The organism is Lachnoclostridium sp. An181, from assembly GCF_002160325.1.
Taxonomy (GTDB): domain Bacteria; phylum Bacillota; class Clostridia; order Lachnospirales; family Lachnospiraceae; genus An181.
The window spans coordinates 1-220,239 of record NZ_NFKJ01000004.1; the positions used below are offsets into that span (position 1 = coordinate 1).

Annotated in this window: 189 protein-coding genes, 1 tRNA gene, 1 other RNA gene, 2 pseudogenes, 1 riboswitch and 2 other annotated features; of the genes and pseudogenes, 156 read left to right on the forward strand and 37 right to left on the reverse strand. The window is 43.5% G+C overall.

Annotation, left to right across the window (positions count from 1 at the left end; translation table 11 throughout):
* Nucleotides 1-251: 251 nt before the first annotated feature.
* Nucleotides 252-2,378, forward strand: a complete 2,127-nt coding sequence (gene ppk1, locus B5F18_RS03635; protein WP_087156314.1) for a polyphosphate kinase 1 — start codon at nucleotides 252-254, stop codon at nucleotides 2,376-2,378.
* Here the strand turns inward: ppk1 and B5F18_RS03640 are convergent.
* Nucleotides 2,361-3,254 (reverse strand): DegV family protein, encoded by an 894-nt coding sequence (locus B5F18_RS03640; RefSeq protein ID WP_087156315.1) that lies wholly within the window; start codon nucleotides 3,252-3,254, stop codon nucleotides 2,361-2,363. The two genes, ppk1 and B5F18_RS03640, sit on opposite strands and share 18 nt — an antisense overlap.
* Nucleotides 3,255-3,414: 160 nt before the next feature.
* On the opposite strand from B5F18_RS03640, the gene trpS reads away from it, so the two are divergent.
* On the forward strand, nucleotides 3,415-4,503 hold the full coding sequence (trpS, locus tag B5F18_RS03645) for a tryptophan--tRNA ligase (RefSeq protein WP_087156316.1): 1,089 nt from the start codon (nucleotides 3,415-3,417) through the stop codon (nucleotides 4,501-4,503).
* Nucleotides 4,504-4,601: 98 nt separating this feature from the next.
* Here trpS and B5F18_RS03650 read toward each other — a convergent pair whose 3' ends face one another.
* On the reverse strand, nucleotides 4,602-5,495 hold the full coding sequence (locus B5F18_RS03650; protein WP_087156317.1) for a helix-turn-helix transcriptional regulator: 894 nt from the start codon (nucleotides 5,493-5,495) through the stop codon (nucleotides 4,602-4,604).
* A 406-nt stretch (nucleotides 5,496-5,901) separates the two neighbouring features.
* On the opposite strand from B5F18_RS03650, the gene B5F18_RS03655 reads away from it, so the two are divergent.
* Nucleotides 5,902-8,361: an LPXTG cell wall anchor domain-containing protein gene (locus B5F18_RS03655; RefSeq protein ID WP_087156318.1), complete on the forward strand. Its 2,460-nt coding sequence runs from the start codon at nucleotides 5,902-5,904 to the stop codon at nucleotides 8,359-8,361.
* A 554-nt stretch (nucleotides 8,362-8,915) separates the two neighbouring features.
* On the opposite strand, the gene B5F18_RS03660 is transcribed toward B5F18_RS03655, so the two are convergent.
* A complete protein-coding gene (locus B5F18_RS03660) occupies nucleotides 8,916-9,194 on the reverse strand; it encodes a hypothetical protein (RefSeq protein WP_087156319.1) in 279 nt (92 codons plus the stop codon).
* A 251-nt stretch (nucleotides 9,195-9,445) separates the two neighbouring features.
* Here B5F18_RS03660 and B5F18_RS12485 point away from each other — a divergent pair, with 251 nt between their 5' ends.
* A complete protein-coding gene (locus B5F18_RS12485) occupies nucleotides 9,446-9,880 on the forward strand; it encodes a DUF5626 family protein (protein ID WP_162607527.1) in 435 nt (144 codons plus the stop codon).
* Between the two features lie 18 nt (nucleotides 9,881-9,898).
* On the opposite strand, the gene B5F18_RS03670 is transcribed toward B5F18_RS12485, so the two are convergent.
* Nucleotides 9,899-10,396, reverse strand: coding sequence for a helix-turn-helix domain-containing protein (locus tag B5F18_RS03670; protein WP_087156321.1), 498 nt, complete (start codon nucleotides 10,394-10,396; stop codon nucleotides 9,899-9,901).
* Nucleotides 10,397-10,579: 183 nt separating this feature from the next.
* Here B5F18_RS03670 and B5F18_RS03675 point away from each other — a divergent pair, with 183 nt between their 5' ends.
* From B5F18_RS03675 to B5F18_RS03700, 6 genes are all read left to right on the forward strand, one after another.
* On the forward strand, nucleotides 10,580-12,007 hold the full coding sequence (locus tag B5F18_RS03675) for a D-alanyl-D-alanine carboxypeptidase family protein (RefSeq protein ID WP_087156322.1): 1,428 nt from the start codon (nucleotides 10,580-10,582) through the stop codon (nucleotides 12,005-12,007).
* Nucleotides 12,008-12,408: 401 nt separating this feature from the next.
* Nucleotides 12,409-15,516 (forward strand): isoleucine--tRNA ligase, encoded by a 3,108-nt coding sequence (gene ileS, locus B5F18_RS03680; RefSeq protein WP_087156323.1) that lies wholly within the window; start codon nucleotides 12,409-12,411, stop codon nucleotides 15,514-15,516.
* Between the two features lie 22 nt (nucleotides 15,517-15,538).
* Nucleotides 15,539-18,019: a glycogen/starch/alpha-glucan phosphorylase gene (locus tag B5F18_RS03685; protein WP_087156324.1), complete on the forward strand. Its 2,481-nt coding sequence runs from the start codon at nucleotides 15,539-15,541 to the stop codon at nucleotides 18,017-18,019.
* 65 nt (nucleotides 18,020-18,084) lie between these two features.
* Nucleotides 18,085-18,957: a SpoIID/LytB domain-containing protein gene (locus tag B5F18_RS03690; RefSeq protein ID WP_087156325.1), complete on the forward strand. Its 873-nt coding sequence runs from the start codon at nucleotides 18,085-18,087 to the stop codon at nucleotides 18,955-18,957.
* 65 nt (nucleotides 18,958-19,022) lie between these two features.
* Nucleotides 19,023-19,796: a M23 family metallopeptidase gene (locus B5F18_RS03695; protein WP_087156326.1), complete on the forward strand. Its 774-nt coding sequence runs from the start codon at nucleotides 19,023-19,025 to the stop codon at nucleotides 19,794-19,796.
* Nucleotides 19,797-19,858: 62 nt separating this feature from the next.
* Nucleotides 19,859-20,167 (forward strand): GIY-YIG nuclease family protein, encoded by a 309-nt coding sequence (locus B5F18_RS03700; protein WP_087156327.1) that lies wholly within the window; start codon nucleotides 19,859-19,861, stop codon nucleotides 20,165-20,167.
* Here B5F18_RS03700 and trhA read toward each other — a convergent pair.
* Nucleotides 20,145-20,798: a PAQR family membrane homeostasis protein TrhA gene (gene trhA / locus B5F18_RS03705; protein WP_087156328.1), complete on the reverse strand. Its 654-nt coding sequence runs from the start codon at nucleotides 20,796-20,798 to the stop codon at nucleotides 20,145-20,147. The genes B5F18_RS03700 and trhA overlap by 23 nt on opposite strands.
* Nucleotides 20,799-20,953: 155 nt before the next feature.
* On the opposite strand from trhA, the gene B5F18_RS03710 reads away from it, so the two are divergent.
* Complete coding sequence (locus B5F18_RS03710; protein ID WP_087156329.1) at nucleotides 20,954-21,520, forward strand: ECF transporter S component; 567 nt, start codon at nucleotides 20,954-20,956, stop codon at nucleotides 21,518-21,520.
* A gap of 64 nt (nucleotides 21,521-21,584) precedes the next feature.
* Here the strand turns inward: B5F18_RS03710 and rbr are convergent, their stop codons facing one another.
* From rbr to B5F18_RS03725, 3 genes are all read right to left on the reverse strand, one after another.
* Nucleotides 21,585-22,121 carry a rubrerythrin gene (gene rbr / locus B5F18_RS03715; protein ID WP_087156330.1) on the reverse strand — a complete coding sequence of 179 codons (537 nt, stop codon included), beginning with the start codon at nucleotides 22,119-22,121 and terminating at the stop codon, nucleotides 21,585-21,587.
* Nucleotides 22,122-22,191: 70 nt separating this feature from the next.
* Nucleotides 22,192-22,734 carry an NADH peroxidase gene (locus B5F18_RS03720; protein ID WP_087156331.1) on the reverse strand — a complete coding sequence of 181 codons (543 nt, stop codon included), beginning with the start codon at nucleotides 22,732-22,734 and terminating at the stop codon, nucleotides 22,192-22,194.
* A gap of 218 nt (nucleotides 22,735-22,952) precedes the next feature.
* Entirely contained in the window at nucleotides 22,953-23,342 is a 390-nt protein-coding gene (locus B5F18_RS03725) for a Fur family transcriptional regulator (RefSeq protein ID WP_087156332.1), read from the reverse strand.
* Between the two features lie 184 nt (nucleotides 23,343-23,526).
* Between B5F18_RS03725 and B5F18_RS03730 the strand changes: the two genes are divergently transcribed.
* Entirely contained in the window at nucleotides 23,527-24,504 is a 978-nt protein-coding gene (locus tag B5F18_RS03730; RefSeq protein ID WP_087156333.1) for a C40 family peptidase, read from the forward strand.
* Between the two features lie 583 nt (nucleotides 24,505-25,087).
* Entirely contained in the window at nucleotides 25,088-25,297 is a 210-nt protein-coding gene (locus B5F18_RS03735) for a DUF1858 domain-containing protein (RefSeq protein ID WP_087156334.1), read from the forward strand.
* Nucleotides 25,298-25,369: 72 nt separating this feature from the next.
* Here B5F18_RS03735 and B5F18_RS03740 read toward each other — a convergent pair whose 3' ends face one another.
* Entirely contained in the window at nucleotides 25,370-26,122 is a 753-nt protein-coding gene (locus B5F18_RS03740; RefSeq protein WP_087156335.1) for an adaptor protein MecA, read from the reverse strand.
* A gap of 429 nt (nucleotides 26,123-26,551) precedes the next feature.
* Here B5F18_RS03740 and B5F18_RS03745 point away from each other — a divergent pair, with 429 nt between their 5' ends.
* The 7 genes from B5F18_RS03745 (at nucleotide 26,552) to B5F18_RS03775 (ending at nucleotide 32,683) form a co-directional block, all read left to right on the forward strand.
* Complete coding sequence (locus B5F18_RS03745) at nucleotides 26,552-26,773, forward strand: hypothetical protein (protein ID WP_087156336.1); 222 nt, start codon at nucleotides 26,552-26,554, stop codon at nucleotides 26,771-26,773.
* 108 nt (nucleotides 26,774-26,881) lie between these two features.
* Nucleotides 26,882-28,711 carry a glycosyl hydrolase family 18 protein gene (locus B5F18_RS03750; RefSeq protein ID WP_087156337.1) on the forward strand — a complete coding sequence of 610 codons (1,830 nt, stop codon included), beginning with the start codon at nucleotides 26,882-26,884 and terminating at the stop codon, nucleotides 28,709-28,711.
* A gap of 121 nt (nucleotides 28,712-28,832) precedes the next feature.
* Entirely contained in the window at nucleotides 28,833-29,546 is a 714-nt protein-coding gene (locus B5F18_RS03755) for an N-acetylmuramoyl-L-alanine amidase (protein WP_087156338.1), read from the forward strand.
* 24 nt (nucleotides 29,547-29,570) lie between these two features.
* A complete protein-coding gene (locus B5F18_RS03760) occupies nucleotides 29,571-31,127 on the forward strand; it encodes an L-threonylcarbamoyladenylate synthase (RefSeq protein WP_087156339.1) in 1,557 nt (518 codons plus the stop codon).
* Nucleotides 31,108-31,533 (forward strand): ribose 5-phosphate isomerase B, encoded by a 426-nt coding sequence (rpiB, locus tag B5F18_RS03765; RefSeq protein ID WP_087156340.1) that lies wholly within the window; start codon nucleotides 31,108-31,110, stop codon nucleotides 31,531-31,533. The genes B5F18_RS03760 and rpiB overlap by 20 nt, the downstream gene beginning before the upstream one ends.
* Before the next feature lie 15 nt (nucleotides 31,534-31,548).
* On the forward strand, nucleotides 31,549-32,178 hold the full coding sequence (gene upp / locus B5F18_RS03770; RefSeq protein ID WP_087156341.1) for a uracil phosphoribosyltransferase: 630 nt from the start codon (nucleotides 31,549-31,551) through the stop codon (nucleotides 32,176-32,178).
* Between the two features lie 16 nt (nucleotides 32,179-32,194).
* Entirely contained in the window at nucleotides 32,195-32,683 is a 489-nt protein-coding gene (locus tag B5F18_RS03775) for a deoxycytidylate deaminase (RefSeq protein ID WP_087156342.1), read from the forward strand.
* On the opposite strand, the gene B5F18_RS03780 is transcribed toward B5F18_RS03775, so the two are convergent.
* Nucleotides 32,680-32,910 carry a DUF2508 family protein gene (locus B5F18_RS03780; protein ID WP_242955796.1) on the reverse strand — a complete coding sequence of 77 codons (231 nt, stop codon included), beginning with the start codon at nucleotides 32,908-32,910 and terminating at the stop codon, nucleotides 32,680-32,682. The two genes, B5F18_RS03775 and B5F18_RS03780, sit on opposite strands and share 4 nt — an antisense overlap.
* A gap of 67 nt (nucleotides 32,911-32,977) precedes the next feature.
* On the opposite strand from B5F18_RS03780, the gene B5F18_RS03785 reads away from it, so the two are divergent.
* The 12 genes from B5F18_RS03785 (at nucleotide 32,978) to B5F18_RS03840 (ending at nucleotide 42,260) form a co-directional block, all read left to right on the forward strand.
* On the forward strand, nucleotides 32,978-33,226 hold the full coding sequence (locus tag B5F18_RS03785; protein WP_242955797.1) for a pro-sigmaK processing inhibitor BofA family protein: 249 nt from the start codon (nucleotides 32,978-32,980) through the stop codon (nucleotides 33,224-33,226).
* 149 nt (nucleotides 33,227-33,375) lie between these two features.
* Complete coding sequence (locus B5F18_RS03790; RefSeq protein WP_087156345.1) at nucleotides 33,376-34,341, forward strand: hypothetical protein; 966 nt, start codon at nucleotides 33,376-33,378, stop codon at nucleotides 34,339-34,341.
* Nucleotides 34,328-35,539 carry a CpaF family protein gene (locus B5F18_RS03795; protein WP_087156346.1) on the forward strand — a complete coding sequence of 404 codons (1,212 nt, stop codon included), beginning with the start codon at nucleotides 34,328-34,330 and terminating at the stop codon, nucleotides 35,537-35,539. The genes B5F18_RS03790 and B5F18_RS03795 overlap by 14 nt, the downstream gene beginning before the upstream one ends.
* Entirely contained in the window at nucleotides 35,496-36,254 is a 759-nt protein-coding gene (locus B5F18_RS03800) for a type II secretion system F family protein (protein WP_162607528.1), read from the forward strand. Before B5F18_RS03795 ends, B5F18_RS03800 begins: the two co-directional genes overlap by 44 nt.
* Entirely contained in the window at nucleotides 36,241-37,506 is a 1,266-nt protein-coding gene (locus B5F18_RS03805) for a type II secretion system F family protein (protein WP_087156348.1), read from the forward strand. The genes B5F18_RS03800 and B5F18_RS03805 overlap by 14 nt, the downstream gene beginning before the upstream one ends.
* Nucleotides 37,507-37,521: 15 nt before the next feature.
* Nucleotides 37,522-37,701, forward strand: a complete 180-nt coding sequence (locus B5F18_RS03810) for a Flp1 family type IVb pilin (protein ID WP_330394094.1) — start codon at nucleotides 37,522-37,524, stop codon at nucleotides 37,699-37,701.
* On the forward strand, nucleotides 37,702-39,066 hold the full coding sequence (locus B5F18_RS03815) for a DUF5702 domain-containing protein (protein ID WP_087156349.1): 1,365 nt from the start codon (nucleotides 37,702-37,704) through the stop codon (nucleotides 39,064-39,066).
* Nucleotides 39,067-39,144: 78 nt separating this feature from the next.
* On the forward strand, nucleotides 39,145-39,954 hold the full coding sequence (locus tag B5F18_RS03820) for a pilus assembly protein (protein ID WP_143468351.1): 810 nt from the start codon (nucleotides 39,145-39,147) through the stop codon (nucleotides 39,952-39,954).
* Nucleotides 39,942-40,388 carry a prepilin peptidase gene (locus B5F18_RS03825; protein WP_162607529.1) on the forward strand — a complete coding sequence of 149 codons (447 nt, stop codon included), beginning with the start codon at nucleotides 39,942-39,944 and terminating at the stop codon, nucleotides 40,386-40,388. Before B5F18_RS03820 ends, B5F18_RS03825 begins: the two co-directional genes overlap by 13 nt.
* Entirely contained in the window at nucleotides 40,385-40,792 is a 408-nt protein-coding gene (locus B5F18_RS03830; protein WP_087156352.1) for a TadE/TadG family type IV pilus assembly protein, read from the forward strand. Before B5F18_RS03825 ends, B5F18_RS03830 begins: the two co-directional genes overlap by 4 nt.
* 4 nt (nucleotides 40,793-40,796) lie before the next feature.
* Nucleotides 40,797-41,543 carry a DUF6382 domain-containing protein gene (locus B5F18_RS03835; RefSeq protein WP_087156353.1) on the forward strand — a complete coding sequence of 249 codons (747 nt, stop codon included), beginning with the start codon at nucleotides 40,797-40,799 and terminating at the stop codon, nucleotides 41,541-41,543.
* A gap of 105 nt (nucleotides 41,544-41,648) precedes the next feature.
* Complete coding sequence (locus B5F18_RS03840; protein WP_087156494.1) at nucleotides 41,649-42,260, forward strand: rhomboid family intramembrane serine protease; 612 nt, start codon at nucleotides 41,649-41,651, stop codon at nucleotides 42,258-42,260.
* 15 nt (nucleotides 42,261-42,275) lie between these two features.
* Here B5F18_RS03840 and B5F18_RS12870 read toward each other — a convergent pair.
* A pseudogene (locus tag B5F18_RS12870) lies at nucleotides 42,276-42,983 on the reverse strand (sensor histidine kinase); the annotation flags it as partial.
* Between the two features lie 90 nt (nucleotides 42,984-43,073).
* Here B5F18_RS12870 and B5F18_RS03850 point away from each other — a divergent pair.
* Together B5F18_RS03850 and B5F18_RS03855 are read left to right on the forward strand one after the other, a co-directional pair.
* Complete coding sequence (locus B5F18_RS03850) at nucleotides 43,074-43,481, forward strand: HIT family protein (protein ID WP_087156355.1); 408 nt, start codon at nucleotides 43,074-43,076, stop codon at nucleotides 43,479-43,481.
* A gap of 44 nt (nucleotides 43,482-43,525) precedes the next feature.
* Nucleotides 43,526-44,068 carry an RNA polymerase sigma factor gene (locus B5F18_RS03855; protein ID WP_087156356.1) on the forward strand — a complete coding sequence of 181 codons (543 nt, stop codon included), beginning with the start codon at nucleotides 43,526-43,528 and terminating at the stop codon, nucleotides 44,066-44,068.
* Between the two features lie 50 nt (nucleotides 44,069-44,118).
* On the opposite strand, the gene B5F18_RS03860 is transcribed toward B5F18_RS03855, so the two are convergent.
* A complete protein-coding gene (locus tag B5F18_RS03860; protein ID WP_087156357.1) occupies nucleotides 44,119-45,189 on the reverse strand; it encodes an undecaprenyldiphospho-muramoylpentapeptide beta-N-acetylglucosaminyltransferase in 1,071 nt (356 codons plus the stop codon).
* Between the two features lie 149 nt (nucleotides 45,190-45,338).
* Between B5F18_RS03860 and B5F18_RS03865 the strand changes: the two genes are divergently transcribed.
* Both B5F18_RS03865 and B5F18_RS03870 read left to right on the forward strand, forming a co-directional pair.
* Nucleotides 45,339-46,154, forward strand: coding sequence for a DUF4367 domain-containing protein (locus B5F18_RS03865; RefSeq protein ID WP_087156358.1), 816 nt, complete (start codon nucleotides 45,339-45,341; stop codon nucleotides 46,152-46,154).
* A gap of 75 nt (nucleotides 46,155-46,229) precedes the next feature.
* On the forward strand, nucleotides 46,230-46,664 hold the full coding sequence (locus tag B5F18_RS03870) for a DUF6147 family protein (protein ID WP_087156359.1): 435 nt from the start codon (nucleotides 46,230-46,232) through the stop codon (nucleotides 46,662-46,664).
* Between the two features lie 328 nt (nucleotides 46,665-46,992).
* Here the strand turns inward: B5F18_RS03870 and B5F18_RS03875 are convergent, their stop codons facing one another.
* Nucleotides 46,993-47,238: a TIGR03905 family TSCPD domain-containing protein gene (locus B5F18_RS03875; protein WP_087156360.1), complete on the reverse strand. Its 246-nt coding sequence runs from the start codon at nucleotides 47,236-47,238 to the stop codon at nucleotides 46,993-46,995.
* A gap of 277 nt (nucleotides 47,239-47,515) precedes the next feature.
* On the opposite strand from B5F18_RS03875, the gene B5F18_RS03880 reads away from it, so the two are divergent.
* The 13 genes from B5F18_RS03880 (at nucleotide 47,516) to B5F18_RS03940 (ending at nucleotide 65,479) form a co-directional block, all read left to right on the forward strand.
* Nucleotides 47,516-48,208: a 5'-methylthioadenosine/adenosylhomocysteine nucleosidase gene (locus B5F18_RS03880; protein WP_087156361.1), complete on the forward strand. Its 693-nt coding sequence runs from the start codon at nucleotides 47,516-47,518 to the stop codon at nucleotides 48,206-48,208.
* Between the two features lie 125 nt (nucleotides 48,209-48,333).
* Nucleotides 48,334-49,149: a hypothetical protein gene (locus B5F18_RS03885; protein WP_087156362.1), complete on the forward strand. Its 816-nt coding sequence runs from the start codon at nucleotides 48,334-48,336 to the stop codon at nucleotides 49,147-49,149.
* Nucleotides 49,150-49,225: 76 nt separating this feature from the next.
* Nucleotides 49,226-50,650: a pyruvate kinase gene (gene pyk / locus B5F18_RS03890; RefSeq protein WP_087156363.1), complete on the forward strand. Its 1,425-nt coding sequence runs from the start codon at nucleotides 49,226-49,228 to the stop codon at nucleotides 50,648-50,650.
* Nucleotides 50,651-50,779: 129 nt separating this feature from the next.
* Nucleotides 50,780-52,126, forward strand: a complete 1,347-nt coding sequence (locus B5F18_RS03895) for a glucose-6-phosphate isomerase (protein ID WP_087156364.1) — start codon at nucleotides 50,780-50,782, stop codon at nucleotides 52,124-52,126.
* A 9-nt stretch (nucleotides 52,127-52,135) separates the two neighbouring features.
* Nucleotides 52,136-53,227 carry a PucR family transcriptional regulator gene (locus B5F18_RS03900; RefSeq protein ID WP_087156365.1) on the forward strand — a complete coding sequence of 364 codons (1,092 nt, stop codon included), beginning with the start codon at nucleotides 52,136-52,138 and terminating at the stop codon, nucleotides 53,225-53,227.
* A 67-nt stretch (nucleotides 53,228-53,294) separates the two neighbouring features.
* The gene (locus B5F18_RS03905) at nucleotides 53,295-55,586 is read left to right on the forward strand and encodes a hydratase (protein WP_087156366.1); all 2,292 of its coding nucleotides are present in this window, start codon (nucleotides 53,295-53,297) and stop codon (nucleotides 55,584-55,586) included.
* Nucleotides 55,587-55,828: 242 nt separating this feature from the next.
* Nucleotides 55,829-56,968: a class I SAM-dependent methyltransferase gene (locus B5F18_RS03910; RefSeq protein ID WP_087156367.1), complete on the forward strand. Its 1,140-nt coding sequence runs from the start codon at nucleotides 55,829-55,831 to the stop codon at nucleotides 56,966-56,968.
* Between the two features lie 14 nt (nucleotides 56,969-56,982).
* Nucleotides 56,983-59,490: a hypothetical protein gene (locus B5F18_RS03915; protein ID WP_087156368.1), complete on the forward strand. Its 2,508-nt coding sequence runs from the start codon at nucleotides 56,983-56,985 to the stop codon at nucleotides 59,488-59,490.
* A 74-nt stretch (nucleotides 59,491-59,564) separates the two neighbouring features.
* On the forward strand, nucleotides 59,565-60,956 hold the full coding sequence (gene asnS / locus B5F18_RS03920; RefSeq protein WP_087156369.1) for an asparagine--tRNA ligase: 1,392 nt from the start codon (nucleotides 59,565-59,567) through the stop codon (nucleotides 60,954-60,956).
* 88 nt (nucleotides 60,957-61,044) lie between these two features.
* Nucleotides 61,045-61,737: a VanR-ABDEGLN family response regulator transcription factor gene (vanR, locus tag B5F18_RS03925; protein WP_087156370.1), complete on the forward strand. Its 693-nt coding sequence runs from the start codon at nucleotides 61,045-61,047 to the stop codon at nucleotides 61,735-61,737.
* A complete protein-coding gene (locus tag B5F18_RS03930) occupies nucleotides 61,727-62,935 on the forward strand; it encodes a sensor histidine kinase (protein ID WP_087156371.1) in 1,209 nt (402 codons plus the stop codon). The genes vanR and B5F18_RS03930 overlap by 11 nt, the downstream gene beginning before the upstream one ends.
* Complete coding sequence (locus B5F18_RS03935) at nucleotides 62,871-63,923, forward strand: metallophosphoesterase family protein (protein ID WP_087156372.1); 1,053 nt, start codon at nucleotides 62,871-62,873, stop codon at nucleotides 63,921-63,923. Before B5F18_RS03930 ends, B5F18_RS03935 begins: the two co-directional genes overlap by 65 nt.
* A gap of 2 nt (nucleotides 63,924-63,925) precedes the next feature.
* On the forward strand, nucleotides 63,926-65,479 hold the full coding sequence (locus B5F18_RS03940) for an ATP-binding protein (protein WP_087156373.1): 1,554 nt from the start codon (nucleotides 63,926-63,928) through the stop codon (nucleotides 65,477-65,479).
* An 85-nt stretch (nucleotides 65,480-65,564) separates the two neighbouring features.
* On the opposite strand, the gene B5F18_RS03945 is transcribed toward B5F18_RS03940, so the two are convergent.
* The 4 genes from B5F18_RS03945 to murC all read right to left on the reverse strand — a co-directional run bounded on the left by B5F18_RS03945 (nucleotide 65,565) and on the right by murC (nucleotide 70,366).
* A complete protein-coding gene (locus tag B5F18_RS03945; protein ID WP_087156374.1) occupies nucleotides 65,565-66,752 on the reverse strand; it encodes a ribose-phosphate pyrophosphokinase in 1,188 nt (395 codons plus the stop codon).
* A complete protein-coding gene (locus B5F18_RS03950; protein ID WP_087156375.1) occupies nucleotides 66,749-67,747 on the reverse strand; it encodes an ATP-binding protein in 999 nt (332 codons plus the stop codon). The genes B5F18_RS03945 and B5F18_RS03950 overlap by 4 nt, the downstream gene beginning before the upstream one ends.
* Nucleotides 67,748-67,763: 16 nt before the next feature.
* Entirely contained in the window at nucleotides 67,764-68,861 is a 1,098-nt protein-coding gene (locus B5F18_RS03955; protein ID WP_087156376.1) for a DnaD domain protein, read from the reverse strand.
* Between the two features lie 128 nt (nucleotides 68,862-68,989).
* A complete protein-coding gene (gene murC, locus B5F18_RS03960; protein WP_087156377.1) occupies nucleotides 68,990-70,366 on the reverse strand; it encodes a UDP-N-acetylmuramate--L-alanine ligase in 1,377 nt (458 codons plus the stop codon).
* A 218-nt stretch (nucleotides 70,367-70,584) separates the two neighbouring features.
* On the opposite strand from murC, the gene B5F18_RS03965 reads away from it, so the two are divergent.
* The 3 genes from B5F18_RS03965 to spoVG are packed head-to-tail and all read left to right on the forward strand — an operon-like array spanning nucleotide 70,585 to nucleotide 73,291.
* Nucleotides 70,585-71,859 (forward strand): glucose-1-phosphate adenylyltransferase, encoded by a 1,275-nt coding sequence (locus B5F18_RS03965; RefSeq protein ID WP_087156378.1) that lies wholly within the window; start codon nucleotides 70,585-70,587, stop codon nucleotides 71,857-71,859.
* The gene (glgD, locus tag B5F18_RS03970; protein WP_087156379.1) at nucleotides 71,856-72,974 is read left to right on the forward strand and encodes a glucose-1-phosphate adenylyltransferase subunit GlgD; all 1,119 of its coding nucleotides are present in this window, start codon (nucleotides 71,856-71,858) and stop codon (nucleotides 72,972-72,974) included. Before B5F18_RS03965 ends, glgD begins: the two co-directional genes overlap by 4 nt.
* A gap of 41 nt (nucleotides 72,975-73,015) precedes the next feature.
* A complete protein-coding gene (spoVG, locus tag B5F18_RS03975) occupies nucleotides 73,016-73,291 on the forward strand; it encodes a septation regulator SpoVG (RefSeq protein WP_087156380.1) in 276 nt (91 codons plus the stop codon).
* Nucleotides 73,292-73,360: 69 nt separating this feature from the next.
* Here spoVG and B5F18_RS03980 read toward each other — a convergent pair whose 3' ends face one another.
* A complete protein-coding gene (locus B5F18_RS03980) occupies nucleotides 73,361-74,032 on the reverse strand; it encodes an RluA family pseudouridine synthase (protein WP_087156381.1) in 672 nt (223 codons plus the stop codon).
* Nucleotides 74,033-74,160: 128 nt separating this feature from the next.
* Nucleotides 74,161-74,364 (forward strand) — a binding site (T-box leader).
* 95 nt (nucleotides 74,365-74,459) lie between these two features.
* Between B5F18_RS03980 and proS the strand changes: the two genes are divergently transcribed.
* The 3 genes from proS to glgB all read left to right on the forward strand — a co-directional run bounded on the left by proS (nucleotide 74,460) and on the right by glgB (nucleotide 81,972).
* A complete protein-coding gene (gene proS / locus B5F18_RS03985) occupies nucleotides 74,460-75,902 on the forward strand; it encodes a proline--tRNA ligase (RefSeq protein WP_087156382.1) in 1,443 nt (480 codons plus the stop codon).
* A gap of 1,181 nt (nucleotides 75,903-77,083) precedes the next feature.
* Entirely contained in the window at nucleotides 77,084-79,936 is a 2,853-nt protein-coding gene (locus B5F18_RS03990; RefSeq protein WP_330394095.1) for a hypothetical protein, read from the forward strand.
* Nucleotides 79,937-80,061: 125 nt separating this feature from the next.
* Entirely contained in the window at nucleotides 80,062-81,972 is a 1,911-nt protein-coding gene (gene glgB, locus B5F18_RS03995) for a 1,4-alpha-glucan branching protein GlgB (protein WP_087156384.1), read from the forward strand.
* A 211-nt stretch (nucleotides 81,973-82,183) separates the two neighbouring features.
* Here glgB and trmB read toward each other — a convergent pair whose 3' ends face one another.
* Nucleotides 82,184-82,831, reverse strand: coding sequence for a tRNA (guanosine(46)-N7)-methyltransferase TrmB (gene trmB, locus B5F18_RS04000; protein ID WP_087156385.1), 648 nt, complete (start codon nucleotides 82,829-82,831; stop codon nucleotides 82,184-82,186).
* A 127-nt stretch (nucleotides 82,832-82,958) separates the two neighbouring features.
* Here trmB and B5F18_RS04005 point away from each other — a divergent pair.
* The 37 genes from B5F18_RS04005 (at nucleotide 82,959) to B5F18_RS04180 (ending at nucleotide 127,472) form a co-directional block, all read left to right on the forward strand.
* Nucleotides 82,959-83,031, forward strand: a tRNA-Lys gene (locus B5F18_RS04005).
* Between the two features lie 90 nt (nucleotides 83,032-83,121).
* Nucleotides 83,122-83,748, forward strand: a complete 627-nt coding sequence (locus B5F18_RS04010) for a 4'-phosphopantetheinyl transferase family protein (RefSeq protein WP_087156386.1) — start codon at nucleotides 83,122-83,124, stop codon at nucleotides 83,746-83,748.
* Nucleotides 83,749-83,892: 144 nt separating this feature from the next.
* Nucleotides 83,893-84,663, forward strand: a complete 771-nt coding sequence (locus tag B5F18_RS04015) for a M15 family metallopeptidase (RefSeq protein WP_087156387.1) — start codon at nucleotides 83,893-83,895, stop codon at nucleotides 84,661-84,663.
* A 35-nt stretch (nucleotides 84,664-84,698) separates the two neighbouring features.
* Nucleotides 84,699-85,559, forward strand: a complete 861-nt coding sequence (locus B5F18_RS04020; protein ID WP_087156388.1) for a hypothetical protein — start codon at nucleotides 84,699-84,701, stop codon at nucleotides 85,557-85,559.
* Between the two features lie 17 nt (nucleotides 85,560-85,576).
* Nucleotides 85,577-87,127, forward strand: coding sequence for a nitrite/sulfite reductase (locus B5F18_RS04025; RefSeq protein ID WP_242955798.1), 1,551 nt, complete (start codon nucleotides 85,577-85,579; stop codon nucleotides 87,125-87,127).
* A gap of 76 nt (nucleotides 87,128-87,203) precedes the next feature.
* Nucleotides 87,204-88,589 (forward strand): deoxyguanosinetriphosphate triphosphohydrolase, encoded by a 1,386-nt coding sequence (locus B5F18_RS04030; protein WP_087156389.1) that lies wholly within the window; start codon nucleotides 87,204-87,206, stop codon nucleotides 88,587-88,589.
* A gap of 249 nt (nucleotides 88,590-88,838) precedes the next feature.
* A complete protein-coding gene (locus B5F18_RS04035; protein ID WP_087156390.1) occupies nucleotides 88,839-89,795 on the forward strand; it encodes a DUF6128 domain-containing protein in 957 nt (318 codons plus the stop codon).
* Nucleotides 89,796-89,817: 22 nt separating this feature from the next.
* Nucleotides 89,818-90,303 (forward strand): tRNA adenosine(34) deaminase TadA, encoded by a 486-nt coding sequence (gene tadA / locus B5F18_RS04040; protein ID WP_087156496.1) that lies wholly within the window; start codon nucleotides 89,818-89,820, stop codon nucleotides 90,301-90,303.
* Nucleotides 90,304-90,346: 43 nt separating this feature from the next.
* Nucleotides 90,347-90,609: signal recognition particle sRNA large type (gene ffs / locus B5F18_RS04045), an RNA gene on the forward strand.
* Nucleotides 90,610-90,929: 320 nt separating this feature from the next.
* Nucleotides 90,930-95,387: a sialidase domain-containing protein gene (locus B5F18_RS04050; protein ID WP_143468353.1), complete on the forward strand. Its 4,458-nt coding sequence runs from the start codon at nucleotides 90,930-90,932 to the stop codon at nucleotides 95,385-95,387.
* Nucleotides 95,388-95,477: 90 nt separating this feature from the next.
* Entirely contained in the window at nucleotides 95,478-95,804 is a 327-nt protein-coding gene (locus tag B5F18_RS04055) for a helix-turn-helix domain-containing protein (RefSeq protein ID WP_087156392.1), read from the forward strand.
* 149 nt (nucleotides 95,805-95,953) lie between these two features.
* Complete coding sequence (locus B5F18_RS04060; RefSeq protein ID WP_087156393.1) at nucleotides 95,954-96,298, forward strand: nitrous oxide-stimulated promoter family protein; 345 nt, start codon at nucleotides 95,954-95,956, stop codon at nucleotides 96,296-96,298.
* A 150-nt stretch (nucleotides 96,299-96,448) separates the two neighbouring features.
* Nucleotides 96,449-103,984 carry a glycoside hydrolase family 2 TIM barrel-domain containing protein gene (locus tag B5F18_RS04065; RefSeq protein WP_242955799.1) on the forward strand — a complete coding sequence of 2,512 codons (7,536 nt, stop codon included), beginning with the start codon at nucleotides 96,449-96,451 and terminating at the stop codon, nucleotides 103,982-103,984.
* A gap of 167 nt (nucleotides 103,985-104,151) precedes the next feature.
* Nucleotides 104,152-105,912 (forward strand): B12-binding domain-containing radical SAM protein, encoded by a 1,761-nt coding sequence (locus B5F18_RS04070; protein ID WP_087156394.1) that lies wholly within the window; start codon nucleotides 104,152-104,154, stop codon nucleotides 105,910-105,912.
* A gap of 204 nt (nucleotides 105,913-106,116) precedes the next feature.
* Entirely contained in the window at nucleotides 106,117-107,724 is a 1,608-nt protein-coding gene (locus B5F18_RS04075) for a VanW family protein (RefSeq protein WP_087156395.1), read from the forward strand.
* Nucleotides 107,721-108,710: an AIR synthase-related protein gene (locus B5F18_RS04080; protein WP_087156396.1), complete on the forward strand. Its 990-nt coding sequence runs from the start codon at nucleotides 107,721-107,723 to the stop codon at nucleotides 108,708-108,710. The genes B5F18_RS04075 and B5F18_RS04080 overlap by 4 nt, the downstream gene beginning before the upstream one ends.
* 12 nt (nucleotides 108,711-108,722) lie before the next feature.
* The gene (locus B5F18_RS04085; RefSeq protein ID WP_087156397.1) at nucleotides 108,723-109,205 is read left to right on the forward strand and encodes an Lrp/AsnC family transcriptional regulator; all 483 of its coding nucleotides are present in this window, start codon (nucleotides 108,723-108,725) and stop codon (nucleotides 109,203-109,205) included.
* Nucleotides 109,205-110,377, forward strand: a complete 1,173-nt coding sequence (locus B5F18_RS04090) for an aminotransferase class I/II-fold pyridoxal phosphate-dependent enzyme (protein WP_087156398.1) — start codon at nucleotides 109,205-109,207, stop codon at nucleotides 110,375-110,377. The genes B5F18_RS04085 and B5F18_RS04090 overlap by 1 nt, the downstream gene beginning before the upstream one ends.
* Before the next feature lie 2 nt (nucleotides 110,378-110,379).
* Nucleotides 110,380-110,874: a tRNA (cytidine(34)-2'-O)-methyltransferase gene (locus tag B5F18_RS04095; protein ID WP_087156399.1), complete on the forward strand. Its 495-nt coding sequence runs from the start codon at nucleotides 110,380-110,382 to the stop codon at nucleotides 110,872-110,874.
* A 194-nt stretch (nucleotides 110,875-111,068) separates the two neighbouring features.
* Entirely contained in the window at nucleotides 111,069-111,305 is a 237-nt protein-coding gene (locus B5F18_RS04100; protein ID WP_087156400.1) for an AtpZ/AtpI family protein, read from the forward strand.
* On the forward strand, nucleotides 111,292-111,693 hold the full coding sequence (locus tag B5F18_RS04105; RefSeq protein WP_087156401.1) for a hypothetical protein: 402 nt from the start codon (nucleotides 111,292-111,294) through the stop codon (nucleotides 111,691-111,693). The genes B5F18_RS04100 and B5F18_RS04105 overlap by 14 nt, the downstream gene beginning before the upstream one ends.
* 14 nt (nucleotides 111,694-111,707) lie before the next feature.
* Nucleotides 111,708-112,421: a F0F1 ATP synthase subunit A gene (atpB, locus tag B5F18_RS04110; RefSeq protein WP_087156402.1), complete on the forward strand. Its 714-nt coding sequence runs from the start codon at nucleotides 111,708-111,710 to the stop codon at nucleotides 112,419-112,421.
* A gap of 24 nt (nucleotides 112,422-112,445) precedes the next feature.
* Nucleotides 112,446-112,712, forward strand: a complete 267-nt coding sequence (gene atpE, locus B5F18_RS04115) for an ATP synthase F0 subunit C (RefSeq protein WP_087156403.1) — start codon at nucleotides 112,446-112,448, stop codon at nucleotides 112,710-112,712.
* A gap of 12 nt (nucleotides 112,713-112,724) precedes the next feature.
* On the forward strand, nucleotides 112,725-113,240 hold the full coding sequence (gene atpF, locus B5F18_RS04120) for a F0F1 ATP synthase subunit B (RefSeq protein ID WP_087156404.1): 516 nt from the start codon (nucleotides 112,725-112,727) through the stop codon (nucleotides 113,238-113,240).
* Nucleotides 113,228-113,815: an ATP synthase F1 subunit delta gene (atpH, locus tag B5F18_RS04125; RefSeq protein ID WP_087156405.1), complete on the forward strand. Its 588-nt coding sequence runs from the start codon at nucleotides 113,228-113,230 to the stop codon at nucleotides 113,813-113,815. The genes atpF and atpH overlap by 13 nt, the downstream gene beginning before the upstream one ends.
* The gene (gene atpA, locus B5F18_RS04130) at nucleotides 113,812-115,317 is read left to right on the forward strand and encodes a F0F1 ATP synthase subunit alpha (protein WP_087156406.1); all 1,506 of its coding nucleotides are present in this window, start codon (nucleotides 113,812-113,814) and stop codon (nucleotides 115,315-115,317) included. Before atpH ends, atpA begins: the two co-directional genes overlap by 4 nt.
* 12 nt (nucleotides 115,318-115,329) lie before the next feature.
* Nucleotides 115,330-116,220, forward strand: coding sequence for an ATP synthase F1 subunit gamma (gene atpG, locus B5F18_RS04135; protein ID WP_087156407.1), 891 nt, complete (start codon nucleotides 115,330-115,332; stop codon nucleotides 116,218-116,220).
* 15 nt (nucleotides 116,221-116,235) lie between these two features.
* A complete protein-coding gene (gene atpD / locus B5F18_RS04140; protein WP_087156408.1) occupies nucleotides 116,236-117,627 on the forward strand; it encodes a F0F1 ATP synthase subunit beta in 1,392 nt (463 codons plus the stop codon).
* Between the two features lie 11 nt (nucleotides 117,628-117,638).
* Nucleotides 117,639-118,037, forward strand: coding sequence for an ATP synthase F1 subunit epsilon (gene atpC / locus B5F18_RS04145; protein WP_087156409.1), 399 nt, complete (start codon nucleotides 117,639-117,641; stop codon nucleotides 118,035-118,037).
* A gap of 94 nt (nucleotides 118,038-118,131) precedes the next feature.
* On the forward strand, nucleotides 118,132-118,428 hold the full coding sequence (locus B5F18_RS12385; protein WP_143468355.1) for a hypothetical protein: 297 nt from the start codon (nucleotides 118,132-118,134) through the stop codon (nucleotides 118,426-118,428).
* A complete protein-coding gene (locus B5F18_RS04150; protein WP_242955800.1) occupies nucleotides 118,406-122,548 on the forward strand; it encodes a polysaccharide lyase family 8 super-sandwich domain-containing protein in 4,143 nt (1,380 codons plus the stop codon). The genes B5F18_RS12385 and B5F18_RS04150 overlap by 23 nt, the downstream gene beginning before the upstream one ends.
* A 765-nt stretch (nucleotides 122,549-123,313) precedes the next feature.
* The gene (locus B5F18_RS04155) at nucleotides 123,314-123,760 is read left to right on the forward strand and encodes a DUF2712 domain-containing protein (RefSeq protein WP_087156411.1); all 447 of its coding nucleotides are present in this window, start codon (nucleotides 123,314-123,316) and stop codon (nucleotides 123,758-123,760) included.
* 62 nt (nucleotides 123,761-123,822) lie between these two features.
* Nucleotides 123,823-124,518: a DUF5027 family lipoprotein gene (locus B5F18_RS04160; RefSeq protein ID WP_087156412.1), complete on the forward strand. Its 696-nt coding sequence runs from the start codon at nucleotides 123,823-123,825 to the stop codon at nucleotides 124,516-124,518.
* Between the two features lie 2 nt (nucleotides 124,519-124,520).
* On the forward strand, nucleotides 124,521-125,375 hold the full coding sequence (locus tag B5F18_RS04165; protein ID WP_143468358.1) for a hypothetical protein: 855 nt from the start codon (nucleotides 124,521-124,523) through the stop codon (nucleotides 125,373-125,375).
* Nucleotides 125,362-126,204, forward strand: coding sequence for a hypothetical protein (locus B5F18_RS04170; RefSeq protein WP_087156414.1), 843 nt, complete (start codon nucleotides 125,362-125,364; stop codon nucleotides 126,202-126,204). The genes B5F18_RS04165 and B5F18_RS04170 overlap by 14 nt, the downstream gene beginning before the upstream one ends.
* Before the next feature lie 11 nt (nucleotides 126,205-126,215).
* Nucleotides 126,216-126,863 (forward strand): ABC transporter ATP-binding protein, encoded by a 648-nt coding sequence (locus tag B5F18_RS04175; protein WP_087156415.1) that lies wholly within the window; start codon nucleotides 126,216-126,218, stop codon nucleotides 126,861-126,863.
* Between the two features lie 21 nt (nucleotides 126,864-126,884).
* Nucleotides 126,885-127,472: a DUF5028 domain-containing protein gene (locus tag B5F18_RS04180; RefSeq protein WP_087156416.1), complete on the forward strand. Its 588-nt coding sequence runs from the start codon at nucleotides 126,885-126,887 to the stop codon at nucleotides 127,470-127,472.
* 270 nt (nucleotides 127,473-127,742) lie between these two features.
* Here B5F18_RS04180 and B5F18_RS04185 read toward each other — a convergent pair whose 3' ends face one another.
* On the reverse strand, nucleotides 127,743-128,354 hold the full coding sequence (locus B5F18_RS04185) for a hypothetical protein (protein WP_087156417.1): 612 nt from the start codon (nucleotides 128,352-128,354) through the stop codon (nucleotides 127,743-127,745).
* 264 nt (nucleotides 128,355-128,618) lie between these two features.
* On the opposite strand from B5F18_RS04185, the gene B5F18_RS04190 reads away from it, so the two are divergent.
* The 6 genes from B5F18_RS04190 to B5F18_RS04210 all read left to right on the forward strand — a co-directional run bounded on the left by B5F18_RS04190 (nucleotide 128,619) and on the right by B5F18_RS04210 (nucleotide 133,769).
* The gene (locus tag B5F18_RS04190; RefSeq protein WP_087156418.1) at nucleotides 128,619-130,007 is read left to right on the forward strand and encodes a dicarboxylate/amino acid:cation symporter; all 1,389 of its coding nucleotides are present in this window, start codon (nucleotides 128,619-128,621) and stop codon (nucleotides 130,005-130,007) included.
* On the forward strand, nucleotides 130,004-130,495 hold the full coding sequence (locus B5F18_RS04195; protein ID WP_087156419.1) for a hypothetical protein: 492 nt from the start codon (nucleotides 130,004-130,006) through the stop codon (nucleotides 130,493-130,495). Before B5F18_RS04190 ends, B5F18_RS04195 begins: the two co-directional genes overlap by 4 nt.
* Nucleotides 130,496-130,516: 21 nt before the next feature.
* On the forward strand, nucleotides 130,517-132,031 hold the full coding sequence (locus B5F18_RS04200) for a hypothetical protein (protein ID WP_087156420.1): 1,515 nt from the start codon (nucleotides 130,517-130,519) through the stop codon (nucleotides 132,029-132,031).
* Between the two features lie 237 nt (nucleotides 132,032-132,268).
* Complete coding sequence (locus tag B5F18_RS04205; RefSeq protein ID WP_087156421.1) at nucleotides 132,269-132,793, forward strand: TlpA family protein disulfide reductase; 525 nt, start codon at nucleotides 132,269-132,271, stop codon at nucleotides 132,791-132,793.
* Nucleotides 132,790-132,921, forward strand: coding sequence for a CD1871A family CXXC motif-containing protein (locus B5F18_RS12820; protein ID WP_275532804.1), 132 nt, complete (start codon nucleotides 132,790-132,792; stop codon nucleotides 132,919-132,921). The genes B5F18_RS04205 and B5F18_RS12820 overlap by 4 nt, the downstream gene beginning before the upstream one ends.
* Nucleotides 132,918-133,769: a 4Fe-4S binding protein gene (locus B5F18_RS04210; protein WP_087156422.1), complete on the forward strand. Its 852-nt coding sequence runs from the start codon at nucleotides 132,918-132,920 to the stop codon at nucleotides 133,767-133,769. The genes B5F18_RS12820 and B5F18_RS04210 overlap by 4 nt, the downstream gene beginning before the upstream one ends.
* Here B5F18_RS04210 and B5F18_RS04215 read toward each other — a convergent pair.
* Nucleotides 133,726-134,541, reverse strand: a complete 816-nt coding sequence (locus tag B5F18_RS04215; protein WP_087156423.1) for a LysR family transcriptional regulator — start codon at nucleotides 134,539-134,541, stop codon at nucleotides 133,726-133,728. The two genes, B5F18_RS04210 and B5F18_RS04215, sit on opposite strands and share 44 nt — an antisense overlap.
* A 138-nt stretch (nucleotides 134,542-134,679) precedes the next feature.
* Here B5F18_RS04215 and B5F18_RS04220 point away from each other — a divergent pair, with 138 nt between their 5' ends.
* The 3 genes from B5F18_RS04220 to B5F18_RS04235 all read left to right on the forward strand — a co-directional run bounded on the left by B5F18_RS04220 (nucleotide 134,680) and on the right by B5F18_RS04235 (nucleotide 137,364).
* Nucleotides 134,680-135,519 carry an aldo/keto reductase gene (locus tag B5F18_RS04220; RefSeq protein WP_087156424.1) on the forward strand — a complete coding sequence of 280 codons (840 nt, stop codon included), beginning with the start codon at nucleotides 134,680-134,682 and terminating at the stop codon, nucleotides 135,517-135,519.
* A gap of 32 nt (nucleotides 135,520-135,551) precedes the next feature.
* Complete coding sequence (locus B5F18_RS04225) at nucleotides 135,552-136,205, forward strand: LysR family transcriptional regulator (protein WP_087156425.1); 654 nt, start codon at nucleotides 135,552-135,554, stop codon at nucleotides 136,203-136,205.
* Between the two features lie 541 nt (nucleotides 136,206-136,746).
* A complete protein-coding gene (locus B5F18_RS04235; protein WP_087156427.1) occupies nucleotides 136,747-137,364 on the forward strand; it encodes a flavodoxin family protein in 618 nt (205 codons plus the stop codon).
* 271 nt (nucleotides 137,365-137,635) lie between these two features.
* Here the strand turns inward: B5F18_RS04235 and B5F18_RS12950 are convergent.
* The 13 genes and pseudogenes from B5F18_RS12950 to nagB all read right to left on the reverse strand — a co-directional run.
* Nucleotides 137,636-137,887 (reverse strand): annotated as a pseudogene (locus B5F18_RS12950) (SAM-dependent methyltransferase); the annotation flags it as partial.
* A 202-nt stretch (nucleotides 137,888-138,089) separates the two neighbouring features.
* Nucleotides 138,090-138,740, reverse strand: a complete 651-nt coding sequence (locus B5F18_RS04250) for an ABC transporter ATP-binding protein (protein WP_087156429.1) — start codon at nucleotides 138,738-138,740, stop codon at nucleotides 138,090-138,092.
* A 41-nt stretch (nucleotides 138,741-138,781) separates the two neighbouring features.
* Nucleotides 138,782-140,056, reverse strand: a complete 1,275-nt coding sequence (locus B5F18_RS04255; protein ID WP_087156430.1) for an ABC transporter permease — start codon at nucleotides 140,054-140,056, stop codon at nucleotides 138,782-138,784.
* A 13-nt stretch (nucleotides 140,057-140,069) separates the two neighbouring features.
* Nucleotides 140,070-141,407, reverse strand: a complete 1,338-nt coding sequence (locus B5F18_RS04260; protein WP_087156431.1) for an ABC transporter permease — start codon at nucleotides 141,405-141,407, stop codon at nucleotides 140,070-140,072.
* Nucleotides 141,408-141,601: 194 nt separating this feature from the next.
* Nucleotides 141,602-142,231 carry a sensor histidine kinase gene (locus B5F18_RS12570; protein WP_204217068.1) on the reverse strand — a complete coding sequence of 210 codons (630 nt, stop codon included), beginning with the start codon at nucleotides 142,229-142,231 and terminating at the stop codon, nucleotides 141,602-141,604.
* Nucleotides 142,210-142,791 (reverse strand): hypothetical protein, encoded by a 582-nt coding sequence (locus B5F18_RS12575; protein WP_204217069.1) that lies wholly within the window; start codon nucleotides 142,789-142,791, stop codon nucleotides 142,210-142,212. The genes B5F18_RS12570 and B5F18_RS12575 overlap by 22 nt, the downstream gene beginning before the upstream one ends.
* Nucleotides 142,772-143,449, reverse strand: a complete 678-nt coding sequence (locus B5F18_RS04270; protein WP_087156432.1) for a response regulator transcription factor — start codon at nucleotides 143,447-143,449, stop codon at nucleotides 142,772-142,774. Before B5F18_RS04270 ends, B5F18_RS12575 begins: the two co-directional genes overlap by 20 nt.
* A 112-nt stretch (nucleotides 143,450-143,561) precedes the next feature.
* Nucleotides 143,562-143,960, reverse strand: a complete 399-nt coding sequence (locus B5F18_RS04275; RefSeq protein ID WP_087156433.1) for a MerR family transcriptional regulator — start codon at nucleotides 143,958-143,960, stop codon at nucleotides 143,562-143,564.
* An 18-nt stretch (nucleotides 143,961-143,978) separates the two neighbouring features.
* Complete coding sequence (locus B5F18_RS04280) at nucleotides 143,979-144,842, reverse strand: PHP domain-containing protein (protein ID WP_087156434.1); 864 nt, start codon at nucleotides 144,840-144,842, stop codon at nucleotides 143,979-143,981.
* A gap of 363 nt (nucleotides 144,843-145,205) precedes the next feature.
* Complete coding sequence (locus tag B5F18_RS04285; RefSeq protein WP_087156435.1) at nucleotides 145,206-145,463, reverse strand: spore coat protein; 258 nt, start codon at nucleotides 145,461-145,463, stop codon at nucleotides 145,206-145,208.
* Nucleotides 145,464-145,475: 12 nt separating this feature from the next.
* Nucleotides 145,476-145,658 carry a hypothetical protein gene (locus B5F18_RS04290; RefSeq protein ID WP_087156436.1) on the reverse strand — a complete coding sequence of 61 codons (183 nt, stop codon included), beginning with the start codon at nucleotides 145,656-145,658 and terminating at the stop codon, nucleotides 145,476-145,478.
* A 235-nt stretch (nucleotides 145,659-145,893) separates the two neighbouring features.
* Nucleotides 145,894-146,253 (reverse strand): hypothetical protein, encoded by a 360-nt coding sequence (locus tag B5F18_RS04295; RefSeq protein ID WP_087156437.1) that lies wholly within the window; start codon nucleotides 146,251-146,253, stop codon nucleotides 145,894-145,896.
* Between the two features lies 1 nt (nucleotide 146,254).
* Nucleotides 146,255-146,986, reverse strand: a complete 732-nt coding sequence (gene nagB, locus B5F18_RS04300; RefSeq protein WP_087156498.1) for a glucosamine-6-phosphate deaminase — start codon at nucleotides 146,984-146,986, stop codon at nucleotides 146,255-146,257.
* A 220-nt stretch (nucleotides 146,987-147,206) separates the two neighbouring features.
* Between nagB and B5F18_RS04305 the strand changes: the two genes are divergently transcribed.
* The 17 genes from B5F18_RS04305 (at nucleotide 147,207) to lysS (ending at nucleotide 165,722) form a co-directional block, all read left to right on the forward strand.
* Entirely contained in the window at nucleotides 147,207-147,623 is a 417-nt protein-coding gene (locus B5F18_RS04305) for a hypothetical protein (protein ID WP_087156499.1), read from the forward strand.
* 92 nt (nucleotides 147,624-147,715) lie between these two features.
* Nucleotides 147,716-148,216: a shikimate kinase gene (locus B5F18_RS04310; RefSeq protein ID WP_087156438.1), complete on the forward strand. Its 501-nt coding sequence runs from the start codon at nucleotides 147,716-147,718 to the stop codon at nucleotides 148,214-148,216.
* 176 nt (nucleotides 148,217-148,392) lie between these two features.
* On the forward strand, nucleotides 148,393-149,685 hold the full coding sequence (locus B5F18_RS04315) for a UDP-N-acetylglucosamine 1-carboxyvinyltransferase (protein ID WP_087156439.1): 1,293 nt from the start codon (nucleotides 148,393-148,395) through the stop codon (nucleotides 149,683-149,685).
* Nucleotides 149,686-149,821: 136 nt separating this feature from the next.
* Nucleotides 149,822-150,739: an RDD family protein gene (locus B5F18_RS04320; protein WP_087156440.1), complete on the forward strand. Its 918-nt coding sequence runs from the start codon at nucleotides 149,822-149,824 to the stop codon at nucleotides 150,737-150,739.
* 79 nt (nucleotides 150,740-150,818) lie between these two features.
* Nucleotides 150,819-150,915: riboswitch (SAM riboswitch) on the forward strand.
* Nucleotides 150,916-151,026: 111 nt separating this feature from the next.
* A complete protein-coding gene (metK, locus tag B5F18_RS04325; protein ID WP_087156441.1) occupies nucleotides 151,027-152,214 on the forward strand; it encodes a methionine adenosyltransferase in 1,188 nt (395 codons plus the stop codon).
* A 168-nt stretch (nucleotides 152,215-152,382) separates the two neighbouring features.
* Nucleotides 152,383-153,429 carry an aldose epimerase family protein gene (locus B5F18_RS04330; RefSeq protein WP_087156442.1) on the forward strand — a complete coding sequence of 349 codons (1,047 nt, stop codon included), beginning with the start codon at nucleotides 152,383-152,385 and terminating at the stop codon, nucleotides 153,427-153,429.
* A gap of 163 nt (nucleotides 153,430-153,592) precedes the next feature.
* A complete protein-coding gene (locus B5F18_RS04335; RefSeq protein WP_087156443.1) occupies nucleotides 153,593-155,089 on the forward strand; it encodes a sensor histidine kinase in 1,497 nt (498 codons plus the stop codon).
* Nucleotides 155,082-155,771 carry a response regulator transcription factor gene (locus B5F18_RS04340; RefSeq protein WP_087156444.1) on the forward strand — a complete coding sequence of 230 codons (690 nt, stop codon included), beginning with the start codon at nucleotides 155,082-155,084 and terminating at the stop codon, nucleotides 155,769-155,771. Before B5F18_RS04335 ends, B5F18_RS04340 begins: the two co-directional genes overlap by 8 nt.
* A gap of 18 nt (nucleotides 155,772-155,789) precedes the next feature.
* The gene (locus B5F18_RS04345) at nucleotides 155,790-156,578 is read left to right on the forward strand and encodes a TrmH family RNA methyltransferase (RefSeq protein WP_087156445.1); all 789 of its coding nucleotides are present in this window, start codon (nucleotides 155,790-155,792) and stop codon (nucleotides 156,576-156,578) included.
* Between the two features lie 283 nt (nucleotides 156,579-156,861).
* The gene (locus B5F18_RS04350) at nucleotides 156,862-157,977 is read left to right on the forward strand and encodes a cell wall hydrolase (protein WP_087156446.1); all 1,116 of its coding nucleotides are present in this window, start codon (nucleotides 156,862-156,864) and stop codon (nucleotides 157,975-157,977) included.
* 124 nt (nucleotides 157,978-158,101) lie between these two features.
* A complete protein-coding gene (argF, locus tag B5F18_RS12955; protein ID WP_087156447.1) occupies nucleotides 158,102-160,207 on the forward strand; it encodes an ornithine carbamoyltransferase in 2,106 nt (701 codons plus the stop codon).
* Nucleotides 160,207-160,992: a biotin--[acetyl-CoA-carboxylase] ligase gene (locus tag B5F18_RS04360; protein WP_087156448.1), complete on the forward strand. Its 786-nt coding sequence runs from the start codon at nucleotides 160,207-160,209 to the stop codon at nucleotides 160,990-160,992. The genes argF and B5F18_RS04360 overlap by 1 nt, the downstream gene beginning before the upstream one ends.
* A gap of 16 nt (nucleotides 160,993-161,008) precedes the next feature.
* Nucleotides 161,009-161,338, forward strand: a complete 330-nt coding sequence (locus B5F18_RS04365) for a DUF6145 family protein (RefSeq protein WP_087156449.1) — start codon at nucleotides 161,009-161,011, stop codon at nucleotides 161,336-161,338.
* Complete coding sequence (locus B5F18_RS04370) at nucleotides 161,339-162,109, forward strand: type III pantothenate kinase (protein WP_087156450.1); 771 nt, start codon at nucleotides 161,339-161,341, stop codon at nucleotides 162,107-162,109.
* A gap of 12 nt (nucleotides 162,110-162,121) precedes the next feature.
* The gene (gene dusB, locus B5F18_RS04375; RefSeq protein ID WP_087156451.1) at nucleotides 162,122-163,096 is read left to right on the forward strand and encodes a tRNA dihydrouridine synthase DusB; all 975 of its coding nucleotides are present in this window, start codon (nucleotides 162,122-162,124) and stop codon (nucleotides 163,094-163,096) included.
* A 202-nt stretch (nucleotides 163,097-163,298) separates the two neighbouring features.
* The gene (greA, locus tag B5F18_RS04380; protein ID WP_087156452.1) at nucleotides 163,299-163,781 is read left to right on the forward strand and encodes a transcription elongation factor GreA; all 483 of its coding nucleotides are present in this window, start codon (nucleotides 163,299-163,301) and stop codon (nucleotides 163,779-163,781) included.
* A gap of 12 nt (nucleotides 163,782-163,793) precedes the next feature.
* Nucleotides 163,794-165,722, forward strand: coding sequence for a lysine--tRNA ligase (gene lysS, locus B5F18_RS04385; RefSeq protein ID WP_087156453.1), 1,929 nt, complete (start codon nucleotides 163,794-163,796; stop codon nucleotides 165,720-165,722).
* A 182-nt stretch (nucleotides 165,723-165,904) separates the two neighbouring features.
* Here lysS and B5F18_RS04390 read toward each other — a convergent pair whose 3' ends face one another.
* The gene (locus B5F18_RS04390; RefSeq protein WP_087156454.1) at nucleotides 165,905-166,108 is read right to left on the reverse strand and encodes a helix-turn-helix transcriptional regulator; all 204 of its coding nucleotides are present in this window, start codon (nucleotides 166,106-166,108) and stop codon (nucleotides 165,905-165,907) included.
* Between the two features lie 206 nt (nucleotides 166,109-166,314).
* Between B5F18_RS04390 and B5F18_RS04395 the strand changes: the two genes are divergently transcribed.
* The 19 genes from B5F18_RS04395 (at nucleotide 166,315) to B5F18_RS04485 (ending at nucleotide 183,766) form a co-directional block, all read left to right on the forward strand.
* Complete coding sequence (locus B5F18_RS04395) at nucleotides 166,315-166,965, forward strand: GOLPH3/VPS74 family protein (RefSeq protein ID WP_087156455.1); 651 nt, start codon at nucleotides 166,315-166,317, stop codon at nucleotides 166,963-166,965.
* Nucleotides 166,966-166,983: 18 nt separating this feature from the next.
* Nucleotides 166,984-167,250, forward strand: a complete 267-nt coding sequence (locus B5F18_RS04400) for a helix-turn-helix domain-containing protein (protein WP_087156456.1) — start codon at nucleotides 166,984-166,986, stop codon at nucleotides 167,248-167,250.
* Between the two features lie 121 nt (nucleotides 167,251-167,371).
* The gene (locus B5F18_RS04405) at nucleotides 167,372-167,752 is read left to right on the forward strand and encodes a GNAT family N-acetyltransferase (protein ID WP_087156457.1); all 381 of its coding nucleotides are present in this window, start codon (nucleotides 167,372-167,374) and stop codon (nucleotides 167,750-167,752) included.
* 128 nt (nucleotides 167,753-167,880) lie between these two features.
* Complete coding sequence (locus tag B5F18_RS04410; RefSeq protein ID WP_087156458.1) at nucleotides 167,881-168,213, forward strand: DUF3795 domain-containing protein; 333 nt, start codon at nucleotides 167,881-167,883, stop codon at nucleotides 168,211-168,213.
* 460 nt (nucleotides 168,214-168,673) lie between these two features.
* Nucleotides 168,674-169,996, forward strand: a complete 1,323-nt coding sequence (locus tag B5F18_RS04415) for an ABC transporter permease (protein ID WP_162607532.1) — start codon at nucleotides 168,674-168,676, stop codon at nucleotides 169,994-169,996.
* A gap of 46 nt (nucleotides 169,997-170,042) precedes the next feature.
* Nucleotides 170,043-171,344, forward strand: coding sequence for an ABC transporter permease (locus tag B5F18_RS04420; RefSeq protein WP_087156460.1), 1,302 nt, complete (start codon nucleotides 170,043-170,045; stop codon nucleotides 171,342-171,344).
* Between the two features lie 54 nt (nucleotides 171,345-171,398).
* Complete coding sequence (locus tag B5F18_RS04425; RefSeq protein ID WP_087156461.1) at nucleotides 171,399-172,022, forward strand: ABC transporter ATP-binding protein; 624 nt, start codon at nucleotides 171,399-171,401, stop codon at nucleotides 172,020-172,022.
* Between the two features lie 422 nt (nucleotides 172,023-172,444).
* Nucleotides 172,445-173,110: a response regulator transcription factor gene (locus B5F18_RS04430; protein WP_087156500.1), complete on the forward strand. Its 666-nt coding sequence runs from the start codon at nucleotides 172,445-172,447 to the stop codon at nucleotides 173,108-173,110.
* A complete protein-coding gene (locus tag B5F18_RS04435) occupies nucleotides 173,100-174,488 on the forward strand; it encodes a sensor histidine kinase (RefSeq protein ID WP_087156462.1) in 1,389 nt (462 codons plus the stop codon). Before B5F18_RS04430 ends, B5F18_RS04435 begins: the two co-directional genes overlap by 11 nt.
* 140 nt (nucleotides 174,489-174,628) lie before the next feature.
* Nucleotides 174,629-175,429 (forward strand): hypothetical protein, encoded by an 801-nt coding sequence (locus B5F18_RS04440; protein ID WP_087156463.1) that lies wholly within the window; start codon nucleotides 174,629-174,631, stop codon nucleotides 175,427-175,429.
* An 11-nt stretch (nucleotides 175,430-175,440) separates the two neighbouring features.
* Complete coding sequence (locus B5F18_RS04445; RefSeq protein ID WP_162607533.1) at nucleotides 175,441-176,868, forward strand: polysaccharide biosynthesis tyrosine autokinase; 1,428 nt, start codon at nucleotides 175,441-175,443, stop codon at nucleotides 176,866-176,868.
* Nucleotides 176,855-178,330, forward strand: a complete 1,476-nt coding sequence (locus B5F18_RS04450; protein ID WP_087156465.1) for a polysaccharide biosynthesis tyrosine autokinase — start codon at nucleotides 176,855-176,857, stop codon at nucleotides 178,328-178,330. The genes B5F18_RS04445 and B5F18_RS04450 overlap by 14 nt, the downstream gene beginning before the upstream one ends.
* Nucleotides 178,302-179,159, forward strand: a complete 858-nt coding sequence (locus tag B5F18_RS04455) for an immunoglobulin-like domain-containing protein (protein WP_087156466.1) — start codon at nucleotides 178,302-178,304, stop codon at nucleotides 179,157-179,159. Before B5F18_RS04450 ends, B5F18_RS04455 begins: the two co-directional genes overlap by 29 nt.
* A gap of 16 nt (nucleotides 179,160-179,175) precedes the next feature.
* Complete coding sequence (locus tag B5F18_RS04460) at nucleotides 179,176-179,937, forward strand: tyrosine-protein phosphatase (RefSeq protein ID WP_087156467.1); 762 nt, start codon at nucleotides 179,176-179,178, stop codon at nucleotides 179,935-179,937.
* Between the two features lie 37 nt (nucleotides 179,938-179,974).
* The gene (locus tag B5F18_RS04465) at nucleotides 179,975-180,970 is read left to right on the forward strand and encodes a biotin--[acetyl-CoA-carboxylase] ligase (RefSeq protein ID WP_087156468.1); all 996 of its coding nucleotides are present in this window, start codon (nucleotides 179,975-179,977) and stop codon (nucleotides 180,968-180,970) included.
* Complete coding sequence (locus tag B5F18_RS04470; RefSeq protein WP_087156469.1) at nucleotides 180,967-181,536, forward strand: GNAT family N-acetyltransferase; 570 nt, start codon at nucleotides 180,967-180,969, stop codon at nucleotides 181,534-181,536. The genes B5F18_RS04465 and B5F18_RS04470 overlap by 4 nt, the downstream gene beginning before the upstream one ends.
* Nucleotides 181,537-181,629: 93 nt before the next feature.
* Nucleotides 181,630-182,754 carry a DUF362 domain-containing protein gene (locus B5F18_RS04475; protein ID WP_087156470.1) on the forward strand — a complete coding sequence of 375 codons (1,125 nt, stop codon included), beginning with the start codon at nucleotides 181,630-181,632 and terminating at the stop codon, nucleotides 182,752-182,754.
* Nucleotides 182,755-182,766: 12 nt separating this feature from the next.
* On the forward strand, nucleotides 182,767-183,291 hold the full coding sequence (locus B5F18_RS04480; protein ID WP_087156471.1) for an ECF transporter S component: 525 nt from the start codon (nucleotides 182,767-182,769) through the stop codon (nucleotides 183,289-183,291).
* Nucleotides 183,284-183,766, forward strand: a complete 483-nt coding sequence (locus B5F18_RS04485; protein ID WP_087156472.1) for an AAA family ATPase — start codon at nucleotides 183,284-183,286, stop codon at nucleotides 183,764-183,766. Before B5F18_RS04480 ends, B5F18_RS04485 begins: the two co-directional genes overlap by 8 nt.
* On the opposite strand, the gene B5F18_RS04490 is transcribed toward B5F18_RS04485, so the two are convergent.
* Complete coding sequence (locus B5F18_RS04490; protein ID WP_087156473.1) at nucleotides 183,684-185,075, reverse strand: MATE family efflux transporter; 1,392 nt, start codon at nucleotides 185,073-185,075, stop codon at nucleotides 183,684-183,686. The genes B5F18_RS04485 and B5F18_RS04490 overlap by 83 nt on opposite strands.
* A 130-nt stretch (nucleotides 185,076-185,205) precedes the next feature.
* Here B5F18_RS04490 and B5F18_RS04495 point away from each other — a divergent pair, with 130 nt between their 5' ends.
* The gene (locus B5F18_RS04495; RefSeq protein ID WP_087156474.1) at nucleotides 185,206-185,877 is read left to right on the forward strand and encodes a Crp/Fnr family transcriptional regulator; all 672 of its coding nucleotides are present in this window, start codon (nucleotides 185,206-185,208) and stop codon (nucleotides 185,875-185,877) included.
* Nucleotides 185,878-185,918: 41 nt separating this feature from the next.
* Here the strand turns inward: B5F18_RS04495 and B5F18_RS04500 are convergent, their stop codons facing one another.
* A complete protein-coding gene (locus tag B5F18_RS04500) occupies nucleotides 185,919-186,335 on the reverse strand; it encodes an RrF2 family transcriptional regulator (RefSeq protein WP_087156475.1) in 417 nt (138 codons plus the stop codon).
* A 279-nt stretch (nucleotides 186,336-186,614) separates the two neighbouring features.
* Here B5F18_RS04500 and B5F18_RS04505 point away from each other — a divergent pair, with 279 nt between their 5' ends.
* The 18 genes from B5F18_RS04505 (at nucleotide 186,615) to B5F18_RS04590 (ending at nucleotide 219,987) form a co-directional block, all read left to right on the forward strand.
* Complete coding sequence (locus tag B5F18_RS04505; protein ID WP_087156476.1) at nucleotides 186,615-188,942, forward strand: hypothetical protein; 2,328 nt, start codon at nucleotides 186,615-186,617, stop codon at nucleotides 188,940-188,942.
* A gap of 173 nt (nucleotides 188,943-189,115) precedes the next feature.
* Nucleotides 189,116-189,265 carry a 50S ribosomal protein L33 gene (gene rpmG, locus B5F18_RS04510; RefSeq protein ID WP_087156477.1) on the forward strand — a complete coding sequence of 50 codons (150 nt, stop codon included), beginning with the start codon at nucleotides 189,116-189,118 and terminating at the stop codon, nucleotides 189,263-189,265.
* Between the two features lie 21 nt (nucleotides 189,266-189,286).
* Entirely contained in the window at nucleotides 189,287-189,502 is a 216-nt protein-coding gene (secE, locus tag B5F18_RS04515) for a preprotein translocase subunit SecE (RefSeq protein WP_087156478.1), read from the forward strand.
* Between the two features lie 36 nt (nucleotides 189,503-189,538).
* The gene (gene nusG / locus B5F18_RS04520) at nucleotides 189,539-190,051 is read left to right on the forward strand and encodes a transcription termination/antitermination protein NusG (RefSeq protein WP_087156501.1); all 513 of its coding nucleotides are present in this window, start codon (nucleotides 189,539-189,541) and stop codon (nucleotides 190,049-190,051) included.
* Between the two features lie 51 nt (nucleotides 190,052-190,102).
* Nucleotides 190,103-190,528, forward strand: coding sequence for a 50S ribosomal protein L11 (gene rplK / locus B5F18_RS04525; protein ID WP_087156479.1), 426 nt, complete (start codon nucleotides 190,103-190,105; stop codon nucleotides 190,526-190,528).
* A 73-nt stretch (nucleotides 190,529-190,601) separates the two neighbouring features.
* Nucleotides 190,602-191,294: a 50S ribosomal protein L1 gene (gene rplA / locus B5F18_RS04530; RefSeq protein WP_087156480.1), complete on the forward strand. Its 693-nt coding sequence runs from the start codon at nucleotides 190,602-190,604 to the stop codon at nucleotides 191,292-191,294.
* 197 nt (nucleotides 191,295-191,491) lie between these two features.
* Nucleotides 191,492-194,116, forward strand: a complete 2,625-nt coding sequence (locus B5F18_RS04535) for a MucBP domain-containing protein (protein WP_087156481.1) — start codon at nucleotides 191,492-191,494, stop codon at nucleotides 194,114-194,116.
* Nucleotides 194,117-194,293: 177 nt separating this feature from the next.
* A complete protein-coding gene (locus B5F18_RS04540) occupies nucleotides 194,294-198,181 on the forward strand; it encodes an NACHT domain-containing protein (protein WP_087156482.1) in 3,888 nt (1,295 codons plus the stop codon).
* An 85-nt stretch (nucleotides 198,182-198,266) separates the two neighbouring features.
* Complete coding sequence (locus B5F18_RS04545) at nucleotides 198,267-198,797, forward strand: Uma2 family endonuclease (protein WP_087156483.1); 531 nt, start codon at nucleotides 198,267-198,269, stop codon at nucleotides 198,795-198,797.
* Between the two features lie 53 nt (nucleotides 198,798-198,850).
* Nucleotides 198,851-198,989 (forward strand) — a sequence feature (ribosomal protein L10 leader region).
* A 46-nt stretch (nucleotides 198,990-199,035) separates the two neighbouring features.
* The gene (rplJ, locus tag B5F18_RS04550) at nucleotides 199,036-199,587 is read left to right on the forward strand and encodes a 50S ribosomal protein L10 (RefSeq protein ID WP_087156484.1); all 552 of its coding nucleotides are present in this window, start codon (nucleotides 199,036-199,038) and stop codon (nucleotides 199,585-199,587) included.
* Nucleotides 199,588-199,666: 79 nt separating this feature from the next.
* On the forward strand, nucleotides 199,667-200,044 hold the full coding sequence (rplL, locus tag B5F18_RS04555) for a 50S ribosomal protein L7/L12 (RefSeq protein WP_087156485.1): 378 nt from the start codon (nucleotides 199,667-199,669) through the stop codon (nucleotides 200,042-200,044).
* A gap of 117 nt (nucleotides 200,045-200,161) precedes the next feature.
* Nucleotides 200,162-201,043: a ribokinase gene (locus B5F18_RS04560; protein WP_087156486.1), complete on the forward strand. Its 882-nt coding sequence runs from the start codon at nucleotides 200,162-200,164 to the stop codon at nucleotides 201,041-201,043.
* A gap of 214 nt (nucleotides 201,044-201,257) precedes the next feature.
* Nucleotides 201,258-205,115, forward strand: a complete 3,858-nt coding sequence (gene rpoB, locus B5F18_RS04565; RefSeq protein ID WP_087156487.1) for a DNA-directed RNA polymerase subunit beta — start codon at nucleotides 201,258-201,260, stop codon at nucleotides 205,113-205,115.
* Between the two features lie 14 nt (nucleotides 205,116-205,129).
* Entirely contained in the window at nucleotides 205,130-208,840 is a 3,711-nt protein-coding gene (rpoC, locus tag B5F18_RS04570) for a DNA-directed RNA polymerase subunit beta' (protein WP_087156488.1), read from the forward strand.
* 213 nt (nucleotides 208,841-209,053) lie between these two features.
* On the forward strand, nucleotides 209,054-214,696 hold the full coding sequence (locus B5F18_RS04575) for a galactose-binding domain-containing protein (RefSeq protein ID WP_087156489.1): 5,643 nt from the start codon (nucleotides 209,054-209,056) through the stop codon (nucleotides 214,694-214,696).
* Between the two features lie 167 nt (nucleotides 214,697-214,863).
* Nucleotides 214,864-217,602 (forward strand): metallophosphoesterase, encoded by a 2,739-nt coding sequence (locus B5F18_RS04580; protein WP_162607534.1) that lies wholly within the window; start codon nucleotides 214,864-214,866, stop codon nucleotides 217,600-217,602.
* A 3-nt stretch (nucleotides 217,603-217,605) separates the two neighbouring features.
* Nucleotides 217,606-218,817, forward strand: a complete 1,212-nt coding sequence (locus B5F18_RS04585) for a YibE/F family protein (RefSeq protein WP_087156491.1) — start codon at nucleotides 217,606-217,608, stop codon at nucleotides 218,815-218,817.
* Nucleotides 218,818-218,901: 84 nt separating this feature from the next.
* Nucleotides 218,902-219,987 carry a M24 family metallopeptidase gene (locus B5F18_RS04590; RefSeq protein ID WP_087156492.1) on the forward strand — a complete coding sequence of 362 codons (1,086 nt, stop codon included), beginning with the start codon at nucleotides 218,902-218,904 and terminating at the stop codon, nucleotides 219,985-219,987.
* Nucleotides 219,988-220,239 lie beyond the last annotated feature (252 nt).

The following is a 220,239-nucleotide window of genomic DNA, read 5'->3' on the forward strand; positions in this document are numbered from 1 at the left end:
GTAAGATGTTCATAAATCTATTATGCAAGAAAAAGTAACAAAAGAAAACCCCCTATCCCCTCATGAATGAGGGGCAGGGGAGTTGAATAGGCGAAGCCTATTTTTTATGATATCAGACGATAAGTAAAAAGTTTTGTCTATTGTTTTATAAAAAATTTTACATTCTTTTTTAGAAATTCTGATATAATCTATATAAAACAGATAAAAGATAGATATGACTGCTATCGGATGATACAAAGGGGGAAGTTTTGATGGACGGTATTTTTATGAACAGAGAGCTGTCCTGGCTGAAATTCAATGAGCGAGTGTTGGAGGAGGCGGAGGACAAAAGAGTCCCACTGTGTGAAAGGATGACATTTGTTTCAATATATCAGAGTAATTTGGATGAATTTTTTATGGTAAGGGTAGGTTCCCTGCAGGACCAGCTCTTTTTAGGTGACAAGGCAAAGGAAAATAAGACAAACATGACGCCGGAACAGCAGATAGAGGCTATTTTGGGTGAAGTAAAAAGGCTCAATAAAAGAAAGGATGCCGTGTATGCCAAGCTGATGAAAAAGGCAGAGAATTATGGTGTGCGGCTCATCGATTTTAAAGAGGCAGGAGATGATGAGGAGAAGTTTTTGGAGAGGTATTTTGATCAGGAGATCGCACCGCTCTTGTCGCCGACTGTTGTCGGAAAGCGCCAGCCATTTCCATTTTTGCGCAATAAAGAAATTTATGCAGCCGTGGTGCTGGAGACAAAGAGCAAAAAAGCGAGACTTGGCATCATACCTTGCACCAACAATATGCTGGAGAGGCTTATTCCCATTCCGTTTGGCCAGGGCAGATATATGCTTTCGGAAGATTTGATCCTGCACTATGTGAACAAGATTTTCAAAGGCTATAAGATCCAGGGTAAATCTTTGATCCGTGTCACGAGAAATGCAGATATTGATGCAGATGCTTTGTATGAGGAAGATCTTGACTACAGAGAGTTTATGGCAGATCTGATGAAGGAGAGAAGGAAGTTATCCCCTGTAAGAGTGGAACTTTCAAGAGAGATGTCAGGGGATGTGGTAAGCTTGCTTTGCAGATACCTGAAATTGGACCCTAAGAGGGTGTTCCGCCTGGAATCTCCGTTGGATGTCTCTTTTATCTCTCATATTCAGGATTTACTCAGAAAGAGCCAGGATTTGTTTTTCCAGAAACGGGTTCCCCAGAAATCAGCGGATTTTGAGGACGGGAAAAGTTTGATCGAGCAGATCAAGGTAAAGGACAGGCTGCTCTCTTATCCATATGAATCTATCCGTCCATTTCTGCGCCTGCTCGTTGAGGCTGCTGAGGACAAAAATGTGATCTCCATCAAGATGACACTTTACCGTCTGGCAAAGCAGAGCAAAGTTGTGGAGGCGCTTTGTGAGGCTGCTGAGAATGGGAAAGAAGTTGTCGTTTTAGTGGAGCTCAGAGCCAGATTTGATGAGGAGAATAATATTGGATGGTCCAGGATGCTGGAAAAAGCCGGTTGTCAGGTGATCTACGGATTGGAAGGATGCAAAGTACACTCAAAGCTTTGCCTGATCACAAGAAAAGCAGAAGGAAAAATCGAGTATATCACCCAGATTGGAACAGGAAACTACAATGAGAAAACAGCAAGGCTTTACACAGATCTGTCTTTGATGACTGCGAATGAACAAATTGGCCTTGAAGCAACGCATATTTTTCAAAATCTTGCCAAAGGGGAGGCGGTGCATCACGTGGAAAAACTTTTGGTGGCTCCGCATTGCCTGCAGTCCAGAGTACTGGACATGATCCAGGAGGAGATTGAACACGCAAAAAGAGGGGAGGAGGCATATATTGGCCTGAAATTGAACTCTCTTACAGATAAAAAGATTATGGAAAAGCTTGCAGAGGCGTCCTGTGCTGGAGTAAAGATTGAGATGATCATAAGAGGTATCTGCTGTCTCATACCTGGTATTAAGGGAAAGACGGAGAATATTAAGGTCATCAGTATTGTAGGAAGATTTTTGGAGCATTCCCGCATCTACATATTTGGTGCTGGGGACAGGGCTAAATATTATATTGCATCCGCGGACTTTATGACTAGAAATACAGTGAAACGTGTGGAAGTGGCTGCTCCGGTCTTGCAGGAAGATTTAAAAAAGAGAGTGAAGGGTATGTTTCAGTTGATGCTGAAAGATAACCAGAAAGCCAGATGGGAAGACGAGACAGGATGCTACCGGCATGTAAGAAATGAGGATGTCCCGCTGAACTCTCAGGAGGAGCTTTATGAAGAGGCATATGAGAGAGCAGCAGCGTTGGACATACAAAAATCTGAGGTTTATCAGAAGAGTCAGGGGTTAAAAGCCAGAACAACAGACAATTTACACACAGCGCTTTAAAATGCCGATCCCTATCGGGTAAGGCCCTGTGTGTACGCCGATCGTGGCGCCGATAAAGTGATCTTCAAAATCAATATTTTTGTGACCAGCCTGTGAAAGCGCATCAGAAACCTGAGCGGTAAAAGACTTGTACTCCTCGTAGTCATAGCCATAGCCGGTCACGATCCGGTAGCTGTCAGGGTCGATCTGATTGTCTGTAAGATACTTTAGAAAATTGGCAAGTATTTTCTTTAAAGACTGGTTCCTTCCCCTGCATACACCGGCAGGAGTAAGTTCCCTGTTGTGATATTCGATCAGGGGTTTTAAGTTGAGTACGCTGCCGGCAAGGGAGGCTGCCTTTCCTATACGGCCCCCTTTTTCCAGGTACTTTAAGTCTTTTGTTGTAAAGAAAATATGTCCGGTATCACGGATTTCTTTTAATTTTGACACAGCCTCTTCGAGGGAGAAGTCTTTGTCTCTCAAGGTGATGGCCTCGTGCACAAACTGGCCCTGAAGGACAGTGACAAGCCTGGAGTCCACAACTTCGATCGCAGCATCCGGATAATCGTCCACAACTGCGTTTTTTGCATTTAAAGCCGATTGATAGGAACCGCTGAATTGGGCGTTCAGGCAAATACAAAGGACAGGCATTTTATTTTTTACATGCGCAAGAAAGGCATCCATATAATCCTGCACTGAAGGCATGGATGTCTTTGGAAATACATTTTTGTTGTCAACCATTTGCTGATAAAAGTCAGGGATCGCAATCTCCTTTCCTTCTTTCATATAAGTTTCACTGTCAAAAGAAACATAGAATGGGACAAGGGTGATTCCATTTTCTTTTGCAAAGTGTCCGGACAAATCACACGAGCTGTCGCTGACGATTTGGAATTTCATACTTAATACCTCCATCAATGTTGGTAGTTCAATAGCAATTTAGCAATTATAGCACCTTGGAGAAGTAAAAGGCAAGGAGTTTGGATGAAATTTGAAAAAGTTAGAAAATTATGATAGAATCGAAATCATGAGAAAGAACAGTTTTGGAGGAAGATAGCAGATGGGAAAAATTATACTGACTGGGGACAGACCGACAGGAAAGCTCCATGTAGGACATTACGTTGGCTCGCTGAAACGAAGAGTAGAATTACAAAATTCAGGTGATTTTGACGATATATTTATTATGATCGCGGATGCGCAGGCGCTGACAGACAATGCGGACAATCCGGAAAAAGTGCGACAGAATATCATGGAGGTGGCGCTTGACTATTTGTCATGCGGACTGGATCCGGAGAAATCTACAATTCTTATACAGTCCCAGATTCCGGAGCTTTGCGAGCTCTCCTTTTATTATATGAATCTTGTGACTGTATCAAGACTTCAGAGAAATCCTACCGTGAAATCTGAGATTCAGATGAGAAATTTTGAGGCAAGTATTCCGGTCGGATTTTTCACTTACCCGATCAGCCAGGCTGCGGATATCACTGCATTTAAGGCTACCACAGTGCCGGTAGGCGAAGATCAGATGCCGATGCTGGAACAGACAAAAGAGATCGTGAGAAAATTTAATTATGTGTACGGGGATACTTTGGTGGAACCGGAGATCCTTCTTCCTGACAATGCAGCCTGCCTGCGGCTTCCGGGAATTGACGGAAAAGCAAAGATGAGCAAATCTTTGGGCAACTGCATCTATCTGTCCGAGACAGAGGAGGAAGTGAAGAAAAAAGTTATGAGCATGTTCACAGATCCTGATCATATCCGTGTTGATGATCCGGGTAAACTTGAGGGAAATACTGTGTTTACGTATCTGGATGCGTTCTGCAAAGAGGAACACTTTGAGCGGTATCTGAAAGACTATTCCTGTCTGGATGAACTGAAAGCACACTACAAACGCGGAGGACTTGGGGATGTAAAAGTAAAACGTTTCCTAAATGCAGTCCTGCAGGAGGAGCTGGAGCCGATTCGTGCAAGAAGAAAAAAATGGGAGAAAGATATTTCGGGTGTATATGAAATCCTGAAAAAAGGAACCGAGCGCGCAAGGGAAGTTGCTGCATATACACTGGCTGATGTGAAAGCGGCAATGAAGATCAATTATTTTGATACAGCGGAATGGCTGGATGAACAGGTAAAAAAATATAGTGCCAAATAACAAAAGATAGACAAGTGATAGGAAGAAAACATCTGCACAGGAGGTCAGCGTAAAACACTGACACCTATGCGGATGTTTTTGTATTTTTTGAAACATGTTTATCCAACATCGGAATATTGTTCAGTCATTAGATAACTGCGGTATTGTTTTGGCGTGGCTGCCATAATCCGGGTGAATGTTTTTGTAAAGTGTGGGTGACTGCTGAACCCTACTTGAACTGCGATGTCCGTAAGTTTCACGCCCTGTTTCATCAGGAGGGTTGCCTGATGAATGCGGTAAGCATTGATATACGCCAGGATGGATAAATGCATTTTTTCATGAAATATCTTTGTCAGATAGCGGACAGAAATATTTAAATGTTCGGCTATATCATGCAAAAGAATTTTTCCGGCATAATTTTCAGAAATGTATTTCAGCGCTTGTTTCACATACACACTCTCTGTGTCCGATGACACGGAAGGGACCATATTTCTGCGGATATCTATGGAAATGAGAAGTAAAAATTCCAGAAGGTAGAAATTGCACAGATTCGTTTCCTTTGAAATGTTCTGGTATTCGCACAGCAGATTCTGGCAGCAGGTCTTAAGTTTTTCTGAGTGTTGGCAGTGCATATAAAACGGAATGTGAATGGAAAAATATTCTTCAATATCCATGCCTATAAAAAACTCCAGGCTGTTGCCCATTCCGTGGAAATAGTCAAGGTCAAAATGGATATGAAAACATGTACATTTATCCATAGTCGGGACCGAAAAGGAATGTGGGACAAACGGCATGATAAGCACATATTCTCCGGCTGATACGAGAAACTCCTGATTGGTAATGGTCATGCTGCAGTCCCCCTCCAAAACCAGATAGAATTCACAGTCTTTATGAATATGCGTGTCAAATGAGTAATATGAAGGAAAAGACTCAATGAGAACATTGTGGATAATATTGGATATCAGTAAATTGGAAGTCTCTTTTTTTGTGTTGTGTGATGAAGATGTATGCATGTGTCCGTGCTCCTCCTTATGTCATACTGCCAGCAGTACAAATAGTGCCTGATTGTATAAGAAAATGCCAAAACTGTACTCGTTTATGTTAGCTATTTTATAGTCAAATGTGTTATCATTATAGTTATAATAGATAAAAAATATAAAAATATCAAGAGAAAATGTCGTATTTGTCTATTTTAAAAATTTGTAGACAATGTATTGTTGTTGTTTATAACCAAACAAAAATAATTTATGGCAGAAAAATATTATATTTTCCGGTCTTGGGTTTATCCTCTCAAATAAGGAACATGGCTGGACTCTTGGTATTTTTGGGAGGATGTGAGATTAGGAAAAAATTGAGACAGGAACGGATCATAAATGAAAGTTGGAAAAAGAAATCTTAAAATTAAAGGAGGTTAACTCTATGAGGAAAAAGAAAAAAGCGCTGATTGCCTTGAGCCTTGCATGCACCATGGTTTTCGGAAATCTTTCCATGATCCCGGCAAAGGCAGCACCAGCAACAGATGAAGTCGGAACGAATTATTATGTAGACTCCGAGAATGGAGACGATGCTGCAGATGGCCTGACACCGGATACCGCGTGGGAGACACTGGACAATGTCAATGAAAAAGAGTTCGAGCCAGGGGACAAAATTCTCTTAAAAGAGGGAACACAGTATCACGGTACTTTAAACCCGTCGGGTTCAGGTACAGAGGAAGCGCCGATTTCCATTGATATCTATAATGGAGATGTGATTGGAGAAGAAGCAGGAGAAAGAGCAGCTGTCCATTCAGATGGAGAGTATGACTGCACCGTATTGCTTGAGAACGTAAGCCACTGGAATATCAGCAATCTGGAAGTCACAAACAAAGCAGATGACAACAGTGTAAGACGAGCAGGTGTGAATGTAGAAGTGACCAAACCAGGGCTTTACAGCGGATTCCATCTGGACAATCTCTATGTACATGATGTATCCGGAACACTGGATGGAAAAGACAGGAGAAACGGTGGTATTTACTTTACAGTTGACGCTGACAAAGCGGAAATCGAAGGAAAAGAGACAAGATTTGACAGTGTACTGATTGAAAACTGCTATGTGAGAGATGTCAGCAGAACCGGTATCTCCATGGGATGGACGATCAAAGATGGAGACTCCTATGGATACGGCGGAATCCTTCCGGAAGACTTTATCAACAATTATTACCATACAAACGTAGTTATAAGAAATAACTATGTACAGCGTGCAGGAGGAGATGCCATTGTTCCGATGTACTGTAAAGAGCCTTTGATCGAGTACAATGTTGGGGACAGCTGCAGCCAGAATACAGCGGATAATCCGAATGCTATGTACAATGCAGGTATCTGGCCGTGGAGATGTGAGGACGCCGTATTCCAGTACAATGAAGTATTTGGTACAAAACTTAACGGAGACGGACAGGCATTTGACTGTGACTTTAGCCGCGGAACCACATACCAGTACAATTACAGCCATAACAACGAAGGCGGATTCATGCTCGTATGTAAAGATGAATCTTTGGAGAGCATCATTCGCTATAATATCAGCCAGAATGACAAGAGAACACTGTTTATGCTTTCCAATCCAAATGAGGCTGTATTCTACAACAATACGTTCTACATTGACGGTGCAAATATTGACTCCGGACATGGCGGAAAGGCAAGTATGTACAATAATATTTTCTACAATGTTGGAGAAAATAAGTCTGTTTCCTGGGGCGGAAATACAGCCTATGACACAAACTTGTACTATGGATTTGACAATCTTCCAAACGATGCAAACAAAGTGGAAGGAGATCCAAAATTTGTAAACCCAGGACAGGGCGGTACAGCAACACTTGGCGACATGGCAATCGACACACTGGACGGATATAAACTTCAGGCTGATTCCCCGGCAATCGATGCAGGAAAAACAATCGAAGATAATGGTGGAAGAGACTACTTTGGAAATCCAATTGCAGACCAAAAGACAGACATCGGAGCAGCTGAGTACACAGTTGCAGAGCCATCCGGCGTCTCCACAGCAGTGCTTGAGTATGCGATCGAGCTTGCAGGAAAAGCAGATACAGAGGGCGTTGTGGACAGCGTTGTAAAGAAATTTGACGAGGTGCTTGAAAATGCAGAGGCGATTCTTGCAAGAGTTAATGGCGGCGACGCATCCGTAACACAGGAAATGATTGATCAGGCATGGAAAGATCTGATCAATATTATGCAGTATCTGTCCTTTAAACAGGGAGACAAAACAGACCTGCAGAAAGTTATTGACATGGCATCCTCTCTTGATCTGACAAAATATTTGGAAGAAGGACAAAAAGAGTTTACAGATGCCCTGACAGCTGCGAGGGAAGTCAGCGCAGATGGAGATGCCATGCAGGAGGAAGTAGACACAGCGTGGAAAAATCTTTTAAAGGCAATGAGCGAATTAAGAATCAAACCAGATAAAAACGCGCTGGAAGAACTTGTGAATAAGGCAGAAGGTATGAGTTTAGAAGGTGTGGACGCACAGGTAGCTGCGGAATTTAAAACAGCAGTAATGTCAGCAACAGCGGTACTGAACGATGAGCAGGCTACACAGCAAGAAGTGGATACGGCAAAAGCAAATCTTCAGGCATCCATTGATAAAGTAAGTGTATCTGTGGACAATTCACAGTCAGAAGAGAACAAAGAAAAAGAAGGAACAACAGGAAACACATCCACAGATAATGGTACAACATCCTCTTCCGGTTCAAATGCACCAGCACAAAAAGCAAAGACAGTAAAAAGCGTAAAGACCGGGGATGAGACAAATATGATGTTTGCTTTCATGGGAATGCTTTTCGCAGCAGGACTTTTGGAAATGAGCAGAAGAAAAAGAAAAAATATGAACTAAGCAGGAAAACAAGAAATGCCCCGTACACTGATGAAAGTGTACGGGGATTCGTATGTATAACAACTATTTTTGTTATAGTAATTCCACACTATTTCTTTGTCATTATTTCATGTTTAGTATGGTAAAGTGTGTCTGTTATTACCTTATATCATAAACGATACAAAAAATCTAATACTATATAACAGCCAAACTAATATAATTATTACCATTCCTATTTTACTTGTAAGTGTTTGTTTTTTTCTTTGTATTCGATAAATAAAGTAAACATATAAGCAATCGATATTAATCAGAGATAGAGCAATCCAACCGCCTAACATATATTCACTCCTTGTCAATTATTTTTTCATTATAACTTTTTAATAGGACTTTGTTCAACTGTATTTAATTTTGCAATTGGAAATTCGTCTGTCAATGTAATACGGCAGCCTCCTTTTGAAGAACCAACATTAATCCATAATCATCACGCAATTGTTTCATTCCACTTTTTGTGCTAGCAAAACAGTTGTATCCACCTTTAACTAGTTTTTCAGAATAAGCAAGGGACCTGTTTACTTTTACTTTACGTTCTGCGCATCATATTTTTTCGCCAAATCGAAAAATTCTTCTTTCGTAATAAAAGGATATCCCTTTATGGTTCTTGTTGTTATCCTATTCTTTTCTTGCAGTTCTGATAAGTCTTTCTCAAAGTTCTCCCATTTGTCATTAGTTATAATCTCAACATTTGGACTTTTATCATTTGCCAATGCTTTTACATTTGAGTAAGGTAGAATTGTAATTGCAATTGCTATGGCGCTAATAATAGAAACTAATTTTGTTATTTTGGCTTTTTTCATTTTAATACCTCCATTTTTTAAAAGATAGTGTGGATTTTACTTTCATTTACTAGTGATATGATATTACATGATTCCTAAGATAGATATACCTCAAAAGTTGCAGCTTGTAATGATTTAAATACAAAATACAATTTTACTAAAATGTAATCTTTTGATAACGAAATGGAACCATTTGGTTCTTGATAATTTCTAAAAATTTACAAACTAATTATTAGTCTAAAAAAAGACTATTTATTATATTATTATTGCTTTTGTGTGTATCATCACCATTCACTTCGGTTTCCTATGCTGTTTCACCTAAGACGACATCTACATTTGCAGAATATGATTTAAACGTTGGTGGTACCCAGACATTTACTATACAAAACAAAAATATAAAGCTTAATATAATAATTACAGAGGAAATGCCAATTATGAAACTTGCAAATAAAACTTATTCCATTTCCTTTACTTCTCCATTGGCTTGGAAAGCAGGTTATAAAGTTAATATTCATAATAATTCTATTGCGTCAGTTCATTCAGCATGGAATAAAGAAATAACAGGTAAAATTCTATCTGCAAGACTAAAAAAAGAAAGTTCTAAGCAAGCAACATATTATTTGACATATCAACGCCTTGGTTTTGTTACTTCTCCCGGAGTTCGTGTAACTATTTCTGGAACAACAATGAAAGTGTTTGGAATATAAATAAACAAAGAAGCAACCTTATGATATGGTTGCTTCTCCAATATGAAAATATATGTTATTAAGTATAATAAATGAATTTACCAAACTGAGTATCAAACACAAAAATACAATTAATTTTATTGATAAACTATATTTTTTTTGACCTTTTATTGCTCTGATAAAGACTAGTAGTGAAACGGCAACACCTAAGAAGGGAATTAGACAGGATGTTATAGTGACGACTATTATAAACAAAAATTCATCATTTTTTACATGTTCCTTTTTAGATGGCTCTATATCTTCTTCTTTTAAACCGATTTCTTTTTGTTTCATTTCAAGAATTTCATCATTTTTAAGCATTTCATCTATAGAAACCTGGTATAAGTCACATAATAATTTTAAAGTTATAACATCAGGATATGCATGTCCGTTTTCCCATTTTGAAAGTGCCTGTCGTGTAATCCTCAATTTTGTTGCAACTTGCTCTTGAGAATATTCTTTATTACGTCTTGCCCTTTTCAAATTTTTTGCCAGCATTTTTTCATTCCCCCCTTACTTTCATTAATTTAAATTTTTATTAGTAATAATATCACAAAAATTTTAAATTCTCAAAAACTATTTGTAACAGAAATGTATCTATAACAATTTTTGGAGTTTTGTTGCAGAAAGGATGAGGATATTTTATAATATACTTTCAGGTAAAAATGGAGGACGTGGAAGATGAAAAGGAAGAGAAAAATCATTGCAGGCCTTCTGGCAGGGGTTCTGTTGTTCGGAACTTTTGGACAGTCAGTGGCTGCAGAGGAAGTACAAAACCAGGCGGCAGGCCAAAGCCCGCAGGTTGTGATAACAGAGGATGATCTACAGAAACTGACCCAGGATGAGCTGGCGGCGAAAGCTGCGACCATGCCCGTGGAATCCAACACTTATCCGAACTGGCCGCAGGCCGTAAATACCCATGGGGAGGCAGCGGTTGTCATGGACTGTGATACCGGGGAGGTTTTATATGCAAAGAATCCGGACGCAAAATATTATCCCGCAAGTATCACGAAGATCATGACAGCTCTTGTGGCTTTCAAATATGGGGATTTGGAGAACGATAAAGTGAAATTTACTGAAGACTCGCTCTCTTTCTTGGAATACGGAGACGCTCATATCGGTATGACAGTTGGAGAAGAGATCAGTTTGAAAGATGCTCTTTACGGCATGATGCTTGCGTCTGCAAATGAGGTGGCACATGCAATTGGAGAGTGTATTGGAGCAAAGATAGGAACAGGGTACGATGGTTTCATTGAGGAGATGAACAAAACGGCCCAGGAGCTTGGTTGTACACAGACACATTTCACAAACACAAATGGACTGCATGATGACAATCATTACGTGTCTGCAAAAGATATGGCTCTGATCGCAAAGGCTGCGTTTGAGTATGAGCAGTTCCGGCAGATCATTAATACAAAACAATACACGATCCCGCCTACTAATCTGGTGGCTGAGGCAAGGACTTTTCAGCAGAACCACAAGATGATCTATTCCGGCAGTCAGTACTATTATGAGCCGTGTATGGGCGGAAAGACCGGATTTACGGACCAGTCGAGGACAACGCTTGTGACCTATGCCCAGAAGGACGGAAAAACGCTGCTTGCAGTCAACCTAAAGACCTATGGTTCCGCCAATGTATATGGAGATACAAAGGCTATGTTTGAATATGGATTCAATAATTTCCAGAAAGTCTCTCCCACGCAGGAGGAAATGCCAAAGGGAATTAAAAATCTGGTGACAACCGGACTGCTCCTCCCTTCTTCTATTGCGTGGAAGGATCTGGATGTGGAAATACAGCCGGTTGATCTAAAAACGAGCAGAGAGGCAGTTTTACAATGTTCTTATCAGGGAAGAGTACTTGGAACGCTCAAGGCAGAGCTTACGGACGCCTATGTGCTGGAGCACACACAAAAGGCAGAGCCAAAAGAAGTGGACAAGGACAAAGGGAACATGCAAGTGGAGCTCTGGAAGATCATCGCTGTGGCAGCAGTTGGAATCGTGGTGGTTCTGATCCTTTTGCTGCTCGCCCTGAGAAGGAGAAAAAGAAGGCGCCTGGCAAGGAGAAGAAGGCAGCAGCAGATCAGAAGGCGCAGGCAGAAACAGGGTTAGTTAAATAAATATGAAAATTTTTCTGGGCTCTTGACGCAGATTTACAATACATCTATAATAGTAAAGAATACGGAAAAAGCGAAGATGGAGACAGTAGGATAGTAAAGAAAGCAAAAGCGAGCCGGAGACGGTGGGAGTCCGGTGCAAGTAAAGATTATCCGAACATCACTCCGGAGCTGCGGATGCCGAAAACAATGCAAAGTCAGTAAGCGCCGCCGGTATTCCACCGTTAAAGGGAGCGTATGTAGATTTGCATACAGTTAAAGGTGGTATAACGAAAATGATTTGGCTTTCGTCCTTTTACGGACGAAAGCTTTTTATTATATAGGAAAATTCTTTGGATTCCCTATATAATAAAGGCCCTCCGGGCAGGATACAGGAAAAGAAAGGATGATAACCGAATGTATCAGAAAGTATCAACAGACTTAAATTTTGTCGACCGAGAGAAAAAGACTGAGAAATTCTGGGAAGAAAACCATATTTTTGAAAAAAGTATGGAGAACCGCGAAGGGAACGAAATGTATACGTTCTATGACGGCCCTCCGACGGCAAATGGAAAGCCTCATATCGGCCACGTTCTGACACGTGTCATTAAAGATATGATTCCAAGATACCGTACGATGAAAGGCTATATGGTGCCAAGAAAAGCGGGATGGGATACCCACGGTCTTCCGGTTGAGCTGGAAGTGGAAAAAATGCTTGGCCTTGATGGAAAAGAACAGATCGAAGAATATGGTCTTGAGCCATTTATTGGTCACTGTAAAGAAAGCGTATGGAAATACAAAGGCATGTGGGAGGATTTCTCCGCGACTGTTGGTTTCTGGGCTGACATGGAGCACCCATATGTTACCTACCACAATGATTTTATTGAGTCCGAGTGGTGGGCTCTGAAACAGATCTGGGAAAAGAAATTACTGTATAAAGGATACAAGATCGTACCTTATTGTCCAAGATGCGGGACTCCGCTCTCCAGCCACGAGGTGGCGCAGGGATATAAAGATGTAAAAGAGCGCTCTGCGATCGTAAGATTTAAAGTAAAAGATGAGGACGCTTACTTCCTTGCATGGACAACAACACCTTGGACACTGCCGTCCAACGTGGCACTTTGTGTAAATCCAAAAGAAACGTATGTAAAAGTAAAAAATGATGGGTATACTTACTATATGGCCGAGGCTCTTCTCTCCCAAGTACTTGACGGGGATGTGGAGATCCTTGAGAGCTGTCAGGGAAAAGATTTGGAATTCAAAGAGTATGAGCCCCTTTTCCCGTTTGTCGAATTAAAGAAAAAAGCATATTATGTAACATGCGCAGACTATGTAACATTGACAGACGGTACAGGAGTTGTACACATTGCGCCGGCTTTTGGTGAGGATGACTCCCAGGTGGGAAGACGATACGACCTTCCGTTTTTGCAGCTTGTTGATGAAAAAGGTGAGATGACAGAACAGACACCTTGGGCGGGCACATTCTGTAAAAAGGCAGACCCGCTGGTGCTTGAGGATTTGAAAAACAGAGGGCTGCTGTTTGACGCCCCGCTGTTTGAGCACAGTTATCCGCACTGCTGGAGATGCGATACTCCGCTTATTTACTATGCGCGTGAATCCTGGTTTATCAAGATGACTGCGGTCAAAGACGACCTGATCCGCAACAACAATACGATCAACTGGATCCCTGAGAGTATCGGAAAAGGCCGTTTTGGAGACTGGCTGGAAAACGTGCAGGATTGGGGTATCAGCAGAAACCGTTACTGGGGAACACCACTCAATATCTGGGAGTGTGAGTGCGGACATCAGCATTCTATCGGAAGCATTGAGGAGTTGAAATCCATGTCCGACAACTGTCCGGATGATATTGAACTGCACCGTCCGTTCATTGATGCAGTGACGATCAGATGTCCGGAGTGTGGAAAAGAGATGCGCCGTGTGCCGGAGGTGATTGACTGCTGGTTTGACAGCGGGGCAATGCCGTTTGCACAGCATCATTATCCGTTTGAGAATAAAGAAATATTTGAAAAACAGTTCCCGGCCAACTTTATCTCTGAGGCAGTGGACCAGACAAGAGGATGGTTCTATTCTCTTTTAGCTATATCAACACTGATCTTCAACAAGGCTCCGTATAAAAATGTTATTGTACTGGGGCATGTACAAGATGAAAATGGACAGAAGATGAGTAAGTCAAAGGGAAATGCGGTGGATCCGTTTGAGGCGCTTGAGAAATACGGGGCAGATGCGATCCGTTGGTATTTCTACATCAACAGCGCTCCGTGGCTGCCGAACCGTTTCCACGGAAAAGCGGTTATTGAAGGCCAGAGAAAATTCATGGGTACATTGTGGAATACGTATGCTTTCTTTGTACTGTATGCCAATATCGATGAATTTGATGCTACAAAATATAAATTGGAATATGACAAACTTTCTGTTATGGATAAATGGTTGTTGTCAAAACTGAATACCATGGTGAAGACAGTGGACGACAATCTTGCAAACTACAGGATTCCGGAAAGTGCAAGAGCACTGCAGGATTTTGTGGATGATATGAGTAACTGGTATGTAAGAAGAAGCCGCGAGCGTTTCTGGGCAAAGGGAATGCCGCAGGATAAGATCAATGCATACATGACGCTGTACACTGCTTTAGTGACAGTGGCTAAGGCAGCGGCTCCGATGATCCCGTTCATGACAGAGGACATTTACCAGAATCTTGTAAGAAACATTGACAAAAATGCTCCGGAGAGCATCCATCTTTGCGATTATCCGGCAGTGGAAGAAGGCTATATCGATCCGGAGCTTGAGGCGAATATGGACGAAGTGCTCGATATCGTTGTTCTTGGGCGTGCATGCCGAAACAGCGCCAATATCAAGAACCGCCAGCCGATTGGCAAGATGTATGTAAAGGCAGGAAAAGAATTGCCGAAGTTTTATCAGGAGATCGTGGCGGATGAGCTCAATGTAAAAGAAGTAGAGTTTACGGATGATGTAAGAGACTTTACCTCCTACTCCTTCAAGCCGCAGTTAAAAACCGTGGGACCAAAATACGGAAAAATGCTTGGAGGAATCAAAGCAGCGCTTGCAGAAGTGGATGGAAATGCAGCTATGGATGAAATCAATGAGACAGGTGCTTTAAAACTTCAGGTAAACGGACAGGAGATCACACTGTTCCGGGAAGACTTGCTTATTGATGCAGCGCAGATGGAAGGATATATGTCCGAAAGCGACAGAGGAGTCACTGTTGTTCTGGATACAAATCTTTCCGAAGAACTTTTGGAAGAAGGATTTGTAAGAGAGATCATCAGTAAGATTCAGACAATGAGAAAAGAAGCGGATTTCGAGGTGACTGACAGAATCCGCGTGACATACGAAGGAAGCGAGAAGGCAGAAAGCATTTTTGAAAAATACAGTGATACGATCGCAGGAGAAGTCCTGGCAGATGCGATCACAAAGGCAGCTCCGGCTGGATATACGAAAGACTGGAAGATTAATGGAGAGGCTGTAAGTTTAGGTGTAGAACGTTAATAAATTTAAGGGGGATACGCAAATGTATTATAGCTCAGAAAAAAAAGGAACTTTCGATAAAAAAATGTTTCAGAAGGAAGTAAAGCACAATGTAAAGACCCTGTTCCGAAAGACTGTTGAGGAGGCAAATCCTCAGCAGATATTTCAGGCTGTTTCCTATGCAGTAAAGGAAATGATCATTGACAACTGGCTTGCAACACAGGAACAGTTCAAAAAACAAGATCCGAAAACAGTGTACTATATGTCCATGGAGTTTTTGATGGGAAGGGCTCTTGGAAACAATCTGATCAATCTTTGCGCATACAAAGAGGTAAAAGAAGCGCTGGAAGAGATGAATATTGACATTAACTTTGTGGAAGACCAGGAGCCGGATGCAGCTCTTGGAAATGGGGGACTTGGACGTCTTGCAGCATGTTTCCTTGACTCTTTGGCAACACTTGGATATCCTGCATACGGATGCGGTATCCGTTATCATTATGGTATGTTTAAACAGAAGATCGAGGACGGTTACCAGGTAGAAACACCGGACAACTGGCTGAAATACGGAAATCCGTTTGAAATCAGACGAGATGAGTATGCAAAAGAAGTCCGTTTCGGGGGCGATATCCAGGTAACCTGGGATGAACGGACCGGAAGAAACCATTTTATCCAGAAAAATTATTCTTCCGTGCTCGCAATCCCATATGATATGCCGATCGTAGGATATGGAAACAATGTGGTAAACACGCTTAGAATCTGGGATGCCAAGGCGATCACAGACTTTAGCTTAGATGAATTTGATCGTGGAAATTATCACAAAGCAGTTGAGCAGGAGAACCTTGCAAAGACGATCACAGATGTTCTCTATCCGAATGACAATCATTACGCAGGAAAAGAACTTCGTCTGAAACAGCAGTATTTCTTTGTATCTGCAAGCTTGCAGGAAATTGTTGCTAAATATAAGAGAGAGCATGATGATATCCATAAACTTTACGAGAAGGTAGTTATTCAGATGAATGACACACATCCAACCGTGGCAACGGCTGAGCTGATGCGCATCCTCCTTGATGACGAGCAGCTTGAGTGGGATGAGGCATGGGAAATCACCACAAAGACATGCGCGTATACAAACCACACCATTATGGCTGAGGCACTGGAGAAATGGCCGATCGACTTATTCTCCAAACTTCTTCCTCGTGTATATCAGATCGTACAGGAAATCGACAGAAGATTTGTTGCGAATATACGTAAAATGTATCCTGGAAATGAAGAAAAAGTGCGCAAGATGGCAATCCTTTACGATGGACAGGTGAAGATGGCACACCTTGCCATTGCAACCGGATTTTCTGTAAACGGTGTTGCAAGATTGCACACAGATATCTTGAAACATCAGGAGCTGAAAGATTTCTATGAAATGATGCCTGAAAAATTCAACAACAAAACTAATGGTATTACACAGAGAAGATTCCTTCTCCACGGAAACCCTCTGCTGGCAGATTGGGTGACAGAGCATATCGGGGATGGCTGGATCACAGATCTTGCCCAGATGTCAAAACTCAAACCACTTGCAGAAGATGAGAAGGCAAGAAAAGAATTCATGGAGATCAAGTACAAAAACAAAGTACGCCTCGCCAAATATATCAAAGAACACAATGGAATCGATGTTGACCCGAACTCCATCTTTGACGTACAGGTAAAACGTCTCCACGAATACAAGCGACAGCTCCTCAATATCCTGCATGTGATGTATCTTTACAACCAGATTAAAGAGCATCCGGAGCTTTCCTTCTATCCAAGGACATTCATTTTCGGGGCAAAGGCATCTGCAGGATATATCCGCGCAAAACAGATCATCAAATTGATCAATTCTGTTGCAGACGTGGTCAACAATGACCGCAGTATCAACGGAAAACTGAAAGTTGTGTTTATCGAAGATTACCGTGTATCCAATGCAGAATGGATTTTTGCCGCAGCAGATGTGAGTGAGCAGATTTCTACAGCTTCTAAAGAAGCATCCGGAACAGGTAATATGAAGTTTATGCTCAACGGAGCGCCAACTCTTGGAACCATGGACGGAGCAAACGTGGAGATCGTGGAGGAAGTTGGAGCTGAAAATGCATTTATTTTTGGTCTTACTTCGGATGAAGTCATCAACTATGAACTTCACGGCGGATATGAGCCGAGAGTGATCTACAACAATGATGCAGATATCAAGCGCGTAGTAGATCAGCTCATTGACGGAACATATTCCTGCGGACATCCGGAACTGTACAAAGAGCTCTATGATTCTCTTTTAAACAGGCAGGGATTTGATCCTGCGGACCGCTACTTTATCCTCAAAGACTTCCGCTCATATGCAGAAGCACAGAAAAAAGTGGAGGAAGCCTACAGAGATAAAGACAGGTGGTCAAAAATGGCTCTTCTGCAGACAGCATGCTGTGGAAAATTCACATCTGACAGAACGATCCAGCAGTATGTCGACGAAATCTGGCATCTTGACAAAGTAAACGTAGACGTAGAATAAAGAAACGGGCGAACGGTCATATTACAGAAAAACCTCCATATAATACAATATATGGAGGTTTTTGTATGAGACAAAGGTGTAATCAGATGATATCGTTTCTGCTGATTATTGTGTTGCTGCCCTGCATTATCACAGTATTTATCAATGGCCCTTCGGTCATGACAAGTGCAAGGCTTGGAAATGATTATGTAAAGGTAAAAGTAAATGGGAATGTAAAGGAAGTCCCTCTGGATACATATTGTATTGGCCTGCTGGCAAAGGAAATACCGATCGGGTATCAAAAGGAAACCATCAAGGCTCAGGCAGTCCTTGTGCGGACAAGTCTTTATAAAAAGATGACAGAAGAGGGAAAGGATGTTGTCTTTGGGGAAGACTTCTGGAGCGAAAAAGAGATGGAAAAGCAGTGGGGAGGAAAATTTGGTGAAAATTATGAAAAACTGGAGGATGCCTGGGAGGAGACAGAAGGTCAGGTACTCACCTACAATGACAAGCCTATACAGGGGCCGTTTCACCGTCTGAGCAACGGCAGTACAAGAGACGGAAAAGAAGTGTTTGGGACGGACGACTATCCGTACCTGAAGAAAAAAGAATGCCCAAAGGACGTGGAGGCAAAAGATGCCATGCAGACATTTATGCTGGAGAAAAAAACCTACGAGATCGTCTCCAATGACAGTGCAGGATATGTGAAAGAAATCAAGGAAGACGGTAAAGCGTGTACAGGGGAGGAGTTCCGGGAAAAATATGGTCTGGCATCCAGCTGTTTTACCCTTCAGGATTATGAGGGTAAGGTGCGGGTCACCACAAAGGGGGTGGGGCACGGCATTGGTATGAGCCAGTATACAGCAGAACAGATGGCAAAGGAAAAGAAACCATATACGGAAATACTTTCCTATTTTTTTGAGGGGAGCACAATGAAGGAAGTGGCGGAAATTTTATAGAATACAAGGGAATTACAGAATAAGGGGCATCATTTCTGGCAAAAATATAGCCAGAGGTGATGAATATGAAGAAAAAAACAACATCTTCCAGAGGAAGAAGAGGTGCATCCGTGGGGCTGGTCATCTGCTTTGTCGCGATTGTTGCAATGGTTGGCATGTACACATTCAACAACTATCAGAGCAAGCTTGAAAAAGATTTGGCGAAGGTGGAGGAGCAGACCGCGAAAAACGAAGAACGTGCAAAAGAAGAAGAGGAAGAACTGGAACAGACAAGTACAGAGCAGATAATACCGGAAATGAACGAAACGGAGCAGGAAACAGCAGGAGAAGAACAAAGCGGGGCAGGCAATACAAAGGAGCAACAGCCAACACTTGAAATTGAAGAGGAGAGTGCAGCGCCAAGCAGTTCCTCAAATGTTAATTTTGCCCCTGCAGACAATCTTTTATGGCCAGTGGAAGGAAATATCATTTTGAATTACAGTATGGATAAAACCGTTTATTTCGCTACACTGGATCAGTACAAATACAACCCTGCCATCCTGATATCTTCGGAACCGGGCAGCGAGGTGATCGCATCTGCCGCAGGCACTGTAAAGTCCATTGAGGAAAGCGCCCAGCTTGGAACAACATTGACATTAAACATCGGCAATGGGTATGAGATTGTGTACGGACAGTTAAAAGATATTCCGTTCCAGAAGGGGGACACAGTGGAAAGAGGGGCTGTGATCGGGTATTTGAACGAGCCAAGCAGATATTATTCTATGGAAGGATGTAATTTGTACTATCAGGTGCTCAAAGACGGGGAACCTGTAAATCCAATGGAATACTTAGAGGCGTAAAGAAAACGGCAGGTTGAAAAACCGGCCGTTTCTTTTTATAATGGGTACCGGGAGTGAAAAATATGAACTATACATACATTTTAGAGTGCAGTGATCATACCTACTATACAGGGTGGACCAATGAGCTGGAAAAAAGAGTGAAGGCCCACAATGAAGGCAGGGGCGCAAAATATACAAAGAGCAGAAGGCCTGTGAAACTGGTCTATTACGAGGAGTTTGGTACAAAGGAAGAGGCCATGAAACGCGAGTATGCATTGAAACAGCTCAATCGTGCGCAGAAAGAAAAGATCATTCAAAAGGAAGAAGGCAGGATAGAGGAACATCCTATCCTGCCCTGTAAAGTGACATCTACAGCACAAATGCATACATAAAGATAAAGTGGCATGTGCTTCCACCCATGACAAAGAGGTGGAAGATTTCATGGCTGCCGAAATTTTTATGCCGGCTGTTGAAGATCGGAAGTTTCAATGCATAGATAATGCCGCCGATCGTATAGATGATGCCGCCAGCCAAAAGCCAGCCAAAAGCAGCTGGCGAGAGAGCGTCCAAAATTTTTGTGATCGCTAGGACACACGTCCAGCCCATGCCAATGTAGAGGACTGAGGAAACCCATTTCGGGCAGTACACCCAGAAGGCTTTGATGAGAATCCCTACAATGGCTATGCTCCACACAATACTAAGAAGAATGATTCCGGTCTTTCCTCTTAACACAAGCAGGCATACAGGGGTGTAGCTGCCTGCAATCAACACAAAGATCATCATATGGTCAATCTTCTTTAAGATAGTGTTCACTTTTTTTGATATATTGAATGTGTGGTACGTTGTGCTGGCAGCGTAGAGAAGGATCAAACTTACAATGTATACGCTCAGAGATGCCAGATAGGTAGGACTTGGTTCGTGGGCTGCCTTTAAAAGCAGAGGGACTGCAGCAAAGATAGCCATCATCATTCCGATAAAATGGGTGATCGCACTGCCAGGGTCTTTGATTTGTTTCACGCTCATGATAATTCCTCCCTTATACAATTTAAGCTATATAATGTAGTATTAAAAACTACGTGTAACCTACATCTATATTATATACAGAAAAAAGGAAAATGCAACATTATTTTGAATTTCAAAGTAAATTTTAAGAAGTTGTTATGGAAAGGAAGAGGGAAATGAGAGATAATCGCATTCAGTCAATGGTTCTGGTGGCTGTGTTTGCAGCTATCACGTATCTTGGGATACAGGTGTTTAGAATTCCTATGCCAGCGGCAGTGGGCACACCGTTTGTACATTTCGGGCACGTTTTCGTGGTCATGGGAATTTTCCTGATCGGGGGGAAGAGAGGGGCAGTATCCGGCAGCATTGGCCTTGTTGTCTTTGATCTTTTGAACGGATTTGTCCAAGATATTCCCCAGGTCTTTTTGGAGACCGTGTTCAAATGTCTGGTAATCGGAGCTCTCTTTGCTGTCCTGAAAAAGAGGGCCGGCAAAGATGTGAGGAAGGAATTTCGCGCTGTATTTGTCTGTACCGTCTTGTACGGGCTTTTGAACATTGTCATTGAGTTTGTGATGGGGATCGTGAAGATGCTCTTTCTTGGCAGCAATTTTGCGGCTGCAGTGGCAGGCTCTGCGGTTTCCATTGCGGCCACGGTCATCAATGTGGTATTTTTGATCGCCGTGATATTGGTGATCTATCTGCCCGTGAAAAGATTATATGCAAGGGCAGTCGGAGAAATGTGAGGAAAATATATCCGAAATGAAAGAAGGATCCCAACCGGGATCCTTCTGTTTGGGAAAAGTAAGATTAATAATTTTCTACTTTTCTTTCAAAGTAAGCCTTCGGATGTGCACATACAGGACATACTTCAGGAGCTTCCTCGCCTTCGTATATAAAACCACAGTTGTTGCATTTCCAACCAAGAGGAGCCTCGCCTTTGAATGTCACACCTTTTTCATAGGATTCCAACAGTTTTTTGTAACGTCTTTCATGGGCAGCCTCAACCTTTGCAACGCCTTCAAACTTGATGGCAAGCTCTTCAAACCCTTCTTCTCTTGCTTCTTTTGCCATACGTGCGTACATGTCTGTCCACTCATAATTTTCGCCTTCAGCAGCGTCTCTTAAGTTCTCAGCCACATCGCCGATTCCGTGGAACTCTTTGAACCACATTTTTGCATGTTCTTTTTCCTGATTTGCAGTTTCTTCAAAAATGTTTGCCATCTGAACAAATCCTGCTTTTTTTGCAGCAGATGCATAATAAGTATATTTGTTGCGTGCCTGGGATTCACCTGAAAAAGCGTCCATCAAGTTTTTCTCTGTTTTTGTTCCTGCGTATTTAGACATAATACGTTCCTCCTTTAAAAAATATTGTGAAAAAAGCTGTGGGCGAAACCACAGCTTTTCTGTTGATTTTTTAGCCAAAATATCTCTTTAACAAACCTTCAAATGCTTTACCGTGACGAGCCTCGTCTCTTGCCATCTCGTGAACTGTGTCATGGATCGCGTCAAGGTTAGCAGCTTTTGCACGTTTTGCCAGATCAAATTTACCAGCTGTAGCACCGTTTTCAGCTTCCACTCTCATTTCAAGGTTCTTCTTTGTGCTGTCTGTCACAACTTCACCTAATAACTCAGCAAATTTAGCAGCATGCTCTGCTTCTTCCCATGCAGCTTTTTCCCAGTAAAGACCGATTTCAGGATATCCTTCTCTGTGGGCAACTCTTGCCATAGCAAGATACATACCAACTTCTGAACATTCTCCTTCAAAGTTTGCTCTTAAATCAGCGATGATGTCTTCGCTTACGCCCTGAGCAACACCTACAACGTGCTCAGCTGCCCATGTTCTTTCTCCTGCCATCTCTTTGAATTTATCTGCAGGCACATGGCACTGTGGACATTCTGCCGGTGGATTTTCTCCTTCGTAAACATAACCGCATACTGTACATACCCATTTTTTCATAGTTCGTTTCTCCTTTTCTTATATGATATTTTATTTATGACAACAGAGCATTTTAAGGTTGCTTGCTGTTGTCTCTTAAATTAATAATAGTAATTGTTACTGATATTAATCTATCACAACTTTCCAAGTCTGTCAACTACTATTATCAATTTAATTTTTAAACCGTATAGCTATAGAATAAGTGATAAATATGATGAAATCAATAGCATTCGTGCGCTTTACGATTTTTTAATACAATCCCCGCATTTTCCATAGAAAGTAATACTGTGTGATTCTATCATGCCGTCAAAATTTTTTCCGGCGAGTTCGTTAATGCGTTCCATGGTTTCCAAATCCAAATCGCGAAGGCATCCGCATTCCTTGCAATAGAAATGATAATGAGGCTGAGTTCGCCCGTCAAAACGGTCTCTGCCATCTGCAGTGGAGATTTTGATGGCCTCCCCGATATCTGCGAGAAGATTTAAGTTGCGATAGACTGTTCCAAGGCTGATATTTGGAAATTCCTGTTTTACGTGCATGTATACTGTATCGGCAGTCGGATGTTCATTTGTGTGAATCAGATACTCTTTGATCGCCTCTCTCTGTCTGCTATATTTTAATACAGCCAAGGGTCCTCCTCCTTTCGTAACATATATGATAACAATAATAATTACTATTATATTAATTGATTCAGAAAAAAAAGTCAAATGAAATCCTTGACATATAAAAGAATAATGATATAATGAAAAACGTAATAAATGTAACAATTATGTAACATTTAGAAACAAAAATTAAAAATATGGAGGAAATGATATGCATTCTAAGTCTATCAGACAAGGGGTGCTTTTGCTTGCACTTGCAGGAGCCTGCGTATTCACGGGCAATACAAGCAAGGCGGCTGAGGCACAGAACCAGATTCCTGATGTGACGGAAGTAAAAATGGAATCTATTCTGGATAAGTCTTCACTGATGAATCCAAAGGTTCCGTCAGATACAGAAGAAGTAAAAAAAGATTATTCGGAGATGGGATTTGCCAATGTTGATGAGGGAAGTTACTTATTTATAAGAACTGAGGCATCAAAGGACAGTGAATGGGCAGGAATTCTTTATAAAGACGCAGCAGCGGAGATTATCGGGCCGGTTGGTGAGTGGACACAGATTCGCTCCGGAGAAGTATCCGGCTACGTAAAATCGGAGTATCTTCTTACCGGAGATGCGGCTCAGGCAAAAGCAGAAGAATTGATCGAAAAGACAAAGCAGGCAGCCCCTGTCAAAGAAGAAAATAAAGAGCAGATAGATGAAAAGATGGCTTTTGAGTACGCGGTGACGCGAGCAGAAGAGGAGGCCAGACGCGCTGGAGAAGAAGCGGCAAGAAAAGCAGAAGAAGAGGCAAAAGCCAAGGCAGAAGCCCAGGCAAAAGCTGAAGCCAACGCTAAAGCTGAAGTTTCCGGACGAGGACAGGCTGTAGTGGATTACGCAACGCAGTTTGTCGGAAACCCTTATGTATGGGGTGGGACAAGTTTGACAAACGGAGCTGACTGCTCTGGATTTGTACAGTCCGTATATGCGCATTTTGGAATCAGCATGCCAAGAACATCCACTTCCATGAGAAGTGCAGGTGTGGAAGTAAGTTACGAGAATGCACAGCCAGGAGATGTCATTTGCTATCCTGGACATGTGGGAATCTACATTGGAAACGGACAGATTGTCAATGCCATTGACGAGGCCCATGGAATCGGCATCTCATCCGCGACAGGACAGAATATCATTACAGTAAGAAGAATGTTTTAAATCACCAGGATACGCTGACGAATTTTCAAAAGAAGAAGGAAATTCGCCGGCGTATTTTTGTTATGCAGGAAAGTCTTTTGGACTTGCTGTTTTGTTCTTTCATTTGAAAAACTATAAAATTAAATTCATACATTTAAAAAAGATGAAAGACAGGCACAGGAGAGCAGAGGGGGAACGGGAAAATAACCATATGCAAAGTGCACAAAAAACTTGAAAACAGGAGAAAGATGTAAAAAAATGTTTTCCCAATTATCAACATCAAACACAGTAAAAAACGTGGAAAAAACGTTGTTTATAAATTTTTATCCCCATTATCCACATAAAATGGGGAATTTATTGGGGATAACTTTGGGGAAAAAAAGAACGGACGTTTTGTGAGGTTATAATGAAATTGAAAAAATGTCGAAAAAAAGTGAAAAATAAATTGACATTTAAAATATCAATTTACAAGAAACGACAAAGAATAAATGTATGACAATTTATGGAAACGACTATAAAACATTAAAATTCCATACAGAGTTGATAATTTCAATATTTCGTATTATAATAACTGGCATGTACAATAGGTGAAGGAGGAGTCATAATGGCAGTACAGGTTACAAAGACAATGACAATTGGTGAACTTTTAAATACAGCTCCACAGGTAGCTCCGATACTTATGGAAATCGGGATGCATTGCCTTGGTTGCCCGGCATCTCAGGCTGAGACGATCGAGGAAGCAGCAATGGTTCACGGAATTGATGCGGACCTGCTTATTGAAAAAATCAATGCGGCTTTGGCAGCAGAGAAATAAAAGCAGGTTTGGAAAATATGTAAAATAAAGACGCACAAGATGTAGGTTCTTGTGCGTCTTTGTCTTTGTACATTAGATCATAGCCAGTTTCTGAATCGCATCCGAGGAGACGATCGTTTCACAGTGCTCCTCAAGATAAGCGAGCACTGCACTGTTAGCCTTCTCGGAAGAACCGTATTCAGACAGCATATTACAGATTTTGTTAAAATCACTTCTCGTATGTTCAGATTTGGTAAGCGCCAGAATGTAAATGGAATTCGCATTGTCCTTGTACAGGGTGTTGCGGCCATTATACATTGGTTTGAGCAGGCGTGCGGCGTGAATAGCTGTGTCCAGAGTGCCGAAAGAGAACAGACGTATGGAAGAGGAAGAATTGCCATCCGCCTCTGCTGCAGACTGTTTCTCTGCCTCCTGAATAGTTCTTTCGGAGATATCTCCCACCGCTTTTTTGACTTTATTGAGTAAATTCAGGAATTCTTCCGCTCCTTCAAGTTTATCAAGGGCATCCTGACCGGAACTTTCCGCATCCCCTGAAAGGGAAGGCGCGAATTTGGAAAAACGGGTGTCCAACTCTTCCGGGTCATCCACTTTTGTAATGATAAGAACAATGGAGTCCGCAGAGGAAGGAATCGCCTCGATCATAAGGGGAGTGTCATCAGCCTCAAAGCCAAATTCAAATGCAGCCTGCTGCATCATATCTTGAAAAAGTGATTTTGCTTTTTCTGAACCATATGCCAGTTCGCTGAGTTTCAACTGGCGGTCTATTAAATCCGCTCTTGTCAATGTACAGCGTATTTGATTGTCATTTATCTTTTCAATCTTCATATGAATCACTTCCTTCTATCAATAAGAATACTTATTTGCTATTAGTATAAACAAAAAGAAAAAATATGTAAAGAAATTTCAGAAAATACTTGTAATAACTATATCACAGACGTATAATGGTAAATTACAGGAAGGTAGTACACTCGCAGCTGTGTAACTTGCAAAGGAGGGAGTACTGTTTCGTTTTACAATCTTTTAGACAAATCAATTTCAATCTATTTTAACCATTCTGGCATACAACTATGTATCAAATAAACTTCAAGCCGTTTCAGGCACAAATTCAGATAACGAATAAATCAAACAAAATGAACCAATGATAATTGATGTACTATCTTTCTTTTTATTAGTCTTGGGGGCTTATGTATTATATCATATGTATCCTTATGGCGCCCGTAGAAGACCGCAGCTGCAAAAAGTAAAGGAGGACAGATGGAGACAGAACTAAGTGCATACCAGGAGCTGTTTGCAGAGCTTTCCGACTACGAGAAATACGGGATCCGCATGACAATGGACGGGGTCAGCGCCAGTCCCATGCAGATCACTGCAGCGCATATGATGAAAGAGGAAGGTACATATATGCGCGATTATCTTACCGATGAAGACGGCCGTATAAAAGAGATACGTTTCCTGAAGGTGAACGAAGAAAAATAAGCACGCAATCCCCTCTGTGCAAGGAAGATCACCATGGGGAATTTGTCGAAATAGTTGATGACGCATATATAAAATCTTGCTATAATATGGTCTAGTAGGAGGTGCTATATGGACAGAAGGACTAGGCCAGAAGGCCCGGGAGGAGATGAATTTGCCCGAAATGCAAGACGACGTGCAAGGGCAAGAAGACGAAGACAGAGAAAACTCGTTATCCGCTTTTTCTTTTTCATCATGGTAATCGTGGTGATGATCATCGGAGGTGCTTTTCTGTGGAAACGATACAGCCCGTCAAAGGAAAAAGCAGATTTGAATGAATATTATGGGATCACCGGTGAGAATCAGCTGGGAATTACCGTAAACGGCGAGGTCATCCATGCCAAGAGCATGATAGCGGATGGCGAGCCGTATCTGGAATATTCGGCAGTCGCCGACTGGCTGAATGACAGATTTTATATAGACTTTCATGAAAATCTATTGCTGTACACACTTCCGGAAGGGACTGTGACGGCAGCGCAAGGTAGCAGCGATTATACGCTGGAGGGTGAAAAGCAGAGCAAAGATTATGTGATTTTTAAATCTGAAGGCGAAACTGCGTACATTGCACTTGATTTTGTGCAGCAGTATACGAATATGGAGTATAAAATTTACGATTCTCCAAAGAGAGTGGCCATCACCTCGGAATGGGGAAAGATAAAGACCGTGGCGGCAAAGAAGGACACTCAGGTGCGCCGTCTGGCCGGAGTAAAAAGTCCGATCCTTACAGAGCTGTCCAAAGGTGAAAAAGTGACTTTCCTGGAGGATGAAGGAAAGTGGCGGAAAGTATGCACAGAGGACGGATTTGTAGGGTATACTCCGAAGAGTGCCCTGGAAGAGCCAAAGAGTGAAAAGGTTACAAGAGAATTTAAAGAGCAGGTATACGATCATATCTCCAAAGACTACACTATCAATCTTGCATGGCATCAGGTGACAAGCAGTGCTGCCAATGAGATGCTTGGCCAGCTGATCGCAGGGACAAAAGGGCTTACAACGGTTTCACCGACCTGGTTCACTGTTGCGGATGTGCAGGGTAATATGAACTCCTTAGCCAGCGCATCCTATGTTGAGCAGGCGCATCAGAACGGACTGGAAGTCTGGGCATTGGTGAGAGACTTTGACGGAGGCATCGGTTCCCAGGAAGAGTCCTATGAACTTTTAAGTTATACTTCCAGAAGAGCAAATTTGATCAACCAGCTCATTGCTGAGGCGACAAGTGTCGGTGTGGATGGTATCAACGTAGATTTTGAACAGATTTCCAAAGAGTGCGGCGAGCATTATATTCAGTTTATCCGGGAGCTTTCCCTGGAGTGTGAGAAACATAATCTTGTTTTGTCCGTGGACAATTACGTACCAAGAGGATTCAATCAGCAATACCACCGCAAAGAGCAGGGCGTTGTTGCAGACTATGTCATCATCATGGGATATGATGAGCACTATGCGGGCTCCTATGAAAGCGGGTCTGTGGCATCCTATGGATTTGTGGAGGAAGGGATCAAAAAGACATTGGAAGAGGTTCCGGCAGATAAAGTTATCAATGCGGTTCCATTCTACACAAGGCTTTGGAAGGAGACTTCCAAAAGCGAACAGGAGCTTGCAGCAGAGCAGGGAACAGAGGCAGCCCAGTATCCTGTGAAAGTGGAGTCAAAGACTTACAGTATGCAGGATGCAGCGGTCAGGGTTTCAGAGGCCGGGGCGAGTGTTTCCTGGGATGATGACACAAAGCAAAATTATGCCCAGTGGGAAGAAGAAGGTTCCACTTACAAGATATGGCTGGAGGATGCAGCGTCAGTGGAAGAAAAATTGAAACTGATGAAAGAGTACAGTCTGGCCGGCACGGCAGCGTGGAAACTGGGACTTGAGACAGCGGATGTCTGGAATGTAATTGAAAAATATGTAAAGTAAACGGTAAGAGCACAGTACCCTGAAAGAGGAGCGGAATAGGACATTTCTGCACTCTTCCAGGGTACTATTTTATTTCCGGAAAACATATAGATAGAAGAAAGAATGGACTGAGAGGGAAACCATGAAACAAAAAGCAATGGTTCTTTTTTTGGCAGTTCTGCTTTTGGGAGCCTTTGTTGTCGGCAAAGAGTTGGGAGAGTATGCCTCGGCATCAGGGGAGGCAAAAGGAAAAAAAGGGAACAATACAATTGTGGTGGACGCCGGACACGGCGGAAGTGATCCGGGGAAAGTGGGAATAAACGGGGAACTGGAAAAGGATCTTAACCTTGAGATAGCAAAGAAGGTGGAAAAAGAGCTCAAAGACCTGGGATTTCAAGTGATCATGACAAGGCAGGATGACAAAGGCCTCAAAAGAGAGGGCAGGGAATCCGGGAAAAAGGAGGATTTGCGGACAAGAGTGGATATCATCAACAGCTCCAAGGCAGCCCTTGCCGTCAGTATCCATCAAAATAGCTATAACCAGAGCGATGTAAAAGGAGCTCAGGTATTTTATTATACGCACTCAGCTGAAGGAAAAAAGGCTGCAGCGCAGATGCAGGAGGCATTAAAAGGGGCAGATGCCCAAAATACAAGGCAGGCAAAGGCCAACAACAGCTATTATATGCTGAAACGGACAGAGGTTCCGACTATTATCGTGGAGTGCGGATTTTTAAGCAATCCGGAGGAATCCAAAAAGCTCGGGGAAGAAGACTACCAGGAAAAGATTGCCGAAAGTATCGGTGAAGGTGTGAAAAGGTATTTGGAAAAAGACGAAGGCCCCGGCTTGACCCCTTAAGAGTTAGCACGTATAATAAATTTTATGGAAACGATTATTAAAAAAATTGACAGAAACAAAATAGACGAGGATGTGATTGAAGAGGCAGGATATATCCTGCATGAAGGCGGGCTCGTTGCATTCCCGACCGAGACAGTCTACGGACTTGGCGCAAATGCGCTGGATGAATACGCGGCCGGGAGGACCTACGCGGCAAAGGGGAGGCCGTCGGATAATCCGCTCATCGTACATATTTCACATTTTGGGGCGCTGGAGAGGATAGTAAAGGAGATTCCCGAAAAAGCAGTGAAACTGGCTGACCGTTTTTGGCCGGGACCGCTGACCATGATTTTTGAGAAAAATGAATTGGTGCCCTACGGTACGACAGGAGGATTGGATACAGTGGCAGTGCGCATGCCTTCAGATATCATTGCACAGAAACTGATCACATCTGCAGGCGGGTATGTGTCAGCGCCGAGTGCAAACACTTCCGGGCGTCCAAGTCCGACTACGGCACAGCATGTGATGGATGATCTTGCGGGTAAGATTGACATGGTTGTGGACGCGGGGAGTGTGGATATCGGAGTGGAATCCACCATTGTGGATATGACAGAGGAGCCGCCGATGATCTTACGGCCGGGAGCAGTGACAAAAGAGATGCTCGAGGAAGTGATCGGGGAGGTTGCTGTGGACAGGGCAGCTATTTTGGAGGACAGCAAGAGAGCGCCGAAAGCGCCGGGCATGAAGTACCGTCATTATGCGCCAAAGGCACAGCTGATTCTTGTGCAAGGAGAAGAAAAAGAGGTTGTCCGCGCCATCCGGCAGCTGACCGGGGCAAAGGAGAAAAAAGGGTTTAAGACCGGTATCATCACGACAAGTGAGACTGCCAATGCGTATCCGTTTGGCATTCTCAAAAATGTAGGGACCAAGAAAAATGAGAGTTCCATTGCCAAGAATCTTTACCGGGTACTAAGAGAATTTGATGAGGAGGATGTGCAGTATATTTACTGTGAGTCATTTGCAAGGGAGGGTATCGGAGAGGCTGTCATGAACAGGCTCGTAAAGGCAGCAGGACACCGGATTGTCCGTGCAAAGCAAATCACGGATCTTCAGTCTTATATGAGGATCCTCTTTGTCAGTGACAGCGGCAACTGCAGAGGACCGATGGCGGCTGCGCAGTTAAAGAAAAAAGAACTTTTGAGGGCATATGATATTGATTCCAGAGGAATGATAGTATTGTTCCCTGAGCCGGCAAACCAGAAGGCAGAGGCAGTATCCATGAGCCATAAGATTACTTTGCAGGATTTTGTGGCAAAACCGTTTACAGAAGAAGATCTGGATGGGGATACACTGGTGCTCACTATGGAGGAGAGCCAGAAAGAGAAATTAAAGAGTGACTATGCAGACCTGGAGGCAGTTTCGGATATCAGAACTTTGGGTGAATATATCGGAGAGACAGGAGAGAATGCACAGGTCAAGTCAGCGTATGGACAGCCCCTCGCAAAATACGGGGAAGTCTTTGAGCAGCTTGATGTGATGACAGATAAACTTGTGGAGAAGTTGAATAAGGAGGCAAAAGAATATGATAGCGATTGGATGTGACCACGGCGGATATGAGCTTAAGATGGAGATCATCAAATATCTGGAGGCAAACCAGATGAAATATAAAGATTTTGGATGCCACGGGGAACCTGTGGACTACCCGGAGTATGCAAAATTGGTGGGACACGCTGTTGTGGATGGAGAATGCGATAAGGGAATTCTGATATGTGGAACAGGGATCGGAATTTCCATTGCTGCCAATAAGATCAAAGGTGTGCGCTGTGCGCTTTGCGGGGACTGCTTTTCCGCGCAGGCTACGAGGGAACACAATGATGCAAACATCATAGCGCTTGGCGGAAGGGTCACAGGACCTGGACTTGCGGTAAAGATTGTAGATACATTTTTGAATACAGAATTTTCAGGCGATGAAAGACATGTCAGAAGGATCGCCCTGATTGAACCGTAAAAAGGAGAGAAGACGATGGGAAAAGTACAAGTCATGGACCACCCGTTGATTGCGCATAAAGTTGGAATGCTAAGAAGGGAATCCCTGGGTTCCAAGGAATTTCGGGCTATCATAGGCGAGATTGCTATGTTTTTGTGCTATGAGGCGACGAGGGGGCTGAAACTTCGGGATGTGCGTATCAAGACCCCGATATGTGAGACAACGGCAAAGGAGCTTTCCGGGAAAAAGCTGGCCGTTGTCCCGATTCTGCGCGCAGGGCTTGGAATGGTGGAAGGAATGCTTGCCATGATCCCGGCTGCAAAGGTCGGGCACATCGGACTTTACCGGGATCCTGAGACATTGAAACCAGTGGAGTATTACTGCAAGCTTCCGGCTGACTGTGGTGAGAGGGAGGTTTTTGTTGTGGATCCGATGCTGGCAACCGGGGGATCGAGTTCCGCAGCCATCACGCTTTTGAAAGAAAAAGGAGTCAGAAAGATTCATTTTCTTTGTATTATCGCTGCTCCGGAAGGGGTGGAGAAGATTTTAAAAGACCATCCTGATGTGGATATTTACATTGCAGCGCTGGACGAGAAACTCAATGAACATGGATATATTGTTCCGGGACTTGGAGATGCCGGGGACCGCATTTTTGGCACAAAATAGTAAAGGGGGAATTGCAGTGTCCGGAAAAAGAGAAGACTATATTTCCTGGGATGAGTATTTTATGGGAGTCGCGATCCTTTCAGGCATGCGCTCCAAGGACCCGAATACGCAGGTGGGGTGCTGTATCGTAAGTCAGGAGAACCGTATTTTGTCCATGGGGTACAATGGCTTTCCGGCAGGATGTTCGGATGATGTATTTCCGTGGGAAAGAGAGGCAAGCAAGGCCCTGGATTCCAAATACCTTTATACGACACACAGTGAGCTCAATGCAATTTTAAACTATAAAGGAGGAAGCCTTGTGGGAGCAAAATTGTATGTGTCCCTGTTTCCGTGCAATGAATGTGCAAAGGCGATCATTCAGGCAGGGATCAAGGAAGTCATCTATGACTGTGACAAATATGCTGACACCGCGTCAGTGCTGGCCTCAAAACGAATGATGGATGCAGCAGGAGTTGCATACCATCAATATAAGCGCAGCGGCCGTGAAATCCGGTTTGAACTTTAGCGCATTTTTTTCAGGAGATAGCTGTATTTCTTTCCGGCCGCCATTCCCTGAAAAATGTAGCAGTCGATTAGGTCAGGATGTACAGCATACTGAAAGCGGTTAAAGGCAGCGTCCATTTCCTCTTTGGCAAGGGAAAGTTCCTCGTGGAAGGAAACCGTTCCCTGCTTAAGAGAAGATGGACGTTGTTTTTGTTTTTTGATGTCATTGAATTTAAATATAATGATCACCTCCATATTGTGATTGAATATAGTATGTACAGCTTAAAAGAATAAAATGTATGGATGACGGATATATATGGAAATAAGAAAGTATGCGGGAGGGGCTATGGGGTCAGAGGGAAAGTTTCGGTTTATCCGTTCCTTTGTGCTGCGCATGATAGTGGGGGTTGTGTGCATTGTGCTTGTGAATCAGTATCTAAATATAAAAGATATAGATATCTCTGTGGGACTTAATCCCATTTCTGTGGGGGTGTCCGCAGTACTCGGGGTTCCGGGGGTAGCTTTGATGTACGGGATTCTCTTCTATCAGAATTTTAATTCTTGACAGGAAAATTTGAAAAAGTACTGGACAAATCAGAAATACATAGTTATAATTATATTACAAAATAATTTTGGAACTTCCGATTCCAATTCTAAGACACATTTCGACAAAATCTTTAAAAATCCCATGAAAAGACAAAGAGGTGCTGCTTTTTGAGGAGTAAAAATATTGTGATCTGTGACAGTGAGGCAGTGTATGCAAATCGTCTGGCACAGTGGCTCTTGGAGAAAAAGGAGATGAATTTTCAGATTCACATCATGCACGATTCGCATCTGGCGGAGAAATTTTCAAAGGAGCAGGGGATCCATATCCTGATCGTGGATGATGGCATCGAAAAAGAGATAAGAGAAAGACTCGCTCCAGACCATATGATTTTTCTATACCGTTACTCTGCCAGTGAAGAAAAGGGAAAAAATGTCCGTCAAATCTTTAAATATCAGTCAGCGGACAGTATTTTCAAGGAGATACTTGATATCTGTATGCAGGATGAAGATCCATCTTGTTTTCGGCCTGTAAAAAAGGGAAACCGGCAGATAGTGGCAGTGTATTCTCCCATAAACCGTATCGGGAAGACAACCTTTGCATGGGAGATGGCCAGGGTGTGTGCCAAAAGGGGAAAAACACTTTATTTCTCCACGGATGCCTACACGGTTCTGGAAGTGCAGCCGGAAGAGGAGGGGTTTTCCGTTTCGGATCTCCTTTATTTTGCAGGTCAGGAGTCGTGCAGGATTGGCATTAAGGTCAGCGCAGCAGCCCCCAACGACGGAAGGATGCAGTATCTGAACCCTCCTGTATCCAGGGAGGATGTCTGTCAGGCAGGGGGAAAGGAGTGGTATCAGATTGCCCTGCGAATACTCGATGAAGGGGCTTATGAATATGTGATTGTGGAGCCTGAGGGGATATGTCAGGAGCTTTTCTGGTTTCTGGATAAGTGCGGGAAAGTTTTTGCCCCTTTTACAGCTGACAGTGACCTAAAAATAAAGCGGTTTTTGAGAGATCTGCAGCGCACAGGATATGCAAATCTTGGAGAGCGGATCTGCTGGATAGATATGGGAAAGGATTGGAGGAGAGAAATTCTGGAAACATTTGAGCGAGGAGGAGAAGATGGAGAGACATGAAGAAAAACTGGAACGGCTGCAAGAGCAGGTGTTGGAGGAAATGGATTTGACAAGGGAGGTGGATGACGAGGAATTGGTGGATTTGATCTACCATGTTGTGGAAAAAGAAACAGAAGAGGAATTTCTTCCTCTGAGGGAAAAAAGTATGTTGGGAAGGGAGCTGTTCAATTCCTTTCGAAAGCTCAATGTCCTCCAGGAACTATTGGAAGATGACGCTGTCACGGAGATTATGATCAATGGGACACAGAATATCTTCATTGAGAGAGGAGGGCGGATTTCCCAGTCCGGCAGGAGATTTATTTCCAAGGGAAAACTGGAGGACATTATCCAGCAGATCGTGGCAGGCGTAAACCGGATTGTAAATGAGAGCACACCCATCGTGGATGCCAGGTTGCCGGACGGCTCCAGGGTACATGTGGTGCTTTCACCGGTGGCCCTCAACGGTCCCATAGTCACGATCCGAAAATTTCCGAAACAGAGAATCACGATGGAGCAATTGTGTGAGTGGGATTCTGTAAGCAAGGAGGCGGCGGAATTCTTGAAAGTGCTCATGCAGTCAAAGATGCATATTCTTATCAGCGGCTCCACGGGCAGCGGAAAAACAACATTTCTAAATGCGCTGTCTGATTTTATCCCAAAAGACGAGAGAATGATCGTAATTGAAGATAACGCAGAACTGCAGATTGAGGGGCTTCCCAACCTTGTACGGCTGGAGACCAGAAATGCCAACACAGAAGGTGAAGGGGAGATCAGCATCCGGCAGCTTATCAAAGCTGCTCTTAGAATGCGTCCGTCCAGGATCATTGTGGGGGAAGTGCGTTCTGTGGAGGCTGTGGACATGCTGCAAGCTCTGAACACCGGGCACCCCGGAGCATCGACCATTCATGCCAACAGTGCAAAAGATGCACTTGGCAGGTTGGAGACAATGGTGTTGATGGGAATGAATATACCGCTTGAAGCAGTACAAAGGCAAATAGCGTCCGGGCTGGATATTCTGATTCATCTTGGAAGGCTTAGGGATAAGACAAGGAGGGTGCTGGAAATCGTAGAAATCTTGGATTATGAAAAAGGAGAGGTCAGGCTGAATCCTTTATTCCGATTTGAAGAAACGGGGGTCGATCATGGGAAAATACAGGGGGTGCTCAAAAAAGTGGGTGAGCTCAAGAAAAGGGACAAGTTTGTGGAGGCAGGATATTAAAAAGAAAGAGTACCTGTGTGCCGCAGCAGGAGCAGGTTTCCTCTGTGCCGCAGCAGGATATCTTTTTTATCACACTCTGGCAGCATGTGTGATTCTTGTACTTGTCGGAATGTTTCCCTGTCTTTATATGTGGGAGCAGGGGAAGATCAAAAAGAAACAGGAGGAATTCCAGATACAGTTTCAGGAAGGACTCCGCTATTTATCCGCAGCGCTCAGGGCCGGATATTCAGTTGAGAATGCGATGAAGGAAATGTACAAAGAAGAAATGAAAATATTTACCAAGGGAGGTGTTTTCATAAAGGAACTGGACTATATGCAAAAACAGCTGAAACTGCGCATTCCTGTGGAACAGGTATGGCAGGAATGTGGTGACAGGACAAGGATGGAGGATATGCAAAATTTTGCTCAGATTTTTTCTGTTGCCAAAAGAAGCGGCGGAAACTTAATAGAGATCATACAAAACACCATCGGGCAGATTCATGTCAAACAGAATGTGCAAAGGGAGATTGAGGTGATGGCTGCGGCAAAAAGAATGGAATTTCGCATCATGTCTGTGATTCCGGCAGCGATCATTGGCTATATGTGCATTTGCTTTCCGGATTTTATGCAGATATTGTATGAAAATCTCGCAGGCAGAATTGTAATGACTGTTTGTCTTTTCCTCTATGCGGGGGCATATTTCTGGGGGAGGAGAATACTGAGTGTGGAGTATTAAGAGAGAAGTGTGGATAATACAAGGCAAAAAAATAAAATATGGGGAAAAAATCAAAAGACTTCAGATCATTTTTGGTGCAATCGTACTGGCATTGACTGGAATGGTTGCGTTTACTGACAATCAGGCAGCAAAAATCTTCCGGGGAAATTACCTGAAAAGAGGAGAGGAAAATGTAAAGGAGGAGACATTGACTGTAAAGGATGAGGACAACAATATCTATCCGTTTACATATGAAGTGAACGCTCAAAAATATACTCCGGAAGAAGCAAGGGAACAGCTGGAACGTGCAATAGATGAGTTGGAGGAGCAGATGGCCGGGGAGAATTCTTCTCTGGACCATGTGACAATGGATTTAAATCTGCCAATGCGGATAGAAAAAAGACAGATTGACATTACCTGGAAGTCTGATACACCGGCGGTTTTAGGAAGTGACGGGAAAATAAAAAAAGAAGTCATGGAACCAATCCTTGTAAAGTTGGAGGCTCAACTTTGGTGTCAGGAAGAACAGGCGTCTTTTCAGACACAGGTGCGTGTTTGTCCGGCCGCATATTCTGGTGAAGAGCTCTTTCAAAAAGAGCTTGCCAGAGAGGTGGAGAAGGCGGATGAGAGGACAGATGAGGAGGAGTACTTGATTCTTCCAAATGAGGTGAACGGAAGGAAAATTACCTGGCAGCGTTCCAGGCAAAACAGATGGTATGTGGTGCTCTTGTTCGGCGGGGGCTTTGTGGCAGTCCTGCCTTATTATTTTCAAAAGAAGGAGGCCGAAAAAAGGCAGAAAAGAAAACAACAGATGCAGGGTGACTATCCTCTGATAGTCAGCAAGATGGCTGTACTCGTAGGTGCAGGTATGACGGTGAAGGGAGCCTGGCAGAAAATTGTTGAAGACTATGAAAAAAGTGGACTGGGAAAGGAGGGCCACTATGCCTACGCGGAAATGGAATACAGTTTACGGGAGATGAAAAGTGGAATTCCTGAGGTGGAAAGCTACGGAAATTTTGGAGAGCGGTGCCAGGCAGCGGAATACAGAAAACTTGGGAGTCTTTTGGCAAGAAATGTTAGGAAAGGGACAAAAGGACTTGGCGATATGCTGAGGACAGAGGCTGCGATTGCGCTGGAACAACGCAGGCAGAGGGCGGAAAAGGAAGGAGAAAAAACAGGAACAAGACTTTTGGCACCCATGTTTGTGATGCTTTGTATTGTACTTGTCATTGTGATAGTGCCTGCTTTTTTGTCCGTATATTCAACGATGTAGAAAGGAAGAGGACGTATGATGAGACTGTGGATTCGTATCAAGCACATGATGAAGGAGGAAGATGGGATCGGAGTTGTAGAGGTAATCCTGATACTGGTGGTACTTATTGGATTGGTCATTATTTTTAAGGAACAGCTGACCAATCTTGTGGAGACAATTTTTGAAAAGATTACAAGTGAAAGTGCAGGAATATAGATGAGAGTAAAAGGCAGTGTGACTGTATTTTTAAGTCTTCTCATCTCACTGTTTTTGGTTTTGGTTCAGTGCCTTACATTTGGGCTTACCATCCAAAACGGAAAAAACTACAGAAAGGCGGATACATTAAGGGCAGTTGAGTGTGTATTTGCAGAGTACCAAAAAAATCTGTGGGATAACTATGGAATTTTGGCAATTGACGGAAATTATGAAAAACAGGGACAATATACGGTGGAAACCTTGAAAAAGAATGTAAGGGAAAGAATTGGATTTTACGATGGGGGTATGCTCTCCCATCAGGTTTCGGATATCCGGCTTTTAAGCGATGAAAGTGGGGCACCGCTGCGCAGTCAAATACTGAGGAGTATGGAGAAAAAATACGGAGTGGGTGTACTGGAGGAGACAAAAGAAAAAGAAAATGCTCTGGAGCAGTCAGAAAAAGACAAAGCAAATGCTGCAGATGATTTGGACAGAATAAAAGAACAGTTTGAAACTGTTCAGGGAAAAGAGCCGGAGGAAGGGGAGAATCCATTGAAAAAACTGGCCTCTATCTTTTCAGGAAGTCTTTTGGGTCTTGTGTTTCCAAAGGATCAATCACTGTCTGCAAATACAGTGGATTTAAGAGACTTGCCTTCCGCAAGGAACCGGTTAAGTGGAAATGGATTGTTCGCAGAGGTGGAAATGTCATCTGAACTTTTAGAAAAAGCATACATAGGAGCATATATCAGAGACCATTTCCATAGTGTTACTTCCAAGGACAAGGGAACAGGAGGAATCGAGTATGAGGTGGAGTACCTTCTTGCAGGGAAGGAATCGGATGAAAAAAATCTGGAGAGTACAGTAGGGGAGCTGGTTCTTTTGCGTTTTTTTCCAAATTATATTTATATACAGCAGGATGAGGCAAAAAAGGCGGAAGCAAAGGCTGCGGCAACAGCACTTTGTATCCTGTTGCTCATACCTGAGATGACGGATGCGCTCAGTCAGGTTTTGCTGGCGGTGTGGTCCTATGCGGAGGCTGTCCTGGATATCAAAACTTTGCTGGCAGGAGGCAGGGTGCCTTTTGAAAAATCCCAGGCCACATGGAAATTAAGCTTGTCGGGGATTTGGAATATAGGGGATTCGCAGGTTGGTGACCAGGGAGAAGGATGGGTATATGAGGACTATCTGCAGCTTCTATTTCTCAAGGAAAAATCCGGGGTATTAAATATGAGGATGCTCGATTTGATTGAGTTAAATTTAAAGGAGAGGATGGGATGTACATTTTTTCGGGCCGATGCATGTATCTGTGCAATGAAAGTAAAAAGTACAGGGATACTTCCAGGGGATATCACCTATCGTTTTGAAACCCAATATGCATATGAATAGAGGAAAGGGGCCTGACGATGTCCTCTCCTGACTCCCCATACATAGACAAATAAAAAATCAGGAAAGGAGAAGACTTATTTGGCACATCGGATAAAAATTTTCAAACCACTTCATAAGGAGAGGGCATCGTCAGGCCCCTTTCGGTTTCAAGGCAGCATGACACTAGAAACGGCACTTGCTTTTCCGATTTTTTTGGCAGCTATCTGTGCATTTGTCTGTCTTTTGGAGATAGCGGATATAAGGATGAATATTTATATGGGACTATGGACAGCAGCAAGAGAAACAGCACAGGAGGTTATCATGTCGCCGGTGTTGTCTGACAAAAAAATTGAACAGACAATGGTGCGAACGATCGGAGAAGGCAGGTTGAATAGAAGTATGATAGAGGGTGGTCAAGAAGGACTTGACTGCGGCGGATCGAGAATCTCTCATTATGACGGAATAATACATTTAAAGGTGAGCTATCGGATGAACACGCCTCTCCCCGGATGGCTTTCCTCAAAAATTTTATGTGAAGACTCCCTGGATATAAAGGGGTGGACCGGATACAGGGGAGGAGTTGAAAACGCACAGGGGGAGGAGACTCTGGTGTACATTACAGAGACAGGAAGTGTATATCACACAGATTATTCCTGTACATATTTGAACCTGTCTGTCCAGCCAGTGGCAGCAGAGGAGGTTGAAGGTATTAGAAATGAATCCGGTGGAAAATATTATCCATGCTCTTCCTGTACCAAAAAATATATCGAAAAAGGGGTCGTCTATGTCACAAGCACGGGAAATCGCTATCATTTGTCGTTGCAGTGCAGTAAATTGAAAAGAAAAATCTATACAGTGCCGCTTAGAGAAGTGGCAGGGAAAGGAGTATGTTCAAAATGTACGAAATAGTGAGAATGGGAATTACGCTGGCACTGCTGGCTTTGCTGGGAGTTATGGCATTCAAGGACTGGAAGACAAAGGAAGTGCCTGTGATATACTTAATAGTTTCGGGGGCAGTGGCGGCATTGGAGATGGTGTATTTACTTGCTGCCGGTCAGATGTTGCAGTTCCGTCTGGGAATTTCAGGGCTGCTCTTAGGCGTTGGCTGTACCTTTATAAGCTATAGGACAAAGGAAAAAATAGGATATGCGGACAGCGTTGCCATTGGTATTGTTGGGACACATCTTGGAATTTGGAGAATGATCGGTGTTTTGTTGTTATCCTTTTTCTGTGTATTTGTAAGAGTGGTTTTAAAAGAAGGTCTTCACAAAGATTCTCTTAAAAAGAGCATGCCGTTTCTTCCTTTTTTGTTTCTTGGTTACCTGGGGGCCGGAGTGATATGAAAAAGAAAAAAAAGTTAAAGGGAGTTATGGTGGTTGAAATGGCATGTCTTAGCGCTTTTTTCGTATTGATGATAGCAACAGCAGTCATGCTCTTCTTCTATTATTATGACAAGAATATACTGCAAGGAGCTGCATTTGAGGCTGCTGTGTTTGGAGCTGAGCGATATGACAAGGGAAATACAGAAATGCTTGAGACATATTTTAAGGATCGGATAGAGAAGAAAACAATCTTTTTTTCCAATGCTCAAGTGAAGATTGTCTGTGAGGATGATTTTTTGTCTGTGCATGCAAGTATGAGTCATGGAAAGGTAAAAGTCAGCGCCAGAGCCGGGAGTGCCATAACCAGACCTGAGGATGTACTCAGAGAGAAAAAGAGATGGACAAAGCAGTTAGGAAAAGAGTGAGAAGATGGAGACAGGTTATACAAAAGATGTGAGCAAGGCTTATATTGTTGTGGAGACAAGAGGAATATATGAAAAAGAGTATCAGATGTGTATGATGGAGACAAATCAAATCCCCGGACTTCTCCCTGTATCCAGCAGAGGAGTGGATAATAATACACAATTTCTATATGAAATCAACGGAAAGGTTTCGATGAAGGCAGTGTATGAAAAGGCAAAAATGAAAGGGGAGGAGATGCAAAATTTTATTCGGAAATTCTGGGAGCTCCAGAAAGTGTGGAAGGATTATTTGTTGGACAGTGAAAACGTGCTTCTGGAGCCGGAATTTATTTTTATGGAAAAAGGGAATTTTTATTTCTGTTATTACCCCATGGAGAAACAGGAGATGAAACAGGAATTACTTCATCTTTTTGAATATTTTGTAGAAAAGGCAGATTTCACGGACAAGGAGAGTATGTATCTGGCGTCCAGGTTTCAGAGGGCTGCGCTGGAGTCGAACTTCCATTTTTCGGATCTTATACAGCTATTGGAGCAAGAGAAAGAAGAGACAGAAGAACAATTTATGGCTGAAAAGCAAAAAGAATGGAATCTTTACGAAACAAGAGTGGAGGAAGAAATTCCGGAACAGGAAGAGATTGCTGAGCAAGAAACAGAGATATACAGCGGAAAAAGAAAAAAAAGAACGCTGATGGAAAAGATAAAAAAATACAGAAATAAGAACTGGGGGGAGTGGGAAGAATTTTTTGAAGAATAAAAAAGACAGAAAATACATGTGGGAAAATTTGGATGTTGAATTGAAACTTGAGACCGAATCTACTATAATGATTAAGAAATAAAAGTGGAAAGGGCGCCTGCTTACATGAACAGTCAAACAAAATTACCGATATGTACAATAGCGATTGTCGTTGTAAATATCATGGTTTTTCTTATTTTATCAAACACAGGTGAAGTCGAAAGCGGTTTGTATATGATGCGTCATGGGGCCATGTATGTGCCGGCGGTTCTGGCCGGGGATTACTATACATTGGTGACAAGCATGTTTCTTCATTTTAGTTTCCCGCATCTTTTTAACAACATGCTGTTGTTACTCGTACTTGGGAGATACGTGGAAGAAGAAGCGGGAAAGATAAAATTTCTCATCATTTATTTTTTTGGAGGGATTGCAGGGAATGTGCTCTCCATGCTTATGGACATCAATAGCGGAGAGTTTGCAGTGAGTGCCGGTGCGTCAGGAGCAATCTTTGGACTCATCGGGGCACTTATATATATGGCAATATACAATCACGGTCATATTGCCGATTTATCACAGCGCGGGTTAATGTTCATGGCTGTTTTAAGCTTGTACTTCGGGTTTACAAGCAGCGGTGTTGACAATTTTGCACATCTTGGAGGACTGATTGGCGGTTTTCTCATATCCGTTTTGGTATATCGGAAGAGAAACGACAAAAACAGTGCCTTCGGACAATTTTGATTTTACGCTGATATCTCCGCCATGAGCGTGAATGATGCGCTCGGAAATGGCAAGACCAATTCCAGTACCGTTTTCCTTAAAGGTTGCAAAAGGCTCAAAGATGTGTTCGAGCTGTTCTGGTTCCATCCCACACCCATTGTCAGTGATGATTACTTCGATTTTATCTGAAGTCCGCAGTGCTTCCAGAAGGATTTTTCCTCCGTAAACTGCATCAGCCGCATTTCTTAGGATATTCAAGAAAGCTTCTAAAAGTTTTACGCGGTCTCCCCTGAATACCCCCATCTCTTCGCTGATGCGGGAGGTAAATTCTGTGTCCGAATCAGAAAGGGATGCGGCAAAAGAAAGACAGAGGTGTTTGAGAAAATTTCCGAAATGAAAAGTGTTGACTGTCAGACTGCCGCTGTGATTATAGCTTGACAGTTCATCAAGAAGCTGCTCTGCACTGTCTATATCGTATAAAAGAGTTCTCCATTCTTTGAAATCTTTGATTTCGGGATGGCGGATGGACAGCAGCTGTGTGGAACCGGAAATAAGCGTGAGTGCATTTTTCAACTCATGAGATATACGGCTCAATGTCATTTCATTGGCAACGTTAAGCTGTCTTAACAGCTCCTGGTGCTTTGGACTGCATTCTAAATATGTATATAATTCCTGGTAATCTTTGGTTTGAATCATAGGTAACCTGCCTTTCTGTACTTTGTTAATTTGAGAATAGTGTAGCATTGAGGGAAAAGTTATACAAACAAATTTATAGTTCAAATTCCGACATTTTTTGCGGATTGAAAATATATAATAAAGAAAGAGGGAACAAACATGAAAGAAGAAAATTGTATTTTCTGTAAACTGGCAAATGGACAAATTCCTACGGCAACATTGTACGAGGATGAAGATTTCAGGGTGATTCTTGATGCCTCCCCGGCATCAAAGGGTCACGCGCTCATTCTGCCTAAGGAACATTTTAAAAGCCTGTATGAGCTGGATGATGAGACAGCATCAAAGGTTCTTGTGCTGGCCAAGAAAATGATCACAAAATTGACAGAAGTACTTGGGTGTGATGGATTTAATATCGTACAGAATAATGGTGAAGCAGCAGGACAGACAGTATTTCACTTTCACATGCATTTGATTCCGCGCTATAAAGACGACAAGGTAGGCTTAGGATGGTCTATGGGAGAATTGACGGAAGAGGTTAAGAATGAACTGCTTGAGAAGATGAAATAGACTTCCATAACAATAAGAGAAAATATTCATTGTGAGAGAACTAAATGAACAGAGAAAATTTTGAGGACATTTACAACAAATTCGCATTGACAACTCTGAAGACTGCAATGCACTATGTGGATGATGTCCATGTCGCGAATGAACTTACACAGATTGCCTTTTTGAAACTATATAAACATATGGATCATGTGGAAGAGTGCAAAGTGAAAGCGTGGCTGACAATTACCGTGAAGAGACTTGCATACGGTCATACAAAGAAAAAGGTACGGGAAACTCTGTACGATATGGAGACAGCAGATGAACTTGGAATCTTTGACAGACTAGCTGAGAACAGCGCGGAATATCATATTTTGAAAACAGAACATGAAAAAGAAGTAAAGGAATTCAAAGAAGAAATCTTTGAAGCGCTGTATAAAAAGAATGTCCGCTGGCACGATGCAGTTGTATTGGCATACGTGATGGGGAAACCACAGAAAGAGGCTGCTGAGGAATTGGGAATGACAGTTGAGATGTTATACAGCGTACTTCATAGAGCAAAACAATGGATAAAAGAAAATTATGGAGACAGATTCAAAGAGCTGAAATAGGAAAAGGGTATTGCTGGTTAAAGCAATACTCTCTTCCAAAATTCTGTACATTATTTTTTGTTTGCAGCAAGTTCGATCAACCTGGTAATAGTTGTTATCGCGTCTTGCTGAGAGGAGTGTTTCATGGCTTTGATATAGGATTCGCGTTCCTGGTACAGTTTATGAATTGAAGACAGAAGTAATTCACTGCTAAGCTCTTCCTCCTCGATGACCATGCTGTATCCCTGTTTCTCAAAAGAGCGGGCATTCAGGATCTGGTCTCCGCGGCTTGCGTTGGCAGACAGCGGAATCAGAATGTTTGGTTTATGGAGTGCAATGAGTTCGCAGATGGCATTTGCTCCTGCCCTGGAGATGACAAGGTCACAGAGCGCGAACAGATCCTTCAATTCATCCTTGATGTATTCATACTGTACATAGCCTTTGGTGTTTTTCAGGGATTGATCGGTTTTGTTTTTGCCGCACAGGTGAATAACCTGGTAATCTTTCAAAAGCTCAGGAAGTATTCCGCGGACAGCATTGTTGACAGCGACAGAACCAAGGCTTCCCCCAATGATGAGGACAACCGGTTTTCCGGAGGTTAATCCTGTGAACTCTAAAGCAGCCGTTCTGTTGCCGTGCAACAGTTCCTGACGGATTGGGCAACCGGTCAGGATTGCCTTATCTTCCGGAAGAGATTTTAATGTCTCCGGGAAATTGCAGCACACCTTAAATGCGGAAGGAATGGAGAGCTTATTTGCCAGTCCCGGTGTCATATCGGATTCATGGATAATCACCGGTACATGATGATGTTTTCCGGCCATGACAACGGGAACAGACACAAACCCGCCTTTGGAGAAAATGACATCCGGTTTCAGTGTTTTGATCAAATGACTTGCTTCGCGAAATCCTTTCAGGACACGGAAAGGATCTGAGAAGTTTTTCATACTGAAATATCGTCTGAGTTTCCCTGATGATATTCCGTGATAGGGGATCTGAAAAGGAGTGATCAAATCTTTTTCAATTCCCTCGTAAGAACCAATATATTGAATATCGTAGTGGAGTTCTTTTAAACGCGGAAGAAGAGCGATATTCGGCGTCACATGGCCAGCAGTTCCTCCACCGGTTAACACAATACGTTTCATAGACGTTCCTCCTAAATAAATCTTTACAAAATAATCTTATCAGATTGAGAGGAAACGTCAAGAAAGTTTAAAAGAAGAGCCCAAAAAGATATTTGCCAGGCAGCATTGATATGGACTTGTAACAGTAGTATTTGGAAAAGAGGTGTCATATGAAGAAAAAACAGAGTGACATAGAACAGTATTTACGGGAAGAATTTGAAAAAGAGGCTAAAGAGACACTGGAAGAAGTGGAAAATGACAAAGACCTGGACACTGTCAAAGTTCCGGACGAAATGTACGAGCAGATTATGGTAAAGATAAATGCTTTTGAGCAGGAGAAGGCAACTAGCAAACAGCTTGACGATTCATATGAGGTTCCAAGGTACACAAGAAGGAAGGTTGGTTTCAGCAGGAAAAAGACCTGTGGCCTTGTGGCAGCGGCGGCTGTGCTGGTGATTGGGGCCGGGGTTACAAGCGTGGGCGGACCACAGTATATACTGGAGACAATGCAGCAGAAAGTTGGCGGGCGAGAGATGACACAAACAGATACTAAAAACGAAAAAAAAGTCAATTCTGGTGTTAGAAAGGAAGAAGAGGCATTTGAAAATATAAAAGAAGAATTGGGGATTGAACCTATAAGGATAAACTATGTACCAAGGGGAACAGTATTTAAGGATTACGAAATTCTGAAGGATTTGTATTTAGCCAGGCTTGAATTTGATTATAATGGAAAGACATTGGCATACAGAATTCAGGCTAATTACACACAGACTTCTTATGGAATGGATATAGAAGACAAACTGATTGATGAATGGAAGATGGTAGTTTCTGGAATAGACATTGCCATCAAAGAATATCAGATAGAAGAAACAGGTGAAATAGAATACGAGGCAGGATTTAAATATAATAATGTAGCATATTCTTTTTCCGGAATTATACCGTGGAAGGAATTAGAAAAAATTTTACAAAATTTGTACTTTTTTTAATAAAAGCGTAAGTTTTTAAAAAGAAAGACGTTATATATTATATAGGACTAGGGATTTAAGAAAGGAAAAAAGTAAATGAAAAAAGTTAAAGTATTTTTTGGAATATTATCAATGGTGTTTTGTATGAATTTTTCTCTATTGACTGTGAATGCAGAAGATACCGGAAAATCAGAAGAATTATATATAGGAAGTGCACAGATTGACCCAAGGGGTGCTTATTTACAAAAGGGGATATCGCGTATTAGCAAAGTAGGGGATGGCCTTGTTAGGGCATCTGGTTCAACGGATGCACATAGAACTACAACGGTTTCTGTGTATGTTAGATTAGAGAGAAAAGTTGGTGGAGATTGGGAAGTTTACGCATCATGGGGAGCGCAGAAAACCGGGACAAGCATTACCACTTATAAAGATTTCAAGGTGCCAAAAGGGTATTATTACCGTGTGTCATGCAGTCATTATGCAGGACCAGATGTAAGTGGTTCTTACACAAACGGAATTCTTATCGACTGATTTACCTACAAATAAATACACCTGGAGGCCATTACAGTTGTCACAGACCCCAATGTAACCAATTAACTTACATTGAGAGAAACCAATCACTTTGCTCCCCACGAGCAAATCTATAGTAAATTTTGAGTGGTCTGTGACAACTGTAATGGCCTCCGCCAGAAAGAATGGTTAGAAACCATTCTTTTTTATTATACAGGAAAGTCCGCATGATAAAAAGCCCTCCGAGAAAATGCACGATATGCAAACCAGAGCAGGTCCCTTGGGAAGGGAGTTAGAGAATTCGATGCGGACTTTCCGCTTTGTTGCTTTATTATTATATGAAAAGCAGCTATTTTTTAACCGCTTCTTTTAATGCTTGAGCAAGCTGATCCGGGCAGGAAGTGCCTTTGAAACCGCAGGTGATTCCTTCGACACGTTTGATGACTTCATCTACATCCATTCCATCGACAAGACTTGCGATTCCTTTCAGATTTCCATTGCATCCGCCTGTGAACTGCACATTTTTTACTTTATTGTCCTCTGTGAGCTCAAAACTGATGTTGCGGGAACAGACTCCTTTTGTTTTATAATCCATTTTTGAAACCTCCTTTTTGCATAGAATTATAACAAAGTATCGTGTGAATTTCCACAGCTAACTTGTAGTAGGGATGTAGAATCTTATTTTAATTTGGTTGTTGGAAACAAAGAAAACAACAAGGAATGGACAATGCAAAGAAACCGGAAGGGTAACAAGCTGGAAAGTGTGGGATTGACGGGGAGCAAGTATATATTTTAAAATTTAATGTATATGTGCAGAGAATGCAGATGAAACATCATACAAATATAAACTTACAAAAAAGGAGAAAGAGGTCATGATAGGAATTATCGGAGCAATGGAAGAAGAGGTTCAGGTATTAAAAAACGAGATGGAGGCAGAAGAGGTAAAAGACATTGCGGGCATGACGTTTTATAAAGGAACATTGTGCGGAAAGGAAACCGTTGTGGTACAAAGTGGGATCGGGAAGGTGAATGCAGCGATCTGTACACAGGTGCTTGCAGACCAGTTTGGCGTGGATGTTGTGATCAATACGGGAATTGCAGGCTCTCTTGATGCGGACATTGATATTGGGGATATTGTGATTTCCACGGATGCAGTGGAGCATGACATGGATGCAAGTGCTTTCGGAGATTCGGTAGGGCAGGTGCCGAGGATGGATACATTTTCTTTCCCTGCGGATGAGCAGTTGGTAAAAAAGGCTGTGGAGGCAAATGAGCAGGCAAACCCTGATGTGCGTACATTTACAGGGCGGGTGGTCAGCGGCGACCAGTTTGTCTCATCCAGCGAGGTGAAGGACCGGCTTGTGAAACTTTTTAGGGCAAAGTGTACGGAGATGGAGGGAGCTGCGATCGCTCACGCAGCCTATCTGAACCAAATTTCGTGTGTCATCATTCGTGCTATTTCGGACAAAGCTGACAATAGTGCCACCATGGATTATCCGACCTTTGAAAAGAAGGCAATCGAGCATTCTGTAAGGCTTATCCGGGCTCTGATGCCAAAACTGTAATAGAGAAATCTAACAAATTCGAATAAAAAGGGCGGATTTTGTTGAACGATTCTGGGGTTTTCCTTCTTTTTTTCGCAGTTTGTACAAGCTATAATAGCGATAAAAAAGAAGGAGGCTCTTTTATTATGTTAAAGACAATCGCAGACAACCGAATCTTATTTGTTGTGATGGGGCTTCTGGCAGCCATAGGGCTTGTCAGCAAGATGATCACATGGTTTTCACTGAAGAGAATGGCAAAAGCTGCCGGAAATATGAATCTGAGCAGCCATAGGCTGATGAAACTTCTGAAGGCAAAATTTGAACATGCATGCATGGTCAGCGACAAGGTACAGAATGTGAAGGCGTTCATTGAGAAATATCTGTATGAGTACAGAATACTGGGACTGAAGATCCATACATGGCAGCAGCTGGAGAAACAGTCAGCCTGGCTTTTGGGACTTACAGCTGCGGTGGGAGCCATGCTCAGCTATTATGAGTACGGCATGCGGGATGAGGTGTTTTACTATGCAGGCATTGGCGGCGCCGCGGTTGTGCTGCTGATTGTATTTTATATTTCTGCGGATGAGAGATATCTTCTGGATACCGCGCAGGTGTACATGACAGATTACCTTGAAAATGTTTATGCGCACAGGATGGAAAAGATGAGTCTGAGGGAAAGAGAAAAAGAAGAGGCAGCTGTGCGCAAAATGGAGACCAACGGAAAAGAAGAGGTATCCACGGAGGAAACAGCAGTCGATGAAAAGACAGAAGAAGATCCATCAGAGCATGTGGGGCTTGCAATTGAAATAAAGGAGAAAAATGGGAAAACAGAGGAAAATACAGAGGGTGTGAGTGAGAAGGAGATTGTGGATATCAGTGACAGGCTGGAGAAACAAAAAGAGGAGGCATCAAGGGAACAGGCTATCCGAGAAATACTGGAGGAATTTTTGGCGCAGAATTGACACTGATTTGTACGTGTGCTATTATTTTCCCGAATAAAGTAAGGTAATTAATTGTTTGAACAAAAGGAGAAAGACGATGAGAAAGACTAAGATAATTTGTACATTAGGACCATCTACCGATAAGGGAGATGTTTTAGAGACACTCATCAAAGAGGGGATGGATGTAGCAAGATTCAATTTTTCCCATGGACCGCACGAAGAACAGCGCGGGAGGATCCAGAAACTCAGAAAACTCAGAGCGAAATACAACAGGCCTGTGGCAGCGCTTCTCGATACAAAGGGACCGGAGATCCGTCTGAAAACTTTTGAGAATGAAAGCGTTGTGCTGGAAAAAGGCCAGGAGTTTAGACTGGGTGTGGGAGACTTTGCAGGTACTCAGAAAAAAGTGGCAATTACTTACGAAAAACTCTATGAAGATGTAAAAAAAGGCGACAGTATTCTCATTGACGATGGACTGATCGGCATGGTGGTTGAACGTGTAGAAGGTACAGACATTGTCTGTAAGGTTATAAACGGCGGCAAAGTATCCAATAAAAAAGGAATCAATGTTCCAGGTGTTGTTGTAAACATGCCATTTATCAGCCAAAAGGATTATGACGATATTCTCTTTGGAATCCAGGAAGAGTTTGATTTTATTGCGGCATCCTTTACGAGAACTCCGGATGACGTCAGAATGGTTCGCAAGATTCTGGAAGAAAACGGCGGCGAGAAGATTAAGATTATTGCAAAGATTGAAAATCAGCAGGGTGTGGACAATATTGATGAGATTATAGATGCAGCGGATGGAATCATGGTTGCCAGAGGAGACATGGGGGTTGAAATTCCTCTTGAAGAAGTACCGATCATCCAGAAGATGATCATCCAGAAAGTATACCACGCGGGAAAACAGGTCATCACGGCAACACAGATGCTGGATTCTATGATGAAAAATCCAAGACCGACAAGGGCAGAGACAACGGACGTTGCAAATGCGATCTATCAGGGGACAAGCGCGATCATGCTTTCCGGGGAGACCGCAGCCGGAATGTACCCTGTGGAAGCGCTCCAGACAATGGTGAAGATTGCAAGACGTACGGAAAAAGATATTGATTATAAACGTATTTTCACAATGCGGCAAAGGGAAGAAAAGCCGGATATAACAGCAGCGATCTCACATGCATGCTGTATGACTGCCATTGAATTGGACGCAAAGGCTATTATCACAGTCAGCAAGACGGGAAGAACAGCGAGAAATATCTCCAAATACCGTCCGAAATGTATGATCGTGGACTGCTCCACAGATGAGCATGTGTGCAGACAGCTGAACATGTCATGGGGCGTATACCCGATCCTTATTCACGAGGAATACAGTATGGAAATCCTTTTCCTCCATGCAGTTGAGGCTGCACAGAAACATGGTTTTGTAGAGGACGGCGATGTGGTCGTGCTCACAGCCGGCGTACCTCTTGGGAAACCAGGAAATACAAACATTATTAAGACAAGCATTGTAGGTGAATATTAGAAGAAGAAGGGTCTGTACACCAGGATATTTGCATGGTGTGCAGGCCCTTTTGCTTGCACAGGGTTAGGTTCTTTGTTAAAATAGAAACGGTGTAATTTGTTTTAATATAAAATTAAAGGAGAGATAGAAATGGCAAAAGTAACATTTGATTATAAAAAGGCTGAAAAATTCATTACAGCTGAAGAAGTCAAGAATATAGAAAAACAGGTCATGGACGCAAAAGATCTGCTTTTGAGCAGAAACGGGGCGGGAAATGATTTTCTTGGATGGATCGATCTGCCGGTGGAATACGATAAAGAGGAGTTTGACAGAATTAAAAAAGCAGCGGATAAGATCAAAGAGGATTCCGACGTGCTCCTAGTCATTGGAATCGGCGGTTCCTATCTTGGGGCGAGAGCGGCAATTGAATTTTTGAGACATAATTTCTACAATATGGTTTCAAAAGAAGTGCGAAAAACTCCGGAAATTTATTATGTTGGAAACAATATCAGCAGCACATATATCAGACATTTGATGGATGTTATCGGGGAGAGGGATTTCTCTATCAATATCATCTCAAAGTCCGGCACAACCACTGAGCCGGCCATTGCCTTCCGCGTGTTCAAAGAGATGATCGAGGCGAAATATGGAAAAGAGGAGGCTGCAAAGAGAATCTACGCGACTACAGATAAAGCAAAGGGAGCGCTCAAAAATCTTGCAACAGAAGAAGGATACGAGACATTTGTAGTGCCGGATGATGTGGGCGGACGTTTCTCAGTTCTCACAGCAGTGGGACTTCTTCCGATAGCAGTCAGCGGTGCGGACATTGACAAGCTCATGGAAGGAGCACAGTCAGGAAGAAAGAAGGCTCTGGAAAATGCATTCGAGGAAAATGATGCGCTCAAATACGCAGCTATCCGCAATATTCTTTTGCGCAAGGGAAAAGTGGTGGAGATTCTTGCAAACTATGAGCCAAGTCTTCACTATGTGTCCGAGTGGTGGAAACAGCTCTACGGGGAGAGCGAGGGAAAAGACCAGAAAGGCATTTTCCCTGCATCTGTGGATTTGACGACAGATTTGCACTCCATGGGTCAGTTCATTCAGGATGGAAACCGCATTATGTTTGAGACTGTGATGGAAGTGGAGGAGCCTTGCGAAGAGATTATTTTGAAGGAAGAACCAGTGGATCTGGACGGGCTCAATTATCTTGCGGGGAAATCCGTTGACTTTGTAAACAAGAGTGCGATGAACGGAACGATCCTTGCGCACACGGACGGAAATGTGCCGAACCTGAAAGTCAGTATCCCAAAGCAGGATGAGTTTTACCTTGGAGAACTGTTCTACTTCTTTGAATTTGCCTGCGGTGTGAGTGGATATATGCTTGGCGTAAATCCATTCAATCAGCCTGGGGTGGAGAGCTACAAGAAGAACATGTTTGCCCTTCTTGGAAAACCGGGGTTTGAAAAACAGAGAGAAGAACTCTTAAAGAGATTATAAGGAACGCCTATGTTATCGAATCAAGTGCTCCACCGCACATTGGTGGATATCAGTGAAATTACAGGAGCAGAGCTGTCCATCTGGAATATGGACGGCATCTGCATTTTGGAGACAGGAAATGCGTCCGGCCTGTTGGCTGATGGTGTCAAGGCGTTTATCCGGGAGCTCCCGGATAAACGAGTAAAGACAGAGGAAGGGGTTGGGCTGTTCTCAGTCTGCTACGAACAAACCCCGGTCTATGTGCTGGCCATGTACAGCTACAAAGAGGGCGGTATGGAGATTGCCGGAAGGCTTTGTGTTTCAGAGTTTGAGGCATTGCTTTTGGCATATCACGAACATCCGGATAAAAATCACTTTATCCAGAACCTGATTTTGGACAATCTTTTGGTTGTGGATATTTACAACCAGGCAAGGAAACTGCACATTGAGACCGATGTGCCAAGAGTTGTGTTCTCCATTGAACCTAAGTACGAGGAGGACAATATTGTCCTGGAGACTCTGAAAGGGCTTTATGCTATGAGCGGCCGGGATTTTATCACATCCATAGACGAAAACCATATTGTCCTTGTGAAAACGCTGGATGAGAAAAATCAGGCAGGCGTTATTGAGAAGACTGCAAAGACCATTGTGGATACATTGAGCGCGGAGGCCATGATCAAGGTTCGTGTGGCATATGGCAGTGTGGTACGTGATTTAAAACAGGTGTCCAAATCTTACAAAGAAGCAGCAATGGCTTTGGATGTGGGCAGGATTTTTTATTCGGAGAAAAATATCATCGCTTACGGCGAGCTTGGCATTGGGAGATTGATCTACCAGCTTCCCGTGTCTCTTTGCGAGATGTTTCTTGGGGAAGTGTTTGAGGGAAAGAAAGCGGAGGAGTTTGAGGAGGAGACGCTCTATGCGGTCAACAAATTTTTCCAGAACAACCTCAATATTTCAGAGACGGCAAGACAACTGTATGTGCATCGGAATACTTTGGTTTACCGGTTGGAAAAGATACAAAAAACAATCGGGCTGGATGTGCGCGTGTTTGACGATGCGCTGACATTTAAGATTGCCATGATGGTTGCAGAGCATCTGAAATACCTGAAAAAAGACTGAACTTGTCTGCGTTGATTTAGTGTGTTAAAATGTTGAGAAAATAATAAGATAAAGGAGGCAGATAAACGTGGTGAAATTATATGATCAGGGCGCTTATCTTGTAAACGGAACAGAGATTGTCGAGGATACACCTAAGGCGCAGGCAGAGATTGCTGCAAAGACGGGGAGACAGGTCAGCAAAGAGGAGGCAGCAAAAGAGACGATCGCCTATGGGATTTTGAAGGAACACAATGTATCAGGCAATATGGAGCGCCTGAACATTAAATTTGATAAATTGACATCCCACGATATTACGTTTGTCGGAATCATCCAGACTGCCAGAGCGTCAGGGCTGGAGAAATTTCCGATTCCATATGTGCTGACAAACTGCCATAACAGTTTGTGTGCAGTCGGGGGAACGATCAACGAAGACGACCATGTATTTGGTCTGACATGTGCGAAGAAATACGGCGGGGTTTATGTACCGCCTCATCAGGCTGTTATCCATCAGTTTGCAAGGGAAATGCTCGCAGGGGGAGGAAAGATGATCCTTGGCTCAGACAGCCATACCCGCTACGGTGCCCTTGGAACGATGGCTATGGGCGAGGGCGGGCCTGAGCTTGTGAAACAGCTGCTCAACAAAACGTATGATATCAAGATGCCGGGAGTTGTGGGCGTGTACCTGGATGGGGAGCCAATGAAAGGAGTCGGGCCTCAGGATGTGGCGCTTGCCATTATCGGAGCCACCTTTGCCAATGGGTATGTGAACAATAAAGTGATGGAGTTTGTAGGTCCAGGAGTAAACAACTTAAGCGCAGATTTCAGAATCGGCATTGATGTTATGACTACAGAGACTACATGTCTTTCCTCCATTTGGAAGACAGATGAAAAAATCAAGGAATTTTATGACATACATGGAAGAACCGAAGATTACAAGGAGCTGAATCCTGGAGAAGTGGCATACTATGATGGAATGGTCTACGTGGACCTAGGAAAAGTAAAACCAATGATCGCCATGCCGTTCCATCCAAGCAACACCTATACGATCGAAGAAGTAAATACAAACTTAAAGGATATTCTCCACGAAGTAGAAGAAAAGGCAAAGATAAGCCTTGACGGCGCGGTGGATTACAGTCTGCAGGACAAGATCCGCGGCGGAAAGCTCTATGTGGAGCAGGGGATCATTGCAGGATGTGCAGGAGGAGGATTTGAAAATATCTGTGCCGCAGCGGACATACTGAGAGGAAGATATATTGGTGCGGACGAGTTTACACTGAGTGTTTACCCGGCAAGTACGCCGATTTATATTGAGCTTATGAGAAACGGTGCTGCCGCAGATCTGATGGATACCGGAGCTGTCCTAAAGACGGCATTTTGCGGTCCGTGCTTTGGAGCAGGGGATACGCCGGCAAACGATGCGCTCAGTATCCGCCACACAACGAGAAACTTTCCGAACAGGGAAGGTTCCAAACTGCAGAGCGGACAGATCGCATCCGTGGCTCTCATGGATGCGCGTTCAATTGCGGCAACAGCTGCAAACAAAGGATTCCTCACTCCGGCAACAGATTTGGATGTGGAATACAAAAATCCAACCTATCATTTTGATAAAAATATTTATGCAAACCGTGTATTTGACAGTCATGGAGTGGCAGATCCTTCTGTGGAGATCAAATTTGGTCCGAATATCAAGGACTGGCCAAAGATGTCTGCGCTTCCGGAAAATCTTCTTCTGAAGATTGTTTCTGAAATCCATGACCCGGTAACTACAACGGATGAGCTTATTCCTTCCGGGGAGACATCCTCTTACCGCTCCAACCCACTGGGACTTGCAGAGTTTGCGCTTTCCAGAAAGGATCCTGCATATGTGGGAAGGGCAAAAGAAGTGCAGAAAGCACAGAAAGCCATTGAGGAGGGGACATGTCCTCTTGAAGTTCTGGACGAGTTAAAACCGGTGATGGCAAAAATCAGGGAAACTTATCCTTGCGTGGGAGAGGGAAATCTTGGAATCGGAAGTACGATCTTTGCAGTGAAACCAGGAGACGGATCTGCCCGCGAGCAGGCTGCTTCCTGCCAGAAAGTGCTTGGAGGCTGGGCGAACATTGCGAACGAGTACGCTACAAAGAGATACCGCTCCAATCTCATCAACTGGGGTATGCTCCCATTCCTCACAAAAGAGGACCATGAGAATCTGCCGTTTGCGAACGGAGACTACATATTTGTTCCGGATGTGAGAAAAGCTGTGGAAGAAAAAGCGTCCGAGATCAAAGCGTACGTTGTGGGAGAGACGTTGAAAGAAGTGACATTCTACCTTGGAGATTTGACAGACAATGAAAGAGAAATCATTCTAAAAGGATGTCTGATCAACTACTATAAAGGGTAATACAAAATAAAAAAAGCTGTGCACCGGAAACGGTGTGCAGCTTTTTTCATTCATTCTATTAGGAAAGTCCTTTGCCCATTTGTTCTGAAATAGAAGATTTGCAGAGCGTGTTTTCTGCTATTTGGAAAGAAAGGGGATGGGAGAAAACCCGCGAAAAAACGGGAAAGTTGTTGCGTCCTTTGATATTTGGCTTTAAAATGACTAGTGTAATAGGGAAAAGAATTTTATTTTAAGGAGAATACATGAGCCATTTGGAAGATATTTTGAGAGAATATTTTACGATAGATTTTATTTCCGCTGTTATAAGCGGGCAGAGGAAAAAAGGAGAGTTCCTGAAAGTAAAGATACGGCCTGTCATGAAGAAGGAGACACTTTATTTTCAGTGTGAAGAGTTTAAAGGAAAACAGGCCTTTCACAGCAATGAAGATGCTGAAGGAATCATTCCAAAAGTGGAGGAGTATCTGAAGTTGTTCAAGCAGATGCAGGTGGAGACAACAAACTTTTCCGCAACAGTCCTTGTCAACAAAAAGGGCGGAATTTCTGTAAAGAAGAAAGCGCGCAAAGAAAGTGTAAAGCAGGTGGATTTCTCACATAATAGAAAGAAACATTACATTTTGGAAGAAGGCGTGTATGTCCCATTTCTGGAAGATTTGGGTGTGATGACAAAGGAAGGGAAGATTATCAGGACAAGATACGATAAATTCCGGCAGATCAATCGTTTTCTGGAATTCATTGAGGATGTACTCCCAAAGCTGCCAAAAGAAAGGGAGATCACCATTTTGGATTTTGGATGCGGGAAGTCTTACCTGACATTTGCCATGTACTATTATCTGCATGATTTGAGGGGGATGGACATAAGGATAATAGGGCTGGACCTGAAGTCGGATGTGATCAGAAATTGTCAGTCTCTGGCAGAAAAGTACGGGTATGAGAAACTGAAATTTCTGGAGGGCGACATTGCGGATTATGAAAAGAGCGGGCAGGTGGATATGGTCGTGACACTTCATGCATGTGATACAGCTACAGATTATGCGCTTGCAAAAGCAGTGGGGTGGAATGCAAAAGTGATCCTGTCCGTGCCGTGCTGCCAGCATGAGCTGAATGGGCAGATGAAAAATGAAATACTGGCACCCATAATGAAGTATGGACTTCTCAAGGAGCGGCTGGCAGCTCTGTTGACAGATGGTCTGCGTGCAGAATATCTGGAAAGGGAGGGGTATGACGTACAGATTCTGGAATTTATCGATATGGAACATACGCCGAAAAATATTTTGATACGGGCAGTGAAACAGGAGAAGAGAAAAGAGTGGAGAGACACCATTACTGCATGCGAAGAGTTTTTTCATGTCTCTCCTGCGATAGGAAAGCTTTTGGATAAATAAAGGGGTAGTATAGAATGAAAAAAGTTTTGATAAGGGTAGGAATTGTCGCTGTTTTCCTTGCAGCGGCAGCATTCATTTTCTTCAATGTGACAAAAAAGGAGAACAGGGAAAAAGAGGTGGTGATGGAGGATGCAACTTTGCCGTCTGTCACCTTTACAACGAGCGGATACACGGTGAATCAGCTTGTCGGTTATGTGGATGAGATGGAGATGACCGCCATGCGTGATACACTCACACCGCTTAATCAGGATGGCAGCCTGAACATCAATATCAGGGATTATGGTGCGGATGTGGGAGCGTTTTCTTATGAGATCTATACTTTGGACGGCAAGACAAAGTTAAAGAGCGGAAAAGCAGATGTGCAGGATACGATAACTTTGAAACTGGCCACAGCCATGCCGAATGTGGATGAGGCGATTTTGAAGATCGCTCTTAAATTTGGGGATGACAAAGAGGCCTATTATTATACCAGGATCGCACCTGCTGTGGACTATCATATCAAAGAAAACCTGGATTTTGTAAAAGATTTCCAGACAAAGGCCATACAAAAGACGCAGACAGATACACTCGTTAACTATATTGAGCCAAACAGTGAGGGGGATAATACAACACTGCAGCATGTAACGATCCACTCCGATTTAGATCATGTTACATGGGGAAACCTTACTCCTGAGATCGTTGGGGACATTCAGTGGGACATCAAAGAAGGAACTGAGACATACTCATCCATCCAGCTGCGGTATCAGGTGAAATGTTCTGACGAAGAGGGGGAGAGTGAACTATACAATGTAAGGGAGTTCTACCGGACAAGGAATTACCGGGATAAGATGTATCTTCTGGATTATGACAGGACGATGAACCGTATTTTTGATGAAGAGGCAAATATGCTTGACAGCCAGGGCGTGGACCTTGGAATGGCTCCTGAAAACCTTCCTTATCTTGCGAATGAGGACGGCACAAGTGTATCTTTTGTGCAGGAGAGGGAGCTTTGGAGCTATGATAAGGAAAATGATTCTCTGTACCGCGTTTTCAGCTTTGCGGATGAGAAGAGGGAGGATGCAAGAAGCCTCTACGACCAGCACAAAATCAAGCTGATCTCAATGAAAGACAACGGAAGTACAGCGTTTGTCGTGTACGGATATATGAATCGCGGACACCACGAAGGAAAGGTCGGAGCAGCGATCTATTATTTTGACAAGAGCAAGAATACAGTGGAGGAAGAGGCCTTTATCCCGAGCAATAAATCCTTTGCGATTGCGGAGGATGATTTGGGAAAACTTGTCTACTACAGTGATAAGCAAAATAAATTGTATGTGATGATCGAAGGAAACCTGTACAGGATCAACCTGGAAGACGGAGGAAAGAAGATTCTTGTATCCGGGCTTGGGCAAGGGCAGTATGTGGCGTCCGAGGATGGGGATATGATCGCGTACCAGACGCTTGGCTCTCTGTACGAGGCAACGGAAGTGACAGCTATGAATCTTTCTAATGGGGATTCCTACAAAGTTCAGGCAGGCGAGGGAGAGTATATCCGCCCCCTTGGGTTTGTGAACCATGATCTTGTGTGCGGTTTTGCAAAGCAGGGAGATGAAGGAAAGACAGTCTCAGGAACTTCTGTTGTTCCAATGTATAAGCTGGAAATCCGTGATAAGAATAACAAGGTTGCAAAAACTTACCAGCCTGAAAATATTTATGTACAGGACATTCTTATTGAGGAAAATCAGGTGACGGTGAACCGATGCACGAAAAACGGGGCACTGTACACAGCTATCAGCCAAGACTATATCACAAACAATGAGGAACACGAGGAGAACAACATTACCTTGCAATCCTACAGTTCGGATCAAAAGGAAAAGCAGATGCGGCTGAAATATGCGGACGGACTGTCCAATACAAAACCGGCTGTGAAAGAGCCAAAACAGGTGATTTTAGAGAACCCGGCCACAGTAGCATTTGACACTACGAGCAAGAAAAGAGGATATTATGTATACGGACTTGGCCAGATGCTAGGTGTCTACGATAAGGCAGGATATGCCATCCAGGAGGCTGACCAGGTGTCCGGCGTTGTTGTATCTGCCACAAGTCAGGCGTGTGTGTGGGAGAGAGGAAACCGTGACCTTCAGTATATTATTGAAGACATCGGCGAGTTTACTCTGGAAGAAGGCGAAGATTCCCTGTCGGCGTGCATTAGAAAAGTGTTGGAGATGGAGGGGACCCGCACAGATGTAAAGAAAGAACGTGAGGAAGGAAAAAGTGCGGTTGAAATCCTTTCCGAGCACAGCGGTAAGGAGACACTGGACCTGACGGGATGTACAGTGGAAGAAGTACTTTATATCATCAGCAAGGGCACTCCGGTGATCGCACTCAAAGACAGCGCCAGCGCTGTGTTGCTCATTGGATACGATACAAAAAATGTGGCATATCTGGACCCTGCAACAGGACAAATGGAACACGTCACAACCGAGAAAGCGGAAGAACTGATAGCAGGCAGCGGAAAAGCTATGATTGGCTTTGTAAAGTAGAAATTTAGGTGGATTCCTTTTGCAATGCTGTGCTATAATAAATCATCATGGACAAAAAGTTGGAGGGTGTGAAAATGGATTTAGTTACCATAAAGGATCTATATAGAAACAAAGAAGAATATCTGGACAAAAAGGTGAGTATCGGGGGATGGGTGCGCAGCATCCGCGACTCCAAAACTTTTGGATTTATCGTGGTGAATGACGGGTCTTTCTTTGAGCCGCTGCAGGTAGTATACCATGACAAGATGAAAAATTTTTCCGAGATAAGCAGGCTCAACGTGGGGGCTGCCATCATTGTCACCGGCACGCTTGTGGCAACTCCGAATGCAAAACAGCCGTTTGAGATCCAGGCGGATGAGGTTACCGTGGAAGGAGCATCTACACCGGAGTATCCACTGCAGAAGAAACGCCATTCTTTTGAGTATTTGCGCACGATCGCGCATCTGCGGCCAAGGACAAATACATTCCAGGCTGTATTCCGTGTGCGCTCCCTGTGTGCGTATGCGATCCATAAATTTTTTCAGGAGAGAGGATTTGTGTATGTACACACACCGCTCATCACAGGCAGTGACTGCGAAGGTGCAGGCGAGATGTTCCAGGTGACAACGCTGGATATGAAAGATCTCCCGAAAAATCAGGATGGCTCTGTGGACTATACAAAAGATTTTTTTGGAAAAGAAACGAATCTGACTGTGAGCGGACAGTTAAACGGTGAGACCTATGCGCAGGCATTCCGCAATATTTATACATTCGGGCCTACATTCCGCGCGGAAAATTCCAACACTACACGTCATGCTGCGGAGTTCTGGATGATTGAACCGGAGATTGCCTTTGCAGATCTGGAGGACAATATGATCCTTGCGGAGAGTATGTTAAAGTATATCATCCGCTACGTGATGGAACATGCGCCTGAGGAGATGAATTTTTTCAATTCCTTTGTGGATAAGGGGCTTTTGGAGAGACTTGAGAATGTAGTAAACTCTGATTTTGCCAGAGTGACTTACACAGAGGCTATCGATATTTTGTCAAAGAACAATGACAAGTTTGATTATAAAGTTTCATGGGGATGCGATCTTCAGACAGAACATGAGAGATATCTGACAGAGGAAGTGTTCAAGCGTCCGGTGTTTGTAACGGACTATCCAAAAGATATCAAAGCATTTTACATGAAGATGAACGAGGACAATAAAACAGTCGCAGCAGTGGACTGTCTTGTCCCTGGAATTGGAGAGATTATCGGAGGAAGTCAAAGAGAGGATGATTATAATAAATTGCTGGGCCGTATGAATGAGCTGGGTCTGGATCCAAAAGATTACGGATTCTATCTGGATCTGCGCAAATATGGTTCTACAAGACATGCGGGCTTTGGACTTGGATTTGAGCGCTGTGTGATGTATCTGACAGGAATGTCCAACATCAGGGACGTCATTCCATTCCCGAGAACAGTAAACAACTGTGAATTATAGAAAAGACGCAGAATATAGTGGAAGGATTGGCGCCAGGGGGTTAAAAAGAAAATCTTCTGGCGCTGTTTTTACAATACAGGAGGCAGATATGCAGAATATTTTAGTAGTCGACGATGAGATGGAGATTGCAGACGTGGTGGAATTGTACTTGAAGAATGACCAGTACAGGATTTTTAAATTTTACACAGGAAAAGAGGCACTGGAGTGTATTGAAAATACCAAGATCGATCTGGCAATTCTGGACGTTATGCTCCCGGACATCGACGGATTTGAGATATTGAAAAAGATAAGGGAGAAATATACCTTTCCGGTTCTTATGCTGACGGCAAAGGTAGAGTATATGGACAAGATTGCAGGGCTTACGCTTGGTGCGGATGACTATATTCCGAAACCATTCAATCCTCTGGAACTTGTGGCCCGGGTGAAGGCGCAGCTGCGCAGATATACACAGTACAATGAGGGTGTAAAAGAAGAGGCTGATGTCATTGATTTTGCAGGCCTTGTGCTGGACCGAAAGTCTCACGAATGTACATACAACGAGAAACCTCTCACGCTCACACCGACAGAATTTGACATTCTCTGGCTTTTGTGTGAGAACAGAGGAAAAGTCATAAGCTCAGAGGAGCTTTTTGAAAAAGTCTGGCATGAGCAGTATTACAAAAACAGCAACAATACAGTCATGGTCCACATTCGGCATCTCAGGGAAAAGATGAGTGGACCTACAGGAAAATCTGATTTTATCAAGACAGTTTGGGGAGTAGGATACAAAGTTGAAGAATAATTATCGAAAACTGAAACTGACCATTCTTTTGCAGGCGGTTTTTGTCACCGCGCTCACTGTGCTTATCGGCGGATTTCTGCTGACCTATCTGATTGACGGACCTTACAATGATCAGATTACAAAAGCTTTTATGGATATTTTGATGGCCTTTCACATGGATGAGGCGACAGCCAGAGAATGGTACTGGAAACTTATTGGACACAACAAACAATTTTTTATGGTCATTGGATTTCTGCTGCTCTTTTCGATTTTGTTTTACATCGCACTTACCAAGATGACAAAATATCTGATTCAGGTGGAAGAAGGAATCGAGAACATTGTATCAGATTCTGAAAAACCGATAGAGCTGATCACAGAGCTTGCACCAATCGAGTCCAGGCTCAATGAAATCAAGACGACCTTAAAGCGGCAGGAGAGGGAGGCCATCGAGGGGGAGAAAAAGAAGAATGATCTGGTTGTCTTTCTTGCCCATGACCTGAAGACGCCTTTGACATCAATTGTGGCGTATTTGAGCATGCTGGATGCGCACCCGGATATGTCAAAGGAGGAGAGGATCAAATACACGAAGATTTCCCTGGAAAAATCGCTGCGGCTTGGGGAGCTGATCAGTGAATTTTTTGAGATAACAAAATTCAATCTTCAGGACATTGTGCTGGAACCGGTGGAGCTGAACCTGACAATGATGCTGGAGCAGCTGGCAGATGAGATGTATGCAGTTCTGCAGAGTAAACATCTGACGTGTTTGGTGGAGGCGGAAGAAGAGCTTATGATCACCGGGGATGCGGACAAGCTTGCCAGAGTGTTTGACAATCTTCTGCGCAACGCTGTATCCTACTGTTATCCGGACACCCAGATTTCAATAAAGGCGGAAAAGACAAAGACGGGAGTGAGAATTGTTTTTTCCAATTTGGGCGATACCATACCAGAGAGAGAGCTAGGAATTATTTTTGAGAAGTTCTACCGTGTGGATGGCTCCAGGTCAAGTGCGACAGGCGGAGCTGGGCTTGGACTTGCAATTGCAAAAGAGATCGTGGAACTCCACGGCGGCGGCATTTACGCACAGAGCCAGGATAGGCGCACAGATTTTATCGTGTCGCTGCCAAGAAACATGGCAGAAAAAAAGGGGAAGAAAGATGAAATTTATACACATGGCAGACGTGCATTTAGGAGCAGAACCGGACGCGGGAAAAAAGTATAGCGGACAGAGGAAACAGGAAATATGGGACAGCTTTTTGGGGATTGTTAATGTGTGCGAGAAGGAGAGAATAGATTTTCTCTTTATTGCAGGAGATTTGTTTCACAGGCAGCCTCTGATGAGGGAGCTTAAAGAAGTGAACTATCTGTTCTCAAAGCTGTCCTACACAAAAGTAGTACTCATTGCGGGAAACCACGATTACATAAAGAAGGATTCTTATTATGCCACCTTTTCATGGGCAGACAATGTATTTCCCTTATTTGGAGAACAGATGCAGTGTGCGGCTTTTGAAGAATATGATCTCGGCGTGTATGGGTTCAGTTACCATAAAAGGGAAATAAGGCAGCCTTTGTACGATACCGCGGCTGCGCCCGGAAAATTCAGGCACGAGATTCTTCTGGCGCACGGGGGAGATGAAAAACACATCCCGGTAAAAAGAGAAAAGCTGGATGCACTGGGGTATGATTATATTGCCATGGGTCACATCCACAAGCCGCAGACAATGGGGCAGAGGGCTGCTTACGCAGGTGCGCTTGAGCCAATTGATAAAAACGATACAGGACAACACGGGTATATCAAAGGCCTTTGCAGTGCTCAGGGTGTACGCATCAAATTTGTTCCGTGTGCAAAAAGGGAGTATATCCATAAAAAAATAGAGGTCGATAAAGATATGACCAATGCTGGACTGAGGGAGAAGATAAAAGCAATTATAGATGAGTGTGGAGGGGAAAATCTCTATAAGCTTACACTTACCGGTTTCCGAGGAGCAGAGATGATATTCCTGCCAAATACCATGGATGTCTATGGAAACATTCTGGAGATTCAGGATGAGACAAAGCCATTCTATGACCTGGAGCGTCTGGTTTTGCGTAACAGGGACAATCTTCTCGGGAAATATATTGAAAGCCTTCAGGACTTTGAGGAGGGCAGTGTAGAGCAGATGGCTTTGTACGAGGGCGTACAGGCATTGATGGATACAAAAAGGGGTTAAATATGGAGATACAAAAACTGAATATAAAAAATTTTGGAAAATTTTCTGAAAAAGAGATCATCCTGCAAAAGGGCATCAACGTGATATACGGGGAGAACGAGATGGGAAAATCTACCATTCATGCGTTTTTGCGCGCCATGCTGTTTGGGATGGAAAGAGCAAGAGGCAGGGCATCGTTGACTGACCTTTTTACAAGGTATCAGCCCTTGGAAAATCCGAATTACTATGCAGGAGTCATGGAATTCCAAAGCGGCGGAAGAAGGTTCCTTTTGGAGAGGCATTTTGACAAGTATTCAAAAAAAACAGTGCTCACTTGTTTGGATGACGGGGAGCAGCTCTCCGAGGAACAAGGTGATTTGGAAATGCTCTTAGAGGGAATGAAAGCGCGTCAATATGAGGATACAGTATCTGTAAACCAGACGCACCCGGAAGTTTCCGCACAGCTTGCAAAGCAATTAAAGGACGCAGCGGCGGAATATCTTTCATCCGGAAATGAAGAGATACATCTGTCAAGGGCCTTGGAGTGTCTGGAAAAAAAGAGAAAAGAAGTGGAAAAACAGCTGAATCAGAATATGCAGGAAAAGAAACGGAAACGGGAGCAGTTGGAAAGTGAAGCCTCTTATATCTGGCGGGATATCCACAGGCTTTCCGGGGAAATAGAAGAGACAAAATGCAGACTGCAGGAGAGGATTTCGGAAGAAGACATCCAGATTAAGGATGAAGAGTATTATCGGGAAAAACTAAGAGAAGAAAGAGCGGCGCGGAAAAAATGGAGAGTACATCCTGCGGCAATTGCGGGTATGATTTTACTGTTGTTGCTTTGTTTTGTACTCCTGCATAAACCATGGAGCTATCTCTGGGCTATTGTCATTGGGCTTGCGTGCGGACTTTTTGTATGGAACAGGCTTAAAGTGGAGAAAAAGAAAGTGCGCATGGAGCAGATGAATACAGGAGAACTTTTGGGAGAGCGGAAAGCTGAGGATTGTGAAAAGCTGAGATGGAAGGTGGAACACCTCACAGGACTTAGAAAAGAAAAGGAGATCCAGTATGGAAATATTCAGGATCAGATGGACGAGCTGGATTTTGTGGATGAAGGGGAGAAACTGCTGTACAAGAAAAAGGCAGCGCTTGAGCTGGCAGGGAACCAGATTAAGAAACTCTCAGATGAGATGAGGAAGAGGCTTGCAAAACAGTTCAATGAAACAGTGTCCGAAATTATGAATGAGATCACGGGAGGCGCGTACAAAAAGGTTGTGCTGGATGATGAGCTGGGGGTCCGTCTCTGGAGAGGAGAGCATCTTCTGATGGCAGAACAGATCAGCAGAGGAACTCTTGAGCAGGTCTACTTTGCACTGCGCATGGCAGCGGCGAAATTTCTGTATGAGGAAGAATTTCCGGTCATTCTGGATGAAACCTTTGTGTATTACGATGATAAAAGGCTTGGGGAAACGCTGAAATGGCTGTCAAAAAACTGTGGCCAGGTGATTTTGTTTACCTGCCAGAAAAGAGAGATGGAGATTATGAAAGAAGGAGGGATTTCTTTCACAAAGATATAGAAAAATGGTGTATCAGAAGTTGGAAAACATACTGATGCACCATTTTTGTTGTATAAAGGGTAATGTTGGGGCTGCCCTGTTATATTTATTTAATTGGTTCGCCGTTTTGGTATTTCTTCAAAACATGTTGAATACGTTCACTTGGATTGAGGATATCGTTCAGAGAACCATCGTGATTGAGTGTATCGATGATAAGGGCGATATATTTGCTCAAGTCGCAGTTGATATAATAAGGTCTTTCAAGCAGCTGCGGAGTCTGATAGATAGAGTTTGTTGTGAGGATTCCGTGGATAATGCCCTTTTCATATGCCTCATCAAATTTCTCCAGGCCGTTTGTGAAAAGACCAAATGTAGCTGCCGCAAAAATACGGTTTGCTTTGCGTGCTTTCAGCTGTTTTGCGACATCCAGGATACTGTCGCCGGATGAGATCATATCGTCAATGATGATGACATCCTTGCCCTCCACGGAGGATCCTAGGAATTCGTGAGCAACGATCGGATTGCGTCCATCCACGATCCTTGTATAGTCGCGGCGTTTATAGAACATTCCCATGTCAATACCGAGTACGTTTGCAAGATAGATCGCACGGCTGGTAGCGCCCTCGTCCGGGCTGATGGCCATCAAATGTTCACTGTCGATCTTGAGATCTGGTGCAAAACGAAGCAGGCCTTTGATAAACTGATAAGTAGGAGGCACGGTCTCAAATCCGCTCAACGGAATTGCATTTTGTACTCGAGGATCATGAGCATCAAACGTAATGATATTGTCTACGCCCATGTTGACAAGTTCCTGAAGAGCAAGAGCGCAGTCCAAAGATTCACGGCTGCTCCTCTTATGCTGCCTGCTCTCATAGAGGAATGGCATGATGACATTGATACGTCTCGCCTTTCCGCCAATCGCAGCAATGATTCTCTTTAAATTCTGGAAATGGTCGTCCGGAGACATATGGTTTGTCCTGCCATTGAGTGTGTAGGTGATGCTGTAGTTGCAGACATCAGCCATAATGTACAAATCTTTTCCGCGCACAGACTCGTTCAGGGTAGCTTTCGCCTCCCCGGAGCCAAAACGCGGCAGCTGGGACTTGACGATGTAGTTGTCTTTTACATAGTCTGTAAAAAGAATGTCGTCTTTATACTCGTGAAGACTTTCCTTTCTCCATTTGGTGAGATAAGCATTGACTTTGCTGCCAAGCTCCTCACAGCCTGTGATAGGAATGATTCCCAAAGAGCCTACGGGAATATTTTCTAAGTTGCGTTCTGTACGGTGTATCATTGATTTGCCTCCCTGTTCATTAACTTTTTTTGGATGCGAATGTCATCGCCCGTTAGTTTTAACATGGTATAGTTGCTTGTAATTCTGGAGAAGGTTCTCTCCGTATATAAATCCACCAATGAATCAAAAGAAAGATTGGTAGAAATTATCGTGGATTTTTTGCGCAGCAGCCTCTCATTGACGCATAAAAACAATTGGGATGAAGTGAAGGAATTGGACAATTCCGTACCAAGGTCGTCAATGATGAGAAGGTCACAGTCAAAAATGTGTTCATTCATATCAGCAGCCTCGCTGTCACGACCAAAACGGCTTTTTGCAAAAATGTCAAAAAGTTCGAACGCTGAAAAATAGAGCACAGAATAAGCGCGCTCTATCAATTGGGCCGCAATGCAGTGGGAAAGAAATGTTTTTCCCACACCGGTATCTCCGTAGAAAAAGAGGTTGCGGAAATCCGACGAAAATGTCCCGACAAAATCATGGCACACTGTCACTGCATGTTTTATCATCGCAAGGGCAGACTGACCCGTCTTAGCGTCAATGTGGCTGTCTGAATAATAAGAATAAGAAAGGTGTGCAAAATTTTCTTCTTTCAGGATTTCGTTCAGATTGGACTGCTTGTACAAAAGCTGTATCGCTGCCTTTTGAAAACAATGGCACTTTTTTCCATCAATATAGCCGGTATCATGGCAGTCCGGACATTCATATTCCGGCTCCAGATACCCGGCAGGATAGCCGTGGTCAAGAAGCAGTGTCTGTTTCCTGACAAACATATCGTGCAGCTGTGTTTTTAAAGAATCCAGTGCCGAGCGTTCGCCGTTAAGCAAAAGCTTTGCCTTTTCCACACTCAGACTGGAGATAGAATCGTCAATCTCTTTGATTTCCGGTATCTTTCGGTAAATTTCCTCGTAATGGCGGAATAACCGGTCCTGACTATGCAGTTGTTTTTGTTCATAAGAACGCATAATCGTATCGTATTGAGAATTATTGAGTGCCACAAGAGTTCTCCTTCTTTTATGAATGGCTGTTTAATAATTGTTCTTCCAGAGAGTCCATATCATATGTGCGTCCCTGGAAATTGTTGAATTTATTGCCGGAAACAGCCGGCTGTAAATGGGAAACAGCGCGCTGTTTTACCGCGACATCTTTCTGGAACAGAGCATCGGATTTTGCCACGTCCGACAGATGCCGGATATTCTGCATTCTCCAGTTCTGAAGAATTTTATCTGCGTACTCAAAACTTGGCTGATGGGTGTTTGTGATGGTGCGGTTGCAGGCCTCAATGATGACCTCCAACTCAAATCCGTACTCCTCTGTCCATTTGCGGATAAAGTCAAGCTCCGCAAGAGCGGGTCCCCGCCCTTTGATACCAAATGCATTCAGCACGCTGTAGCAGTTTTTATTGTACCTGGAGGAGATCATACGAGCATCCTCCACAGTGGTGATCTTTTGCTCGGACCAGGAAAGTCCGACTTTTTGTATGTAATGGATACTGCGGTGTCCATTGTCCACACAGTATTCTATCAAATATTCTATCAAATCTACAGAGAAATTCAATTCATCGTAAAAATAATTGATCGTATCCAAATCTGTCTTTGTCAAAGTTTTTCCAAGATACTGCTCCGCCACAAATACAAGCTGACGAAACTCCTTGTGTGAGCGAAGAGAATTTTTCTTGGGATTTGAAATAGCTGGAATTGGTTCGGACAACCCGGAACGCGCAGCCGGTGTGCGCAAAGAATCTGCACTTTTTTTCGCCTGCACTTTTTCCTCCCCTGAGGAGGCCGGTGTCTGTGCGGCCGGCGCCTCCTGTGCTTTTTCGCTCTTTCCAAATTCAATAGAGCAAACTTCACCTTTTGTGTCGTAAAGAACGGACAAAAGTCCGGTTTTCTGCCAGTAAAGCAGTGCCCTCAAAATATCTTTTTCCGTATTTTCAAGGCAATCTGCAAGGAAGGCGATCGTGACAGGTGAATCCGGATTCTGCAGATAGCGCAGAAGCAGCAGATAGACCTTTACGTATTCTCCATTCGCCTTTGCCATGTGATGGTCAATAAACATATTTTCAATGATTGTCTGCCTGCTCTCCCGGCATTTCAGTGTCACTGTCTGCATACTCTCTCTCCCTCTTCTCTTACTGTGTAAGGGTTATTATAACATTTTAGAATGGGCGGGCAAAGTATTTTTTTGCCGAAAAAATACCCATTTTGTGGATAAGTACGTGTGGAAAATGTGGATAAATACTACTTTAACAATTCTTCTCCAATGGCTACGACATTTCCTGCACCCATAGTTATCAACAAATCTTGCGGATGCATGTGCTCTAAAAGAAATGTTTCGATTTTCTCAAAAGATGGAAAATAATAGGCATCACACCCTTTTGCCTTCAGTGCATTAGCCAGCTGCTCTGAGGACACTCCAAGTGTGTCAGTCTCCCGCGCAGCGTAAATATCCGCTACGATAACATGTTCTGCAAGAGAAAGTGTGTTTACAAAATCATCAAACAATGATTTTGTCCTACTGTATGTGTGTGGCTGGAAAACACACCAAAGTGACTTGTGAGGATAATGTTTTGCAGCCTGCAATGTTGCAGTAATCTCTGTCGGGTGATGCGCATAGTCATCCACAATGGTAAATCCATTTTTGCAACCTTTGTATTCAAAGCGGCGATTCGTGCCCTCAAAGGAAAGAAGACCTTTTTGAATATTGTCCAAAGATACACCTAAGCTCCTTGCAGCCGCAATTGCAGACAGAGCATTTTGCACGTTGTGTTCTCCTGGTACGGATAGACGGATACGTCCGCAATTCTCTCCATGTTCAAAAAGATGGAAAGAGACATTTCCTTTTTCATCAAATGCTATGTCAGAGGCTGAAAAATCCATATCTTTTGCAAGCCCAAACGTGACTATGCGGCATACACAATTCTTTGTGATTTCATGCCGTTTTTCAATCTCGCCGTTGATGATGAGAGTACCATCGGCAGGGAGAAGTTCTGCAAATTTGCGGAAAGAATTGCGGATATCATCAATGTCTTTAAAGAAATCGAGATGATCTTCTTCAATATTCAATATAATTCCTGTCTTAGGGAAGAAATGGAGGAAACTGTTTGTGTATTCGCATGCTTCAGTGACAAATATATCAGAGTGGCCCACACGGATGTTTCCGCCAATGGCATGGAGGATGCCGCCTACAGACACAGTAGGATCTGTATCGCCTGCCAGCAGAATGTGTGTAAGCATGGAAGTGGTGGTTGTTTTTCCGTGGGTGCCGGACACAGCGATGGGCTCTTTGTAATTTTTCATCATCTGTCCAAGCAGCTCGGCGCGGGTCAGCATAGGCACCCCTTTTTCCTTTGCGGCCCTGAACTCTTCATTATCTTCATGGATGGCCGCAGTGTATACGACCAGCGAGGTATCATCAGTAATATTTTCGGCTTTCTGGCCAATATGGATAATGGCACCTGCATCCGCAAGATGTCTTGTCAGAGCGCTCTCCTGGTTATCGCTGCCTGAAATGAAAAACCCTTCCTGAAGAAGAACTTCTGCAAGTCCGCTCATGCTTATGCCTCCGATGCCAATAAAATGGATATGAATGGGTTTTTTAAAATCAATATGATACATATTTAACACTTCCTGTCCAAAATTTTACAAATAATTGTCATATAATATTACATTACTATCATATTATAAACATATACCATAAAAAAACCAAGCGAATTCTTTTTGTGATATATTCATAAAAAGTTTAAAAAAATTCAATATTTTTTATAAGAATTGTTCACGATTGGAAAGAAGTGTGTTATAATGTTAGCACATCATTACTGAGAAGGGGTGAGGACATGATTAAGAAAGAAATGATTGCAATGCTTTTAGCCGGGGGCCAGGGCAGCAGGCTGGGAGTGCTGACGGCAAAAGTTGCAAAACCTGCGGTTGCATTCGGTGGAAAATACAGAATTATAGACTTTCCGCTCAGCAACTGCATCAATTCGGGCATTGATACAGTAGGCGTACTTACGCAGTATCAGCCGTTGAGACTGAATACGCATATTGGAATCGGTATCCCTTGGGATTTGGATAGAAATATCGGAGGGGTGACCATACTTCCTCCATATGAAAAGAGTGCCAATAGTGAATGGTACACTGGTACGGCAAATGCGATTTATCAGAACCTGAATTATATGGAGACATTTAATCCGGACTACGTATTGATCCTTTCCGGCGATCATATCTACAAGATGGATTATGAGGTAATGCTGGACTACCACAAAGAACACAATGCGGATATCACGATTGCCGCGATGCCTGTCCCGATCGAGGAGGCAAGCCGTTTTGGAGTGGTTGTGACAGACAGCGAGGGAAGGATTACAGAATTTGAGGAAAAACCTCCGAAACCTAAGAGCAATTTAGCGTCCATGGGTATCTATATTTTCAGCTGGCCTGTACTCAAAGAGGCTCTTGTGAAACTTTCCGAGCAGCCATCTTGTGACTTTGGAAAACATATCATTCCGTATTGTCATGAAAAGGGGTCACGAATTTTTGCCTACGAATATACCGGATATTGGAAAGACGTAGGGACACTGAGTTCCTATTGGGAGGCTAATATGGAGCTGATAGATATCATTCCTGAATTCAATCTGTATGAAGAATTCTGGAAGATTTATACAAACAGCGATATTATTCCTCCGCAGTATATTTCCGACAACTCTGTGATCGAAAAAAGTATCATAGGGGAAGGATCCGAGATTTACGGAGAGATCCACAGCTCTGTGATCGGCTCGGGTGTGACAGTTGGAAAAGGAACAGTTATCAAAGACTCAATCATTATGAAAGATGTACATATTGGTGAAAATTGTGTGATCGATAAGTCGATCATTGCAGAAGGTGTGGAGATCAAAGATTCTGTTACACTTGGAATTGGCGGAGAAGTACCGAACAAAACAAAACCGAATATTTATTCCGGAGGGCTTGTTACTATCGGAGAAAACTCTGTCATCCCGGAAGGGGTACAAGTCGGTAAAAACACAGCGATCAGCGGTGTGACTGTGAAAGAGGATTATCCGGAAGGGGTTCTCGAGAGCGGTGAAACATTAATAAAGGCAGGTGAACGGGCATGAGAGCAATAGGTATTATTTTAGCAGGCGGGAACAGCAAGAAGATGCGTGAATTGACACATAAAAGGGCAGTGGCTGCGATGCCGGTTGCAGGAAGTTACAGATGTATCGACTTTGCTTTGAGCAATATGTCAAACTCTCATGTGCAAAAGGTAGCTGTTTTAACGCAGTATAATTCCAGGTCTCTGCATGAGCATTTGAATTCTTCCAAATGGTGGGATTTCGGGAGAAAGCAGGGAGGCCTTTTCGTATTCACCCCGACTATTACGGCGGAAAATAGTGACTGGTACAGAGGAACTGCTGATGCAATCTATCAAAATCTGGATTTCCTCAGAAGGTCACACGAGCCATATGTCATCATTACGTCTGGTGATGCTGTGTACAAGCTGGATTACAATAAAGTGTTGGAATATCATATTGCAAAAAAAGCAGATATTACGGTTGTGTGCAAGGACTTGGAGCCGGGGGAAGATGCAAGCCGTTTCGGTACGATTAAGATGGATGAAACAATGAGGATCGATCAGTTTGAAGAAAAACCAATCGTTGCAAAATCCAACACGATCTCAACCGGAATTTATGTTATTCGCCGCAGGCTTCTGATGGAGCTCATAGAGAGCTGCGCAGAGGATGGAAGACATGACTTTGTAAATGACATTTTGATTCGTTATAAGAATCAGAAGAGGATTTATGGATATAAAATGAAAGATTACTGGAGCAATATTGCGACAGTGGATGCATATTATAAGACAAATATGGATTTCCTGAAGGCTGATGTAAGACATTATTTCTTTAAACAGCACCCGGATATCTATTCAAAAGTAAATGACCTGCCTCCGGCGAAATACAATCCAGGAGCAGTTGTAAAGAACAGTCTTGTTTCCAGTGGCTGTATTATAAACGGAACAGTAGAAAATTCCATTATTTTCAGCAAGAGTTTTATTGGAAATAACTGTGTGATTAAAAATTCCATTATTCTAAATGATGTTTACCTTGGGGATAACGCGTATATTGAAAACTGTATTGTGGAGAGCAGAGACACTATCCGTGCCAATGCAAGACATGTTGGTGAAAATGGAGTTAAGGTCGTTGTAGAAAAGAATGAGAGGTATTCATTGTAAAATGTGGACAATGGATCATCAGGAGAAAGGGGCTTGAAGTTATGCAGATTACAGATGTACGTGTGCGCAAAGTAGCAAAAGAAGGTAAATTAAAAGCAGTGGTATCTATAACTATGGATGATGAGTTTGTAGTACATGATATCAAAGTGATTGAAGGAGAAAAAGGACTTTTCATCGCAATGCCAAGCAAAAAGGCGCTGGATGGAGAATACAGAGATATTGCGCATCCAATCAATTCTGAGACAAGGGAGAGGATCCAATCCATCATCCTTGAAAAATACGAAGAAGCTCTTCGGGAAGTTCCGGAAGAGGAATAGTAATTTGAAAATTTATGAAAAAGATTTAGAAAAGACCAGCCTTTTTTGGCTGGTCTTTTTGCAGGCATTTTATTTTTCGTTATCAGATAAGAACGAAGGCGTTATCTGAAAGGATATTTTTTTCCCTGTGACAGGATGGAAAAATTCAAGTCTGTACGCGCACAAAGCAATCTGTGTCCACTGCCCGGGTACGTGGGAGGTTGGATTGTATTTGGCATCACCCACAAGCGGACAGCCAGCACCAGCCATTTGCACCCGTATCTGGTGGTGGCGGCCTGTCTCAAGCCTGATTTCATAAAGATGCTTTCCGTCCTGGGATGGCATAAGGCGGTAGTGAAGAACAGCTTTTTTTGCGCCTGGCAGCATTTTATTGCATATACGGGAAGTGTTTGTTTTGGTATCCTTGATCAGATAGTCTGTCAAAATCCCTTCTTCGTCTGGAAGGGCACCTTCCAGAAGAGCAAGATAGTATTTTCCAAATTCCATACTGGTAAGTTGTCGGCTCAGCGTTCTGGCGGCACTTTTCGTCTTGGCAAATACGAGCAGCCCTTCCACCGGTTGGTCAAGTCTGTGGATAATGGCAAGGTAAGGCTCTTTCTTATGTTTTTGATTTGTGTAAAGATAATTTTTCAGGATACTGACCATATCCGAAGTGCCTGCACAACGATTTTGCACAGCAATTTTTGCCGGTTTAAGGCAGACAAGGATCTCCTGGTCCTCATAAAGAATTTCTGGTTTCATAAATAGCTCCTTTACTGTTAGGCGGACATTAGCCACTATAATTATTTAAACACAGGGATGATAAAAATGTCAAACAGGATGCCTTGACAAAACTTAAGAAATTCGGTAGAATGACTTTCAATAACGATAATCAGGCGATGAAGAGGATCAGTACATGCAGGACATTTTGCAGAGAGAGAACAAAGAAGGTGCGAGTTCTTAGATGAAATGTGTGGAACCTACCTTGGAGCTACTGCGTGAAAGTGCAGCGTAGCCCGCGTTAAGGGCAAAAGAGAGAACTGTGGGTAGAGCAGTTAAGTAGGGTGGTACCGCCGAGTCTTTCGGTCCCTTTTTGGGACGAAGGGCCCGGCGTTTTTATATCTCAAAGGCCTTTCGTCCAAGATATTAAAAGGCGGAATATTCCGCAGGAGAAAAGGAGAAGAAGAACATGGCCAATGAAAAGAAATTTGTAAAAGCGATTACTTCAAGAGATGAGAACTTTGCACAATGGTACACAGATGTTGTAAGAGAAGCGAGATTGTGTGAGTATTCAAGCGTAAAAGGATGTCTGATCTATCTTCCGAACGGATATGCAATCTGGGAAAACATTCAGGCAGACCTGGATAAAAGATTTAAAGATACAGGTGTAGAAAATGTATACCTTCCAATGTTGATCCCAGAGAGCCTTCTTGAAAAAGAGGGAGACCATGTAGAGGGATTTGCGCCTGAGGTGGCATGGGTAACACATGGAGGAATGGAAAGACTTCAGGAAAGATTTTGTATCCGCCCTACATCCGAGACATTATTCTGCGATTACTGGAGCAAGAGTATTCAGTCCTACAGAGATTTGCCTAAGGTTTGGAATCAGTGGAACTCTGTACTTCGCTGGGAGAAAACGACAAGACCATTCCTGCGTTCCAGAGAGTTCTTGTGGCAGGAAGGACACACCATCCATGCAACATATGAAGAGGCGGAGGAGAGAACTCTTCTGATGTGGAAAGTATACCGTGACTTTATCAGCGAATCACTGGCGATTCCATATGTAGCTGGAAGAAAATCCGAGAGTGAAAAATTCGCAGGAGCACAGGATACTTACACAGTTGAGGCATTGATGCATGACGGAAAAGCGCTTCAGTCTGCTACCAGCCATTTCTTTGGAAACGCATTTCCGGATGCATTTGATATCAAATATGTAGACAAAAACAATGAATATCAGAGTGTATACGAGACTTCATGGGGACTTTCCACACGTATCATCGGAGCGATCATCATGGTTCACGGTGATGACAGCGGACTTGTACTTCCGCCAAGAATTGCTCCAAAACAGATACGTGTCATTCCGGTTGCACAGCATAAAGAGGGTGTTCTTGAAAAAGCAAATGAACTGGTTGACACACTCAAAGCAGCGGGATACAGAGTGGATATCGATGATACAGAAAAAACACCGGGCTGGAAATTCAGCGAACAGGAAATGCAGGGAATTCCGCTGCGTATAGAAATCGGTCCAAAAGATATCGAGAAGAACCAAGTTGTTGTTGTACGTCGTGACACAAGGGAGAAGATGGTATTCTCCATTGATGAAGTGGCTGACAAACTGTTTGATGTTCTGGAGACAATTCAAAAAGATATGTATGACAGAGCAAAGGCGTTCCTTGATAAACATATCGATGAAGCTGTGACGATGGACGAAATGGTAGAAAAATTTAAAGAAAACCGCGGATTTATCAAAGCAATGTGGTGCGGGGAAGAGGAATGTGAAGGTGAAATCAAATACGCAACAGGTGGAGCATCCACAAGATGTCTCATTGAAGATGAAGAGCCTATTTCCGACAAGTGTATTTTCTGCGGAAAGCCTGCGAAATTCAAAGCTTATTTTGGAAAATCATACTAAAATATTGATATGTCTGTCCAAAGACAAAGAAAAGATAAGGAGGACTCCGTTGGGAGTCCTTCTTTGTGTTATCACCAGAGTTCAAGTATTTGGATGAAAAATTTTAAGACTCCCAATATAGACAAAAATGCACTTAACATGTAATAATTTTAAAAATAAATAATATTCTGACGATTATATTTAGAAATATAAAATGAGAAAAATTAAAATAAAAATATGAAAAAAGTGTTGACAAATAAAAACACAGGTGCTATTATAAAGTCAACCTAAATGAAACAGGAAATCCTGATAAGAAAACCACAGGGTATCTGAAATGGGAGGGAAACTAATTACTTTCGAAAGATAGAAGAACTGAAGGTAAGGTTTCCGAAATATATATCATTTCTGACGAGAAAGGAAATGATTGAAAAGAGGAATCATTCAGAGAATATCAATGAGAGGAAAGGTTTTCAAGTAGGAGAAGAGGTTTTCAAAATTTAGGGAATGAATTTAAATGAAAGGAGGCTTTTACCCTTGGATAATTTCGAACAGTCAATTCAATATGTCAGTGGTATGGCAAATAAAGGTTCCTGTGATAAAAGCCTTTATATGAATAGATAAATCCAGTAAAAAAAGTAATGAAAAAGTAACCGAAGAGTATCAGAACTGGAAGATAGAAAATTATACATTTGCAGACATATTGAAAAAATACCACATAAGTACTCGAACATGTGTAAAGAAACATGGAGAAGAGAAAGAAAAGATTTCATTTTCGATCATGAGTGGAAAAGTTACAGAAGGAATAATTGAGTAGAAAAGTTGCTTGTCAGTTGTGTCGCTGATAAAAGATTTAGGAAAGGTTATAGATAAGAGTAACTGAGTATTGTGTAAGAAATGAAATGATGTGAAAGAAATTATAGATCAGGATCTTAGGGAGATGGATTTATGGTTTAGTTGGAAAACGTGATATTGGCTTAAATGGTTAAGGTAATATTCGTTTTATAAAACAGGGCTCACAGGAAATTAAAATTTTCCTTCGGTATATATTTGAGGACAATTGAATATCAAAAATAAACCGCTATAATGCAAGTTGTAGCGGTTTATTTTTTGACATTGAAGATGCCGTATGGTAAACTGTATACGTGTAATTGTCTATTTTAGTTTGATATGAGAGGGTAAAATAATCAATAGAGGTGAAGACGTTGGATAAATATGAATATCGCGTAAAAACAGAGCAGATGCTCGAATATATGAATGACAGAGCCTATGATAAAGCAATGGAAATTGCAGAATCGATTGACTGGCGTAAAGTGAAGAATATCTCTATGTTGAATTCAGTGAGTGAAATCTATGAGTTGAACGGCGAATACCAGAAAAGCCGGGAGATTTTGTTTCTTGCATATGACCGTTCCCCGAGCAGCAGAAAGGTCGTATATCGCCTCGGAACCTTGGCCCTGAAACTGAAGGATGTAAGCGAAGCGTTGGACTGCTATGAAGAATTCTTAAGTATTGCCCCAAAGGATCCGAATCAATACATTCTGCACTACAAGATACTGAAAGCGCAGAAAGCTCCGATTGAACAACAGATAGAGGCTTTGGAGGCATTTAAAAAAGCAGAATATGTGGAAAAATGGGCTTATGAACTTGCAAAGCTCTATAAACTTGCGGGTAGAACAGCGGAATGTCTCGAAGAATGTGATGATTTGATCTTGTGGTTCAGTGAGGGCAAATATGTATATAAAGCTATGGAACTGAAAATGCAGTATAAGCCTTTGACACCTCTGCAGCAGGAGAAGTACGAACACCGCTTTGATGGCGGAAGGCGTGCAGAGAAAATTGAGATGCCTAAAGATAATATAGAGGAGAAACTGGAAAGTATGGCGCAGGAAGAGCTGGAGTACGTGGAAGATGAAGTGGAAGATGTAGCTTTCAGCCGTACAGTTGAGATTCCGGCAGAAAAAATCCAGACTGCCTTAAACGAAGAAAGAAAAGAAGAGAAGGACGCTGAGGAAAAAGCGGATAGCACTGTGGATGAGGTGGATATAAGACAGGAAACTGAGGAAGAGACAAGGAGTGTAAAAGCGCCGCAGCAGGAAAAAGAGAGTAAAGGAGCAGCAGCTGTTGGCGTGACAGCAGGTACTTTGGCGGGAATGGTTTCAGGGGCAGCTGCGGAAGGAATTGCAGAAACTGTCAAAGCCAAGACGGAGGCGAGAGTGCGGGCAAAAAATATGAAAGTCAGAAGACCGAAAACAGTGTCTCCGGAAATAGAGAAGGTACTGGAGGAATCAAAAGACACTCCGGACACGGTGTCCGCTGATTCAAAGGTGGAAGATAAAATCAGTGGTCAGATGAAGATAGAAGATATCCTTCAAGGCTGGGAAGAAAAGCAGAAACAGGTTTTAAAAGAGATAGAAGAGAAACGTAAGAAATCAGAAGAAGAGGCATTGAATAAGGCGAAAGAAAGTGTGGAAGAGCAGCCATCACTTTTATCGGAAGAGCTTCAAAAGCTGATGGATGAACTTGAGAATGGGGAGAGTGGAGACGCCGCCTACGATTCCTGGGAAACAGAAGAAAAAGAGAAGGATGAAAAGACAGGTGAAACCGAGCAGGTTGAGAACATGGGGGATTTGGTAGAAGAATTAAAAATCAGCCATGTGGAAGAGGAGGTTGAAGAGAAAGAGGGCCTGGAAGAGGATTCAGAAGAATTTGAAGACTTTGACAGCTTTGAGGAAGAGGAAGATTTTGAGGGTGAACTGGAGCTTCCTGAGGAAATACAAGAGGAAGAAGAAACTGTTCAGGGGGAAACTGTACAGAAGGAAGAAACGTTTTCACAGGAGAAAAGCATACAGAAAGAAGAGCTTGAGGAGACAAAAGAAGAGCTCATAGAGGAGACACTCGAAATAGAGGAGCCGGCTGAGCAGATGAAAGCCGGAGAGGATCTGGATGCAACGATTGAACTGAAAGATATTCATATGAAGTCCGAAGAGGATCAGGAAGAACTGGATGAATTCTGGGATGAGTCCGAGGAGCCGTATGAAGAGTCCGATGAGAGCGAGTGGGAAGAAGGCGAGGATCTGACGGATGAAGAGCTGGTTGAGACTAATTTTGAAGAGGAAGAAAAGGCAAATGAGATTTCTGGAAAAGAAGAGCAGGCAGATCAGGAAGAGCCTATAGAGTATGATGAGCCGGATCCGATAATCAAACGTTCTCCGGGAGGAGTTGTGTACGATACGGGGTTTGTTGTACAGGGAAGATATGATCTGGATGCGCAAAGTGAAGTCGGGTTAAAGGCAGGACTGACACAGGAGCAGAAAAAACTGTTTTCCTACTTCGTTCCGGTCAGAGGAATGAGCGAGCAGCTTGTGGATGTGCTGGATGCTGATAAAAAGTGCAAAAACAGATACGGAACATCCAGAACAGGAAATCTTCTTATTATCGGAAGAAAAGGCAGTGGTAAGACTGTGCTTGCAGTTGATGTTGTGAAAGCGATTCAGAAACAGCGCAAGATGAAACAGGGAAAAGTGGCCATTATTACCGGTGAATCTTTGAATAAAAAGGATTTAAACACCATTGTACAGAAACTGTACGGTGGAGCGCTGATTGTTGAAAAAGCCAGCAAGATTGACCAGCGCACACTGGAAGAACTTAATGAGCTGATGGAAGGTCAGACTGGAGAGATGCTCATTGTGCTGGAAGAACAGAGAAAACCGATGGAAGATCTGCTCTCCAGAAATCTAAGATTCAAGAAAAAGTTTACTTCATGCCTGGAGCTTCCTGTATTTATCAATGATGAACTTGTAACATTTGGGCAGACATACGCAAAAGAGAATGGATACAGGATTGACGAGATGGGGATTTTGGCATTGTACAGCAGAATTGATATGATGCAGAAAGAGGATCATATTGTCACGGTTGCAGAGGTCAAGGAAGTTATGGACGATGCGATCGCCCATTCGCAGAAAGCAAATATGAAACATTTCGTGAAACGGGTATTTGGCAGAAGTACAGATGACACCAACAGAATTATTTTGAAGGAAGAAGATTTCAAAATTTAAGGCGAAAAACAGGAAATAGAGAAAAGAGTTTTGCAGCTGAAAATAGTTTGCAAAACTCTTTCTTTTTATGTCCCGCTAAAGTATAATAGATTTATATATCGGCGTGTTGATAGGAGAGTGAGGACATGAAGGAAAAGAAGAAAAAACCATATGAAATCGGCGAACTTGACCAGTACCTTTTTGGGCAGGGCACTCATTATGAAATTTATAAAAAACTGGGAGCGCATCTGGTTGATAATGGAAAAGAAAAAGGTGTTTATTTCGCTGTGTGGGCACCGCATGCAAAGGCGGTTTCCGTTATCGGAGAATTTAATGACTGGGATATCCAGGCAAATCCTATGCAAAGGGAGGAGCCTCTTGGGATTTATACATGTTTTGTAAAAGAAGCGAAAAAGGATATGCTCTATAAATTTTGTATCGAGACGCAAAAAGGAGAGTTTCTGTACAAGGCAGACCCGTTTGCAAATTACTCTGAGCTGCGCCCTGGTACAGCGTCCAAGATTGCGGACATCAGTAATTTAAAGTGGACAGATTCTGCGTGGATGGAAAAGAGAAAGACATGGGATGACCACTGTAATCCGGTATCAATCTACGAGGCTCACATTGGCTCCTGGAAACGGCATCCGGGAAGAGAGGATGACGGTTTTTACAATTACAGAGAATTTGCACGCGAAGTTACAAAATATATGAAATATATGGGATATACCCATATTGAGCTGATGGGAATCGCAGAATATCCGTATGATGGCTCATGGGGATATCAGGTTACAGGATACTATGCTCCGACTTCACGCTATGGGACACCAGAAGATTTTGCTTACATGGTCAATTACCTGCATAAAAATAATATTGGAGTAATCCTTGACTGGGTTCCGGCACATTTCCCAAGAGATGCGCACGGCCTGGCAGATTTCGATGGCACGCCGACATATGAATATGCGGATAAAAGGCTTGGGGAGCATCCGGATTGGGGAACAAAGATTTTTGATTATGGGAAGAAGGAGGTTCAAAACTTCCTGATAGGAAGTGCACTGTTCTGGATTGAACACTATCATGTTGACGGACTGAGAGTGGATGCGGTTGCATCCATGTTGTATCTGGATTATGGCAGACAGAATGGGCAGTGGGTCCCGAATAAATATGGCGGAAATCAAAATCTGGAGGCCATTGAATTTTTCAGGCATTTGAATTCAGTTGTTCTTGGACGTAATAAAGGGGCAGTGATGATCGCGGAGGAGTCGACTGCATGGCCGCAGGTGACCGGAAAGCCTGAGAATGGCGGACTTGGGTTCAGTATGAAGTGGAATATGGGATGGATGCACGACTTTACAGAGTACATGAAACTGGATCCATATTTCAGAAAAGGCTGTCACAATCAGATGACGTTTGCGTCAAGCTATGCATATAGCGAGGATTACATCCTTGTGCTTTCCCACGATGAGGTTGTGCATCTGAAATGCTCCATGATCAACAAAATGCCAGGGCTTGGATTTGACAAGTTTGCGAATCTGAAAGTAGGATATGCGTTTATGATGGGACATCCGGGGAAAAAGCTTTTATTTATGGGACAGGATTTTGCCCAGCTTAGAGAGTGGAGTGAGGCAAGGGAGCTGGATTGGTATCTGTTGAATGAAGAGTATCACCAGCAGCTACAGAACTTTACAAGGGATTTATTCCGGCTTTACAGAAAAAACAAGGCAATGTACGAGCTTGACTCTTCGCCAAAAGGATTTGAGTGGGTCAATGCGGACGACAGAGACAGGAGTATCTTCAGTTTTATCCGGCATTCCGAGGAAAATAAAAAGAATCTTTTGTTTGTTTGTAACTTTACTCCTGTGGCAAGACCGGATTACCGGGTTGGAGTGCCAAGAGGCAAGCAGTATAAATTGATACTCAACAGCGATGATAAGCAGTATGGCGGAGAAGGACAAGAAAGACCTCTGAAGTATAGAGCCAGAAAGAGTGAATGCGATGGAAGGCCGTATTCATTTGCATATGATTTGCCTGCGTACGGAGTTGCTGTATTTGAATTTTAAATGAGAGATAAAAAATTGGAGGGCGCATAACTGCGCCCTCATTTAATCTTTATTCAGTATTTTCAGGACTTCAAAGAAAGAATTTCTTATCCTTATCAGCTTTTTGTTCAGTTTTTGATTTCGGCAGAGTGTACAGCAGAGTCTTTTCACGAAACCATTACAGCATTTTTTCACCGCAGGCCTCCGAGAAACTTTTTGTATAATATATGCGCTAGCGCCTTGCAATTAACTTGCAGATAGGATTCCCGAGGGCAGAAAATTTGGCTTCGTATTCAGTCATGATGTTGCCTTTGTTCATGGAAGGTTCGTGGTGAAGGTCTTTGGTAAAATCTACAAGGGTGTAATTTGATTCTTTAATCTCTTCAAGAGAGAAATCAAAAAGCGGAATGTTGTCGGTCTTAAATTCTATGGTGCCATCTTGTTTTAGAACTTCCTCGTAACGAGCGAGGAACTCCCGAGATGTAAGCCGGCGTTTGGCATGTCTTGCTTTTGGCCATGGATCCGAAAAGTTTAAGTATATGCGATCGACTTCCTGTGTGGCGAAAATGTTTGCGATATCTGCTGCGTCCATACAAAGAAAACGGATGTTGGACAGGGAGGAATATTCTTCTGTGTCAAATTTTTCGATGGCTCTTAATAGTACGCTTGTGTAGCGCTCGATTCCTATATAATTGATGTCCGGATTTTGCTTTGCAAGGGAGAGGATAAACTGGCCTTTTCCCATGCCGATTTCAATATGGATGGGATTCGGGTTGTCAAATACTTTGTTCCATTTCCCTTTATGTTCTTCTCCGGACTGGATTACAATCGGATGATTTGCGACTTCTTCGGCCGCACGTGGTATATTGCGAAGTCTCATAAATGCGCTCCTTTCCTTTTGTCTGGTTTATTATAGCGTATCTTTTTTGTGGGTTCAACAGAAAACGAAAAAAGTACTTGCAATTTCTGTAAAGGTGTAATATAATATCTCTTGCGTTGAACAGTAAGCGCCATTAGCTCAGTTGGTAGAGCACCTGACTCTTAATCAGGGTGTCCAGGGTTCGAGCCCCTGATGGCGCATTTGAAAATCACTGATTTTAAGGACATTGGAGCCTTGGGGTCGGTGGTTTTTTTGTTATTGATAAATATATTTGCAGGGGAGAAAAAGGTATGATCTACACGTGGATGGCAGATGTGGAAAAACTTGGTGGCGAGAATATATATCGAAAGTATTATGATACGGTGCCAAAATTCCGGAAGGAGAAAGCAGATGGGCTGCGTTTTGTGCAAGACAAGGCGCAGAGCATCGGCGCATGGGTACTTTTGGAGAAAATGCAAAGATATTATGGAGCGGCAAAAAGCCATGTGTTCAATCTGTCACATTCCGGAAGATATGTGATGTGTTCTCTTGCGGACAGAGAGAACGTGATGGTTGGCTGTGATGTGGAGATGATCAAAGAGTACAAAGAAAGGCTGGCAAGGCATTTTTTCACAGAACAAGAATATGGGAGGATTGTGAAGGAACAGACTGAAGAGGGAAAGAGGGAGCTGTTTTACCGATACTGGGTATGGAAGGAAAGTTTTATGAAGGCGACAAGACTGGGAATGAAATTAGGCCTTGATACCTTTGCCTTTGAGCCTACAGAGGAAGGCGTGATATTTACAAAAAAACCGGAAGGTTTTGACGGGGAGTACTATGTGAAGGAGTATAAAGTGCCGGATCGTGATGCCGCGGCGGCAGTTTGTTCAGACAGCCCGGACTTCTGTGAAGAAATATATTTTTTCACATTTCAGTAATCTTTGAAATGAATAAATCGGTATGTTATAATAAAGAATTATAAAGAAATGAGAACGAAAGAGGCACTAATTTTGGAACAGAATAGAACAATAAAGGGGATTTTTATAAAATTTTGCAGAAGGAGAATTCAAAAGATACGAAAGATGTCGAGAGTGAAAAAAGTTATTTATATGGTCGCGGGGCTGTCGCTTTTATGTGGTGTTTTCATTGGCAGTGCATTTGGAAAGCATTCAGCGAACAGTGTGAAGAAGGAGTTAAAGCAGGTTGAGGGAGAGTTGAATAAGCTGAAAAAAGAGAAAGAGGAGCAGGAAAGTGCAAAAAAAGAGAAGGAAGAAAGGACAAATGAGGCCAACAGACCCTGGTATCTGACCCTTGTCAATGGTTCTCATCCTCTGTCAGAGGGATATGAGCCAAAACTTGCGACTGTGGAGGGAATGCAAGTGGATGAAAGGATTGCACAGTCTTTGCAACAGATGCTTGCAGACGCGAGGAAAGCGGGACTTAGTCCGGTCATCTGTTCTGCATACCGTTCTGAGGAGAAACAGAAACAGGTTTTCAATGACACAGTCAGTTCGTGGGTAAATCAAGGATACAGTTATTGGGAATCCTACAGAAGGACAAGCCAGGAAGTGGCGCTCCCGGGAACAAGTGAACACAGCCTTGGCCTTGCGGTTGATATTGTATCCAGCCAGTACGGAGAGTTGGATGAAAAACAGGCGGATACTGCGGAGGCAAAATGGCTGCAGGAAAATTGTACAAAATATGGATTTATTTTGAGATATCCTCCGGATACAAAGGATGAAACGGGCATTATTTATGAATCATGGCATTACCGATATGTTGGTGTGGAGGATGCAAAAAAGATAACTGAAATGGGTGTGACGCTGGAAGAGTATCTGGACGAGTCATATTGATCTGGAAGATGAGGGACAAAGGAAGGGAGAGGACAATGCCAAATCTGACATTTGCAGAACAGGTTAAGATTGTGCTTGGAAGAAAAGGAATGACGATCAAGGAGCTTGCGGAATTGATTGAGCAGCAGACAGGGCGGAAGATGTCAAGACAGAATCTGACACAGCGCCTTGGAAGGGATAATTTTCAGGAAAAGGATATGCGCATGATAGCGAAGATTCTTGGGTGTCCGTTTCAACTGAATATCCTGACTTTGGATGAAGAGGAAGAAAAGGTGCCTTCCACAATTTATTTAAGACATAAAGAGGATGGACCTGTTCTGGAAAAAGAGGAAGAACAGGGTTTAAAAGAGCAGGAAAGGGATATAACAATAGGAGAGCTGCTCGATATCCATGCAGAACTTGAGGAGATGGAAAAAGAGCGTTCCTTAAGCCATAAGGGGCAGGATAAGAAGGAAATGGTACGGACAGAAGAGATTGTTGTGCCGGGAAGATTTTTGTCCTTGGAGAATGGAAGTAATGTGAATGCGGCAAAAAATGTATCCAGGATTTTTAAGGAATACATCAATAAGCCAAACGCAGTGCAAAGTCAGCAGCATGCTACAAAGGAAGAGAAAAAAGAAAAACCAGTAGTGAAGACTTTAAGTAAAAGAGGGGTCATGCCGGTCAGAAAGAGTGCCGATGCAGATGAAGTGACGGGAGATATCAATCCCAAGACGGGCAGGGAATACGAGACAAACAGTGTACGCGTACATCCGGCCAGAATCGGCTATGTCCAGGTGTATGATGGAGAAAAACATCAGTGGATCGATATGACGGAATGGGCTTTTATGGGATATCAGGAAAGAAAGAAAGTGCTGCTCGGCGAAAAATATGAGCCGCCGATATACTTAGAATAAGAGAGGAATTGGTGAATATGAACAAGGAAATGGAATATAAGAAGATTTTAAAGGATGAGGTGGAAGTTTTTAGGGAGAATGGAAGACGTTTTCTAAACGGAGAACTTACCAAAGCGGAGTTTAAAGGAATGTCCGGCGGTATGGGGGTGTATGCGCAGCAGGATCAGAAATCTTTTATGATCCGGCTTAGGACTCCGTCCGGAGTGGCATCGCTGGAGCACTTAAAACTCATATTATCTTATGCAAAGAAATATGAACTTGACAAGGTTCATCTTACGACCCGGCAGGCTATTCAGCTGCACAACTTAGGGATTGAGGAAGTGTGCGATATTATGAAGGATGCCATTGACCATGATCTGTTTACAAGAGGAGGGGGCGGAAATTACCCGAGAAACGTCTCCTTATCCCCGATGTCAGGGGTGGAGCAGGGGGAGGCGTTTGACGTGACGCCGTATGCGCTGGATGTCTCCAGGTACTTTCTTGGAAATGCCACGTCATACCATCTTCCAAGAAAACTGAAGGTGGCTTTTTCCTCCAGTGCACAGGATACAGCCAATGCGTCTGTGAATGATGTCGGGTTTATCGCGGTCATTGACAATGGAAAGCCGATGTTTCGGATGTATCTTGCCGGCGGAATGGGCGGAGGACCTGCAGTGGCGATCCCGTATCCGGAACTGATCTGCCCTGAGGATACGCTGTACTGTGTGGAGGCTATGGTTCAGCTTTTCGAGGCAGAAGGTGATTATAAAAACAAGGCTAAGGCAAGAACGAGATTTATCCCAAGAAGAATGGGTGTGGAGGAATTTTTAGAGTGCTACAGAAAACACCTGGCTCATGTAAAAGCATTTTACAAATTTGATGGAATCGTTCCGGAAGTGGAGGAAGAGACTGCCACGGACCATGTGCGGACTGCGACTAGAATTCCTCAGAAACAAAAGGGATTGTACAGCCTGATCTTGCACCCGCAATGCGGGCAGCTTTTGACAGAAGATCTGGAAAAGATTGTCTGGTTTATGGACAAAACTCCAAAATCTGACGCAAGGGTGAGCATGGAGGAAGATTTATATGTGAGAAATCTGACTTTGGAGCAGATAGATGAGCTTTGGGCACTGGTTGGCGAGCATATGATGGAAACGCCGCTGAAGATGACGCTCAGCTGTGTGGGTGTTCCTAGCTGCCAGATGGGAATTTTGCAGAGTCAGAAATTGTGCAGGGAGATCATCAGTGCAGTAGAGGAGGCACAGCTTGCAGATGCAGGACTCCCGCAGATCCATATAAGCGGATGTCCGAACAGCTGCTCCCGCCATCAGGTTGCGGAAATCGGATTCGCGGGGAGAAAAGCAAAAGTGGAAGGTGTCATGGAGGATGCATTTACCTTGCAGGTAGGGGGCGCCACGGCAAAAGAAGGAGCACACATGGGAGAAATAAAAGGTGTGATACTCGCAAGAGAGATTCCAAAGTTTATTGTGGAGACAGGCCAGCTTTTAAAAGAGAGCGGAAGGGCGTTTAAAGAGGAAATGCGGGGAGAGGCGTTTGAGAAACTGGTTCAAAAATATGTAGTTGCCTGATCAGAATTAGGTGTTGCAAATGGAAATAGGATTTTGCAGCACCTTTTATTCATGAAAATGGGAGAGGAGAATGTGGATGAGATGGGAGGAATTGTTGTCGCCAAAGAGAGCAGCGGGATGGAACGATAAGGAAGAATGCAGTTCTTCTGATTTGAGAAGTGAGTTTGAGAAGGATTATCACCGGATTATCGGGAGCGCGTCATTTCGGAGACTACAGGATAAGACGCAGGTATTTCCTCTTGATAAAAGTGATTTTATCCGGACAAGGCTTACTCATTCTCTGGAGGTGGCCTCTTTTGCAAAGTCTTTGGGGCAGAACGTAGGGGAGCGAATTCTTGCCTTGGACAGGGAACAGCACTTTACTGTGCGGATGAAGGAAGACGTCTGCCATATTCTGGAATGTGCCGGATTGATCCATGATATTGGAAATCCGCCCTTTGGACATTTTGGGGAGATTGCGATCCGGGAATGGTTTGAGGACAATCTTTCTTCCCTTACACTTGGTAAAAAAAGTGCGTCAGAGATTTTGTCCGGACAGATGAAGGAGGATCTGTATCATTTTGAGGGGAATGCACAAGCACTGAGGCTTGTCGGGAAACTTCATTTTCTCGCGGACGAGCACGGCATGAATCTTACATATGCGCTTTTGAGCAGTATGATCAAGTATCCTGTGAACTCCCTTGAGACAAAGGGAGGAAAAATTGGGTATTACTATGCGGATAAAGACATTTTTGACGATGTTTCCAGGACAACAGGCACGAATGGATGCCGGCATCCCTTGAGTTATCTTTTGGAGGCAGCGGATGACATTGCCTATAAAACCGCAGATATAGAGGATGCGTTTGTGAAAGGATTTATTGGGTACCAGGAGTTTTTGGATGAGCTGCGCGCTATCCACACGGACAGGGATACATGGAATGCAGATGAAATTTTGGAGATCCTGCTTTCCAAAGGAAAAGAGCTTGGCGTGGAGAGCCCGCAAGAGTATGCAGTGAAAAACTGGACCGTCCGGGTGCAGGGCTATCTGATCCAGGAGGCAGCAAAGACGTTTATGGCACATTATGAAGAGATTATGGCCGGTATATATAAAGGAAACCTGATAGAGGATTCCTCCTGTGCCAAACTGATGGGGCTTTTGGGGGATGTGGCGGACAGAAAGGTATTTTGTTCATCGTTTATTTACCGGATGGAGGCAACGGAGTCGGCTGTACTTACATTTTTAATGAATGCCTTTGTACGGGCAGCCGTCAAATATGACAGTAAGGAACGTATGTCCACGGTGGAAAAAAGAATGGTTTCGCTGATATCAGAGAATTATAAAAATGCGTATCACAGGCAGGCAAAGGGAAAAGAGGAGGATGAAAAATTATACTTGAGGATTCTGCTTGCAACGGATTATATCTGCGGAATGACGGACAGCTATGCGAAACGGCTGTATCAGGAATTGAATGCTATGAATTAAAAAAAGATATTCTAAAACAGAGGGCGGGAAAGCGTGTATAAGAAGAAGGAAATGAAACCTGCATGAATTATGCAAAAGGTATATGATTTAAAATCATGATTGCCTTCTCGCCATTATCTGAATTAGAATATTAACATAGAACATTATACACGTTAATGCGTTAAAAAGCAACTATAATAAAGTGATTTTTTTTAGAAAAGATGCATACCTTTTAGAAACAGCAGAAATTTAAGAAAGGGGTATGCAAAGTTGAAACGGTTTCTTGGATATATATATGAATATAGACAGGGAAAACGAAGCAGAAATGTGGGATTTGCCAGGATAGAAGAGGAAATGGATACAATACGGGGCCTCATCGCCATGCAGGGGCTGCAGGGAAAGAGAAGGCTGGATTTGTATTTGATCTATGGGCAGGATAAAAAAGGAAAAAGGAATTTTTTTCAGTCCTTTGACGTAAGGATGCCTTCTGTGAATATCCGGATCGAGTGCAAGGAAGGGGATGGGAAAACCCCGGCCAATGTCGTGGGGGTGTATCTGGAGGATGATGCAGGGGATACTTATGCTGTGTGCTGGAAAACAGTAGAGTTTTCGTTTGCAGATATTAGTGATGGGGAAAAAGAGTCAAATCTGTCAAAGACGGAAGAAGACATAACGCAAGAAGAGACAGAGTCAAAGGAGACAGAGGCAAAAGAGGTGGTATCGGAAGAAAAGGCAGACGGGGAATCGCTTAAGATAGAAGAAGAGAAGATTTCGGAGCAGGAAATAAATAGAGATGTGGAGAATGACAATGAGGAGGATATTTCAGAGCCCGGTGAGACACAACGCAATGAAACCTTAGAGGAACCGGATAAGGAAATGCCAGAAGAGGTAAGTTCTTGTGAGGCAGCGCAGTGTGAGGAGGAAGAGGAAGTGCGTCCTGTCAGAATGGAGAAGATCCAGAGGGAAGAGATTGCAAAACTTCCCCGCTGTGAGTGGAGACTTGCAAACAATCATTTTTTGATACATGGCTGGAGGAATTATCACCATCTTGTGCTCATTGAGGATGATGGGAAATTGTATATCGGGGTCCCTGGCATTTATCACAAAAGGGAAGCGGACGCTGCCCTTGCGTTTGGATTTCCGGAGTTTCGCTTGGTACCTGAGGATGGCCAAGACGAGGATTTTGGATACTGGTGCAGACAGGTGCGGGGAAGTATCATCAAGTAATTACAGATAGGAGAAGACAATGCTGACAAAAGATGAAAAATTTATGAAAGAGGCTGTCAAACAGGCAAAAAAAGCGTATGCTCTTGGGGAAGTTCCGATCGGATGTGTGATCGCATATGAAGGGAAGATCATCGCAAGGGGGTACAACCGCAGGACTGTGGACAAAAATACACTCGCTCATGCAGAGCTGTCTGCGATCAAAAAGGCAAGCAAAAAGATGGGGGACTGGAGACTGGAAGGGTGCACGATGTACGTGACTTTGGAGCCTTGCCAGATGTGTTCCGGGGCGATCGTACAGTCCAGGATAGACAGGGTTGTGATCGGGTGCATGAACCCTAAGGCTGGATGTGCGGGCTCCATTTTAAATCTCCTTCAGATGGCGCAGTTTAACCATCAGGTGGAGATAGAAAAAGGAATTCTGGAAGAAGAGTGCAGCCAGATGCTCAAACTGTTTTTTAAAGAACTTAGACAAAAGAAAAAACGCGAAAAAGAGCAGGAAAACAAATAGTGCCGGCATTGACAATACAGAGATTATGATGTAAAATAAAGGTCCGTGCAGCCGGGGTGTTAGCGGTACCTTGTACCCACAATCCGCTATAGTGGGGGTGAAGTTACACGGAGGGCGTATGTTTGCGGAGCTGCCCTTGATAAGTGGCGTTGAAGTCCGGGTCTTACGCGACGGGAATCTATGAACCATGTCAGGGCGGGAACGCAGCAGCATTAAGTAGAACCTTCCGGGTGCCGTGAGGGTGCCTGGGCGGAGCAGGCTGTCAAGGTAACGTCCGGGGAGATACGTTCGAAGTGTAACGCACGAAAAGAGAAGACAATGAGTCGGCAACAGCCGGCTCTTTTTTTCTATAGGCAAATATTTTCTCCTATGAGAATAAAATCTCTCCGGGAAGGATGCGCACTCATGTGAAGTGAGATAATATACTATGGATTTCCTCAAAGAAATAAAAACCTCCTGAAAGGAAAAGTTGCATAAGCAAGGAAGAAAATCAGTACAATAGTTTCGGCATATTGATTAAAAGTGAATTTTATAGTAGGATAATATTGGAAACATTGTAATGAAAAACACAAAAATTAATCTTTTTGTGAGAAAGGAGTAAAGGGAGATTGAATCCCGGGGAAATTATGAAAAAAAGGAAAAAAGGACTCAGCTGTCTGCTCATTTTTGCAATGGTCATTTCTATTTTGACTCCATGGCAGACAAGAAATGTACAGGCAGCACAGACAGAACCGGTACTGGCGTATCAGCAGACCGGAGAACATGTGGTGAGCAACACCAAAGAAAGCCGATTGATCGGCAGTCAGGAGGACTTAAACAAAATTAAGGATCTTGACAGTCTGACTGTGACAGTAAGCTTTAAGATCACAGGAAGACCAGGTGACATACATTCTCTGTTCTACGTGGGCAGCAATGCGCAGGCTGACGTGAACAAGTATGTGAACCTGTACACGATTCCTTCCAGCAACACGATCGGACTGGAAGTAAGAGGAAACAGCAATAAGTACATGCCGAAATTCACAGTGGATGCAGACTTAGATGACGGAAATTACCACAGGGTGACATTGGCGGTTGAAAAGGACAAAAGCTACAGATTTTATCTGGACGGAAAGAAAGTGAAGGAGGAGGCTGCAGGCACGACCTACGGAATCCCGGACATTGACACAACGCCGAATGTGCTTTCTTTCGGCGGCGGGGACCGCTACAGCGGAAACAGCTATCTCATGAGCGGGGCAGTAAAAAATATCAAAATCTATGATTCATCCTTGGCTGAGAATGAGATTTTAAAGGATCATGGAATTATAGATTTGGATACTGCAGAGCCGGTATATGCGGGAAGAAACTTCAATTTCTTAGACGGCGAGGCATCCCAGGATGTGAGCAGTGAACTTGATCACGTAAAAGATCTGACAAGGGGAACAGTCAATATCCGTTACCGTATGAAACAGGCGGACAGCGGCATCAATGCACTGTTCAGTGTATCAAAGAAGGATACCAATGCGACCTATGCTGCATTCTACGTAAACAACAGTACAGTTGGTCTTGAACTACGCGATACACAGCAGCTGAATACATTTGCATCCCAGGCATACGCAGACGGCACACCGCTAGAGATCAATGATTCCTACTGGCATACACTGACATGGACATTTGGTGATACCACTTCCTTGTATGTGGATGGGAAACTGGTAAAAACGGTTGACACAAATAAGTTTTTCGCAGCACTTTCTGCCGCAGACACTATGACTGTCGGGGGACTTATCAGAAATGGGAACAACTGGCATGTGCCGTGTGCAGTTGATGAAGTGACTGTTTACAAAGAGGAATTCCCGGCTGAGACAGTAAAACAGTACCATGAAGAAACCACCTTCGTTCCGGAGATTGGGCCAAATCCAGATGGAACGTACAAGAGTGAGCCGATTGATCTGTTTTATCCAGGATATGACGATTCTGCAAACTACAGAATCCCGTCTCTTCTGACAACTATGGATGGAACCATTCTTGCAGGCATTGACCAGAGGCATCAGCATTCCTCTGACTGGGGAAATATTGACACAGTTGTAAGAAGAAAAGAGAACACGGATTCCCAGTTCCAGGACAACATCACAGTACTTGATCTTGCTGACCAGACTACAGGGGGGACTAATTCTGCGTTTTTGATCGACCCTTGTATGGTTCAGGATAAAACAACAGGAAGAATCTTTATGCTGATCGATATGTTCCCGGAATCAACAGGTTTTGGTTCTGCAAAACAGGGGACAGGTTATACTGAGATTGATGGAAAATATTATCAGAAACTGGAAGATGGAAGTGGAAATACCTATACGGTCCGTGAGGACGGTGTTGTATACAATGCAAATAATGAGGTAACAGAGTACCGTGTGGTAGTGGAATGTGAAGCACCTTACAAAGAACTTGGTGATCTGTACAAAGGCGATGAATATTTGGGTAATGTATACCTGAAGACAAAGCCGGGCGCAGCGCCGCTTACTGTTTTCACGACAAGTTATCTGTGGCTGACATACAGCGACGATGACGGGAAGACATGGTCCAAGCCACAGGATCTGACACCTTATGTAAAGGAAGAATGGATGAAGTTCTGCGGCACTGGCCCGGGCGTTGGTATCCAGGCAGAGAGCGGACGTTTGATTTTCCCTATTTACTATACGAATACATATGGAAAACAGTCCTCAGCAAATATTTACAGTGATGACGGCGGACAGACATGGACAAGAGGAGAATCCCCGAACGATGGAAGAAACCACAATGGAACTACGATTTCTTCCCAGGACAACAATATTCCGGAGATTACGGAGTCTCAGATCATTCAGATTCAGAATGGTGACCTGAAACAGATCATGAGAGCTTACGGCGGTGTCCGCATTGCCACAAGCCACGATGAAGGAGAGACATGGGATGCGGAAGTTCCTGTATTGATCAGCGACTGCGAGTCTTATTGTCAGATATCTGTTATCAATTATGTGAAGGATGGAACAGAATATATTCTTCTGTCCAATCCGTCCAAGAGCGGAAGATATGATGGAACCATCCGCATGGGTGTGATCGAAGGAAACGGCGACATTACGTGGGAGGCAAAACAGCTTTACGCGGAAGGACATTTCCAGTACTCTTGCCTTACACAGATTGGAGATGAAAAATTTGCATCTCTCTATGAATTAGATGGAGATGACAACACGATCCATATTTATTACACAGAATTTGACAAGAACTGGGTATATGCAGAAGAAGTAGAACTTCCTCTGAAAGCTCCATCCGTTGTGTCCATGTCAGGCAGCAAAGAGGGAACCACGCTCAAGGCTGAGGTGACATTTGACCAGGCAATGATGGTCCTTGGAACACCGGTATTGAAACTGGATGTAAATGGTGAGGAGATGGATGCAGTTTATGCAGCTGGTTCCGGAAGCAATACGTTGACATTTACGTGTGAAGTGGAAGAAGATTGGATTGGCATTGTGAATGCGCTCGGTGTTGACGAGACGAATGGAACAATGGAAAATATGCACAATGGAAAAGTTGAAGAGATAAGCGGTATGGTTGCTGACTTGACAAAGATTCCTCACAGCAGCATGAGTGCATCAGCGTCTTCGGAGATGAATGGTGTTCAGAATGAAGGACCTGCGGCTTATGCTATTGACGACAACACGGCAACATGGTGGCATACACACTATGGTTCAGCCGGGGACGGAGTATTGCCTCAGTCGCTGACCATAACTCTTGATAAAGTGTATAACATCGACCGCTATACATACCTTGGAAGACCGGCAGGAAACAATGGTACTGCAAAAGATTATGTTCTTGAAGTAAGCACAGACAATGAGATATGGAAGACAGTGTCTGAGGGTACCTTGAAGGATACCGGAAAAGAGCATGTGCTCTCCTTTGAACCAGTAGATGCACGGTATGTGAGACTTACGGTAAACAGCTCTTATGGCAGCCAGCCGAATATGTTTGCGTCAGCAGTGGAAGTCAATATTTACCAGAATGCAAAAGCAGGCGAGGAGCCAGGACCAGAGCCGGCAGATGTTTCCACCGCAATTTTAGAACATGCGATCTCCCTTGCTGAGAATGTGGATCTGGCAGGAGTCATTCCGGCAGTGGCCGACATTTACAACAATGCGCTTGAAAATGCTAAAGATGTATTGGAAAGAGCACAGGCAGGAGACGCAACTTTGACACAGGAGACAGTGGACAATGCATGGAAACAGCTCATAAAAGCAATGCAGTTTTTAGAGTTCAAACAGGGAGATAAAACTGCGCTGGGAGAACTGATTGCAATAGCAGAAGAGATGGATATGAATGATTACCTGGAAGAGGGACAGAAGGAATTCCTCGATGCATTGGCAGCAGCAAAAGATGTGTATGAAGATGAAAATGCAATGCAGGAAGAAATTGATGCAGCAAAAAATGCACTCCTTGAGGCAATGAACAATCTGATACCAAAACCGGAAGAGCCGGAGGTAAACAAAGAAGACCTTAAGAGTGTAATTGAGGCGGCCGATGGAGTTGTTCTTGAAGACTGTCTGCCGGAAGGCCAGGATGCATTTACGCAGGCACTGGAAAATGCAAAGAATGTATATGATGATGAGAGTGCAACACAGGAGACGGTGGACAATGCATGGAAAGCACTTCTCAAAGCCATGAGCGAACTCAGACTGAAACCTGATAAGAGTGCTCTGGAAGAGCTGATCAACAAGACAAAAGACCTCAATGCAGATGAATATAAGACCGAAGGTTTTGCTGCATTCAGAAGTGCATTTGCAGCGGCAATGGCTGTCTATGAAGATGAGAATGCCACGATGGAAGAAGTGAAAAAGGCACAGACAGATTTGGAGGCAGCGGTTGCAAAACTGGAGCCTGTAAGTGCTGGTGCAGCAACAGGAAAAGATATTGTTGCAAGCACAGGGGCATCCAGTGCAACAACAGGGGACGCATCCAATAAAGCAAAACCGGGCGCTCAGAAGTCAGCCAAAACTGCGGACGAGACACAGGCAATGCTCTGGATCTGCCTGATGGCAGCAGGCGCGGCAATGCTCACGATGAGGCAAAGGAAGAAAAACAAATAGTAGAACACTTGAAAAAATAGTATGTCACTATTATAATAAATTATACTATAGTGATTGGTTTTTCTCTAATACGGACTAAAGGAGAAACGTATGGAAAACTTTCAGTTAGGTCAGCGCATTAGAGAATTGAGAAAAACGAGAATGATAAATCAGAGGGAGTTGGCAAAACGCGCTAACATGACATCATCCTATCTCGGACAGTTGGAGAGAGATGAGAAGAACCCAACCATTGGCAGCATTGAAAAAATCTGTGCAGCATTTGATCTGACTTTGTCTGAGTTTTTCTCGGAAAAGAGCGGAGAGCGCAAGGTACAGGACCAGATCTCAGAGGAAATCATGAAATATGTCAGAGAATGTACAGATTCTGAAAAGGTAATCATCTTGCAGCTGATTCGGCAAGTGTTAAAAAAGAAATAAAAATGTCAGGAAGAGAGACCCTTCGTAAAAGGAGGAGTCTCTCTTCTGCTGTTATCGAACATGTGGAAATGGATATTGACATTGATGTACCTGATATGGTAGAAAGGAAAGTGAGTTATATGAAACTAACTTAGAAGGAGGAGCACAAGTTGAAACAGCAGTCCGAAAAGGCGGAAAATAGAAGGAAAAAGGAACAGAGGGTTGTAGAAGAAATGATTTTGCTCTACTGCAAAAAGAACCACAGGAAAAAGGAGGGGGTGTGTGAAGAGTGTGCACGGCTTTTAGAGTATGCAAAATTGCGCAGTCAAAATTGCCCTTTTATGGAAACAAAAACATTTTGCAGCAACTGTAAGGTCCACTGTTACAGTCCCAAGATGAGGGAGGAGATACGAAAGGTCATGAGATTTTCCGGCCCCAGAATGCTTTTTCATCGTCCCGGGATGGCAATCTGGCATGTGGTGTGCAGTATCAGGGAAAAGAGAAAATTAAGATAGTTAAAATAAACAACAAAAAATCTAGAATAAAATAGAAAATATAAAATCTTACCAAAAAAATAAAAATTTGTATGGAAAATTGGATTTAAATGGAAAATAATAGATATCAGGATGGTTTACTGCCCAATATTTTAAGGAGGTTGAGTGATTGTGAAAAAGAGAAGGAAAATGCTTTCCCTGTTGCTTTCGGTAGCAATGGTGGGAACGATGATTCCGACAACCGGTCTGATAGCTATGGCTGCAGGCGGCACGTCATCCGAAGGTCTTGTGGCGGCAGAAAGTATCAAAGCTGATGTCGACAAAACAAAGTTTACTCACGAAGAGTGGACAGGAAATGACTATACGGATGTTGACGGCGTCAAACAAGATGCGGAAGATGTCTTTGGCATTGAGCGAGAAGACGCAAGTGCAACGATTATCCCTTATCAGAATTTTGATTCAGCAGTTGATGCTGTATGGGATTACAATGCGCGTGAAAAATCAAATTATTTCCAGCTCCTGACAGGAGATGGGAAAGACTGGGATCTCACAGTCGTGCAAAATCAGGAACAGGCTGAAAAGTTTTTGGATGCCGATAACAATGGTTTTATGGACCCTGATTTTGAGAAATCAGAGGAGGATGGATGGGCGTCCGTTGAGCTTCCGAGAAGCTGGACAACCTATGAAGATCAGGATTTTGATTTCTCCATTTACTGTAACACACAGATGCCTTGGCAATCCAAGTATGACCAGAACGTACAGGTTCCAAAGGCTGCAACGAACTACAATCCAGTGGGCTTGTACCGCAAGACGTTTACAGTAAACGATGAGATGAAAGCGGACAACAAGCGGATTTACCTGAATTTCCAGGGTGTTGAATCCGCATATTACGTTTATCTGAATGGAAAAGAAGTGGGCTACAGCGAAGATATGTTCAGCCCTCATAAATTTGACATCACAGATTATCTTGTAGATGGCGAGAATACACTTGCAGTTGAGGTGCATAAGTTCTGTGATGGAACATGGTTTGAAAAACAGGATATGATTTACGACGGAGGTATTTTCCGTGACGTATATCTGACAAGTGCACCGCTTGTTCAGATGCAGGACTACACTGTGCGTACATATTTGGATGACAATTATGAAGACGCTACTTTGGAAGTTTCAGCAGATATCAGAAACCTGTCTTCCACGGCAGCGGAAGGCTGGAGCGTTAATGTGAAAGCTGTGGACAGAGATGGAAACGCGATCGTTGACAGTGACATTCCGGTAAGTGGCGTTGGTTCTGCAAATACAAAAACTTTTAAAGGATCTTTTGCAGTAGAAAATCCAAAGCTTTGGTCAGCAGAACATCCAAACCTGTATGCGCTTGTTTTAACGTTGAAAGATGGAAACGGTAAAGAAGTGGAGACGCTTTCCACACAGCTTGGTTTCCGCGAGATTGAGTTTACTTCAACAGAAGTAGATGAAAACTACTACAATACAACAACGGAATGGGATCCAATTACGATCAACGGTAAAAAATTATTATTAAAAGGTGTAAACCGACATGATACGGATCCATTCTATGGAAAAGCAGTTTCCCAGGAAGCAATGGATAAAGATATCGAACTGATGAAAAAGAACAACATCAATGCAATCCGTACTTCCCATTACAGCAATGATGACTATCTGTACTGGCTGTGCAATCAGGAAGGTCTTTACATGATTGGGGAGACAAACCTGGAAAGCCATGCCATTATGGGGGATAACAATGCAAAAGGTCTGTTTTACGAGCTCGCTATGGACCGTACAGAGACAGCGTACAAACATTTGAAGAACAATCCGGCTATCGTGATCTGGTCTATTGGAAATGAGATGGTTTACACTTCAGACCCGAACACATCCAACGGTATGTTCCGCGATATGATCTGGTATTTCAAGAACAATGACCCTACAAGACCAGTACACAGTGAAGGCCAGAATGACTCCATGGGAACTGACATGGGCAGCAACATGTATCCGTCAGTTGACCTGGTATGGGGAAGAGCTGGAGAAGGAAGGATTCCTTATGTGGTTTGCGAGTATACACATGCAATGGGTAACTCTGTCGGAAACTTAAAAGAATACTGGGATGCAATACGCAGTTCAGATAATATGCTCGGCGCATTTATCTGGGATTGGGTTGACCAGGCAAGAGCGGTTGACTTAAATGATCTTGGAAATTCCTATGCGATCACTGACAGAACAGGAGTGAGTGGACAAGCTATTGGAACCGAAGAAGACTGGAAGGCAAACACCGGGGAAGAAGGCAGCTTAAATGGAGGAAATTCATTCAGCGGTTATACGATCATGGATAACAATGAAAAGTATAATGCAGCATTGTCAGGTACGGGAAAATCCTTTACATTTGAGGCTGTTGTAAAACCAGCATCTACAGCTCAGAACAGTGTTCTGATTTCAAAAGGGGACAATCAGGTAGCATTGAAAACACAAAGTTCAGGCTCAGGTCTTGAGTTCTTTGTATACAATGGCGGCAGCTGGAAAAACTGTACATGCGCATTCCCGGAGGATTGGGTAGGAAACTGGCATCAGGTAGTGGGAACTTACGACAAAGGAACCCTTACGATCTACATTGACGGTGAAAAGATGAATTCCACAAATGTACAGGATAGCATCAATGCATCCGGTGATCCGGTAGGTATCGGATACGATGCTGTACATGGAAGAACAGTGGATGGCGAGATATCAGTTGCACGTATTTACAACAGAGCATTGACACAAGATGAAATCAAAGCTCAAAATTCTGCAACACCTGCAATCGGCGCTGATGATGAGAGTGTACTTGCATGGGTAGACTATGCGGACGGACATGAGACAGCAGAGGTTGTTGGATGGGATTACTATGCAGAAGACTACGCACATCAGACATTGTACCAGGAAGAAGCTGACGGTCATTTCTATGGTTACGGTGGAGACTGGGGAGATGTGCCAAATGATAACAGTTTCTGTGAAGATGGTCTTATCAGTGCAGATAGAGATCCACAGCCAGAACTTGCGGAAGTAAAATACCAGTATCAGAATTACTGGTTAAGTGCAGATGTAAACCAGCTGAACAGACGTGAAGTGTCTGTGTACAATGAAAGCAGCTTTACTAATTTAAACGAGTATGATGTGACATGGCAGCTTTTGGAAAATGGAAAAGTGATCGATGAAGGTGTGGCAGAGAACACAGATGTTGCTCCGCTTACAACAGGAACGATCAACGTACCATTTGAAATGCCAGAGACAATACCGGCGGGAAGTGAATACTACCTGAATATTTCCGTAAACCTTAAAGAAGCTACAAACTGGGCAGAAAAAGGCACAGAAATGTCATATGCACAGATAAATGTTCCAGTAACAGTAGAGCAGAGTGCACCTGTATTCAGTGACAAAGAAGTAACAGTGGAAGAAACAGACAGTGCTTACAAGGTGAATGGAGAAGGTTTCAGCTTTTCTATTGAAAAAGCAACAGGAACTATGAAGAACTACACAGTAGGCGATGAGGTTCTTGTTCAGGAAGGACCTACTCCAAACTTCTGGAGAGGACGTCTGGAGAATGATAAGACAGCCTTTGATGCGAACTGGAAAACTGCAGCAGACAACATTCAGGTTGACAACATTGCAGTAGAAGAAAATGCAGCAGGACAGAAGGTAATTACAGCTGAGCTTACTCTTCCAAATGCAGGAAATACAAAAGAGACAATTGTTTACACAGTGAACGGCGATGGACAGGTGACTGTAAACATGAAAGTGGATGCTACAAAGAGCGGCATGGGCTCTTTCCTGAAGATTGGTTCTCTTATGACACTGCCTGAAGGATTTGAGAATGTAAACTGGTACGGAAACGGACCGGTTGAGACATTCTGCGACAGAAAGACGAATGCAAGACAAGGTATCTACTCCAACACAGTCAGTGAATTCTTCTATCCATATCTGAAGGTGGATGATTCCGGAAACCTGACAGACGTAAAATGGATGGAGATCACGAATGACAACTATAAAAACGGTCTTTTGATCGCAGCTACAGATACAGTGGAGGCGAGTGCACTGCACTTTACACCAAATGAACTGGATGCAGTAACTCACCCTTATCAGCTGACACCAAGAAAAGATACCATCGTAAATGTAGGCTACGGTTCTCTTGGAACCGGCGGAGCTACATGCGGACCTGGACCACTGTCTCAGTATCAGCTCCCAAGCAGCAATATCTATCAGTGGGAATTCACATTGATGCCGGTTGCAACCAATGCAACGACAGAGGAAGTTTCCGAGATGGCAAAGACTTACCATACAGTAGAGTCCTTTGATCAGGCTGCATATGACAAAGAAAGGGCTGACGAAGTCATAAAAGCGGTTGACGGTTTCTTCGTATACGATTACAGTCAGCTTGCAGAAGCGAAACAGCTTAAAGCAGACTACAATGCTCTGACAGACGCTCAGAAAGAGCTTGTAAATGCAGACAAGGATAGAGAAGAGATCATTGATGGTTACATCAATGATATCGAAGCACTTGTAAACATGGATACTTTTATCCAGGATGCAAGTAAGAATCAGCTGCTCATTCCTTATGAGACAACAGCTAGATTGGAAAAAGATGCGGACGGCATCATTATGAACGGACAGCTGGCAGTGCCATTCAACGAGGTACTTGACCCTGTGCTGGAAGGAAAGAATTCCTTCTCTGTTGAAGTAAACGTAACGCCAACAGGAAATGCAGATTACAACATGTTTGCAGGAAAAGGTGACTATGCGTTTGCGCTGCGTTGCAGATCAACCACAGTTGATTTCCACATTTATGCAGGAGGCAGCTGGAGAGCGATCGAGGCGAAACTGCCTGCAGAACTCCAGACAAATTGGATGAATCAGCAGCATCAGGTTGTTGGTACATACAATGCAGACGACAATACAATTGCAGTATACGTAGACGGTGTACTTCTTCAGGAAAAAGAGACAGGTACTCAAGAGGGAGTTGCTCATTCTGATTACAACTTTACGATTGGAGCATGCCCATCAACAGGCAGAACATCTGCGGCAGACTTTGATGATGTACATGTATACAGTAAAGCATTGACAGCAGATGAAGTTGCAGCTCAGTACTCTGACACACCTGCAATCACCGCTGACAATGAAAATGTTGCTCTCTGGGTAGATTTTGAAGAGGCAAGCATTGTACACAAAGAAAAAGAAAACATTTACTCTGTATCCATTGATCCTGCCAAAGCAGCTGTGGAACAGGGCGCAAGCACTGAGTTTACATTGAAGACAGACAATGAAAACGCAGATGTAGTGGCTGCTGACTGGACAGTGACAGATGCAGACGGAAATGAAGTGAAAGGAATTGAAATTTCCACAGATGGAAAAGACTTTACAAAAGCAACTGTTACAGTAGCTGATTCTGTAAAAGAAGGTACAGAGGCAGTGGTACACGTGGCAAATGTAAACGGAAACAAAGAATTAAAAGCAGACGCAGCACTCACAGTAGTTGCAAAACCGGATCTGGGCGTGATCAAAGACTCCAGTAAGAATGGTCTGGATACACCGGTACCAGAAACAGTAACATTTGCAGAGGCAGAAGATGGAACAAACAATGCTATTCAGGGATATTTCTCTATTGAAGATGCAAACCAAATCGTAAACAGTGCAATGACTCAGGGATCCAACTTTACGGTATCTTCCAGAGTATTTGTACCTGCATCTGCAAAAGAGAATACAGGTATCTTTGAAAACAACAGCACAGAGAAACACAATATGATCGCCGGCCTCGGTGATAACTCCTTTGCTTATCGTATCTACTACAATAAAAACTCAGGCGCAAGACACATTGATGCATATGTAAGTAACGGAACAAGCTGGGATCAGGCAACATCAGCACAGCTGGACGACAGTTTCTACGACAGCTGGCATACATTGACGGTAACCTACAGTACAACAGAAGGTCTGAAGATTTATGTGGACGGAACTGTAAATGGAGAAAAGGAAGTGGATGCAGTAACATCCGTCAACAGAAATAATGAGACATTCTCTGTAGGTTATGACCCGATCAATACAAACAGAAAATCAGAACTTACCTTTGATCAGGTAGTTGTATACAATGAGGCGCTTACAGCTGAAGAACTGGCAGCAGATCACAGCGCGGCTGATGAAAACGTTGTATTGTGGCTTGACTTTGACGAGCCGTCCACATCTGACCAGGCTACAGAAGAAGAGCTTGCAAACCTGCAGGCATTGGTTGACACTTGCACAGCGATTGAAGAAGATGACTATCTTGCAGCGGGTATGGACAACTTAAAGGCAGCTTTAGAAGCAGCACAGGATGTTCTGGATGCTGAATCTCAGACATCTGAAGAAGTACTTGCAGCACAGAGTGCTCTTCAGGCAGCAAAAGACGCACTTGTATATGTTGCAGACCTGAAAGATGCAATTGCAGATGCGGACAAAGTTGCTGAAGAAATCGACAAGTACACAGAAGAATCTGCAAAAGTATTCACAGATGCACTGGATGCAGCAAAAGCAGTTCTTGAGGACGTGGATGCAACACAGAAAGAAGTAGATGCAGCAAAAGTGGCACTTCTGGATGCTCAGGAAAAATTGGTTGTAAAACCGACTAAAGACGCACTTCAGGATGCAGTGGATGAGGCAAATGAACTTCTGAAAAATGAAGATGCATATACAGATCATTCTGTAGAAAATTTGAAAGCAGCAGTAGCAGCAGCAGAAACAGTACTAACAGATGAAGATGCAGATCAGACTCAGATTGATGCAGCTTTGACAGCACTGAATGATGCGATTGAAGCTCTGGAAAAAGTTCAGACAGGAGAAATCTCCACGGCAGTTCTTGAGTTTGCATTAGAACTTGCAGAGAAAGCAGATACAACTGGTGTTGTAGAAGATGTTGCAGAAAGATTTGAGGCGCTGAAAGCACAGGCAGAAGATATCCTTGCACGTGTTGCAGACGGTGACGAGACCGTGACTCAGGAAATGGTAGACCAGACATGGAAAGATCTTGTTGAGATCATGCAGTACTTGTCCTTTAAACAGGGAGACAAGGCAAACCTGGAAAAAGTCATTAACTTTGCAGAAAGCCTTAACCTGGAAGAATATCTGGATGCAGGAAAAGACGTATTTGGCAAAGCTCTTACAGATGCAAAAGCAGTATATGAAGACGGAAATGCAATGCAGGAAGAGGTAGATGCGGCTTGGCAGGCATTATTATCAGCAACAGCAGCACTTCAGAGAATTCCGGATAAATCTGCACTTGAAGAATTGATCAATAAGGCAGAAGGCTTGAATGCGGCGGATTATGAGGCTGAAAGCTATGCATCATTTGCAAGCGTATACGCATCTGCAATGGCAGTATACAATGACGACCAGGCAACAGCAGAAGAAGTAAAGGCAGCAGTGGAAGGTCTTGAAAATGCAGTGGCAAGTCTGGTACCTGCAGAAAACAAGGGTAAAGACAATACAAAAGACGATGAAAAGGCTATGGTTGAAGTAAGCCAGAACCCACAGAATCGTTATCTTGCAGCGAATAGCCAGGTAGCAAGCGTTGCAGACGCATCAAACAAGACAACAAATGCAAAATCTGCTAAGACAGGTGATGCCACGCCGATCGCAGGAGCTGCAGCAATGGTGGCACTTGCAGGGGCAGCAGTACTTGCAGCATTCAAACGTAAAAGAGGTTAATAAGTACTCAAATCATAATATGAGGTAAGATCCATCCTGGGCGGACCGGCGTAAGCCGGTCCGTTTTGCTGTGTCAAAAAAGTAATCCAAGCTATCGCGCAGGGGATGTCCGTGCTATAATAAACGGAATAGAGACTAGAAAATCAGAAGGAGAATCGAGAGGAAATATGAATGTCATTTTAGTGGCAGTCAATGCGAAATATATCCATTCCAATCTGGCGGTGTATTGTCTGAAGGCATATGCAAAAGAATATGGGAGGGATATCGCCATTGCAGAGTATACGATCAATCAGACCACAGACGAGATCCTGATGGATCTGTTTGAGAGAAAACCGGATGTACTGTGTTTTTCCTGCTATATCTGGAATATTGAATATGTAAAAGAAATAGTAATAGAGATAAAAAAGATACTTCCGTACACAGATATCTGGATTGGAGGACCGGAAGTGTCCTATGACAGTAAAAAGGTGCTGGAAATGCTGCCGGAGGTTTTTGGCGTGATGAAAGGAGAAGGAGAAGAGACATTTCTGGATATCATGAAATGGTATGAGAGCAAAGAAACGGGGAAACTTTTCGATATTCGGGGGATAACTTTCAGGTTTGGAGAAAAAGTTGTGGAAAATGAGTGGAGAGCAGTGATGGATCTTTCCAAAGTACCGTTTGTCTATGATACTTTAGATGACTTTGAGAATAAAATTATCTATTACGAGTCCAGCAGAGGATGTCCGTTCTCCTGCAGCTACTGCCTTTCGTCAGTTGACAAGTGCCTTCGATTCCGGGACATTGACATGGTGAAAAAGGAGCTCGCCTTTTTCCTGCAACAAAAAGTACCTCAGGTGAAATTTGTGGACAGGACATTTAACTGCAGACATGACTATGTGAAGGAGATTTGGAGGTATCTGATCAGACATGATAACGGGATCACCAACTTTCATTTTGAAATTTCTGCAGACCTTCTGGATGAAGAGGAAATTGAGATCATCCGCAGCATGAGACCTGGGCTCATTCAACTGGAAATCGGGGTACAGTCCACAAATGAGCGGACCGTACGGGAGATCAGGCGTACAATGAAATTTGAAAAGGTTGCAGAAACAGTGCGGAGGATCCATAAAGCGGGCAATATCCATCAACATTTGGACTTGATCGCAGGGCTGCCGTATGAGGACTATGAAAGTTTTCGGAAATCATTTAACGACGTATATGCCCTGAGAGCGGAGCAGCTGCAGCTTGGATTCTTAAAGGTGCTCAAAGGTTCTTATATGGAGGAGCAAAAGGAGGAGTACGGGCTTTTGTACAAAGAAAAGCCGCCCTATGAAGTGCTGGCCACAAAATGGCTTTCTTATGAGGAGATCGCACGCTTAAAGCAGGTGGAGGAGATGGTGGAAGTCTATTACAACAGCAGTCAGTTTGTGAACACCATGGAGGAGCTGGAAAAAGAGTTTTCGGATGCATTTGCCATGTTTGAGGCGCTCGCTGTATTTTATAAAGAACATGGATATACCGGGAGGAATCATTCAAGGGCTGCAAGGTTTGAGATTCTTTTTGAGTTTGCAGGACAGCTTGCTCCAAGTAAGGGAGAGCTGTACAGGGAACTTCTTACATATGATTTTTATCTGCGGGAAAATGCCAAAAACCGTCCGGCATTTGCAAAAGAGGAGACCATCGAGAAAGAGTGGCTGAGGGAGTTTTATAAAAAGGAAACTGAGGAACATAAGTATCTGAAAGGCTATGAAAGGTACGAAGTGCGTCAGCTTAGAAAGATGACGCATGTGGAGCGCTTTGAAAAGATATCAGAAAAGCCGGTGTATGTGCTGTTTGACTATCAGAACAGAAATCCTTTGAATCATCAGGCTGCTAAATTTCTTATTCTACAGGAAAGTCGTTTGGACTCCCCTGCAGAAGAAAAGCTCGGAGGGATAGGAGAGTAAAAACAAGAGTGTAAGGTTGCAAAAATGGATTAAAGAGTATAAAATGGACAAATAAACAGAAGGTGAGAATTATGAATTTTTTTAATAAAAAGACAAGACGGATCATGGCAGCTGTAATTTTAATTGTTATTGTTGCAATGCTGGTAACAATGGTCGTGCCGTATCTTTTGTAGGAGGAGAGCAATCAGGGGGACAGGGAAAAGTATGATTCATATAAAGAACAAAAAGAAACTGGCGGTGATCTGCGGTGTTGTGGCAGGCGTGTGTGCTCTCGGCATTTTGGGAGGATTTTTCGCACTCAACAGTTATGTGGGGAAAGCCGCAGAAAATAAGGTGCTGGATGGAATTTATATCGGAGAAGTAGATGTCTCAGGTCTATCAAAGGGAGAGGCAGAAAAAGAATTGAATGCGTGGTTTGAGAAAAGCGCCAGGAAACCAGTGACGCTGCGAGTGGGAGACAAAACAGTGGATGTGCAGCCGGATGAGCTTGGCGTTTCCTTAAAAGAACCGGAAAAAGCAGTGGAACATGCCATGGAATATGGGAAAAAAGGAAATGTCTTGAAACGCTATCAGAAAATGAAAGAATTGTCAAAAAAGAAAAAACTTGTGTTGGAACAGCCACAATATGACCTGGATGAGAAAAAGGTGAACGAGGTTTTTGAGGCAAAATGCAAACCTCTGGAAGAAGGCGCCAAGGATGCCACGATTGCAAGAGTGAACGGAGCTTTCCAGATTACAGAAGGACAGAATGGGCATTCGCTCAATATGGATAAATCAAAGGAAACATTGAAGACATTTTTCCTGGATACATGGAAAGGAGAAGGGGGAGAGGTCACCCTTGTGTATGAGACGAAAGAGCCGTCCATCACAAAGCAGGATTTGGAAGTGATCCAGGACGAGCTTGGAACATTTACAACGTACTGCGGAACCGGAGGCGGCCGCGTACAGAATATAGAGACAGGGGCAAAACTTATCAATGGCAGGATCATCATGCCCGGACAAGAGTTTTCCGCGGACAAGGCTATGCGTCCGTATACATATGAGAATGGGTTTACAGAGGCCGGTTCCTATGAAAACGGAAAGGTTGTCAATTCCATGGGAGGCGGCATCTGCCAGGTATCCACGACGCTTTACAATGCTGTATTGTTTGCGGAGCTGGAAGTCACCCAAAGACAGCCCCACTCCATGACTGTGAATTATGTGAAACCATCCATGGATGCAGCAATTGCCGGGGATGTCAAAGACCTGAAATTTAAAAACAATACGCAGTACCCCATTTTTATTGAAGGGTATGTGTCAGGGGGAAATCTTACATTTACCATCTACGGAAAAGAGACTAGGCCGGCAGGGCGGGAAATCCGCTTTGAGAGCGAAACGACCGGGACAAAAGACGGAGGTGTGAAGATGACAGAGGCATCCGGACAGGCAATCGGATATTTTTCCAAGACAGATAGCGGACATACAGGAAAGACTGCAAGGCTTTGGAAAATCGTGACAGTGGATGGCAAAGAGCAGAGCAGGGAAGTCATCAACAACAGCAGTTATATCTCCACGCCGACCACATACGCAGTGGGTACGGCATCCGCAAGCGCTGAGGCATCAGCCATTGTAAGAAATGCCATTGGGACGAACAATAAAGACAGCGTCCAGTCTGCGATTTCCAGAGCGAAACAGATCCAAAACGAGCAGGCAGCCAAAAAAGAGCAGGAAAAACAGCAGGAAAATCAGAAAAAGCAGGAGCAGACACCTCCTCAGACAGGCAGTGGAGAGCAACAGCCTCAGACAGAACAGCAGGAAAGGAAAAGAGAATGAAACCAGGAAAACTATCACAGACCATAGTAAGCCGTTCCATTTTAAGGATGTTTCATATACAGGAGGATTCCCCGGCTCTTGTGCCCTCTCCGTTCGATCCGTGTGCCATGCTGCATGCAGAAGGGCGGGAGATATTGATTTCCACGGCCTGCCGGTATGGGAAGAAAGAAACTGTCGGTGTGTATGCAATGGCGGAGGCGTTTGGACATCTGACGGTCAGAGGGGCAAAAGCAAAAAGTATATTTATCTCTTTGTTTTTGCCGGAATGGCTGGACGAGGAAAAGTTGAAAGTCATAACCGGAAGAATGGCCAAGGCAGCGGCAGTTTTTAAAATCAGTCTTTTGGGAACAAAGGCAGAAGTACTTCCGGGATTCGAGGATATTCTTGTGCAGGTGCAGATGCAGGGGAGAGTGGAAGAGAAAAGACTTGTAAACGGAGAGGATTTCGAACAGGCAGATCTTGTTTTTGCCGGATATGCAGGACTTGAGGGCACACTCCGGATTCTGGAGGAAAGAGAAGAAGAGCTGAAGAAACGCTTTGTGCCAGCGTTTCTTGAACCGTTGAAGGGGCAAGAAGAGAAACTATTTTTGGACCATGCCAAGGGATGTATTTGGAGGGATGGAGTCCTTTTAGCACATCAGGCTGGGGACGGCGGGATTTTTGGTGCACTTTGGGATTTTACCGTTGGCACAGGACATGGTATGCTCATAGATTTGAAGAAGATCCCGTTAAGGCAGGAGACGATTGAGATATGTGAGTATTTTCATCTCAACCCCTATCAGCTGGCATCTGCAGGATGCGCTCTTTTTGCAGCCGGGGATGGGGAGAAACTGGTGAGAGATTTGAAAGCATGCGGCCTTTTTGCAGCAGTGCTGGGGACGCTCAATGATACAAATGACAAACTTATCCAAAATGGGGAGGAGATCCGTTGTCTTGACAGACCCGTTCCGGATGAGTTTGTTAAAATACACACCAATAAATTTTAAAGGAGGATGTTTATGCGGGAACAAATACTGAAATACATTGAAAAGAACAGCCGTGTAGATTTAAAAGATCTAGCGGTCATGCTTGGAACGGATGAGGTGACCATAGCCAACGAGATGGCGGCCATGGAACAGGAAAAGATCATCTGTGGATACCACACAATGATTGACTGGAACAAAGTCGGAATTGAGAAAGTGACGGGCCTGATTGAGGTGAGGGTTACCCCTCAGAGAAATATGGGATTTGAGAAAATCGCAGAACGCATCTATAATTACCCGGAAGTGTCTTCCGTGTATCTGATCTCCGGTGCGTATGATTATCTTGTTATCCTGGAAGGCAAGACACTTCTGGAAATTTCACAGTTTGTCTCCGATAAACTTTCTCCGATTGATGAGGTTGTCGGTACAGCGACACATTTTATTCTCAAAAAATACAAAGACCACGGAACTATTTTTGATAAGAAAGGGAAAGCAGACAGAATGCTGGTGACGCCATAATGAGAAATCCATTATCAAAAATAGTGACAGAGATTGAGCCTTCCGGTATCCGTAAATTTTTTGACATTGTCAATGAGATGGAGGATGCGATTTCCCTTGGCGTAGGAGAACCGGATTTTGATACACCGTGGCGGATCCGGGAAGAAGGGATTTATACGCTGGAGAAAGGCAAGACTTTCTATACATCCAACGCTGGTCTTCAGGAATTGAAAGATGAAATTTGTAACTATCTTGAGAGAAAGATTCATGTGAGGTATGACAGCAAAAAAGAAGTTGTGGTCACTGTGGGAGGCAGCGAGGGAATTGACATTGCTCTTCGGGCTATGCTGGATCCGGAAGATGAGGTTTTGATACCGCAGCCAAGCTATGTGTCCTACCTTCCTTGTACTGTGCTCGCAGGAGGAAGGCCGGTAGTCATTCCGCTGAAACATGAGAATGAATTTAAGTTGACGGCAAAGGAACTGGAGGAGGCCATTACACCGAAGACGAAAATCTTGGTCCTGCCATTTCCGAACAATCCGACGGGTTCCATCATGACAAGAGAGGACTTGGAGCCGATTGCCGCCTTAGTGGAGAAGTATGATCTGTATGTGATCTCAGATGAAATCTATTCTGAGCTTACATATGCGGAGGAGCATGTGTCCATCGCATCCCTGCCGGGAATGAAGGAGAGGACCATTGTCATCAACGGATTCTCCAAAGGATTTGCCATGACAGGATGGAGGCTTGGATATGCGTGCGGACCTGCTAATATCATAGAGCAGATGGTAAAGATCCATCAGTATGCGATCATGTGTGCGCCGACAAACAGCCAGTATGCGGCTGTGGAAGGGCTTAGACACTGTGAAAATGAAGTGGAAGAAATGCGTCAGGCGTACAACCAAAGAAGGCGTTTTCTTGTACATGAATTTAAAAGAATGGGGCTGGAATGTTTTGAGCCTTTTGGCGCTTTTTACATTTTCCCGTGTATCAAAGAATTCGGCATGACTTCCGAGCAATTTGCGAATGAACTTTTGATGGAGGAGAAGGTGGCAGTTGTGCCGGGAACTGCGTTTGGACAGTGTGGGGAAGGCTTTCTGCGCATCTCTTATGCATACTCTTTGGAAGATCTGAAAAAGGCATTGGAAAGGCTGGAGCGTTTCATCAATAAATTGAGAGAAAGGCAGAACTAGACATGTTGAATATTGTATTGTTTGAGCCAGAGATTCCTGCGAATACCGGGAATATCGGACGGACGTGCGTAGCTACAGGGACGAGGCTGCATCTTATCGAGCCGCTTGGATTCAGACTCAATGAGAAAGCGATCAAACGCGCAGGCATGGATTACTGGGACGACCTGGATGTGACGACCTACATTGATTTTGAGGATTTCCTTGAGAAAAATCCGGAAGCAAAAATTTATATGGCGACTACAAAAGCGCCGAAGGTTTACACAGACGTACAGTATGAGCCGGACTGTTATATTATGTTTGGAAAAGAAAGCGCAGGGATTCCGGAAGAGATACTTGTAAAACATAAAGAAGACTGTGTGCGTATTCCCATGATTGGGGATATCCGCTCACTGAATCTTGGCAATTCTGTGGCAATCGTGCTCTATGAGGCACTGCGGCAGAATGGATTTGTGAATATGAATAAAGAAGGACATCTACACCGATTGGAATGGGAGTAGGTGCCCTTCTTTTTTATTTTACAGAAAAAATATTATTTGCAAAAAAGGAGAAGACGCAAAATTGTCGAAAATTTAACGAAAAACAAAAGACAAAATAAGCGTAATGATATAAATAATAGACAAAAGTGCAAAATATGTTATAATGAAAACATATGACGGGAACGATAAGAAACAAAACAAAGCTGGAGGGAAAAATGAAATACAAACACAGTGTTTACCGCACGTTTGCTCTTGTCACACAGCTTGGTATCAGTATGATCGTGCCGGTGCTGATCTGTGCGTGGTTTGGCTCTTATCTGGAAGAAAAGTTTCAGATTCCGGTGTTTATTCCTCTTGTGATTTTGGGAATACTATCCGGGGGAAGGAATGTATATCATCTTGCAAGACATGCAAACGAAGATGTGGAGGATCATATAGATGAAGAAGATTGAAAAGGCAGAGCGTACATTGATCGAGATGCTTATAGGGATACTTGTATATGCAGTTGTGGCACAGATCATCTGTATCATAATCGGGTATGACCTTGCCAAAGTGTCTGCAGGACTTTGGATTGGAGTGATACTGGCCGCGGTCATGGCAGTTCATATGAAACGTTCTCTGGAGGACGCGCTGGATCTTGGAGAGTCAGGGGCGCTAAAACATATAAGAAAGACGTATCTTTTGCGTATCGCGGCAGTGCTTTTTGTACTGGGAGCAGCATTGTATTTTCGTATTGGCAATGTATTTTCAGCGTTTGTGGGGCTGATGAGCCTGAAATTTGCAGCTTACCTGCAGCCGGTCATGCATAAAATACTCACAAAAACAAAAAAATCTAAGTAAAGGAGGTTGAGTGGATGGGAACTGCTTTTGGAATTCTGGCTGCAAAGGAACCGGATTTCCAGATACACGGGCTTTTGAAGTTTCATCTGTTTGGCCAGGAACTCTGGCTGACAACCACACATGTCAGTATTGTGATCGTATGTGCGGTTTTGATGATATTTGCCGTGGTCGTGAAGAAAAAATTAAAAGATGAACCCGGAAAGCCGGGCGCTTTGCAAAATGTAGCTGAAATGGGTATTGAGGCGCTGGATAAGATGGTGTACGGCAGTATGGGGAAAAGAGGGATTCCGTTTCGAAATTATATCGGAGCGCTCTTCTGCTTTATTCTGGCGAGTAACCTTTCCGGTCTTTTGGGGGTTCGGCCACCGACCGCAGATTATGGGGTGACGTTTCCTCTCGGCGTGATCACGTTTGTATTGATTCAGTTCAATAACATCAAGTACAACAAAGCAGAGGCCTTTACCGGACTTTTTAAGCCGCTGCCGTTCTTGTTCCCGATCAATTTGATCGGCGAGATCGCAGTTCCGTTTTCTTTATCCCTGCGTCTGTTTGGAAATATTCTTTCCGGGACTGTTATCATGGGACTGATCTACGGGCTGCTCTCAAACATCGCGATAGGGTGGCCGGGATTTCTGCACATTTATTTTGACATTTTTTCAGGCTGCATCCAGACATATGTGTTCTGCATGCTGACAATGGTATTTATCAAAGATAAAATGCCGGATTAAAAGAATTTAAGGAGGTTTTTGGATATGGGAAATATCACAAACGAAGCGTTTATTTTAGGGTGTTCAGCGATAGGGGCAGGGATTGCCATGATTGCCGGTGTGGGACCTGGAGTCGGACAAGGTTATGCGGCGGGACAAGGTGCGGCTGCCGTGGGAAGAAATCCGGGGGCAAAATCGGATATTACATCCACCATGCTTCTGGGACAGGCGGTTGCCGAGACAACAGGCCTATACAGCCTTGTCATTGCCCTGATCTTAATTTTCGCAAATCCGCTTTTGGGAAAACTATAGGAGGAATGAAATTTGGAGCGTTTATTTAACCTGGACGCGCAGCTTATTTTTGACGCATGTACGCTTGCAATCTCCATGTTTGTGCTCTTTACCTTTCTATCTTACATGCTTTTTGAGCCAGTCAGAAACGTGCTTGAAAAGCGCAGGCAGGCAGTTGCGGATGAGCAGGAAAATGCCGCAAAGGACAGAGAGGCGGCAGCTCTTTACAAAGCCGAGTATGAGAAAAAACTAAAGGAAATCGACAAAGAGGCAGAGCAGATTTTAAGCGCTGCCAGAAAAAAGGCGATGCAAAATGAGGCAAAATTGATCGCAGGGGCAAAGGAAGAGGCCGAGAGGATCCTCTCCCGCGCAGATGCACAGATTGAGCTGGAGAGAAGACATGCCCTGGATGATATGAAACAGGAGATGATTTCCATTGCCTCCATGATGGCGGCAAAGGCAGTATCCGCATCTGTTGATGTCAAGGTACAGGAGGAGCTGCTTGATAAGACGCTGAAGGAAATGGGTGAGAATACATGGCAAAGCTAGTGTCAAAAATATATGGGGATGCGTTATTTCAAACTGCCATGGAAGAAGGCAGACTGGATGAGTTTTTCGCTCAGGCAAAAACAGTAAAAGAGATTTTGGGAGAGCATGGAGAGCTTTTTAAACTGATTGATGAGCCAAAGATTGACAGGGAAGAAAAACAGAAGATCCTGGAAACCATATTTGGCGGAAAAATCGCGGATGAACTGACCGGACTTTTTCTTCTTCTTGTGGAAAAAGGAAGGTTTAAGGACACGGGACGTGTGTTGGAATATTTTCTTTTGAGAGTGAAGGAAGAAAAGAAAATTGGGATTGCAAAAGTAGTCTCCGCTATGGAGCTTACGGACGGACAAAAAACCAAGATAGAAAAACGGCTGCTGGAGACGACTATGTATGTGTCCTTTGAGGTGGAGTATTTGGTAAACCCTTCACTTATCGGAGGCCTCACCATCCAGATCGGGGACAGGATCGTGGACGGCAGTATCCGTACAAAACTGGAAAAGCTTGCCGGAGTGCTGAGGAACATACAGGTCGGCGGGGAAGAAGGAAAACAGAAAAGAGGTGAAATGGTGCCATGAATTTAAAACCGGAAGAAATCAGCTCTGTGATCAAAGAGCAGATTCAAAGATATGCGTCCAGACTGGAAGTGGCGGATGCAGGTACGGTGATTCAGGTTTATGACGGAATTGCCCGCATCCACGGACTTGAGAGGGCCATGCAGGGAGAACTTCTTGAATTTCCCGGCAAGGTGTATGGAATGGTCTTGAACCTGGAGGAGGACAATGTAGGAGCGGTACTTTTGGGGGACGATGAAAATATCAATGAAGGGGATACGGTCAAAACAACGGGAAGGGTTGTGGAAGTCCCGGTGGGAGACTGTATGCTTGGCAGGGTTGTAAATGCACTTGGGCAGCCAATCGATGGAAAAGGACCAATTGAAAATCATAGATTCAGACAAATAGAAAGAGTAGCGTCCGGAGTTATTGCGAGAAAATCTGTGGATACGCCGCTGCAGACAGGGATCAAGGCCATTGATTCCATGGTTCCCATAGGGCGGGGACAAAGAGAGCTGATCATCGGGGACAGACAGACCGGAAAGACGGCCATTGCCATTGATGCGATTATAAATCAAAAGGGTCAGAACGTAAAATGTATTTACGTTGCCATCGGACAAAAAGCATCCACAGTGGCAAATATTGTGCAGACACTGGAAGAATATGGGGCAATGGATTACACGACCGTTGTGGCTGCAACCGCAAGTGAGCTGGCGCCATTGCAGTATATTGCTCCGTATTCCGGCTGTGCGATTGGAGAAGAGTGGATGGAGAACGGGGAGGATGTTCTGATCGTCTACGATGATCTTTCCAAACATGCCACCGCATACCGGACACTCTCCCTTCTTCTTCGCAGACCGCCTGGAAGAGAGGCGTTTCCGGGGGATGTCTTTTATCTGCATTCCAGGCTTTTGGAAAGGGCTGCAAAGCTTTCAGACAAATTGGGTGGAGGGTCCCTTACAGCCCTGCCGATCATTGAGACGCAGGCTGGGGATGTATCCGCATACATTCCGACCAATGTCATATCCATCACGGACGGACAAATTTATCTGGAGACAGAAATGTTCAATTCAGGTTTCAGGCCTGCCGTCAATGCAGGGCTTTCCGTATCCCGTGTGGGAGGCTCTGCGCAGATAAAGGCGATGAAAAAGATTGCAGGACAGATTCGTATTGAGCTGGCCCAGTACCGGGAGCTGGCTGCGTTTGCACAGTTTGGATCTGAATTGGACGCGGAGACAAAAGAAAGACTTGCGCAGGGAGAAAGGATCCGTGAAATTTTAAAACAGCCGCAGTACCGGCCAATGCCGGTGGAATATCAGGTCATTATCATCTATGCGGCAACGAGAAAATATCTTCTGGACATTCCGGTGGAGGAGATTCAAAGATTTGAGGAAGAGATTTTGGAATTTATCTCTACAAAATATCCGGAGATTCCAGACAAGATAAAAGAAGAAAAAACACTTTCCGAAGAGACAGAAGAACAGTTAAGAAAGGTGATCGTAGAATTTAAAGAAACATTTTGTTAGGAGGGATGAGACATGGCGTCTATGAGAGATATTAAACGGCGCAGAAACAGCATTGCCAGCACGCAGCAGATCACAAAAGCCATGAAACTTGTCTCAACCGTAAAATTGCAGAAAGCAAGGACGCGCGCGGAGAACTCCAAACCTTATTTTGCATGCATGTATCAGACAGTGGCTTCTATGTTGTCAAAAGTAGGGAAGATCGATCATCCCTGCCTGCAAAGCGGAAGTTCTGACAAAAAAGGGATCGTGGTGATCACATCCAACCGTGGGCTTGCAGGCGGATACAACTCAAATATAGTCAAATTAATTGTGGACAGTGGTTTTGAAAGGGAAAAGGTAAGGCTCTACGCAGTCGGGACAAAAGGGATTGAAAGTTTTGCGCGCAAAGGCTATGAGGTGGCGGCAGACTACTCAGATGTGTTGGAGTCTTTGGTTTACGCGGATGCAAAAGAGATCACAAAGAAACTTTTAAGTGATTTTCTGACTGGCGAGATCGGAGAGATTTATGTGGCCTATACCTTTTTTAAGAATACAGTCAGCCATATACCGACACTGATGAAATTGCTCCCGATTGATCCTGGATCTATGGATGAGGAGAAAAAAAATGGGGCGAAAGAGAGCGGGGAGGATGAGGAAGAGAAACTCACGCTGATGAATTTTGAGCCTAATGAGGAGCAGGCACTGGATCTGCTCGTGCCAAAATATCTGTCCAGTATTTTGTACGGTGCCATGGTGGAGGCAGCGGCCAGTGAAAATGGGGCGCGCATGCAGGCCATGGATTCGGCGACAAATAATGCGCAGGAAATGATGGAAGAGTTAGCTTTAAAATATAACCGGGCCCGTCAGGGTTCCATTACACAGGAATTAACAGAAATTATAGCCGGGGCGGAAGCGCTTGGCTAACAAGGGAGTGGAACAATGTCAGAAAAAAATACAGGAAAAATCACTCAGGTTATCAGTGCAGTCTTGGATATCAAATTCCCGGGCGGAAAACTTCCGAAGATCAATGAGGCGATCCGCATCAAAAGAAAAAACGGGGACACATTGGTCGTGGAGACAGCACAGCATCTGGGGGACGATGTGGTAAGATGCATTGCCATGGGACCAACCGACGGACTTGTAAGGGGAATGGACGCAGTTGCAACGGGAGCACCGATCCTTGCCCCTGTTGGGGAGGGGACGCTTGGCAGGATTTTTAATGTTTTAGGAGAGCCGATTGATGAGAAACCGGTCCCGGAAGATGTGGAATATGAGCCAATCCACAAAAAGGCCCCTTCGTTTGAGGAACAGGCAACCGAAGCGCAGATGCTGGAGACTGGGATCAAAGTTGTGGATCTCCTCTGCCCGTACCAGAAGGGCGGAAAGATTGGGCTTTTTGGGGGTGCGGGAGTTGGCAAAACGGTGTTGATCCAGGAGTTGATCACCAATATTGCGACAGAGCACGGGGGATATTCTGTGTTTACCGGAGTTGGAGAGCGCACAAGAGAGGGAAATGATCTCTACTATGAGATGTCGGAATCCGGTGTTATCAATAAAACGGCAATGGTGTTCGGACAGATGAACGAGCCGCCGGGAGCCCGTATGAGAGTGGGCCTTACCGGACTTACCATGGCGGAGTATTTCAGGGACAAGGGTGGCAAGGATGTCCTTCTTTTCATCGATAATATTTTTCGTTTTACTCAGGCCGGTTCTGAGGTGTCCGCCCTGCTTGGACGCATGCCTTCCGCGGTTGGATATCAGCCAACGCTTGCAACGGAGATGGGCGCCTTGCAGGAGAGGATCACATCCACAAAAAATGGTTCGATCACATCTGTGCAGGCAGTTTATGTGCCTGCGGACGACCTGACTGACCCGGCGCCTGCAACAACATTTGCGCATCTGGACGCCACGACTGTGCTTTCCCGTTCGATCACAGAGCTTGGGATTTATCCTGCTGTTGATCCGCTGGAGTCAAGTTCCAGAATTCTGGATCCGAATATTGTAGGGGAAGAGCACTATAAGGTTGCCAGAGGTGTGCAGGAGATCCTTCAGAAATATAAAGAATTGCAGGATATTATCGCGATTCTTGGCATGGATGAACTTTCGGAGGAGGACAAAATCCTCGTTGCAAGGGCGAGAAAAGTACAAAGATTTTTATCCCAGCCATTCTTTGTGGCAACCCAGTTTACTGGACTGGAAGGGCGGTATGTGCCAATCTCTGAGACAGTGCAGGGGTTCAAGGAAATTCTCGAAGGAAAGCATGACGAGATTCCGGAAGGATATTTCCTCAATGCCGGGAACATTGACGATGTGCTGGCGCGCATGCAATAGGGGGTGTTTCTTTGGCAGAATCATTTGAACTCCGTATTATTGAACCGGAAGGAGATTTTTTCCAGGGAGAATGTGACTTTTTAGAGTTTGTTTCCGTGGAGGGAGAGATGGGGATCTACAAAGACCACATTCCTCTGACAACAATCCTGGAACCTTGTGTGATGAAGATCCACAAAGGGGAAGGGATGAAAAAGGCGGCAGTTCTTGGAGGATTTCTGGAAATCTTAAAGACAAAGGTAACAGTGCTCGCAGAGGACGCCCAGTGGCCGGGTGAGATTGATGTAGAACGCGCGAAAGCGGCCAAAAAGAGGGCAGAAGAAAGACTTGTCTCTAAAGGTGAAGATGTGGATGAACGAAGAGCTGAAGCTGCGCTGAAACGGGCGATAGCAAGGATACAGACAGTAAAATAGAATAAGTAATGAGAAATGGCGGATTGCAGGATATTGTGATCCGCCATTATTTTGCCGCAGTATAAGCAAACACTGTAGGTGGCAAAGTTTTTGTGTGAATTTAAATATAATAAAAAAATGTACAAGGATCATAGCTTTGTTGTTGGTCGCAACTATAGTGTTTTCAGGAGGGACAACCAGTAACATACAGGCTCTGGCTGCTGACAGTGAACCAGTGACAGTGAAAACAGAAAAGGATGTTTATGTTCAGGGCGGCGGCAGTAAAGACGAAGTCATGAACCATAAAGATGGCTGGCTTTGCGTAAAAACGACAAATGCAGGTGGATTGGAGGGCAGTTACCACAGAAACCGGATGGGATGCCGGGGAAATGACCTGGAACAAATTTCCTGAGCAGGATCAACTGGTGGCTACCTTTACAAAAGACAATATTGACCAAAACAATAATTTGACCATTGATGTAAGTTCAGCTGTGGAAGAGGCTGTAAAAAATGGACAAGATGCTATTAGTTTTGAAGTGAGCATGTTAAATCCGAATGATGCGAATGATGTGGCGATTTACTTTTACAGTCATAAATGCAGCGGAAAATCCGGTCCGTGGTTGGAAGTGTCCTATGATGCTCAAAAAGAAGAGCAGGAACAGGTTTTCCGTAATCTGCGCACAAAATGGAAAAATTATTTGGTTGGGGAAAATCTGGATCCAAAAGATTCTGCTGTAAAAATTTATGTAGATACCTTAAACACTACGGCAAATACATACTGGGAAAATATGAACAGAAGCGATGAAACCAGCCGCAGACAGCTGTGGGATGATGTCGCGATTTATGAGCCGGACGGCACAAGAAATGGTCCGGCACAGGTGAATTCCAATTTTGAGCGGCTGCTAAAACTGGCATTGGCGTATGAAACGCCTGGATGCGATTTATACCAGAATCAAGACTGTCTGCAGGAGATCATTTACGGGCTGGAATTTATGGTGGATACTTATTATAATGGCAGTACCAGCCAGCATTGGGGAAACTGGTGGGAATGGGAGATCGGTATCCCGCAAAATTTGTGTTCCACACTTTTAGTATTGCACGAAGAAATCCCGCAGACATCGATCGAATATCTCCTGACTGGAGTTGAGCGGTATGCACCGAACAGTGACTCGGCAGGAATTCCAGGTTCTCCTAATATGACAGGAGCCAATTTGCTCGACAAAGTGCTGGTAGTGGCACAGACCGGTGTCTTAACCGGAAATGAAAGCAAGATGGACCATGCATATACGGCTCAGAAAAAAGCGTATCGTTATGTCACAAGTGGTGATGGTTTTTATGAAGACGGATCATTTATTCAGCATGGCTCCCTTGCGTGCACTAGCGATTATGGCCGCAAAATGTATAAATGTATTGCTGATCTTTTTTACATATTAGATGATACACAGTGGGAAGTAAAATATAGTGATGGCAGTGAACAGGTTGTTTATAATGGAGTGTTCGATGCAATAGAACCTTTGATATATGATGGACAGTTTGCTGACAGCACAGCAGGACGTGGAGTGTCAAGACCTACTGAGAATACCCGTACCAGGGCGGTCGGGATTATGGAATCTCTCCTTCTTATTGGCACTACTATGGATGACAGGGAAATGAAGTCATCGTTTGAGAGTATGGCAAAGTATCAGATTGGCGTAGATGAAACCTATTTTTATCAGAATGCGACAAACATTACATCCATACTGCTGGCAAAAGAAATTATGGAAAACGATGCCATTGAAGCAAGAGACGATTACTCTGTCCACAAAACATACGCGGGTATGGACCGGATTTCTCACGTTCGGCCTTCCTATATGTTTAATATTTCCATGAGTTCGACCAGACGGAGTAAGTTTGAGAATTTCAATGATGAGGGCAGGAGACTTTGGAATATTGCAGATGGTATGACTTATTTATATACGGATGAGTTGGATCAGTACACAAATGATTACTGGGCATCCATTGACCCTCACCGTTTACCTGGAACAACTGTAGAACATGCCTTGAGCAGACCTGCATTTACTTCCCGCACTGTGACCGGAAAAACCCCTTACAGCTGGGCGGGAGGCGTTACATTGGGCGATTATGGTACAGCAGGGGTACAGATGAAGTCGCTTGGAAATGAGACAAAAGGAAATGGCAATGAGCTGACAGGGGCTGATTCAAAAAAATCCTGGTTTATGTTTGATGATGAGATCGTTGCAATTGGCAGCAGTATCACTTCTGATACTGGCAATTGTGTGGAAACCATTATTGACAACCGTCAAATTGAGCTGGATTTGTCCAATACAGTTACGATTAATGGAGAAACACCGGATCTTGTGGATAATAGTGATAGCAATGATAAACACGGGACAACCATTAAAAATGCACAGTGGGCCAATATTCAGGGCAGCACGGAAAATTCCACGATCGGCTATTATTTTCCAAAAGAGGGAACAACGATCCAGGCGTTAAAAGAACGCCGTGACAGCAATTATAATGTACAGCATTATACAGATAAGGAGGTCAGCGGAAGTTACGCAACGTTGTGGTTTGACCATGGGGAAAATCCAACGGACGAAAGCTATGAATATGTCATTTTGCCGGGTAAGGATGCAGCGGAGACGAAAGCATATGCAGAAAATCCCCAGATTGAGGTGATTGAAAACAGCGATGATGCACATGCAGTGCGCCATAAAGGACTGAATATGACAGGCATCAATTTCTGGAAAAATGAGGAGAAGACAGCAGCGGGAATCACTTCGAATAAACAGGCATCCGTCATGATGCGACAGACGGAGGATACATTGGAGATATCTGTTTCTGACCCAACCCAGACGAATAATGGAACGATAGAGCTGACAGTGCCAATACCATGCAGCGAGGTAGTGTCAAAGGATGATACTGTTTCTGCGGACATGACATTGACATCAGTGAAACTGACTATTGATGTGGCAGGGGCAAAAGGCAAAAGTCATTCCATCGTGCTGAAAACTTCTGGTATCCAAAACAAGAACGCTATTGTAAGCGTTTCTGATCCTGATATGATCTATACAGAAAAAGGCACTGAATTTGAAGACCTTTCTTTGCCAGAGACAGTTTCAATTCAGACCAGTGACAATATACAGTATGATGCGCAGGTAGTCTGGAGCAATGCAGGTTATGACGGAGATTCCGTAGGCTTATATGAACTGAGCGGTCTTATTGTACTGCCTGAAAGCGTGACAAATCCGGAAGGGCTGAGTGCAAAGATCATGGTACAGGTGGGGGATATATATGCGAAAGCCTCCCAGGATACCTTTGTGCGTGACAATTCCACGACAGGAAACGACCACAAGAGCAAGCCGGAACTGGAAATAAAAAATGACGGCAAGGGATATTCGCGAAAAGTTCTGGTGAAAATTCCACTGAAAGATGTTCCAAAAGATGCGGATAAGATTTACTTTATGTTTGAATTTGCGGCATCTCCAAATTCCGGTTTTAGTGATTTGGCTATATACCAGACAGAAGATTGGGATGAGACGACCGTAACATGGGATGATTTTCCGGAACGTATCGGGGAAAAAGTGGCAAGTGTCACACGCGAGGATGTGGAAAAGGATCTTTGCCAGAAGATTGATGTTACAGATCTTGTAAAACAGGCTGTGGAGGCAGGAGAAGAGCAGATTTCATTTGAACTGAGCATTCCTGAGTACTCAAAGGACAATTATGCTGCAATTTGTTCTTTGGAACATAAAACCGGCCAGGTTCCGACCTTGTATTTTGAAACAACACCGGATCCTGAGGTGACAGTAAACAAAACAGCTCTTCAGGCTTTATACGAAGGAAATTTACACTGGAGAGAAACGGATTTTACAGCTGAGAGCTGGAAACCTTTCAAGGACGCTCTGACAGAGGCGGAACAAGTGCTTCAAGATGAATTGGCAACGCAGGATCAAGTGGACGAAGTAGAAACCATCTTGAGAGAGGCTGTAAAAGGTCTTGTAAAAAGCGAAGCACAAAACCTGTCTACTGCAGTTTTAGAGTATGCACTGGAGCTTGCAAAAAAAGCAGATACTGCAGGTGTGAATAAACAGGTTGTGGAAAAATTTGAAGCAGCAGTAGCCCATGGACAGGAGATTCTCAACAAGGTAGAAAGCCAGGATCAGACTGTGACACAGTCCATCCGGGAAGAACAGTATGAAGAATCAGGGGTACTTGCAGTTCGCAGTGCGCTTGCAGAGGCATGCAATGTAATGGAAAATGAACAGGCAGAAGAAAAAGAAGTAGAGTTGGCAGCAGAGAATTTACAAAAAGCAATGGATGCACTGGTTGTAAAAACTGATATGAAGGAGACAACAGGAACACAGGCGAACGTAGCAGACGAAAAATCAGTGACAACAAATGACACTGCAAAAAGTACAGTGAAATCTGTAAAAACAGGAGATATGGCGAACATGGTATTGCCGTTGACAGTTGGATTGGCAGCTTTGGCAGCGTTTGTGCTGAGTGTTTCCAAAAAGAAGGAAAGATAATAGTATAAAGTTCCTGTAGGAATTTGAAGATTGAGAGAGCCGGAAGGGATCCGACTCTCTTTTTTGATGAGCTGTGTAAAACGTAGAATGATAGAGCGATTAGAATAGAAATTTTGATGGACTTGGCAACAAACTCCAGACTTTTGAGTTTAGTGGAGCTATTTTGACGAGTAACTCTATAATTTTGCTTTTGAAAAGATAAAAGAAATAAAAGATAAAAAAAGAAGAAACTATTTTGAAAATACAATTCTTTTTGTGGTTAATAAAAAAATATAGTATTTTTGAGAAAAATAGAATGAAAATATAAAATGCACAACAAAACATAAATAGTGGAAAAAATAAATGATAGTTGACTTGAAGTTTGAGAAATAATATAATTATTTTAACAAAAGAAATTTCCATATAAACAAAGAGGTGAATTTTAGTATTAAATTGAGAAGTGAAACGTATAATGTCGAAAAATATTTCTTTGCTACGTGGTAGTTGCAAGTGTGTAGTTCTTTTTATTCAGCTCTGTTTTGCATTGGCTGAAACAAAGGCGGTGCATGAAGTAGTTGGCATGATATATTATATGAATTTAGGAATGTGTATCTGAGTACACGGGCAACAGACGTGTTTTGTGTATCTTGAGCAAAATAAGATTATATGTCTACTTTTGCATATGATTTACAAGTCAAATACTGAAGTAAACAGAGTTTTTGTGCATGGCAGTAAGAGTATGAGTAATGAATGCTGTACTAGTTTGCTGTGAGGAAGGCGGAAAATATGATGAAGAAAAAACAAAAATGGTTAGCGGGGACTGTTTTAACAATGGGATTGATGATGGGTTTAAGTGTTTCGGCCGTTGCAAGTGACCCAACGACCAGAAGTGCAAAAGATTCAACATTTCCAAGAGTGTTTATTGGCTATGACTATGGAGATGGATATAATACGAGCATACGTAGTAAAGAAGATGACAGTTACAACTATGTAATGAACACATCAGGATTCAATTTGTGGGTAGTGACAAAGGCAGGAACTGATAATAGTAATGTAACAAGAGGAAGTTATGCTATTATACCAAATGGAGAGTGGTTTATTACCAACTATGTTTATGAAAGAGGTTACAGATCTTGTTATTTGGATATCACAACGGCAAAAAGTGGTGTTTCCGGTTATTTAAGTGGAAAATGGAGCCCGGATTCTGTGGGCAACTATCCGGTTGCAAACTAAGTGTAGCAAAGGGGCAGTTCCTTAAATGGAACTGCCGGCCTTTAGAAAATGGAGGTGGAAAAATGTCTGTGAAGAATAAAAAGTTTTTGGCGTTGATTATTGCTTTCGGATTTGCATGCCTGCCATTAACAGCCTGTTCCCTCATTGGAAATGATGCGCAGAAGAATTTTGGAAAGGGTGAGGAGGTAGCGCCATACAGACCACAGCATTTGCAGAAGGATAAGTTACACTCATTGGGGGAGAGCGCCCCGTTTGCCCATCCGACAAATCAAAATAAAAAAGCGGTTGGAGCGGAGTGGACCGTCAAAACAGCAACGCTTTTTAAAAATCCACAGGAGGCGGGAATTTCTATGGATGAAGTATTGACGGACAATGAGACACATTATGATCTTCAGACGGGTGAGCCATCTGGAGTGGACCTTTCAAAATCTAGTTTTCTACTCTGCGATATTACGATTAAAAATATCAGCTCAGAATACATGAATATTACAGATCTTAGCCTAGTTTATCTTCCAGAGAGAGACAAAGAGTTGAAATTAGTCGGACTTCCGGCTTATTTTTTTAAACCAAAAGAAGTAGAGGACAGTACAGATTATTACAATTTTAAATTGCCGGTGGACAAGACTGTGGATACCAAGGTTGGATGGTGGGTAAATTTGGAAGAGTGTAAAAAAGAAAATTTATATCTCATGTTTAGTTATGGAGGAGACTCAGAGTACCAGCAATTTTGGAATTTGAATCTGCAGGGAGGGGAATGATATTGAAAGAGATGTTAAAACTGGAATTTAGAAAGGCGTTGAGAAATAAATCATTCTATATTTCACTGATTATTGGATGTATCATTACTATGTTTTCGCTTGTATACAATATAGAAATTTATCAAAATGAAATTATGATGATTCAGGGAGACCGTTTAAATCCAATGTATGGAGTCCTAAGTCTGTTTAATCGATGGATTGGTGGAGAACCGTTCTCTTTTGGATCATCTGCTTATTTTTTTGTTTTTCCACTATTAGTTGCAATTCCATATGGATGGTCTTATTGTGAAGAAAAGCAGAGTGGTTACACAAGGCTTGTGACAGTATATTCCGGGAAAAAGGCTTACTTTTTGGCTAAGTATGCAGCTGTATTTTTGAGTGGTGCTTTGGCCATGGTGCTTCCGCTAGTATTCAATTTTCTGGTATCTGCATTATTTTTTCCGGCAGTCACTCCGTCCCCATTATATTGCACGAGTAATGGAGTTTTTTACGGTTCGCTCATGTCGATGTTGTATTATTCGGCTCCATTTTTGTATGTGTTTTTTTATCTTTGTATTGATTTTGTTTTTGGAGGACTGATTGCCTGTTTAAGTTATAGTGTTTCCTGCATTGTAAAATACAAGGTAATTGTGGTGATATTACCGTTGTTTCTTTTACTGGCATTTCACTATTTGCGCCAGTTTATCTACACCTCACCGGAAGTTCATCATTACAAAGAGATTTCGCCACTGTTTTTTCTGCGACCGGTTCAAATTGTGTACCATACATCATGGACAGTGATTTTGATTGGCGCGGCGATACTGTTTTTCATTACATTTTTGAGTATTATATGGGAGTACAGACATGAAATTTATTAGATATTTGCGATTTGATATACAGCAGGGGATTCTTCGCAACAAAGCGCTGCTTTTCACTCCGGCAGTGATTGCGATAATCATATTTTTGGATTTTGTGGGAAAAGCACATAGATTTTTGGATGCCGGATTGATCGCAGAAGGAGTCAGCTATGGGGATTACTGCTTTTATCTGTATGGCGGCATGTATGAATACATTCCAGATGTTGCAAACGCATTTCGGTTTCCGGTTGTCTGGATCACGGTATTTCTGGTTATTCCATTTCTGCTTTTAAATTATCCGTTTAAGGATCTATTTGGGGCAGGGCAGCAAATCCTTGTACGATCCGGAAGACGTACTGCATGGTGGATGTCAAAATGCTGCTGGAATATTTTAGGAACAATCTTATATCATCTGATTATGCAATTGACCGCTCTTGCGTTGTTTGGTGTTTTGAGGATGGAGATCTCGAACCGGATCCATATGGACTTTATTCGGCTGGCGTTTCAGATTGGGCATCAGGAGGTATGGGAGCAATCTATATTGCCTTTTGCAGTGGCTTTTTTGCCAATCCTGGTATCAGTCAGCATCAATATGTTTCAGATGACGCTTTCATTGTTTGTGAAACCAATCTTTGGATTTTTCACAGTGAGTCTTTTGTTCTTGGCATCCGCTTACCGTCTGTCCTCCTGGCTGATTGGTAACTATGCTATGATATACCGATATGATTGGATGTTGAAGACAGGAGTTTCCATGAAGGTTGGCGCAGGTATGGTAGCAAGTCTGTTGTTCGTGTCGGTTATTGCAGGGCTGATCCGGTTTCGGTATTATGACATATTGGAAAAGGAATAGGAGAGATTGTTATGGTTGAGATTGAAGTAAATCATGTGACAAAACGAATTCATAAAAATACGGTACTTCAGGATATTAGTGCAAAAATGCACGAGGGGAGGATTTACGGACTTCAGGGAATAAATGGTTCTGGAAAGACCATGTTGATGCGTGTGATCATTGGCCTGATTCGACCTACAGAGGGAACTGTATCCATTAATGGAGATGTTCTGGGAAAGGATATTGAGTTTCCGGAAAGTATTGGATTTCTCCTGGAAAACCCCACATTTCTGGGCCGTTATTCCGGGTTGGAAAATTTAAAAATGCTGGCGGGAATCAAAAAGCGTATTTCTGAAGACAAAATAAGGGAAAGTATCCGGGCAGTAGGGCTGGATCCGGAAGACCGGAAAAAATACCGAAAGTATTCTCTTGGAATGAAACAGCGCCTTGGTATTGCAGCGGCTATTATGGAAGAGCCGGATATCGTAGTTCTGGATGAGCCGACAAATGCGCTGGATGAGTCAGGAATAGGTCTTGTAAAAGAGATTTTGTTTCAGCAGAAAGAAAGGGGAGCACTTGTTATTGTTTCTTGCCATGATATCAGTATTCTAAAAGAGATTTCGGATGAGATTTTTAAATTGGAGGAAGGTAGAGTGATCGATCATTTTTGCCCGGAGTAATGATAAAATGAGGAGGAGAGCATGATGTGGAAAAAAAGAATTGGAATTGCGGCCATTGTATGCTGTCTCATTGGCATCTATGGTGCTAGAGTGTACGCAGTCAATGAAGATACGCACCTGTACCTGCCAAAACGACAGGTTTTTGAAAAAGGGGAGAAGGTTGCATTTGAAACCGATTATAATGTATCAAAAAGTGATATGGCCGAAGGATATACCATTCAGGTGCTGGATTCAAAGCTACTGTCTGCGGAGGAATTTTTTCAGGAGTATGATGCTGAAGATATGGGTATGGCTACTCATTATTATATGGTGAAGGTATGTGTGGAAAATGTCAGCAATGAACATGTGGGTGAGCAAGGAGTTGCAACAGGAATGACTATGTTGGTTGGAACAAATTATGCGATTATTCCATCTCCGGATATGTTTCGGGCAGTGAACCCGGATATGCCGGCGCAGTCATTTTCTCTGCAGCTTGGAACAAAGAAAGAGATATGGCTTGTATTTTCCATTATTCCCGGAAATACACCGGATTATAAGCATATAGAGGAGGATACACCGATGCTGCAGATCACACAGTATCCTAATCAAAAATTGTTGCAGATTTTATAAGAATTTGGAGTTTTGTTACTGCTCTAAACCTTTGAAAATTGAGAAAGTCAAATAAATTGTCGGTTGAGTAAAAAGGCTGATTTTAGAGACACGAGATTTTTCTCGTGTCTCTTAATATTTGTATTTGGAAAAACAGATAGGACTGAGATGCTGTATCTAAATTTAGAAAATAAATTTTGGAGTCAAAGGCTTTGTTGTTATATAGTGGCTATAGATTGCCGAAATGATTGCTCCGCTTTATGTAGAAAAACGCTCTTTGAGGCATCTTGCCTACTCTGTAAGCTTAAAATTTTCCGCATCTGCCAAATCTTCTTTCAAATTTTCAAAGTGTTCCGACCAGGAATTTTCCACGTCCGCATCACCGGAAAGCGATTGGTTTTCTTTAAACTCTTTTTCAAGGCTTTCTACATATTTTTGGATTGGCAGATCTTTTTTGTAAACTTCAAATTCGAATTGCCAATAAGCATCTTCATTTTCAAATTGCTGAATTGCTTTTTCGACGTCTTCTTTGTTGTCTGCGGTTTCGATAAACTGTTTTAGCTCGTCAAGATAAGCCCAGATCTCATCGTCTGTTACAGTGTATCCATGTTTTATGGCATCCTGGAACAGGGCTTCTCTTTCAAAAACATACTCTTTTGCCTGAAGTTCGGCATCTTGCTCGGATATTCCGGAGCGGATAAAAAATTGTTTTGCCTGATCAAATTCTGTTTGGAGAATTTCTCCATTGTGCCCAACCGCATAGATTTCTTTTGAAGTGTTTTGAGTAACACGTTTTTGAGGCTCTGTCCCGGAAGTGCGGGTTTGGACAAACACAATAATGAGCAACAGTGCCAGAAAGGCAAGAATACAGACGACAGATATCCGATATTTTTTGTTTTTCATAACTTTTCACCTCTCTCTATACAAGACCAGATAAAATGGTGCCAATTGTGTTGTTCCCAATGTATCGTTAATTATATTATAAGGTAAATGACTTTGAAATCAATTATTATGAACTGAAAAAGAAGGATGATTTCAGAACAAATTTTTCATTGCCTGTGACAAAAATATAGAGAAAATCAATAAATATATAAAAAATATTTATTTGCAATTATTTGTACAAATACTTAAAATAGTACGGGCAAAAAAGGAAAGGGAGGTTTTAGAATGGACGCACTTTTAAGTGTGAACTGGATAGCATTACTTGTGCTGATGATTGCGCTTTTGATGTTTAAAGTTTTGAATCGTCTGGCGTATAAAATCAACTGGACATTTGTAATTCTGATCAGTATGGTTATGGGAGCTGTGATCGGTATTGTCTTTGCTTCCGAAAATAATTCATACCTGACATGGCTGGGCCTGATAGGAGATATCTATGTAAATCTGATCACAGCACTTGTGGCACCGGTCATTTTGGTATCTGTTATTTCAGGGCTCATTGCACTGAATGACAAAGAAAAAATGAAACGGATTGGAACAAAATCCGTATTCTGGCTGATGATCTCATCAGTCATTGCAGTTGTGATCACGATCTTGTTCGGGATGGCGACGCACATTGGAAATGGTGCTGGAGCAGTATTTTCCGATATTGCAAGTGTTACGGATACAACACTGAGCGCTTATGAGGAGATGGGCACATCCCTGGACAAGATTATTTTAAGTCTGTTCCCGACAAATATTGTAGGAGATCTTGCAGCAGATAATATTGTCGCAATTATCATCATTGCAGTGGCCATTGCAGTGGCATATGTGAATGTAGCTACGGACGAAGGAGAAGGTAAAGTAAAGGCATTTAAAGATTTTGTGGAGGCCTTCAAGAAGATCATTTTCCATGTACTTACATTTGTGATCGATCTGACACCGTATGCAGTGCTCTGCCTGACTGCAGTTTCCGCAAGCCAGCTGCTCAGCGATAAAGATGCGCTTGTACAGCTTGTGATCCTTGTGGGGCTCATCTATATTGTATGTCTGATCCAGACATACGGTGTGAATGCACTGCTTTTGAAATTTGGGGCAAAGGTAAGTCCGCTGAAATTTTTTAAGAAAACGTTTGATGCACAGGCAACAGCATTTACTACACAGAGCAGTGTAGGAACACTTCCCATCACCATAGACAGATTGATCCGCAAGGTCGGAGTGGACGAGGAAGTTGCAAACTTTTCTGCTCCTCTTGGAACCACGATCGGAATGGCAGGATGTACGTGTATCTGGCCAATTTTGCTGGCAATGTTTTATATCAATGCCACAGGACAAAACTGGAGTGCAAGCCAGTATCTGGTGATGTGTTTCATGTGTCTTGTACTTTCACTGGGAAGCGCAGGAATGCCGGGAATCGGAGTCGTTACAGCAGTTTCTCTGTTCAGTGCAGTGAATCTTCCGATTGCAGCTGTTGTACTTTTGATTCCGATCAATAATATTACGGATATGGTCCGTACACTGACCAACGTGGTTGGAGCCAGTGTGACTGCAACGGTTGTTGCGCGCAACACAGACCTTCTGGATGACGAAGTGTTTGAGAAAGAAGAGATGACACAGAAGAAGGAGGGACAGGCATGAAAAAATCAACGATCGTCCTGATCGTGGCTGCGGTTGTTTGTCTGGGACTTTCTGCATTTTCCCTGAAAGCATCGGTTTCCAGAACAGACAAAGCGATCGCCGCAATCGGAGAGGTTACATACACGGATAAATGTAAGGAAAAAATTGACCGCGCAGTTGAATACTATAATGCGCTGGACCCGAATTTTAATCTGAAAGATAAAATTGAAAATAAGAAAGAATTTGACACAGCAAAAATTGAATACGCACGTTTGGCGATCAAAGCGGCCAGCGTGGCGGATGCAAGAAAAACAGCAGAAGGATATTCTTCGGATGATGTGAAAAAATATGTCACAGAGGCAAGGGCGGTTGTGGACAGTTATCTGACACCTGACCAGTATGCTCTTGTGGAAAATTATGCAGATCTTACTGCATTGGAGTCTGAATACACTTCCACAGGCGGAAGCGGCGGAGGAGATTCCGAAGAAGTATCTATTCCGATGTGTTAGGATAACAGGAGGAGATTCAGGATGAAAAGAAAATTGATCTCGGCTGTTCTTGTTGCTGCGATGACAGTCGGAATATTGGCAGGATGTGCGCTCTCCCAGAAGGAGAGCAATAGAAACGAGGCAGGCTCACAGAAAAAAGAAACGTTGGAAAGTACAAAAACACAGCTTTCCTCGCCGGATTATGATTTTGAAAAAGAATATGCTTTTGGGGACTTCAATGCACATTCCCGTGCAGATATGGAGCGCCAGGGAGGAATCGATACTTTTGAAGACAAGGAGATCGTATTCCAGGACATCAGCTATGACCAGTTGATCTATCTTTTGCAGCAGGAGGGTAATTTTTTGATCCAGTTAAGCGGATCCTGGTGTCATAACAGCCGCGCAATGAGCCCTTCGGTAAATGCGTTTGCAAAAGAGTATGGGATTGATACTATCTATTCCTATGACTTTAATGTAGATAACGGTGAAGATGGATCCATGTTTGTGCGCATGTCAAATGAGAAAACAACGCTCGGCACAAAATATAATTATATGTATGGTGAATTCGTGTCAAAATATCTTACCAATCTGGACGACTGGATTGCATATCCGTCTGATGATGACACCGCTGTTTCCTACACAAATGCGCAAGGAAAGGAAGTAACGGTCGGAAGATTACAGCAGCCGTTTTTATTCCTCTACAACAAGGACAATACGGTTGACAACAGCGGTTCCGGAAACGGCAGCAAAAAATGCCCGGTTGTCTATGCGTTTGAGGAGATGGCAGAGCGCGATTCAAAAGGGGTTTATGTAAAAGAGACTGACGATGAGGGAAATCCGGTTCTCGATGAGGATGGAAATCCTGTGAGAAAGTACATCACAGAGGAATACAATGAACGTCTTCGCGGAATTTTCGACCACATTAAGAATAATAACCTGCAGCTTGCCCATTACACAAAAACAGACTATATGCGCCAGGCTTTCAACAGTTATGGAACGGAAATCTTTAAACCGGATGAACAAATCAATGTCTATCCGGTGACTTACCGTCAGTTAAAGTGGCTGCTTGGCGAAGATGGAAATTCCCTTGTGCTCATCGGAGGCCCGGGAAGTGAAAAGACAAGGGCAGTGATTTCCAAGATCAATCAGTATGCAGTGGAAAATCAGGTAAGGGTCTACATGTATGATCCGCAGATCGATGGCGGATATACGATAGATAAATGGGGCTATACACAGACAACAAATATTTGTGAAGAAGATTCCCCGATCATAAAAATGTACACAGACCTTGTAGATGGATATCTGACAAATCTGGAGGTCGCAAAGACAACGGAAGACGGTGTACCGCTGATTCAGGAACCATTTTTGTTTGCATACAATAAAGATGCAGTGGATGAGGATGGATTTGCGGCGCCGATTGCAGCATACGCAGAGCTGCCATATACATTGGACCCGGAGACAAGACACTATATTGGCAAGGAAAAAAATCAGACTGCATGTGATGAACAGATTAAGACTGTATATGCAGGATATGCCAAGTGGGCAGGCATTGAGTAAACAATAAATACGAAGACAAAGAATCTTTTGTGAGCATTCACAGAAGATTCTTTGTGCTATAGGAAACTTCGATTTCCTATAGCACAAAGCCTTCCGGGAGGATGTGCACGCCGCAAAAGGGGCGTTTACCGCTCTGCGGTATTGCGGCGGCGCGCAAAGTGTAAAGCCCCTCATGAGTGAGGGGAGAGAGAGTTGAAGTGGGCTTGCCCACTTTGTTTTGTATTAAGGAGTACGGTGATGAGAAAAAATTGGAAAAAAAGGGCACTCTGTGCAGTCCTGTTTATACTTTGTACAGGTCTTTTGGGGTGTGGCGGCAGTTACCAGGAGCTTTCCAAAGGGGTGGATGCCCCGGATTTTACGGCAGAGCTGAACAGCCATGAAAGTTTTATTTTGTCAGAGCAGCAAGGGCGGGTGGTTCTTCTCAATTTCTGGGCGACTTGGTGCTCTCCCTGTGTGGAAGAAATGCCGGCTCTGCAGCAAATATATGATGAGTACGGAAAGCAGGTGGAAGTGATCGCAGTCAATTGTGCTGAGGACAAAAAAGTGGTGGATCGTTTTATAGAAGAAAAGGGATATACATTTCCTGTGGCATATGATGAAACAAATGAGATTGCGGAAAAATATCCAAGTGCCGGAATTCCCTATACACTTGTGATCGGAAAAGATGGACGTGTGACAGAGGTATTTACAGGAGCGCAGAGTTCAGACGTCCAGTATAAGGCATTCCGGCGTGCCATCAAGGAGGCGGTGGAAAACTCATGAAAAAAAGGAGAATTCTGTTGACAGGGACAGCGGTTTTGCTGATCCTTGCCGGGGTATGGCAGTCCGGGCAAAAAGATGTGATGAACAAAGCAACCCGGATATGCCTGGAATGTATCGGCATCGGATGATGTGGATAAGAGAACGAAAAAGACGGTTGATTCAGTTGATCTGCGCTCTTTTATACAATCTGAATATTACCGGATTTTTTAGCGCGACCATTTATCAGGGAAAGTGGAAAATGACTTGTGTACCGGGGCTGAATTGCTATTCCTGTCCGGGGGCGATCGCATCCTGTCCAATCGGCAGCCTGCAAAGTGCACTGGTGTCTGCAAAGTATAAATTTCCCTATTACATACTTGGACTTCTTCTTTTATTTGGAGTAATTTTGGGGCGTGTTGTCTGCGGATTTTTATGTCCTTTTGGACTGCTGCAGGAGATTTTATACAAGATTCCCACAAAAAAGGTGAAAAAAGGAAGGTGGTCAAGAAAACTTTCCCTCCTCAAATACGTGATCCTCATTGTATTTGTGGTGGGAATTCCGCTTGTATTTGCAGTTCCTGGATTTTGCAAGTACATCTGCCCTGCAGGAACTTTGGAAGCTGGTGTGTTTTTGCCTGTAAAGAATGAGCAACTCAGAAACCTTCTTGGGGTTCTGTTTTCCTGGAAGATAATCGTACTGCTCGCTTTTGTTGTAGCGGCAGTTTTCATTTTCCGCAGTTTCTGCAGATTTTTGTGTCCCCTTGGTGCGTTTTATTCTCTGTTTCACAAAACAGCATTGTTTGGAATGATTGTGGAAGAGGATAAATGTTGCGGATGTAAAAAGTGCGTTCGTTTTTGCAGGATGGACGTTAAAAAAGTGGGGGACAGGGAGTGCGTACAATGCGGACAGTGCCTGGAGGGGTGCCCTCAAAACGCACTGTCCTTTGGACGTATCACTTCTTCTGGCGGTTCTTTAGATAAATCAGATGATAGGTGACATTGGCCTCCGTATCGGTGATCGGAATGATCTGTCTGTTTTTTGGAAGTTTTGCGGTATCCTGTGCAAGATTGGTAGTAAAACATGGCAGGGAAGATTCGTTTATCAGTTCCTGAAAGGCGAAATCGTCGGTTTGAACAAGGAATTTTGAGGACGGCATTTTTTCCCGGCACATGTTATCCCAGAAACCGATTTCAGAACGCAAAAGAAAGTTGAAACCGTTCATCTGTGTAAAGGTGAGAGTTTTATTTCCGGCAAGGCTGTGTTCCGGCAGTACACAGACGGACAAACATTCCTTAAGGAACGGTTCACAGTGAAGATCGGGTTCATTGCAAGCCCAGGGAAGGATGCCTACATCGCAGGACCCGGAACGTACATGATTTATAATGTCCGGTATTTCGTTTATGCTGGAGGATATGGTCATATCCGGATAATGTCCTGCAAGGGAAGGCAAAAAGGACCAGAGAGGAGCCGGGGCGCATGATTCAACAGTGATCGTGTGCAGGCTCTTGTCAAAGGTGCGTACCTGCTGGATGGAATGCCCTGCCTCAGCCAGAAGTTTTTTTGCGCATTCCACAGCTACCTCACCGGTTTTATTTAAGGTAATCTTGTTTTTTTGGCGGTGGAACAGCGGGACAGCGAATATTTCTTCTAAATGCTGCATCGTGCGGGTGAGCGTTGGCTGAGAAATATGCAGCTGTTCTGCCGCTTTTGAGAGTGTTCTGCAATCGGCAAAAACAACCAATTGCTGCAATTCTGTTAAATCTAACATCGTATTCCTCTTTCTTGTTATTCATATTTTGAATAGTAGGTTTCGTTATTGATATTGTACATTCTTTTGATTTCTATGTAAACTGTAATTGAAAAAAGAAAAAAACTGTTTCTGAATTTGAATAAGGGAGGATATAATATGGAGTATGTAACACTGAAAAACGGGGTAAAAATGCCAAAGCTTGGTTATGGTGTTTATCAGACACCTCCAGAAGAGACAGAAAAATGCGTTCTGGAGGCCATTCAAACAGGATACCGCAGCATTGATACTGCACAGGCATACGGAAACGAAGAAGGGGTTGGAAATACACTTGCCAAATGCGGTCTTCCAAGAGAAGAATTCTTCATCACAACAAAAGTATGGATTTCTAATGCAGGATATGAAAAAGCAAAGGCGTCGATCGAAGAGTCTTTGAAGAAACTGAAAACAGATTACATTGACCTTCTTTTGATCCATCAGCCTTTTGGCGATTATTATGGAACTTACCGTGCTATGGAAGAGGCATACGAGGAGGGAAAAGTAAGAGCGATCGGGGTATCAAACTTCTATCCTGACAGATATCTTGACATCGAGCATTTTTCCAAAATCAAACCAGCAGTCAACCAGGTGGAGACTCATGTGTTCTGGCAGCAAAAAGAAGCAAAAAAATATATGAAGAAATACGGCACTCAGATCATGTCCTGGGGACCGTTTGCAGAAGGAAAGAATGATTACTTTAACAATCCGGTGTTAAAGGAGATTGGGGGAAAATATGGAAAATCTGTGGCGCAGGTGGCGCTGCGTTTCCTTTTGCAGAGCGATGTAGTGGTAATTCCGAAGTCTGTTCATAAAAACAGAATGGAGGAAAACTTCAATGTATTTGACTTTGAACTGACAGCGGAGGATATGGCTAAGATTGAAGGACTGGACGGAGGAGAAAGCCTGTTTTTCTCTCACTATGACCCGGAAACTGTAGAGTGGTTTATGACAATGGCATAAAATTCAACTGATGTGGAAGAGGAGGAGTGAATATGTATAATCTGCAGCTTGAGACATTTATTGTTGTTGCAGATCTTGGGAGTTTCAACAAAGCGGCAGAAACTCTCTATATCACTCCGCCTGCGGTCACAAAACAGATCAACCTTCTGGAGAAGGACCTTGGACTTACGCTTTTTGTCCGCACTCATAGAGGATTGGCATTGACAGAAGCAGGAAAATCATTGTACAAAATTGATATTGTGGCAGGAATTTTTGATGAGACGATGCTGAAACTGCGCCAGTGTGCAGGGATGGAGATTGGCAGACAACAAATCTGCTGTGCGGTCTCTGTCAATCATAGGCTGGCGGAAAAGGAGATGCTCACATTCCAGGATTTGTACGGGGAAAATCCCCTTATGATGCGCCGGGGCTGGAGCAACTATGTAGATGAGCTGCGGGACGAAATCTGGAAAAATCATCCTCAGATCCGCGTGGTGGATTTTGATATCTACAGTGTAGATATCTTTAACCAGTGTGAGAACAGCAATGACATCCTCATGGCAGTCGAAAATTGGAAAGATGTACATCCTCTTTTAAAAGTGATCCCGGTAGAATGGAAATACACGATTCCTTATGGCGTTTTGTATTCTCCTGAACCGTCCAAACTGGTCAGGAGATTTCTGGAAGGTATAAAAAAGGCGATTTGACAATTGGATCCCCGAGTATAAAGCAAAAGGTATGAACTGCAAAACAATGGAGACTTCTGCGGGAGGCCTCTTTTTTCTATAATAAAGTCAGCGAGGAGTGCAGGAGGTTTTCGGGAAATGGATAATTTTATATATGAAAATAAGACAAAAGTCTATTTTGGTCAGTGATGTGTGAAGGAATTCCTCGCTTGTTTTATAAAAAATCACAACAATGTTATGCTGGCTTATGGGCAGGGGGTGTCAAAAAACGGAATATACGATGAAGTTGTGAATATCCTGATGAAAGAGGGGAAAAATGTGGTATAATTCTTTGGGATGCATGCACTTTCAGAGTTTATCCGGGAAATCGGCCTTCCCACAACAATCCGGGGGCTTGGGATAAAGAGACAAAAGAGTCTTAAGAAAACGCATATTTCTGCCGCTATTCTCCGGGCAGCTACAAAAGAATGGAGCCTTTGGAAATCCTGGAAATCTTTCAGGAGTGCTTTTGAATGATGGGAATATTTAAAACTTAGATGTAAACATGAACAGGAGGATGAACATGAACGTATTGATGATCAACGGGAGTCCCCATAAACAGGGGAATACTTATATTGCATTGCAGGAGATGCAAAAAATCTTTGAACAAGAGGGCATCGACAGCGAGATCATACAGGTTGGAAACAAAGCGATCAGAGGATGTATTGCCTGTCGTGCCTGTGCCCAAAATGGGAAATGTGTTTTTGACGACTGTGTGAATGAAATCGCGCCAAAGTTTGAGGCATGTGACGGTCTGGTCATCGCAAGCCCGGTCTATTATGCCTCCGCGAATGGAACATTGATCTCATTTTTGGACCGTCTGTTTTTCAGCACACCGTTTGACAAGACCATGAAAGTAGGGGCCAGCGTAGTGGCTGCAAGAAGAGGAGGACTTTCTGCTACCTTTGATGAGCTGAACAAATATTTTACAATCTGCGGCATGCCGGTGGCCTCCGGGCAGTACTGGAACAGTATTCACGGAAGAGAGATCGGCGAAGCAACAGAAGATGCGGAAGGTCTGCAGGGCATGCGGACTGTGGCAAGGAACATGGCGTTTTTGATGAGATCCATTGAATTGGGAAAAGAGAAATACGGGCTGCCAAAAAAGGAACCTTTTCTGCGGACAGATTTTATCCGGTAAAAAGCATTTACCTTTAATTTATGCTGGATAAAAATATGAAAGCTAAAAAATACTTTCTGCAATTGGTGGAAGGACTTGGACTGTAGAAGGCAGAGGGAATTCTAAAATCTAATATGTTTTCCAATCCAAGGTACCGGAGGTTGGCATAAATAGAAAAATGAACTATGAAAAGGGAATGTTTAGTGCAGCGCCATAGACATTCCCTTTTCTAAACAACAGTCCAAAGATTTATGCCGCTATATACCAATTTCCAGCGTATTTTCCCATATTATCAGTCCCCTTTTCTGAATATGTCAATAGAACGACTTGTGATACCTAATAGATTTTTACGTTCACAGGTAGTAAAGTGATATTTCAAATACAAGTCAAATGTATCGTCATCCATCTCGTCTATCGTTTCGCGCATGAATAAGGCACAACCGTCTGTTGCTACATAATGCAACAGGGTTGTCGGAAATATAGACATCAAATCGTCAATATCTTCTTTTCGCACAAGTTCAAATAAATGCTTTGGCTCGGATTGCAGGCTCTATCTTCTTGCGCAGATGGTGGATGATACTGACAGCAGAATGTTGATATGGTTTGACTGTCCATGTTCCACACTGCCTCAAAAATCTGCTGCTGGCTGAACACCCGTCCGGGCTGCTGTGTCAGATAACACAGACAATACCTTATTCAAGACCTGATACTCGTCATCTTTGAAGATTAATATCATTACTTTCCCATCAATCATTCCTCTCTTGATTTTTAGAAATTTGGAGTTCCCCGCGTTTCAAGCGGAACACCACATCCGCCTCTTTTGCAAGTGCCTCTGAATGGGTGACGACAACTACGCACTTATTCATCCGGTGGGCGCTTTCTTTTAAGATTTCTGTAATATCACGGGCAGTATCTTCATCCAGATTCCCGGTTGGCTCGTCTGCAAGCAGTACCTTTGCCTCACTTGCTAATGCCCGTGCTATGGCAACTCTTTGTTGCTGGCCGCCGGATAATTTAAGTACATTGCGGTTGGCTTCCTCTTTGGTAAGCCCCAACCGTTCTAAAATCGGCATAGTCGGCAGTTTCGAGGTCAAAGCAACATTTTCCTTTGGTGTCAGATAATCAATCAGATTATAGTTCTGAAAGATGAAAGCAACATGATTTTTTCGGTGGCCGGAAAGACCGTTTTTTTCAATATCTTGTCCATCATATAAAATCTGTCCGTTTGAAGGGCTGTCCAAACCTCCGATCAAAGACAGAAGTGTTGTTTTTCCACACCCGGATGGGCCGAGGATTGCATACATTTTTCCTTCCTCTACAGACATGTTTATACTTCTAAGCACCTTCTTTTTGTTATTGTAGACATATCCGACATTTTTAACTTCTATGATATTCATAATAATCTACCTCATTTCTTTATGATTTTTCTGTTTCCATGCTATTCCATTTGAGCTAAGATTGCTTTTGGCTTGAATCGAAAAACAGGAATACAGGATAACAGGATGGCTACAACCAGCAGAATCCCTCCTGCAATGACAACCAGTTCAAAGTGCTGCGGCGTAACGATCACGTTCTCTGCAGTTTTTCCAAATAATGTTCCAAGAGTTCCCGCCACCTGCTGACTGGACAAACAGGCCAGCGGGAAAGCCACCATTGCGATCAGAAGTGTCTCCAACATATATTGCAGAAGGACAGCGGGTTTCGCGATTCCTACTGCCAGTAAAATTCCGATTTCCCGTTTCCGGCTGCGGATGGACATAGAGAGAATGAGAATCATCAGCACCATACTTACCACGGTTATGACAATGATCAGCGTAGTTATGAGGGTTTCGGTATCGGTAAGGGAACTGGAAATATTTTGATATACTTCATCATTAGCCGTAATGGTGTAATTGTTCCAGTTGATTGAAGGAATATTTCGCACTTCTTTGATTACACTATCTAGCTGGGCTGCGTCTGTAACATAGTAATATGCTTCTGAAATTCCATCACCATCTTCTCCCCATCCTTTTATTAGACCTTCTGCTGCCTCCATACTACAAAAAACAAAGCTGGAATAGTCATAATAGGATGAATCAGTATACATGTTTAGCTGGTCGTCTTTGTCCGCTACAACATCAAAGATACCTACAATTTTCATATCTACCGCAGGAGTGTTATTTTCAGGATAGTAAATTCCTGTCAAGGTATCTCCGATTTTCAGACTATTCTGATCCGCAAGTTCCTTACTGATGATAATGCCATCCGCCATATCATCTGTGATATGAGAACCTTCTATCAGTTCAAATCTTCCTGATAAAAAAAGTTTATGGTATTGAGAATTATAAGAACCATAGTTATAAAAACTATAATTCTCATGTTCCAATTCTTTTCCATTTTCCTTGAAAATACGCGGAAGGGTGATTAAAGACGCGTCATACCCGGAAATTCCGTCAACTGCTGCAATTTTCTGAATCATATCTCCGGTCATAAATTCCTGTGTACTATAAGAACCTCCACTGCCGCTAGACCATCCACCACTGGATAAATCCCGTTGCACTGTAAAGCTGGCTCCTGTTGTTTGGCGGACTTCCTCTGCCTGTTCCTCCTGCGCGTCTGCTATCGCCAGTCCTGACAGCACAAGGGTTGTAACAGACAGGAGCAGACAGAACAGGAGCAGTGTTTTTTTCCATTTTCGCATAGTATACAATGCTGCTCTTATGCCTAAATTCATGCTGCATTTCCTCCTAACTCATTTGTGATAAGATACTTTTTGGTTTCATCTTCATAATCGGATAAGCGGCAAGGGCGGTCGAGGCCAGACACAGCACCAGATCAGAGCACCACACAGTCAGGTAATTTTGTGTGGGGACATGTACAATGACCTCCGACAGGCCTAAATCTTTTGTGGGCTGCTCTGCTGCCTTGGTATCTTGGGTCAGATCTATTGTCTCATAGGTTTCTGTCGTTACCTGTGAAAGCAGCCTGTTTCCGATTTGATCAGAAATGGCTGAGCTTGTGCCATAAGCAAGAAACAGGGCAATGACCGCGGCAAAAAATACTTCTGCCAAATACTGTAACAATACTGCACACTTTGAGATACCCATTGCTAAATAGACACCTGTTTCATGGATACGTCTGCGTATGCGTAAAGCAAGAAATAAGGATAATACCAAAAAACAGATTACCGATACAACTGCAATAGCGATGAACACAATATTCTGTAATCCTTCCAGAGATTCTTTCGCATTCTGGTAGTCCTTATCGTAACGGGTCAGAGTACAATTCTCCCATTCCACACCGGGAATCTTCTTTGTTTCGTCTATGATCCGGTCAAGTTCATCCGGGTCATTCACATAGAAATCGCCATACTGGACATTGGTTTTATCTTCCGCGCCATAGAGCAGGTATGAGGCTGTGGACAGATTGGTAAATACGATATTATCGTATAGATCATAAGAAGGAGCCATTCCGATAGAATCCTGTTCTTTGGTATTGGTGAAAATTCCCACTATTGTAACCGGGATTGTACGGTTTTTTTTCGCTGGATCGCCAAGCAATATGGTGTCTCCTAAAAAAAGCCCGTTTCTCTTGGCAAACTTTTCGTGGACCAGCACTTCATTCCCATTTTCGGATGTAATGGCATTTCCCTCTGCCAGCTCCAATCCTCCTTCTGTGAAATAGCTGTCCTCCCCGGAATTTGAGTTTGCAATCAATCTTCCGGCGTGTTCATAGCCTTCTGGTATCTGTGCTGCGTCCTCGGTGTTGATTTCCAGAGAGGTTCCATCAGAATCATAATAATTGGCATAGGAATAAGAACGCAGTGTATATTTACCGCTTAAACCTTCCATGTCAAGAATCTGGTCTAATGTTTCCTCTGTGATCCCCATATCCAAGCGCCGTGCATTGATGGTAAAATATCCAAGCAGAGCTTTCTTCATATTTGCAGTGGCTGTTTTTGTTGCAGACTGGATAGAAAGACAGGTCAATATCAGCGTTGCCATTATAAGCAGAAATGCAAGAAGTGTCGCTGTCTTTCCTTTCTTCCGCACAGAATACAGAAAGGCTCGTTTCCATAAGTTCATCTTTCGGTCACCTCCTAATGTTCTGGACAGGAATCAAGACAAACGGCTTGATATTCCCGCCTGACGGAAACATAATTAAAATACCGGAGAAAAATGGAGCCCCGGTGGATTTAAGGAGTATTTTAGATGGAGCGGGCAATACAGGCGCAAAAAAACAAGGCAGACCATATACTCTAATCTGCCTTGCTGCTTTTTTAGAAAATAGCGGAAAATTTTACGCCGCTTTCCGTGTTTTCCATTCTATATGTGAGTCCATGATGATCCAGTATCATTTTGGTAATATACAACCCCAATCCGCTCCCACCGCTATTGCGGTTCCGGGATTTATCCACTCGATAAAATGGAGTAAAAAGCCGTTTTAAATCTTCTTCTGCAATATGAATCCCCGTATTTTCAACATAGAATCTTCGGTCCTGCAAGGAAACCGTTATGACCGCTCCCTTTGGCGAATAGGCCACGGCATTGCCGATTACATTAGAAAACACTTTATTGAGCAGCCGTTCATCACCTTCATAATGAAAGTCCGGCTGTATATCCAGACGCAGCTCCATTTCCTTATCCTCAATCCGGCCGCTGACTTTCTGACAGCTTTTTTGTAATAGTTTACTAACATTCAAATCAGAACGGATTAACTGAAAATCACTGCCGCCCATTCTTGCTGATGTCAGAATTTCCTTCACAATTTCTTCCATATCATTGACGGTTTTCAGGCAATGGCGCAGATAGGTATTTCTGTCTTTGTATTCTCCAACCTGATAGATCATTCCTTCCAGCTCGCCTTTGATGATCGCAATGGGGGTTTTCAGTTCATGGGAAACTTCCACGTCATATCCAGCTTTGTCATGCGTTTCGCAACACTGCAGATACTGACAAGTGGTTTTGAAAAATAGCGGGAGCAGATAAACGCACCGCTCACGGAGATCAAAAGGATGATAGCCGCAATAAACGGAATGAGCTTAATTAACACATCATAGGACTGCGTGACAGCTACCAGAGAAACATTTGCGGAAAGCTGATAGGTTTGTCCGCTCTGCCAAAAAGCTGCTGAACAACTCATCGTTCTATCAGAAGATTCCCCATCCTCAGTATTGGTAAAATTGACGGAAAATATATTCTGATTCTTTTCACCTGTAATTTTCACCGAGGCATTATTTTTCATGGAGAATTCCATCAGGGAATCGCAACTTTCTTGTAAGCCGTTTTGCTCCAATACTTTCACCAGATCATAAAAATCTGCTGATACCTGATTTTCAAGTTCTGTCTGATAACTCTCAGGCAGAAAGACCATCACCATGCCGTAAATGACGATACAGCATACAACAAGTAGCACCAGCATACCAAGAAAGGTCTTTGTCTGAATACTTTCACTGATTTTCCTTTTCAATTTTATATCCCACCCCTCGGATTGTTTCGATATAGTCAACACCTAACTTTCTACGGATATTTTTGATATGGGTATTTACGATTTTTGCGTCACCAAAATAATCAAAGCCCCAGATACGATCCAGAAGATGTTCTCTGGAAAACACATGCCCCTGATTTTCCAGAAAGAATTTTAAAATCTCAAACTCTCTGGTAGTCAGCGGCTTGTTTTTACCATTGACGGAAACAGTAAAACTGTCTGTATCCAGTGCAATTTCTTTATAGTGTATTACGTTATTGTCAATCCGTCCGTTTTTTTCTGCTCGGCGAAGTACCGCTTCGATACGTTTTACCACAACGGGCATGGAAGTAGATTTTGTAATAAAGTCATCTGCCAAAGCGTCAAAGCCCTTCATCTGGCTGTCATCATCATCCAAAGCGGTCAGCATGATAATAGGAATATAGCTCTCTTTCCGCAGCATTTCACAGACCGTAAATCCGTCTATCTTCGGGAGCATAAGGTCAAGCAGCACTAAATCAGGATGGTGGCTATGAAACTGTTCCATTCCTTCCATGCCGTCATTCGCCAGTATCACAGTATATCCAGCGTCCTCAAGGAACGCTTTGACAATGTTCTGAATGGATTCTTCATCTTCGATAATCAAAATTGTCTTAGGCATAATAAGTACACACCTCCAAAAAGGAGTTTATCATAGAAGTGTGGAGTTTTGGTGGAGTTGAAGACTTTGACAAAATATTTTTAGAATTATATTACATGTATTATTTGGCAAGCTATTGCTCCTGCGGAATCAAATTACTGATATACGGGCGTTTTCCGGACAGAACATCATCATAGAAACCATGTTTCCAGTCAATATAATCCACACATTCCTCCAGCTCTTTGATGGAGGCAAGAAGAGATTCCCGTTTTTTTGCAAGCATCTCCTTGCGCTGTGGGATGGTGGATTGACCCTTCAGGCACAGTTCAAGATAGTCCTTCATTTCCTGAATACTCATATTGCATTTTTTCAGACGCACAAGGTCCTTGATCCATTTTAAATCACGCTCGTCAAAAATACGGCGGTTGTTCTTATCCCGCTTTACGTTTGGGACCAAGCCTTCGTTACAATAATATTTCAAGGCCTGGTAGGTCATATTGGTTTCCTTACAGACTTGCATCATAGTATACATTTGAGTTTCCCCCCTTAATCATAAAATGTCAAACTGCTTATCATAAGATTGAAGAGCAGTACTTTTGGAATCCACACCCATAATATCCCTGCCGTTGGCGCCGTGAAAGTCGCTGCCCGCGGTGTAGAAACATCCAAAACGCGCGGCAAGTGCGCGCAGCCATTGCCGGTCAGTTTCGGAAAAAGCAAGATAGTCAGCCTCCAGACCGTCAAGCCCTATGGATGTTAAGTAAGACAAAATGGTATCAATATCCTGGCGGGAAATTTGTACTTTCTGGAAATGATGGTATACACAGAAAGGATGAGCCCACACCGCCATTCCGCCTGCTCCGTGGATCAGGGTGATACCTTCCTTTGGAGTGATATTGACTGAAGAAAGAGGGGAGGCGTAAGAGTCTATAAGAGCAAAAGGTGTTTCGTCTTTTGGGGCATAGATTTTTTGAATATAGGAAGAGACATCACACAATTGCAGCACATTTCCGCAGCTTATAGGAATGTCCTCTATTTTTGTATTGTATCCCAAAGAAGAAAGCTCTCCGGCCAAAGTTTCAAAGACATGCCGGCTCATGGTGGCCCGTTCTGCCAGTCTTTTCAAAAGCTTTTCATTATTTTCATCAAATCCGTATCCAAGAAGGTGAATGGAAAATGGCGTGGAAACGTTGGGAATGGAAATTTCCCGGCAGGTGATTTCAATGCCGGAAATAAAATGCAGAGGATCTTTATGTTCGGCTGCAAAATTTTTTGCGGTTTTTGTTCCGGAAACGGTGTCATGGTCTGTGATGGAAAAAGATTGGATACCCTGGTTTTGAATGAAATTCAGAACCTCCTCTACAGTGAAAATTCCATCGGAACAGAGTGTGTGTATGTGGTAATCGATCTTCATATTACAGCCTCCTCCTATAAATACTTGTCAAGATTTTATCTAAAGAATTATAAAAATGTTTAACCGATTGTTACAATCGGTTGGTATAATTTTAGTGTAGCGCACAAAAAAATAAAAAACAAGTATAATATCAGTAGTTTTAGAAGAAAAACAGCAGGTATTTTTCATGAATGAATTTACATTTATTTACCCGATATAAGTTTATTTTGGAGAAGGGATTGAGGCGCTGGCAGCGTTTATCCAAGAGAGCTTGGCAAGGACGAATTTTATGAGATTCTTATGGAATGTATGTAAGACGAGAAAAGGATATGTATTCGGGCAGGGCCGTGTGGCTCTGCCTGGTTTGGACTAAAAGAGCAAGTACTATTTCATGGAAGCCTGTGTGAGAATAGACTTTACATGCTCCACTTCCTGCTGAGTCGCTTTGGCAGCAGGGATATAATAACTTTTTTCGCGCGCAAGCTGGTAGAGCTCTTCCTGTGACATTTCTGTCTGGTTACGCATCTGTTTTAAACATTGTTTCAGCTCCTTGTTCTCTGTCTGCGCGATCATATCTCCGAACATTTTCAGTTCTCCATTCACACCGACAAGAGCGTCGGCAACCATTGTTTTGTCATCCATTTTGAAATCCTCCTATAAAAACTTCATCAGTTCCTGTTTGTTTTTCATTGCAGAATCCGCTGCCTGCTGGAAAAGCTGTTTTACCTGTGCATCCTGGGCTTGGGACGCGTATTCAGTCATTTTGCAGTGAGTGGTAGAGTAGCCGCCAATCAGATGGCGCAGATTTTGTAAATCTAGAATAGAAATCTCTGACATGTTCATACCTCCTGTCGTATCTTCATATTTTTCATGTTCAAAGACAGTATGTGCAGGAATGATAGAAGTATACCGGGGAAAGAAGATAAAATCTTGCCAAAAATTTTTTAAAATATAAAATAGATATAAAAATTCAGTAGTGGCCTCAAAAAGATAGGCAGGAAAAAGTGGTTACGAAAAGGGCATAGAGCCATGCTCCCTTGTGGAAAGCAACCCTATGCCCATATTTTATTACTTATGAAAATACTTTTCCGGCAAATGTTTCACAACCTTTTTCAAACAACTCAATCTGTTCACTCAAAAGCTGAAGTGTATGTTCATCCAAATCAGATAAAAGCGCTGTCATCTTCTCTTTGGTAAGTGCCGGATTACATGGAGGAACAAGCGCAAAATCACTGTACGCGCGCAGCTTGTTGAAGTAAAGGCCGGCATCCGAAAGATCTTGGCTTTTCATGTCCATCTCAAACATCATCTGACAGTCCGTGATATCAAGATCACAAACCTCTTTGCAGATCCATTTTCCAAGAAAATAGAAACGTCCGTTTATTTTGTACACAAATCCATCATACCGAAGTAATTTTTCTAGAAGTTCCATCTTATTTATTCACCTTGGAAAGTGCAGCTGCATCTGCGATCAAAGTCACGTTTTTGTGGAGCTGCAGTACGGATGCAGGTACCTGTGGGGTAACTGGCCCGAAGAATGCTTTTGCTACGATATCGGCTTTATCCTCTCCGCTTACAAGGATCAGGATTTTATCAGCGTTCATGATTGTTCCAATTCCCATTGTGTATGCTTTTCTTGGCACATCGTCGATGGATGCAAAGAAACGTTTGTTGGCCTCGATGGTGCTCTCCTGAAGATCCACGCAATGTGTTGCAACAGGGAAGTCATCGGCAGGTTCATTGAATCCAATGTGTCCGTTGTGACCAAGACCCAAAAGCTGAAGGTCAACACCGCCCAACTCTTTGATGAGTTCTTCGTATGCTGCACATTCTTTTTCGGCATCTTCTTTTGTTCCGTCCGGGATATTCGTATTTTCAGGATCAATATTTACATGATTAAAAAGATTGTCATGCATGAAGAAGTAGTAGCTTTGGTCATTGTCTCTTGTAAGACCTTTGTACTCGTCAAGATTTGCGGTTTTGACGCCGGAGAAATCAAGATCTCCTGCCTCGTACATTTCTACCAGACGTTTGTATGTACCAATTGGTGTGGAACCTGTTGCAAGACCAAGTACGCAGTTTGGTTTGGAAATCACCTGTGCTGCGATAATGTTAGCTGCCTTGCGGCTCATTTCATTGTAATCTTCTGTTTTAATAATACGAATCATAAATATCCTCCTTTGATGTATACATAAGTGTATACATATTTCGCTTATACTAACTGTAACAAAAGCAGGGAGTAAAAACAAGGCGGAAAAAGAAAATAAGAAGAAAAAGTACAAAAATCAGGATGATTGTGCCATGGCGATGTGGCAGATATGCAGGAACCAAAGACAAAAATCTGCATATAGTAATATCATAATTGAACAAAATGGGGAGAGAGATATGGAGAAACATGTTCCTTATTATATGGCGTACCCTATGCCGCTTCAGTTTGACGATGAGAGAATAGAAAAACGGGATCTGGAGTACTTAAAAAGTATGTACCCTTCCACAGCAAAGATCATTCTCCCGTATGTGGAGGAAGAGTGTGAGAAAATGGAGTACGAGGGAAGCATGATCTACGATGAGTACCCGGACCGCCTTCAGATACGTCTTCTGTGCGGAAAAATTTATGATAAAGTAAAAGATCTGCCGGTGGTGCGTGATAAGATGACTGAGGAGACAGAAGGGATGGCGCAGGCGTTCAAAGAAAGAAAAAAACGTGACGGACATTTATGGGACCTCGTTGAAGTGCTCGTATTTCAGGAGCTTTTTCGGAAAAGATGTGCAAAACGAAAGTGCAGGAGAAGATATTTTTAGATGAGCTGCAAAATTTCGTGAATGCACATTGCGCAGAGCATACACGGAATGGTATTATTTTATAGAGAAAATATTCTGAAAGGGAAGTACAAATGAAGAATGTAATTTTAATCGGAATGCCGGCTGTTGGGAAAAGTACGGTCGGAGTTGTCGTTGCAAAGAGACTGGGATTTGAGTTTATAGATACAGATTTGTTGATACAAAAGCAGGAGGGCAAACTTTTAAAGGATATCATTGAGGAGAGAGGAATCGACGGGTTCCTTGAAGTGGAAAATCAGGTGAACAGAGATGTGGAGACATCCGGTGCAGTCATATCTCCGGGTGGAAGTGTTGTATACTGCAGGGAGGCCATGGAGCACTATAAGGAGATAGGAGTGGTCGTGTATCTGAAAGCATCTTTTGAGATTATCTCGCAAAGGCTGAAAGATACGAAACAAAGAGGTGTGGTATTAAGAGATGGGCAGACATTAAAAGATTTGTACGACGAGCGCACAGAACTCTTTGAAAAATATGCAGATATCACGGTCTGCGAGGACGGACAATTGCTGGAAGACACAATAGGGACAGTGCTTGAGGCTTTGGCTGGTTGGTAATTTTTAACAGAATCCGGGAGCATAGAATAGCCGCTGATGAAGAAAAATATTTTACAAATAAAAATTTTATGCTATAATGTCTAACATACTATGCGGAATGGTGGGGAAATGGGCCATTCCATAAAGCAGAAGTATAGATGAAGATGGGCAGAGTATAGTAATGATCGAGGTGCGATATGGAGCAGTATATTATAAAAGGTGGAAATCCGCTGGTCGGAGAAGTTGAGATAGCAGGTGCAAAAAATGCAGCTCTTGCGATTCTGGCAGCAGCGATTATGACAGATGAGACGGTTACGATTGATAATATTCCGGATGTCAATGATATCAATGTTCTTTTGGAAGCAATGAGTGGAATCGGGGCAAGGATTCAAAGACTGGACCGTCATTCTGTAAAGATCAATGGAAGTAACGTGCATGATTTTAGTATAGAGTATGATTATATAAAGAAAATCAGAGCGTCTTATTATCTTTTGGGCGCATTGCTTGGAAAATACAGAAGAGCGGAGGTTGCTCTTCCGGGTGGGTGCAATATCGGCAGCCGTCCGATCGATCAGCATCTGAAAGGGTTCCGCGCACTGGGTGCGGAGGTTGAGATCGAACACGGGAAGATCGTTGCGGAGGCGGAACAGCTGTGTGGAACCCATATGTATTTTGACGTTGTAAGCGTTGGGGCTACGATCAATGTGATGATGGCGGCATCCATGGCAGAGGGAACCACGATTTTGGAGAATGTTGCAAAAGAGCCGCATGTTGTGGATGTGGCAAACTTTTTGAACAGTATGGGTGCAAATATCCGCGGCGCAGGTACAGATGTCATTAAGATCAAAGGTGTTTCAAGGCTGCACGGAACGAGTTATTCCATTATTCCGGATCAGATCGAGGCCGGTACTTTTATGTTTGCGGCAGCAGCCACAAAAGGCGATATCACTGTCATGAATGTCATACCAAAACATCTTGAGGCCACAGCTGCAAAGCTTTTGGAAATCGGCTGTGAGATAGAAGAATTTGATGATGCGGTGCGCGTGGTGGCAAAGGGGCGTCTGAAACATACGCAGGTGAAGACACTGCCGTACCCTGGTTTTCCGACAGATATGCAGCCGCAGATGGGTGTTGTATTGGCTCTGTGCGAAGGGACAAGTACGATCACAGAGAGTATTTTTGAGAACCGTTTCAAATATCTGGATGAACTTGCCAGAATGGGAGCAGTGAGTAAGATTGAAGGAAATTCAGCTACAATTGAGGGAGTGCCGAGATTTTCCGGGGCAAGAGTGAGCGCGCCGGATTTGAGGGCAGGGGCTGCGCTGTGTATTGCAGGTCTTGCGGCGGAAGGCATCACAATTGTGGATGACATTGTATATATTCAGAGAGGCTACGAGAGGTTTGAAGAGAAATTGAGAAGCCTTGGCGCTATGATCGAGAAGGTCTCAAGCGACAAGGAGATTCAGAAGTTTAAATTGAAAGTAGGCTAAAGAGGATGAAAAGAGTTCACATGCGGAACTCTTTTTTTTGTTTTTGGAAAATATTTTGAAATGGGAGGAGTTTTGGGAAAATTATGATATAATTTAGGAAAATATTAAATTATCTGAATAGAGAGGAGGAAAAGTTATGAATGAAGAAATTGTGTTTGAGGAACATGAGTGCAGAATAGGGCCTCATCCATGGAAGAGATTTTTGTCATATAACCTCGATAAAATCGTGTATCAGTTGGTTATGGGGGCTGTTGTATTCTTAGGATTTTGTGTGTATCCTTTGGAGAGAAGATTAGTGTTTACGATTTTGCAAATCTGTTTGTTTTCAATCGTCTCACTTTTTGTTGATGCCATTTTGTTTTCTCTATTTGGGACTACTTTCGGAAAACTGATTTTTGGCATCCGCGTTCTGCATGAAAGCAGCAGAAAGCTGACACTAAAAGAGGCACTTGGCAGAAATTTCTTGAGGTGGATCTATGGCGAAGGCTGTGGAATCGTGGGCGTGAGTATTTATCGTAATTTCAGGAGCTACCAGGCATGCAAAAGAGGGGAAGTGCTTCCATGGGATGATGAAGTGCGGTATGAATTCAAGGATCAGAAAGCGGTAAGGGGATTGGTATATGTTGTCTGTATTGTTTTCGTCTATATTGGTTCGTGGTGGGTCAGTGCAAAGGCGGTCATGCCAAGGATTCAAGGAGAATGGACCAGAGAGGCGTTCTGGGAAAATTATACAAATACAATGACGCATGTGTTCCATGCGGAAATCTATCATCCGGATATGGAGTTTAAAGAAACAGGGGAGAACTTGGAGGAGATCCGGATTGAGCGCGAGGAGGATTCGCCGGGACATATAAAAGGAATTGGCTCAGAACTGGCTGCGGTGTACGCGGTAGTGGGGATGGAGCCGGGACGGGGCGGCTTTGATTATACCCATCTGATGCAGGTGATGGTAGAGTACGGAAGAGAGCAGACAGCAGACTTTCACTACGAAGATGAGTATGTGTCCATAAACAGGACAAAGGATGAGTGTGTCATTACAATAAAAAAGTCTTGACATAAAAAAGAAAACACTTGACTTTTTGGCGGATACAGTGTAAAGTCACTAGCGTAGTAAAACTTAACACATGAGCTTTCTCTTATTCAGAGTGGTGGAGGTACAAAGGACCTGTGAAGCCACGGCAACCCCTTAAAGGAAGGTGCCAACCTGAGCGAGTGATCGAACAATAAGAGGATTGATATATGAATCAGATATAGCAGTCCGCTTACACGGGCTGCTTTTTTAATTGCTTTTCAAAAAGCAGTCCGACAGCGAGAGAAAGGATAGAAGAAAGGAAGGAAACAATGGAAAAAATCTTATTTACATCTGAGTCTGTTACAGAAGGACATCCGGATAAAATGTGTGATGCGATTTCCGATGCGATCCTTGACGCACTGATGGAGCAGGACCCGACAAGCCGTGTTGCATGCGAGACAGCAACGACAACAGGCATGGTACTTGTGATGGGAGAGATCACAACGAATGCGTACATTGACATTCAAAATATTGTACGCGAGACGATCCGGGAGATTGGCTATACACGTGGAAAATTTGGATTTGATGCGGACAACTGCGGCGTGATGGTGATGATCGACGAGCAGTCTGCGGATATTGCGCTTGGCGTTGACAAGGCGCTGGAAGCAAAAGAGAACACAATGACAGAGGATGAGCTGGATGCGATCGGTGCAGGAGATCAGGGAATGATGTTCGGATATGCCTGCAATGAGACCCCGGAGTATATGCCATACTCCATTTCTCTTGCTCATAAACTTGCAAGAAAACTTGCAGAGGTGAGAAAGAACGGAACATTGCCGTACTTAAGGCCGGACGGAAAAACCCAGGTGACAGTGGAGTATAACGAAGAGGGAAGACCAATCCGCCTGGATGCGGTTGTTCTTTCCACACAGCATGATCCGGATGTGACACAGGAGAAGATTCACGAGGACATTAAAAAGTATGTGTTTGAGCCAGTGCTCCCAAAAGAAATGGTGGATGCTGATACAAAATTCTTTATCAATCCAACAGGGCGTTTTGTCATCGGAGGACCTCACGGTGACAGTGGTCTGACAGGAAGAAAAATCATCGTGGATTCCTACGGTGGGATAGGGCGTCACGGCGGCGGTGCTTTCTCCGGAAAAGACTGTACAAAAGTGGACCGTTCCGCGGCATATGCAGCGCGCTATGTAGCGAAAAATATCGTGGCTGCAGGGCTTGCAGAAAAGTGTGAGATTCAGCTTTCCTATGCGATCGGTGTTGCACATCCGACATCCATCCGTGTGGATACATTCGGAACAGGAAAGTTGGAGGATACAAAACTCGTTGAGATCATCAGAAAACACTTTGATCTTCGCCCGGCAGGAATCATCAAGATGCTCGATCTGAGAAGACCAATCTATAAACAGACAGCTGCCTACGGACATTTTGGACGCACAGATGTGGATCTGCCATGGGAAAAACTGGACAGAGTAGAAGAACTGAAAACTTATCTGTAAAAAATAAAAAGAGCGGGGAGGCTGCGCGCATTTTGGGAGGAGAAATGTGCGCAGCCTTTCCCACTTTGTTCCTAATTGAGTAGAAAGGAAGGGGAGGGTATGCTAAAATAGAGATAGTTTTAAAATACTGTCCGGCGACGGCAGGAGATATGGAAAAGAGGAGAGCAAATGGATTATCGAAAAGAACAATTCGGACAGACAAAGAAAAGTGAAAATGCGTCTTTGTATACTTTGTCAAATGAAAACGGAATGAAAGTGAAAATTACTGATTATGGGGCGAATGTAGTATCCATCATTGTAAAAGATAAAGCGGGAAACGAGCGGGATGTGGTGCTTGGATATGACGATGCATCCGGCTATGAACAGGGTGATGTTTTTTTTGGAGCATGTGTGGGAAGAAATGCAAACCGTATTGGAGGGGCAAAATTTTCACTGAACGGCAAAATCTATGAACTTGCCAAAAATGACGGCGGCAAAAACAATCTTCACAGCGGACCGCATTGCTTTCACACCCGCATGTGGGAGGTTGAGAAAGTGGATGGCCATTCTATCACACTTTTTATCCACAGCAAGGACATGGAGCAGGGATATCCCGGAAATGCGGACATTCGAGTGACATATGAAGTGACAGAGGACAACGCTTTCCGGATTACATATGAAGGGGTTCCGGATGCGGATACAGTGTTTAATATGACAAATCATAGTTATTTTAATCTGAACGGACATGATTCAGGACTTGTATTGAACCAGAAAGTCTGGCTCAATGCAGAGAAATATACAGAGGCAAACAAAGACTCCGTTCCTACCGGACGGATTCTTGACGTAGCAGGAACGCCGATGGATTTTACCGAAGAAAAAGAGCTTGGAAGAGACATTGAGGAGGACTATCCGGATCTTTGTTTTGGGGCAGGGTATGACCGAAGCTTTGTCATAAACGGAGAAGGGTACCGGAAAGCCGGTTCTTTGTATGCGAAAGAGAGCGGTATTTTTATGGAGGTGTATACAGATTGTCCTGCAGTACAACTTTACACAGCCAACTATGTGATAGAAGAAAAAGGAAAAAACAGCGCAGTGTATGACAGAAGGCATGCGGTATGCTTTGAGACGCAGTTTTCCCCGGATGCTGTAAACCACAATAAATTTAAAAGCCCGGTTTGCAAAAAAGGACAAAAATATTTAAGCCGTACTGCGTATGTGTTTGGTATCCGTAAATAAAAAAGATAGAAAAAAGCTCTGATATCAAGACTTTTTTCAACAGAAAAATTTTCCTTTCCTGTTGTTTTACAAAAATTTTAGAAAAATTTATGCCACCTTTCGTGTACGGGAGGTGGCAAAGTGCTATAATGGGGAGAAGAACTATGGCAAAGGATGAAGGCAGATGAAGTTAAAAACAAAACTGATCGTCGCATTTGTGACATTGATCATACTCCCAGTAGGCCTGATCGTACTGGCTGTCTATGGGTTTGGAAGTTATCAGATCAAAGTGATCGAGAAGACCTATGAGCTTTCCGGTACTACATATGAATCTCTTTTGAACTCCGTACAGATGATGAATCGCCTGGCAGAGCAGTCCTACCATAAATTGAAGGACATTGCACAGGAAGACCCGGAAAAGCTGGAGGATGCGACCTATCTGGACAAAGTGAACCAGAAACTGGAGAGAAAGAGTTCCTACCTGATCGTCAGAAGAGGGGAAAATATTTCTTATATTGGCGCAGATTCCACTAAGACACAAAAGGTCATCGAACATCTTCCGCAATATCAGGGCGAAGAGGGAGCCTCTGAGAATGGCGTTTATCTTGGAGGAGAGTCCAGAGCCCTTGTCAAACAAATAGATTTTCAATACCCGGATAAAGAAAAGGGAAGTATCTTTATCGTTACAGATGCTGCGAGCATGGTCCCTGAGGTGAAAGCTTTTCTTGTAGATATTGTGTTCGCAGTCATTGCCATTCTATTTTTGACGGCATCTGTATTTATCTTATGGATATACCGAAGCGTAGTCAGCCCCATCCGCAGGATGCAGGCAGCGGCGGCCAATATCAAGGAGGGCAATTTGGATTTTCATCTGGAGGCAGAGGCTGATGATGAGCTTGGAGAGCTGTGTCACAGCATGGAGGACATGAGGCTGAAATTAAAAGACACTATGGAAGAAAAACTTGTGTATGACAAGGAGAGCAAGGAGCTTATCAGCAACATCTCCCACGATCTGAAGACGCCGATCACAGCTATTAAAGGTTATGTGGAGGGGATCATGGACGGTGTGGCGGATACACCGGAAAAAATCGACAAGTACATCCGCACGATCTATAATAAGGCAAATGAGATGGATGCTCTGATCAATGAGCTGACACTGTATTCCAAAATCGACATGAACCGCATCCCTTACAATTTTGCCACAATTCCGGTAAATGCATATTTTGAAGACTGTGCGGAAGATTTATCCCTGGAGCTGGAGGCAAAAGGAGTGGATTTTTCATATTCAAATTTCGTAGAGGGGGATATCCGCATTATCGCGGACGCAGAGCAGTTAAAGAGAGTCATCAACAATATTGTCAATAACTCTTTAAAATATATGGACAAGGAGAAAGCAAAGATCCAACTGCGCGTAAAGGATGTGGGTGACTTTATACAGGTGGAACTGGAGGACAATGGCAAAGGCATTGCAAACAAAGATCTGCCAAATATTTTTGAACGGTTTTACCGCGCGGATGCGTCGAGGAATTCCTCAAAAGGAGGGAGCGGAATCGGTCTGTCCATTGTAAAGAAGATCATTGAAGAGCACGGAGGAAAAATCTGGGCTACGAGCAAAGAAGGTACAGGGACGATCATGTACTTTGTAATAAGAAAATATCAGGAGGTACCTGTTCATGAGTAGAATATTGATTATTGAAGATGAAAAATCCATTGCAGAGCTGGAAAAGGATTATCTGGAGCTGAGTGGATTTGAAGTGGAGGTGGAGCAGGACGGACAAAAAGGGCTTGTGAAAGCCTTGAAGGAAAATTTTGATCTGTTCATCCTGGATTTGATGCTGCCGGGAATGGATGGATTTGAGATCTGCCGTCAGATCCGCGATGAGAAAAATACACCGATCATCATGGTATCGGCAAAAAAAGACGATATTGACAAAATCAGAGGACTTGGGCTTGGGGCGGATGATTATATGACAAAACCGTTCAGTCCAAGCGAACTTGTTGCCAGAGTGAAGGCGCATCTGGCAAGATATGAAAGACTGATCGGCAGCGCCGTTGAGGAGAACAAAGTCATTGAGATCAGAGGACTTAAGATCGACACCACTGCAAGAAGGGTATGGGTCAATGGCGTGGAGAAGACATTTACCACAAAAGAGTTTGACCTGCTTACATTTTTGGCATCACATCCAAACCATGTATACACAAAGGATGAACTTTTCAGCGAGATCTGGGACATGGAGTCAATCGGAGATATCGCCACAGTCACTGTGCACATCAAAAAGATTCGGGAGAAGATTGAGTACGATACATCCAATCCTCAGTATATTGAAACAATCTGGGGTGTCGGATATCGGTTTAAAGTCTGAGATTTGGGAGAGAGGAACATGATTACAAGCACAGCAAATGCACAGGTGAAACAACTGCTCCAATGGCAGAAGAAGAGCAGACAGAGGAATAAAGATGGAATTTTTCTTGTGGAAGGAATCCGCATGTGGAAGGAAGTGCCGAAAGAGCGGCTGCTCAAGGTATATGTTTCCGAAAGCTTTTTGAAGAGATATGAAAAGGACCTTAAAAATTCCACAGTCAGAACGGAAGTTTTGTCAGATCAAATTTTTGAACGGGTGTCGGATACGAAGACGCCCCAGGGGATTTTGTGTGTGGTAAAGAGAAAGGAGTACAGCCTGAATGATATCCTGAAAGGGGATGCTCTGTTTTTGGTCATTCTGGACAATCTTCAGGATCCGGGAAATCTCGGAACAATTGTAAGAACGGCAGAAGGCGCTGGAGTCGACGGGATCATTATGAGCCAGGGGTGTGTGGATATCTACAATCCAAAGACGATCCGCTCTACCATGGGTTCCATTTACCGTATGCCGTTTTTGTATGCAGAGCATATGGATGAGGTGTTTGGGATGTTAAAGGAAAAACAGATCACAGTGTATGCTGCACATCTGGAAGGAAAGACCTTTTATGATGAGCAGGACTATAGAAAGGGCTGTGCCTTTTTGATTGGAAATGAAGGAAATGGGCTGTCAGAAGAAATGGCGGCGAGCGCGGATGTGAAGATACGGATACCTATGTACGGCCAGGTGGAATCTTTGAATGCAGCTGTGGCAACCTCTGTACTGATCTATGAGGCAAGCCGCCAGAGAAGACGGGCAAGCGTGGAGTAAAGAATTATTCCAAAAAGTAGAATGTTACTTGGATAAAAAGTAGCATTCTTTTTTTGTTTGTTTTGATACAGAACTTTATTTCTTTTCTCCCTTGTGGGGGCAGAGAAGTGACCTGAAGCATTGACAAAAGAGAGAGGGGTTGACAAAATTGAAATCCAATGTTAATATAATCGAACAGAATGTAACAATTCTGTAATAATTGTAATAAAAGCATCACATTCTCAATATGATAGAGGATGTACATAGCCAAATTACAGTTGTATATTAAAGGAGGATTTGAAACATGAAGGAGAATAAGAAAGTGCTCGCATGTGCATTGCTGTCAGGTTGCCTTGTTTTTACGGCAGTGTTACCGAGCAGTGCGGCAGCAACACAATCGGAAGCTCTGACAAACACGAGTATAAATAATGAAGGAAAGGCACTGCTCTCAGTGGTGATGGATAAGATTCCGGAAGCAGCCGCGATTGCAGAAGAGACACAGGAATGGCATCAAAAGGCAGTTGCCAATGTAGATGTACAGGCCGATGTGCATGTCTCCATGCATGAGGACAGCGAAGTGGTCGGAAGAATCTACCACAACACCATTGTAGAGGTGGCAGATAAAGGAACCGTATGGTCCAAGATCGTATCCGGCAATGTGACAGGATATGTGCAGAACAGCGCGCTGGCATTTGGCCAGGATGCGGTTGCGCGTGCGGAGGCGGTATGTCCGGAGGTTGCGACAGCGCAGGACAAGACAGAACTTCGCGAAGAACCGAATGCCAAAGGGGAAGTAAAAGGATACGCCAGTGCGGAAAAACAGTACAAAGTCGTAGAAACGGAGAGCGGTGAAGATGAGCAGAATGGATTCATCCGCATTCAGGATGAAAACCAGGCGCAGTTCTACGTACCGGCAGAGTCTGTGACAGTGACAAGACCAAGCCAGACAGCAAAGACCATGGAGCAGATTCGCGCTGAAGAAGAGGCAAAGAAAAAAGCAGAGGAAGAAAAGCGCAGAGCAGAGGAAGCGGCAAAAAGAGCAGAAGAGGCAAAGAAAGCCGGGGCAACCAGCCCGGCGATGTCAGCCAGTGCAAGCGATGAGGAACTTTTGGCAGCCTTGATCTACTGCGAGGCAGGCGGAGAGCCGTATGAAGGCCAGGTGGCGGTCGGTGCAGTTGTGCTCAACCGTGTGCGCAGCGGAAAGTTTCCGAATTCGATCCGTGGAGTGATCTACCAGGCAGGCCAGTTCGGACCGGCTGTGACAGGGAAACTTGAGAGAGTGCTCGCATCCGGCAGGACAACCGACAGCGCAAGGCGCGCAGCAGCTGAGGCGCTTGCAGGGGTAAACCCAATCGGAGATGCGCTCTACTTTGGAAACGGAAATACAGGTTACCGTATCGGAGGACACTATTTCCACTAAGATAAAAGAAAAATGAAAAGGTGACAAGGTCAAAAAGAAACATTTGGCCGCGTCGCCTTTTTTGATTATTTGATATGGATGCGTGTATAATGATAGATAGTAAAAAGGACGGGAGGTGCGCAGCATGCAGCCAGTGATAGATTTGACAAAGGAATATGGGATTGTACTGGACGGAGGAGGAGCGAGAGGAGCCTATCAGATAGGGGCGTGGAAAGCGCTGGGAGAGGCTGGAGTAAAAATTACAGCCGTTGCCGGAACATCTGTAGGCGCACTCAATGGAGCGCTCATCTGCATGGGTGATGTGGAGAAGGCCCAGAGGATATGGAAAGAAATCCGGTTTTCAAAGGTGATGGATGTGGACGATGACTGGATGGAGAGGTTTTTTAACAAGGAAATACCCTTGTCTGAACTTTTCCTGGAACTGAAGGAGCGGATCAAGGATGGCGGGGTAGATATTACACCGTTAAAAAATCTGATCCACACATATATTGACGAAGAGAAAGTCAGAAAATCGGGAATTGCATTTTATCTTCTGACCTTTTCCCTGACAGATAAAAAAGAGCTGGAGCTGTGCGTGGATGAGCTGGAGGAAGGGACTTTGGAAGACTTTCTTCTGGCAAGCGCATCTTTGTGGGGATTCAAAAATGAACCAATGAGAGATGGAAAACGGTATATGGACGGAGGGGTTGTAAACAATGTCCCGCTTGGCTCCCTTGCAAAGCGGGGATATAAAAATATCATTTCCATACGCATCCACGGGCCGGGGAGAGAACCGAAGGTACAACTTTCGGAAGGAACAAAGGTATATGAAATCAGTCCAAGAGTCCGGCTTGGAAGTATTCTGGAATTTGACAAAAAGCGCAGCAAGCTGAATATGAAGATCGGATATTATGACGCAAAACGGGTTTTGTACGGTCTCGTAGGGCGGATATACTATATTGAAGAAACAAAAGATACGTGCTATTATGAAAAGAAACTGCAAAGCCTAAGCGAGGTAGAGAAAGCGCAGGCTGCCTTTGTGTTGAAACTTCCGCTTGGCTATGATGAGAAAGATTTGTACATGGGTATGCTCGAGGCAGCGGCAAAATTGCTCGGCATACCGAAATACCGGATATACAAAGTAGAGGAACTGGAGGAGGCGGTGGAGCGCGCGCTGGGGGAAAGGCAGGAACAGGAAACGCTGCCGCGTTTTGTACGCTATTGGATGCGTATCAGGGAGGAAGGCAAAATGAAATTAACGGGAAGAGATTTTTTGACACTAAAAGATTTTACAGAAGAGGAAATACTCTATCTTCTGGATCTGGCAAAAGATTTTAAGAAAAAGAAAAAAGAAGGCGTGCCGGTTGACATTTTAAAAGGGAAAAATGTGGCTCTTATCTTTGAAAAGACGAGTACAAGGACAAGGTGCGCATTTGAGGTTGCGGCACATGATCTTGGGATGGGGACGACCTATCTTGATCCAAGCGGCTCTCAGATCGGCAAAAAGGAGAGCATTGCGGACACTGCCCGCGTGCTGGCAGGTATGTACGATGGTATCGAGTACCGCGGATTTGGACAGGAGATTGTGGAGGAGCTTGCAAAAGGGGCGAATGTGCCGGTGTGGAATGGCCTGACAAATGAGTTTCATCCTACCCAGATGCTGGCGGATATGCTGACTATTCAGGAACATTTCGACCGCCTGAAGGGACTGAAACTGGTGTACATGGGGGATGCCCGCTTTAACATGGGCAATTCCCTTATGATCGCCTGTGCAAAGCTGGGGCTTGACTTCACTGCGTGTGCACCCGAGAAATATTTTCCGGACAAAGAGCTTGTAAAGCAATGTGAGGAATATGCGAAACAATCCGGCAGCACATTATCTTTTATCACGGACGTGGAAGAGGGAACTAAGGATGCGGACATTATCTGCACGGATGTATGGGTATCCATGGGAGAACCGGACGATGTGTGGGAAGAGAGAATCCGGGAGCTCACCCCTTACAAGGTGACAAAGGATGTCATGGCAAATGCAAAGAAGAGCGCAATCTTCCTCCACTGTCTTCCTGCCTTCCATGATCTGAAGACCACGATCGGCAAACAGATCCACGAAAAATTTGGTCTTACGGATATGGAAGTGACGGATGAAGTGTTTGAATCGTCCCAGTCGAAAGTATTTGAGGAGGCTGAAAACAGGATGCACACCATAAAGGCAGTTATGGCTGCAACGCTCAGTGAAAAGGAGCTTTTATAATGAGAAACAATGCACTGAAACCATACCTTACTACTGCGTGGGCAGGGCAGTGCTTTCTGTATGAGGAGGAGACAGATTCCACAAACCTTATGGCAAAACGGCTTGCAAAAGAAGGGGCAGCACACGGAACACTGGTGTGTGCTGCCCGCCAGAGCGCAGGGAGGGGGAGAAGAGGGAGGACGTGGATTTCCGAGGAAAACGGAAACATTTACATGAGTCTTTTGCTGCGTCCTGATATGGAACCTTCCCACGCACCGATGATGACCCTGATCATGGCGTACAGTGTGGCAAAGGCAGTGGAACAGGTCTGCAAAGTGAAGACAGGCATCAAATGGCCCAACGATATTTTGAATGGCACAAAAAAAATATGCGGGATTCTCACAGAGATGGGCATGGACAAAGGCATGATTTCCTATGTGGTCATTGGAGTGGGCATCAATACAGGACAAATGGAAATTCCGGAGGAGTTAAAGGACAAAGCCTTCTCCCTTGACATCGGAAAGGAACAAAAAGAAGAACTCATGGCTGTGTGTATGAACTTGTTTGAGGAGAATTATGAAACATTTGCGGGCTGCGGTTCTTTGAAGTTTCTGAAAGAAGAGTATGAGACAAGACTTGTCAACAGGGGGAAGACCGTGTGTGTGCTGGAGCCGGGAAATGAGTACAGAGGGCGTGCGCTTGGTATTACCGAAAAAGGCGAGCTTTTGGTGGAAAAAGAGACAGGAGAGATCGTGGAAGTATATTCCGGGGAAGTGTCAGTGCGCGGGGTATACGGATACGTGTAGGATAGAAGGAGAAACTATGTACGAAGACAAAGTAGTGTTGTGCGGTGCAAACGCATACGAACGAAAATATTATCTGAATCCGGATTTTGAAAACCTTCCGGAGCATATAAAAAATGAGCTGAAGATCATGTGCGTGCTGTATACAGAGGACGTGGGGGGAATCCTCACACTTTCCTATGAAGAGGACGGGACTCTTGTATTCGATGTGGCGAGTGAAGATTACGATCCGGGATTCGATGAGATAGGCAGCAGGCTGAAGATGAAAGAAATACAGAGGACAAAGGGAGAACTTTTAAGGTCACTGGAGCTGTATTACAAAGTTTTCTTTTTGGGAGAGGAGATCTAGATGTTATTAGCAATTGATGTCGGAAACACCAATATTACGCTGGGACTGTTCCGGGGAGAAAATCTGGTCGCTCAGTTTCGAATGACTACAAAATCAGAGAGGACTTCCGATGAGTATGGGATTTTTCTCTGCAGCCTGATCGAGCACAAAGGATTTTCTGTGCAGGAGGTGGAAGGCGTGATCATTGCCTCCGTAGTGCCGGATATCATGCACTCGCTGACAAGCGGGATCATCAAGTACTTTGAAACAACGCCTTTGATCGTCTCTGCGGGGATCAAGACCGGAATGCGCATTCTCACGGAAAATCCCAAACAGCTTGGCGCGGACAAGATCGTAGATGCAGTGGCAGCCCACAAACTGTATGGAGGGCCGGCGATTGTCATTGATTTTGGAACAGCCACAACCTTTGATCTGCTCAATGAAAACGGAGATCTGATCGCAGGCGTGATAGCGCCCGGGATCCGTACCTCCGCAAGAGCGCTCTGGGGAAGGGCTGCCATGCTGCCGGAAGTGGAGATCAAAAAACCGGAGTCCATCCTGGCAAAGGAGACGATCTCCAGTATGCAGGCGGGGCTTGTGTACGGGTACATTGGACAGACAGAGTACATCATTGACAGAATGAAACAGGAGTCCGGATATATGGATGCAAAAGTAGTGGCAACAGGAGGTCTTGGAAAGATCATTGCAAAAGAGACCCCGGTCATTGATGTGTATGATCCGATCCTCACGCTTGTGGGACTTCGGATGATCTACGAAAAAAATAAACGGTGAGCAAAAGGACAGATGAAAGAATTAAAGATTGGAAATGTAACACTGAAAAACAGATATATACTCGCGCCAATGGCAGGAGTATCTGACATGCCTTTCAGGTGTCTTTGTCAGGAACAGGGCGCATCTCTTTTGTGTATGGAGATGATCAGCGCTAAAGCCATCCAGTACAACAACAGAAACACAAAAGAACTTTTAAAAATCCATCCCCGGGAAGACAAGGTTTCCCTTCAGTTGTTTGGTTCTGACCCGGACATTATCAGCGAAATCGCAAAGCGAATTGAAGAACTGCCTTTTTCCAGCCTGGATATCAATATGGGCTGCCCGGTGCCTAAAATCGTAAAAAATGGCGAAGGATCTGCGCTTATGAAAGAGCCGCGTCTTGTGGAGGAGATTCTGGACAAACTGGTAAAAGCCATTAAAAAGCCCGTTACAGTAAAAATCCGAAAAGGATTTGATGATACGTGTATCAATGCAGTGGAGATCGCAAAGATCGCGGAGGGGTGCGGAGTGGCGGCAGTCGCAGTACACGGAAGGACAAGGGAACAGTATTATTCGGGAAAAGCGGACTGGGAGATCATCCGCAAGGTTAAGGAGGCGGTCTCCATTCCCGTGATCGGAAACGGGGATGTGACATCCGCAGAAAAAGCACAGGAAATGTTTGTGGAGACTGGCTGCGACGGCATTATGATCGGCCGGGCAGCCCAGGGAAATCCATGGATCTTCCGGGAACTTGTGGAGTATGAAAAAACAGGGATTGTCCCGAAAAGACCGGATATTCACGAAGTAAAGGCAATGATGCTGCGCCACGCAAAGATGCAGATGGAGCATAAAGGAGATTATCTTGGCATTCGGGAGATGAGAAAACATGTGGCATGGTATACCACAGGGCTGCCAAACTCAGCGAAACTAAGGGATGCCATCAATCATGTGGAAAGCTATGGAGAGCTGGAAGAACTTTTGGAGAAAAAACTGGAAGAAAAAGTATAAATAAGAAAGCCTGCTGATACATATAATGTACAAGTATATGACAGGGGGCTTTTTTCTTGACATTGCGGGGGTAATCATGTATAATACCAGAATTGCGGGAATATATGATTTTAGCGTAATGACGGTGAAGAACCGTATGAAAAAAGCAATATACCAGGCCAAAATGGCTGATTTCGTCTTGAAACCAGGGAGGATGTAAATAATGGAAGAAAAGAAAACAATACTTACTTATGCCGGATTAAAAAAACTGGAAGAAGAGCTTGAAAACTTAAAGGTCGTAAGACGTAAAGAAGTTGCGCAGAAAATCAAAGAGGCAAGAGAGCAGGGCGACCTGTCCGAGAATGCAGAATACGACGCAGCAAAAGATGAGCAGAGAGATATTGAGGCGCGCATTGAAGAACTGGAAAAGATCTTAAAAAATGCGGAAGTAGTAGTGGAAGATGAGGTAGACCTGGAAAAGATCAATATCGGCTGCACAGTGACTGTGTATGACAATGAATTTGAAGAAGAGATTGAGTTTAAGATCGTAGGTTCCACGGAGGCAAACAGCCTTCAGGGGAAGATCTCCAATGAGTCTCCGGTCGGAAGAGCGCTACTTGGACGGAAAGTCGGAGACACAGTGGAAGTGGAAACACAGGCAGGAGTAATTGAGTATAAAGTACTGAAAATCGACAAATCAATTTAAGGAGTGAGGAACGTGGCGGAGCAGAAAAATGTACAGGAACAGGACCTGAACCAGTTGAGAAAAGTTCGCCGTGAAAAATTGGCGGAGCTGCAGGCAAACGGAAAAGACCCGTTTGTCATCACAAAGTATGATGCAACTCATCATAGTATGGAAATCAAAGACAATTTTGAAGAGTTAGAAGGAAAACCGGTATCCGTGGCAGGACGTATCATGTCCAAGAGGATCATGGGAAAAGCGTCTTTCTGCAATATCCAGGACCTGCAGGGGAATATCCAGTCCTATGTGGCAAGAGACAATATCGGGGAAGAATCCTACAAAGAATTTAAAAAGATGGATGTGGGCGACATTGTCGGCATCAAAGGTGAGGTTTTCAAGACCAAGACAGGAGAAATCTCCATTCATGCATCCCAGGTGGAACTTTTGGCAAAGAGCCTTCAGATCCTTCCGGAGAAATTCCATGGGCTGACAAACACAGATCTTCGTTATCGTCAAAGATATGTGGATCTGATCATGAACCCGGATGTAAAGGATACCTTTATCAAACGCTCCAAAATCCTGAGCGCGATCAGAAGATATCTGGACGGAGAAGGATTTATGGAAGTGGAGACGCCGATGCTTGTGGCAAACGCAGGAGGAGCTGCGGCAAGGCCGTTTGAGACACATTTTAATGCTCTGAGTGAAGACTTTAAACTTCGCATTTCCCTGGAGCTGTACTTAAAGAGACTGATCGTGGGAGGAATGGAGCGCGTATATGAGATTGGACGTGTATTTAGAAATGAAGGTCTCGACACAAGACACAATCCGGAATTTACATTGATGGAGCTTTACCAGGCATACACAGACTACAACGGAATGATGGATCTGACAGAAAATCTGTACCGCTATGTGGCAAAAGAAGTGCTTGGCACAACAGTCATCACATACAACGGGGTTGAGATGGACCTTGGAAAACCATTTGCGCGCATGACAATGATAGATGCTGTGAAAAAATACGCAGGTATTGACTGGAACGAAGTGGAGACACTGGAGCAGGCACGCGCACTTGCAAGGGAGCATCATGTGGAATTTGAAGAGCGCCATAAGAAGGGAGATATCCTTTCCCTGTTCTTTGAAGAGTTTGCAGAAGAACATTTGATCCAGCCGACCTTTATCACAGACCACCCGATTGAGATTTCACCGCTCACAAAGAAAAAACCGGACAACCCGGATTATGTGGAGCGTTTTGAGTTCTTCATGAACGGATGGGAGATGGCAAACGCATACTCTGAGCTGAACGACCCGATCGATCAGAGAGAGCGTTTCAAAGCCCAGGAAGAACTTCTGGCACAGGGAGATGAAGAGGCGAACACAACGGACGAGGACTTCCTCAATGCGCTGGAGATCGGTATGCCGCCTACAGGTGGAATCGGATTTGGAATTGACAGAATGTGTATGCTGCTTACAAATTCCGCAGCGATCAGAGATGTTTTGTTGTTCCCGACAATGAAGTCACAGGGCGCAGTAAAGAACGAAGTAAACAATGCAGCACAGTCTGTAAAAGCAGAAGAAAAACCGGCGGAGAAGATAGATTTCTCCAAGGTAGAGATTGAGCCGCTTTTTAAAGATTTCGTTGATTTTGAGACATTTTCCAAGTCTGATTTCCGGGCAGTAAAGGTAAAAGAGTGTGTGGCTGTTCCGAAGTCCAAGAAACTCCTGCAGTTTACTCTGGATGATGGAACAGACGAAGAACGCACGATTTTAAGCGGAATTCATGACTATTACGAACCGGAAGAACTGGTAGGCAAGACATGTATTGCCATCACAAACCTGCCGCCGAGAAAGATGATGGGCGTTGATTCCTGCGGTATGCTGATCAGTGCAGTACATCAGGAAGAGGGAGAGGAAAAGCTTCATCTTCTGATGGTGGACGACCACATTCCGGCTGGTGCGAAGTTATATTAAATCATTCTTCCAGGATAAGAAAAAACCATTGTTCCTGACAAGAAAATATTAATTTGACAACAAATTCAAGCTTAATCATGAATTATCATGAAGAGTGGTAAATAGTTGTCATTCATCCAATGCCGGCAAATACGATTGCAGAAGGGGCTGCCGCACTAATTTAGTGCGGCAGCCCCGTTTTTTTAGAAAGCTGCTGTTTTGAGCTCCATTTGCATATGTGATCCTGGAAGAGTCATAGGTACAGTTTCAACAGACTCCCATTTTGCCACAGCCTGCCTGGTCACACCGATTTTCTCACCCATTTCTTCCTGGAAATATTTGTGATACTGGCGCAGAGCGGTTATATTTTGAGAAATCAGATTTGATTGTTTTTCATGTATTTCCAACCTCCTTGGCCTTATTATGCCTTGTCACTGCCGGATTTCTACCGACAGGCGCTGACAAAGTATATGCGTTTTGGTTGGCTTTTTGGTGGAAGTATTGTTAAAAATACAGAGATTCATTTTTGGCTTGACAAAAGATGCGGGATGGATTATATTCATATCGTAAGTAGTAAGTAATAAGTAAATATAAAATCAACGGAGGTGTTGTTATGAAAAACTTATCCATTACCCAGCAATATCTGCTGTGCATACTGAAAAAGAATGGTAAACTTTCTACTCTTGAAATGGAAAAAACGACCTGTTTAGCGGCTTCCGGAGTGCTGGAATTATTGCTGGATAATGTTTTTTCTTTTGACGGGAAGAAATTGTCAGTTCAGGCTGAATTGCCGGAAGATAAGATTTATGTGCGTTCAGTTTATGAAGTTGTAAAAAGAAAACAGCCGGTAAAATTTGAGAATGTTGTTGAATGTTTTTCTTTTAATTTTACGGATAAATATATTAGCAGTCTGATTGATGGTGTGGGAGAATCTCTTGCGGAACTGGGCTGTGTACAGAAGGAAAAGGGCGGTTTTATGAATGGGAGGACAGTCTATATCCCCAATGCCGCCGATGTGGATAATATTGTACAGAACATCCGGGCAGAACTCCTGGAGGATGGAGAGCTGTCAGAGGATATTGTGGCTTTAACTGCTCTTTTAAATAAAAGTAAGGATCTGCAGAGATATTTTTCTGCGTATGAAAAGCAGGCTCTGAAAAAACGACTGAAAGAAATCAAGGAGAATCCTCAAAGTGAGATGATCCAAAAAGTAGCCGATTATATTGACTCCATGTTTCTTTTGTTTATCGTGGCGATTTCATGATGAAGGAAGGTGCACATAATGTCAAGGCAGAGAAGTATGGAGGCAATTCTGGTTTCCGAGTATGTGACGATCGGGGAATTGGTGCGCCTGACTGAGACCCGGTACAGTACATTAAAGTTTTATACAGAGGAAGGATTTCTTCCGTTTGTTCAGGAAGGAGCAAATTTGACACGTCGGTATCCCAGAGAAAAAACAGTAGAACGTATTGCATATATTAGAGGTTTGCGGGACCAGAAGAAAACGATTCCCCAGATCAGAGAAATCTTGAAGGAAAAAGACCGTTGAGGAGAACTGCTCACCTCCTCCTGTACACCGGATAGACGAAGAAATGCTGGTATAGTTACAAAAAATTTCAAAAATTATCAATTACTCCTATCTCAATAAAACAATGTAGAGGAGGATGGAGATGGAATTTAGAGTAAATGATACTGACCTTATGGCTTCCGTATTTATTCCGTTTGTGAATCAAATATGGCAGGGCAATTACGATACTGATCGTACACAGATAGCATTATCCAAAACAATTAATATTACAGCATATGATGATAATAAGCTGGTAGGGTGTCTGCGGATTCTAACAGACGGATATTTCTTTGGTACAATTACAGAATTGCTTGTTCTGCCAAAATATCAGAAAAGAGGATTGGGAAGTGAACTGCTTGAATTGGCAAAGGCAAATACTCCAACGATGTTGTATTTTGGAGCGCAGCCGGGAGTAGAAGAATTTTATGAAAAGAATGGCTGTAAAAAGAGTTTACAGTCATACTCGATAGAACCTATTAATTGAGATTTGTTCTCCTAAAAGGAGACCATCGTGAAAGAATTAAAAACGATTATGGATCATATAGAAATATGCCAGAATCTATCTATATGAAGAAAAATATATAAGATGTAATGTGAGGAGGTATACAACCCATGAGAGATATGATTGCGTATTGCGGGCTGGACTGTGAAAAGTGCGATGCGTATCTTGCAACAATCAATGATGACCAAACTCTGCGGGAAAAGACTGCTAAACTATGGGCTGAATTAGATAATGCACCCATTCTGCCTGAGCATATAAACTGTAAGGGGTGTCGTACTGACGGGGTTAAAACTGTATTTTGCGAAAATCTTTGCAGTATCCGGCAATGTGCATTGAAAAAAGGAGTCGCCACCTGCGGAGATTGTCTGAACTTAGAAAATTGTTCAACTGTCGGTGCGATTATCTCAAATAATCCTTCTGCTTTGAAAAATTTGGAAGGATAAAATACATAGCTTAACGAATTGCAATTTGCAGGAGAAAAAAATGAAATAACTATTCCGGGGAAGAGATAAAAGATGGCTTAAGATATGTGGTTGATATGTACGGATATGGGTATATCAGTGATATTTTTTTGGAAGAGCCGGAGCGACAGATATTTTTGAAATATGAAAAGAATTGAGAAAGAGATGGGATTTTGTATAGATAAAATTTCCATCTCTTTTTTATTCTAGTAAGAAAGTCCTTATGAATCCCCTATAGAATAAAAGCCTTCCGGGCAGTTGAACTGGGGTTGCCCACTTTGCTGTGTGCGGAAAAATCTAACCAAAAGCAAATCAAACTCTAACCGAATGCAAACCACAAAGGAAAACCAATTTGCTATAATACCAACGTAATTTGAAACAGACACAGATGAGTAGCGCCAGAAAGGAGAGGAAGCATTTGACTACAATACAGCGAGGTAGTTTGTACATTAGACGGAGTAAGAAAAAGACAGTATTGATGTTTGGAATATTTTTGCTGATTTCAGTTTTATGCTTTCTTTGTACTGTAATCGCTAAAGAAGCAAACCTGTCGGTAGAGAAGATTCGAGAGTCCATTGGCGGTGAATTTTACATCCGGCCAACACAGAAAAGTATGGTTGATGAAGGTGGGAATATATCAACGGAAACGGTCGATGCTACGATTTCCAAAGAGACAATAAAAGAAATTCTCGATGAGTCAAAGGTACGTTACTGGAATACAGTAAATTATGGATATGCGAAATCAGAGCAGCTGAGGTTTGTGCCTGGTCAAGATGACAATGAAGGAAATAATATGGGCCGTATCCGAAGTATGAATTATTCGGAACTGGATGAAAACTTTCTGGATGGAACCTATGTGATGCTGGATGGCAAGCATATTGTTGCGGGTGACAGCAGGAAGGTTCTTATAACGGATCAGTTGGCAGAAACAAATGGATTGAAGGTTGGTGACCGGATTTGGCTAAAGAGTTCAAAGTTACAGGAGAAAGATGGCAGTTATTATGATGGGCTCACAGGGAATCGGGCGAGCGTTGAGGTGGAGGTTAAGGGAATTTATTCCACCACAGAGGAGAATATCATGAACCTTCCGACAGCTGCTATGCCGGAAAACAGTGTCATAGCAACTTTTGACATTCTGGATGAGTTGGGGCAATCCGAGCCCGGCATCTATAAAGGCGAGCAACGTTTTTTTGTGAAGGATCCCAAAGAGATTCCCGCTATAGAAAAGAAAATCCGCGCAATTCCAGGCATAGATTGGGAGAAATATTTCATTTATTCCAATGATTATAAATACAGTAAGGTGTCTGAAGGAATGGAAGAAATGGAAACCTTGATGGAATTACTAAGAATCATTGTCTACTGCGTGGGAATCATTATTCTGTTTCTGGTGCTGATTGTAAATATCCGAAACAGGAAGAAAGAGGCAGGTATTTACTTGTCCATAGGAATCTCCAAGAGAATGATTGTGGTGCAATATCTCCTGGAAGTGACACTGACATTTTTGGCGGCGTTTGTGATTGCCATCATAGTAATACAGGGAATGTCTGGTGTTGTGGCAGACCGGCTGTTTGTGGAAGTTCCGGAGAAACTTATTTCAGTAGAGAATCTGAATGTGAATGGGGTTGACGGAACTGGGGGACTGCCGGCAGTTGATATTGTAATGTGGCTTGGCTTAGAGATTGCAGGCTTATACAGCGCGGTAATCTTGGCAGCTATTCCGATTTTAAAATTACAACCCAAAACCATACTGAGTCAAATGGAGTAGGTGGACGGGCAGTGGCGATTTGAAGTGGCGCAGTAAAGGAGCAGATATGAATTTTTTTAAAAGAGCATTTAAGTATTGTATCAGACAGCGGACAAAAAATATGATTCTGTTTTGTATTATGTCAGTGATTGCAATATTCTTGATTTTGAGTGTTTCTATTTTGACATCATCAAAGAATGCGTCTTTGAATGTAAAAGGGGATGTCACTGGAAAACTACAGTTGACGATAGATGAAACGGGGAATTATGGAAGCGGTACTGGTTCTCAGAATGGAATGAGTTACATTTACAATGGAGATAAGATTACTTCGAAATTGATAGAGGCAATAAGTAAGGTGGAAGGAGTGGTTGACTACAATTCCGAAACCAAAGAGTGTTATTACGGCGCAGCTGTTAACTTCAAGTACTTTTCTGCTTCTTTTGGGGGTGGCTTTACGCCGTATGGTGATGCATCGGGAATCACTTGTGTGCTCTCTTCTAAGAAAAGTGAAAAGTTTGAAAGCGGAGTTTATAAGCTAAAGGCTGGAAGACATATCCAGCCCGATGATCAGTATGTGGCTTTGATGTCCGATGTCCTGGCAGAATATAACAATTTGAAAGTAGGTGACAAAATTAAATTATACCTTCCCTCTCCGGCTGACAGTATTGTGGAGTTGGAAATTGTCGGTATCTACGAAGGGGCTGAAGGTGCGCAGAGCGAAACGATGTTTTTGGATGATATAGATGCCAATGTGCTGTATTCGGATTTTAATCCGGGTAACGATGAGTACGATGAGCCGGATGAATACTTAGATCTGACTATTTATGTGGAGGATCCGGTCAACATCCGGAATGTGTATAACAGGATTATGGATTTGCCGGAAATGCAGGGCAAAACCTTAAAGCTGGAAATGGACAATTCTGAGTATGAGCAGATTGTAAATCCGCTTACGCAGGTACAAAAGGTTATAAAGATTCTTATTATTGTGGGTATCATTGTAAGTATCATTGTTTTAACCTTGATTCTGAATATATGGATTCGTAACCGCAAACAGGAGATTGCTATTTTGATAGCGCTGGGAAACAGCAAAAAAAATATTTTTGGACAATTTCTATGCGAGGTTCTGGGAGTGGCAATGTTTGCTTTCGTGGCAGTTGGTGTATTGGTGACTGCACTAAGAGGAGTTTTGAATGATATTATTGTCCGGCTTATCGGAGACGAAACAATCTCCTTTTCATTACAGATAAGTTCGGTTCAGATGCTCTTCATGTGCATTGCAGGCAGTGTGATCCTTGTTATTGCGGTGTCGATTGTCACATATTCCATTATGCGGCATAAACTGGTAGAACTGTTTTCAAAGACAGACTGATTTCAAAGCTGAGGAACAGGTAGACGGTTAGAAAAATAGAAATGAGGTAAAGATATGGCTTTGCTGGAAGTAATGAATTTGAGATATGGATATGAAAAGAATAAGAATATCCTGAAAGGGATTTCAGCAGAATTTGAAGCGCGGAAGTTTTATGCAATCCTGGGACCGTCAGGTTGTGGAAAGAGTACCCTGCTTTCATTAATAGGAGGGTTGGAACAGCCCAATGCAGGAAAAATTTTATATAAAGGTAAGCAGATTTCTGAACTGGGACTACAGAATCACCGGAAACAGAATGTGGCGTTTGTTTTCCAGAATTTCAATTTGTTGGAATATATGACAGCGGAGGAAAATGTAGCTCTCGTTTCTGAACTTCCGCCTCTGCCTATTTTGAAAAAAATGGGATTGACACAGGAGGAGGCAAAAAGAAACGTGAAAAAGTTATCTGGCGGTCAGCAGCAGCGAGTGGCTATTGCAAGGGCTTTGGCATCGGAACGCCAGCTTTTGCTGGCGGATGAACCTACCGGGAATCTGGATGAGGAGATGGCGCAGGAGATTATAGAGATTCTGAAGGAGAGTGCATATGTTCATGGAAAGTGTGTGATCGTTGTGACACATTCTTTGGAGCTCGCCGGTCAGGCGGATGTTGTTCTGACACTGAAAGGCGGTAAGTTGTTGTAAGAGCAAGAAGACCGTTTCTACTGTAAGCTATAATGGTAGCGTAGCTGGCGGAGCGATTACCAGCGTGAACCAAAAAGATATGGGATTATCAGGGATAGGTTTTTAATATGCTTTGATAATCCCATCTTCTTTATGCTATAATAAAAAAGTTTATGTAAAAATGATATGGGATAGATTGAGTAAATACAGAATTGATATAGATAGAATATTACCTATTTTGTTAAAGAAGTTTGAAAAGAGAGGAAACAATTATGGCAGGATGAGAAGGATCACGATGAGGATATGCAGATGAATGCACAATATTTGGGAGTAATATTTTTCTTAAACAGAGCAATAGTAGGAGGTAGGTTGCAAAATATGCGATCGCTGTGCTGGACGTAGGCCAAGTGGTTAAAGCAGATAACATTTTGCAGAGTAGTGCAATGAAGAAGATTTTAATTGTAGAAGATGATAGGTTTATTCAAAATGCCCTGGGAGAATTATTGCGCGTAAGCGGTTATGAGGTGTTTCAGGCATATGACGGCGCGGAAGGAATTACAGAATTTAGGAAAAGGGAAATTGACTTGATCTTACTGGATATTATGATGCCGGAGAAGGATGGTTATGATGTCTGTAAAGAGGTCAGAGCAGTTTCTTTGGTGCCTATTATCATTTTAACTGCATTGGATGAAGAGGAAGCAGAGATCAAGTGCTTTGACCTGAAGGCGGATGATTATATCGTAAAACCATTTTCAGTACGGGTAGTACTCAAACGGATCGAAGCAGTGCTGCGGCGGATGAGTGTAGGAAATTCTGAAGACGAAGAATCGTGTTTGAAAAATGAAAATGTGAAACTGGATATTGCCAGCCGGGTGGCTTTTGTTGATGGCAAGGAAGTCTATCTTACACGTACCGAATTCGACATTGTAAAGTATTTGATGGAAAACATGGGGAAAGTATGTACGCGATATGAGTTGATAATTGGAGATAAGGGGGACGATTTCAGCACCGGAGAAAGGGAGGTCAATTTTCATATAATGAATCTGCGGAAAAAAGGGCTCACATGTATTCAAACAGTAAGGGGGATAGGATATAAAATTGAAAAATAAACTTAGAACCAGTTTGAGTATAAAATTTTTTATTGGCACGGTTTTTGTATTGGTTATCTGCAGCGCCTTTGTCTATGCAATTATGATGTTGTCTATTCCGAAAACGTATCAAAAAAATGTCAATGTACAGGTACAGAGGAACACGGATGACTTTGTTGAAAAACTATCTTCGATGACGTTGGAAGAAGCCAAGGAACCAATTTACAACTTCTGTATAGAAAATGTGGTATTGGCGAAGTTGGACACTGCTGACGGGCAGAAGTTTTCCTTTGGAGATATGGATAAGATTAAAGAGACAACAGAGGATGAGTTGAACAGTTTGGCATATGGGGTGCAATTTAAAAACAGTACACAGGAGGATATGCTTGTATTTTTTGTGGTTGATTCCTCGGGAAGGCAGAATGTAACACTGAGCTTTTGGAAAAGTATCCCGCTGGTATTGATCTTAGTACTACTGGCATCCTTTATAACAGCATATCTCTGTCATCGGATATTGATTAGACCGATCATATATCTGAGCAGAGTGTCCAAAAGGCTTTCGACGCTTGATTTGACATGGCGATGCAATACGAAACGAAAAGATGAGCTGGGAATCTTGGCAGAAAGTCTGGATTCCATGAGTCTGAATCTGCAGAGGACGCTGAAGGAACTGGAGATGAAGAGTGAGCAGCTAGAGCAGGATATTGTGAAGATGAAAGATATGGAGCGGCAGCGGAAGAGTTTTTTTGCGGCTGTGTCCCATGAATTGAAGACTCCGATTACTATTTTGAAGGCTTACTCCGAAAACATGCTTTATAAGATTGGAGATTTTGCAGATAGGGAGAAGTATCTGCGGGAGAACCTAACTGTATTGAACAGCCTGGAGAAACTGGTAAAAGAGATTATTCTAGTTGCAAAGCTAGATGCAAATGATATGCAGCAGTCTTATGAAGAGGCCAGCCTGGTAAGAATGATCAAGTCCGATATTAAGTCGATATTGCCGATTGCAAAAAAGAAACAAATCCAGATAAAGAATCAGATAGATACGGATATCAAGATATATGTTAATGAGCGCTTGTTTAAAAAAGTTCTGTCCAACATTATCCTGAATGCGGTTCAGTATTCGCCCCCACAGGAGCAGGTGATTTTGAAACTAGAGAACGAGAAACGCCTGCAGATTATCAATACGGGAACGCGCATAGAGAACCTGGAGGACATTTTCCAGCCATTTTTCCGTGTGGAGAAATCCAGAAATAAGGCTACTGGTGGATCTGGTATGGGATTGTATATCGTGAAAAAGGTTTTGGAACTGCATGGCATGGACTATCAGATGAGTAATGTAGAAGGGGGTGTGATGTTTGAAATTACATTGGATGGAGAAATAATAGATAATTTTTAAAATTGAAAAGAATTGAGAAAGAGATGGGAGGCTTATAGACAAAAATTCCGTCTCTTTTTTATAGTGTCTTTAAAAGTCATGTGATATAATAATAAAGTACCTTTGCAGTATGTATTGAAACTTAAGAAAAGAGGGAAGAAATGAAATATTTCAAAATAGCTGTGATTGTGGTTTTTATCGTGGGAATTGGCTTGTATGCAGGCGCTCTGGCAAAGGAAAAAGCGGCTCAGGATCCGAACAGACCGGTAATAACCAGTCAGAAGAGTGAAATAGAGATTCCGGTAGACTATACAAAAGAGCAGCTTAAGGAAGGATTAACTGCGTGGGATGAAGAAGATGGCGATTTGACGGACAAGATTCTTTTGGGAGATCTTTCTCAGTTTATTGAAAAGGGTGTATGCAATGTAAGCTACATTGTATTTGATTCGGCAAACCAGGCGGCAACCTTAACAAGAAAGATTAGGTTTACAGGATATGAATCTCCCCAATTTACATTATCTTCACCGCTTATATTCGAGTCAGGCGTGGCAGTGGACATACTTGGCAAAATTGGAGCCAGCGATGTGCTGGATGGAAATATTTCTTCCATGGTAAAACAGACCGCCAGCGATGTAGTATATCAGGCGCCCGGGGCCTACACAATTCATGTGGAGGTGACAAATAGTTTTGGAGATGTGACAAATGCAGCACTACCGGTACATATTGTGGATTCATCAATACAATTGCTCAGCAACAATGCTCCGCTTATCTACCTCAAAAAAGGTACAGCATTCGATGTAAATACATGTAAAAATCAGGTCACAGATGCACAGGGGAAAGCTGTGAATGCGGCAAAAATCCAGGTTTCCTCCAATGTAAATATAAATGAAGAAGGTGTATACGAAGTACAGCTGACTTCGGAGGCAGGGATGACATGGACCACAGTGATCGTGAGAGAGTAAAGGAGAGAGCCATGAAAGATACAAGAGAGTTTAATTTTGATGAGATCAGTATTTATCATATCTGTGTGGATTTGGTGAAAAATATCTGGGTTATCATCCTTGCTGCTGCGGCCATGTGGTTTGGAATCGAGGGGGCATACAAATGGATGTATGTTCCGGAATATACGGCTCAGGCAACAGTTGCGGTTGCAGCCAAAGGAAATGATTCCGGAGCCTACTCGTCATTAAATCTTACAACACAGATGGCGGGAGTTCTCAGTGAAGTATTTCAAAGCGATGTTTTGTTTGACAAAATACAGGAGGAGCTGGGAGAAGAATTAAATGGAAAGCTTTCTTCCACAGTAATCCAGGAGACAAACCTTATGGTTTTACAGGCCACGGCAGAAAATCCTAGACAGGCTTACCTGATGTTAAAAACAGCACTGAAAAATTATACCACAGTGTCAGACTATCTGTTTTCCAATGCAGTTCTTAGGATGGTGAAGGAACCTTCTGTGCCGGTTAGTCCATCCAACACACTTTATGTGGACAGGATAAAAAAACTTGGAGCTATTGGAGGGGGAGCGCTTGCAGCGGCCGTCATAGTTTTGTTTTCTGTGCTGCGATTTACAGTCAAGACAAAGGCATCGGCAAGAAGAAATCTGGATGGAAAGATTTTAGGTAAAATACCATATGAAAAAAAACGCCATACACTAAAAGAGATTATTCGCAGAAGAAAGAAATCTATTTTGATTTCTCAGGCAACAGTGAGTATGACATTTGCTGAATCATATCGAAAGCTTGCTACCCGGCTTGAAAATCATATGAGGAGACATGGGGAGAAAGTGATGCTCATCACAAGTGTGGCGGAAAATGAAGGAAAGTCATCTGTAGCAGCCAATATAGCGCTTGCCCTTGCGGAAAAAGGGAGAAAAGTCCTTTTGATAGATGGCGATTTAAAGAAACCAGCACAAACATTGATTTTTGACGCGAAAGAGACGACTAAGATTATGCTCAAAGATTATCTGGATGGAAAGGCCGCTGCAAAAGAGATTCTCAATTATGATGAGAAAACACGCTTGTACACCATCTACCAGAAAAAAGGTATCGCAAATTCGGGAAACTGGATTCATTCGCAGAAAATGAAAGATTTATTGAAACTGTACAGGGAGAAGATGGATTATATTATCATGGATACCTCTCCGATGGGATATTCCAGCGATGCGGAGCTTGCAATGGAGATGGCGGATCTTGCAGTTCTTGTTGTAAGGCAGAATTGGAGCGATATCCGTGCCATCAATGAGGCAGTGGATGCAGTTTCCCAGAGCAAGATAGATTTTGCAGGCTTTGTGCTGAATGTATTCCACAAAGAGCTTGGAATATATGGAAATTCCGGATACCATTATTCCGGATATGGAGAAAGAGTAAGGAAGAGGGGGGGATCGGATGAGCGAGCTTAATCATGCAGAAACAGAGGAAATGGAGATAGACATTGTCAGTCTGATTCAGAATTTTATTTCTGGGATATTCAGATGGTGGTGGTTGATCGTCCTTTTAGCTTTGATAGGGGGGAGCATTTTCTATCTCCGGGCATCAAGGTTTTATACACCGATGTACAGAGCAGAAGCCGTTTTTACCGTGATGACAAGCACACAGTCAAACAGCGAAAACAGCGGCAGTTACAATTTCTATTATGACAGCACAACAGCAGGTCAGCTTGCAAAGACGTTTCCTTACATTTTGAGCAGTAATCTTTTAAATGAGGCCATCAAGGAAGATTTGGGAATTTCCTCCATCAATGGAAGTATCACTGCAAGTGTGGTGCCGGATTCTAACTTGATCACAATGTCTGTGGTCAGCATGAATGCATCGGAGGCAAAGACAATTTTAGAGTCCGCGATTCGAGTATATCCAAATATATCGCGGTTTGTCATCGGCAATACCAAGTTCAATATGATCGATGTGCCGACAGAGCCAACGGAACCTTTTAATAAGCCAAATTATGTGAGAACAACGGTAAAAGGGGCATTCCTTGGCGTGCTGGCAGGCCTTTTGCTTGTTGTATTGTATGCGTTTTTGAAAAGAACCGTACAGAAACCAGAGGAACTAAAAAAGGTAAGTAATTTAAAGTGTTTGGCAAAGATTCCGAATGTAAGGCAAAAAGCAAGAAAGAAAAGAATAGAATCGAGGATTACGGTTTTTGACAGCCGTGTGGGTGCGGGGTTCCGGGAAAATATCAAGGGCCTCCAGATGAGGGTCAAAAGGGAAATGGAAAGAATTGACGGGAAGGTTCTGCTTGTGACGAGCACGGTGGCGGAAGAGGGGAAGACAACAGTTGCAGTCAATCTGGCATTTTCCCTTGCAGAGTATGGATATAAGGTGCTTTTGTTGGATGGTGATATGAGAAAACAGACGGACTGGAAATACATAGAAGGGGTCAAAGGAAAAGGGCTTTATGAAGTTTTGCGTAAAGAGTGCACTGTGAAAGACGCTATTTTCCATGATGAAGAAAGTGGGGTATATTTTCTTGGAGGAAAAGAACCTATAAAAGAAGTGACACAGACTCTTAATTCTTCCAATCTGTTGGATGTGATGGAAAGTCTGAGAAAAGAGATGGATTATGTGATCATTGATGCACCGCCGTCAGAAATGTTTGAGGATGCGGCCGTGCTGTCGGAATATGCAGATGGTATCCTCTATGTGGTGAGGTATGATTTTGTTCAAAGAAGAAGGGTGTTGGATGGCCTTGCGGAGCTGGACGGCGTGCATACAAGACTGCTTGGGTATGTCTTCAACGGAATTAAAGTAGGCCACAGCGGTTATGGCTATGGATATGGTTATGGCTACGGTTATAATTATGGCTACGGCTATAGGCGTGATGGAGAGTATGGAGATGAAAAATATGCGAACAGGGAGAAGTAGAATACATACGATCATTGGAGTGACAGCGCTGGTTTTGCTGACAGCAGTGTTTGCGGCGGCTGTATGGAAAAACCGGACTGCGCACACTTCTGGGGGAAAACGAACGGCTTTTGAGGGACCGGTATTAAAAATGGAGACTGACGAACTTGTGTATGATGGAAGAGGAGAACTCAATCTTATGCAGGGGGTTCGTGCAGTTTCTCAAGACGGAGAGGATCTGACTGATAAAGTGACAGCAGTGCTGACAGGTGATGGAAATGAGACAAACAAAATTATAAGATATACTGTATTTGATAAAAATGGAAAAGAGACAACCAGAAGAAGAGATTTAAAATTAGTTGGATACAGCGGACCGTCTATTCAGGTGAATGACCATTTAAACCTCAAAGCAGAAAATATGACTAATCTGACCGCATTCCTCAAAGAGTCTGGACTTCTCCGGGGAGAGGATGGATTTGGCAAGGATACGACAGAGGAAATTACCTGGATGAGAGAAAAAGCAGCTCAAGGAAAATATAAGATTACGTTTTACTACACGAATGCATATCAAGACAGTGTAGAAAAGACTGTGGATGCAGATGTGGAAGGAACTTTGGAGGATTTGACGGTAACATTGAAGGCAGACAATATCCAATTGGCGGTTGGCTCGGAGTTTATTGCAGAGGATTATATTGAAATAATCTCCGATCCTTCCGGGTCGGGGAGCCGCGTGAGCGTGACGAGCAGTGTGGACACTTTGCACGCGGGAAATTATGAAGTGCGATATACTGTTGTTTCGACTGATAATACCCAGAAGGTTTCACAGGTTTTAAAGGTTACAGTAAAGTAAAAGGCGGGATACAAAAATGGTTGATTTACATGTACATATTCTGCCTGAACTGGATGATGGTGCAAAGGACTGGGAGGATGCGCTTGATATGGCCGATATGGCAAGTTCCTCGGGAGTACGGACACTGGTTGCCCTTTCTCATGCCAATCTTCCCGGCCAGAACAGTGCCGAGTTTTTAAAAAAATATTGGGAGCAATTTTATAACCTTGAAAATCTGCTAAAAAAAGAAGGAAGTTCTCTTGAAATAGTTCCGGGCATGGAGCTGATGTCTGATGGACGTCTTCCAGGGCTTTTGAAGGAAGAGAAGTTTCTTACTTTAAATGGGACAAAATATGCACTTATTGAATTTGATTTTGAGGTTTCTGCCTCTCAGATATATGAAGATGTGGATGGAATGTTGAATGCAGGATATATCCCGGTGCTTGCCCATCCGGAGCGTTATCGGTGCGTATCAAGGCAAATTGGGCATGTCTTTGAATGGCAGCAAATGGGAGCTGTGATACAAGTGAATAAGGGCAGTATACTGGGGAGATTTAGCGAAAGGATAAGAAGGAATGCGGACCTTATTTTAAAACATAGAATTGCATCTGTTGTGGCGTCTGATGCTCACAGTTCAGAATATCGGACAACAGAAATGAACGAAGTGGCAGAGATTTTGGAAACTTACTACGGAAGTGCAAGTGTGGAAATTTTATTAAAGGAAAATCCGTGGAGGATTCTTTGTGGAGAAGAAATTCTTGATAGCATGCCAATTTCATTTGAGCAAACACTGACATGATAGTATAATAACCACATACAAAGAAACGAGGTGCGCTATGACAGTCAAAGAAAAAGTCCTGACTTTTTTGCTTGGGGCAGAAGACAAATCAATCTCCGGGGAGGAAATCGCAAAGGCGCTGGATGTCACTAGAAGCGCTGTGTGGAAGGCGATTCACAGTCTGCAAAAAGACGGCTACCAGATTGAAGGTGTGAGAAACAAAGGCTACCGTCTCCTTGCGGACAGTGACAAGCTTTCAGCTGCTGCCATCCAAAGCAATCTTAAAGAGGAAAAGACCAAATTTGTGATTCAGATATACGAAGAACTGCCGTCCACGAACCAGAAATTAAAGGAGTTGGCGGACAAAGGAGCAAAGGAGGGGACGGTTGTTTTAGCTGAATGTCAGAAAGAGGGAAGAGGTCAGAGGGGCAGAGTGTTTTATTCCCCGCCTAAAACCGGACTTTATATGAGTATCCTGCTGCGGCCGTCTATGGAACAGACAAAAGCCATGCTGTTCACCGCAGCTGCCGCGGCTGCGGCTGCGCTTTCCATAGAGGAGGTTGTGGGAGTGAAGACCCAGATCAAATGGGTCAATGACATTTTCATAGACGGGAAAAAAGTGTGCGGGATTCTGACCGAAGGCTCAATGTCTATGGAGAGTGGTGAGATGGACTGCCTTGTGGTGGGGATAGGCATCAATGTCTACCGGCCAAAAGAAGAGTTTCCGGGGAAACTAAAGAACACAGCGTCTGCTATCTGCAAGGAGACTGGGAAAAATGTAAGAAACATTCTGGCTGCAAAATTGCTGGAGCGGTTTTGGAGATATTATCAAAATCTGGATGAAAAGAAATTTTATCAAGATTACAGGGAACGGCTTGTTGGTCTTGGAAAAGAAATCCTGATCTGTAAAAAAGACAGGCAAGTGAAGGCAAAAGCAGTGGATCTGGATGACACATGCGGGCTTGTAGTGGAAAGAGAGGACGGAATAAAAGAAACTTTGCGAGGAGGAGAAGTCCGTATCCTGCAAGGTGGAGATAAGGAGGAAAATCCGTGAGGTTAAGACTTGTTAAAGAAGAAGATACGAAAGCAATCCTGGATATTTACGCACAATATATTGACACAGCCATTAGTTTTGAGTATGTGCTGCCGGATGAGGAAAGTTTCAGGAAACGGATCAAGGGGATCGCTAAGGAGTATCCGTATCTTGTGTGCGAAACGGATGAGGGGATCGCAGGATATGCCTATGCGCACCGGCAGATGGAGCGCGAGGCTTACCAGTGGAATGCAGAACTTTCAATTTATCTTTCAAAAGATGCCACATCCAAAGGGTACGGAAAAAAGCTTTATACTTCTTTGATGGATATTTTAAAACTGCAGGGTGTGAAGACTGTCTACGGGCTTGTCACTGTGCCGAATGAAAAAAGCGAAGCTTTGCATGAGTCGCTTGGCTTTGAGAAAGTTGGGGTGTGTAAAAACACAGGGTACAAAAGCGGGGCGTGGAGAGACGTGACATGGTTTGAAAAACAGATCGCACCATATGAAAGTGAGCCAAAACCGATTTTTTCTGTATGGGAAATTCCCCAGGAAAAGATAGCGGAAATTTTGCGAAAGAACAGCTGATTTGAAAGAGCAGCTGTCTTTCTTTTTTTTATGCAATCGTTTATAATAAAAAATTGGAATACGTGATTTTTAGAAGAAGAGGAGTGATTTGTAATGGAAAAATCAAAGGTTTACTATTCGGACCTGCGCGCGCGTCCGGGGACGAATCTTCCAAAAAAACTGCAGAAACTGATCAAGGCGGCAGGGATTGGAAATATTGATTTTGAAAAAAAGATGGCAGCCATTAAGATACATTTCGGGGAACCGGGCAACTTGTCTTTCCTTCGTCCAAACTATGCAAAGGCAGTGGCGGATGTGGTGAAAGAGCTGGGAGGACGGCCATTTCTTACGGACTGTAATACCTTGTATGTGGGGAGAAGAAAAGATGCTCTGGAACATTTGAGCGCTGCCTATGAAAACGGATTCAACATTCTCTCCACAGGTTGCCACATCATCATTGGTGATGGACTGAAGGGAACCGATGAGGTATCTGTTCCGGTGGAAGGCGGAGAGCTTGTAAAAGAGGCAAAAATTGGCCGGGCAGTGATGGATGCGGATGTGTTTATCAGCCTGAGTCATTTTAAAGGGCATGAGGCAACCGGGTTTGGCGGATGCCTGAAAAATATCGGAATGGGCTGCGGCAGCCGTGCAGGTAAGATGGAGCAGCACAATAGCGGAAAGCCGACCGTGGACCAGAAAAAGTGTGTGGGCTGCGGATGTTGTGCAAGAAATTGTGCTCACAGTGCGATTTCCTTTACAGACAAAAAAGCGAGCATTGACCACAGTAAATGTGTGGGCTGCGGACGCTGTCTTGGCGCATGCAATTTTGATGCAGTTTACAATACAAATGAGAGTGCAGTCAAAGAGCTGGATATGAAGATTGCAGAGTACACAAAAGCAGTTGTGGACGGACGGCCTTGTTTCCACATCAACCTTGTCATTGACGTGTCTCCGTACTGTGACTGCCATGCAGAAAATGATCTTCCGATCCTTCCGGATGTGGGGATGTTTGCAAGTTTTGACCCAGTTGCGCTTGACCAGGCATGTGCGGATGCATGCAATGCACAACAGCCGATTCCTGGAAGCCTTTTGGATGAACGGATGCATGCACATGGTTTCTGCGATCACCATGATCACTTTACAAATACCACACCGGAGAGCGAGTGGAAAGTCTGTCTTGAGCATGCGGAAAAACTTGGGCTTGGAAGCAGAGAATACGAATTGATCGAAATAAAATAGAGGGAGAAAAACATGAAGATATCGACAAAAAAACTGGTGATCTGTGCCCTGTTCCTTGTACTAGGAATTGTTTTTCCTACTATTTTCCATATGGCAGGACTTGGCTCCGCTTTTCTGCCGATGCATATTCCGGTGTTTATCTGTGCCTTTTTGTGTGGGCCTATGCTCGGTGCCGTTGTTGCAGTCTGCACCGTATTTTTGAGTTCTATGCTGACCGGAATGCCGATGCTTTTTCCGGTGGGTGTGGCTATGATGATCGAGCTTGCAGTTTATGCCATAGCGGCAGGCGCATTGGGCAGTGGAAAGACAAATTCCATTCCAAGGCTTTATGGAGCGTTGATTGTGGCGGTCGTGCTTGGGCGGATTGCAAACGGACTTGCCAATGTGGTTTTGCTTGGAACTACAGGAGCATCCTACTCAGCCGCAGCTTTTGTAAGCGGAACATTGATCACCACAATTCCGGGAACCATTCTTATTTTTGTCTTTGTGCCGGGACTTACAAAACTGATTTCAAAATTGGTGAAACTGCATGAATGATGTAATTATTTTGTGCGGAAAAACTGCGGCCGGAAAAACAACTTACGCAAAGAGGCTGCAGAAGGAGAAACGTGCGGTCATCCTTTCAGTGGATGAAGTGATGCTGAAAGTATCCGATCAATGCGAGGGAAGGAAGGCGCACCTGGAACTTGCGCGCCGGGTAAATGAGTATTTGATGGAGTTTTCCCTTTCCCTTATCCGACAGGGGATTGTGTGCGTGTTTGATTACGGATACTGGACAAAGGAAGAGAGGCGGAGGATCTGTACATTTTTTAAAGAAAGGCAAATCCCTTATACGCTCATCTGCATGGAGGCGGATGAGCGTACACGACTTGAGCGTCTTGCGGTGCGCAATGAGACAAACGCAATGAAAGAGGGGCGTCAGTACATTATCACGGAAGAGATGCTGAGACGTTTTGACGGCTGGTTTGAGCCTGTGGAAGCTGACGAGGATGCTGTTTTTCTATTTTCTTAAGATAGAAGAAAATGACTGCCAGCATCAGAATGGAAGAAAACGGGGAGACCAGTCCATAATAAAAAAGAGAGTGAACCTGATGGCTGGACAAAACATACATCAGTGGCATGCGCACAAGCAGTGCACCCAGGCAGCAGTTTGTCATGGTAAATATTGTTTTTTCCCTTCCGTTTAAATAGCCGTTGAGGCAGAAAAGGAAGGACACAGCAAGGTAATCAAAGCTGCACGCGCGGAAGAAAGGCACACCTGCGCGGATGACCTTTGCGTTTCCGGAAAAAAGGGAGATCATGCTCTCCGGAGAAAGCTGTGCCCAGAGAAAGAACAGGAGCGAGCAGAGGAATGCGGCAAAAGTTCCGTATTTGACAAATGAAACTGCCCGCTCTTTTTTATTAGCTCCCATATTCTGAGAAGTAAGTGCAGCCAGAGCATTTGCGATAGAGGTTGCCGGCAGCATGGCAAAGACATCATACTTTGCGGCAATGCCCACTGCAGAGGAGGTGTAGATGCCAAAGCTGTTGGTGATGGAATTTAAATATAAAAATGAGATGCGCACAATACATTCCTGGAAGGAAACAGGTATGCCGATGAGAATCATCTCTTTTAAAATCTGTTTGTCAATCCGAAGCGTCTGCAGGGAAAAACGAAAGATGAAGTTTTTTCGGTTCAGATAAAAAATGGCACAGAACATGCTGATCCCCTGGGAGGCGATGGTTGCAATGGCTGTTCCGGCAACACCCATGTGCAGAACTGCTACTGTAAAAAAATCGCCGACAACATTGCAGACACAGGCAATGGATACGAAGATGAGGGGACTTACGGAATCCCCGTATCCGCGCAGGATGGCGCTTAGAGCATTGTACTCGCATATAAAAAATATACCAAGACAGCAGATGAAGACATATTCATGAGCTCCGGAAAAAGCGTCCGCGGGTGTCTTTAAAAGGCTTAGGATATTTGAAATATTCATAGTCAGCACTACAGTGAGAATGACGGAAAAGATCCCAAAAGAACAGATTGTTGTTGCTATGGATTTTTCCACTTTGTCCTTTTGCCCCATGCCCTGATATTTGCCTACAAGAATGGTTCCGGAGAGGGTAAGACCGGAGATCAGGCTTGTGATGATCTGCGTGACGGATGTACCTGTGGATACTGCAGCCACGCTGCTGGCATCGCAGAATCTTCCGATCACAAAAAGGTCAACTGCTCCGTACAAAGCCTGCAGAAGATTCGCGAGGAGAAAAGGTACAGAAAAACGAATGAGTACCTTTGCAATATTTCCTTCAGTCAAAGAAAGTGAATTTTGTTTCATAAGTGTGATCCTCCTGTTGTTGAATATATATACTATACCTGTACTTTCAGAAGGATACCGTAGCCTGGGCTACAGAAAATCTATTTTATTGGCGTGTATAATAGGAGCGATGATATGAGGAGGGAAGAACATGGAGCAGATAAAGATACCGGAACAGCTGTATCCATATTTTGAGAAGGCCGGGTATTCCCTGAAGTATGAACCAGGGCAGACAATCTATATGCAGGGGGATGTGGCCCAGTCTTTATATTTTATAAAAGAAGGCAGAGTGAGAGCGTTCTGCACGACCAAGTCGGGAAGAGAAATGACGTTTGAAATTGTGGGAAGAGGGAAAATTATCGGAGAGACTTCCTTTTTAAGCCATGGAATTTATCCGGTGTGTGTAGAGGCAGTAAATCAGGTGGAACTTTTAGTGTGTAATCTGAATCAATTGTATGATTTTATGGAGGAGTCAAAAGATTTAATGAAGGTGATGATGCAACTGCTTTCCAGGACATGCAACCATCTTGTTGAACAGCTTAGAAGAGTGACTCTCTATGACCGCTATCAGAAAATCGCAAGTTTTCTCCTCTATGAGACAGAGATGCCGGATTCGGATAAGGGCGTCACAAAAGATTCAATTCCCTACACACAGGAAGAGCTTGCCATGATTCTTGGGATGAACCGTGTGACAGTGTCAAGAGTACTCGGCGAGTGGAAAAAGGGTGGAATTATTTCCTCTTCTTATAAAAAAATCAGGATTCAAGACCGGAACTATTTAAAAGAGCTTTTAAAGCCTTCCGCAGGTTCGGTTGATTCCTGATGGATGATAAATAAAGGGTGCCCAAGGCATCCTTTCTTTATTTACGGTTTTGTATAACGTTCATTTAAAATGTCTCCGATTGTTCGTTTTAAAACAACATTGTCGATTTCATTTTGCAGTATCTGATAATATTTGCGGATCATGCAGGTAGCTGTCGCGTTCCTGCTGCAGTATGTGTCCGCCTCCAGACACCGGTTGATCTTCATCGTTGTTTCGGTTGTCGAGATAATTTCTCCGAGGGTGATTTCTTCAGGTCTTTTGACAAGCATATAGCCACCTTGAGAACCGGCAATAGATCGGACCAAGCCCGCTTTTTTAAGTTTTTTTAAAATTTTTGCCAGATAATTGTGCGGAATCTTCATGTTGGAGGCTATGTCTCCGGACGTTACAATTTCGTTATTCTGGCCAAGGAAAATAACGGTTCTGATAGCATAGTCTGTCGTAATATTAAGTTGCACGATGTACCTCCTTTGAAATATAAAAATGTGAGTTTCACAATCTTTCACAAGTGTAGCCTTTTTGTCGGAAAAAGTCAATTGAATTCGGCGAAAGATTTTTCTGATAAAAAACAGTGAAATAAATTCTTTCTGTACCATTAAATAATGAGAAAATCTCTCAAAAGCCCTGTTTTACAGGCAATTTTATTGACATGAGAAAAATACATTTTATAATAATTAGCTGGGACTAACCATTGATGCGGAAGAAATTACCAATATTTATAAGGAGGAAAGAAGAACATGAAAAAATTTTTGAAAGCAGCAGCAGGAGTTCTCTGTACCTGCATGATGGTGATCGGCATGTTTCCGGTATCCCAGGCGCAGGCAAACGAGGCGGGCGGGGATTACGTCATTGACGATAATTCCTTTGATCTGGATACATACTTGGAAAGTCTTGGTGATGCAACAGTCGTGAAAGTGGCCGCGGATATAGCAGGGATCGGGAATACAGTTCTTCCGTCCCAGGTAAAAGAGCTGAAAGGATGGCAGCAGAAAACTTTCTTTGACGAAGAAGGGGATAAGGTCAGAAGGCTTGGAAACCATATAGAAGGGGATATGTTTACATTTGCATCCGGAAGCAAAGTTATGGTGAAGAACATACAATTTCGTCTGCCGGAAAAAGGGATCACGATTCCGGAAGGTGCAAGTGTGACATTTGAGAACTGTACTTTCAGCAAAACCATTGTGAACAATGGGACAGCAGTGTTCAACAACTGTACATTTGAAAACGGGAAGATTGAGAACAACGGGGCAGTAGAATATTTAAACGGAACAAAGGAACCGGAAAATATGGGGACAGAGAAACCGTCCCATATTCGCCTTAGTCTGACTTTGAGGGAAGACACACTCTCCGGCGCAGTGAAAGGTGCCGCGTTTCATGAGAACGTAGGTTATGAGCTTGGCGGCACAAATAAAGACCAGGCAGTTCTTAAAGTGGATGTGCAGCCAAAAGACCAGGGGATCACTGCAAAGGCACAGGACGGAATCCTTACGGTGAGCGGAACTCCAAAGATGGCAGGGGAATACAAAATCGCCGTGACAGCAGAGGCGCAGGGCGATACGCCTGTGACAAAGACGGTTGTGCTGACAGTCAATGAAAAACTGGCAATCTCTCTGGAAGGAGAACTTGACTGTGTAACTGCGGGGCAGAGCGGTTACCAGGATTATCTGGAGGTTTATGTGACAGAGGGAAACGGAGAGAAGATCTCTTTCTATGAATACGCGCAGAAAAACAAGGATGCGAAGATGGAAGTAAGCTTGTCTCCAAGCGGCAGCGGTATGACGGCATCCTATCTTTTTGACAAAATTGCGGTGTCAGGACAGCCGGTGAAAGCCGGAACCTATCAGGTCAGTGCAGTGCTCAAAGATAAAGGACAGAGCATTGAGAGCAATCAAAAAGAACTTCGCATTTATACAGGAAACGAGACATTAAAAGAGCAGTTTGCCAATATCACAGCGGGAACAGATACATGGGATATAGAACCATACGAGATTGCAGTGAGTGATGATGCAGTTGTTCCAAAAAATTTAAAGACCGTTTACGGGTCACACGAATCAGGCCTTTATGCAATAATTGGAAATAATCAGGCTGTGGGGAGCGATACGCTTGTCATACCTGCTGGCTGTGATGTGACATTCGAAAATGTAAAATTTTACAGCAGTATTCGCATTATTGTTGAAAAAGGAGGATCGCTGACATTGAGTGATTCTGTTGCTTACGGTGCGGTCATTGTAAACGGAGGAACATTCTCCATGAATAATTCATCTGCGCTTACGGATACTTTGACATTAAATGATGGAAGCACATTATACAATGCAAAAATCGTGTCCCATGGACGGTATTTGACAGACGGCTCTGACAAAGCGGATGCAAAGACGGTTGTGATCGTCAATGGAAATGTGTCCGTAAAAGGGGAAAACAGTATTGTAGCAGATGCAGGGTACGGAGATGTACCTGGACAGGATGCAGTTTTGGTGAATGGAAACCTGAATGTTCTGATGGGCAGCAGCCTTACGGCAGAAGGGGGCGGAGACTATGCGCCGGCTCTGAACGGAGGAGCAGGGATTGTTTTGAATAACGGTACCATAAGCGGTGAAGGAAAGCTGACTGCAAAAGGAGGAATCGGTTACGGCGGCCTTGGAGGAAACGGCATCCAGGGTGAAGGAAAAATCACGGTAAGCGAGCTTGAAAGCGCGGGTGGAGACTCTGCCCTTTGGCTGGGAATGCAAAAAAAAGGCGGAGATGCTCTGGGAGAGCGCGTGATCGTGACAACAGAAAATTACACGCTGACAGCCGGAAAAGGAAACCCGGATGGGACAGCAAAAGTCACACTCACAGAAGATCCGGATGCAGAGAAACCTTCAGATAATGAAGAGGATGGAAAGACGGACCAGGTGACAACGGAAAAGGAAGAAACAAAAAAGCCTCAGTTTGAAGAAAAAGGAGAAGGCAATGCCATAAGAAAATCCGTGAAAACAGGCGATGCCACATCTGCAGGGGTTTATGCCGCCAAAGCAGCAGTAGCAGTGATGGCAGCAGTTGCTTTTGCGGGAAGAAAGAGAAGATAGTGAAATAAATGCAGAAGAATTCGTACGTCCCAGGGTTGACTTGGGACGTACCTCTATGATATACTGGACGGGCGAATGGAAGTAGGTCTTTTTTTTATGCCTAAAAATAGGTAGTCTCGCAAACTACAAATGTAACTTTAAAACAAAATAAGAAACAAAGCGAGGTGGAAGTTGTGCGCACAAGAATTACATTAGAATGTACAGCATGTAAACAACGTAATTACAACATGACAAAGGATAAGAAAACGCATCCTGAACGTATGGAAACTAAAAAATACTGCAGATTCTGTAAATCACACACATTGCACAAAGAGACGAAATAGTCATCGAAAGGAAGTGACGTTATGGGCGAAAATACATCTAGCAAAGCTCCGAAAGCTCAGAAAAAAGAGAGCTGGTTCAAAGGATTAAAGGCGGAGTTCAAGAAAGTAATTTGGCCAGACAAGAAAACACTTGCTAAACAGACGGTTGCAGTCGTTTTTATGTCCGTATTAGTCGGCGCTATGATTGCTGTAGTAGACATCATTGCCAAATACGGAATTGATTTATTAGTGAAATAGCAGCTGATAAAGAGTGCAATAATGAAAGGTGATTTTATGTCAGAGGCAAAATGGTATGTAGTTCATACCTATTCCGGGTATGAGAACAAAGTAAAAGCCAACATTGATAAAACGATCGAAAACAGACATCTGGAAGACCAGATTCTGGAAGTCCGCGTTCCGATGGAGGAAGTGGTGGAGTTAAAGAACGGTGTCCAGAAGGCGAGCCTCAAGAAAATGTTCCCGGGTTATGTGATGATCCACATGGTGATGAACGATGACACATGGTACGTGGTTCGCAATACAAGAGGTGTGACCGGATTTGTGGGCCCTGGATCAAAGCCTGTGCCGCTTACGGAGGAGGAGATGAAACCTCTTGGCATTGAGGAAAAGGTTGTTGTTGACTTTAAAGAAGGTGACACGGTTACCGTAACGGCCGGGGCATGGAAAGATACCGTGGGCGTGATTCAGTCCATGAATGTTCAAAAACAGAGTCTGACAATCAATGTTGAATTATTTGGTCGTGAAACACCAGTAGAAATAAGTTTCTCAGAAGTCAAAAAAATGTAACAGATACGTGGGAGGGAAAACCCCGCAAATACCACAAGGAGGTACAATCAAATGGCAAAGAAAGTTCAAGGTTATATTAAATTACAGATTCCAGCAGGAAAGGCTACTCCGGCACCACCGGTTGGACCGGCTCTTGGTCAGCACGGCGTAAACATCGTTGAATTTACAAAACAGTTCAACGCAAAGACAGCAGATCAGGGAGATTTGATCATTCCTGTAGTGATCACTGTATACAATGACAGAAGTTTCAGTTTCATCACAAAGACTCCGCCGGCAGCAGTTTTGATCAAGAAAGCCTGCAAGATCAAATCTGGTTCAGGCGTTCCGAACAAAACAAAAGTTGCTACAATTACAAAAGCTCAGTTACAGGAAATCGCTGAGTTGAAAATGCCTGACTTGAACGCTGCATCCGTAGAGGCAGCTATGAGCATGATCGCAGGAACATGCAGAAGTATGGGTGTTACAGTAGAAGAATAGGCAAATATAAATAGTTGTAAACGTAAATGTGGGAGGGCTAGCTCCCGATATTACCACTAGGAGGTTATTTAAGATGAAAAGAGGAAAAAAATATATTGAGGCTGCAAAAATGATCGAAAGAGGAAATCTTTACGACAGAGACGAAGCAGTAGCATTGGTAAAAAAAGCAGCCGTTGCTAAATTTGACGAAACAATCGAAGCTCATATCAGAACAGGCTGTGACGGACGTCACGCTGACCAGCAGATCCGTGGTGCGGTAGTATTGCCACACGGAACAGGTAAAAAGGTTCGTATCCTTGTATTTGCAAAAGACGCAAAAGCTGAGGAGGCAAAAGCAGCTGGAGCAGATTACGTAGGAGCAGAAGACCTCATTCCGAAGATCCAGAATGAAAACTGGTTCGAGTTCGATGTAGTTGTAGCTACACCGGATATGATGGGTGTTGTTGGACGTCTCGGACGTGTGCTCGGACCAAAAGGTTTGATGCCAAACCCGAAGGCAGGAACAGTAACAATGGACGTTACAAAAGCTGTCAATGATATCAAAGCCGGTAAGATTGAGTACAGATTGGATAAAACAAACATCATTCATGTACCGATTGGAAAAGCATCCTTCACAGAGGAGCAGTTAGCGGACAACTTCCAGACGCTTATCGACGCTATCAACAAAGCTAGACCAGCAGCTGTTAAGGGTCAGTATCTCAAGAGCGTGACTCTTACATCTACAATGGGACCTGGTGTAAAGGTTAATCCACTGAAATTAGCTTAATGAAGAGCAGATAAAAGAAAAAGAGACGATGGGAATCAAAAGAGATTTCCATCGTTTTTTTCGTTTGCAAAGCGGAATTTATTAAAAATATAAATAAATACGTCTATTTATTCACATTTCCGATTTGAGTAAAGGGAAAGGTTCTTTTAAAATAATAATGATAAACTAGAAAATATTGGAAAAGTAAGGAGAAGATTATGAAGAAAAGATGGATGGCGCTGTTGATGGCTGCGGCATTGACAGCTGTGCAGGTGACACCGCTTAGTACAATTGCAGCGGATGTGAAAATGGAAGATGTAAAGGCAGTTTCTGTGATCCATTCAGTTACCCCAAAAGATGCATCTGTAGAAAGCGGGGGCACTGTGGAATTTACAGTGACCGGGGAAAATCTTGAAGACAATGTTGGGATAAAGGTGAGTGATCTGTTGGGGGAAGTGCCTGTGGACACAAAGTTTGTGGAAAACTCTTCGGAAAAGCAGATTGTACAGATACAGTTCCCGAAAAATAACACAGAGTGGGCAAAAACCTATACGGTAGATTTCTACGCAGACGGGGACACATCCGGGAATGCGTCCGCTACATGCAGCGTGCATGTTGGAGGTGGTGAGCAGGAGGCTGTTATTTATATGCTGAATGCGGACAAGACTTCCACAGATGGCAAGCAGGAGGAGAAAGTTACCTTTACAGTCTATGGGGAAGGACTTGCAGAGCATGTGGCTGTGGGCGTATTTCTGGATGGAGTGAAACAGAGCATGCCGGCAGTGTTCCACGAGGAAGAGTGTTCCCAGACAAAACAGGTGTTTTCCATCCTTTTTCCGCAAAATGCAGGAGAAGAGGATAAAGTTTATGAGGTGAAGACAGCTCCCAAAAAAGACAGCACACAGTGGTTTGGGGAGGGCGTAAACATTACTGTGAAAGGGAACCAGGTACCTCCGATTGAGGAAGGGACGAGTGTGACTGCGATTTCCTCCACGCCGATCGGTGCGAATGGATTGACATACCGAATTTCATTCCAGGGGAAAAATTTAAGTGAGAACAATGTTGTGATTTCTGTTACGCCGTTGGATGGAGTGATCATCACCGAGAAAAACATTACAAAAGATCAGGGGGAATTTTTGATCACATTCCCGGAAAACAGAACAGGAAAAGACATAGAGTATCAGGTTATGGTTGCTCCAAAAGATGGGGTGGGAGATGCGAAATCCCTGAATTTCTTGATAAAAAATACAGAGGAAGACGACCGGGAAGAGATTGACTTAAAACCAACAGCAGTAGTGATCGATGATACCTATAAAGTTATCAACATGGCTTTTGACTGTCCGGTGTTCAATGCATGTGAAAGTATTGCACAATTAAAAGAAAAAATCAGCCTGAAAATGGGTTTTGCAGAACGTCCGCTTTCAGAAGGGGACAAGATATCCTTTGACAAAAACAAAGTTGTGATCGAGCTTGAGGAGGAATATAAACCGCTCATCGGTGGTCTTGGGATCATTGTGGGAGAAAAAGCATTGTGCACAACAGAAGACAAAGTATTAAAACCATTCACGTGGGTGATCGATGATACAGCAAGGGTTACGGATGTGGTAGTCACGCCGGAAATCATGGAATGGGAAGGCGGCGAAGTGATCGCCAGACTGAAAGGATACCATTTGAAGGATGCAAGGATTGAGGGCAAGATCATTGATGTGAGAACAAGCAGAGAAAATCCGGAAATTCAGGTACAGGTAGAGTATGATGAAAACCATATACCGTATCTGAAATATACAGCCCCTGCAAACGAATCAGAGACAACGCAGGGGTGGCTTTTGAAATTGACGGTCAACGGAGTTCCGGTATCAGAAGGACTGGATTATCAGGACATTGCAAAACGTCCGCTTGTCTGCGTATTGCCAAAAGACTGTGCAAAAGAGGAGATCACGCTTGGAAACATGACAGTGAATTCGTATGGTGCGAATCCGGATCCTGACAATCTGACCTACACAGAGACATCTACAAACCAGGAGAGCAAGAAGATCCAGGTACACCTGTACGGTACAAATCTGGATCCGAAAAAGACAAAAGTGAAGATCGTAGATGAGGACGGTGTGGAGTGGCCAATCTACAATGTCCCTCAGTTTGACAGCGTCTGGTATTTTATCATGGTAGGAAATGACGGCACAGGGATCACAGGCAGCGGCAACCATCAGATCCTGGAGATCATCTGTCCAAGGAACATTGCCACTGACCGCAAGTATGACATTTATGTATCCGTGGATGGAGAAGAATTTGTGATGGACCAGCATGTGACAGTCTGTGTGGTGAACCGCGGCGAACAGGGACTTGCAAAACCGGAAAAGAGAACCGTTACCGTGCAGCATGTGGATGAGCAGGGAAATACGATCGCAGACGCAGATGTGCTGACAGGTTATTCCTGGTTCTTTATGGCGGATATGGGGATTGCTCCAAAGGAGATCCCGGGATATCATGTGGTAAATGCACCGCAATTTGAAGAGCTGATAGATACTCTTGGGGATGCAGACCGCACAGAGCAGATTGTGTATGAAAAAGACGATGCGGGCCAAGAGCCGGGTGAAGGTGAAAATCCGGGACAAGGTCAAAAGCCAGAAGAGGATGAAAAGCCGGGAAATCCGGTAAAAAATCCAGATGGTACACTTTCGGGAAATGGAGAAAAAGACAGCCAGAATGCTGCCAAAGGAGATGACGAGGAGATGAAAGATGCGGATGCGCCAAAGACAGGGGATTTGGCAGAACCGCTGGGACTGGTTTTGGGAGCTATGGCGGCACTGGGAACTGCGGCTGTGGTTGTGAGAAGAAGAAAATAAAAGATGTTTGGTGATCATGGGTGTGTGCAGACAGAGCGCACGCCCATTTTCTGTGTGGTGAATATGAGAGAGTTGTGGTCTTTTCATGGAAAAGATTGTGTCTGAAACCATAGCAGTCTATAATAAAAGAAGAGGCGCGGCATGCGCATTGGCATCTGACAAAAGAGGAGTGAAGTTATGGGAATGATCATGGAAAAGGCTACATTTTCTGAGATATATAAGCTGGTGGAAGGAAGAGGCGGAAAAATCAAAGAGTGCTTTGACGGTTTGTTTGACACAGCGCTTTTGTTTTTTCCTGCTTTTATGTGTAAAGAGACAGCTGGGATCATCGGGCTTGTGGATAAACTGGGGGCAGGGCAGACTTTGATCGGAGCAAAAGAAACCATTACAAAAGCAGTATCTGGCATTCTGGATGGTTTTAAACATAAAGAAAAAGATTACGCGGCAAGATATGAGAATATGCAGATTGCGCATATGCTCATTATCTATGCTGCGTTTTTTGATGCGGCAAAAGAATTTTTGCCGGATGAAGAGGGACAGGTCGTGTTGTCTGCAAAGGAAAAATATGTGATCACAAAACAGGCAATGCGAACGTATTTGGAAGATTTGGGACAACATACAGAAGAGAAAGAGGGCGTATGGTTTCTAAATAGCGAAATCTATTTTCCGGAGCCGACTGCCGGTTTTCGGGAATTTTTGGAAGGATTAAAGGAGTTTTATGAGAGACTGACCATAGAATTTGGAAGATTTTATGAAAAACTGGCGGTTTGGGATAAACTGGAAGAGGAAATAAAAGATAAGGCTATGGCCGTGCTTAGAAACCTGCCAGAAAGAGCGATGGAGAGTTATGAAAAACAGTACTATGAGTTGGAATGCTGTTTTGAAGATTTTGCTGTCTGGGCAGGGAGGGAACGCCATAAAAAACTGGAAGAAAAGCTGGATGTTGGGTTTGAAGGAATAAAAAGAACAATGCTTGACCTGGAAGAGAACAGGAAGAGTGAGCATGTGGAAACAGTCATGGATAACCTTTTGAAACAGTACTCAGATTTTGTGGATGCTCCGGTGATCGATCGGGAAGAAATCAAGTATGAAAACGAGGAGGAACCTGTATTTCCGGCAAAAAGAAAAGCTTTTATCCCGCAGTCTTTTCAAGCAGTGTTGTACAAGGGGGAGGGACAGTTAGAGAAACCTGAATTCTGGACCAATGTTTTGCCAAAGGAGCATATCGGCGAATACATCAGCAGTATTTTAAGACATCCATGTACGGATGAAAAACCTGTAGTGATACTGGGACAGCCGGGCGCCGGAAAATCATTGTTGTGCTATATGCTGGCTGCGCAGATCTTGTGCCACGAATACCATGTGATCATTGTAAGACTTCGGGACACAGTGGCAGATGATACCATTATCGGGCAGATTGAGCAGCAGATCCGAAGAGATACCGGACGCAGATGCGAGTGGGATGATATTTGCAATGTCAAGACAAGGAAGCCGTTTCTCATTATTTTTGACGGTTATGATGAGCTTTTGCAGGCAAGCGGCAGAACCTATGCCAATTACATGAATGAGATCGCAAAATTCCAGAGAAACGAACGGGTGATGAAGAGAATGCCGGTAAAATGTATGATGACAAGCCGCATTACATTGATTGATAAGGCACATTTTCCAAAAGGCAGCCTGGTACTGAGGTTATGCGATTTTGAGAAAGAAAGAATCCAGGCGTGGTGTGATATATGGAACAGGGCAAATCAGGTAAATTTTGCGAAAAAGGAAATGGAGCCATTTTCTTTGCCGGAGGAAGAGGAGATCTATAAGCTTGCGGGCCAGCCCCTTCTCTTGCTGATGCTTGCGCTGTATGATTTTGATGGAAATAAGCTGAAAAAGCAGAGAATCTTAAGTGCAACAGAACTCTATGACAATTTGATCAAAGAATTTGTGGTCCGGGAACTGAAGAAAGAGAAAAATTTTCGAGATCTTGACGAAAAAAAGCGGAAATTCCAGGTGGAGGAAGAAGTCAGAAAGATTGGGATCGCCGCTATCGGGATGTTCAACCGGAAAAAACTGTATATAGGAGCGCTGGAACTTGGGAGGGATCTTTCCTTTTATTATCCGGATTCTAAAAAAGGGGACGCAGAATTGATGGATGCAAGACTGACGCAAGGAGAGGCGCTGCTTGGGAGTTTTTTCTTTATCCATAAATCGAATGCAGTAAACATGGACAGAGGGAGACTGGTCAATGACACAACCTATGAGTTTTTGCATAATACTTTTGGGGAATTTCTTGTCGCTGATTTTATCGTAAAGACAGTGTGTAAGGCGGTGAGAAGGATTGCTTGTATGAAACGGATGGGAGAGGAGATTGGTTGGAGAGATACATTGTCTGCGCAGTGGTACGCTCCGCTTATCTATGCACCGCTTTTTACAAGACCGGTTGTTGTGGATATGATCAGCGAATGGGGCAGACGAGTTTTGCGAGACGAAGGAATTTCAGATATAGAAATACAGGAGGTTGTGGATGAAATTCTGGGACAAGAAATGCCAAAGATTATAGATGGAAATCTGGTGTATATGCTGGGAGAAATGATAAAAGAAAAGGAAAATCCTTATGAGTGTGAAGGTGTTTTGGAGTCGCTTGGGATTTACAGCGCGAATCTTTTGATTCTTTGTTGCCTTTTGAATGGAAAAGAAATCTGTTTTTCAATCAAAAACCGAACCGGAGAGGAAATTGTGCGGAGGTTAAACTGTATGTGGGAGTATTCCTTTCACGAGAAAATGTTTGATTTTTCGGGAGTTTTTTCTATTTCAGAAAAAGAAAGGGAAGTACAGGCTGCATGCATGGTGGATTTCTTTGGCTGGAGAACAAAGATGAGCTGGCTTGGGAAACTTTCAAAAATGCATATTGTCAGTCAGGCTCTAGGGCAAACAGAGATAGATGTCCTTACCAGTACCGTGCTTGGAAACTGGATGTTTCGAACAACGATGAAAAAGAAAGTAGAAAAATCACACTTGTCTGTTTACAGCTGGTACATCTGCACATGTATGTGGAGGGAAGATAAGTGGAAAAGTTCTGGCGGGGCTTTGGAGTGTCTGGAAGAGTTGGCAGAGATTTTTGATAAGGAGAAGGATACCAAAAGTATTTTGTTTGCCTGTTATATGATAAGCGGCAATCTGGAAGAGTATTTGAGAGAAGAGAATGTGTGGGTAAATCTGGATAAAATATCAGATCTTTTGGAAGAAATCCTATGGATGCTCCATCACAGCAGAGTGGGAGAGAAATTTCAAATTGCAGAGTGCATCTTGAAAATTGGAACGAAAAAAATAGAAAGAGGAAACGAAAAGGAAATAACAAATGTGTTTCAGGATTTAGCGAAGTATATATATATGACGGAGGACTTTTGGCCTTTCAAAGAGTGTATGAGATTACTTGGGATTTCCAGAGAGATGTTAAGAGCAGTAGACGATATGGAGGAGAAAAAGCAAAGAATAGTTATAAGGGAAAACCTTGGTGTGTCTGCAATTTCTATTATGATTGGTGCTATGGCAAGACAGGAAAAGGAACCGGATGAACAGTTTTGGGATTGGAGCTTTGAGGTTGGTTTTTTGTTAGCAAAACTTGATAAGACGGTGGCGGCAAGGATGATATTGGGTACTTTGTGTAAGTATCTTTTGAATGAAAGGAACAGCAGACTAAGCGTTGTTCAGGTGACGTATTTGCTGCATACCTGCGTTTGCTTGGAGAGACAGCTGGAATTTGTTTCCAAAGGCGAGCCAAGAGAAACTGTAACTGCAGTAAAAAATATATTCACTGATAGAACAAAAAGAGATTCATTAAGTGTCCTGGCAAAGACCTCTATGCAGGCTGTCGGGGAATTGATCTTTATGGCAAACGAAGGTGTATTTGAGAAAACCTGGATCAATCATGGATTAAAGTCCGAAATAGAAGAACTTTTGGAAAAGCATAGAGATAATCTTCCTGTGTGCGTCATAAAAGAGGTAGTAAGATGCAGTCAAATATATAACTTCCCGGAAATCGAAAAAAACGCGAAAAACATTTGGGAAAAATAAAAAACTGTAGTGAAAAATAAGTCTAAATGGTATATTAGAACTAACAGGAAACGATTATTTTGTGCATGAGAAGGAGTTGATAGCTATGGCATTACCGCTGGAAAAAGAATACACGATCCAGGATATCTATGATCTGCCGGAGGGAGAGAGAGCGGAGCTGGTTGACGGAAAGCTTTATATGATGGCTCCTCCTAGTACCAATCATCAGAGAATTGTGGCGGATATGTTATATCAGATAAAAAGTTTTTTAGAAAGTAATGAGGGGAAATGCGAAGTTTTTCCGGCGCCGTTTGCTGTCTTTTTGAATGAAACTGATACAACATATGTAGAGCCCGATCTTTGCGTGATCTGTGATGAACGTAAGATTTCAAAGAAAGGGTGTATGGGGGCCCCGGATTGGATTGCGGAAATTGTGTCTCCTGCGAGCAAGCGTATGGATTATTATGTAAAACTTTTTAAATATCGTTCTGCCGGGGTGAAAGAATACTGGATCGTAGACGAAGAAAAGAAGGAAGTTACAGTCTATGATTTTGCGAATGACAACATGGAACAGTATGCGATGTCCGAAGAAATAGCAGTCAACCTGTATGAAGGGAAACTGAACATACATTTTTAAATCCAAAGTAAAAACTTGAAAATCTCCTTGACACCACCCGTCTTCCTGTGCTACATTATACCAGAACGCTGCCGAAGACAGCAGGTGCTGGAAAGCATAAGGATCAAAACGCCTGCCGAGGAGATGAAATTCGAAATCATGATGAATTTGAATCCTTCTGTCAAGTGGCAGGAGGATTTTTTATCTTACTTCAAAGACGGCGGTACACAATCAAAATCTATAAGGAGGTGCACCATTCGTGGCAAAAGTTGAATTAAAACAACCAATCGTACAGGCAATTGCAGATGACATCAAAGATGCAGCGAGCGTAGTGTTAGTTGACTACCGCGGATTGACTGTTGCGCAGGATACGGAACTTCGTAAACAGTTAAGAGAAGCTGGCGTTATCTACAAAGTTTGTAAAAACACAATGATGAGAAGAGCTTTTGAAGGAACAGAATTTGCAGGTCTGGATGAATTCCTGGAAGGACCAAGCGCTCTTGCAATTTCTAAAGATGACGCTACAGCTCCGGCAAGAATCCTTTGCAAATTTGGCGCAAAAGCAGAAGCATTAGAGCTGAAAGCAGGTGTTGTTGAGGGAACTGTTTACGATGTGGCAGGACTGAAAGAATTGTCCAAAGTTCCGTCAAGAGAAGAACTGCTCTCCAAATTGCTTGGAAGCATTCAGTCACCTATTACAAATCTTGCCCGTGTTCTTAATCAGATCGCAGAGCAGGGAGGAGCTGAGAACTGCCAGCCAGCAGAGAAAGAAGAAGCTCCGGCAGAAGAGGCAGCAGCAGACGCTGAGTAATCTTTTGTTTGACAAAGCACAATGTGCATAAAAATGTTTTAAGAAACAAAAAAGAAAATGATCTATGGAGGTAAATAAAATGGCAAAATTAACAACAGCTGAATTTATCGAAGCTATCAAAGAGTTATCCGTATTGGAATTAAATGAATTAGTAAAAGCATGTGAAGAAGAATTTGGTGTATCTGCAGCAGCAGGTGTTGTAGTTGCAGCAGCAGGCGGAGAAGGCGCAGCAGCAGCTGAAGAAAAAGATGAGTTCGACGTAGAACTTACAGCAGCTGGAGCATCCAAAGTTAAAGTTATCAAAGTTGTTCGTGAGATCACAGGACTTGGACTTAAAGAAGCAAAAGACCTTGTTGACGGAGCACCTAAGGTTGTTAAAGAAGGCGTTTCTAAAGCAGAGGCTGAAGAACTTAAAGCAAAACTTGAAGCTGAAGGAGCTCAGGTTACTCTTAAATAATTGTCGCGAATATTGTGTACGAAAGAGAGGCGTTGCGAAACAACTGAAATACAGTTGGAGGGCAGCGCCTCTTTTGCGATTCGTCATTTCCCTACAAAAGGTTTGGTGAGAAGAAAGATGAAGGTATTGAATTTTGGCTCCTTGAACTTGGACTATGTGTACAAGGTGGAGCACATGGTACAGGCAGGAGAGACGCTTGCGGCGAAAAGCGTAGAGATATTCTGTGGAGGGAAGGGGCTCAATCAGTCCATTGCCCTTGCAAGGGCAGGCATTTCGGTGTTCCACGCAGGCATGATAGGGAGAGAAGGTGAAATGCTCCTTAAGATGTGCAAGGACAATGGAGTGGATGTCTCCTATATTCGTCAAACGCGCGGCCAAAGCGGACATACGGTGATACAGGTAGATGAGAGTGGAGAAAACTGTATTCTCCTATATGGCGGGGCGAACCAGGAGATGACCCGGGAATTTGCGGAGGAGGTGCTGGAGCATTTTGGCCAGGGAGACATGATCGTGCTGCAAAATGAGATCAATCTGACCGGCTATCTGATCGATAGGGCATATGAGAAGAGAATGAAAATTGTGTTAAATCCGTCTCCGTTTGGGAAAAGTATTGCTGATTTTGATATGGCAAAAGTTTCTTTGTTTTTTATCAATGAAATTGAAGGAGAGCAGATGACGGGAGAAAAGGATCCGGAGATGATACTGGATTCAATCAGAAACATGTATCCGGATGCAGGCGTGGTATTGACCCTTGGGGAATCCGGAAGTATATATCAGGATAAAAACAAGCGCATCCGACAGAGTTCGGTTTTGACAAAGGCAGTTGATACGACAGCGGCGGGGGATACATTTACCGGATATTTTCTTTCTTCTATTATAAACGGCCAGGATGAGGCGCAGGCGCTTTTTATGGCAGCAAAAGCAGCATCGGTCGCTGTGTCAAAAAAAGGCGCGGCAGCATCGATCCCGTATTTGCAGGAAGTGCCGGAAAAGAAGTAAAAACAAGCTTGACAACAAAAAGGGCATTGTGCTATAGTAAAAAATGCACTATTGTGGCAAGGTGTGCCATGATACAGCAGAGGAACTGTGGCAGATGCCCTTTTCCTTATGTTTCTTGAAAAGAAAAAGCAAGATTTTCTTGATACAAACAATGGAGAGAACGCTTTGCGGCTTTTCTGTTGTCATGAATAAAACGAAGGAGTGAAACGTCAATATGGAGAAAAACAGAATTCGTCCTATCACAAATGGGAAAAGTTTACGTATGAGCTATTCCAGGCAAAAAGAAGTGCTCGAAATGCCAAACTTAATCGAAGTCCAGAAAGATTCCTATCAGTGGTTTCTGAATGAAGGATTAAATGAAGTTTTCGACGATATTTCCCCGATTGCTGATTACAGCGGACAGTTGAGTCTGGAATTCGTAGATTTTACATTATGCGAAGATGATGTGAAGTACACGATCGAAGAATGTAAAGAGCGCGATGCCACATATGCTGCGCCTTTGAAAGTCAGAGTAAGACTTCACAACAAAGAGACAGACGAGATCAATGAACATGAAATTTTTATGGGAGACCTGCCGCTCATGACAGCGACCGGCACCTTTGTGATCAATGGTGCAGAACGTGTCATCGTAAGCCAGCTGGTGCGTTCCCCGGGAATTTATTATGCCATCGGTCATGATAAGATCGGAAAGAAACTGTATTCCTGTACAGTGATCCCAAACCGTGGCGCATGGCTTGAATATGAAACAGACTCCAATGACGTTTTCTATGTACGTGTAGACAGAACGAGAAAGGTGCCGATCACGGTATTGATCCGTGCCCTTGGTATCGGAACAAACGCTGAGATTCTTGAGATGTTCGGCGAGGAGCCAAAAATTTTGGCAAGTTTTTCCAAGGACACCGCAGAAAGCTATCAGGAAGGTCTGCTTGAATTATACAAAAAGATCCGTCCGGGCGAGCCGCTTGCAGTGGACAGTGCAGAAAGCCTGATCACGAGCATGTTTTTTGATGCAAGAAGATACGACCTCGCAAAAGTAGGACGCTACAAATTCAATAAAAAATTATTGCTGCGCAATCGTATTGCAGGGCATGTGCTGGCAGAACCTGCAGTCAGCCCTCTGACAGGGGAAGTGATCGCAGAGGCTGATACAAAGGTGACAAAAGAGATTGCCGATGCGATCCAGAATGCAGCGATTCCATATGTTTGGATGAAAGTGGAGGGCGAGGAGCGCCCGATCAAGGTGCTCTCCAACCTGGCCGTTGACCTGAAAGAAGTCTGCGGAATCGAGCCGGAAGAAGCTGGAGTTACAGAATTAGTATACTATCCTGTACTGGCAAATATTCTGGAAGAAACTTCCGGGGATGTGGAGGAACTCAAAGATGCCATCCGCAAAAATATGCATGAGCTTGTTCCGAAACATATCACAAAGGAAGACATTCTTGCATCCATTAATTACAACATCCATTTAGAGTATGGTCTTGGAACAGACGATGATATCGATCACCTCGGAAACAGACGTATCCGTGCAGTGGGCGAGCTGCTCCAGAACCAGTACAGAATCGGACTTTCCAGATTGGAAAGAGTTGTGCGCGAGAGGATGACAACACAGGATCTGGAGGGAATTTCTCCTCAGTCTCTGATCAATATCAAACCGGTCACTGCGGCAGTGAAAGAGTTCTTTGGTTCTTCCCAGCTGTCCCAGTTCATGGATCAGAACAACCCGCTTGGTGAGCTGACACACAAAAGACGTCTCTCCGCACTTGGACCGGGAGGTCTTTCCCGTGACCGTGCAGGATTCGAAGTCCGTGACGTTCATTATTCCCACTACGGAAGAATGTGTCCGATCGAGACACCTGAAGGTCCGAACATCGGTCTTATCAACTCACTTGCAACTTATGCAAGGATCAACGAATATGGATTCGTGGAGGCTCCATACCGTAAGATCGATAAGAGTGATCCGAAAAATCCGCGTGTCACAGATGAAGTTGTATACATGACAGCGGATGAAGAAGACAACTACCATGTAGCACAGGCGAATGAGCCTTTGGATGCGGAAGGACACTTTATCCGTAAAAATGTATCCGGTCGTTACAGAGAGGAGACACAGGAGTACGAAAGAAGTATGTTTGATTACATGGACGTATCTCCGAAGATGGTATTCTCTGTGGCTACGGCGCTCATTCCTTTCCTTGAAAACGATGATGCGAACCGTGCGCTCATGGGATCCAACATGCAGCGTCAGGCAGTGCCGCTTCTGACAACGGAAGCTCCGGTTGTCGGAACAGGTATGGAGACAAAGGCTGCTGTTGACTCAGGTGTGTGTGTGGTTGCAGAAGAGGGCGGTGTGGTAGAACGCGCTGCATCCAAAGAGATCATTATCAGACAGGACAATGGACAGAAGAAGACATACAAACTGACAAAATTCTTAAGAAGTAACCAGAGTAACTGTTACAATCAAAGACCGATCGTGTCCAAGGGTGACAGAGTGGAAAAAGGTGACGTGATTGCAGACGGTCCATCCACAGCGAACGGCGAGATGGCTCTGGGAAAGAACCCATTGATCGGATTTATGACATGGGAAGGATACAACTACGAGGATGCTGTCCTCTTAAGTGAAAGACTTGTACAGGATGATGTTTACACATCCGTTCATATAGAAGAATACGAAGCAGAGGCCCGCGATACAAAGCTTGGACCGGAAGAGATCACACGCGATATTCCGGGAGTGGGCGATGATGCGCTCAAAGATCTGGATGAGCGAGGTATCATCCGAATCGGTGCAGAGGTTCGCGCCGGAGATATCCTTGTCGGAAAAGTAACTCCAAAGGGAGAGACAGAGCTTACTGCGGAAGAAAGACTTCTGCGCGCGATCTTTGGAGAAAAAGCAAGAGAAGTAAGGGATACTTCCTTAAAAGTGCCTCACGGTGAATACGGAATTGTTGTGGATGCAAAAGTATTCACAAGAGAAAACGGCGATGAGCTTTCACCTGGTGTGAATCAGGCAGTGCGCATCTACATTGCACAGAAGAGAAAGATCTCTGTCGGTGATAAGATGGCCGGACGTCACGGTAACAAGGGTGTTGTTTCCCGTGTACTTCCAGTGGAGGATATGCCGTTCCTGCCAAACGGACGTCCGCTCGACATCGTTCTGAATCCGCTTGGCGTGCCTTCCCGTATGAACATTGGGCAGGTGCTTGAGATCCACTTAAGCCTTGCGGCAAAAGCGCTTGGTTTCAACATTTCCACACCAGTATTCGATGGTGCGGATGAGAACGATATTATGGACACTTTGGACCTTGCAAATGATTATGTAAATCTGGAGTGGGACGAATTCAAAGAAAAACACGGTGAAGAGTTACTGCCGGAAGTTCTGGATTACCTCTATGAAAACAGAGATCACAGAAAATTGTGGAAGGGCGTTCCGCTTTCCAGAGACGGAAAGGTCCGCTTAAGAGATGGCCGGACCGGAGAATATTTCGACGGACCGGTTACGATCGGACACATGCATTATCTGAAACTGCACCATTTGGTAGACGATAAGATCCATGCACGTTCCACAGGACCATACTCACTTGTTACGCAGCAGCCGCTGGGCGGTAAAGCTCAGTTTGGCGGGCAGCGTTTCGGAGAAATGGAGGTTTGGGCGCTGGAAGCATACGGCGCATCTTATACTCTTCAGGAAATCCTGACAGTGAAGTCTGACGACGTGGTAGGACGTGTGAAGACTTATGAAGCGATCATCAAGGGAGACAATATTCCTGAGCCGGGTATTCCGGAGTCATTCAAGGTACTGTTGAAAGAACTTCAGTCTCTTGGATTGGACGTCAGAGTATTGAAAGACGATAATACCGAAGTGGAGATTATGGAAACGGTTGATTACGGGGAAACAGATTTGCATTCTATCATCGAGGGTGAACGTTACAAAAATAATGAAAAAGAGTCTTACGGGGAACACGGATTCAGCCAGCAGGAATTCGAGGGAGAAGAACTGGTTGATGTGGAAGAAGATTTCAATGAAGACGATTTTGTGAATGCCGAAGATGATTACGACGGAATTCTTGATGAAGAATAGAAGGGAGTGCCAGAATGCCAGCAACAAATAATGAAGGATACCAGCCAATGACGTTTGATGCGATTAAAATTGGATTGGCATCACCTGAGAAAATTTTAGAGTGGTCAAGAGGCGAAGTTACAAAGCCTGAGACGATTAACTATAGAACTTTAAAACCAGAACGCGATGGCCTTTTCTGCGAGAGAATCTTCGGGCCTAGCAAAGACTGGGAATGCCACTGCGGAAAGTACAAGAAAATCCGCTACAAAGGGGTTGTCTGCGACCGCTGTGGTGTTGAAGTCACAAAAGCAAGTGTACGCCGTGAGCGCATGGGTCATATCGCCCTTGCAGCTCCGGTATCCCATATTTGGTATTTCAAGGGAATTCCAAGCCGTATGGGACTGATCCTGGATATTTCACCAAGGACACTGGAAAAGGTACTGTATTTTGCATCCTATATCGTGCTTGATAAAGGGGAATCAGGCTTGCAGTACAAACAGGTGCTTTCCGAACAGGAATACCAGGAGGCAAGGGAGAACTGGGGCAGCTCCTTCCGCGTAGGAATGGGAGCTGAGGCCATTCAGGAACTTTTGCAGAACATTGACCTTGACAAAGAATATGAGGAATTGCAGAGCGGTCTGGAAGGAGCCACGGGCCAGAAACGTGCAAGGATTGTGAAACGTCTGGAAGTCGTGGAGGCGTTCCGTGAATCCGGTAACAAACCTGAGTGGATGATCATGAGTGTGATTCCGGTCATTCCACCGGATTTGCGCCCTATGGTACAGCTGGATGGAGGACGTTTTGCAACATCCGACTTAAATGATCTGTACAGAAGGATCATCAACAGAAACAACCGTTTGAGAAGACTTTTAGAGCTTGGAGCGCCGGATATCATTGTGCGCAACGAGAAACGTATGCTGCAGGAAGCTGTGGATGCTCTCATCGACAATGGCCGCCGCGGCCGTCCGGTGACGGGACCTGGAAACAGAGCTCTGAAATCTCTGTCTGATATGTTAAAAGGTAAGTCCGGGCGTTTCCGTCAGAATCTGCTTGGTAAACGTGTTGACTATTCCGGACGTTCCGTTATCGTTGTAGGTCCGGAGCTTAAGATTTATCAGTGCGGTCTTCCGAAAGAGATGGCAATTGAGCTGTTCAAACCATTTGTTATGAAAGAACTTGTGGCAAACGGTACGGCTCACAATATTAAAAATGCAAAGAAAATGGTCGAAAGGCTTCAGCCTGAAGTTTGGGATGTGCTGGAAGATGTTATCAAAGAGCATCCGGTTATGTTGAACCGTGCTCCCACATTGCACAGACTTGGAATCCAGGCGTTTGAGCCGATTCTTGTAGAAGGTAAAGCAATCAAGCTTCATCCGCTCGTATGTACAGCGTTCAACGCGGACTTTGACGGTGACCAGATGGCTGTGCATCTTCCGCTTTCCGTGGAAGCGCAGGCAGAGTGCCGTTTCCTTCTTCTTTCCCCAAATAACCTTCTGAAACCTTCAGATGGTGGTCCTGTGGCAGTTCCTTCTCAGGATATGGTACTTGGAATCTACTACCTGACACAGGCAAGACCTGGAGTAAAGGGAGAAGGTAAATTCTTCAAGAGCTTAAACGAGGCAATCCTCGCCTATGAAAACGAGGTCATCACACTGCACTCCCAGATCAAGGTGCGTATGACAAAGACCATGTCAGATGAAAAAGTGCTCACAGGCACAGTGGAATCTACTCTGGGACGTCTTTTGTTCAATGAGATCATTCCTCAGGATTTGGGATATGTGGACAGAACTGTGGAAGGAAATGAACTTCTTCCGGAGATTGATTTCCTTGTAGGTAAAAAACAGTTAAAACAGATTTTGGAAAAAGTAATCAACACACATGGAGCATCTGCAACAGCAGAGGTTTTGGATAATGTAAAAGCAATCGGATACAAATATTCCACAAGAGCGGCTATGACCGTATCCATTTCCGATATGACTGTGCCGCCGCAGAAACCGGAATTGATCCAGAAAGCACAGGATACTGTGGATAGGATCACAAAGAACTTCAAACGTGGTCTTATCACGGAAGAAGAGCGTTACAAAGAAGTTGTGGAGACATGGAAGGCTACCGATGATGAGCTTACTGAGGCTCTTCTTACCGGACTGGATAAGTACAACAACATCTTTATGATGGCTGACTCCGGTGCCCGTGGTTCTGATAAACAGATCAAACAGCTTGCAGGTATGCGTGGTTTGATGGCTGATACAACAGGTAGAACCATCGAGTTGCCGATCAAATCCAACTTCCGTGAAGGACTTGATGTATTGGAATACTTCATGTCCGCGCACGGTGCTCGTAAAGGTCTTTCCGATACAGCGCTTCGTACAGCCGATTCCGGATACCTGACAAGACGTCTTGTAGACGTTTCTCAGGATCTCATCATCCGTGAAGTAGATTGTGTGGAAAAAGGCGAAGAAATTCCTGGAATGTATGTAAAAGCATTTATGGATGGAAACGAAGAGATTGAGAGCTTAAAAGACCGCATCACAGGACGTTATTCCTGCCATACGATCTGCGATAAAGATGGGGAGGTCATTGTAAAAGCAAATCATATGATCACTCCGAAACGTGCGGATAGAATTGTAAAGGATGGTGTGGATGAGAATGGTAATCCGATCACAAAAGTGAAGATCCGTACCATTTTGACCTGTAAGTCCCATATTGGTATCTGTGCGAAATGTTACGGTGCGAACATGGCGACAGGTGAACCGGTTCAGGTCGGCGAGGCAGTCGGAATCATTGCAGCTCAGTCCATCGGTGAGCCGGGTACACAGCTGACCATGCGTACATTCCATACCGGTGGTGTTGCCGGAGATGATATCACACAGGGTCTTCCTCGTGTCGAGGAGCTTTTTGAGGCAAGAAAGCCAAAAGGACTTGCCATCATCACAGAATTTGCAGGTACTGCTACGATCAATGATACAAAGAAAAAGCGTGAGATTATTGTGACAAATGAAGAGACTGGTGAATCAAAAGCGTACTTGATTCCATATGGTTCCAGGATCAAGATTCAGGACGGTGCATATCTGGAAGCCGGAGATGAGCTGACAGAAGGTAGCATCAATCCTCACGATCTCCTCAAGATCAAAGGACTTCGTGCAGCACAGGATTATATGATTCAGGAAGTACAGCGTGTATATCGTCTTCAGGGTGTGGAGATCAATGACAAACATATCGAAGTCATTGTTCGTCAGATGCTCAAGAAGATCCGCATCGAGGAAAATGGAGATTCCAATTTCCTTCCGGGAACTATGGTAGATACTCTGGAATTTGAAGATGTAAATAAACAGCTCATCGAGGAAGGCAAAGAGCCTGCCACAGGTGAACAGGTAATGCTTGGTATTACCAAGGCATCCTTGGCTACAAATTCCTTCCTTTCCGCTGCATCCTTCCAGGAGACAACAAAAGTTCTCACTGAAGCTGCGATCAAAGGAAAAGTTGACCCATTGATTGGTTTGAAAGAAAACGTTATCATTGGTAAATTGATTCCGGCAGGTACAGGAATGAGAAAATACCGCGATGTAAAATTGGATACAGGCGAACCGGAAATGGAGGAGCTTGAAGAAGAATTTGACATTGATGATGCTGAGGAAGAGATTGCCGTTGCAGATGAGTGTGAAATTGTGCAAGAAGGCGAGAGCGAGGAAGATAAAGAAGAGCTGAAAGAGTCTGAGGAAGAGATTTCCCAAGAGACAGAAGAATAGAGACATACAATAAGAGCCGCGCCCGGCAGGGGAGACCTTTGCCGGGCGCGGCTCTTATTATTGGGCTAAAGCAAAAAAAGAATGTTAAAATGTGGAAATATATGTTAAAATGGCAATATAACTTGTGTATTTTTGCTAATATAAGGCGTGTGAGGAGGGCGCAAAAAAAGCAAATGAAACTAATAGAAACTTATCAAGAAAGTGAGGAAACATATGAAAAGAAAAAGATGGATAAGCCTTCTACTTGTGTTCACACTGGTTTTGAGCAGTATTATCATTCCGGCAAAGAAAGCAGAGGCAAATGAGTTCCCATCTTCCAATGTGGCGCTTGGGAAAAAAGTACAGGCATCCAGCGTGGAGGAGGAAATGCCGCAAAATTTACCATCGCTTGTCGTGGATGGTGATAAGGAAAGTGACACATCCAGGTGGTCAAGTGAGAGAATGAAAGAAAATGGGGCAACAGATGCTGATGGGCAGAAACCGCAATGGCTGGTGATCGATCTGCAGGCTGAAGAGACCCAGGTGGACAGCATGAGTATTTACTTCTATAAGAAAGTATGGGCATCCAAATATCAGATCCAGACAGCAGATACAAACACAGCAGATACAGACTGGGAAACTGTCAAAGAATTTGAACGCACAGGAGGATCTGTGGAAGATGAATACGTGGAAGAGATTTCCGATGTTAAAACTCTGAAACGTTATGTACGTTTCTATTTTGACAAAGTAAATGTCAATGCAGGGGGAACCGGAGTTTCTGTCCGTGAGATTGAAATCAACGGAACTCAGCTTGTGAGCGGCAATCTTGCACTTGGAAAAGATGTACAGGTGTCAAGCATTGAGGCAGCTATGCCGCAGAATGAAGGACGGCTTGTGGTGGACGGAATCCATGATTCTGACACATCCCGCTGGTCCAGCGAGAGAATGAAACCAAATGGTGCAACAGAAGAGACAGAGCAGACACCACAGTGGCTGACGATCGATCTGAAAGCGGACAGAACTGTAGTGGAAAACATAAACCTGTATTTCCATCTCAAAGTATGGCCGACGAAATATCAGATCCAGACAGCAGATAATAATACAGCAGATACACAGTGGGAGACTGTGAAAACGATTGAAAGAGAAAGCGGTTCTCTGCCGGACAGCCCGGTGGATACATTTAACGATGTGACAGAACTGAAACGTTACGTTAGATTTTACTTTGAAAAGATTAATGTAAGAGCCGGAGGAACCGGTGTCTCTGTACGTGAAATCGAGATCAATGGCACGCAGCCATTTGTACCGGAAGAGCCAGAAGAAACTCTTGCTTATTCCCGTGATTTCAATGACGGAGATGTGAGCGCATTTTCTGCACTCTACGGAAACGGAGCAAACATCACTGCAGAAAACGGAGCCATGAAACTGTCTTACAATACAAACAGAACAGGAGTTGTGGACAAGACTATTCCTCATATGGTGGCAGACGGAACTTTTGAGGCAACTGTTATTCCGCAGCAGGCAGGAAAACGGTTTGGACTTATCATGAGAGCTACGGATGAAAACCATAAACTGTACATCGGATGTGAAAACAGCAGCAATAAGTGGTTCTGGGAATACTGGAACGGCTCCAATAAATGGGGCAGTCTTCACAATGGTCCGGCTCTGGAACAAGGACAGGCTGCTCATATCAAGGTAAAATTCCTCGGAAAAAATGTTACACTCTGGGTGAATGATCAGCTGGTATTCCAGGAAGAGATGACAGGAACTCCGCTGGTATCCGCAGGTTATTTTGGATTTGACAAGAGCCAGGGTGCAGGCACATTTCTGATTGATGATGTCAAGGTGACAGAACAGCTGGACTTTGCATCAGGGATTATGGCGGATATCACACAACTTCCTGCTCTGTCAGCAGAAGATACGAAGATTCCTTTGCCGGAAGTGCCGGAAGGATATGAAATCGCTGTTATCGGAAGCGAGAAAGAACACATTGTTTCCAATGATGGAACGATCACTTCCAGAAATATTGGAAACAAGACATTCTCCATTATTGTGGAAGTAAAAAATACGCAGGATGAGACAGACAAGGCGAGAAAGAACTTCACAGTAACGGTGCCGTCAAAGAATGGGCTCTATCCGGATTTGTACCCGGGTGTCGAACGGCCAAATGAAAAGCCGGATGTAATTCCGACTCTGCAGGAGTGGTATGGATATGAAGGAACATTCACATTGACTGAAGATTCCAGAATCATTATCCAGGATACTGCAAATGTAGATTTGGAGGCTGTTGCCAAAAATATGCAGACAGATCTGGATGAATTTGCAGATGTGAAACCGGAAATCCTGGAAGGAACTGCAGATATGGCGGGAGCAGGGGATATCTATATCGAATCACAGGCAGAAGATGTGTATGAAACCGGAGAAGAAGGTTACTTTATGACTGTTGACGAAGGCGGAGTGCGCATCTACAGCAGCACTTACACAGGAGCTCTTTACGGCACCATCACGGCAGAACAGATTCTGTGGCAGGATGAAGGAAACGACAATATTCCAAATGGTGTAATCCGCGACTATCCGGACTATCAGATCCGTTCCATGATGTTTGATGTTGGAAGAATTCCGCATCGTCTTCAGTATCTGGAAGATTACACAAAGATTCTTACTTGGTACAAGATGAATGAATTCCAGCTGCATTTAAATGACGACTTTGAGTATAGTCCGGAAGGACTTCCGACCAACTGGGATACATGGAATGGCATGCACAGACTGGAAAGCGATGCATTCCCGAGCCTGACCGAAAACAGGGTATATCAGGGTGAAAAATTTGAATACTTCAATGAAGAATACGCGGATCCTGTCTACACAAAAGAAGACTACAAACATTTGGAAGAACTGGCAAATGCAGGAGGAATCGAATTGATTCCGGAAATCGATACACCGTCCCATTCCAATGCATATATTCGGTATGCAAAAGAAAATCCGGACAATATTTCCTGGCTTGGTGAGATTCAGTCAGGGGACGATCCGCAGATGCTTGCCCTGGATATCAATTCTTCTGATCCGGAAGAAAAGCAGAAAGCAATCACAGCCAGAAAATTCATGGAAACACTGTATGAGGATTACCTTGGAGGAGACGATCCGGTATTCAGAGGAGACACGGTCAATATCGGTGTAGACGAATACTGGGATAAGAGCAATCCGGAAGCATTCCGCAGCTATATAGTATTCCTGGATGAATTGATGCAGAAATACGGAAAGACAACCCGTATGTGGGGATCTCTGAAAGGTTTTCCTGGAAACACAGAAATTTCTCCGGAGAACATCATTCTGGATGAGTGGGCAACTTATGAGGATGACCCGCTTGCACGTATGAAAGAGGGATTCCGCGTTGTCAACTTCCCACAGCCGTATCTTTACACAACACCTGGAAGGGATCACAAAGATATGATCGGAGAAGAGTGGTTATTCAAAAACTGGGATCCTACCATATTTAACGGAAACATTCGTGCAGACAAAGGCGAACCGCTTCTGTTAGGTGCAAAAGCAAGTATCTGGGGAGATGAATTCCGCGAAGGAATGACAGAGGCAGATACACATGAACGGGCTCTTCGCTCTGTTGCAATGGTAGCAGAGAAATCCTGGGGCGGAACAGCTGAAGATGACACTTATATTGAATATCAGCAGAAATTTGACAGACTGCAGGAAGGACCTGGAACACAGATCGCAATGAACATCGAAAGCACAACAGATGTGGTTGCAGATTATGACATGAGCCAGGCAGAAGAGGCAGATGGAACCATAACAGTAAAAGATGGCAGTGGAAATGGTTATGATGCACAGGTAGAAAACGGGGAACTGACAGAAGTAGACGGACAGACAATGATCGCATTTGATGGCGATACAGTGATGACGACTCCTCTTCAGACACTCGCTTATCCATACACCATATCCTTTGATATAAAAGCAGGGGAAGGAAATACAAAAGATTCCCTTCTGTTCTCCGGATATGACGGACAGCTGCTTGCAGAAGGATTCAATGGAAGCTTGTCGCTCAACCGGAGTTTTTATCATCAGTCCTTCGGATACACAATACCGAAAGATGAAAGCGTGAACATCACGATCGTGGGAACTATGCAGAACACCAAACTGTATGTGAATGGTGAACTTGTAAAAATGCTGTATTCTTCTGATACCGGACAGGAAGACGAATACTTCTCCACATTTGTATTCCCTATGGAGACGATCGGAAAGAACTACCACGGATATATCGGAAACATCAAAGCATACAATAAAGCGCTTATGCCGCATATGCTCCGCGCGGATACTTCCAAAGTTACAGAGGTCAATGTGGCGCTGAACCGCAACGCATATGCAGAGCGTTTCGGAAACACACCGGATCTCAACAGCGGTCTTCTCAAACGACATCCATCATGGAAGGCGACAGACGGAGACAAGACAGATTCCAAGGCAGACATCACTTCCACAGATCCGAATTCCTACTGGATAAGCTCCAATAATGATAAAGATTATCTGATGGTGGATCTTGGAGAGGAAAGAGCAGTGAGCAAAGTAGTGCTCAACTGGGAAGGAAACCGCATGGCAGCGGATTATGAGATTCAGATATCCGTGGATGGGACGCAGTGGCAGACTGTCGGAGGAGAACAGGGAAATACAAAGGCGGTCAGCACGATCACATTTAGCGAACCGGTCAACGCGCGCTATGTAAAAATGCAGGGAATCCGCAGAAATGCAGATTATTATGCAGTGCGTGAAATGGAAGTTTATGAGAATGTAGATAAGAGCCAGCTTGTATCACTTCTTGGAGAGGTAAATGCAGTGATAGAAGAAGACAAGCTTGCAGACAGTGACAAGGCAGAGGCAAAAGCGCTGGTAGAACAGGCTTATGCAGCATCCAGAACACTGGAAAATGCAACAGCAACACAGGATCTTATCACAGCAGCTTGTGAGACATTGAACGCAGCATTTGATGCATACAAAGAAAATCCGGAAGAGCCGGAAGAACCGTCAGAGATTTCCACAGCAGTTTTGGAATATGCGATCGAACTTGCAAAAACAGCAAACACAGACGGAGTGATCGGTTCTGTAAAAGAAAACTTTGACAAAGCCCTTGCAAATGCAGAAACAGTTCTTGCAGGCGCCAAGGCAAATGATCCGGAAATTACACAGGAAGTTGTGGATCAGGCATGGAAGGATCTGATCAAAGCAATGCAGTACCTGGAGTTCAAACAAGGGGACAAGACAGATCTTGGAAAAGTCATTGAACTTGCAAAGACAATGGAAAGTGATCTGGATTCCTACCTGGATGAAGGAAAAGATGCATTTAAAAATGCACTTGCAGCAGCAGAGGCTGTTTATGCAGATCAGGATGCATTCCAGGATGAAGTAGACAAGTCCTGGAAAGATCTGATGGATGCTATGGCAGGTCTTATGCGCAAACCGGACAAAGATGCACTCAAAGATCTGGTTGCAGAAGCAGAAGGTCTGAGCAAAGATTCCTATGAGGCAGAAGGTTTTGCACAGATGCGTACAGCTCTCGCAGAGGCAAAAGCAGTGCTGGAAAATGATCAGGCGACAAAAGAGGAAGTATCTGCAGCAGAAACAAGCTTAAAACAGGCAATGGACAGACTGGCTGTAAAAGCAGACGGAAAGGGCGGTGTCCAGAGCACGGGTACAGCAAAAGGCAATGCAGAACAAGCAGATCAGCAAAACAAAGCAGACAACAATAAACAGACTGGTAAGAATAATACTGTTAAATCTGCAAAAACTGCAGACAGTATGAATGCGATGATAGCGGTAGCAGTGATGCTTGCAGCAATGGCAGCGATGGCAATGGCTTTGGAAAAGAGAAAAAGAAAATAGGTAGTGGGGACAAAAAGGTGTGGTTCGCAGGAACCGCACTTTTTTGTCTGTAAAGGCGTTCCTGGAAAATTTTTCATAAACCTTACATGGACAACCTTTAGATTTAACAAAATTCCCTTATAATCACAGCGTAAGCAATGAACAAACAAAATCAGAGAGGGAAAACAATGAATCAGAACAGAAAGTGGAAAAAATTCAAAAGAACAACAACTGCAGTGGTGTCAGTGGCAGCGCTTGGTGTATCGTCTTTTAATGTATTTGCAGCAAAAGGTGTGGAGATCACAGACAGTGCACAGCTGAGTGAAAAAGTAAAGGAATTTCAGCAAAACACAGTAGGAACACAAACATATAAAGACTGGCTGAACAATGTCTGGACGGATAGAGAAGCAAAGGATTCAGGAAAGGCAGCGCTTACTCCTGGTGAACAGGAAGATGATCTGAACTTTGCCTGGTATGCACAGACAAAAGGAGTTCCTGCAGTCAAAGTATGGGAAGACGGGAAAGAAACGGCAGCAAAATGTGTGACCGGAGAAGCAAGGGATGATTTTGGCAACGAGCGTTCCAATTTGGGAGGAAATGTCTACACTGTAGCCAACCACGTAGAGGTGAAGGATTATTTTAAAGCAAACACGCTTTACCATTACCAATACACAGACAATTACACCGGGGATGACACACAGTGGTCAAAGGTTGAGGATTACCGCGTGGCAGACAAAGAAAACTATTCTGTTATCGTGACAGGCGACCCGCAGATCGGGGCATCCGGAAACCGGGATATGGATACTTATAACTGGGATCTTACTATGAAAAATGCTATGGACAAGGATAAGGATGCAGCATTCCTTCTCTCAGCAGGAGATCAGATCAATCAGTCCGGCACATCTGACAGTGCGAAAAAAGAAAGAGAGAGCGAATATGCAGGCTATCTGTATCCATCAGCATTTCGCAGTCTTCCTGTGGCAACAACAGTTGGAAATCATGATAAAGATGTAGATGATTATACGATGCATTTTAACAATCCAAACAGTGAAAAAAATCTGGGAGCAACAGCAGCAGGAGGCGGATACTATTTCTCTTATGGGGATGTACTCTACATTAGTTTAAACAGCAATAACAGAAATCAGGGAGAACACAGGGAACTGATGCAGGATGCAGTAAACAGCCATCCGGATGCAAAATGGAAAATTGTCATTTTCCACAGTGACATTTATGGTTCCGGAGAGCCGCATGCGGACACAGATGCAACTGCAAACCGTATCATCCTTGCGCCGCTGATGGATGAATTTGATATTGATGTATGTATTACAGGACATGACCATACATATTCCAGAAGCTATCAGATCAAAGACGGAACAGTCATTGATTATAATACGGAAGAAAACGGCGGAGTGGTGAATCCTGACGGAACACTTTACATCACGACAGGTTCTGGTTCAGGTTCCAAATATTATAAACTGCTCAACTACACACCATACTACATTGCGGACCGTGCAAACGACACTTTGCCGGCATATTCCATTATGGACTTTACAGATGATTCCATGACGATCAGCACATACGACTACAATGGAGAAGAATATGCGGAAGAGTTTACCATTACAAAATCAGACGATACAGTAGAGCAGGTTATGCAAAAAGCAGAGGCAGTGAATACAGAAGGCCACTCCCAGGATCTGGTGGAAAAGTTCACAAAAGCGCATGAAAAACTGCAGACACTTTATTCCGAGTATCAGGATGATATGAAGGCATTGATTACACCGGAGGATCCGGCAGAGGCGCTTATTGCCGACAATTACGGAACAGAAAATGACCCGATCAAAGGATATGGTTCTGTGGCAAACAGTGAGGACAAAGACAATGGAGCAAATCGTCTGAAACCAGGATACTCCACACTGCTTGACAAGACTGTTTATCAGGACAAAAACTTTATTGAAGGAAACAACAGAACCGAACTTGCTGCAAAAGAGAATGTGGTTGTTGTCCGCACAGAAGAAATGACAGCTGCAAAAAATGATCTTATCCAGGCAATGGCGGCGCTGGAGACGGAAAAAACAGATATTTCCACCGCGGTTTTGGAGTATGCGATTGAACTTGCGGGCACAGCTGACACAGAAGGTGTGATCGAATCTGTAAAAGCAGCTTTTGATTCTGCTCTGGAAAACGCACAAAATGTTCTGAAAGCTGTACAGAACCAGGATCCAAAGATTACACAGGCGGATGTAGATGCTGCATGGCAGAACCTGATCAGTGCAATGCAGTATCTGGAATTTAAGCAGGGGGACAAGACAGATCTGGAAAAAGTCCTGGTAATGGCAAGAGAAATGAATGAAAATATGGATGCATATCTTGACAGTGGAAAGGCAGCATTTACAGCTGCACTTACCAAGGCAGAATCGGTGAAAGCCAATGGAGATGCTATGCAGACGGAAGTGGATCAGGCGTGGAAAGAACTGCTTAGTGCAATGGCAAATATGATGCTGAAACCAGATAAAGGTGCGTTGGAAACATTGGTCTTGGAGGCAGAGGCGCTGAGCGAAGAACATTATGAGGCAGAAGGTTTTGCTGTAATGCGCACAGCTTTGTCAGAAGCAAAAGCTGTTCTTGAAAACGAACAGGCAACAGCAGAAGAAGTGCAGACGGCACAGACAAAACTTCAGAATCAGATGGAGGCTTTGGTGGTAAAAGCGGAAACATCTGGAACAGAAGACAAGAGCGAAACTCAGAAAGCGGATGGCGATCAGGTGCAGCAGGCAAATGCAGGGGACACAGCAAATACAGCCAACAATGCAGACACAGCAAAGAAATCTGTAAAAACAGGAGATGACGCGGACATGATGATGCCGACCGCAGGCATACTCACAGTAATGGCGGCAGCAGTGGCAGCACTTGCTAAGAAAAGAAAATAAGAAATGAATAGGTATAAAAAGGGAAAGAGATTGAAAAGAGTATATAAAGAAACAATTGTGAAATATCTGATCGTGGCTGCAATTCTTGCCATGGTCGTGATCTTTTTCAAGTCTGTTAAGGTAACTCCGCTGATCTCGGATGACGGGACCGAGTTTGCAAAGGCAACTGTGCTGGAAGTTAATGAGGAGACAACCCAGGGGGATGAAATGTATTCCGGAAGCCAGAAAGTTACGTTGCGCATTACATCCGGAACATTTAAAGGTGAAGTTGTGGAAGGCGACAGCATGAACGGATATCTTTACGGTGCTTACTGTAAAGAGGGTGAGAAGGTCATTGTACAGACCGGAGAAAACGATGGGGAAATCTTTGCCTCTGTGTACAACTACGACAGAGAGAGCGAAATTGCGGTTCTTGTCATTGTATTCCTTGCAGTGATGTGGATCGTAGGAGGGAAAAAGGGGATCAACTCTGTCATCTCTCTTGTTTTTACGGTTGCGGTCATTATCATGATGTACCTTCCGATGCTCTACCTTGGGGTATCTCCGTTTCTTGCAGCAGTGCTGGCTGGAGTATTGATCACCAGCGTGTCCATGCTTATGATCGGAGGGTTGACAGCAAAAGCATTCTGTTCTATCGCAGGTACGGTCTGCGGGGTAGTGATTGCAGGTGTGGTTGCCATGATCTTTGGAAATGTGGCCCACATCAATGGATTTAATACAGAAGAAATCGAGACGCTTCATTACATTGGACAGCACACCAATATCGACGTAGGAGGACTTTTGTTCTCCGGGATTATCATAGCCTCACTTGGGGCTGTGATTGACACTGCCATGTCTGTGGCCACTTCACTTAATGAGATTGCGCAGACCTCCCCTGGGATTGGTGCAAGAGCACTCTTCCGATCGGGTATGAATATTGGACGGGATATGATCGGGACAATGTCCAATACATTGATCCTTGCTTTTGTAGGCGGTTCCCTGAACACAATGATCATTATCTATGCGTATTCATATTCCATTCATCAGACATTGAATATGTATTCGATAGGAATTGAGATCATGAAGGGAATTTCCGGCTCTCTTGGAGTGATACTTACTGTTCCGTTTGTATCAGCGGTTTCAGCTGTATTTTTTGGAAAGAAAAAAGGGAAGGTTTTGGAGGATGGCATGGAGTCGGAAAAGGAAGAGGAATTGACTGCCATTAAACAGTCCTGACATTGACTTTTTCGCGTTAAAAAACTATAATGAACATAGTGTGATAACCGCACAAAAATCAGATGCGAGATAGGAGAAGAGCAAATGGATCAGACAAAAGTAAGTAGAATTTTAGAAAAAATGAAAGAGCAGGGAATGCCTCAGATGATTATTTCCGACCCTCCTGCAATTTACTATCTGACAGGAAAATGGATTCATCCGGGCGAGAGACTGCTTGCACTGTATCTGAATGTAAATGGCGACCACAAACTGGTGATCAACAAATTGTTCCCTCAGGAAAAAGATTTGGGAGTGGAGCTTGTTTGGTATGATGACGTGGAAGATGCGGTTGAAATTTTGAGCAGATTTGTAGAAAAAGACAAACCGATCGGAATTGACAAAACTTGGCCGGCAAGATTTTTGTTAAGACTGCAGGAGTTAAAAGCAGGAAGTGAGTTCCGCAACGGCTCCCTTATCGTAGACTATGTAAGAATGGTAAAAGATGAGCATGAGCAGCAGCTGATGAGGGAAGCATCCCTTGCAAATGATAAGGTGATGGAACAAGTGATCCCTCTTGTTGTAAAAGGATATACAGAAAAAGAGCTGGATGCGAAAGTGCGCGCTCTGTATGCAGAGTCCGGACATTCAGGAGTTTCTTTTGATCCGATTACAGCATACGGGAAATCCGGTGCTGACCCGCATCATGCAACAGACGACACAAAAGGAAAACGCGGAGACAGCGTTGTGATCGATATCGGAGGAATCTTAAATGACTACTGTTCTGATATGACAAGAACCGTTTTCATCGGAGAAGTTTCCGACAAGGCAAGAGAAGTCTATGAGGTAGTAAAAGAAGCGCAAAGACGCGGTATCGAGGCTGCAAAACCAGGAAACAGAATGTGCGATGTTGACCTGGCGTGCAGAAACTACATCACAGAAAAAGGATATGGCGAATACTTCACTCACAGAACAGGACATTCCATTGGTATGGAAGACCATGAATACGGGGATGTGTCTTCTGTAAATGAAGATATCATCCAGGTTGGACAGGTATTCTCCATAGAACCTGGTATCTATCTGATGGACGAAGGAATCGGTGTTCGTATCGAGGACCTTGTACTGATCACAGAGGATGGATGCGAAGTACTCAACCACTTTACAAAGGATCTGATCGTAGTTCCGGAAGAATAGAAGGGAAAGTTTGATGAAATCAAGACGGTGCCCCAGAAATGGGGCACCGTTTTTTGTGTTGAAAATTTGTTGAAATTTATTGATTAGTAAAATAAAAGCATATAAACTAAAAAATATATAAATAAAAAATCAGATGACTATAGGAAAAGCAATTTGGTAAATAGTCAAGAGTTATTTTAAAAAGATTTTCATACAAAAGGGTAACCTTAATAGACCTACGACGTATTTTTCAAAAAAGGCGTAAGTTAGGAA

Coding starts and splice junctions, on each gene's coding strand:
- B5F18_RS04055 (WP_087156392.1), top strand. CDS start 95,478: ATGGAAAACTTTCAGTTAGGTCAGCGCATTAGAGAATTGAGAAAAACG.
- B5F18_RS04540 (WP_087156482.1), top strand. CDS start 194,294: ATGGGAATGATCATGGAAAAGGCTACATTTTCTGAGATATATAAGCTG.
- B5F18_RS04290 (WP_087156436.1), bottom strand. CDS start 145,658: ATGTCAGAGATTTCTATTCTAGATTTACAAAATCTGCGCCATCTGATT.
- B5F18_RS04255 (WP_087156430.1), bottom strand. CDS start 140,056: ATGAATTTAGGCATAAGAGCAGCATTGTATACTATGCGAAAATGGAAA.
- B5F18_RS12820 (WP_275532804.1), top strand. CDS start 132,790: ATGAAAAAAAGGAGAATTCTGTTGACAGGGACAGCGGTTTTGCTGATC.
- B5F18_RS04010 (WP_087156386.1), top strand. CDS start 83,122: ATGATCTACACGTGGATGGCAGATGTGGAAAAACTTGGTGGCGAGAAT.
- atpH (WP_087156405.1), top strand. CDS start 113,228: ATGGCAAAGCTAGTGTCAAAAATATATGGGGATGCGTTATTTCAAACT.
- B5F18_RS04405 (WP_087156457.1), top strand. CDS start 167,372: ATGGAATTTAGAGTAAATGATACTGACCTTATGGCTTCCGTATTTATT.
- B5F18_RS04370 (WP_087156450.1), top strand. CDS start 161,339: ATGTTATTAGCAATTGATGTCGGAAACACCAATATTACGCTGGGACTG.
- B5F18_RS04015 (WP_087156387.1), top strand. CDS start 83,893: ATGTCGAGAGTGAAAAAAGTTATTTATATGGTCGCGGGGCTGTCGCTT.
- B5F18_RS03640 (WP_087156315.1), bottom strand. CDS start 3,254: ATGAAATTCCAAATCGTCAGCGACAGCTCGTGTGATTTGTCCGGACAC.
- B5F18_RS03900 (WP_087156365.1), top strand. CDS start 52,136: ATGTTATCGAATCAAGTGCTCCACCGCACATTGGTGGATATCAGTGAA.
- B5F18_RS04090 (WP_087156398.1), top strand. CDS start 109,205: ATGAGAAATCCATTATCAAAAATAGTGACAGAGATTGAGCCTTCCGGT.
- B5F18_RS04100 (WP_087156400.1), top strand. CDS start 111,069: ATGAAATACAAACACAGTGTTTACCGCACGTTTGCTCTTGTCACACAG.
- B5F18_RS03885 (WP_087156362.1), top strand. CDS start 48,334: ATGTTAAAGACAATCGCAGACAACCGAATCTTATTTGTTGTGATGGGG.
- B5F18_RS03810 (WP_330394094.1), top strand. CDS start 37,522: ATGATGAGACTGTGGATTCGTATCAAGCACATGATGAAGGAGGAAGAT.
- B5F18_RS04460 (WP_087156467.1), top strand. CDS start 179,176: ATGGTTGATTTACATGTACATATTCTGCCTGAACTGGATGATGGTGCA.
- rplL (WP_087156485.1), top strand. CDS start 199,667: ATGGCAAAATTAACAACAGCTGAATTTATCGAAGCTATCAAAGAGTTA.
- B5F18_RS03815 (WP_087156349.1), top strand. CDS start 37,702: ATGAGAGTAAAAGGCAGTGTGACTGTATTTTTAAGTCTTCTCATCTCA.
- B5F18_RS03915 (WP_087156368.1), top strand. CDS start 56,983: ATGAAAAAAGTTTTGATAAGGGTAGGAATTGTCGCTGTTTTCCTTGCA.
- B5F18_RS04185 (WP_087156417.1), bottom strand. CDS start 128,354: ATGAAAAACAAAAAATATCGGATATCTGTCGTCTGTATTCTTGCCTTT.
- B5F18_RS03935 (WP_087156372.1), top strand. CDS start 62,871: ATGAAATTTATACACATGGCAGACGTGCATTTAGGAGCAGAACCGGAC.
- B5F18_RS04575 (WP_087156489.1), top strand. CDS start 209,054: ATGAAAAGAAAAAGATGGATAAGCCTTCTACTTGTGTTCACACTGGTT.
- B5F18_RS04285 (WP_087156435.1), bottom strand. CDS start 145,463: ATGGATGACAAAACAATGGTTGCCGACGCTCTTGTCGGTGTGAATGGA.
- B5F18_RS04270 (WP_087156432.1), bottom strand. CDS start 143,449: ATGCCTAAGACAATTTTGATTATCGAAGATGAAGAATCCATTCAGAAC.
- B5F18_RS04350 (WP_087156446.1), top strand. CDS start 156,862: ATGAAGGAGAATAAGAAAGTGCTCGCATGTGCATTGCTGTCAGGTTGC.
- B5F18_RS04280 (WP_087156434.1), bottom strand. CDS start 144,842: ATGAAGATCGATTACCACATACACACACTCTGTTCCGATGGAATTTTC.
- B5F18_RS03880 (WP_087156361.1), top strand. CDS start 47,516: ATGATAGGAATTATCGGAGCAATGGAAGAAGAGGTTCAGGTATTAAAA.
- B5F18_RS04155 (WP_087156411.1), top strand. CDS start 123,314: ATGATGAAGAAAAAACAAAAATGGTTAGCGGGGACTGTTTTAACAATG.
- B5F18_RS03730 (WP_087156333.1), top strand. CDS start 23,527: ATGCATTCTAAGTCTATCAGACAAGGGGTGCTTTTGCTTGCACTTGCA.
- rbr (WP_087156330.1), bottom strand. CDS start 22,121: ATGTCTAAATACGCAGGAACAAAAACAGAGAAAAACTTGATGGACGCT.
- B5F18_RS04335 (WP_087156443.1), top strand. CDS start 153,593: ATGAAGTTAAAAACAAAACTGATCGTCGCATTTGTGACATTGATCATA.
- B5F18_RS04440 (WP_087156463.1), top strand. CDS start 174,629: ATGAAATATTTCAAAATAGCTGTGATTGTGGTTTTTATCGTGGGAATT.
- ileS (WP_087156323.1), top strand. CDS start 12,409: ATGTATCAGAAAGTATCAACAGACTTAAATTTTGTCGACCGAGAGAAA.
- B5F18_RS04195 (WP_087156419.1), top strand. CDS start 130,004: ATGAAAAAATCAACGATCGTCCTGATCGTGGCTGCGGTTGTTTGTCTG.
- trpS (WP_087156316.1), top strand. CDS start 3,415: ATGGGAAAAATTATACTGACTGGGGACAGACCGACAGGAAAGCTCCAT.
- B5F18_RS03955 (WP_087156376.1), bottom strand. CDS start 68,861: ATGCAGACAGTGACACTGAAATGCCGGGAGAGCAGGCAGACAATCATT.
- B5F18_RS03870 (WP_087156359.1), top strand. CDS start 46,230: ATGAAAAAAGTTAAAGTATTTTTTGGAATATTATCAATGGTGTTTTGT.
- asnS (WP_087156369.1), top strand. CDS start 59,565: ATGGATTTAGTTACCATAAAGGATCTATATAGAAACAAAGAAGAATAT.
- B5F18_RS04030 (WP_087156389.1), top strand. CDS start 87,204: ATGAGATGGGAGGAATTGTTGTCGCCAAAGAGAGCAGCGGGATGGAAC.
- B5F18_RS03830 (WP_087156352.1), top strand. CDS start 40,385: ATGAAAAAGAAAAAAAAGTTAAAGGGAGTTATGGTGGTTGAAATGGCA.
- B5F18_RS04360 (WP_087156448.1), top strand. CDS start 160,207: ATGAGAAACAATGCACTGAAACCATACCTTACTACTGCGTGGGCAGGG.
- B5F18_RS04505 (WP_087156476.1), top strand. CDS start 186,615: ATGAAAAAATTTTTGAAAGCAGCAGCAGGAGTTCTCTGTACCTGCATG.
- B5F18_RS04220 (WP_087156424.1), top strand. CDS start 134,680: ATGGAGTATGTAACACTGAAAAACGGGGTAAAAATGCCAAAGCTTGGT.
- B5F18_RS03650 (WP_087156317.1), bottom strand. CDS start 5,495: ATGCATACATCTTCATCACACAACACAAAAAAAGAGACTTCCAATTTA.
- B5F18_RS04020 (WP_087156388.1), top strand. CDS start 84,699: ATGCCAAATCTGACATTTGCAGAACAGGTTAAGATTGTGCTTGGAAGA.
- B5F18_RS04310 (WP_087156438.1), top strand. CDS start 147,716: ATGAAGAATGTAATTTTAATCGGAATGCCGGCTGTTGGGAAAAGTACG.
- B5F18_RS03710 (WP_087156329.1), top strand. CDS start 20,954: ATGAGAGATAATCGCATTCAGTCAATGGTTCTGGTGGCTGTGTTTGCA.
- atpE (WP_087156403.1), top strand. CDS start 112,446: ATGGGAAATATCACAAACGAAGCGTTTATTTTAGGGTGTTCAGCGATA.
- B5F18_RS04320 (WP_087156440.1), top strand. CDS start 149,822: ATGAATGAAGAAATTGTGTTTGAGGAACATGAGTGCAGAATAGGGCCT.
- B5F18_RS03675 (WP_087156322.1), top strand. CDS start 10,580: ATGAAAAGGAAGAGAAAAATCATTGCAGGCCTTCTGGCAGGGGTTCTG.
- vanR (WP_087156370.1), top strand. CDS start 61,045: ATGCAGAATATTTTAGTAGTCGACGATGAGATGGAGATTGCAGACGTG.
- B5F18_RS04590 (WP_087156492.1), top strand. CDS start 218,902: ATGGATCAGACAAAAGTAAGTAGAATTTTAGAAAAAATGAAAGAGCAG.
- ppk1 (WP_087156314.1), top strand. CDS start 252: ATGGACGGTATTTTTATGAACAGAGAGCTGTCCTGGCTGAAATTCAAT.
- B5F18_RS04305 (WP_087156499.1), top strand. CDS start 147,207: ATGGAGAAACATGTTCCTTATTATATGGCGTACCCTATGCCGCTTCAG.
- B5F18_RS04430 (WP_087156500.1), top strand. CDS start 172,445: ATGAAGAAGATTTTAATTGTAGAAGATGATAGGTTTATTCAAAATGCC.
- B5F18_RS03940 (WP_087156373.1), top strand. CDS start 63,926: ATGGAGATACAAAAACTGAATATAAAAAATTTTGGAAAATTTTCTGAA.
- B5F18_RS04150 (WP_242955800.1), top strand. CDS start 118,406: ATGACCTGGAACAAATTTCCTGAGCAGGATCAACTGGTGGCTACCTTT.
- B5F18_RS04275 (WP_087156433.1), bottom strand. CDS start 143,960: ATGTATACTATGATGCAAGTCTGTAAGGAAACCAATATGACCTACCAG.
- B5F18_RS04095 (WP_087156399.1), top strand. CDS start 110,380: ATGTTGAATATTGTATTGTTTGAGCCAGAGATTCCTGCGAATACCGGG.
- atpB (WP_087156402.1), top strand. CDS start 111,708: ATGGGAACTGCTTTTGGAATTCTGGCTGCAAAGGAACCGGATTTCCAG.
- B5F18_RS04080 (WP_087156396.1), top strand. CDS start 107,721: ATGAAACCAGGAAAACTATCACAGACCATAGTAAGCCGTTCCATTTTA.
- B5F18_RS04410 (WP_087156458.1), top strand. CDS start 167,881: ATGAGAGATATGATTGCGTATTGCGGGCTGGACTGTGAAAAGTGCGAT.
- B5F18_RS03980 (WP_087156381.1), bottom strand. CDS start 74,032: ATGAAACCAGAAATTCTTTATGAGGACCAGGAGATCCTTGTCTGCCTT.
- B5F18_RS04455 (WP_087156466.1), top strand. CDS start 178,302: ATGAAAAATATGCGAACAGGGAGAAGTAGAATACATACGATCATTGGA.
- B5F18_RS04560 (WP_087156486.1), top strand. CDS start 200,162: ATGAAGGTATTGAATTTTGGCTCCTTGAACTTGGACTATGTGTACAAG.
- B5F18_RS03855 (WP_087156356.1), top strand. CDS start 43,526: ATGAACAGAGAAAATTTTGAGGACATTTACAACAAATTCGCATTGACA.
- B5F18_RS03655 (WP_087156318.1), top strand. CDS start 5,902: ATGAGGAAAAAGAAAAAAGCGCTGATTGCCTTGAGCCTTGCATGCACC.
- B5F18_RS04580 (WP_162607534.1), top strand. CDS start 214,864: ATGAATCAGAACAGAAAGTGGAAAAAATTCAAAAGAACAACAACTGCA.
- atpD (WP_087156408.1), top strand. CDS start 116,236: ATGTCAGAAAAAAATACAGGAAAAATCACTCAGGTTATCAGTGCAGTC.
- B5F18_RS04480 (WP_087156471.1), top strand. CDS start 182,767: ATGAAGATATCGACAAAAAAACTGGTGATCTGTGCCCTGTTCCTTGTA.
- B5F18_RS03740 (WP_087156335.1), bottom strand. CDS start 26,122: ATGAAGATTGAAAAGATAAATGACAATCAAATACGCTGTACATTGACA.
- B5F18_RS03825 (WP_162607529.1), top strand. CDS start 39,942: ATGTACGAAATAGTGAGAATGGGAATTACGCTGGCACTGCTGGCTTTG.
- B5F18_RS04535 (WP_087156481.1), top strand. CDS start 191,492: ATGAAGAAAAGATGGATGGCGCTGTTGATGGCTGCGGCATTGACAGCT.
- B5F18_RS03965 (WP_087156378.1), top strand. CDS start 70,585: ATGATTAAGAAAGAAATGATTGCAATGCTTTTAGCCGGGGGCCAGGGC.
- B5F18_RS03745 (WP_087156336.1), top strand. CDS start 26,552: ATGGAGACAGAACTAAGTGCATACCAGGAGCTGTTTGCAGAGCTTTCC.
- B5F18_RS03750 (WP_087156337.1), top strand. CDS start 26,882: ATGGACAGAAGGACTAGGCCAGAAGGCCCGGGAGGAGATGAATTTGCC.
- B5F18_RS04315 (WP_087156439.1), top strand. CDS start 148,393: ATGGAGCAGTATATTATAAAAGGTGGAAATCCGCTGGTCGGAGAAGTT.
- rpoC (WP_087156488.1), top strand. CDS start 205,130: ATGCCAGCAACAAATAATGAAGGATACCAGCCAATGACGTTTGATGCG.
- B5F18_RS03850 (WP_087156355.1), top strand. CDS start 43,074: ATGAAAGAAGAAAATTGTATTTTCTGTAAACTGGCAAATGGACAAATT.
- B5F18_RS04330 (WP_087156442.1), top strand. CDS start 152,383: ATGGATTATCGAAAAGAACAATTCGGACAGACAAAGAAAAGTGAAAAT.
- greA (WP_087156452.1), top strand. CDS start 163,299: ATGGAAGAAAAGAAAACAATACTTACTTATGCCGGATTAAAAAAACTG.
- B5F18_RS03690 (WP_087156325.1), top strand. CDS start 18,085: ATGAGACAAAGGTGTAATCAGATGATATCGTTTCTGCTGATTATTGTG.
- rpoB (WP_087156487.1), top strand. CDS start 201,258: ATGGAGAAAAACAGAATTCGTCCTATCACAAATGGGAAAAGTTTACGT.
- B5F18_RS03785 (WP_242955797.1), top strand. CDS start 32,978: ATGGAAATAAGAAAGTATGCGGGAGGGGCTATGGGGTCAGAGGGAAAG.
- B5F18_RS03945 (WP_087156374.1), bottom strand. CDS start 66,752: ATGATACACCGTACAGAACGCAACTTAGAAAATATTCCCGTAGGCTCT.
- B5F18_RS03670 (WP_087156321.1), bottom strand. CDS start 10,396: ATGCTGGCAAAAAATTTGAAAAGGGCAAGACGTAATAAAGAATATTCT.
- B5F18_RS04085 (WP_087156397.1), top strand. CDS start 108,723: ATGCGGGAACAAATACTGAAATACATTGAAAAGAACAGCCGTGTAGAT.
- B5F18_RS04205 (WP_087156421.1), top strand. CDS start 132,269: ATGAGAAAAAATTGGAAAAAAAGGGCACTCTGTGCAGTCCTGTTTATA.
- B5F18_RS03875 (WP_087156360.1), bottom strand. CDS start 47,238: ATGGATTATAAAACAAAAGGAGTCTGTTCCCGCAACATCAGTTTTGAG.
- B5F18_RS03685 (WP_087156324.1), top strand. CDS start 15,539: ATGTATTATAGCTCAGAAAAAAAAGGAACTTTCGATAAAAAAATGTTT.
- B5F18_RS03660 (WP_087156319.1), bottom strand. CDS start 9,194: ATGAAAAAAGCCAAAATAACAAAATTAGTTTCTATTATTAGCGCCATA.
- B5F18_RS04490 (WP_087156473.1), bottom strand. CDS start 185,075: ATGAAACAAAATTCACTTTCTTTGACTGAAGGAAATATTGCAAAGGTA.
- B5F18_RS04070 (WP_087156394.1), top strand. CDS start 104,152: ATGAATGTCATTTTAGTGGCAGTCAATGCGAAATATATCCATTCCAAT.
- B5F18_RS04425 (WP_087156461.1), top strand. CDS start 171,399: ATGGCTTTGCTGGAAGTAATGAATTTGAGATATGGATATGAAAAGAAT.
- B5F18_RS04215 (WP_087156423.1), bottom strand. CDS start 134,541: ATGTTAGATTTAACAGAATTGCAGCAATTGGTTGTTTTTGCCGATTGC.
- B5F18_RS03700 (WP_087156327.1), top strand. CDS start 19,859: ATGAACTATACATACATTTTAGAGTGCAGTGATCATACCTACTATACA.
- B5F18_RS04420 (WP_087156460.1), top strand. CDS start 170,043: ATGAATTTTTTTAAAAGAGCATTTAAGTATTGTATCAGACAGCGGACA.
- B5F18_RS04175 (WP_087156415.1), top strand. CDS start 126,216: ATGGTTGAGATTGAAGTAAATCATGTGACAAAACGAATTCATAAAAAT.
- B5F18_RS03895 (WP_087156364.1), top strand. CDS start 50,780: ATGGCAAAAGTAACATTTGATTATAAAAAGGCTGAAAAATTCATTACA.
- B5F18_RS04250 (WP_087156429.1), bottom strand. CDS start 138,740: ATGAATATCATAGAAGTTAAAAATGTCGGATATGTCTACAATAACAAA.
- B5F18_RS03755 (WP_087156338.1), top strand. CDS start 28,833: ATGAAACAAAAAGCAATGGTTCTTTTTTTGGCAGTTCTGCTTTTGGGA.
- atpA (WP_087156406.1), top strand. CDS start 113,812: ATGAATTTAAAACCGGAAGAAATCAGCTCTGTGATCAAAGAGCAGATT.
- proS (WP_087156382.1), top strand. CDS start 74,460: ATGGCCAATGAAAAGAAATTTGTAAAAGCGATTACTTCAAGAGATGAG.
- B5F18_RS04050 (WP_143468353.1), top strand. CDS start 90,930: ATGAAAAAAAGGAAAAAAGGACTCAGCTGTCTGCTCATTTTTGCAATG.
- rplA (WP_087156480.1), top strand. CDS start 190,602: ATGAAAAGAGGAAAAAAATATATTGAGGCTGCAAAAATGATCGAAAGA.
- B5F18_RS03695 (WP_087156326.1), top strand. CDS start 19,023: ATGAAGAAAAAAACAACATCTTCCAGAGGAAGAAGAGGTGCATCCGTG.
- glgB (WP_087156384.1), top strand. CDS start 80,062: ATGAAGGAAAAGAAGAAAAAACCATATGAAATCGGCGAACTTGACCAG.
- B5F18_RS03835 (WP_087156353.1), top strand. CDS start 40,797: ATGGAGACAGGTTATACAAAAGATGTGAGCAAGGCTTATATTGTTGTG.
- dusB (WP_087156451.1), top strand. CDS start 162,122: ATGAAAGAATTAAAGATTGGAAATGTAACACTGAAAAACAGATATATA.
- B5F18_RS04260 (WP_087156431.1), bottom strand. CDS start 141,407: ATGAACTTATGGAAACGAGCCTTTCTGTATTCTGTGCGGAAGAAAGGA.
- rplK (WP_087156479.1), top strand. CDS start 190,103: ATGGCAAAGAAAGTTCAAGGTTATATTAAATTACAGATTCCAGCAGGA.
- B5F18_RS03735 (WP_087156334.1), top strand. CDS start 25,088: ATGGCAGTACAGGTTACAAAGACAATGACAATTGGTGAACTTTTAAAT.
- B5F18_RS04585 (WP_087156491.1), top strand. CDS start 217,606: ATGAATAGGTATAAAAAGGGAAAGAGATTGAAAAGAGTATATAAAGAA.
- B5F18_RS04225 (WP_087156425.1), top strand. CDS start 135,552: ATGTATAATCTGCAGCTTGAGACATTTATTGTTGTTGCAGATCTTGGG.
- B5F18_RS04210 (WP_087156422.1), top strand. CDS start 132,918: ATGATGTGGATAAGAGAACGAAAAAGACGGTTGATTCAGTTGATCTGC.
- B5F18_RS04365 (WP_087156449.1), top strand. CDS start 161,009: ATGTACGAAGACAAAGTAGTGTTGTGCGGTGCAAACGCATACGAACGA.
- B5F18_RS04025 (WP_242955798.1), top strand. CDS start 85,577: ATGAACAAGGAAATGGAATATAAGAAGATTTTAAAGGATGAGGTGGAA.
- upp (WP_087156341.1), top strand. CDS start 31,549: ATGGGAAAAGTACAAGTCATGGACCACCCGTTGATTGCGCATAAAGTT.
- B5F18_RS04545 (WP_087156483.1), top strand. CDS start 198,267: ATGGCATTACCGCTGGAAAAAGAATACACGATCCAGGATATCTATGAT.
- B5F18_RS04485 (WP_087156472.1), top strand. CDS start 183,284: ATGAATGATGTAATTATTTTGTGCGGAAAAACTGCGGCCGGAAAAACA.
- trhA (WP_087156328.1), bottom strand. CDS start 20,798: ATGAGCGTGAAACAAATCAAAGACCCTGGCAGTGCGATCACCCATTTT.
- B5F18_RS04345 (WP_087156445.1), top strand. CDS start 155,790: ATGATTACAAGCACAGCAAATGCACAGGTGAAACAACTGCTCCAATGG.
- glgD (WP_087156379.1), top strand. CDS start 71,856: ATGAGAGCAATAGGTATTATTTTAGCAGGCGGGAACAGCAAGAAGATG.
- B5F18_RS04170 (WP_087156414.1), top strand. CDS start 125,362: ATGAAATTTATTAGATATTTGCGATTTGATATACAGCAGGGGATTCTT.
- argF (WP_087156447.1), top strand. CDS start 158,102: ATGCAGCCAGTGATAGATTTGACAAAGGAATATGGGATTGTACTGGAC.
- B5F18_RS04340 (WP_087156444.1), top strand. CDS start 155,082: ATGAGTAGAATATTGATTATTGAAGATGAAAAATCCATTGCAGAGCTG.
- B5F18_RS03910 (WP_087156367.1), top strand. CDS start 55,829: ATGAGCCATTTGGAAGATATTTTGAGAGAATATTTTACGATAGATTTT.
- B5F18_RS04475 (WP_087156470.1), top strand. CDS start 181,630: ATGGAAAAATCAAAGGTTTACTATTCGGACCTGCGCGCGCGTCCGGGG.
- B5F18_RS04400 (WP_087156456.1), top strand. CDS start 166,984: ATGTCAAGGCAGAGAAGTATGGAGGCAATTCTGGTTTCCGAGTATGTG.
- secE (WP_087156478.1), top strand. CDS start 189,287: ATGGGCGAAAATACATCTAGCAAAGCTCCGAAAGCTCAGAAAAAAGAG.
- B5F18_RS04160 (WP_087156412.1), top strand. CDS start 123,823: ATGTCTGTGAAGAATAAAAAGTTTTTGGCGTTGATTATTGCTTTCGGA.
- pyk (WP_087156363.1), top strand. CDS start 49,226: ATGAGAAAGACTAAGATAATTTGTACATTAGGACCATCTACCGATAAG.
- B5F18_RS04395 (WP_087156455.1), top strand. CDS start 166,315: ATGAAAAACTTATCCATTACCCAGCAATATCTGCTGTGCATACTGAAA.
- B5F18_RS03795 (WP_087156346.1), top strand. CDS start 34,328: ATGGAGAGACATGAAGAAAAACTGGAACGGCTGCAAGAGCAGGTGTTG.
- B5F18_RS04190 (WP_087156418.1), top strand. CDS start 128,619: ATGGACGCACTTTTAAGTGTGAACTGGATAGCATTACTTGTGCTGATG.
- B5F18_RS04180 (WP_087156416.1), top strand. CDS start 126,885: ATGATGTGGAAAAAAAGAATTGGAATTGCGGCCATTGTATGCTGTCTC.
- B5F18_RS03865 (WP_087156358.1), top strand. CDS start 45,339: ATGAAGAAAAAACAGAGTGACATAGAACAGTATTTACGGGAAGAATTT.
- metK (WP_087156441.1), top strand. CDS start 151,027: ATGGAAAAAATCTTATTTACATCTGAGTCTGTTACAGAAGGACATCCG.
- B5F18_RS04465 (WP_087156468.1), top strand. CDS start 179,975: ATGACAGTCAAAGAAAAAGTCCTGACTTTTTTGCTTGGGGCAGAAGAC.
- murC (WP_087156377.1), bottom strand. CDS start 70,366: ATGTATCATATTGATTTTAAAAAACCCATTCATATCCATTTTATTGGC.
- atpG (WP_087156407.1), top strand. CDS start 115,330: ATGGCGTCTATGAGAGATATTAAACGGCGCAGAAACAGCATTGCCAGC.
- nusG (WP_087156501.1), top strand. CDS start 189,539: ATGTCAGAGGCAAAATGGTATGTAGTTCATACCTATTCCGGGTATGAG.
- rpiB (WP_087156340.1), top strand. CDS start 31,108: ATGATAGCGATTGGATGTGACCACGGCGGATATGAGCTTAAGATGGAG.
- B5F18_RS03840 (WP_087156494.1), top strand. CDS start 41,649: ATGAACAGTCAAACAAAATTACCGATATGTACAATAGCGATTGTCGTT.
- trmB (WP_087156385.1), bottom strand. CDS start 82,831: ATGAGACTTCGCAATATACCACGTGCGGCCGAAGAAGTCGCAAATCAT.
- B5F18_RS04235 (WP_087156427.1), top strand. CDS start 136,747: ATGAACGTATTGATGATCAACGGGAGTCCCCATAAACAGGGGAATACT.
- B5F18_RS03860 (WP_087156357.1), bottom strand. CDS start 45,189: ATGAAACGTATTGTGTTAACCGGTGGAGGAACTGCTGGCCATGTGACG.
- B5F18_RS04075 (WP_087156395.1), top strand. CDS start 106,117: ATGATTCATATAAAGAACAAAAAGAAACTGGCGGTGATCTGCGGTGTT.
- B5F18_RS04295 (WP_087156437.1), bottom strand. CDS start 146,253: ATGGAACTTCTAGAAAAATTACTTCGGTATGATGGATTTGTGTACAAA.
- B5F18_RS04105 (WP_087156401.1), top strand. CDS start 111,292: ATGAAGAAGATTGAAAAGGCAGAGCGTACATTGATCGAGATGCTTATA.
- B5F18_RS04450 (WP_087156465.1), top strand. CDS start 176,855: ATGAGCGAGCTTAATCATGCAGAAACAGAGGAAATGGAGATAGACATT.
- B5F18_RS04200 (WP_087156420.1), top strand. CDS start 130,517: ATGAAAAGAAAATTGATCTCGGCTGTTCTTGTTGCTGCGATGACAGTC.
- B5F18_RS04495 (WP_087156474.1), top strand. CDS start 185,206: ATGGAGCAGATAAAGATACCGGAACAGCTGTATCCATATTTTGAGAAG.
- B5F18_RS03720 (WP_087156331.1), bottom strand. CDS start 22,734: ATGAAAAAATGGGTATGTACAGTATGCGGTTATGTTTACGAAGGAGAA.
- B5F18_RS04445 (WP_162607533.1), top strand. CDS start 175,441: ATGAAAGATACAAGAGAGTTTAATTTTGATGAGATCAGTATTTATCAT.
- spoVG (WP_087156380.1), top strand. CDS start 73,016: ATGCAGATTACAGATGTACGTGTGCGCAAAGTAGCAAAAGAAGGTAAA.
- B5F18_RS03760 (WP_087156339.1), top strand. CDS start 29,571: ATGGAAACGATTATTAAAAAAATTGACAGAAACAAAATAGACGAGGAT.